The following is a 230,686-nucleotide window of genomic DNA, read 5'->3' as shown; positions in this document are numbered from 1 at the left end:
CGGTGCCGATGGTCATGAACTCGAACAGCGCCGGGCCCGGGTCGTCGGAGCCGGCGAGACGTTCCCCGGCCGTCACCAGTTCCTCCAGCCGGTCGCTGAAGATCTCCGCCAGGAGCTGTTCCTTGGTGTCGAAGTGGCGGAAGACGGTTCCCTTGCCCACCCCGGCGCGGGTGGCGATGCGGGTGATCGACACGTCCATGCCGTTCTCGGCGAACTCGGCGGTCGCGGCGTCCATCAGCAGGCGTCGGTTCCGTACGGCGTCGGCTCTTTGCATGGCCCCATCGTACATAAGCGGACCGTTCGGTCACATTGCTTGAGCCAAGCGGACCGCGCGGTCAGCTTTCGTGCTACGGTTCAGAACATGACCGGGCGGTCCGGTTGCGACGCCGGACCGTACGGGAACCCCTACGTACCGTCAGTGAGAGAGGAAACGTCATGGACGTCCGCGGTTACGAGACCGGCCCGATCGAGGCGGAGGCGGCCTTCACCTCCGACTTCCCCCTGGACGACCGCTACTCGACGCAGGACATCGTCGACATGCTGGAGCGGGAGCGCCCCAACATGGACATCCGGCCCGGCATGCGGCACAAGTACACCCCGCTGCGCTTCGACCCGGCCACCGGTGTGAAGTACATCGGAGGCCGCTACCTCTTCGACACCTGGGAGAACGTCCTCGACTACGACCACTTCACCAACGAGGAGCTGTTCCCGGAGCCGGGCGTGAAGTTCTGGTCCCGCTTCCCGGGCGTGGACAAGCACTACTGGAAGGTCACCGGCGCCCATGACTTCAAGCCGATGGCCACCTCCCACCACGTCAACCGGTTCGAGCGCTACTCGTACGCGCACGACGGCGTCGAGCGGCTGCTCGCCGAGGTGTGGCCGGTCATCCGGGACGAGGCCGAGAAGCAGGGCCTGTCCAGCGTCTGGCTGATGTTCCAGCCGGAGGAGAAGCAGATCGGCGTCCTCACCGTCGCCGGGAAGTCCGATGACGAGGACGCGGCCGTCGCCGTCTCCCGGGGGCTGGAGCGTCTGGAGCGCCTGGACGCCTTCGGCCGCTTCCTGCCCCAGCCGCTCGGAGCCGAGCAGCTCATGGACCGGACCAGCCTGATCGTCTCCTCCTGGCTGCCCGAGTCCCGCGCGCTCGGTGGCGCGCACTCGTCCTTCGACGTGTCGCCGCCGCACCCGAAGCCCCGGGTCTGAGGCGGAGGAAGGACGGGGCGTCCGGCCGGGACCTCGCACGGTTCCGGCCGGACACCCCCCTTCCGCCGCGGGGCGGGCCCGGTCCCGGGCCGCCGGGTCCTGGTCGCCGGGGCCTCGGGCGCGGTCGGCCGTTTCGCCGTCCAGCTCGCGGCCCGGGGCGGCGCGCACGTCGTCGCCGTCGCCCGCAAGCCGGAACTCGCCGATGAGCTGCGGGCCCTCGGTGCCGATGAGGCCGTCACCGACCCCGAGGCGGTCACCGGGCCCGTCGACGGCGTGCTCGACCAGGTCGGCGGGCCCGGCCTCGCCCGTGCTTTCGACGCCCTGGGCGAGGGCGGGACCCTCGTGCTGACCGGTGCGGCCTCCGGCGCGGCGACCGCGTTCCCGCCGGGCGCCCTGCTCGCGGATCCGCTCCGTCAGGACCGCTCGATCGTCACCTTCTTCGAGATGACCGGGAGCGGTCCGCCCGGACCCGTCCGGCTCCCTCCGCCATCCGGCCGGACGGGTCCGGCCCCTCACGATCCAGGGCCGGACCCGTCCGGCTCCGCCCACCGTCCACTGCCCGCCGCCCGCCGCCCGCTGAACCGCCCGGCCCTGGTCGCCCGCCCTTGGTCGCCCGCCCCACACCGGGGCGACCGGCTCGATTCCCTCGTCCGACCGGGCCCCACGAGCCCGTCGAAGAACCCGCGAAGCCGAAAGAAACGGACATGAACAGCTCCACCGGAACCCCGCTCTCCGTCCTCGACCTCTCCCCGATCCGCAACGACGGGACGGCCGCCGAAGCCCTGGCGAACACCGTCGCGCTGGCCCGCGCCGCCGAGGCGTACGGCTACCGCCGCTTCTGGATCTCCGAGCACCACAACACCCCCGCGATGGCCTCCTCCGCGACCTCCATCATCATCGGGCAGGTGGCCGCGGCCACCGAGCGGATCAAGGTCGGGTCGGGCGGCGTCATGCTCCCCAACCACGCCCCGTACGTGGTCGCCGAGCAGTTCGGCACCCTCGCCGCCTACCATCCCGGCCGGATCGACCTCGGGGTCGGCCGCGCGCCCGGCACCGATCCCTGGACCACCCGCGCCCTGCGGCGCGAGCACCAGAGCGGCGCCGACTTCCCCGAGCTGGTGGCGGAGCTGCGCGGCCACCTCGCTCCCGCCGACCCCGGGCGCAAGGTCCGCGCCGTCCCCGGCGAGGGCTCCGGCGTGCCCGTGTTCGTCCTGGGGTCCAGCACCTTCGGCGCCGCCCTCGCAGCCCGGGACGGACTGCCGTTCGTCTTCGCCTCGCACTTCGCGCCCGAACAGCTGCTGCCCGCGCTGGAGTCGTACCGGTCCGGATTCCGTCCCTCGGCGGCCCTGGCGAAGCCCTACGCGATCGTCGCGGCCAACGCCGTCGTCGCCGACACGGAGGCCGACGCCGTACGGATCTTCAGCTCGCTCCAGCAGAAGTTCCTCACCCACTTCCGCGGCGGCATGGAGTTCCGCCCGCCGGTGGACGACATCGACGCGCTCTGGTCGCCCCAAGAGGCGCGGATGGTGAACGCGATGCTCGCGGAGTCCTACGTCGGCACCCCGGACTCCGTCCGCCGGGGCCTCCGATCCCTGGTCGAGCGCACCGGTGCCGACGAACTGATGGTCCTCAGCGAGGCATGGGACTTCGACGCCCGGCTGCGCTCGTACGAACTGCTCGCCGAGACATGGAACCGCTGACCCACCAGCGACCCGCGAGGCGGGGACCCCCGCCTCCACGAGACACGGAAGGACGACACCCGTGCACGCGCCCACCGCCCTCTTCGAGCCCGTCCGGCTCGGCGGCCTCACCCTCCCCAACCGCATGGTCATGGCCCCGATGAGCCGGGCCCGCGCGGACGCCGACGGCACTCCCGGCCCGCTGATGGCCCACTACTACGCCCAGCGCGCCACGGCCGGGCTGATCGTCGCCGAAGGCACCCATCCGGCCGCCGCCGGGGCCGTCGGCCCCGACGCCCCCGGGCTGTTCACCGATGCCCATCAGCACGGCTGGGCCCGGGTCGCCACCGGGGTCCACGCCGCGGGCGGGCGCGTCTTCCTCCAGCTCATGCACGCCGGACGGCTGGCCCACCCCGGCTTCCTGCCCGAGGGCGTCCGGCCGGTCGCGCCCTCGGCCGTGGCCGCCGACACCCTCGTCCACACCCCCGGCGGCCGGGCGCCCGCCGTCACCCCGACCGCGCTCACCGACCGGGGGATACGGGAACTGGTCGACGACTTCGCGCGCGCCGCCCGCCGGGCGGTCGCCGCCGGACTCGACGGGGTGGAGATCCACGCCGCCAACGGCTATCTGCTGCACCAGTTCCTCGCGGACGACGCCAACCTGCGCACCGACCGCTGGGGCGGCTCCACCGAAGGCCGGGTCCGCCTCGTCGTCGAGACCACCCGTGCCGTCGCCGAGGCCGTCGGACCCCACCGGGTCGGGGTGCGGATCTCCCCGTCCCATCCCTTCGGCGGTCTGACGGAGCGCGACCCCTACGGGACCTACACGACGCTCGTCCGTGCCCTCGCACCGCTCGGGATCGCCTATCTCCACCACGGCGAGACCGGTACGGAACTCGACGCGGCGATCCGGGAGTCATGGCCCACGGTGCTCATGGTCACCCCGCTCCCGGCCGACCGGGACAAGCCGGAGGCCGTCGCGCGTTCCCTCGCCCGGGGCGCGGACCTGGTCTCCTTCGGGCGGGACTTCCTCGCCAACCCCGACCTGGTCAGCCGCTGCCGCGTCGGCGCCGACCTCAACGCGGTGCGACCGGACGGCTTCTACGGCGGTGGCGCGGCGGGCTACACCGACTACCCCTCCCTGGACCCGGTGCACCCGGCCCCGGTCACCCGCCGCCGATCCGGACGGCGGTGACTGTTTCAGGATCGTGTCGGCGTGAACGAGGACCTCGAAGCGGACGACCGGTGCGCGTACGCTGCCCCTGTCGTGCTCGCCGGGTCGATGGAGACCGCGAGCACCGGTCCCGACCGAGTGCCGAGCCCGACCCCACCGGGGACCACCGTCCCGTCGCTTGGAGGCGCATGGCCGCGACGCACCGCCCCCGGTGCCGCCGCACCGAACCCCCACGGTGAGGGGCGGCCCCGGTAGCCCGGATTCCCGCCGTTCCGGTGTGCCCGGTGGAACCGCCGGAAAGGCGAACGGTTCGCCGTGGTGCGAGGGGATCGGATTCCCCTGCCGTCCGTCGTGCGGCACAGCCCTTTTCCGCCGGGCGGAGCGCGGAATTCCCGTTCCCGGGTAGCCGCTGGTTTCCCTTGCCGGTAGGCAGGGGTATTCATGCCGCCTTGCGCGTCTGCCGGGAACGGCCGTCGCTGTTCCTGGACCTGCCCGGCCGGTGATGCCTGGGAATCCATCGGGGAATACCCGGCCGCAGCCGTACGCGTGCCGGGTCCCCGGCCTGCCCGCACACCATCGCGGCGTGGCGAATCCGCTGTTCAGTCGCTGTTCAGCCGTTGGTCGACCGGGCCCGCTCCGGGTCCGGTGCGACCGTGCCGGACCGGTCCGCGCCGCTTCCGGCAGGGAAAGGGGGCGGCCCCGGACTTCCGGACTTTCCTTGGTTGGCTGGAAAGAGAATGCGCCCGTCCGGAACGTGTCACTTTCAGCTTTCGCCGCCCGTGTGTTAATCCCCGGAGCGTCGGAAAATTTTGATGATCGCCAACGATTGCGCCCTTTCCAGAACTGTGGATAGCGTCTGATCGACATCGCAGCGGGTGTCGTCAGTCGTGTCTGTTCATTCGAGTACGAGCTCGGGCGGGAGGCCCTCTGTGTGCGCTCTGCGGGATGAGTCATCGGCCGGTACCACGCCGCTGGCAGAGGAGACGGCGGCCGACTTGTCCGGGAGTCCGGACGGCGGTCCCGACGGGAGTCCGGACGGAAGCCCCGGCGGCGGCGGTCCCTCCTCCGACCCGGTCACCTGGGTGCTCGCCGGGGCCGACCCCGGACGGCTGCGGGCCCGGGCGGCACAGCTGGAGACCTTCCTGACCGGGCGGACCGACTGGTCGCCACGGGACGTCGCCGCCGCGCTGGCGGACCGGGCCCGGAACGCCGGCGGGCACCGCGCCGCGGTGACCGCCGCCGGACGCGAGGAACTCCTCGCCGGGCTGACCGCGGTGCGGCTCGGCCGCACCGCGCCCCAGTCGCTGCGTGGCGCGGCGGGCGCGGGCCGGGCCGTCTTCGTGTTCCCCGGACAGGGACCGCAGTGGCCGGGGATGGCCCGGACCCTGGCGGAGGCCAGCCCGGTGTTCCGGGCCAGGCTGGACGACTGCGCCCAGGCCCTGGAGCCGTTCCTCGACTGGCCGTTGGACGCGGCGTTCCGGCCGGACTCGGCGGTCGGCCGCGAGCTGGACCGGGCGGACGTCGCCCAGCCCGCGCTGTTCGCGGTGATGGTGGCGCTGGCGGAACTGTGGAGCGCGAGCGGTGTGACCCCGGGGGCGGTGATCGGCCACAGCCTGGGCGAGGTCGCGGCCGCGGTGGTGGCCGGGGCGCTCTCCCTGGACGACGGGGCCCGGGTCGCGGCCCGCTGGAGCCAGGCACAGGCGACGCTGGCCGGGCAGGGCGACATGGTGTCCGTGATGGCGCCGGAAACCGACGTCGAACGGCTGCTCGGCCGCTGGGACGGCCGTCTGGTGGTGGCCGCGGTGAACAGTCCGGCCTCGGTCGTGGTGTCCGGCGACCGTGACGCCGCCGCCGAACTGCTCGGCCTGCTGCGGGAGGAGGGCGTCCGGGCCCGGAGGATCGCCGTCGGACTGGCCGCGCACTCACCGCACATCGACCGGATCCAGCCCCGGATGCGCGCGGACCTGGCCGGGCTGCGCGCCCAGCCGCCGACCGTGCCCTTCTACTCGTCCTTCCTGGGCGGGGCACTGGGGGACACCCCGCTGGACACCGACTACTGGTGCCGTGCGCTGCGCGGCACCGTGCGCTTCACCGACTCCGTCCGCGCCTGCCTCGCGGACCCGTGCGCGGTGCTGGTGGAGATCAGCCCGCACCCGGTGGTGACGGCCGCGCTGGACGAGATCTGCGCGTCCGTCGGCGCCGGGACCCGGGCGGTCGGCACCCTGCGCCGTGACGACGGCGGGCCCGACCGGTTCCACCGTTCCCTCGCCGAGGCCTATGTGGCCGGTGCCGACCCGGACTGGGCGACGGTGTTCCCGGGCGCCGACCGGCCGGTGCCGCTGCCCGATCCTCCGCCGGTCGCCCCGGAGTCCGCCCCGGCGGCGGGTCCCGAGGACGGTTCCGGCCCGCTTCCCGGGAACGAGGACGACGGACCACGGGCCGAACTGGGCCGGATGCCGTCCGCCGCGCGTCTGGACGCGCTGGTGGAGCTGATCCGCAGGGAGGTCGCCGGGGCGTCCGCGCGACGGTCGCCCATCGGCCCGGACCAGTCGCTGCACGAGTTCGGCTTCGACTCGGTCACCGCGGTCCAGGTCGGCAGACGCGTCGGCGAGGCCCTGGAGTTCGCGCTGCCGGCGACCGCGCTGTTCGACCACCCCACCCCGCGACGGCTGGCCGCCCATCTGGCCGCGCGGCTCTACGGGGACGGCCCGTCCCACCAGCACGCGGAACCGGTGGCGGACCCCGCGCCCGCCGACGCCGACGACCCGGTGGTCATCGTCGGCATGGGCTGCCGACTGCCCGGCGGCATCACCGACCCCGAGGGACTGTGGCGGCTGCTCGCCTCCGGCGGCGACGCCGTGACGGAGTTCCCCCGGGACCGGGGATGGGACACGGCCACCGCCTACGCCGACGGCCGGTACTACCAGCGCGAGGCCGGATTCCTGACCGGAGCCGACCGCTTCGACGCGGCCTTCTTCCGGATATCACCGCGCGAGGCCCAGGCCATGGACCCCCAGCAACGGCTCCTCCTGGAGACCGCCTGGGAGGCGTTGGAGCGGACGGGCATCGACCCCACCACGCTGAGCGGCACGCGCACCGGGGTGTTCGTCGGCGCGATGACCATGGAGTACGGGCCGGGCATGGACCAGGAGTCCCCGGCCGGGGGCTATCTGCTGACCGGACGCACCGGGAGCGTCCTGTCCGGTCGCCTCGCGTACACGCTCGGGCTGGAGGGCCCGGCCGTCACGGTGGACACCGCCTGCTCGTCCTCGCTGGTCGCCCTGCACCTGGCCGCCCGGTCGGTGCGGCTCGGCGAGAGCGAACTGGCGCTGGTCGGCGGGGTCACGGTGATGTCCACCCTGGGCATGCTGGTGGAGTTCAGCCAGTTGGGCGCGCTCGCCCCGGACGGCCGGTGCAAGGCGTTCTCCGCCTCCGCCGACGGCTTCGGCCTCGCCGAGGGCGTCACCACCCTGGTGGTGGAACGGCTGTCGCGGGCGCGCTGCCACGGCCACGAGGTCCTCGCGGTGCTGCGCGGCAGCGCGGTCAACCAGGACGGCGGCTCCAACGGCCTCACCGCGCCCAACGGCCTCGCGCAGCAGCGGGTCATCCGGCAGGCCCTGGCCGACGCGGGACTGTCCCCCGCCGAGGTGGACGCGGTCGAGGCGCACGGCACCGGGACCAGGCTCGGCGACCCGGTCGAGGCCGGGGCGCTGCTGGCCACCTACGGCCGGGGCCGCGCCGCCGACCGGCCCCTGCTGCTGGGCTCGGTCAAGTCCAACCTCGGGCACACCCAGGCGGCGGCGGGCGTCGTCGGCGTCATGAAGACCGTCCTGGCCCTGCGCGCGGGAACGCTGCCCGCCACCCTGCACGTGACCGAGCCCTCACCGGAGATCGACTGGGACCGGGGCCGGATGGCCCTGCTCACCGAGGCCGTGCCCTGGCCGGACACCGGCCGGTCACGGCGGGCCGGAGTGTCCTCCTTCGGCGTCAGCGGCACCAACGCCCATGTCGTGCTGGAACAGGCGCCGGTCAAGGACCTCGTGGCGGCGCCGCCCGCCGCGCCGGCCCCCGACGGGCCCGCCGTGGTGCCGTGGACGCTGACCGCCCGGACGGCCGCCGGACTGAGCGCGCAGGCCGACCGGCTGCTGGCCCGGGTCACCGGGGACGCCGGAGCCCGCCCGGTGGACATCGGGTACTCCCTGGCCACCGACCGGACGGTGTTCCCGCACCGCGCGGTGGTGGTGGGCCGCGACCGGACGGAACTGCTCTCCGGACTGCGGCGGCTGGCCCAGGGCGCGCCGGGACCCGCCGTGGTGACCGCCGACGCCCAGAGCCCCGCCGTGGTGACCGGGGTCGCCGCGCCCGACCCCCGGGTGGCCTTCGTCTTCCCCGGCCAGGGCACCCAGTGGACCGGCATGGGACGGGAACTGCTGGAGACCGTCCCGGTGTTCGCCGAGCGGATGGCCGAATGCGACGCGGCGCTGCGCGCGTACGTCGACTGGTCCCCCCTGGAGGTGCTGCGCGGCGTGGACGGCGCGCCCGGACTGGACCGGGTCGACGTGGTGCAGCCGGTGTCGTTCGCGGTCATGGTGTCGCTGGCCGCGGTGTGGCGCTCGCTCGGGGTGCGACCGGCCGCGGTCCTGGGCCACAGCCAGGGGGAGATCGCCGCGGCCTGCGTCGCGGGCGCGCTGACCCTGGACGACGCCGCCCGGGTGGTGGCGCTGCGCAGCTCCGCGCTGCGCGCCCTGGCGGGCCGGGGCGGCATGCTGTCGGTGCTGCTGCCGGTCGAGCGGGTGCGCGAACGCGTCGGCCGGTCCGACGGCCGGCTCTCCGTGGCCGCGGTCAACGGCCCCAGCTCGACCGTGATCTCCGGCGACACCGAGGCGGTGGACCGGGCGTTCGACGACTGGCGGCGGGAGGGCGTCCGGGTCCGGCGGATCGCCGTCGACTACGCCTCGCACTCCGCCCACGTGGAACGGATCGAAGCGGAGCTCGCCCGGCTGCTGGCGCCGGTCCGGCCGCGCGCCGCCGAGGTGCCGTTCCACTCCTCGGTGACCGGGGAGCCGCTGGCCGGTACCGCGCTGGACGCCGGGTACTGGTACCGCAACCTGCGGCGGACCGTGGAGTTCCAGGCCGCCACCGAGGCCCTGGCCCGGCACGGCGTGGGCGTCTTCCTCGAAGTGAGCACCCATCCGGTGCTCGCGGTCGGGATGCGGGAGACGCTCGACGCGCTGGGCGGCCGGACGGCCGTCCTCGACACCCTGCGGCGCGACGACGGCGGCCTCGACCGGCTCCTCACGGCCGCCGCCGAGGCGTTCGCGGCCGGTGCGCCGATCACCTGGGAACCCCTGCTCACCGGTGGCCGACGGATACCGCTGCCCACCTACCCCTTCGAACGGGAGCGCTACTGGCTGCCCGACGCGGCCGTCGACACCACCGGCCTCGACGCGGCCGGAGTCGCCCCGCTGGACCATCCGCTGCTGCGCGCGGTGGTGCCGCTGCCGCAGGACCAGGGCGCGGTGCTCACCGGCCGCCTCCGCCTCGACACCCACCCCTGGCTGGCCGACCACCGGGTCCGGGACGAGGCGCTGCTGCCGGGCGCGGCGTTCGTGGACCTCGCGCTGACCGCCGGTGCCGCACTCGACTGCCACCACGTACGCGAACTCACCCTGGAGGAACCCCTGGTCCTCACCGAGGGCGCCGGGGTACGGCTGCAGGTGCTGGTCGGCCCGGCGGACGGGACCGGCACCCGCCCCGTGACGGTGCACTCCACGCCCGACGCGCCCGGCTCCGCCGACGGGCCGGACCGCCCGGAGTGGACCCGGCACGCCGGCGGGCTGCTCACCGAGGGGGACGGGGAGCCCGTCCCGCCCGGCATGGCGGAACTGGCCGGGACCTGGCCGCCGGAACGCGCCGAACCGGTGGCGCTGGAGGACTTCTACCCGGAGCTGGAACGCTCACTGGGCCTCGGGTACGGACCCGCCTTCCAGGGGGTGACCGCCGTGTGGCGCCGGGACGACGAGGTCTTCGCCGAGGTCGCCCTGCCCGCCGACCGGGAGGCCGAGGCACCGCGCTTCCGGACGCATCCGGCGCTGCTCGACGCGGCGTTGCAGACCGGGTCGGTGAGCGGTCTGCTCGGCGGCACCGGGGCGGACGGCGCCACCCGGCTCCCGTTCGCCTGGACCGGGATCACCCTGTCCGCGCGGGGAGCGACGGCCCTGCGGGTCCGGATCGCCCTGGAGGGCGAGGGCACGGCGGCCGTCCAGCTGGCCGACCCGACCGGCGCCCCCGTCGCCTGGATCGACTCCCTGCTGATGCGCCCGGCCGCCCCCGGGCGGTCCGGTGGGGAACGCCCCGGCACGGGAACGCTGCTCGCGCTGGAGTGGACCGAACACCCGCTGCCCCAGGCCGGTCTCCCGGACGGCCTGGCACTGATCACCGGACCGGACGGCCCGACCGTGCCCGGCGTCGACGGGGCCCCGGCGCACCCCTCGGTCGAGGACCTGGTGACCGCCGTCCGCGCGGGCGCCCCGGTGCCCGACGTGGTGCTGCTGGACGTCCCCCCGCCGCAGGGCGGGGCGGACCCGGTGGCCGGGGCGCGCCGGTCGACCCACCGGGTGCTGCGTGACCTCGCGCGGTGGTCGGCCGAGGACGTGCTGGCCCCCGCCCGGCTGATCGTGCTCACCCGGTCCGCCGTCCACACCGGAACCAGGTCGGACCCGGCGCCGGACCTCGCGCACGCTCCGCTGTGGGGCCTGGTGCGGGCCGCCCAGGCGGAGAACCCGGGCCGGTTCGCCCTCCTCGACCTGGACCCGGCCACCGGCCCCGGGACACTGGCCGCCGCGATCGCGGCGGACGTCCCCCAACTCGCGGTCCGCGACGGTCGCGGATATCTGCCCCGGCTGCGGCCCGCCACCCCGGCCGTCCCGGTGGGGAACGGACCCGGCGGCCTCCCGGCGGACGCGCTGGCCACCGGAACGGTACTGATCACCGGCGGCACCGGCGGCCTCGGCCGGGAACTGGCCCGCCACCTCGTCCACCGGGGCGCCCGGCACCTGCTGCTGCTGTCCCGCTCCGGCGAACGGGCCGAAGGCGCCACGGACCTCCACGCGGAACTGACCGCGGCGGGCGCCCGGGTCGACGTCCGGGCCTGCGACGCCGGAGACCGGGAACAGCTCCGGGCCGCCTTGGCGGACATCCCGGCGGACCACCCGCTGACCGCCGTGATCCACGCGGCCGGGGTCCTCGACGACGGGCTGGTCCAGTCGCTCACCCCGGACCGGGTGGACACCGTGTGGCGGCCGAAGGTGGACGCGGGCTGGCACCTGCACCAACTGACCGAGGACGCCGACCTCACCGCGTTCGTGGTGTTCTCCTCCGTCTCCGGTGTGCTCGGCGGAGCCGGACAGGGCGGCTACGCGGCGGCGAACGTCTTCCTCGACGCCCTGACCCAGCGGCGCCGCGCCAGCGGACGACCGGGACTGTCGCTGGCCTGGGGCCTGTGGGAGGACCGCACCGGGATGACCGGCCGGGTCGCGGACCCGGACCTGGACTGGGTCCGCCGCGACGGACTGACGGCGCTGAGCACCGCCCAGGGCCTCGCCCTGTTCGACGCCGCGCTCCACCCCGGCCAGGCGCGTCCCGGACTCGGCCCGGTCGGCGCGGCCACCCTCGTCGCCGTCGGACTGGACCGGGCCGCGCTGCGCGCCGCCGACCCCCGACGGCTGCCCCCGCCACTGGCCGGTCTGCTGCCCCGGCCCCGCCGGATCGGCTCCGTCCCCGCCCCCGACCGGACCGCCCCCGGGGACCGGCCGCACGACCGCGCGACGGTGCTCGCCCTGCTGCGGGACCGGCTCGGCGCCGTCCTCGGCCACCCGGACGGTCTGCGCGACGACACCACCCCCCTGGTCGACCTGGGCCTGGACTCGGTCACCGCGATGCGCGCCCGCGCCCTGGTGGAGACGGACCTCGGGGTGAACCTCCCGGTCGCCCGGCTCCTCAACGGCGCCAACCTCGACGACCTCGCCGACCAGGTCCTCGCCGCCGCCCCGCGACCGGCCGGGGAGGAGACCGGGAAGCACCGCACCGAGCCCCCGACGACGGACCACGACGGCGCGCCCGTGGCGCGCCCGGCGACCCGGGACGTCCTGCGGCTGCTGCGCGCCGAACAGCAGGGCGTCCCGGGCGTCACCCACCACATCGGCTACGCGATCGGACTCGACGCCCCCACCACCCCCGGTGAACTGGCCGGAGTGCTGCGCGCGGTGGCCGCCCGGCACGCGGCGCTGCGCACCACGATCGTCCCCGACCCCGAACACGGCGCCCGGCTGCGGATCCAACCGGACCCGCCCGCCGGTCTGCTGCGCTGGTCCACCGTCGACACCGGGGTGGACGTCCAGGGGCGACTGCTGGACCTGCTGGCGAGCCCCTTCGACCTGGCCGAGGGCCCGCTCTGGCGCTTCGAGCTGCTGGCCGGCGCCGACGGCGGGCAGACCCTGGTCTACGGCGCCCACCACGCCGTGTCCGACGCCCCCTCGCTGGCGCTGGTCGCGGCCGAGGTCGGGGCCCTGCTCTCCGGGGCCGAACTCGACACCACCCGCACCGACCAGGACGTCGACGACCTGCTGAAGGCCCAGCCGCTGGAAGCGGCCGACCGCGACCCGGTGGCGGACGAGCGCCGGGAACAGTTCACCGGCTGCTCCCGGCTGGACCTCACCCTGACCGCCCCCCGGCCGGACACCCGCAGCTACCGCGCGGCCAGCCACTTCGTCACGGTGCCCGACGGGCTGTCCGAGCGGATCGCGCGGCGGGCCGGACGGCTCGGCATCACCCCGGCCGCGTTCTGGCTGGGCACCCTGACCGTCCTGCTCGCCCGGCTGCGCGGACGGCGGCGGTTCGCCCTCGCGGTGCCCGTGGACACCCGGGCGCAGATCGGCGCGGACCGGGCCGTCGGCTTCTTCGGCGTGCCCATCCCGTTCGCGGCCGAGGCCGCCCCGGACGAACCCGTCGAGGCGGTGCTGCGGCGGACCGACGCCCGGCTGCGCGGCGTGCTGGACCGGGGGGCGTCGTTCGTCGACGCCATGTCCACCCTGGTCGAACAGGGCCTGTACCGCGCGAACGCGCCCCTGATCGAGGTCTACTTCAACCACATCCGGGGCGGCTCCGCGCGGGGCCGGGGCCAGCGCTTCGTCCCGGTCGGCACCGGCCACTCCGATCTGGACCTGATGGTCACCGTCCTCGCCGACCTGGGGTACGTCCGCCTCGACCACAACACGGACATCATCGACGGGGAGGCGTGCGCCCGCCTCGGACGGGACTACCTCGACCTGCTCGCCGAGGTCGTCGAGGACCCCGGGGCGCCCGTCGTGCCCCCGCCGCCCGCCACCGGAACCCTCGCCGTCGCGGCCACCTTCACCCTCGGGAACCTGCCCGCGCTGCTGTCCTCGGCGACCGGTCTGTCCGTCGCCGAAGCCCCTTACCACCAGGCGCTGGCCAGCCTGCTCGACCCGGCCGGGGTGTTCGCCGCGCCGTCCGCCACGGCCGGGGCGCTGCTGCTGCGGGCCGTGGACTTCGCCCGGTTCGGCCCGCTGACCGACGAACTGCTGGACCAACTGGCCGAGGAGTACCCGGCCGCCGTCCAGGACCTGACCCGGCGCACCGGGACACCGCTGGTCGTCGGGTTCCCCCCGTCGGCCGGGGCGGACGACCGGACCCGCCGCTGGGAGCGGGAACTGGCGGTGCGGTTGCGCGCCCTCCCCGGCGTCGCGGTGCTCGACGGCGACGACTGGCACCGGATCGCCCGGGTGGAGGACCCCTTCGACGAACGCACCGACGCCGTCGCGCACCTGCCGTTCCCCGCGGAGTTCCAGGCGGTCCTCGCGCTCACCGTGGCCGACGCGCTCACCGCGGTCCGCCGGACCCCGCCCAAGGTGATCGCGGTCGACGGGGACGACACCCTGTGGGGCGGGGTCGCGGGCGAGAGCGGCCCGGAGAACGTGGAACTGGGCGGCGCCCGCGCCGAACTGGCCGAGCGGCTGGCGCTCTGGCGGGCCGCCGGGGTGCTGCTGGTGCTGGTGTCCAACAACGACGAGGACACCGTACGGGCCGTGCTGGACCGGCCGGAGAGCGTGCTGCGCGCCGAGCACTTCGCCGCCGTCTCCGCGCAGTGGGGACCCAAACCGGAGCGGCTGGCGGCGATCGCCGGGGAACTGCGGCTCGGCCTGGACAGCTTCCTGTTCCTCGACGACAACCCGGTGGAGATCGCCCGCATGCGGTCCGCGCTGCCCGAGGTGCTCTCCGTGACCTGCCCGCCCGGACCGGAGGTCGGCGCCTTCGTCCGGCGGCTCTGGCCCGCCGTGCCCCGCCCGGCGACCAAGGAGGACGCCGCCCGGGCCGAGTCCTACCGGCAGGAGCGGGTGCGCGACCGGGTGCGCGCGGAGCTGGGGTTCGCCGAGTTCCTGGAACGGCTGGAGCTGACGATGGACTTCCGGCCCCTCGCCCCCGGGACCACGGAACGGACCGTCCAGCTCAGCAGACGGACCAACCAGTTCAATCTGCGGCCCGCGCCGCTGGACGCCGGGGCGCTGGAGCGCGCGCGGCGGGACGGCGAGGTCTGGACGGTGTCGGCGCGCGACCGGTTCGGCGACTACGGACAGATCGCCGTCCTGGTGCTCCGCCCGGACGGCGCCGTCCTGGAGGTGGCCGCCTGGATGATGAGCTGCCGGGTGCTGGGCCGGGGCGCCGAGGAACGCGTCCTGCGCTGGCTGGCGGACCGCGCCGGGGAACGGGGCGCCGACGCGGTGCGCCTGGTCGCCGAGCGCACCCCGCGCAACGTCCCCGCCCGGCGGCTGGTGTCCGCGCTGGGCGGCGGGGACGTCGACGACGAGCGGTTGACGGTCCTGGCCACCCCGGCGGAACTCCGCGAGTTCACGTCCTGGGCCGTCGGCCGGGCGGAGGATGGGGAGGCTGACCATGGATGAGCCGGACGACAGGACCACGGCGCGGGAGCCGGGGATCGACCGCCGACGCGAGGGCGAACTGATCGAGACCGGGCTGACCGGGGCGGCGGCGGTGGCCGACCTCCTCGCCGGTCTGCGACAACGCCCCTCCCCGCCGGACGCGCCGGACGCGCCCGGCACCAGAGCCGGGCGGGACGCGCCGGACGGCCCCCACCCGACGGACGCGCCGGACGGCCCCCACGACCCGGACGGAACGAAGGCCGCCGCTTCCGGGTCCGGGCCCGGCGCCGGGGACGGCCGGTCCTGGGACCTGCCCGGGCTGGCCGAGGCCATCGGCGCCACGGCGTCCCGCCTCCTCGGCCACCGCACCCTCGGTACCGAGACGGACTTCTTCGACGCCGGGGCCTCCTCCCTGCACGCGGTCGAACTGGTCGCCGCGCTCGACCGCGAACTGGACGTCCGGATCAGCCTCGACGACGTGTTCGCCGACGGCAGGCCCCGACGGCTGGCCGAACGCTGGCTGCGCGCCACCGGCCGACCCGTCGCGACCGGTGGGGAACTGGTGGTGGCCGCGTCCCGCGCCCTGCTGCCGACCGCCCCGGTGGACGAGGAACTGGCCATGATCGCGGCCGATCTGTCCCGGGCGGACCTGCTGCCGTTCCGCCCGGAGCCGGTCCGCTCCGCGCCCCGGCGGGTGCTGCTGACCGGTGCCACCGGCTTCCTCGGCGGCCATCTGCTGCTGGACCTGCTGCGCCACGGCGACGCGCACGTGGTCTGTCTGGTCCGGGGCGAGGACGACAAGGCCGCCGAGGAACGCCTCGCCCGTTCGCTGGCCACCTTCGACCTGCCCTGGACTGGGGAGCTGCGCCGCCGGATCACCGTGCTCGCCGGGGACATCAGGGAACCCCGGCTGGGACTGACCGAGCGCCTCTGGGACGAACTCGCCCACGACCTGGACGCGATCGTCAACGTGGCCGCGGCCGTGGACTTCCTGCGGGGCTACCCCTCGCTGCGCTCCACCAACGTCCTCGGCCCGCTGACCCTGGCGGAACTGGCGATGACCGGCCCGCCGAAGCCGCTCCACCACGTCTCCTCGATCGCGGTGTTCAACGAGATCGGCATCGCCTCGATGGGCGAGGACGACCCGGTCGCGCACATCGACGGACTGGTCGCCGGGTACGACAAGTCGAAGTGGGCGGCCGAGGCGGTGCTGCGCCGGGCCAGGGAACGCGGGCTGACCGTGACGCTGCTGCGTCCGGGCGGCATCGCCGGGCACACCCAGACCGGCGCCTACAACCCGCAGGACCTCAGCTGCGGCTTCAACGCGGCGTTCTACCGCTACCGCACCGTCCCGGCCTTCCGGACCTTCAACTTCTCCTCGGTGGACTGGGTGAGCCGGATCTCCGCGGCGATCGTGTACGACCCGGACGCCTGGGGGCTGAACTACCACCTCGCCGGACGCCCCAACACCCTGCCCGAGCTGCTGCGGGACACACAGGTCGCCGGGATGAACATGCGGGTGATGGAGTGGGACGAGTGGCGGGCGGACTTCCTGGCCCGCTGGGAGGCCGACCCCGTTCCGCAACTGGAGTTCCTGGCGCGGGTGATGCGCAGCCCCACCGCGGTGAAGCTGTGCGAGGCGACCCTGCTCGGGCCCCCGGCCCGGGGCGAGCGCACCGAACGGTTCGCCGCCCGGCACGACCTTCCGGCCCCGTTCCGCTACGACGCGGCGGCGGGCCTGAAGAACTACGAACGCCTCGCCCGGGACGGGCTGATCGTGCTGCCCAGCCGCGAGGATCCGCCGCTGCTGTGGTTCCCCGAGACCATGCGCGGCAAGCTCGGCCCGGTCGGCGGGGTGCCCGACGCCCCGTGCCGGCTGCGGATGACGCTGTCGATCGCGAGCATGTACCAGCTCACCAAGAAGCGCGGCCACACCATCGACGTCCTGGGCGGTCAGCTGGACTGCCCCCAGGTGGGTGACCGGCCGCTGACCGTGGAGTCCGGTGAGATCGACATCCGCCCCGACGACGGGATGCCGCTCCCGTACGGCGAGTTCCATCCGCTGCTGCGCTACCGGCTGCGGTTGCGGGACGACGACGGGGGAGTGTGGTGGCTGGAGGGCTGGAAGACCGCCCGCCCCCACCACGACCTGTGGAAACAGGCCCGGACCCTGAGCGTCGAGATCGGCCGGGAGGGCGGACCCGCCGTGTTCGCCGGTCGGATCAAGGTGCGCTCCAAGAGCTATCTGCGGGAGCAGGTCGACGGGATCCGGGTCAACCCGAACCTGTCCCTCCAGGAGCAGCGGGTCGCCAAGGCGACCTGGCTGGCCTGGTTCGTCCCGGAGATGGTCAAGGGGCTGGCCGAGCCGTGGATGCGGGTCGCCGCGGACGTGCTGGACCTGCGCCGGGACGCGATCGACCGGCAGAACGACAAGGACCGTGCCCAGGACCGCAAGCGGATCAAGCGCAGGGAGAGGTGGCCCCGGTGACGCTCCGGAGACTGGACGCCCGACTGGACGACGCGGTGATCGAGGACGTCCCGTTCGCCGCCGAGGACGGCACCGCGCTGGGACTGTGCCGGATCACCCGGGACGACCTGCCCCGCCCGGCCGTGCTGCTGCTGCACGGGCACACCGCCTCGGCCGACATGTTCGTGCTGCCGGAGACCCGCAACCTCGTCGAGGCACTGCTGGACGCGGGGTACGAACCGTGGCTGCTGGACTGGCGCGGAAGCTGCCGTCTGCCGCACAACGAGGGCCGGGTCCGCTACAGCTACGACGACGTCGCGCTGTACGACATCCCCGGGGCGGTGCGTCACATCCGGGCGAGGATCGGCTCCCGGCGGCTGTTCGTGGTGGCGCACTGCATGGGCGCGCTGTCGCTGTCCATGAGCATGGCCGCCGGGCTGGTGCCGGGCCTGGCCGGGGTGGTCGCGCAGGGCGTGTTCCTGACGCCGAAGATGTCCTGGCCGGTGCGGACCCGGTTCCACTTCGCGGGGGAGCTGATGCGTTCCCGCTTCACCCATCTGCCCGTCGACATCAAGAAGGTCGGGCTGCGCTCCAAGTACACCCCGGTCTTCGCGCTGGCCTCGCTCGGCGCCGACTGCCCCGACCCCAACTGCCAGATGCTGCACAACTCCTCGTGGGGCTCCGGCGGATCGCTGTTCGAGCACGACAACCTGGACGTCCGCACCCATGACCGGCTCGCCGAGCTGTTCGGCTCGGTGCCGACCTGGATCCTGCCGCACATCCGGCGGATGGAGATGGCGCACGCGGTGCTCCGCTGGAACACCACCGACCACCGGTACCGCCAGCTGCCGGAGAACGCGGTGGAGCACGCCGACCGGATCGACTGCCCGGTCCTGCTGATGTCCGGCAGCAAGAACGGGATCTGGCAGGACTCCAACGAACTCTGCTACGACGTGCTGTCCCGCCGCCATCCCCACCTGGACGTGCGCTACCGGGAGATACCGTCCTACGGACACGTCGACACCTTCATCGGCCGGGGCGCCGCGCTCGACGTCTTCGGCCACATCGTCGACTTCCTCGACCAGCACCGCTGAGGCACCGGCGGTCCCGCCCCGTCCTCCGGCCTGGCCGGATGGGGCGGGGCGGGACGGAGGCGGCATTGACAGCCACCGGGATCGGGGCCACGGTGAGGAGTCTCCCGCGACCCGTGACCCGTGACCGTGTTGCCGTGACCCGAGACCGGAGGCCGTCCCTTGACCGGTTCGCCCGCACCCCGTACGGAGACCGATCTCCTCGAACGCGTACGGGCCCTCCATCCGCTGATCCGTTCGCACGCGGCCCGCGCCGAGCGGCGGCGCCGGGTGACGGGCGAGGTCGTCGAGGCCCTCACGGGCGCCGGGATCTACCGGATGAACGTCCCCCGGCGCCACGGGGGTTACCAGACCCCGCTGGGGACCCAGGTCGAGGCGCTGAGCGAGGTGTCCGCCGCCTGCGGGTCGGCCGGGTACATGGCGATGATCCAGGCCAGCGGCTCGTTCATCGCGGCGCTCTTCCCCGACGAGGCCCAGGACGAGTTCTTCGCCAGTCCCGACACCCGGATCGGCGGCACCCTCGTCCCGGGCTCCAAGGCCGTCGCGGTGGACGGCGGCTACACGGTGAGCGGCACGTCCCCCTTCTCGACCGGTTGCCAGGACGCCGACTGGCATCTGCTGACCGCGCTGGCCGACACGGGGGAGGGGCCGCCGGAGAAGCTCTGGGCGGCGGTCCCCCTGAGCGAGCTGGAGGTCCTGGACGACTGGGACGTCACCGGGCTCACCGGCAGCGGCAGCAACACCGTCGTCGCCCGTGACGTCCACGTGCCGGCCCATCGGGTCCTGCCGCTGGGGCCGCTGCTGGACGGGGTGTTCCCGCCCCGGCACTACGGCGCCGACCCCTTCTACCGGATGCCGGTGCTGCTGCTGTTCTGCGCTTGGACGGCCGCGAGCGGCCTCGGTCTGGCCCGGGCGGCCCTGACGGAGTTCGGCGGGTCCATCCGCCGCCGGGGCATCACGTACACCTACTACGAGCGTCAGCACGAGGCCCCGCTGACGCACCTCCAGTTCGCCGAGGCCACGATGAAGGTCTCCGCCGCCGAGCTGCTCGCCGCCGACCTGGTGGAGCTGATCGAGTCCCGGGCGGCGTCCGGGGAGCCGTACACCACCGAGGAGCGGGCCTGGGCCAGGGCGTGCTGCGGCTATCTGATCCGGTCGTGCAAGGAGGCCGCGGACCTGGTCGGGTCCGCGTCGGGCGCCTCGGCCCTGCGCCGGGAGGTGCCGATCCAGCGGATCGTGCGGGACCTGAACGCCCTGACCGTGCACTCGTACGTCAACCCCGCCGCCAATCTGGAGCTGTACGGCAGGGTGCTGTCGGGGCTGGACCCCGACACGCCGTTCCTGTAGGTCCGCCGCGCCGGGGCCGGTGGGGCCCGGCTCAGTCGTGGAGGGTGACGCCGGGCAGCGGGAGGCCGGTGGCGTCGAACAGCGCGGTTCCGCAATCGCAGCGTTCGTCCGCGAGGCTCCGGCCCGCCGGGAGTTCCCAGACCAGCATGTCCGCGCAGCCCGGACAGTCCAGGCTGACCAGGGTCCCCTCGCGTTCCGCGCCCCAGCGGCGCACCGGGACGCCCCGGTGCGTCCATCCGGTCGGCTCGTGCCCACCGGTCAGCGCGACCAGCACCTCGTAGGCGTCGGTGCCGCTGTCCAGCGTCAGGAGCGCGTAGCCGATCTCCTCCAGCGCGCCGGACAACCGGTCGAGCTGACGGACCGGGAGGTCGCCCCGGCGCGGGGCGGGACCCGCCCCGGCCGTGGGGTGGTGGACGGCGCCGGCGTCGATGACGCCCGCCGGATCCCCTCCGAGGGCCCGTACCCGGTCGGCCACGAACGCGGCGAGCCGGCCCGGTTCCTCCTCGCCGGTCCAGTCCATCACGAACGTCACGCCGTCGATCCCGGCCGTCCCGGCCCGCTCGGCGGGGGTCAGGACCAGCTCTTCCCACTCCGTCTCCGTCACGGCGGTGACGCTATCAACCGCCCGGCGCCGGGCCGACGGGGGCCGGTGCCGGGCCGACCGGGGCGGTTTCGCCGGTCCGTTCTCTCCGTCCCGCGCCGGATCCGTCGGTGATCTCCCGTGCGGGACGCGTGTCGTCGGGTGAGGCCGTGCTTCCTCTTCTTCCGTGAAGGCGGGGCGAATTGGTCCGGCGTGCGCAAAGAGAAGATGTTCGATGGAAATGCTTTCTCGGGGATTCCCTTTGCCGTCGGATGGTTCAGGATTTCCCCGTCCCGTTGTTCGAACTCCCGGGGTGGGGCGTCCGGCGGTGGGGTGGCGACGGTGCGCGTTCCTGTCGGGGGCCGGAGGGCGGGCTGACGGGCGGCGAGTTGTTGGGCTTCCGTGAAGTCCCTGGTCAGACCGGATGCTGAAGGCTCCGTAGGGGATGGGAAGCGTCAACCGGGCGTCCCCGTGTTCCCCTGATGCGCGGAAAGCACGCCATTGGCCGGACGTACGGAATTGCCTGTGGTTGGTGTTTTTCGCGCCCTCACGTTCCTTCCCGCGCCGGTGAGCGCCGACCGCCCGGGGAAAGACGCAATGCGCTCTCCTCTTCAACTATTGCCGGCGGGCGGCCTTTTGTTACGTTCATGTGAACGGGCACATTCCGCCAGCGGTCCTCGCCGTTGAGAGGCACACGTATGACGAGCCAAGCGACTGAAGCCGACCTCGAAGACATCCTCGGCCGGGCATTGCGGGAGACGGACACCGGAGCGCGCTGGACGGTCGACACCGACACGATGTGGTGCCGTCTGACCTCCCGGTCCGGAGCGCGGCGCGAGCAGGGCTGGAAGCTGCACGTGTCGGCGACCGCCGCCTCCGCGCCCACGGTCCTCGCCAAGGCCCTGGAAGTGCTGCTGAGGGAGGAGTCGGGGTTCAAGTTCGCCCGTTCGCTCGAACAGGTCAGCGCGCTCAACTCCCGGGCCACACCGAGGGGCAGCTCGGGCAAGTTCCTCACCGTCTACCCGTCGTCCGACGCCGACGCGGCCCGGATCGCCCGGGAACTGCACGGGGCCACCGAAGGACTGACCGGCCCCCGGATCCTGTCCGACCAGCCGTACGCCGCGCAGAGTCTGGTGCACTACCGCTACGGGGCCTTCGTCGGCAGACGGCGGCTGTCGGACGAGGGCCTGCTGGTGTGGTTCATCGAGGACCCCGACGGCAACCAGGTGGAGGACAAGCGCACCGGACGGTACGACCCGCCCCCCTGGGCGGTCAGCCCCTTCCCCGCCTCGGTGCCGGTCCCGCCGCGGGCCACGGAGGCGGCTCCCGGTCCGGTGGTGCTCGGCGGACGCTTCTCGGTGCGGGAGGCGATCCGGCACACCAACAAGGGCGGGGTCTACCGGGGGACCGACGTCACCACCGGCGCACCCGTGGTGATCAAGGAGGCCCGGCCGCACGTGGAGGCCGACGCGTCCGGCGGCGACGTCCGCGACTGGCTGCGCGCCGAGGCCCGCACCCTGGAGAAGCTCACCGGGACGGGGCTGGCGCCGGAGTCCCTCGGGACGTTCGAGCACGGCGGACACCTGTTCCTGGCCCAGGAGGAGGTGCCGGGCGTCCCCCTGCGCACCTGGGTCGCCGAGCGGTTCCGCGACGTCGGGCACGAGCGCTACCGCGCCGAGGCGCTGGACCAGGTCCGGCGGCTGGTCGACCTGGTCGCGGCGGCCCACGCCCGGGGCTGTGTGCTGCGGGACCTCACCCCCGCCAACGTCATGGTCCGCCCGGACGGCGAACTGCGCCTCATCGACCTGGAACTGGCCGTCCTGGCGGACGACGTCCCGCTGCCCACCCGGGTGGGCACCCCCGGCTTCAGCGCCCCCGAGCGGCTGGTGGACGCGCCCGTCTCCCCGACGGCCGACTACTACAGCCTCGGCGCCACCCTCTGCTTCGTCCTGCTCGGCAAGGTGCCCCAGCTGCTGCCCGAGGAGCCCGCCACCCGGCCCGTGGAGCGGCGCTTCGCCGCGTGGCTGACCGCCTGCGCCGGTCCGCTCCGGCTGCCGGACGGTCTGCCTGAGGTGATCCTCGGGCTGACGAGGGACGACCCGGCCGAGCGCTGGGACCCGGTCCGGGCCCGGGAGGCCCTGCGCGCCGCCGACCCGGCGCCGCCCCGGCACCCCGCCGCCGGGCGGACCGGGAGCCATGCCCCGGACACCGCCCCGTACGCTTCCGCCGGAGCCGGAGCCGGAGCCGGAGCCGGAGCCGGAGCCGGAGCCGGAGCCGGAGCCGGAGCCGGAGCCGGAGCCGGAGCCGGAGCCGGAGCCGGAGCCGGAGCCGTGGCCGACTTCCCGGCGGACGCCGGGACCGACGCCGTGGTGGCCGGGATCGTGGACCACCTCCTCGACTCGATCACCCCGGAGGACGACCGGCGGCTGTGGCCCGTCTCCACCACCGCCGGGGAGACCGACCCCTGCACCGTGCAGCAGGGCGCGGCCGGAGTCCTGGCCGTACTGACGCGGTACTACGAGCTGACCGGCGATCCACGGCTCCCGGAACCGATCTCCGTCGCGGGCCACTGGATCGCGACCCGCACCGGCACCCGGTCCGTCCGTCCCGGTCTGCACTTCGGCGGCCGGGGCACCGCCTGGGCCCTGTACGAGGCCGGACGCGCCGTCGACGACCGCGTGCTGACGGACCACGCGCTGGCCGTGGCCCTCGCCCCGCAGGAGCGGACGCTCAGCCACGACATCACCCACGGCGTCGCCGGGAGCGGACTCGCCGCCGCCCATCTGTGGCACCGCACCGGGGACCCGCGCCTCGCCGGGATCGTCGCCGACGCGGCCGACCGGCTGGCCGCCGCCGCCCGGCCCGAACCGTCCGGAGTGAGCTGGCCGGTCCCCGCGGAAGCCGTCGCCACGGAGGCGGGCAAACGCTATCTGGGCTTCGCGCACGGAACGTCCGGCATCGGCTGCTTCCTCCTCGCCGCCGCGGCCGTCTCCCGGCGCCCGGAGCACCTCGACCTGGCCGTGGCCGCGGGCGAGCACCTGGTGGCCCACGCCGTACGGGTGGGCGGGGCCGCGCACTGGCCCGCCCAGACCGGGGACGTGCCCACCGCCCCGTACTGGTGCCACGGCTCGGCGGGCATCGGGTCCTTCCTGGTCCGGCTCTGGCGGGCCACCGGCGACGAACGGTTCGGGGACCTCGCCCGCGCCGCCGCGCCCGCCGTCGTGGAGCGCGCCTCCCGCGCCGCCCTCACCCAGTGCCACGGACTCGCGGGCAACGGCGACTTCCTCCTGGACCTGGCCGAGGCCACGGGGGACCCCGCCCACCGCGCCCGGGCGGGAGACCTGGCCCGGCTGATCGTCGCCGAAGGGGCCCGCCGCCACGGCCACGTCGTCTTCCCCAACGAGTACGGGGACGTCTCGACGGGCTGGAGCGACGGCTCCGCCGGAATCCTGGCGTTCCTCCTGCGGGTACGCCACACAGACCCCCGGCACTGGCTGGTCCAGCGTCCGGGTTGAGCGGCAGGGAACCTGCCGCCGCCTCGTGGAGAAGGAGAAAGACCATGGAGAACAACCAGGCCCTGGAGCTGCTGGCCCAGCTGCACGCCCTCCCGGAGACCGAGCCGGTCGTCAACGAGGGAGCCTCGTTCGCGGCGACGTGTCAGTGCGTCGGGCTGCTGACCCTCCTCAACACCGTCTGCATCGGCATCAGCTGCGCCTAGCGGACCAGGCCCTCCGGCCGGTGGCTGTCCCGGGCAGCCACCGGCCGGAGCGGCCGACCACCCCGAGCGGTGCCGCCACCGCTCCCGGGCGGCCCCGCCGCCACCGCGCTCCGCACCGTCCGTCGCTCCCACCCCGCACGCCCGGCGAGGGCCCGCAGACGAGGACCCAGATGCAGCCACCCACCGGTGCCCACGCCCCGGACCGCGCCGCCCGTCCGGCGCCCGTCCCCGAAGACCCGGACGCCCCCCGCGCCGCCGACCCGGTGTACGCCGTCAGCACCCGGGGCCTGGCCAAGAGCTATCCGGGCCCACGGGGCGCCGTCCACGCCGTGCGCGGCCTGGACCTGGACGTGCGCCAGGGCGAGACCTTCGCCTTCCTCGGCCCCAACGGCGCCGGGAAGTCCACCACGATCGCCCTGCTGTGCGCCCTGGCCCGCCCCACCGCCGGACGGGCCGTGGTGGCGGGCGCCGATGTGCTCACCCAGCCCGAACAGGTCCGCCGCCGGGTCGGAATGATCTTCCAGCACACCGCCCTGGACCCGGATCTGACGGTCGAACAGAACCTGCGCGTCCACGCGCGCCTCCACGGCACGCGCCGCCGTCTGGTCCGGTCGCGCGTCGCCGAGGCGCTCGACCTGGTCGATCTGGCCGACCGGCGGCGCTCTCCGGTGCGGACCCTGTCCGGCGGCATGCGCCGCCGTCTGGAACTCGCCCGTGGGCTGCTGAACGCGCCCCGGGTGCTCTTCCTCGACGAGCCGACCACCGGACTCGACCCCCACGCCCGGGCCCAGATCTGGGAACACCTGCGCGCCCTGGGCGAGCGGCACGGCAGCACGCTCTTCGTCACCACCCACTACCTGGAGGAGGCGGAGAACTGCGACCGCCTCGCCATCATCGACGAGGGACGGCTGGTGGCCCGGGGCACGCCCGCCGCGCTGAAGGCCGCGATCGGGGACGACCGGGTGACCCTGCGCACCGGTGACGACGGCGCGGCGCGCGAGGTCGTCCGGCGGATCGCGCCCCCGGACGCCGTCGTCACCGTGGACGCCGACGGGGTGGGCCTGCGGATGCCCGACGGCAGCGCCCGGATCCCCCGGCTGTGCGCGGCGCTCGAAGCCCACGGGATCGCCGTGCACTCCGCCTCCGCCGCCCCGCCGACGCTCGACGACGTCTTCTTCCGTCACACGGGCCGCAGCATCCACACCGCGCGCCCCGGCCGGACCCCGGCCGCCCCCGTCCCGTCCCGCACGGTCACGGACCGGACCGCCCCGGCCGCCACGGACCGCACGGGGACGGGCGCGGCCACCACGGACCGGACGGCCGCGGAAGGACCCGTCGTGGACCGCGCGGCGGCGGAAGAGCCCGTCACGGCCACCGGGGAGGACCGATGACCACGCCGACCGTCCGGGCCCAGGACGCCTCCGACCCGGGCGGCCCGTGTGCCCCGGGCGACTCCCCGGCCCCGGCCCGTGAACCACTGGCCCGGCTCCGGCACGAGCTGCGCGCGGTCCACGCCCTGGTCCACCGGGATCTGCTGAGGCTGGTCGCCCAGCCCATGCACACCGCCCTGACGCTGATCCAGCCGGTGCTCTACCTCTTCGTCCTGGGCGGGGGCCTGGCCGCGCTGATCCCGGACTCCTCCCTGGGCGTCGGCTACCAGACGTACCTCTTCCCCGGCATGCTGATGATGACCGTCCAGGCGCCCGCCATCATGGTCGGCATCCGGCTGATCACCGACCGGCAGAGCGGCTATCTGCGGGAACTCCTGATGGCGCCGGTCCGCCGCTCCACCCTGCTCCTGGGCAGCTGTGCCGGGGGCACCGCGGTCGCCGCCGCCCAGGGCGCCGTGCTGCTCTGTCTGGCGGGGGTGGTCGGGCTGCCCTACGACCCGCTCCTGCTGGCACTGCTCCTGGTGGGCATGGTCCTGGCCTCCTTCGCCATCACGGCCCTGTCCCTGGCGCTGGCCGTGAGCCTCGACCGGCCCGAGGCGTTCCACACCCTGCTCGGCCTGGTGATGATGCCGCTGCTGTTCCTCTCCGGGGGCTTCTTCCCGCTCCAGAGCCTGCCGGGCTGGGCCCATGCGCTGGCCGCCGTCAACCCGCTCGCCCACGGGGTGGACCTGCTCCGCCGCTGCATCGCGCTCCGGGTGCCGGAGCAGGCCGGGGGCACGGGACCGGAATGGTTCGGACGGCAGCCCTCCCCGTTCCTGGAAGGCGGCCTCCTGCTGGCCGTCGGCGTGGCGGCCCTGCTCTGGGCGGCCCACCGCTTCAGCCGCCCGGAGTGACGGGCGAGGGACGCGAGAAGAGAGATCCCAGTTCGAAATGATACGCTGATGTCTCATTCTGAATGGGAACCTCTCAAGCTTGGTTTGGAGCCCTCCATGTCCCGCCCTGCCGTGTCCCTCGCCGCGCCCCCGGCCGCGGACGGTGTCCACGCGCGCCGCTGGCTCGTCCTCGCGATCCTCTCCGGCAGCCTGCTGCTGATCGCCATGGACACCACGATCCTCAACGTCGCCTTCCCCTCCCTCGTCGCCGATCTGCGACCGGGTGCGGTGGAGCAGCTGTGGATCATCGACGCCTACGCGCTCGCCCTGTCCGGACTGCTGGTGACCGCCGGTGCGCTGGGCGACCGGTGGGGCCGCAAGCGGCTGCTCCTCGGCGGGTTCGCGCTGTTCGCCCTGGCCTCGCTGGGCGCGGTGTTCGCGACCGAGGCGTGGCAGGTGATCGCCGCCCGCGCGCTGCTCGGCGTCGGCGGCGCGGCGATCATGCCCGCCACGCTGTCGATCCTGCGGCACGTCTTCACCGACGCCCGCGAGCGCGCCTTCGCGTACGCCGTCTGGTCGGCCGTCATGGGCGGTGGCATGGCCCTGGGGCCGGTGGTGGGCGGACTCCTGGTGGAGGACCACGGCTGGGAGTCGGCGTTCCTGCTCAACATCCCGATCGCGCTCGTCGTCATCGGCCTCGCCGCCTGGCTGCTGCCCGAGTCGTACGCGCCGCGCGCCGGACGCTGGGACTGGACCGGGGTCGCCCAGTCCATCGCCGGTATGGTCGCGCTGGCCGCGGGCGTCAAGCAGCTCGGCAAGAGCGGGTTCACCGAGACCGGACCGTGGCTGCTGCTGGCGTTCGCCGCCGTGGTGCTCACCCTGTTCGTCCGCCGGCAGCTGCGGCTGGCGAACCCCCTCCTCCAGGTCCGGCTGTTCGCCGACCGCGCCTTCGCCGTGTCGGCCACCGCCCTGCTGCTGGGCATGGTCGCGCTCGGCGCCGTGCTGTTCCTGCTCACCCAGTGGTTCCAGTACGCCCTCGGCTACTCGCCGCTCCAGGCGGGGGTGCGGGTGCTGCCCGCGCCGCTCGCCCTCGTCGTGGTCTCGCTGGTCGCCCCGTCGCTGATGCGGGCGCTGCCCGTGCGGCACCTCATCGGCTCGGGTCTGGTCCTGATGGCGGCGGGCCTCGCCCTGCCCTGGGCGGTCCAGGACGCCGACGGCCGCCTCGGGTACCCGGTGATGGCGCTGGCCCTCGCGCTGATCGGCCTCGGCGCGGGGCTGGCGATGACGGTCGCCTCGGTCACCCTGATGGCGGCCACCCCGGCCGAGCACGTCAGCGGGGCCGCCGCGATCGAGGAGACCTGCTACGAACTCGGCGCCGCGCTCGGCGTCGCCTCCCTGGGGTCCCTGGCCGCCGCCCTCTACCAGGGCAATCTGCCGGACTGGGTGCCGGGCGCCGCGCGCGGCTCGGTGGGCGAGGGCGCCTACGCGGCCCAGGAACTGGGCGGCGCGGAGGGCGCCTCCCTGCTCGACCAGGTCGGCCGTGCCTTCACCCAGGGCATGACCCCCGCGTTCGCCATCGGCGCGGTGCTGGCCCTGGCCGCCGCCGCCACCGTCTGGGCGTGGATCCCGCGCGGCATCCGTCCCACCGACAACGCCCACTGAGAACGCCCGCCGAGGCCGACGGCCCCCGTGTCCCACGACGCGGGGGCCGTCCCGTCGGGTGGGGCGGTCAGGCCGTCGGCGCCGCCCGGACCAACTGGGCGAGGTGGACGGCCGCGTCGCGCAGCGGGGTGTCGTCGGCGGTCACCCGGCTGAGGAGTTCCGCGCCCTCCAGCATGCTGATGACCGTCCTGGCGAGGGGGCGGGCCGCGTCCGGCGCGATGCCGCTCTCCGTCAGCCTGGCCGTGACGAGGTCCTGCCATCCGGTGAGCGCCCCGGTCGCGGCCTCCTGGAGGCCGGGGACGCGGCCGACGGTCTCCAGGGCGGTGACGGCGACCGGGCAGCCGTCGTTCCAGTCGGACCGTCTGAGGTCCTCCGCCAGCAGCAGGGCGCAGGCGGCCGTGGCCTCGGCCGGATCCGCCGCCGAGGCGAGCCCCCGGGCGAGCAGGTCGCCGAACTCGCGCGCGCCGTGCCGCATCGCCTCGATCGCCAGTTCCTCCTTGCCCCCGGGGAAGAAGTGGTAGACCGAGCTGGGCGACGCCTGGGCCGCGCCCGCGATGCGCTTGACCGAGGTGCTCTCGTACCCCTGGCGCTGGAGGAGCGCGGCGGTGGCCCGGATGATCCGGCGGCGGGTGTCGGTGTCGGACGGACGGTCGGGTGCGGTGGCTGCCATGACCGCGAGTCTACTGGTTGGAACGTTCGATCCAGAGCTGTCGTATGCTCTGGATCGAACGTTCCAACCAGAGTGATGGACGGATTGACGATGACAGCGACAGCACCGGCCCCCTCCTGGGCGGGCCACCCCGGACACGCCCGGATGTTCGCGCCGGGGGAACTGACCGTGGGGCTCTTCCTGCCCCTGTGGCCCTACGCGGGCTCCATGGCGGGGATGCGCGGCCAGACGGAGGTCGTCCGCCGGGCCGAGGACGGCGGGTTCGCCGGGGTCTGGGTACGGGACGTGCCCCTGGCCGACCCGGGCTTCGGCGACGTGGGGCAGGTGTACGACCCGTGGACCGCCCTGACCTGGCTCGCGGCCCACACCTCCCGGATCGCCCTGGCGTCCGGCAGTGTGATCCTCCCGCTGCGGCACCCCATCGACCTGGCCAAGCAGGCGGCCTCGGTCGACCACCTCAGCGGTGGCCGGCTGGTGCTCGGCGCGGCGTCCGGCGACCGCCCGGTCGAGTTCCCCGCGTACGGACTGGACCACGGCGAGCGCGGCGCCCGCTACCGGGAGGCGGTCGGCTCCTTCCGGGAGCTGCTGGCCGAGGACCGGCCCGGCACGGCCGGGCTGCTGCCGAAGCCGACGCACGGCCGGATACCCCTCCTGGTCACCGGCTCCTCCCAGCAGTCCCCGCACTGGATCGCGGAGCACGCCGACGGCTGGCTGGTCTACCCCGGGGCCACCGCCACCCCGGACGGCCCCCGGGCGCTCGGCGCCCGGATCGGCGCCTGGCGGGAACTGGTCCCCGGCGGCGGGTTCCGTCCGGTCGCGACCAACGAGTGGATCGACCTGCACGAGGATCCCGGCCACCCGCCGACCCCGTTGCGCGGCGGCTTCGTCCTGCGCACGGGTACCCGGGGGCTCCTGGAACTGCTCGGCCGCTGGAAGGAGGCGGGGGTCAACCACGCCGCGCTCGGTGTCCAGCACGGACGGCGCCCCGCGCCGGAGGTGGTGGCCCAGCTCGCCGAAGAGGTCGTCCCGCACTTCCCCGCCCTGGCCGCTCCCGCGCCGCTGGCCCCCGCGTGGTGACCGCCCGGTGCCCGTCCGGGCCGGACGCGCCCGGCGCCGGAGCGGGGTCCGACGAGTTCCGCGAGGCCATGCGGCGGTGGGCGACGGGCGTCGCGGTGGTCACCGTCCCCGGCCCCGGGGGCCCGCACGGCACGACCCTCAACTCCCTGGTCTCGGTGTCGCTCGATCCGCCCACCGTGCTGATCTCCCTCAAACGGGGCGGTCGCACCGAGGACCTCGTCCGGCGGACCGGCCGGTTCACCGTCAACGTCCTGGCCGAGGGGCAGCACGCCCTCGCGGACCGCTTCACCCGGCGCCGCGACCCCGGTGCCGAGGGGTTCGCGGGGGTGCGCCACCGGCCGTCCCCCGACGGCGGCGGGCCGGAACTGGAAGGGGCCGCCGCCGCCCTGGCGTGCCGCGCGGTCCGTCGCGTGGAGGTCGCCGACCACGTCCTGGTGGTCGCCGAAGTGACCGGTGTCCGCCGGTCACCGGCCGACGGCTTCCGGGGACCGCTCCTCTACGCGGACCGGGACTACCGGGCCCTCGCCAAAGGCGCGGCGGCCGGGAGCGCCGCCGCGCGCTCGCGGGGGTCCGCCGACCCGCGCTGACCGGCCGTCCGGCACGGGACGGCGGCGGAGCCGGGTCGCACGGGACGGGACGGCGGCCGACAGCCGGCGGTGTGCGACGTCGAGGGCCGGACCGCCCGGAACCGGGCGGTCCGGCCCCTCCGCCGGATCTCCGGGCACCGTCCCGGTGAACGGACGGCGCGGCCCCGCCGCGACCCGGGGGACGGCGGGACGGCGGGGCCACCGTTCCGCCGTCACCCGGTCGCTCAGTCCGCCCGGCGCCGGATCCGCCGGCCGCCGAACGCGATCAGCAGCCCGCTCGCCGCCAGATAGACCGAGGTCTCCAGCCACTGGAACGTCCAGTAGCGGTCACCGGGGTGGTAGCGGACGTCGACGTGGAGGTCGTGCCCGGCGAGGCACACCGCCGCGTCGCCGAAGGTGCCGTCCGCCCCCGTCTTCGGCGGGCTGTCGAGACAGCGGTCGAAGACGGCGGAGGAGACGGTCGAGCCGTCCGCGGTGCGCAGCGGGCTCGTCCCGGCGATCCACGCGTCCGGCTCGCCCGGGATCCGCACCCCGCCGATGACCGGATCCCCGGTGATCCCCCCGAGGTTCCGCGCCGCGTTGACGGCCTCGGCCGTCATCGGCAGCGAGGCTCGCTCCGGCGGCAGCAGCTCCGGCCGCACCACGTTGGGGAAGAAGAACTGGAACGCCACGAAGCCGACGAGGGTCACCGCCATCGCGGGCAGGGTCCTGCGCAGCAGCAGCCCGACGACCGTGCCGAGGGCGACGGCCAGCGCCGCGTACCCCACCGGGACGACCCCGCGCGCACCGAACACGAAGGTGTCGAACCGCTCCCCGACCACCGCGTCGAAGGGCCGGGCCGCCCAGCTCAGCAGGGCCACCACCGCACCCGTCAGCCCCACCGCCGCCGACCCCACCAGCAGCACCTTGCCCAGCAGCCACCGCCGCCGGGTGACGCTCTGGTTCCACACCAGCCGGTGGGTGCCGTTCTCCAGCTCCCTGGCGACCAGGGGCGCGCCCCAGAAGGTGCCGAGCAGGGCGGGGAGCAGCGCCAGCCCGGCCGCGACGAACAGCAGCGTGTTCTGGTACGCGCCCCGGAACCGTTCGCGGGCCCCGGCGCAGTCGGCCTCGTCCCGGCACCGCGCCCGGTAGACGTCGTGCGCGTCCCGGATGTCCGCGCCGAGGTACAGCAGGTACCCGGCGACGACGGCCAGCGCGAGGGCGCCGAACAGCGCCTGGCCGCGGAACTGGCGCCAGTTGAGCCAGATCACCGTCCGTACCCCCGCTCCCCGTCGCGACCCCTGACCGACGCGTCCCCGGGGTCCCTTCCGGCCCCGGCCCCGGCGCGGGACATGTAGGCGAGGACGAGCCGTTCGACGGTGAGCGGTTCGGTCCGGTGGGGGAGGGCCGCCCCGGCGCCGGTACGGACGACCACGTCGTCGTGGGTGGCGCCGTGTTCGACGGAGACCGTCTCCACCCCGGCGGGCAGCCGGACGGGGGCGCCGCGCGGGACGGCCAGCCGGGCGTGCCCGGCCAGCAGGTCCCCGGTGTCCCCGGTGATCTGGGCCCGCGCGTCGCACAGGACGACCAGGTGGTCGCAGACCCGCTCGATGTCGCCGAGCAGATGCGAGGAGAGGACCGCGCCCGCGCCCAGCTCGTGGACGAACTCCATCAGACTGTCCAGGAAGCCCCGGCGGGCCAGTGGGTCCAGGGCCGCCGCGGGCTCGTCGAAGACCAGCAGCTCGGGGCGCTTGGCGGCGGCGACGGTCAGCGCCAGCTGCGCCCGCTGACCGCCCGAGAGCCGTCCCGCCCGCTGCTCGGGGCTCAGCCCCACCCGTCGTACCCGCCGCTCGGCGAGGGCCGCGTCCCAGCCCGGGTTCAGCTTCGCGCCGAGCCGCAGGTGCTCGGCGACGGTGAGCGAGCCGTACACCGGGGTGTTCTGCGCGACGAACCCGACCCGGGCCAGATGGGCCGCGTCCGCCGCCGGGCGCGAGCCCAGCACGGTCAGGGAACCGCCGGTCGGCTGGATCAGCCCGCTGATCAGGTGCAGCAGCGTGGACTTGCCCGCCCCGTTCGGGCCCACCAGCCCGACGACGCGGCCCGGGGGGACGGAGAGGTCCACCCCGCTCAGCGAGGGGCGGCGGCCACGGCGGCCGTAGGTCTTCGTCAGGCCCTCCGCGTGGATCGCGGGAGGGGAGTGCGTGGATGACATGCCGTCATCCTGGAACCGGCGGAGGACGACCGGCACCGGCCGTTCGTCCGGTTCCGACGCCACGGCCGGTCCTTTCGGCCGGTCCGCCCCGGGGGAGCGGTGGCACGTGTCAGAGGTGCCCCGTGGCCGCCCCGCGTCCGGCCGTGGCGGGCCCTACCCCCGGACGTCGCCCATCAGGTGGTTCTCCCAGGCCCAGACGGCGATCTCGGTCCGGTTGCGCACCCCGAGCTTGCCCTGGATCCCCGACAGATGGCCCTTGACCGTGCTGAGCGAGATGAACAGCTCGGCCGCGACCTCCTGGTTGGTGCGTCCGCGCGCCACCGCCCGGACCACGTCCAGTTCGCGTGCCGACAGCGGTGACCGCCGGGCGGCGCGGGCGGGCGGTGGCGCCCCCGTCCCGTTGAGGTGCCTCAGCAGCCGGAGGGTGACCGAGGGGGAGACCAGCGCCTCGCCGTTGTGGGCGGCGCGGACCGCCTCGACCAGCAGGGCGGGCCCGGCGTCCTTGAGGACGAAGCCCGCCGCGCCGCCGCGCAGCGCCCCGTACACGTACTCGTCCAGGTCGAAGGTGGTGACCACCACGACCCGCGCCGGGTCGGCCACCCCCGGACCGGCCAGCGCCCGGGTGACCTCGATGCCGTCGAGCCGGGGCATCCGGATGTCCACCAGACACACGTCGGGCCGCAGCCGCCGCGCCAGCTCCACGGCCTCCACCCCGTCCCGGGCCTCCCCGACGACGGTGAGGTCGTCCTGGTCCTCCAGGATCAGCCGCAGCCCGCGGCGGATCATCGCCTGGTCGTCGGCGATCAGGACGGTGACGGTCATCGGGGCTCCGCGGTCGGCAGGGGCAGGCGGGCCCGCACCGACCAGCCGGTGCCGGGCCGGGGCCCGGCGTCCAGCGAGCCGCCGAGCGCCTCGACACGCTCGCGCATGCCGACCAGACCGTACCCCCGGTGCGGGACGCGCGCGGGATCCGGCGGGGCGTCGTCGGCGACCTCCACGGTGACGGCGGCGCCCTCGCGGCGGACGGTGACCTCCACGGACCGCGCGTGCCGGGCGTGCCGACGGACGTTCGTCAGGGCCTCCCGGACGACGCGGTACACGGTGCTGGTCACCTCCGGCGGCCACCCCGCGCCGTCGTCGGGGGCGCGCAACCGCACCCGGGGGCCCTGGCGGCCGAAGCGTCCGACGAGCGCGTCCAGCGTCTCCGGCCCAGGGGGAGAAGGGCGCCGCGTCGTCGTCCTCGCGCAGCAGCCCGACCACCCGGCGCATCGCGGCCATGGCGTCCTGCCCGGCCGTCTCGATCCCGGTGAGCGAGTCCGGTACGCCCTCCGGGTCGCGCCGGGCGACCACCTGGGCGGCCTGCGCCTGGATCAGCATCCCGGTGAGGTGGTGGGCCACCACGTCGTGCAGTTCCCGGGCCAGCTCCAGCCGCTCGGCCCGGCGGACCCGTTCAGTCGCCGCCCGCGCCCGGCGGTCGAGGCCCCGCAGCGACAGTCCGGTCCCGCAGGCGGCCAGCAGGACCACCGCGGCGTAGGGGCCGACCGCCGACGCCGGACGGACCGCGAACTGGACGGCGACCAGCGACAGCCCGGCGCCCGCGACGGCGGCGGCGCGCGCCGGGGGCAGGGACCTGACCGCCGAGCCGGTGAGCACCCCGAGCCCCAGCGCCGGGGCGGGGCCCAGCGCGGCGGGCAGCCCGCTCCCGGGCAGCGCGGTGACCAGCACCGCCAGCGCGGTGACGGTCAGGCCCGCCACCGCCGTCCGGGCCCGGTCCCGGTGGCGGACCAGCGCCAGCGAGCACACCAGGACGGCGGTGACGGAGCCGGGCAGCCAGGACCCGGCTCCCCAGGTCCGGGCGAGCGCGACGGCCTGGACGGCGGTCACCGCGAGGAACACCGCGCCCAGCCCGGCGGTGGCGGCGCCCCGGGACCACCGGCCGGGGACGGCGGCCCCGGCCGGCGGCCGGTCGAGCGCGCGGTCACCGCCGCGCCACAGCCGGGCGGACGTCTCCATGGGCGGCTTCGGGGGGTGGGGGACGGGCCGGGTCACGGACGGCACGTCCGCGCGGGCGCGGGCCATGCTACGACCGGGGCCGTCCGGACCGCCGGGCGTCCCGTCGCCCGCCCGGCCCGTGGACGTCCCGCCGGGGCCCCCGCGCACGGTCGGTGAGGCGCGGCGCCGCGCCGGTCACCAGGGCGGCGGCCGTCCCCGCCGTGGCGAGGACCGGCACCGCGCCCGTTCCCGGGAGCCGGACGGCCCCCGTCACCGCGAGCGCGCCCACCGCGATCCCTCCGGCGGCGGCCCCGGGGAGCGCCCTGACGGCGGAGCCGACGAGGACCGACAGCGCGAGCGCCGTGGCCGGGGCCGGTTCCCTGGCAGCCGGTCCCGACGGCGAGGGAGACCGCCGCCGCCCCGGCGGTCACGGCCGGGCCCGCCGCCGCGCGCTCGCCCGGGTGCCGTCGGCGCGGCACCGCCAGGGCGTCGGCGGTCACCGGGACGGCGGCTCCGGGCACCCGGGAGGCCCCGCCCCGGCTGACCGCGAGCAGATCCGCGGTGCGGACGGTCACCAGGGCGGGCGCGAGGCCGGGCAGGGCGCCCGCCGCCCCGGTCGCCGGTCGGTCGGATGTGGTCACGCGTCGAGGCTAGGGAGCCGGAGCACCCCCGCGCACCGGCCGAAAGTACGGAAGTCCGGACACGGGTGACGGTCCGTCAGCCGGGCTCGGGGGCGGGACGCCCCGGTCGGACCCGGCGCGGCCGCCCCCGGTCCGCCGGGCCCCGGTGGCCGCCCTTCCGGACGGGAGGAGAGCCACGACCACGGGGTGGCTGGGCGCCCCGTCCCGTACCCTCGTCCCCGAAGACGCCGACGGTCGCACGGGCGTCCGGGACGATGGGGGCGATGTGCTCGGAAGGGGTACCCGGCTGCTCGCGGGCGCCGTCAGTCTGGCCTGCGCGGCGCTCCTCGCCCCGGGCGAACCGAGCGGCGCCCTCTTCGGCCGCTCGCTGCCCGCCGAAGCCGTCCGGGAGGTCGTGCCCCACCGGGTCATGACCTGGAACATCTGCAACCCCTGCGACGAGAGCAACATGGACCGCGCGGCGGAGATCGCCTCCTACGCGCCCCAGGTCATCGGTCTGCAGGAAGCCTGCGTCCGGGACGTCGAGCGGATCCGGGACTACCTGGAGGGCCGCTACGGACTGGTCTACCACGTCGAGTACGGGATGGTCCTGCGCAAGCGCGGCCGCTGCGGCGGGGCGCCGTGGAACCCGGGCGCCTTCGGCCAGGCGCTGCTCTCGGCGGCGCCGATGACCGACCGGGTGAACGTGGAGTACCCCGAGGGCGGCTCCGAGGACCGGGGGTACCTGGCGGTCACCACCACGGTCGGCGGTCAGCGGGTCCGGGTCTTCAACACCCACCTCGCCCAGCGCGAGCAGGGCGAGGTCCGGGCGGACCAGACCGGAGTGCTCGCCCGGGAGGTCGCCCGGCACGAGCGCGCGATCGTCCTCGGCGACTTCAACGCCGTGCCGGACGCCCCCGAGCTGACCGGCATGTGGAAGCTCGCCGAGGACACCGACCCCCAGTGCCGCCCCGCGCTCACCGGCACCTGCGAGCCCACCACCGACTGGCAGAGCAAGTTCGACTACGTCTTCCTGAGAGGCGTCGTCCGGGCCCGCCACGGAGTGCATCCGTCCCCCTACTCCGACCACCATTTGGTCCGGGCTGACCTGCGGCTCGCTTAGGGAGGTACCCTGTGCGCACACACCGGGCGGGGCAGTCGCAGAAGCCTGTCCTCCGGTGCCGGTGTCGAACCGCCGAACGGTGACCGACATCTCCTTGCGGGAGCTCTCAGGTAAGGCTTACCGTACTCAACCGCACCACCACTCGGGGCTCGACCGCCACACCGGTCCGCCCGCGGCGAGCGCTTCACCGACGCAGCCTGGCCGTCCGCTGCCGGTATCTCGCTGACGGGACCCACGTGAATCACTCCCCCCTTGGTCTGCACAGCCCTGCCCGCGAACACAGCGACTGCGGCGTCGGCTTCATCACCCGCCTCGACGGGACGCCGAGCCATGACGTCATCGCCAAGGGCGACGAGGCGCTGCGGGCCATCCCCCACCGCGGCGGCAAGTCCGCCGAGGGCGTCGGGGACGGCGCGGGCGTGAGCGTCGACCTGTCGGTGGAGTTCTTCGGCGCGCTCACCGGCGAGGAACTGCGCCCCGGCCGCTTCGGCGTCGCCAACTGCTTCGTCCCCACCGACGCCGACCGCCGCGACGGCGCCGTCGACCTCGTCACCCGGAGCATCACCGACCAGGGCTTCGACCTGCTGCTGGTCCGTGACGTCCCCGTCGACCACACCGTCGCCCGCCCCACCGCCGAGCGCTACCAGCTGCCGATCGTCCAGTGGGTGTTCCGCGCCCCCGAGGACGGGGAGTGGGAGCGCGCCGAGGTCGACGCCGCCGCCAACCGCGCGCTGCTCGCCGTCGAGGCCGCCGCCTACGCCGACGAGGCCCACGCCGGGCTGTACCCGCTCTCCCTCAGCGCCCGCACCCAGGTCCTCAAGGGACGGCTGAACTCCGACGAGGTCATCGGGTACTTCCGCGACCTGACCGACCCCCGGCACTCCGTCCGCTCGCTGTACTTCCACACCCGGTTCTCCACCAACACCGAACCGCACCCCACCATGGCGCAGCCGTTCCGCCTCATGGCGCACAACGGCGAGCTCAACACCGACCGCAAGAACCGCCTCTCCGACGAGGCCCTCGCCCGCGCCCGCACCCGCAGCATCGTGCGCCCGCCCGGCCAGTCGGACTCCAGCCGCCTCGACCAGACCCTCCAGAGCCGGGTCTTCGACGACGGACTGGACATCGTCGAGGCCGTCGTCACCCTGATGCCGCCCGCCTGGGAGAACGACCGCACCCTGCCCCCGGCCGTCCGGGACATGCTGGAGTACTTCTCCCTGTACGAGGAGAAGAACGACGGCCCGGCCGCCGTGATCTTCAGCGACGGCGACGTCATCGGCGCCCGGCTCGACCGGCTCGGGCTCCGCCCGCTGCGCACCGTCGAGACCACCGAGTACCTGATGGTCGCCTCCGAGGCCGGACAGGTCGCCTTCCCCGACGACGAGGTCGTCCACCGGGGCCGCATCGAGGCGGGCGGCATGCTCGTCGTCGACCACCGCACCGGACGCCGGATGCGCACCCGCGAGGTGCTCGACGCCCTCGCCGCCCGCCGCCCCTACTCCGAGCTGCTCACCGGTGCCCGCGTCGAACTGGACGAGCTGCCCGCCCCCGACTACCAGCGCGGCACCACCACGCTCGGGTACGACGGCGACCTCAGCCTGGCCGGCCGGTACGTCGCGTACTCGCTCAACCAGGAGAGCTTCCGGTTCATGCTGGACCCGATGCTCGCCACCGGGTCCGAGCGGATCTCGGCGATGGGCTACGGCAACGCCATCAACGCGCTCAGCGACACCGAGGGCGGCATGGCCAAGTACTTCTCCCAGCGCTTCGCCCAGGTGACCAACCCGCCGCTGGACAGCATCCGCGAGGCCGACGGCATGAGCATGCGGGTCGCCCTCGGCCCCAAGCCCGACGGCACCGGCAACACCAACGGCCGTCAGCTGGTGCTCTCCTCGCCGGTCCTCGGCCACCTCGACATGGTCCGGCTGCGCGACCAGCGGATCGTCCCGCTCGAACGCTTCGCCATGCTGTACGACCCGGTGTACGGCGACGAGACCGCCAACGCCGACGCGCTGCGCTCCGCCCTGGAACGGCTCTGCGACGACGTCGAGCGGTTCGCCGCCGAGCGGGGCGGCATCGCCCTGCTCACCGACCGCGCCGTCTCCTCCACCCGCGCCCCGCTGCCCGTGATCCACGCCGTCGCCGCGGTCAACCAGCGCCTGATCGAGACCGGGCTGCGGCTGCGCGTCTCGCTCGTCGTGGAGAGCGGCCAGCTGGCCTCCTCGCACCACGTGGCGACCGCGCTCGGCTTCGGCGCCTCGGCGGTCTACAGCCTCAGCGCCCGGCTGCGCGCCGAGGAGAAGTACCCGAGCGCCCCCGCCCCCGCCGGTGAGCGCACCGAGACCGACCGGGCGCTGGCCCGGTTCCGCAAGGCCGCCGAGAAGTCGCTCGCCAAGACCATGGGCCGGGTCGGGCTGTGCACCGCCGAGAGCTACATCGGCGGCGAGTTCTTCGAGCCCAACTACCTCGACACCCGCGACGACGTCTTCGCGCGGATCTTCCCGCACATGGAGGCCCCGGTCGGCGGCGTCGGCTTCGCCCGCATCGCCCAGACCGCGACCGAGTGGCACGAGCGGGCCCGCACCGTGGAGACCGAACAGCAGATCCCGCTGCTCGGCCTCTTCAAGGAGCGCTCCGACGGCGCCGGGCACTCCTTCGGCATCAACGCCGTGCGCGGCTTCGGCGGCATGACCGAGGAGCGCCCGGAGTTCGGCCGCGAGGACGACCCGGACGCGCTGCGGCTGCTCACCCTCGGCCAGCTCGACGACGCCTTCGGCATCACCGACACCGCGTACCGCAACACCGGCTACGACGCGCTCAGCGACGCCGAGATCGACGCGTTCCGGATCACCCCCGGCTACCGGACCTTCCTCCAGACCACCCACCAGGAGCGCTCCCGCCGCCCCGCCGCGCTCCGCGACGTCCTCGCGCTGCCCGCGGACGTCACCGGGCTGCGCACCCCGGAGGACTTCGCCCGGGAACTCGGCCGGTTCTCCACCGACGGCAACGCCAGCGTCACCGTCCGGGGCGTGGTCGCGGCCCCCCGGGACTCCGCTCAGGACGGCGCGGTGACGGTCCGGCTGAGCCTCACCGCCCCCGGCCCCGAGGGCGCCGAGCGCCACACCGCGCTCGCCGAGGGCCTCGCGCTGGTCCACCCCGGCGAGGTCACCACGGTGGCGGCGGACGCCGACGGCGTCCTCGTCACCGCCACCGGCGCCGCCGCCCGGCTGCTCGCGCTGCTGGAGAACGCCCCGGAGAGCGTCCCGCTGGACGAGGTCCAGCCCGCTCACCAGATCACCCGCTCGCTCGCCTCCGGCGCGATGAGCCACGGCGCCCTGGTCGCCGAGGCCCACGAGGCCGTCGCCCACGGCACCAACATGGTCGGCGGCATGTCCAACAGCGGCGAGGGCGGCGAGCACCACACCCGCTACGGCACCATCCGCGGCTCCCGGATCAAGCAGTTCGCCTCCGGCCGGTTCGGCATCTGGGCGGGCTACCTCGCCGACCCGATGCTCGAAGAGCTGGAGATCAAGATCGGCCAGGGCGCCAAGCCCGGCGAGGGCGGCCAGCTGCCCGCCCCCAAGGTCACCGTGGACATCGCCGCCGCCCGTGGCGGCACCCCCGGCATCGAACTGATCTCCCCGCCGCCGCACCACGACACCTACTCCATCGAGGACCTCGCTCAGCTCATCCACGACTGCAAGGCCGCCCGGGTCCGCGTCATCGTCAAGCTGGTCTCCTCCGAGGGCATCGGCACCATCGCGGTCGGCGTCGCCAAGGCCGGCGCGGACGTCATCAACGTCGCGGGGAACACCGGCGGCACCGGTGCCGCCGCCGTCACCAGCCTCAAGTACGCCGGACGGTCGGCGGAGATCGGCGTCGCGGAGGTCCACCAGGCGCTGGTCGCCAACGGGCTGCGCCAGAAGGTCGTGCTGCGCTGTTCCGGCGCCCACCAGACCGGCGGCGACGTCGTCACCTCGGCGCTGCTCGGCGCCGACAGCTTCGAGTTCGGCACCACCGCGCTGATGATGCTCGGCTGCGTCATGGCGAAGAACTGCAACGTCAAGTGCCCCGCCGGACTCACCACCAACCCCGAGGCGTTCGAGGGCGACCCGCGCGCGCTGGCCCAGTACCTCCTCAACATCGCGCACGACGTCCGCCACATCCTCGCCCGCCTCGGACTGCGCTCCCTGCGCGACGCCCGGGGCCGCACCGACCTGCTCCAGCTCCTCGACCACCCGGCGAGCGTCGGCCGCCTCGACGTCCGGCGGCTGCTCGCCCGGGTCCCGGAGAAGACCGTCGAGGACCCGGAGTACCTGGAGAAGGACTTCACCACCGACGACGCCCTCATCGAGCGGGTGCGGGCCGCGCTCCTCGACCGCCGCGAGCCCACCGCGCTCATCGACGGCATCCGCCTCGGCAACAGCGACAAGTCGGTCGGCGGTCAGCTCGGCATCGACGTCGAGCGGCTCCTCAACCACCAGCTCGACGCCGCCGCGCTGGCCGGGGCGCCCGCCGTCACCACCGACGACCGGGGCCGCCGCCGTCTCGTCGACGGCGCCGTCCGCGTCCGCACCACCGGCTCCGCCGGACAGTCCTACGGCGTGTTCTGCAACGACGGCATCACCCTCGAACACACCGGCACCGCCAACGACGGCGTCGGCAAGAGCCAGAGCGGCGGCCGGATCATCGTCCGCGCCCCCGGCGGCGGCGCCGCCGAACGCGGCGGCAACGTCCTCGTCGGCAACTTCGCGCTGTTCGGCGCGACCGGCGGCCGGACCTTCGTCCAGGGCGAGGCGGGCGACCGCTTCGCGGTGCGCAACTCCGGCGCCACCGCCGTCGTGGAGGGCCTCGGCGACTTCGGCTGCGAGTACATGACCGGCGGCACCGTGCTCAACCTCGGCGGCTTCGGCAAGGGCCTCGGCAACGGCATGAGCGGCGGGTTCCTCTACCAGTACGACCCGTCGGGCGAACTGGCCGGCCGGGTCAGCGCGGACTCGCTGCTGGTGTTCCCGGTCACCGACACCGAGCACGGCGCCTTCCACGAGGAGGCCGTCCGGCTGCTCCTGGAGTGGCACGTGGAGGCCACCGGCTCCCCGCTCGCCGTCCGGCTGCTCGCCGACTGGGCGACCGAACGCCGCCACGTGTACTGCGGGATGCCCCGCTCCCTGCTGCTCTACCAGGACGCCACCGAGATCCTCGCCGCCGCCACCCGGGGCGAACTCCTCGACGAGCTGGCCACCTCGATCGCCACCGACAAGCTCCGCGCGTTCAAGGTCGACTACCGCGACCGCCGCACCGTGCTCGGCGGCCGGGCCCCGGCCCTCGGCGACCAGGGCGACGACGACATGTTCTCGCTGCTGTCCTCCTACACGGTGCTCAGCGTCGCCCAGGACGTCGCGCTCCAGCGGGTCCCCGCCGCCACCGGCGCGGACGACCCCCGGATCGCCGAGGCCGTCCGCAACCTGGTGCTCACCGAGGACTTCTTCGTCAAGCAGCGCGTCGTGAAGTACCTGCGCGGCACGCTGGAGCGGTTCGACAACGACGAACTGGCCACCCTCATCGCCGTCAAGCGCCTCGACGACTACAAGCGGGCGCTCCGCCAGCGCAACAACCTCAGCGTGGACGCCCCCGGCACCTACGGCTGGATCGTCCACCAGACCCTCAAGAACGCCGGGCGGGTCCGAGCCGCCCGGTTCGACGAAATGCTCGCCACCGCGGCCCTGGAGGACATCGCCCAGCGCCGCGCCCCGCAGGCCCCGACCGAAGCGGTGACCACGTGACTGTCCTGTCCCCGACCGGGTCCCTGATCCCGGCCGACGCGCCGTTCTCCGCCGAGCAGGAGGCGTGGCTCGCCGGGTTCATCGCCGGGGTGGCCGCCGCCGCCCGCCGGGAGACCCCCTCCTCCGACGCGCCCGTCGCCACCGTCGACGTGCTGTTCGGCACCCAGACCGGCACCGCCGAGTTCCTCGCCGGGGAACTCGTCTCCGGGGCCCGCGCGCGCGGCCTCGGCGGGTCCGCCGTCGCCCTCGACGACGTCACCCCCGAGCGCCTCGCCACTATGTCCCACCTGCTCGTCGTCACCTCGACGTACGGCGAGGGCGAGATGCCCGACAACGCCGGACTGTTCTGGGAGGCGCTCCAGGCCGAGGGCGCGCCCCGGCTGGAGGGCCTGCGCTACGCGGTCCTCGGGCTCGGGGACCGCGGCTACGACGACTTCTGTCAGGCCGCGAAGCTCATTGACACCCGGCTGGAGCAGCTCGGCGCCACCCGGCTGCACGACCGCGTCGACTGCGACGTCGACTACGAGGAGCCCGCCGGAACGTGGACGGCCGCCGTCCTCGAACGGCTCGCCGCCGAGACCGGCGCGGCGGCCGGAGCGACCGGGGGCGCGGCCCCCGCGCCCGCCCCGGCCCCGAAGGCCCGCTCCGCCTGGAACAAGCGCAACCCGTACCCGTCCCCGCTGGTGGTGAACCGGACGCTGTCCGCCGAGGGCAGCGCCAAGGAGATCCGCCACTACGAGTTCGACCTCGGGGACAGCGGCATCACCTACGCGGCGGGCGACGCGCTCGCCGTCGTCCCGGTCAACGACGACGCCCTGGTCGGCGAACTCCTGGCGCACCTCGGCGCGACCGGCGACGAGGACGTCGACGGGCAGCCGCTCGTGGAGGTGCTGCGCACCGGCCGCGAGATCCGCACCCCGTCCAAGGAACTCGTCGCCGACCTGGTGCAGCGGGCGCCCTCCAGCGAGCTGGCCGCGGTCGTCGCCCACGGCGACCGCTCCGACCTCGACTCCTGGCTCTGGGGCCGGGACGTGCTCGACCTGCTGAGGGACGCCGGGGCCACCGCCCCGGACCTCGACGCCCTGCTGCCGTTCCTGCGGCCGCTCCAGGCGCGGCAGTACTCGATCTCGTCGAGCCCGCTCGCCCACCCGGGCCGGGTGCACCTGACCATCGCGTCCGTCCGCTACGGCACCCCGCGCCGCCGGTACGAGGGCGTGGCCTCCACGTACCTCGCCGACCGCGTCGGACCGGGCGCGGACGTCGGCGTCTACCTCCAGCCGAACACCGCGTTCAGCGTCCCCGCCGACGCCGACGCGCCGATGATCATGATCGGCCCGGGCACCGGCATCGCGCCGTTCCGCGGCTTCCTCCACGAGCGCGCCGCCTCCGGCGCCTCCGGACGCAACTGGCTGTTCTTCGGCGACCAGCACCGGGCCACCGACTTCGTCTACGAGGACGAGCTGACCGAGCTGTCCGACAGCGGTGTCCTCACCCGGCTCGACCTGGCGTTCTCCCGCGACCAGGCGGAGAAGGTCTACGTCCAGACCCGGATGCGCGAGCAGTCCCGGGAGCTGTACGGCTGGCTGGAGGACGGCGCCCACGTGTACGTCTGCGGCGACGCCTCCCGGATGGCCAAGGACGTGGAGGCCACCCTGCTGCACGTCATCGGCGAACAGCGCGGACGCGGGGACGACGACGCGGCCCAGTACCTGGCGGAGCTGCGCCGCTCCAAGCGGTACGTCCGGGACGTGTACTGAGCATGACGGGCCCGTGGCGCGAGCCCCCGGGGGGCCCGTGCCTCTGCGCCCTCGGGACGGACTGCCGCAGACGCGGCGGTTCCGTCCGGCTGATCGACGCCCGGATGCCGGAACTCGGGCACTGCCTGACGCTCTTCCAGCACGTCCAGGCGCTCACCGGCGGCCCGGTCGCCCGGATCGACCAGGCCGGGAGCTACGCGCTCCCCAGCCTGCGCGGCGAGGCGTTCGCCGTCCGGCCGGGGACGATCGCGCTGCGCCTCGACGGCGCGCGGATCGCCTCGGCCGCGGTCGTCCGGGACGAGCCCGCCGGTACGGTCGCGCTGCACCTGTACGACACCGACGGCCGGACCGTCCACCGGGGACGGCTGCTCTCCGCCGCGGACCGGCTGCTGGCCGGGCTCGCCCGCCCGGCCGCCGTCGGACCGCCGTCCGGGGCACCCGCCCCGGTCCCGGGGCCACCGGCGGGGCCGGACGGCGACCAGCTCGCCCGGCTCGACGCGGTCCTCGGGGGCACCGGCCCCGCCGCGCCCGGGACGTCCGACCGCCACCGGACGCTCGACCCCGGTGTGGTGCCCGCCGTGCTGGAGGCCGTCCGGGCCGCCGGACTGCCGGTCGGCGTCGCGGTGTTCGCCCCGGCGGCGGCGCAGGCGTGCGCCGGACGGGTGCTGGTCACCGACCGGACCGTCGGCGGTCAGGTGTTCGCGGCCTTCGAGGACGCCTCGGTGGAGATCGAGCTGTCGGGCGTCCGCTCCTGCCGCCTCGTCCGCTCCAGGGGCGCGCACGGCCCGACCCCGGCGATCGAACTCGACGACGCGGACGGGCGCTGCGTCGCGATGATCACCCAGTTCGGGGCGGTCGGCGGGCGGGTCCACGCCGAGTGGGAACGGCTCACGGCCGTGCTGCCCGGCGGATAGCGCCCGGGGCGGCCCCGGCACAGGAGGGGGGACCCCGGCGCGCGGCCGAAGGCCCTCAGCGCGGGGACAGCACCGCCAGGTCCGGCCCGTAGCCGACCACCAGGAGTCCGTCCGGCGTCACCGCGACCGCCCTCACCACGGCGGGGAACACGATCTCCTCCCCGATCCGCCCGCCCGTCACCGCGTCCCACACGCACACCGTGCCGTCCCAGCCCCCGGTGACCGCGACCGGGCGCCCGGCCACGGTGCCCAGCGCCACCGCGCCCACCACGTCGGCGTGGCCGCGCGGTCGGTCCCCGACCGTCCGGCGGGTGGCCAGGTCCACGATCCGCACCGCCCCGGTGCCCCCGCCGAGGACCACCAGCGGACGGCCCCCCGGCTCCGCCACCGCCAACGACCGCACCGGCAGGTCGTCCGCCAGCGGCCCGCCGACCGGCCGCCCCGTGCGGGCGTCCCACATCCGTACCGTCCGGTCGTCGGCGCTGGTGACGGCGACCGCCAGTCCGTCCACGACGCCCACCGCCACCGCGACCACCCGGTCGGAGTGCCGACGGTGACGCCCGGTGGGGAACGCCCCGACCGGCCCGCGCGCCACCGGGTCCCACAGTCGCAGCGGCCGACCGGCGCCCGGCCCGCCTCCGGTGACGACCACGGGGCGGCCGTCCAGGGTGCCCGGTGCCCACGCGTGCGTCCCGCCGTCCGGATCGGTCAGCGGGCCGCCGAGGGGTCCGCCCGTGGCGAGGTCCCAGCACCGGAGCGCGTCGTGGCCGCCGGTGACGGCGACCGGGCGGCCCTCCACCGTCCCCGCCGCCACCGTGTGCACCCCGCCGTCGTGACCGGTGAACGGGGCGCCCGTCCGCTCCCCGGTGGCCGGGTCCCACCGCCGGGCCGTCCCGTCGGCGCTCCCGGAGACGATCACGGACCGTCCGTCCACCGTCGCGGAGGTCAGCGCGAGCACGGGTTCGCGGTGCCGGTCCGGCGCTCCGCCCGGGCGCCGCGCCTCCCCGAGGTCCCACACCCGTACGTCGTGGTCGGCGCGACCGGTGGTCCGCACGTCCCCGGCGCTGACGACGAAGGGGACGCCGTCCACGGCCGCCACCGCCACCGCCCCCACCCGGTCGGTGTGGCCGCTCAGCGGGGCGTGGAGTTCCTGATGGGTGGTCAGGTCCCAGATCCGGACGGTGGTGTCGGCGCCGCCGGTGACGGCGACGGGACGCCCGGCCACCTCGGCCGTCGCCACCGAGGTCACCCGGCCGCCGTGACCGGTCAGCGGATCGCCGACCGGTTCGCCGGTGGCGAGGTCCCACACCCGCACCGTCCGGTCGTCGCCCCCGGTGACGGCGACCGGGCGGCCGTCCACCACGGTCGTCGCCACCGCGGCGACCCGGTCGGCGCGGTCGGTCAGCGGGGCGTGGAGTTCCTGACCGGTGGCCAGGTCCCAGACCCGGACCCTGGTGTACGCGCCGCCGGTGACGGCCACGGCACGTCCGTCCACCACGGCGGTCGCCACCGACTCCACCCAGTGCCCGTGACCGGTGAAGGGCGCGCCGAGCTGCCGTCCGGTGCGCGGGTCCCACACCCGCGCCGTCGTGTCGCTGCCGCCCGTGACCAGGACCGTCCGTCCGTCCACCTCGGCCGTCGCCGCCGCGAGGACCCAGCCGTCGTGACCGGACAGGGGTCCGCCGAGGGGCGCCGGGGCGGCCAGGTCCCAGAGCCGTACGGTCCCGTCCTCGCTCCCGGTGAGCGCGACGGCGCGGCCGTCCAGCGCGCAGGTGGCCACCGCGCGCACGGCACCGGTGTGACCGGTCAGGGGCGCGCCGACCGGATCGCCGGTCAGCAGGTCCCACATCCGCAGTGCCCGACCGTGGTCGTCACCGGTCAGCGACGGGCCCACGGCGACGGCGCGGCCCGCCACCACGGCGGTCGCCACGCACGGGGCCTTCCACCCGGGCAGGACGTACCGCGCGCGGGAGTCGGTCCCCCCGGCGGTGGCCCAGTCGAACCCCCACCGCGCGCGTTCCGCCCCGGCCACCGGCACGGCGGTGATCCGGGCGGACAGCTCACGGTCCCCGTACCGTGCGGCGTCCAGCGCCAGCGACTGCCGTCGCACGGCGGGCGGGGCGTCCCGGTGCCGGTGCGCCGAGGCGCGGTACACCGCCGCCACCGAACGGGCCCGGGCGCCCGGCGCGGCGTCCAGCGCCGCCCGCACCCGCGCGGGCTCCCCGTGCACCAGGAACACCGGATCGTCCCACCGGCCGCCCCGCTCGTGCCGTCCGTTCCCCTCGCCGTCACGCACCCCGTCGGAAGACATGACCGGCAGCGTAGGCGCCCCCGCTGACACCCGCCGCCGGTCCTTCCCCCGGCGGTCCCCGCCGGGCCCGCCCGCCGCGCACCGCCGGGGCGTGGGCGGACCGCCGCGCGACCGGGGCGCCGCCGACCGGGGGACGTCGCCCCTTGATTCGATGTATGTGAACATGAGGGCATGTCGAAGGTGAAGGCGCCGACGCCGACCGGGACCGCCGTGGGGGACGGGGCCGCGCCCTGCTGTCCCTCGCTGACCGAGCGCCCCATGACCGCCGAGGAAGCCGGGGCGGCCGCGCGGATGTTCAAGGCGCTCGGCGACCCGGTGCGGTTGCGGCTGTTCTCCGCCGTCGCCTCCCACGAGGGCGGCGAGGCGTGCGTGTGCGACATCTCCGACGTGGGGGTCTCCCAGCCGACCGTCTCCCACCATCTGAAGAAGCTGAAGGAGGCCGGGCTCCTCACCTCCGAGCGGCGCGGCACCTGGGTCTACTACCGGATCGAGCCCGCCGTCCTCGCCGCGATGGGGCGGCTGCTGGCCAATCCCCCGGCCGCCGTCTGAGGAACGGCCGCCCGTCCGGGCAGCGGTCGGCGCTGCCCGCCCCCGGCTCCGGTCATCTGCGGAGGAAGGGGGAGCAGGTGTACGGCCCGATCGCGGGCCCCTCGCCGTCCAGGGTCACCTGGACGTCGTCCGGCTGGACGTCCTGGCGCAGCGCGGCCTGGGCACGGGCCAGGGTGCACACCCACTGGCCGTTGCGGAGCACGTCGTCGGCGGGGAAGGCGGTCCCCGGCGCGTGGAGGGTGACCCGGGCGCGCGAGGCGGTCACCCAGTAGCCGCCCGTGGTCTCCACGAGGTTGGTGAGCCCGCGCTCCTGCTCGGCGGGGGTCGGCCCGGAGAGGAGCAGCTTGGTGACGTCCTGGACGTCGGAGAGTTCGCGGTCCGGGCGGGAGACCCCTTCGAGCCGGGCGTCGCGCACGTAGTAGAGCCGGGCCGCCGTGGCGAGGCCCTTCGCCGGGGGCCCGGCGTCCAGCACCCCGGTGGGCGGCACTCCGCAGCCGGTGAGCGCCAGGGCGAGGACGGCGGCCGGGGCGGTGCGGCGGGCGGGGATCACGGCTGGTCCTCCCGGGGCGCGCGGGGCAGTCGCAGGGTGAACAGGGCCCCGCCGCCGGGGCGGTCGGCGGCGGTCAGGGTGCCGCCGTGCAGCCGGGCGTTCTCCAGGGCGATGGCGGTGCCCAGTCCGCTGCCCTCGGAGCGGGTGCGGGCGGAGTCCGCCTTGTAGAAGCGGTCGAAGACCCGCTCGGCGACCTCCGGGGGCAGTCCCGGGCCACGGTCCGCGACCTCCACCGTCACCCCCTCGTCCCCGGCGGTGAGGGTCACCGTCACGGGCGGGGCCCCGTGCCGCAGGGCGTTGCCGACGAGGTTGGCGACGACCACGTCGATCCGGCGCCGGTCGACCGTCGTCCACAGCGTCCCGGGGGCCCTCAGCTCCACCCGCTCCGACCAGCCCCGCAGGGCGAGGGAGGAGCGGACCGTCGCGGACAGGTCGGTCTCGGCGGCGACCAGCCGGGCCGCCCCCGCGTCGAAGCGCGACATCTCCATCAGGTCCTCCACCAGCCGCGCGAGCCGGGCCGTCTCCGCGCTGACCCCGCGCGCCGCCCGGGCGGTGTCCGGTGGCAGCCCGTCGGCGTCCTCGTCCAGCACGGTCGTCATCATCGTCATCGCGGCCAGCGGGGTGCGCAGTTCGTGGGAGACGTCCGCGACGAACCGGCGGGCCTTCTCCTCCTGGGCGCGCAACTCGCCGACGGACCGCTCCAGGGCGTCGGCGGTGGTGTTGAAGTCCCGCGCCAGATCGGCGAGTTCGTCCCGACCCCGGGCGGGCACCCGGGTGGTGAGCGCGCCGGTCGCCAGGGCGCGGGTGGCCCGGCCCAGCGCCCGTACCGGGCGCAGCACGGTCCGCGCGGCGAGCAGGGCCAGCAGCGCGGCGAGCAGCAGCACCGGGACGATCCCGTCCCGCACGGTGTCCAGCAGCCCGCCGATCTCCGCCCCCTCGGCCCGCAGCGAGACGACGGCGAAGACCTCCAGGCCGGAGTCGCGTCCGGTGTCGAAGGCGACCGGCGTCCCCACCACCAGGTACGGCTCGCCCCGGTGCCCGACCCGCTGGAGACGGGCCCGGTCGCCGGACCGCACCGCCGCCCCCAGACCGGTGCTCACCAGGGACGCGGGGGCGCGCGGGCCGGAGATCACGCCCAGCTCCTCGTAGCGGACCACGACGGTGGCGCCCGCGCCGAGCCCGTCGGCGACGTCGTCCGCGAAGGCGGTGAGCGAGCGGCGGTCGGGCGGGATGTCGAACTCGGGCGCCAGCAGGTCCACCCGTTCCCTCAGCTCGGTGGCGAAGGCGTCCTGGGCGGAGCGCAGCACGGCGTTCCGGTACTCCCGGTACGCGAGGGCGGTGGCGGTCGCCGCGCTGACCAGGGCGACGAGGACGAAGGCGACGAGGAGCCGGGTCCGCAGCCCGCCGAACAGCCGGGACCCGGCCCACCGGGCCCGTCCGGCCCGGCGGTCCCCGCGCGCGGACTTCCCGGGGGCGGACACCGGGTCGCTCACAGCGGCCCGAAGCGGTAGCCGAAGCCCCGGACGGTCTGGACGTACCGGGGCTTCGCCGGTATGTCCTCGATCTTGGCGCGCAGCCGTCCGACGGCCGCGTCCACCAGCCGGGAGTCACCGAGGAAGTCGTGCTCCCAGACGGAGACCAGCAGCTGTTCGCGGCTGAACACCCGGCCGGGCGAGGCCGACAGTTCCAGCAGCAGCCGCAGTTCGGTGGGCGGCAGGGCCAGCGGAGTCCCGTGCTTGGTGACCACGAGCCCGGACCGGTCGATCCCGAGCCCCGCGTGGTCCTCGCCGCGCTCCGGGCGGGCGGCGGAGGCCGTCACCCTCCGCAGGGCGGCCCTGATCCGGGCCTCCAGCACCGGCGCCGTCACCGGTTTGACCACGTAGTCGTCCGCGCCCGCCTCCAGCCCGGTGACGACGTCCGCGTCGTCCCCGCGCGCGGTGAGCATGATCACCGGGAGGGCGGCCGACCGGCTCCGGATACCCCGGCACACCGCGAAACCGTCCATGCCGGGCAGCATCAGATCGAGGACGGCCAGCTCCACCCGGCTGCCCACGGGCCCGTCGAGCGCCTCCAGCGCCTCCTCGCCGGTGGCGGCGACCGTCACCTCGTAACCGTGGCGGCGCAGCACCAGCTCGGTGGCGTCCCGGACGGACGCGTCGTCCTCGATCAGCAGAACATGCGGCATGCGCTCGATTATGGGGCAGCGCTGACCAGGCCAGACGCCCTCGCGGGGCCCGGGAACGCGGTCCGCGCCGATTGTTACGTCCCCATCATGCGGCCACCACGCCCCCACCATGTGACGGCCCGAGATTGGGCCGCATGCGAACCCACACACCACGCCTCGCGGCGCTCGTCGTCCTTCCCGTCCTCGCCCTGACCGCCGCCTGCGGCGGAGGCGACGGCGTCCGGGCGGAGCGGGAGGTGGCCTCCGTCCCGGACGCCCCCGCCACCGGCTCCGCCACCCCCGCGAAGAAGAAGAGCGGCGACGGCTCCGCCGCCCGGGCGGGCAAGAGCGCCTTCTACGACGCCCAGCTGACGTACGTGCGCTGCATGCGGACCAAGGCCGGGGTGAAGGACTACCCCGACCCCAAGCTGAGCGGCCACCTCGACTGGAAGGCCATCAACGAGATCCGCGACCCCGACGGCATGGGCGAGGACACCAAGGGCGGGAAGAACGGCGTCTGCGGTCCGGAGCTGCGGGCGGCGGCGAACCTCCAGCCCGAACGCGACCAGCAGAAGGACTTCGAGTCGATGCTGGCGCACGCCAAGTGCATGCGCGACAACGGGGTCTCCCGCTTCGCCAACCCGGTGATGTCCGGCGGCAACGCCATCCCCGGCGGCGAACCCGACCCCCTGGACCCGGCGATCAAGGAGGACTCGCCGGTCTACGAGGAGGCCTGGGATGCGTGCGAGGACAAGCTCCTCGACGGACTGGACGGCATGCAGTGAGACGTCGCACCACCGTCGCCGCCCTGGTGGCCCTGGCCGCAGCCGGGGGCGTGGCCGCCGTCGCGAGCGGCGCCCTGGACGGCCGGGGCACCGGCACCGGCGCGGGCGGGGACCGCCCGCCGCCCGCCACCACCACCGTCACCCGCGCCGACCTCGTCCGCTCCAAGACGGTCGACGGCACCCTGGGCTTCACCCAGCGGCGACCGGTCAAGGCCGCCGTCGCGGGCACGGTCACGGTGGCCGCCGTGGAGGGCCGCACCGTCACCCCGGGCCAGGCGCTGTACGAACTCGACGACAAGCCCGTCACCCTGCTCCGGGGCCCGGTGCCGATGTTCCGCGAGATGCGGGACGGGCACCGGGGCAGCGACGTGCTCCAACTGGAGCGCAATCTGCGCGACCTGGGGTACGGCGCCGGACTGTACGTCGACGTCCACTACGACGAGGCGACCGCCGCCGCCGTGAAGCGCTGGCAGAAGTCCCTCAACCGCGTCCCCACCGGCCGGGTGGGGCGGGGCGAGGTCGTCTTCCAGCCCGGTCCGGTCCGGATCGTCGCCGTGGACGCCGCGCTCGCCGACCAGGTCGCCCCCGGGGAACCGGTGCTCACGGTCTCCTCGACCCGGCGGGTCGTCCTCGCCGCCCTCGGCCAGGACGACGGCGCGCTCGCCGCTGAGGGCACCCGCGCCGAGGTGACCCTGCCGGACGGCGGGACCGCGCGCGGCAGGGTCACCGGCACCGTCCGCCCCCAGGACACCGGAGACGGGGAGGGCGGCGGGGGAGACGGCATCACGGTCGAGGTGACCCTCGCCCGGGACGCGGACGCGGGGGCCACCGGCGCCAAGGGCACCGTCAGCGTCGCGTTCGTCAGCGAACGGCGCGAGGACGTCCTGACCGTCCCGGTCGAGGCGGTCGTCGCACTGCGCGGCGAGGACGGCGGCTACGGCCTCCAGCTCGTCGGGGACGGGACCTCCACGATGACGCGCGTCGAGGTCGGCATGACCGCGGACGGCCGCGTCGAGGTCAGCGGACCCGGGCTGCGCGAGGGACAGCGGGTCGGGACGGCCGAGGGGTGAACGCCCACCGCGTCCCCGACGCCTCCCGCACACCCGGTGCCACCCGGTCCTCCCAGGGGCGCGACGCCTTCCGTACGCCCGGTGCCGCCGGGTCCTCCCGCGCGCCCGGCGCTCCCCGCGCGGCCGACGGCCCCCGGTCCTCCCGCGCCGCCGACGCCCCCCACGCGGCCCGCGCCGTCATCGAACTGCGCGACGCCGTCAAGTCGTACCCCGGCGGGGTGCACGCCCTGCGCGGGGTGGACCTCACCGTGGAACAGGGCGAACTCCTCGCGATCGTCGGCCCGTCCGGCTCGGGCAAGACCACCCTGCTCCAGCTGATCGGCACCCTGGACCGGCCCACCTCGGGCACCGTCCGGGTCGCCGGGCACGACGTGGGCGCGCTCCCCGATGCACGGCTCTCCGCGCTGCGCGCCCGCCACATCGGCTTCGTCTTCCAGCACTTCCACCTGATGGCCGGACGCGGCGCCGTCGACAACGTGGCGGACGGGCTGCTCTACGCCTCCGTACCGTCCGGCGCGCGACGGGCCCGGGCCCGTGAGGCCCTGCGCCGGGTGGGCCTGGGCCACCGGCTCTCCCACACCCCCGGTGAGCTGTCCGGCGGGGAACGGCAGCGGGTCGCCATCGCCCGCGCGCTGGTGGGGGAGCCCCGGATCGTCCTCGCCGACGAACCGACCGGCGCCCTCGACAGCGCCTCGGGCGCGGTGGTGATGGACCTGCTGCGGGAGGTGAACGCCGCCGGAACCACGGTCTGCGTCATCACCCACGACCAGGAGACGGCCGACGCGCTGCCGCGCCGCGTCCGGCTGCGCGACGGCCGGATCGTCTCCGACCGGCGCGCCGACGGCCCCGGGCGGCCGGAGGAGGAGCGATGAGCCCCCGCACCCGCGCCGACGGCCTCGTCCCCGGACGGCTCTCCCCGGTGGACGTCCTGCGACTGGGCGCGGTGGGTCTGCGGACCCGTCGCGCCCGGGCCGTGCTGTCCGCCCTGGGCATCGCGATCGGCATCGCCACCATGATCACCGTGGTGGGGCTCTCCGCCTCCAGCCGCACCGATCTGATGGACCGTCTGGACCGGCTCGGCACCAATCTGCTCACCGCCGAGGCGGGCGAGGGCGCAGAGGCCGCCGAGGCCGCCGGGGGAGAGGCCGCCCGGCTGCCCCGCTCCGCCGTGGCGATGGTGGAACGCGTCGGCCCGGTCCGGCACGCCACCGCGACCGGGCACGTCGACGCCCGGATCCGCCGCAGTGACGTGGTCCCCGAGGAACGGACCGCCGGGGTCACCACCCAGGCCGCCCGGCCGGACCTGCTCACCGCGCTCAAGGCCGAGGTCGACCGGGGCGTCTGGCTGAACACCGCCAACGAACACCTGCCGGTCACGGTCCTCGGCGCGCTCGCGGCCGAACGCCTCGGGGTCACCGCCCCCGGCGCGAAGATCATGCTCGACGACGAGCCGTTCGTGGTCGTGGGCGTGCTGCGCCCCGTCGACCTGGTCCCCACCCTGGACCGGGTCGCCCTGATCGGATTCCCCGCCGCCGAGGAGCACTTCGGCTTCGACGGACACCCGAGCACCGTCTTCGCCCGCACCTCGGACGCCTCGGTGGAGGACGTCCGGGCCGTCCTCGCCCGCAGCGTCGCCCCGGGCGACGAGGGCTCCGTCAAGGTCTCCCGCCCGTCCGACGCGCTGGAGGCGAAGACGGCGGCGGACGAGGGCCTCACCACCCTGATGCTCTCCCTGAGCGCGGTCGCCCTGCTGGTCGGCGGGGTGGGCGTCGCCAACACCATGGTGATCTCGGTCCTGGAACGCCGCCAGGAGATCGGTCTGCGCCGCGCGCTGGGCGCCACCCGGGGCGCCGTCCGGCTCCAGTTCCTCACCGAGTCCCTGCTGCTGTCCCTCCTCGGCGGCGCGGCCGGGGCGGTCCTCGGGGCGGCGGTCACCGCCGCCCTGGCCCACGCCCGGGGCTGGCGCGCGGTGGTCCCGCTCTGGTCGGTCCAGGCCGGACTCGGCGCCACCCTCCTCGTCGGGGTGGTCGCCGGTCTCTACCCGGCGGTGCGCGCCGCGCGCCTCCGTCCGACGGCCGCGCTGGGCGGCGGCTGACCTCCCCCGGGGCCGCCGCGACGGCCGTTCCGGCAAGGGTGCCCCGGGCGCGTACGACGCGTTCCGGGGCACCGTCGCGTCCAGTGGACGGAGGCCCTGGCAAGGAACGCCACCGGGGTGTCCGGATAGGGGCCTTGTCGCGGGCGGAACCCGCGGTTCATGCTTCCTCATGCGTGGTGTCGCCCTTCGCGGATCGCGTTCCCCCCACCCCGAAGGAAGCACCGTTGACGACCGCGTCCCGCGTCCCGGCAACCGCTCGCTCCCGCCATCGCGAGCCCTGTCCGGTCCGCACCCGGTGACGACGGTCCACCACCCCGGTCCGCCGCACCGCGCGGCCGTCTGAGACGCCGGACCGGCACGCCCGCCCGGCCCCCGCACCGCCCGCCCCGACGGGACCCCGCACGCCCCGCCCTCCCGGCGAGGGCGGGGCGTGCCGTGTCCCGCCCCACTCCGAAAGGACGGACATCGTGCCAGTGACAGCACCCGGCGAAGAGGGGTACGAGCCGCGCGCCCGTGTCACGATCGGCCACCCCGCCGTCGTCGTGCCCGAGCAGGTGGTGACCCAGGAGGAGGTCATCGCCGCCCTGGGGGACCTCTTCGCGGAGGTCCCGCACCGGGAACGCGGGCTGGACCTGATGCGCAGCACCACGGTGGAGACCCGCAACCTGGTGGGCGGGCTCACCGAGATGCTCGCCCCGCGCTCCTTCGGCGCCCGCAACGAGCGGTACACGGCGGAGGTCGTCCGGCTCGGCGCCCGCGCCGCCGAACGGGCCCTGGCCACCGCCGGGGTGGCGGCGGCCGACGTCGACCTGCTGGTCTTCGTCTCCTGCACCGGGTACGCGCTGCCCGGCCCGGACGCGTACATCGCCCAGGAGATCGGCTGCCGTGCGACGGTGCGGCGGACGCCGATCCAGCAACTGGGGTGCGCGGCGGGGGTCTCGGCCCTCGCGGAGGCGTTCCACTACCTCCAGGCGTACCCGGACGCGACCGCGCTGGTGGTCGCCGCCGAACTCAGCTCGCTCTCCTTCCAGCGGGAGCGCCACTCCCTCAGCGACTTCATCTCCAACGGGATCTTCGGCGACGGAGCGGCGGCCGCGGTGCTCCGCCGCTCCGCGCCGGGGGACCGGGGCTTCCGGATCCAGGCGGCCCGTCAGCACCTGCTCCCCGGCTCCCACTCGGTGATCGCGGGCACCACCACCGAGGACGGCTTCCACTTCCGGACCGACCCCCGGGTGCGGAGCACCGTCCCCTTGGTCATCCCGGAGATAGAGTCCTTCCTCGCCGAACTCGGCTGGGCCGACGGCGACCTGGAGTTCTGCGTCTCCCACACCGGTGGTCCACTGATCATGGACGGGGTGGAACGCGGTCTCGGGCTCGCCCCGGACACCCTGCGCCACAGCCGCGCGAGCATGGCCGGGATCGGCAACACCTCCAGCGTCTCCGTCCTCGACGTGCTGCGACGGCACCACGAGGACGGTCCGCCCGGCCACGGCGCCCGGGGCGTGATCGTCGCGTTCGGCCCCGGCTTCACCACGGAGGTCATCGCGGGCTCCTGGTACGACGCTGGCCGGGAACGGCGGCTGCCCGGCCGGTGGGAGGCCTGCGCGCCCCGCTGAGACCGGGGCACGGGGACGGGGGCGCGTCACCGGAGGGTGGCGCGCCCCTCGGTCGTTCCACGGGTCCCGCCCCTGACCGTCACCCCCCGGTCGGCGGGGCGGAGTTGATGCGGGGGAGCGGCCGGGTCTATTAATAGAGTGACCAGTCAGTCAATTAACTGGTCGGATCGCCTTTCCCGGAGGGAGAACGCACATGACGGCTCTACGAGGACCAGGTCACCCCGCCACCCGGCGCGGGTTCCTGCACGGGGTGGGCGCCCTGGGCGGCGCGGGGGCCGCCTTCACCGCGATGGGCGCGCTCGGCCTCGCGCCCACCCGGGCGAGCGCCGCCGAGGCGTCGTTCCGCGCCCCCCGCGCCTCCGACTTCCGCCTCTCGGGCCGGGCCGCCGGGAGCGTCGTGGTGGTCGGCGCGGGCGTGGCGGGGCTGACGGCCGCCCATGAACTGCGCAAGGCCGGATACGAGGTGACGGTCCTGGACGCCCGGCCGGGGATCGGCGGCCGCAGCCTCACGGTGCGCGGCGGCGACACCCTGACCGACACCCGGGGGCACACCCAGCGGGTGGACTTCGCGCCCGGCCAGTACGCCAACGCGGGCCCCGCGATGCTGCCGCAGTGGGCGCTCAGCACCGGCTACTGCCGTGAACTCGGCGTCCCGCTGGAGGTCTTCACGATCTCCAACGCCCGGACCTTCGTCCACGACCCCGGGGACCCCCGCCCCCTCCGGCTGCAGACCGCCAGGGCGGACGCCTACGGAGTGGTCGCCGAACTCCTCGCCAAGGTCACCGACCAGGGCCTCCTCGACGGACGGCTCTCCGCGACCGACAAGGAACGCCTGCTGGAGTTCCTGCGCACCATGGGCGGGATCGGGGACCGTACCGACGGCTGGGCCTACCGGGCGTCGCCCCGGCGGCGCGGCTACGCGACGCCCCCCGGAGCGGCGGGCGAGCCCGGGGTCCCGCTGCCCCCGCCGGAGTCGCTGGAGCGGGTGCTCTCCGAGCAACTGGCCCGGCACTGGTACCTGGACGCCGAGGTCGACATGGCCACCACCCTGCTCCAGCCCGTCGGCGGCATGGACCGCCTCGTCGACGCCCTCGCGGACCGCGTCGGACGGCGCCGGATCCGCTGCGGCACCGAGGTCACCTCCGTCACCGAGGGCCCGCGGGGCACCCGGATCGTCCACCGGGGGCCCTCCGGCACGGGCGCGCTCGACGCGGACTACTGCCTGGTCACGACCCCGCCCCTGGTGGCGGCGGGCATCAAGGGGCTGCCCGCCCCGGTCACCCGGCTGCTGGGCGCCTTCCTGCCGGAGTTCCCCGCCAAGATAGCGATGGAGTACCGGGGCCGCTGGTGGGAGGACGACTTCGGCGTCTACGGCGGCCTCACCTCCTACGGCCGGGACGGTTCGCTGTGGTACCCGTCCCACGGCCACCACGGGGAACGGGGCGTCGTGGTCGCCTACTTCGAGGGCGCGGAGCGCACCCTGCACCCGCTGTCCCCGGCCCAGCGGCTGGCCGAGGCGGTACACCGCAACGAACGGGCGCACGGCGCGAAGGCCCGTACCGCGCTGACCGGGGCGGTCTCCGTGCTGTGGGGGCTCGAACCCTTCCTGGAGAGCGGCTGGCAGGCGGCCGACGTCCACCACGAGGACCGGGTGAACAGCCCCGCCCTCCGCCCGCTCACCGAACCCGACGGCCGGGTCCTGTTCGCCGGGGACTGGCTCAGCAACGCGCTGGGCTGGCAGCACGGCGCCATGGCCTCGGCCCGCCGCGCCGTCGAACGACTGCACCGGCACGCCCTCGCGGGCTGACCCCGACCGGTGCCGACGGCACCCGCGACCGTCCGGTTCCGGGCTCCGGCTCCGCCCCCGGCTCAACGCGCTGACCGGCCGCGAACGCGAGGTGATGACCCTGGTGGCGGGAGGTCTGGCGAACGATCAGATCGCGGAACGTGCCCGGCCCGCGACCGCGAAGCCCCACGTCAGCCGGATCATGAGCAAGGCGAACGTCCGGGACCGCGCCCGACTGGGGTGCTCGCCCATGAGCCGGGCCTGGTGCGACCCGGCTGGCCGGGCGGATGAGACCGCGCCCCCGAGGCGGGTGACGCCTCGTCGCCGCGAGACGGTCCGTCGGTTCACCCGGGGAGCGCGGTTCCGCGCCCCGGAGCCCCCCCGCCCCGTGCGGTACCCGGATGCCACCTCCCGGTGCCGGGTGGCGTCACCCCCCCGGCCCCGGGAACGGTGCTCACCCTGAGCGTTCGCCGAGTCCCGTGCCCCGGCGTCCCCACCCGGCTCCACCGGGCCGGGCCGGTGGCCACTCCACCCGTCCGACGGGCGCCGACCACGCTCCGTGGGTCCTCCACCGTCACCGGCGTCCCGTCGCACGCGGAAGCGCCGTGCACCGTGCCGGAGGGGGTGTGACGCCCCGTCCGGCGGGGGACGCGGGGGCGTCCAAGTCCACGACGGGCGCCCCTTGGTGCGCGGGCGGGGCGGCGCGCCCGGGCCGGGCAGTATCCCAATCCGTCATGCGCATTTCAACCGTGGTGATCGGCTGACGCAGCCGGTATGTTGTCGCACGCACAGCGGACACGGGCGTTCGCATAGCGGCGATCCCGCTCTTGAGCGCCCGGGCCGGGAGTGCGCCCGCCACCCCGTCACGAGGGACGGGAGGGCGGGAGACGGTTCCTCGTGCCGTCCGTCCCCCACCCCCGTTGTGCGGTACCCCACTCACCGCCGCGCCCTTTCGCGGCGAGCTGTTCCACCTTCCGCTCCACCTTCCGCGCCCCCGCACCCGCAGTCCCCGCGGTCCTCCCCAACGACCGCACGGCCGGGGCGCGTTCCCCCACTCACCGGTCGCCGTCCCCCGCGCGACCGGACCACGAAAGGTGTCAGCCCTCCCATGCGCGCTACCCACATCGGCGGCCTCGCCGCCGGCACCCTCGGTCTCGCCCTCCCCCTCTCCCTCGTCCCCAGCAGCGGGTTCGCCGCCCCGGCCCCCACCCCGCTGGTCAAGGTCGCCCAGGCCCCCACCAGCACCGAGATCAAGGGCCAGTACATCGTCACCGTGAAGAAGGGCAACGACCCCTCGGCCGTGGCGAAGGCCCGGTCGGTCACCCCCGACCACGTCTACGAGGAGGTCCTCAACGGCTTCGCCGCCACCCTGACCTCCGGCGAACTCGCCGCGCTCCGCGCCGACTCGCGGATCAAGTCCATCGAGGAGGACCAGAAGGCCGTCTCCTCCGCCACGCAGAACAACGCCCCCTGGGGCCTGGACCGAATAGACCAGCGCACCGGACGCAACGGCACCTACGTCTACAACGGCACCGGCGCGGGCGTCACCGCCTACATCATCGACTCCGGCCTCGACACCAGCCACCCCGACTTCGGCGGCCGGGCCCGCAACGTCTTCGACTCCTTCGGCGGCAACGGCCAGGACTGCAACGGCCACGGCACCCATGTCGCGGGCACCGTCGGCGGCTCCACCTACGGCGTGGCCAAGGGCGTCCAGCTGCGCGGCGTGAAGGTCCTCAACTGTCAGGGCTCCGGGTCGTTCTCCGGCATCATCGCGGGCTTCGACTGGGTCCGCCAGAACGCCGCCAAGCCCGCCGTCGCCAACGCCTCGCTCGGCGGCGGTTACTCGGCCGCCCTGAACAACGCGGCCACCGCCCTCGCCAACTCCGGCGTCCACACCACGGTCGCCGCGGGCAACAGCAACCAGGACGCCTGCAACTTCTCCCCGGCGAGCGCGGCCAACGCCCTGTCGGTCGCCGCCTCGGACTCCGGTGACAACAAGGCGAGCTTCAGCAACTACGGCCAGTGCACCGACCTCTACGGCCCCGGGGTGAGCATCACCTCCACCCGGATGGGCGGCGGCACCACCAGCATGAGCGGCACCTCGATGGCCGCGCCGCACGTCGCGGGCGTCGCCGCGCTCTACAAGGGCTCCTACGGCGAGGCGTCCAGCACCACGGTCAACAACTGGATCATCAACAGCAGCACGCCGAACGTGATCCGCGGCAACGTCAGCGGCACCCCCAACCGTCTGCTGTTCAAGTCGACCCTGTGACCTGCGTGACCACGGTCACCCCGGCCTGCTGAGCCGGTGACCCGGGGCCGTCCGTCCCTCACGCCCCGCCGCGCTGGGCCCGCCGGAAGCCGCCCGGTGTGGTGCCGGTGTGGCGGGCGAAGTACTTCCCGAAGTTGGTGGGTTCGGTGAAGCCCAGCCGCCGGGCGACGACCGAGACGGGGTCCCCGGTGTGCGCGAGCAGCCGTTTCGCCTGGAGCACCACCCGGGCGTCGATGACCTGTTTGACCGGCTGTCCGGTAGCGGTCAGACAGGCCCTGGTCAGCGACTTGACCGAGTAGCCGAGCGCCGCCGCGTAGTCCTCCGCGCGGCGGGTGCGGTGGTAGGAGCGTTCCAGCTCCTCCCGGAAACGGGCGTACACCCCGTGCGCGGCGGTGGGCGGACCGGGCGCGCCCGGGTCCGGCAGCCGGTCCACGTGCAGCAGCAGGGCGCCCAGCAGGAACCGGAGGACCTCCGGGGAGACCCGTCCGGGCGGCCGCCGGTACTCGGCGGCGATCCGGGTGAGCAGGGCCGCCACCGGCGCCCGGTCCGCCGTGCCCGACAGATCCCAGCGGACGGGCCCGAAGGGCGGGGCGAGCGGACGGCCGGACGCCCCGGCCGCCGGGGGGAAGTCGGGGGTGAAGATCAGATGCGGCCCGGCGAGTTCCCCGGCCGCGGGGAAGCGCTGCACCTGCCCGGGGCGCACCCACAGCAGGGTGCCGGGGCGGCAGGGGTGGTCGACGAAGTCCACGGTGTGCGCGCCCTCGCCCCGGGTCACCAGGGTGAGGGCGTGGAAGTCGGTGCGGTGCACCCTCCGGAGCACCTCGTCGGGCACCCGGCGGCGGAGCACCGCCAGATCGGTCGGCTCGATGCCGGGCACCGGGGTCCCGGGGGAGTGGAAGCCGTAGCGCGGGATCGGCCCGGCCGCCGGACGGTCCGGGGCGGCGGCGCCCGGGCCGCCCGCACCGGGCGGATCGGCGGAGTGTCCGTTTCTGACCATCATCGGTCGTCAGCCTATCTCGCGGAACGGAACGCCGGCCGCGAGAGTGGAGGGACCGGGCCGACCGTCGGGCCCGCCTACCACCAGCGAACGGAGCGTTCACCATGAGGGGCACCCTCACCGTCGTCGACCGGGGCCCGGTCCGCGTTCACAGCTATATGGCCCCGGACGACAGTCTGAATGTGACCACCCAGCTGATCGAGACACCCGGCCGGATCATCGCCGTGGACGCGCAGTACGCGCTCGGCTGCGCCGACGAGGTCGCCGGATACGCCCGGAGCCTGGGCAAGCCGCTCGACCGGCTCGTCATCAGCCACGCGCATCCCGACCACTTCCACGGCGCCGCCCGCTTCGGGGCTCCTGTCCACGCCCTGGCGGCCGTGAGGGACGGGATCGTGGCCCAGGGTGACGGTCGCGACCCGGGTGGTGAGGCGATCCCCGTCGCGGACATGACCCCGACCCGGATCATCACCCCGGGCACCGAGGTCGTCGACGGGATCACCCTGGAGTTCGAGGCCCACTCCGGTGGGGAGGCCGCCGACGAACTGGTGGTCCGGCTGCCGGACCAGGGCGTGCTCATCGCCCAGGACCTCGTCTTCCACCGCACCCATCTGTTCCTCGGCAACGGTGATCTCGACGGCTGGCGGACGGCACTGGCCGCGCTCGCCGCCGACGACCGCTACGACACCGTCCTGCCGGGGCACGGACTGCCCGCCGGGCGCGAGGTGTTCGCGGAGATGACCCGCTATCTGGACGACGCCCGCGAACTGCTCGGCGGCGACGGCGAGGCGTACAAGAAGGCGATCCTGGAGCGCTACCCCGACTGGCGGGCCGCCCCGCTGGTGGACATCGGCAACCAGTACCTCTTCGGTCCCCGGCAGGACTGATCCGGGTCAGCGCCCCCACCGAGCCGCCCCCCGTCCCCTCCCGCGACACCGTTGACGGCCCGTAGGGTTGACGGCGTGACGACCGACTGGAGAGAGCGGAACGCCCGACGAGCGTCCCCCGGGACCGGACACCACCACGGCGGGACCACGGCCGCGCGGCACGGGAACCGCGAACCGGGGACGCCGCCGGACCCGGTGCGGGAGCGCGCGGTCGGCACTCCGTTCCCCGGGGCCCGGTGATGGGCACCCTGCTCGGGGCCCTGCTGCCCCCGGGGGTGGTGGTGGCCGAGGCGTTCGACGATCCGCCCGGGGTCCGGCTCTACCCCGAGGAAGAGGCGGTGATCGCCCGCGCGGTGGACAAACGGCGCCGGGAGTTCACCACCGGACGGCACTGCGCCCGCCGGGCGCTCGCCGGACTCGGCGTCCCCGCCGAGCCCCTGCTGCCGGGCGAACGCGGAGCCCCCGGATGGCCCCCGGGCGTGGCGGGCTCGCTGACGCACTGCGAGGGTTACCGCGCGGCGGCCGTGGCCCGCGCCCGGGACGTCGCCTCGCTCGGGGTCGACGCCGAGCCGCACGGTCCGCTGCCCGAGGGCGTCCTGGACAGCGTGGCCCTGCCCGCCGAGTCCACCGCCCTGGCCGGACTGGCCCGGCGGCGGCCGGACGTCCACTGGGACCGGCTGCTGTTCAGCGCCAAGGAGACCGTCTACAAGACCTGGTTCCCGCTGACGGGACTCTGGCTCGGGTTCGAGGAGGCCCGGATCGACCTGGTCCCGGACCCGGAGGAGGCCCGCCCCGGCCCCGGTGCGGAAGGCCCCGCCGCCACGGGGACCTTCCGGGCCCGTCTGCTGAGGGACGGCCGCGACCCGGAGGGCCGGGACCTCACCGTCTTCGACGGACGGTGGCGGATCACCCGGGGGCTGGTCCTCACCGCCGCCGTCCATCCGGCGGACGCCCGCTGACGGGCCTCCCGGTCCGGCCTGGCGCTCACCTCCGGGGGCCTGCCAGGGCAAGCGACCGGGAACCGAGCTCCACCCCGGACCGAAACGGACCGGGGTGGGCCGTATCCGACCGGACCGGCCCGGGCGCCGGACGGCGCCCGGCCGTGCGGGCGGGCCCCGGGAAAGGGCCGGCCGTGCCGGTTCAGACGTGCTGGGGAACCTCGTCCTTCAGCATCCCCCGGACCTCTTCCCTCAGCTCCGGGGTGTCGGTGTGACCGTGGACGGACGCCGCGTGCTCGGCGGCGGCGCGCACCACTTCCTCCTCCTCACCCGAGATGGTGAGGGTGCAGTTCGACTCGCTGGGGTAGTCCCGGCAGTCGGCGACCTTGCGCATGACGTGCCTCCGTTGACGGAGCGGCACTGCCTTCGTCACCGTCCCGGAGCGGTCGGCCCGTCGACCGGGCGGCCGTGGGGGGTGATGCCGGGGGCAGCGATGGGTCTACCCCTCCAGACTCCCTCCGTTTGCGTCCGGGCGAAAGTCGTGGACACGATCCGCTCCGGAAGGTGACGGCGGATGACGACGGGTGACGGTACGTGCGCGCGGGCGGTCCACCCGGCCCCGCCCGGTCGCCTCCCCCTCCGGTCGCCTCGCCCCCCGTCCGGGGGTGGAGCAACGAAGAAAACGACGCTCAGACGCCAATAGCTTCATCATCTTCCGTTCAGCGGCGCCCAGCTGCCAGCATCAGCGCACTGTCACCGGCTGAGGGAGAGAAATGGCCATGCTGACCCATCACAGACGGGTGCGCGTCCTCGCGGCCCTGGCCGCCGTGGCCGCTCTCGCCGTCACCTCCTGCGGACGGTCCGACCAGGGCGGTTCCGGTACGGCGGACGAGTCCGGCGCCGGGGGGAAGAAGAGCGCCCGGGAGATGCTTCCCGAGTCGTTCCGCGAGAAGGGCGAGCTGCGGGTCGCCACCGCCGTCGGCTACCCCCCGATGGAGATGTACAAGCCGGGCACCACCGAGCTGACCGGGGTGGACCCCGACCTGGCGCGGGCGGTCGCCGAGGAGCTGGGGCTCAAGCTCAAGCTCACCAACGCCGCGTTCGACGGTCTCATCCCGGGACTGAAGTCCGGACGCTTCGACCTCGTCATGTCCTCGATGACCGACAGCCCGCAGCGCCGCGAGGCCGTCGACTTCGTCGACTACTTCCGCACCGGCGGGGTGGTCATGGTCAAGAAGGGCAACCCGGAGGGGATCAAGACCCTGGAGGACCTCTGCGGCAAGGCGGTCGTCCTCGCCAAGGGCAGCTCCAACCTGGAGATCGGGCAGGGGCAGAACGCCAAGTGCGGCGAGAAGATGCGGATCTCGCAGAGCGAGGACGCCCCCACCGGCCTCCTCCAGCTGGAGAGCGGACGGGCGGTGGCCACCATCGTGGACTACCCGGTCGCCCAGATGTTCGCCGAGAAGAACGAGGCGTACGAGGTCGTGCCCACCCAGTACGGGGCGGCGCCCTGGGGCATCGCCGTCGGCAAGGACCAGAACGGGCTGCGCGACGCGGTGCGGAAGGCGCTCCAGACCCTGATCGACAACGGCGAGTACAAGAAGGTCCTCGACGAGTACGGGGTCGCGGGCAGCGCCGTGCCCGAGGCCACCATCAACGACGGTCAGTGAGCCGGATGGCGGAGAACGACGTGACCCGTCTCAGCAAAAACGATTCTGCGGATCCGGTGGGCCCTCCGGCCCCGATGGTTCCCCCCGACGACGACCTCGCGTTCCGGCTCAGCCGCCGCCCCCGGCCCGCCCGCTGGCTCGCGGTCCTCCTCGCCTTGGCCGTCACCGTGTGGCTCGTCCACACCGTCGTGGTCAACCCCAACCTCCACTGGGACGTCATCGCCGAGTACCAGTTCGACGGGGTCATCCTCGAAGGGCTCTGGGTGACGGTCCAGCTCACCCTGATCTCGATGACCGCGGGCATCGCCATCGGGGTCGTCGTCGCGGTGATGCAACTGTCCGAGAGCCCCGTCCTGAGGCTCACCGCGAGCGCCTACACCTGGTTCTTCCGGGGCACCCCGCTCCTGGTCCAGCTCATCTTCTGGTTCAACCTCGCCCTGCTGTTCCCCGTGATCGGCGTCGGCGTCCCCTTCGACGGCCCCAAGCTCGTCGAGTGGCAGACCAACGCCGTCATCACCGGTTTCGTCGCCGCCCTGCTCGGACTCTCCATCAACGAGGGCGCCTACCTCGCGGAGATCGTCCGCGCGGGCATCCAGAGCGTCGACCCCGGCCAGCGGGAGGCGGGCGCCTCGCTCGGCCTGTCCAACCGGCAGATCCTCACCCGGGTCGTCCTGCCCCAGGCCATGCGGGTCATCATCCCGCCGTTCGGCAACCAGTTCATCTCCATGCTCAAGACCACCTCCCTGGTCTCCGTCATCGCGGGCGCCGACCTCATGACCGTCTCCCAGCACCTGTACCTCACCAACTTCGAGGTCATCGCGCTGCTGATGGTCGCCTCGCTCTGGTACCTCGCGCTCACCACCGTCGCCAGCGTCGCCCAGCACTTCGTCGAGCGCCGCTACAGCCCCGGAGCCGCCCCCCTGCGCCGCCGGGTCCTCACCAACCTCGTCCCCGGGCGCACCGGCAAGGGAGCCGTCTCGTGACCGACCTCGTCCTCAAGGCCCGGCGGGTCCGCAAACGGTTCGGCGACACCGAGGTGCTGCGCGGCATCGACCTGGAGGTCCGCTCCGGCGAGGTGCTCTGTCTGATCGGCCCCTCCGGCTCCGGCAAGTCCACCCTGCTGCGCTGCTTCAACCACCTGGAGACCCTCGACGCGGGCCGCGTCTGGCTGCACGGCGAACTCGTCGGCTACGAACAGCACGGCACCTCCGGACGGGTCCTGCGGGAGCGGCGTGCCAAGGAGGTGCGGGCCCAGCGCGAACGCGTCGGCATGGTCTTCCAGCGCTTCCACCTCTTCCCGCACCGCACCGCCGTCCGCAACGTCATGGAGGGCCCCCTCGCCGTCAAGCGCCGCCCCCGCGCCGAAGCCGAACGCCAGGCCCGGGAACTGCTCGACCGGGTCGGCCTCGCGGACCGCGCCGACCACTACCCCGCCCAGCTCTCCGGCGGCCAGCAGCAGCGCGTCGCTATCGCCCGCGCCCTCGCCATGGAACCCGCCCTGATGCTCTTCGACGAACCCACCTCCGCGCTCGACCCCGAACTGGTCGGGGAGGTGCTCACGGTGATGAAGGACCTCGCCCGAAGCGGGATGACGATGGTCGTCGTCACCCATGAGATGGGCTTCGCCCGCGAGGTCGCCGACCGGGTGGTCTTCATGGACGACGGGCTCGTCGTGGAGTCCGGTCCGCCCGGTGAACTGTTCGGCGCCCCGCGGCACGACCGCACCCGGGCCTTCCTCTCCACGGTGCTGTGATGGGACGCCCCCTCGACCTGCTGCTGCGCGGCGGCACCGTCGTCGACGGCACCGGCGCCCCCGCCCGCACCGCCGACGTGGGCGTCGTGGACGGCCGGATCGTGCTGCCGCCGCCCGGCCGCGCGGTCACCGCCGCCACCGTCCTCGACGTCACCGGACGGGTCGTCACCCCCGGCTTCGTCGACGTCCACACCCACTCCGACGCGCTCGCCGTCCCCCAGGAGACCGAGGACCCCTCCGTCGAGGCGCTGCGGCTGGCGCCCCTGCTCCAGGGGGTCACCACCGAGATCGCCGGGAACTGCGGCTCCAGCCTCTTCCCCGCCCTGCCCGAACGGCTCCCCGGCCTCGCCGGACACCTGCGGGTGACCTTCGGCCTCGGCCCGGTGCCGCCCGCCCCCGACTTCGCCGCCTTCGCCGCCGGACAGCGTCCCGCGCTGCGCGCCACCCACCTCGCGTCCCTGGTGGGACACGGCACGCTCCGGGCCGGGGTGATGGGCTTCGACGCCCGCGAACCCACCGACGGCGAACTGCGCGCCATGTGCGACCTGCTGGACCGGGCCCTCGCCCAGGGCGCCGCCGGGCTCTCCACCGGGCTCATCTACCCCCCGGGCACCTACGCCGCCACGGAGGAGATCGTCGCCCTCGCGGAGGTCGCCGCCCGGCACGGCAAACCGTACGTGACCCATCTGCGCGACGAGATGGCGCGCGTCGACGAGGCCCTGGAAGAGGCCCTGGAGATCGCCGTCCGCTCCGGGGCGCCGCTCCAGGTCTCCCACCACAAGACCGCCGGACGGCACGCCTGGGGCGCCACCTCGCGTACCCTGCCCAGACTGGAACGGGCCCGGGCGGAGGGAGTGGACGTGCTCTGCGACGTCTACCCCTACACCGCGGGCAGCACCGTCCTGCACGCGATGCTCCCGCCCTGGGCCAACGAGGGCGGCATCGGCGCGCTGCTGGCCCGCCTCCACGAGGAACCCGTGCGCGAGCGGATCAGGAAGGACATCGCGCGGGGGGTCGAGGGCTGGGAGAACACCGTCGGCAACGGCGGCTGGGACCTCATCGCCGTCGCCGCCGCCCCCACCCATCCGCACGTCCAGGGCCGCCGGATCGCGGACCTCGCCGCCGAACGGGGCTGCGACCCCGTGGACTACGTCTGCGACCTGCTCCTCGCCGAACAGGGCGAGGTGACGATCATCAGCCACTCGATGCGCGAGGACGACGTCCGCCGGGTCGTCGCCAGCCCGCTGTCCATGATCGGCTCGGACGGCGTCCCCAAGCCCGGCCGCCCGCACCCCCGGTGGGCGGGCAGCTTCGCCAGGGTCCTCGGCCACTACGCGCGGGACGAGGGCCTGCTCACCCTGGAGGCCGCCGTCCACAAGATGACCGGGCTGCCCGCGGCCCGCTTCCGCCTCGCCGGACGCGGCACCGTCACCGGGGGCGCCCACGCCGACCTGGTGGTCCTCGACCCCGCCGCGGTACGCGACCGGGCCACCTTCGAACGCCCGCTGTCCCGCCCCGAGGGCGTCGACACCGTCCTGGTCGCCGGCCGGATCGCGGTGCGCGACGGGGTGCCGACCGGAGTCCGCGCCGGCCGGGTCCTGGAGGTGCGATGAGTCTCGCCGGGGTCGCCGCCGCGGCCGGACGCGCCACGGCGTTGCCGTTCGTCCTCGCCGTCAGCGCCGTCGACCTCGACGCTCCCGGCCCCACCAGCCCCACCGGCACCGTCCCCGGGGCGGACTCCCCGGGAACGGGCTCCCGGGCAACCGGCTTCCCGGGAACGGACTCCGTGGGGGTGCGCGACGAGACCGTCCTGCCCGTCGCCTCCACCTCGAAGCTGCTGCTCCTCGCGGAGGTCGCGCGCCGCCTCGACAGCGGGGAACTCGACGCCGACCGGCCCGTCGAGGTCCGGGCCGGGGACCGGGCGGGCGGCACCGGACTGCTGACCCGGCTCGGCCGCACCGGCTGGAGCGTGGCCGACCTGTGCTGGCTCACCGCTTCGGTCAGCGACAACACGGCCACCAACGCGCTGCTGCGCCTGGTCGGCCTGGACGCCACCGCCCGGCTCGCCGAGCGGCTGGGCCTCGCGCACCTCAGGCTGCACGACGTGGTGCGCGACGAGCGCGGCCCCGGAGTGCCGCCGGTCTTCGCGACCGGCACCGCCCGGGACCTCGCCCTGCTGGTGGCGCGTGCCGCGCACGGCACGATGGTCTCGCCCGGGGCGTCCGCGCGGCTGCTGCGCTGGATGCGGGCGAACACCGACCACGGGCTGGTGCCCGCGCTCGCCGCCCACGACCCGTACGCGCCGTGCTTCCCCGAGCCGCTGCCGGGAGCGCTGCTGGTCGCCAACAAGACCGGCACCGACGCCGGGACCAGGGCCGACGCCGGACTGCTCGTCGGCACCCGGCGGATCGCCTACGCGGTCGTCGCCCACTGGGACACCGCGCTGGGCCCGAGCACCGAACGGGCGGCCGTGCACGCCATCCGCGACGTCGGCCGCACCCTCGCCGAGCACGCCATGACGCCCGCCGGGCACTGAGGGACGCCCTCCGCCCCGGCCGCCCGCGCGGTCAGGGGCGGAGGGCCCCGAACTGGGCGCCGAGCAGGGCGCCCACCTCGCGGGCCGCCGTCCGCAACTCCGTCAGGAAGTGCCCGAGCAGCGGGTTCACCTGGGTGGCGCGGGTGGCGACGCCGATCCTGCGGTGCAGCTGCGGATGGTCCAGTCGGCACACATGGACGCCCGAGGTGTCCCCGACGCCCAGCGCGGGCACTAGCGCGATGCCCATGCCCGCCCGCGCCAGGTTCACCGTCACCTGGTAGTGGTCGCTGCGGCAGCGCACCCGGGGCAGGAACCCCTCGGCCGCGCAGGCCCGTTCCAGGACCGGTTCCCCGGTGCCGCCGCCCCGGGTGCCGATCCAGGTCTCGCCCTCCAGCGCCCCCAGCCGCACCGTGGTCTGACGGCCCAGCCGGTGCCGCAGCGGCACGACCACCAGCTGCGGCTCGTCGAAGAACATCTCCACGTCCACGGCGGCGTCCCGGCACCAGGGGTCCAGCGGATGCTCGAACACCACCGCCGCGTCCAGCCGCCCGGCCTCCAGATCGGGCACCAGCTCGTGCGGCTGGCCCAGGATCAGCTCCAGCTCGACGTGCGGACGCCGCGCCGAGAACCCGGCGAGCGCCCGGGGGAGCAGCTCCAGCCCCGACGAGGCGAAGAACCCGAGCCGCAGCACCCCCGCCTCGCCCACCGCGTGGCCCCGCAGATCGTCCTCGGCCACCGCCATCAGATCCGCGATGGCCTGCGCGTGCTCCGCGAGCCGCTGCCCGGCCGCCGTCATCCTCAGGCTCTGCGGCGCCCGCTCCACCAGCGCGACGCCCAGCTCCTGCTCCAGCCGCGCCAACTGGTGGGAGACCGCCGACGGACTCAGGTGCAGCGCCTGGGCCGCGGCCACGATGGTGCCCCGGCGGGCGATCTCCAGCAGGACGAGCAGACGCGCACTGTTCAGCATCGCGTCAGCCTAGGTCGCCCCGCCGCCTCCGCCTAGGCACGACCCGGGGAGGACGCGCCGACGGGTCCGGCCCCCTCGGCCGCCCCCGGTGCCGCCCCGGCGTCCGTGACACCGTGGTCCGTCCCGCGGTGGTCGGTGACGTCCAGCCGGAGCAGGTCCTCCTCGGTCTCCCGGCGCACCACCAGCCGCGCCCGGCCCCCACCGACGAAGACCACCGCGGGACGCGGCAGCTTGTTGTAGTTGGAGGCCATCGCGTAGCCGTACGCCCCGGTCACCGGGGTCGCCAGCACGTCCGCCACGGCCAGGTCGGCGGGGAGCGACGCGGAGTCGACGAGGACGTCCCCGCTCTCGCAGTGCTTGCCCACCAGCCGGGCCCGCAGCGGCCGGGGCGCCCACGGGGAGCGCGGCAGGAACGCCTCGTACCGGCTGGCGTACAGGGCGGGGCGCGGGTTGTCGCTCATCCCGCCGTCCACGCTCACGTACGTCCGCACGCCCTCGATGCGCTTCACCGTGCCGACCCGGTACAGCGTCAGCCCGGCGCGCGCCGTGATCGAACGGCCCGGCTCCACGGTCACTCCGCCGCGCCAGCCCGCGTCCCGCACCGCCGCGCGGACCGCGTCCGCCCATCCGGCGAACGTCGGCACCCGCTGCCCGCCCTCGTACGCCACGCCCAGCCCGCCGCCGACGGTGAGCCCGGCGGCGCCGGTCCGCGTCGCGAACCGGGCCACGGCCGCGGCGCCCGCCGCCAGCTCGGCCGCGTCCAGCACCTGGGAGCCGACGTGCGCGTGCACCCCGTCGAAGCGCACGGCCGGACTGCGGCGGGCCCGGCGGACGGCCTCGTCGGCGGTGCCGTCCGCGAGACCGAAGCCGAACTTGGAGTCGTGGCCGCCGGTCCGGATCGCCTCGTGCGCCCCGGCCGCGACCCCCGGGGCGACCCTCAGCAGCACCGACACCGGGGGCAGCCCCTCGTCCCGGTGCAGCTCCCCGATCCGGCGCAGCTCCTCGAAGCTGTCGACGACGACGTGCCGCACCCCGGCGGTGAGCGCGGTGCGCAGCTCGGCGGTGTCCTTGTTGTTGCCGTGCAGCACGATCCGGCCGGCCGGGACCCCGGCGGCGCGGGCGACCGCCAGCTCCCCGCCGGAGGCCACGTCCAGCAGCAGGCCCTCCTCGTGGGCGAGCCGTGCCATCGCCGTGCACAGGAAAGCCTTGCCCGCGTAGGCCACGCGGTCCGCGCCGAAGGCGGCGACCGCCTCCCGGCAGCGCTCCCGCAGATGCTCCTCGTCGTACACGAACAGCGGGGTACCGAAGCGCTCCGCGAGGTCCGTCAGCGCGACCCCGCCGACGGCCAGCCCCCGGGGACCGGTCGTCGAGGTGAGGGGCAGCAGATCCGGGTCGATGGCTGACGAGGTCATGGTTCCTCCCGCGGGCAGGCTGGCTCCCCGCCATCCTGCGGTCTCCGGGTGCCCCACAAAAGCGGATTCTTCCGGGGCTGAGCCCCATCTTTTCCGATGCTCGGGTTCCGGTGCTCCGGGTCGGCGGCGGCCGGACCCCCCGACCCGGCCGCCACCCGCTCCGGTCAGGCCCGGCCCGGCCGCAGCCCTCCGGACCGGAGCCCCGGCCGGGATCAGCCGCCGAACGCCGCCGCGTTCTCCCGCACCCACTGGGCGAACGTCCGCGCGGGCCGACCGGTGACCTCCTCCACCGTCGGCAGCACGGTGTACCCGGCGGCGGGCGGGTCGGTGCGCATGGCGAGGAAGAACGCGATGTCCTCCGCCCCGTACCCCTCCGCGCGCCACTGGGCGAGGACCTCCTCCCGGGACAGCTCCACGTACGCGATCTCCCGGCCGAGCGCCTCGGACAGGGTCGCCACCTTCTGCCGGGCGGTGAACGCCTCGGGGCCGGTGAGCCAGTACTCCCGGCCCGTGTGGCCGTCCTCGGTGAGCGCGACGGCGGCCACCGCGGCGATGTCCGCGTCGTGCACCATCGCGCTCAGCGCCTCGGGGAAGCCCTCCCGGACCACGCCCTCGTCACGGACCGGACCGGCCCACTCCAGCGCGTTCGACATGAACTCCACCGGCGCGAGGTACGTCCACTCCAGGCCCCCGGCCTCCACCGCCTCCTCCAACGGGCTCTTGGTGACGTCCCCCTTGAGGACCGTCACCCGCCGCACCCCGGCCCGCCGGGCCAGCGCCACGATCTCCGGGCCGTTGGCCAGCGGCGAGTGGTCCGCTCCGTTGAAGGTGATCAGATGGGCGGCCGTCACCCCGTCGAAGACCCCGGCGAGGCTCCCGGTGTCCGCGAGGTCGCCCGCCACCGCCTCCACGCCCTCGGGCAGGTCCGCCGCGCCAGGGTCACGGGTCAGCGCCCGGACCCGGTGCCCGGCGGCCAGCAGCGCCTCGGTGAGGGGACGGCCGACGTTGCCGGTGGCTCCGGTGACGAGGATGGTCATGGGGTTCCTTTCCTGACGGCCGCTCCGGGTGATCGGCTCGTCCCCGACGCTACGGACCATCGCGGTCAGCTTCTGTCCGCGATTCCCGTCCGCGATGCCGTCCCCGGTGTCCGTCCGCGCGCCCCGCCCCGGCGGCCGCTCACTCCAGCAGGGCGGCCGCGTGGTCCGGCACGTACGACTGGAGGTCCCTCGGCGGGCGCTCGTAGCCGGAGGCGGGCGGCCGGGGCGGGATCGTCACGTCCGGGGGCGGCACCTCACGGTAGGGGACCGTCGACAGCAGATGGGCGATCATGTTCAGCCGCGCCCGGCGCTTGTCGTCGCTCTCGACGACGTACCAGGGCGCCTCCGGGATGTCCGTGTGCACCAGCATCTCGTCCTTGGCCCGGGAGTACGCCTCCCACCGGGTGATGGACTCCAGGTCCATCGGGGACAGCTTCCAGCGGCGCAGCGGATCCTCCAGCCGCTTGCGGAACCGCCGTTCCTGCTCCGCGTCGCTCACCGAGAACCAGTACTTGCGCAGCAGGACGCCGTCCTCGACCAGCATCCGCTCGAAGATCGGGCACTGGTGCAGGAAGCGCTGGTGCTCCGCCTTGGTGCAGAACCCCATCACGTGCTCCACGCCCGCGCGGTTGTACCAGCTCCGGTCGAACAGCCGGATCTCCCCGGCCGCCGGGAGATGCGCGGCGTACCGCTGGAAGTACCACTGTCCGCGCTCCCGTTCGGTGGGCTGGGGCAGGGCCACGATCCGGGCGACGCGCGGATTGAGGTACTCGGTCACCCGCTTGATCGTGCCGCCCTTGCCCGCCGCGTCACGGCCCTCGAAGACCACCACGAGCCGCACCCCCTCGGCCCGCACCCACTCCTGGAGCTTCACCAACTCGCTCTGCAGCCGGTACAGCTCCCGCTCGTAGGGCTCCCGGGGCATCTTCCGCCCACCACCCGACCCCGGCCGTCCCGTCTTCTTCTCCGCAGCCATCCGCGCTCCTCTCCCACCACCGCCGTCGCCCGGCCCCGGACACGATCAGCACCGTAACCGACCCGTCCCGCCCCCGACCGGTACCGGCGCCCCCGAGCGGCGTCGCGGCCCGGGCGGCACCCGCCACGAGCGGGGCCCGCCGCCCCGGCCGGGAACCGGCGGCACGGTCTTGACGGGACGCGTTAAGGTCAGGCTCGCGGGGGCGGCGCGCCGCCCCCGTGCCCCGTCCCGCAGATCCCCGTTCCCCGCCCACGGAGACCTCACGGTGAGTCAACCCCCCGTCCCGCCGGGCGCGCCCAGCGCCCACCGGGAGCAGGTGACCCGGCGTCACCCGACGCACCCCGCACACCCGGCCGGAGCCGCCGCCACGGAGGGCCGGTGGTGAACGTCAGCCGGGGGATGCGACGGCTCGCCACGAGCCTCGCCGACGCCGTGGCGGAACGGGACCTCGGCACCCCGGTCACCGCCCCGGCGCTCTGCGCGGCGCTCTGCGAGGTGACCGCCGCCCGCCGGGGACGGCCCATCACGCTGCGCTTCGAGCGGTTCCCCGACGCGGCGGGCGTCACCGGGCTGATGCTCAGCTTCGACGACTACGACATGGTCCTCGTCGAACAGCGCCACGACCCCGTCCAGCAGGTGGTGGTCGTCGGCCACGAACTGTGGCACCTGACCCAGGGCCACGGCAGACCCGCCGGGCACCCCGTCACCGCGGCGGACGTCCTCCCCGCCGGGACCCCGTCCCGCGCCGGGCCCGGCGGCAGATGGACCGGCATGCTGCGCTCGTTCGCCGCCCGCAGCCACTGCCACGACGCCCACGAACGCGACGCCGAGTCCTTCGGACTGCTGCTGGGCAGCCGGCTGCGCGGACTGATCGAGGACCCCCACCACCGGCGGACGGCCCGGCGGGACGGCGTCAGCCACCGCATCCAGGCCTCCCTGGGCGTCCGGTGACCCCGTGCGGATCTCCGAATTCCACATCAGCTACCTGGTCCCGGCGGCCGTCCTCACCGCCGCCCTGCTCTACAAGACCCCGGCGATCCTCCGGTTCTGGCGCGACCGGCTGCTGCGCGCCGTCGGCGGACTGCTCGTCCTGGCCTGCGGGGTCTTCTTCTTCGCCAACCCCCGCACCATCGTCTGGCTCAACCGGGTCACCGGCGTCCCCAACGTCTCCGCCCCCTGGGTGTACACCCTGCTGACCGCGTTCTGCGCGTCCTGCCTGGTCCTGATCGTCGTCTGGAAGAACGACGACCGGGCGGTCACCCGGCGCGCGGTGCGCTGGGTCACCGCCGTCTACAGCACCGTCATCGTGGGCCTGTGGGTCCTCTTCGCCCTCGCCGACGTGCCCGACGAACGCGTCCAGGACCTCGACACCCACTACGCCACCACCCCCTTCATCCGGGAGGTGGTGGTCCTCTACCTGCTGGCCCACACCGCGGCCGTGCTCGTCACCTCCTACCTGATCTGGTCCTGGCAGGGGCGGCTGCGCGGCTGGCTGCGCGGCGGCGTGGTCTTCCTCGGCATCGGCTACGTCGCCAACCTCGGCTTCGACACCGTCAAGTGGACGGCCGTGGTGGCCCGCTGGACCGGCGGGAACCTCGACTACCTCAGCACCCGGGTCGCCCCGCCCATCGCCTGCGTCAGCGCCGTGTTCATCGGCGCCGGATTCATCCTCCCGCACGCCGGACAGGCCGCCCAGGACTGGTGGCACGCCCGGGCCGGGCACTGGCGGCTGCGCCCGCTGTACCGCCTCCTCAAGGCCCACGCCGAGGTGCGCCCCGCCCTGCGGGCGCGCCGTTCGCGCGGTGCCTCGCTCGCGCTGATCGCCCGGGAGACCTACATCGGCGACGAGGTGATCCACCTCGGCCCCTACCTCGACCACGCGCTGTGGCGACTGGCCCGGCAGGAGGCGCTGGACGGCGGCGCCGCCCCCGGGGAGGCCGCCGGGATCGCCGGGGCCGTCACCCTCCTCGACGCCATCGAACACCGCGCCGCCCGCCGTGGAGGCGTCCCGCCGGACGGGTCCGCCACCGGCGCCCCGCTGTGGAGCCAGGCCCAGGAGATCGCCCGGGCCCTGCGCTCACCCGCCCACGTCGAAGCGGTCCGCGCACGCGTGAACGCCCGAAGAGAAAGCGTGCCCCTATGAGAGAACGCCCCGCCCGCTCCGGCAGATCCGCCGTCGTCCTCGGCGGCGGACTCGCCGGAGTGCTGACCGCCCAGGCCCTGTCCCCGCTGGCCGACGTGACCGTCGTGGAACGCGACGCCCTCCCGGTGGACCCCGTGCCCCGCCGGGGCCTCCCCCAGGCCCGCCACGTCCATCTGCTGTGGTCCGGGGGCGCCGACGCCATCGAGGACCTGGTGCCCGGCACCACCGAACGGCTGCTGGCCCTCGGCGCCCACCGGCTCTCCCTCCCCGACGACATGGTCGGCTTCTCCCCGCAGGGCTGGTTCCGCCGCTGGTCCGGCGACCACCACATGCTGCTGTCCTCCCGGGACCTGCTGGACGCGACCGTCCGCGCCGGGGTCCTCGCCTCCGACCGGATCACCCTGCGCCAGGGCACCGAGGTGCTGGGCCTCGCCGGGGACGCCACCGCCGTCACCGGCGTCCGGGTCCGCGACCGCGACGGCACCGAGTCCACCCTCCGCGCCGACCTGGTGGTCGACGCCACCGGCCGCGCCTCCCGCACCCCGCTCTGGCTGCGCGCCCTCGGACTGCCCCCGGCCCGCGAACGGACGGTCTCCTCCGGCCTCGTCTACGCGAGCCGGCTGTACCGCGCGCCCCGGGCCGCGCACGCCGGATTCCCCGCCGTCACCGTCCAGGCCGACCCGCGCGGCCCCGGACCCGGCCGCGCCGGCACCCTGATACTCATCGAGGGCGGCCGCTGGCACGTGACCCTCTCCGGCACCACGGGCGGCGAACCGACCGCCGCCAACGAGGCGTTCGAACCCTTCGCCCGGGCCCTGCGCCACCCGGTGCTCGCCGACATCATCGCCGCCGCCGAGCCCCTCGACGACGTGGTGCTCACCCGCGCCACCACCAACCGCCGCCACTACTACGAACGCGCGCGGCACTGGCCCGAGGGCTTCGCCGTCGTCGGGGACGCCGTCGCCGCCTACAACCCCATCTACGGCCACGGCATGTCCGTCGCCGCCCAGAGCGCCCGCGCCCTGCGCACCGCCCTGCGGCGGCGCGGCTGGGCCTCACCGGGGCTCGCCCGCCACCTCCAGCGCGCCGTCGCCCGGCCCGTCGGGGTGGCCTGGGACCTGGCCACCGGCCAGGACGTCTTCTATCCGGGCGCCACCCCCGGCGGCCCCACCCTGCGGGAACGGGCCGCGGCGGCGTACGTGGACCGGCTGCTGCGGACCGCGACCGGCAACGGCCGGATCGCCCGGGAGATCACCCGGGTGACCTCCATGGAGAACGGCCCCCTCGTCCTGCTGAAGCCGTCCGTCCTGGTGGCCGCCGCCCGGGGCCCCCTCCGGCCGCCGCTGCCCGCCCCGCCACTGAGCCCCGCCGAACGCACCGCGGTCGGCGGTTAGGCGTTTCTCGCGGATCGTCAAGAGACGGCCCGAGCCGGGCGGTCCGCGCGCCGGACGGCGTTGTCACACCCCTCTGCCACAGTGGACGCATGAGCGCGACGCCGAACCCGACACTCCCTCAGGACGCCCGCCCCGAGCCGGTGGAGGAGGCCATCCCCGTGCTGCGGGTGCGGGACGCCGCCCGGGCCGTGCGCTGGTACGCCCGGCTGGGGTTCGTCCAGCAGTGGGAGCACCGCTTCGAGCCCGGGCTGCCCGCCTTCGTGGAGGTGGCCCGGGGCTCCGTCCGGCTGTTCCTCTCCGAACACACGGGGGACGCCCGTCCCGGCACCCTGGTGTATCTGAGGGTCGCCGACGTGGACGCCGTGGCGGGCGAGTTCGGGGTCACCGCCGAGGAGGTCCCGTGGGCCAGGGAGATCGAGCTGGCCGACCCCGACGGCAACCGGCTGCGGGTCGGCACCCCCCTGGAGTGAGGCCCCGGGCGCCGGGGAGCGGCCCGGGGCGTCCGGTCAGTGCCCGCCGGAGGAGGTGACGTCCAGCTTCCGGTCGAAGGTCCGCCCTCCGTCCCGGGACTCGTACACCCCGTCCTGGGAGGCGAGCACCAGCCGCCGTCCGTCCAGCGCGGTCAGCGCCTGGGGCGCCCCGCCGGGCAGTTCGCCCCGGTCGCTCCAGGTCTTCCCGCCGTCGGCGCTGATCCGCACCGCCCCTGAGGGGTCCACCCCGTACAGGGCGTCCCGCGCCGCCCAGGACAGGAACGCCGGGGCGGGTCCGCTGGCGGCGGCGCCGAACGACCGCCCGCCGTCGGTGCTGCGGACGACGCCCTCCTCGGTGGTGGCGAGGACGGTGTCCGGGTCCCCGGGGCTGACGGCGATGTCCAGCGCGCTCAGCGGGGCCCGGTCGTCCCACTTCACCCCGTCGGAGCTGACCCGCAGCAGACCGTTGGTGCTGTCGTACCCGTAGATCGTGTCGTGGGCGTACTCCAGGGAGTGGAAGTCCACCTCACCGGTGAGGGACTTGTCCTTCCAGGTGCGGCCGGTGTCGGTGCTCTCGATGAGGCCGAGGTTGGCGGGGGCGTCCCGGCCGGGCGCGGGGTGCCCGCTGGCGAGGAAGGCGCCGGACGCTCCGAGGGTGAAGCCCATGAAGTCGTCCCGGCGCTCCCCGACCAGCCGCGGCCGCCCCTCGTCGTCGGGGGTGTAGACGCCGTTGTGCGTGGCGACGTACAGCTTGCCGTCCTCGGGGTCGACCTCCAGGCCGTGGATGTGGCTGATGGCCGGTCCGTCCTTCCCGGCCCCGTTCCCGTCGCCGTTCCCGGACGAGCAGGCGGTGAGGGTCAGGCCGAGCGTGAGGACGGCGGCGGAGAGGGTGACGCGGTGCTGGGGCATGGGGTCCTGATCGGGTGCGGGGCGCGCGGGGGCGCCGGGGGAGGGTCCGTCGGCGGCGGCGGGCGGACCCGGGGGTATCGGGTCCGCCCGCGGGGATCGGGACGGGAACCGGGGAGGAGGGGTGGGCGGCGACGGGCCGGGAGGCCCGACCGCTTGCGGGGGACGCGCCGTGCCGGTCGTCCGGCGACCCCGGTGAGGGGCCGCCGGACGACCGGTACCGTCCGCCGGGCCGCGCGAGAGGAGGGCCCGGCGACGACACCTGGCGCTTCAGACAGACGCCAGACAGGCGTCAGAAGACGCCAGACAGACGTCGGGCGGGCGTCAGAGCCGGTCGAGGATCTTCCTCAACTGCTCGACCTCGCTCGTCTGCGCCTTGACCACGTCGTCGGCGAGCGCCTTGGCCGTGGCGTTCCGGCCGTTCTTCAGCTCGTCCTGGGCCATCTCGACGGCACCCTCGTGGTGCTCGATCATCAGCTCGGCGAACTTCTTGTCGAACGCCGTGCCCTTGGCGGCCTTGAGACCGGCCATCTGCTCGTCCGTCATCATCCCGGACATCTCCCCGGAACCGCCGCCCGAGTGGCCGCCGTGGCCCCCCGCGTCGTCCGCCGACGCGGGCTTGCCCCACGCCTTCAGCCAGGACCGCATCTTCTCGATCTCGGGGTCCTGGGCCTTGGAGATCGCCTCGGTGAGGGTCTTCACCTCGGAGTCCTCGACCCGCCCGGGAGCCAGCGCGGACATCGCCAGCGCCTGCTCGTGGTGGGGGATCATCATCTGCGCGAACGTCACGTCCGCGTCGTTGAAGGCGCCGGCGCTCCGCTTGCCGGAGTCGCCGTGGTCCATTCCGTCCATGTCGCCGTCCCCACCGCACGCGGCGAGCAGGAGGCCCGTGGCGGCGACGGCGCCGACCAGGGCGGAACGGCGGACGAGGGAACGGCGCGGGGCGCGCGTGAAGGCGTTCATGTCACAACCTCTTGATGCTGTCTGATACCGGAGTGCCGCGGGAGGGCAGACCGGAAAGGGCACGGACGCGGTGCGGGCGGACGCGCGCCCGGGAGGGCGGCGCGGGGCCCGCGGTGGCGTTCGGCCTAGATCCGCAGGATCGACAGCTGGAAGAGGTCGGGAGCGCGCGGCGGCGGCAGGGGCAGCAGAACGCGCAGGGCGCCCGCGCGCAGCCGGACCAGCCACTCGGCGCGCTGGAGGAAGGCGGCTCGCAGCAGCGCCGCGACGACCCAGGCCCCGAGGACGGCCACGCACAGGGAGGCGAGGTCCATTGCCGCGCCCGAACCGTGCGGGGACGAGGACCCCTCGCCGTGCTCCCCTCCGTCGGGGGCGGCCGACACGACCGGGTCGGCGGCGGTCCGGAGGGAGGCGGCACCGCCGTGGGCGGTGGCGACCGGCGCGGAGCCATGGGCGGCGGACCCCGAAGAGGCGTCCGGATGGCCCACGGTGTGCATCATGAAGACCCCGAGCGCGAGCGCGGCCACGAGCAGCAGATGCCCCCAGGCACCCACCGTCCGCAGGGTCCGGCTCGTCCGCACGTGACTGGTCCTCATCCGTTCGTCGGGCACCCCGTGTGAAGGGGTACGCCCCGACCATACCCAAGGGGGGCATGCGGCGCCGAACCCGCCCGGGGTACCGGTGGGCCGCCACGGGCGACGGCACGGGACCGGAGGCCACGGCATTACCTGTGGCGTAATCGACCCGCCTCCCGGGCCCCGGCAGAGTGGAGCCATCGGCCCCCGGGGCGGCGCACTCCGCCCCGGGGACCGGGCCCACCAGCAGGTTCCGCCTCGATGTCCCCTATGGAGAGTGATCCCCATGTCCGCCGCGCTTCCGCTCGCCGCCCTCGCCCGCACCACCGAGCCGGTCACCATGCTCCGCCGCTTCCTCGTCCTCGACGCGGTGGTCACCGCGGGCAACGGCGTCGCCTACCTCGCGGCGTCGGGCCCCCTGGGACGACTGCTCGGCGTGGACCAGGGCCTGCTGCTCGGCCTCGGCGCCTTCCTCGTCCTGTACGGGATCGGGGTCGGTCTCCTGGGGAACCAGCGCAGCCCCTGGACGCCCGGGGTCCGCGCGGTCATCGAGGGGAACGCCGCCTGGGTCGTGCTGAGCGTGCTGGCGGTCCTGTTCTGGCTGTCGCCGACGGTCGCCGGGGCCGTGTGGATCCCGGTGCAGGCCGTGACGGTCGGCGCCTTCGCCCTCCTCCAGCACCTGGCCCTGCGGGCGGTGAAGGACGCCGGGCCCCGTGGCTGAGGACACCGCCCCGGCAGATCACGGGCGGGCGGGGGTGAGGTACGGGGACACCCTCCGTACCCCGCCCCCGTCCGCCCGTGGCGCGGTCCGTCCCGCCGGACGGCCGGGTGCCCCCTGGACACCGGCCGCCCGACCGGCGACCCTGCGGACGGTCGGCGCGCGCGGAGCCGCGACCGGCCGGTCGGAGGGCCGAGGCGTCCACCAGGGCGCCCGAGACACGGAGGACGGGGTCGTGAGCGTGATACCGGAGGGTCCGGCGGCGGACGCGGTGCGTGATGACGGGGGAGACCGGGCGGCGGCCCGGGAGCCGGAGGACGGGGAAGCGTCCCGCTGGGTGCCGCTCACCGGCGTCGACAACACCCGCGACCTCGGCGGACTGCCCGTCGAGGGCGGCGGGGTGACCCGGCGCGGCGTCGCCTTCCGCAGCAGCACGCCGCAGAGCGTGACCGGCGAGGACGTCGGACTGCTGCTGGACGGTCTGGGCCTGCGGACCGTCGTCGACCTGCGCGGACCCGGGGAGGCCGTCCGCGAGGGCCACGGCCTGCTCGCCGACGGTCCCGTGCACCGCGCCAATCTGCCGGTACGGCTCCCGGAGCGGGACTTCACCGGGGTGGTCCCCGCCGCGCCCCCGGGCAGTACCGCCGACTTCTACCTCACCCTGCTGAGGGCCAGCGGGGACACCCTGACGGAGGTGGCGCGGATCGTCGCCGACCCCGACCGGCACGCCGTCCTCTTCCACTGCGCGGTCGGCAAGGACCGCACCGGCGTCTGCGCGGCCGTCCTCCTGGACGCGGTGGGCGTGACCGCCGAGGCCATCACGGCCGACTACGCGCTCACCGCCCAGCGCGTCCACCGGGTCCGGAAGCGGCTGACCGAGACCACCGGCTACCAGGGCATCCCGGCCGCCGACCATCCGTACATGGCCTCCGCCCCGGAGACCATGCGCGCCTTCCTGGCCCGGCTGCGCGACGGGTACGGCGGGGGAGCGGGCTGGCTGCTGCGCCACGGCCTCACCGAGGACGAGGTGGAGGCGCTGCGCGCCGCGCTCGTGACCCGGTGAGGTCCCGGTCCGGCGGGAGTATCCGCCGATCGAGTGACGAAAGGGGCGAAGCGGGGTAAGAGAGGTACACGCACCCCGCGCACGGTCGGCCTCCGGGCGGGGAGGTTCCGTGCGCGGGGCGCGACCCGCGTCCCGCGTCCGCTCGCGAGGAGGTCCGGCATGACGACCGCGCGAAGGCTGCTCACGGCGTTGCCCGCCGATCACCGTCAGCGACTGATGGACCTGGCCCTGGAGGTGTCCTTCCCCCAGGACGCCCGGATCTTCGAGGAGGGCGGCCCCGCCGACCGGCTCTGGGTGATCCGGTCCGGCTCGGTCGCCCTCGACCTGAGCGTCCCCGACCGGCGGCGGGTCACCGTGGAGACCCTCCAGCCGGGCGATCTGCTCGGCTGGTCCTGGCTGTTCCCGCCGCACCAGTGGGACTTCGGCGCCGAGGCGTTCAGCCCCGTGCGCGCCTACGAGTTCGACGCCCCCGAGGTGCGGGCGCTGTGCGAGGAGGAACCCGAACTGGGGCTCGCCCTGCTGAGCACCATCGCGGAGATCCTCGCCCACCGGCTGGAGGGCGCCCGCACCCGGCTGATCGAGAACTACGCCAAGCACGGGGGCGCGACCCTGTAGCCGCGGACGCCCCGGGAGCCCCACCCCGCCGGGACCCACCACCCCGGACCCGGCACTCCGGACCCGGCACTCCGGGCCTGACGGAACGGACCTGACGGGAACGGGCCGGGCGGGAACGTCCCCGCGAGCCGGGCCGGGCGGACCGGGCCCCGCCGGACGGATCCGGCGCGCCAGGATCACCGGCCCGCCGTCAGCTCCCGCACCAGCGAGCCGACCTGTTCCGTCTCGATGAGGAACCCGTCGTGGCCGTAGGGCGACTCCACGGTCCGCACCCGGTCCGCGTGCGGCAGTCCCGCCGCGAGTTCGCGCTGCCGGGCCAGCGGGTACAGCCGGTCCGAGTCCACCCCCGCGACCAGGGCGGGGGCGCTCACCCGGCGCAGCGCGGCGGCCGTCCCCCCGCGCCCCCGGCCGACGTCATGGCTGTTCATCGCCTCGGTGAGGGTGACGTAGCTGCCCGCGTCGAAACGGCGCACCAGCTTGTCGGCGTGGTGGTCGAGGTAGGACTCCACCGCGTACCGGCCGCCCCGCCACGGGTCCTCGGCGCCCTGCGCCGCCCGCCCGAACCGCGCCGCCAGTTCGGCTCCGGAGCGGTAGGTGACATGGGCCAGCCGACGGGCGGCGCCGAGACCCCGGTGCGGCCCCTCGCCGTCGGGGGCGTCGTGGTAGTGGCCGCCCCGCCACCGGCCGTCGCCGCGGATCGCCCGCACCTGGACGGCGGACCAGGCGATCTGTTCGGCGTCCGAGGCGGCGGGGCAGGCCAGCAGCAGCAGTGAGCCGACCCGGTCCGGATGGCCCACCGCCCACTCCAGCGCCCGCATCCCGCCCATCGAACCGCCCACCACCAGGGCCCAGCGCCCGATGCCGAGGGCATCGGCGAGCGCCACCTCCGCCGCCACTTGGTCCCGCTGGGTCAGGAAGGGGAAGGAGCCGCCCCAGCGGGTGCCGTCGGGACGGAGCGAGGAGGGCCCGGTGCTGCCCTGGCAGCCGCCCAGGACGTTCGGGGCGACCACGAACCAGCGGTCGGTGTCCAGCGCCCGGCCCGGTCCCACCAGCGGGTCCCACCAGCCGGGCGTGGGGTGGCCGGGCCCGGCCGGGCCGCGCACATGGCTGTCCCCGGTCAGCGCGTGCAGCACCAGTACGGCGTTGGACCCGTCGGGGGCGAGCCGCCCCCACGTCTCGTACGCCAGGCGGACGCCCGGCAGTTCGCCGCCCGCCTCCAGCCGCAGCGGGGCGGGCGGTGACGCCCAGCGGCGTCCGCCGGGCGGGTCCCCCTCCCGCCACGCCCCCGAGGCGGGCGGGAGGGGGCGGGCGGCCGGGGCCGCCGGAGGGTGGGGCACCAGCCCGGTCAGGACGCTTCCTTCGCCGCGCGGAACCCGGCCGACAGGTCCGCGATCAGGTCGTCGGGGTGCTCGATGCCCACCGACAGCCGCACCAGCCCCGGGGCGGTGCCCGTGGCGGCCAGCGCCTCCGGTCCGAGCTGGCTGTGGGTGGTGGACGCGGGGTGGATGATCAGCGAGCGGACGTCGCCCACGTTCGCCAGATGGCTGAACAGCGACACGGCGTCCACGAACCGCTTGCCCGCCTCCACCCCGTCCTTCAGCTCGAAGGCCAGCACCGCGCCCGCGCCGCGCGGCAGGTACCGCCGCGCCGCCCCGTGCCAGCGGTTGGACGCCAGCCCCGGGTAGTGCACCGCCGAGACGTCGTCGCGCGCCTCCAGCCACTGGGCGAGCGCCAGCGCGTTCGCGGAGTGCCGTTCGATGCGCAGGCTCAGCGTCTCCACGCCCTGGAGCAGCAGGAACGCGGAGTGCGGGGAGAGCGCGGGCCCGATGTCGCGCAGCAGCTGGACCCGCAGCTTGACCGCGAAGGCGCCCGCCCCGAGGTCGGGCCAGTAGCGCAGCCCGTGGTAGCTCGGGTCGGGCTCGTTGAAGTCGGGGAAGCGCTCGGGGTGGGCGCCGAAGTCGAAGGTGCCGCCGTCCACCACGACACCCGCGATGGTGGTGCCGTGCCCGCCGAGGAACTTCGTCGCCGAGTGCACCACGATGTCCGCGCCGTGCTCGATGGGCCGCAGCAGGTACGGCGTCGGCAGGGTGTTGTCGACGATCAGCGGCACCCCGCCCTCGTGCGCCACGTCCGCGACGCCGCGCACGTCCAGGACGTTGCCCCGGGGGTTGCCGAGGGTCTCCGCGAACAGGGCCTTGGTGTTGGGGCGGATCGCGGCCCGCCAGGCGTCCAGGTCGTCGGGGTCGTCCACGAAGCTGACCTCGACGCCGAACCGGGGCAGGGTGTGCCGCAGCAGGTTGTACGTGCCGCCGTACAGGGAGGTGCTGGAGACGATGTGGTCACCGGCGCCCGCCAGGGTGAGGATCGCGAGGGTCTCGGCGGCCTGCCCGGAGGCCAGCGCCACCGCGGCGACGCCGCCCTCCAGCGAGGCGATCCGCTGTTCGAAGACGTCCTGGGTCGGGTTGTGGATCCGGGTGTAGATGTTGCCGGGCTCGGCGAGCGAGAACAGGTCCGCCGCGTGCTGGGTGTCCCGGAAGACGAAGGAACTGGTCTGGTAGATCGGCACGGCCCGGGCACCCGTGGTCGGGTCGGGCTCCGCTCCCGCGTGGATCTGCCGGGTCTCGAACGACCATCCGGCGGCGGGGGCCGGGGCGTCGTCGGGGGTGTGACCGGCGGTCACCGAGTCGAGGGGCTGGCTCATGGGCGGTTCCTTCGCGCGAGGGACACGGGGGAGGGGGACGGAGGCGGTACGGGTCCGGCCCGTACCGCCTCCGTGCCGGGGGATTCGGTGAGAAGGGCCCAAAACACCCGGCGCACCGCAAACTACTCGGGAGGGAGACGCTCCGGTAGGGCATCCCGCCGGTGTCCACAAGGCTGAAACATCCCGGCAACACGGGTGCGGCGGGGGAGGTTTCGGGGCGGGTGACGGGGCCGCGCGAGGGTGCGGGGGCGGATGCCCGTCACGGGGCGCGGACCGCTGGTACGGGACGGACGGTTCCGCGCGGCCGCCCCGCCTCCCCACCGCCGGGCCCCACCGAGGGCTTTCGGCCAGGGGTCATTGCCAGCCATCCTCGGCGTTCCCCCGAACAAGTCCCGTTTCGAACAAGAAAATCGCTCGTGTGTCCCTACCCTCACCACACGTCCCCACGGGCGCCGGAGCAGGAAGTCCCATGACGCAACAGAGTCCCTCCCCACCGGGGAAACCGTCGGGTCCGTCCCGTTCGCCGGACCTGAGGCACAAGGTGGCCGTCGTCACCGGTGGGGGGTCCGGCATCGGCCGTGCCACCGCCACCGTCCTGGCCGAACGCGGGGCCGCCGTGGTCGTGGCCGACATCGACGGGGCCGCCGCCGGGGCCGTCGCCGCCGCGCTGACGGCGCGCGGTCTGGCCGCCGTCCCGGTCACCGCGGACGTGGGTGACGAGGAGCAGATCCGCCGGATGACGGACACCGCGGTCGACGCCTTCGGGGGGCTGGACATCCTCCACAACAACGCCGCCCTGCTCTCCCCGGACGTCCTCGGCCGGGACCGTCAGATCACCGACATCGACGGGGAACTGTTCGCCCGGGTGCTGCGGGTCAACGTGCTCGGCTACACGCTGGCCGCCAAGCACGCGATCCCGCACATGATCGCCCGGGGCGGCGGCGTGGTCGTCAACACCAGTTCGGCGGCGGGCATCCTGGCCGAACTCGTCCGCCCGATGTACGGCACCTCCAAGGCGGCGATCCTCGGACTGACCCGCAGCATCGCCACCCAGTACGGCAAACGGGGCGTCCGCGCGGTCGGCGTCGCCCCCGGGGTGGTGCTCACCCCGGCCCTGGCCCGCAACCTCACCCCCGAACAGCAGCGGGAACTCGCCCGGCACACCCTCACCCCCCGGGTCGGGGTGCCCGAGGACGTCGCCTGCCTCGTGGCCTTCCTGGTCTCCGACGAGGCCGGCTACATCACCGGCACCACCATCTCCGTGGACGGCGGGTTCACCGCGCACTTCGCCACCTACGGCGACGAGATGGCGGCGGCGGAACCCCCGCTGGACCCGGGCCCATCGGTCCCGGGCCCGCCGACCCCGGACCCATCGGCCCCGGACCTCCCCGGACCGGTGGCCGCCGACCCCGGACTCACCCAGCCCGCCGGGAGGTGACGGGCCGTCGGGCACACCACGACCCGTGGCCCCGGACCCGGTCCGGGCCCCGCGACCGGACCGGGCCGCGACCCCGTCGGGGGGTGTCCGGACGGTCGCCCGGCGCCGCGCCCACGGCAATCCCTCGAACAGGTGAGGAAACCCTCCCGGGTGAATCGAACGCCGCGTTACGGGTGCGCGGCCGGGCGTGGGCGGCCCCTGGAGCGCCCTTCGAACTTTCGGTCGAGGATTCGTCCGGAAGTGAGCGTGACGCGCCGCTGATCTGGTGCGTTCTCCTGACGTCAGACATCGTTCCCCGACCCAGGGAGATCCCGTGCATCCCGTTCCCCGTCACCCCGGCCTTCATCTGGTGTTCGACCGACCTAGGGCGTCCCCGCCCTCCCCGCCGCATCTTGTTGACGTAGTGTCAGGTACGTGCGCGTCCTCACCACGCCGCTTCTCCAGGCGGTGCGCATGCGGCTACTGAACCACCTGCCCGACTCCCTCGACGACTGGGCCCGGCGGACGGTCGGCGCCTTCGGAACCGTCCGCGACATCTCCGTCGACGCCTCCGGCTCCGGACGCGTCTGGGAACTCACCCGGCCCGACCGGACCGCCCGGTTCGTCCTCAAGACCGCCCGCGGCCCCGCCGCCTACCGTGCCGAGACCTTCGCCTACCGGCACGCGCTCCCCGCCCTGCCCACGGGCGGCGCCCCCCAACTGCTCGACTCCGAGGCCACGCACCTGGCGCTGCTGCTCACCGCCGTCCCCGGCCACCCCCTGCGGGAACTGCGGCTGCCCCCCGCCGAGGAACGCGAGGCGTACCGTCAGACGGGCGCGCTGCTCGCCCGCCTCCACACCGCCGGGGACCTCACCCCCCGCCACCGCGCCGAGGCGAGGGACGAACTCGACGCCGCCCCCCACGCCCTCGAACGGCTGCTGCACCGCTGCGGGGACCGGACCACCCGCCGGGAACGGGCCCTGGCCCGCGCCCTCGTGGGCGACCTCCCGCACCTCGGACCCCTGCCGCTCGCCCTCGTCCACGGCGACCTCCAGCCGAGGAACGTGATGTGGTCCGCCGCGGGTCAGGCATCCCTGATCGACTTCGAACGGACCCGCTTCGCCCCCGCCGTACTGGACTTCGTCCGCCTCGCCTCCGGCCCCTGGGCCGACCGTCCCGCCCTGCGCGCCGCGTTCCTGGCGGGCTACGGCCGCAGGCCCGGCCCCGAGGAACGGCACGCCCTGCGCTGCTTCGCCGCCCTCGACGCCGCCGGAGCCCTCGTCTGGGGATCCGAACAGGGCGACGACGAGATCACCGCGCGCGGACGGCGCACCCTCGACCGGCTGCTGGAGGGGGAGTTCGCATGAGCACGCTCACCCTCCCGGACGGTGGAACGGACGGCCCCCCGGAGACCGGCGCCGACCCCGCCCCACCACCGCCACCGCCCCCGGCGGAGATCCGCTACCAGGGCGAGCACGCGAAGAGCCCCTTCGGCGACGTCGGCTTCCGGGAACTGTGCGCCCGGCTGCCCTCGGTCCTCGCCCACACTGGACGGCTCGCCTGGGCGGCGGACCACCGGGCGGTGCTCCTGCTGCTGGCCTGCCAGGTGCTGACCGGGGCGGCCGCGGCGGTCCTGCTCACCGCGACCGCGCGCGCGATGCGGGCACTGGTGGCCGACGGCCCGGTCCCCGACCGGCTGCACGCCATGCTGCCCGCCCTGCTGGTCATCGCCGTCGCGGCGGCCGTCGGCCGGATCGCCACCGCCCTCGCCTGGTACGCCGACGACCGGGTCAGCCCCCGGCTCGGCACCGCCGCCGACACCGCGCTCGTCGAGGCGGTCTGCCGGGTCGAGGCGTCGGCCTACGGCACGGACGGCTTCGCCGAGCGACAGGAGGCCGCCGAGGTCGGCGCGGTCCGCACCACCACCCTGGTCCGCGACGGCCAGAACTTCCTCGCCGCGGCCGTCCGGATGGTCGCCGCCTGCGGGGTCCTCGCGGTGCTGCACCCCCTGATGCTGCCGTTGCTGCTGCTCGCCGTCCTCCCGGCCGGGGCCGGGGCGGTCCTCTCGGCCCGGGTTGACTACGCGACCCACTCCGCCAACCTCGGCGACCGCAACGTCCGGGGCATGATGCGCTGGTGGTCCACCGCCCCCCGGTACGGGGACGAGGTCCGCGCCAACGGCATGACCGGCTACCTGCTGTTCTGGTACCGCAGCCTGTCCGACCGGATCGACGGCCGTACCCTCGGCGCCGCCCCCCGGGTGCTGCGGATCTCCCTCGTCGCCGCCGCGCTCGGCGGGTTCTTCCTGCTGCTGACCTGGGCGGCACTCGCCTGGCTCACGGTCACCGGACGGGTGGAACTCGCCGTCGCGGCCACCGTGGTGGTCGCCGTCCAGACCTCGCTGGCCGCGCTCACCCAACTGGTGCGCGGCGGCGCCGAGATGTTCCACACCAGCCTCTACCTGGCGGACATGCGGGCCTTCCTGGACCTCGCCGAGGAGCACGCGCCCGCCCGGGGACCGGCCGTGATCACCGCCCCGGTGCACGAGATCCGCCTGGACGACGTGGTGCACCGCTACCCCGGCAAGGACCGCCCCGCCCTCGACGGACTCACCCTCACCCTGCGGCGCGGGGAGATCGTCGCCATCGTCGGGGAGAACGGCTCCGGCAAGTCCACGCTGACCCGGCTGGTCACCGGCGTCCTGCTGCCCGACCGGGGCACGGTGAGCTGGGACGGCACCGACCTCGCCACCGCCGACCCGGACGGGGTCTGGGCGCACACCGGTCTCGTCCCGCAGCTCTTCGCCCAGTGGCCGCTCGCCGTCCGGGAGAACGTCACCCTCGGTCAGCCCCGTGGCCATGACGACGGACAGGTGTGGCGGGCCGTGGACGCGGTGGGGATGCGCGGCGCCGTGGAGGAACTGCCCCACGGCCTCGACACCCTGCTCGCCCGCGAGGTTTTCGGCGGTCATGAGCTGTCCGGCGGTCAGTGGCAGCGGCTGGCCTGCTCCCGGGCGCTGTACCGGCGGCCCGCGCTGCTGATCCTGGACGAGCCCACCTCCCAGATGGACGCGCGCGGCGAACACCGGATCTTCGAGGAGATCAAGAAGATCGCCGCCGACCGGATCACCCTGGTGGTGACCCACCAACTGGAGAACACCCGGGTCGCGGACCGGGTGGTGGTGCTGCGGGACGGGCGGATCGCCGAGGAGGGGCACTACGACGAACTGGTCGGCGCGGGCGGACTCTTCGCGGAACTCCTGACCCTCTCCCAGGACAGATGACGGTGAGCGGCGCGGACGGCGGCGCCCCGGGGCGGCGGGCCCTGCCGTCCCGCTCGCCCGCGCGGCCTCCGGTCGGCGGGCGCGGGCCCGGTCGTCGCGCGCCGGACGGGCGGTGGGGTCGTGGTCCCACCGCCGTCGGCGGCGCCCGGGGCGGTGGTCAGGCCGCGCCCGTACGGTCCCGCCAGTAGGTGAACGCCTTCACCGGATCCTCCAGCGCGTCCCAGGGGAACATCGTCATATGGCGCCCCACCCGCTGGAAGACCTCGGCCGCCTCCGCCAGCCAGCGCGCCCGCACCAGGGCGAAGGCCAGCAGGTTCAGATCCGAGACGGCCTCGGCGTGCGGCGGCGCCGGGGCGTGGAACCAGTGCCCCAGCGCGAGTTCCAGCTCACCGGCCGCGGCCTTCTCGTGCCAGATCCGGTGCGCGCCGAGCGCCCGCGTCCCGCCCGCCTCCAGGGCGTGGGCGAAGTGCTCGGCGCGCGCCGCCAGCGGCAGCAGCGCCAGCGGGGAGCCCGGTGGCGCCTGGGACGCCGAGTGCCAGGCGAAGGTCGTCATGTCGCTGACCGAGCCGTGGCTGCGGGGCGAGAGGTACCGCAGCACCACGTGGTGGGCGGTGCGGTTGGCCGGGTCCCGGTCCACGATCTCCCGCCAGATGGGCGCCGCGTGCCGGGACGGGGTCCGGGACGCCCGCATCAGGTCCAGCAGGGCGATCAGCGGGGTGGGGTCCCGGGGGTGGGCGTGGGCGGCCCGGACGCAGTGCGTCTGGGCCTCGTCCACCGTCAGATCGGGATCGGAGGCCGCCCGCCGGGCCCGGACGCACGCCTGCGTCACCACCGCGTCGGGGTTGTCGGGGGTGTAGTCGACCCAGTGGTCCACGGCCGCCGGGGACAGGACCCGGGACAGCACCAGCACCCGGTGGGTGCGGCGGTCCCAGTCCTGTCCGGTGGCGTCGAGGAGGTCGGCCACCGGCTGCCACGCCGGTCGGGTCCGGTCGGCGCCGAGCCCCTGGAGCTGATGGATGGGCCGGATGTCCATGAGCACCTGGCGCAGCTCACGGTCGTCCAGCTCGGGACGGATACGCACCGTTCTGCTTCGTCGCAACATCGCTTGTCCTCTGTGGGGGAGGGCGGGCGCCGCGCGGTCCACGCGGCGCCCGGTTCTTGAGGGGGCGGTGAGGGTGGTGAGGGTACGGGTGCGGGAGACGCAGTCAGCAGCACCTCGATCGGGGAGCGGCCTCCTGTCGGGCGGCCAGCAGACGTTGGTACTCCCGTGGCGTGGGCACGGGAGCACCCGGATGGTCGGCGCGGTGGCGCGCGCAGTACCGCTCGTACGCGCTCTCGCCGGTCAGTTCGCGCAGGTACCAGTGGATCCAGCGCAGGGCGCGGCGCGCCGGCCCGGCGCCGGCCGGGCCGCGCCCGCCGGCGCCGGTGCCGTGCCCGCCGGCGTCCGGAACGCGGTGTCCGGGACCGTCCGTCCCGGATCCGCCGGAGCCCGGGACGCGCTGCCCGGGACCGTCCGCGGCGGCCCCGTCGGAGCCAGGGGTCCGGGGTCCGGCGGCGCCCGCCGGGGGCGCCGTCACGAGGCGTCCCCGGAACCGGCCGGGGACCCGGCGCCCGCCAGCGCCCGGGCCGGTTGCGGGGTGGCGATGGCGGACGGCACGTGCGGGGTCTCGGTGGTCAGGGCGTGCTCCGGGGCGCGCACCGCGCGGACGCAGACCACCAGCGCGTTCACCAGCACGGTGAGCACCAGCAGCACGAACAGCACGATCAGCACGCCGTCCACGGTGGAGTTGGTGACCACCGTGCGCATGTCGTCCATCGAGGTCGCGGGCGGCAGCACCTTCCCCGCGTCGATCGCCTCGGAGAACCGCTCGCGCTGGGCGAAGAAGCCGACCCGGGGGTCCTCGGAGAAGACCTTCTGCCAGCTCGCGGTGAAGGTCACCGTCACGATCCAGGCCAGCGGGACGCCGGTCACCCATGCCCAGTGCCGTCGCCCCGAGGTGATCAGCAGGGTGGTGGCCACGGTCAGCGCGATCGCCGCGAGCAGTTGGTTGGCGATGCCGAAGAGCGGGAAGAGCTGGTTGATGCCGCCCAGCGGGTCGGTGGCGCCGACGTACAGGAAGTAGCCCCATCCGGCCACCACCACCGCGCTGGCGAACCAGATGCCGGGCTTCCAGTCGACCCGGCCCATCGGCTTGAAGACGTTGCCCAGCATGTCCTGGAGCATGAACCGGCCGACCCGGGTGCCCGCGTCCACGGTGGTCAGGATGAACAGCGCCTCGAACATGATGGCGAAGTGGTACCAGAACGCCTTCAGTCCCTCGCCGCCGATGACGTCCGAGAAGATCTGCGCCATCCCGACCGCCAGGGTGGGGGCGCCGCCGGTCCGGGCCACCAGGCTGCTCTCGTCCACCGCCCGGGCCGCCGCCGCGAGTTCCTCCGGGGAGATGGTGAACCCGAGCCCCGCGACCGCCTGGGACGCCGACTCCACGGTGGAACCGAGCAGCCCGGCGGGCGCGTTCATCGCGTAGTAGAGCCCCGGGTCCAGCACCGCGGCGGCGATCAGCGCCATGACGGCGACGAACGCCTCCATCAGCATCGCCCCGTAGCCGATCATCCGGACCTGGGACTCCTTCTGGATCAGCTTCGGGGTGGTGCCCGAGGCCACCAGGGAGTGGAAGCCGGAGAGCGCGCCGCAGGCGATGGTGATGAACAGGAACGGAAACAGCGACCCCGCGAAGACCGGCCCCGCCCCCGAGGACGCGAACGACGTCACCGCCTCGGCGTTCAGCCGGGGGGCGGCGATCAGCACCCCGGCGGCCAGCAGCACGATGGTGCCGATCTTCATGAACGTGGACAGGTAGTCGCGCGGCGCCAGCAGCATCCACACCGGCAGCACCGACGCCACGAACCCGTACGCCACCAGACAGACCACCAGGGTGGTCGGGCTCAGGGTGAAGGTCTCCGCCAGCGAGGAGTGCTCGATCCAGCCGCCGCCCACGATCGCGAGCAGCAGCAGCGCCACCCCGATGACACTGGTCTCCAGCACCCGCCCGGGCCGCAGGACGTGCAGGTAGAACCCCATGAACAGGGCGATCGGGATGGTCATCGCCACCGAGAAGGTGCCCCACGGGGAGTGCGCCAGGGCGTTGACCACGACCAGCGCCAGCACCGCCAGCAGAATGATCATGATGGCGAACACCGCCAGCAGGGCCGCCGTCCCGCCCACCCGGCCGAGCTGGTCCCGGGCCATCTGCCCGAGGCTCTTGCCGTCCCGCCGCATCGACAGGAACAGCACCACCATGTCCTGCACGGCCCCCGCGAAGATGACGCCCGCGACGATCCACAGCGTCCCCGGCAGATATCCCATCTGCACCGCGAGCACCGGCCCCACCAGCGGCCCGGCGCCCGCGATGGCGGCGAAGTGATGGCCGAGCAGCACCCGGCGGTCCGTGGGCTGGAAGTCCACCCCGTCGTCGAACCGCTCCGCCGGGGTGGCCCGGGTGTCGTCGAGCCGCAGCACCCGCCGCGCGAGGAACCGCGCGTAGAAGCGGTACGCGATGGCGAACGAGCCGAGCGCGGCGGCCAGCAGCCAGATCGCCGACACCTCCTCGCCCCGCGACAGCGCGAGCACCCCCCAGGCGACCGCGCCCACCAGGGCGACGAGGGACCAGATCAGGACCGATTTCCAGCGGAGCCGGGAGGGGGACGTGGGGGTTCCGGACACGGAGGAATCCTTCTGTTCGCAGGGAGGACGTGACGAGGGGCAGACATACCGGGCTGACGTCCCACCGGTCACGGACTTCACGGAACTCACGGAAAGCGCACACGAATCACCCCGTTCCCCGCCGGTGGCCCCGCCGCCCGGCCGGGCCCGGGACGCGGTTCACGAACCGGGCGAACCCCTGCTGTCCCGGGTCAGCAGATGCGCGACCAGCAACGACACCGCGCACCCCGGCACCCAGGCCAGTTGGTACCAGTAGAAGAAGGGCACCCCGGCCAGCTCCGGCCGCGCACCGGCGTACCAGGGCACCCAGACCAACGCGACGACGGGAAGGAGCAGAAAGGAAGCCGCCACGACACGCCGTGCGGTGATACGGCCGGAATGCTGCGTCTGTCCGTCCCCCGCCACGGGCTCCTCCTCGTCCCCCCGCTCCCGTACCGCTCCGGTCTGTGCAAGAGTTGCCGACGCCCCCGGTTCGGTTGACAGCCTCGGTGGTGGATTTTCGGACGGTTCTCCCGAAGTTCCCCGCCACGCCGCCGTCTTCGGAACGCCACGCGCGGGTGACACGGGCGCGGTGGTACGCGGCGGGCCGACCGGACGGCCCGCTCCGCTCCTCCCGCCCGGACCGACGGGAAGCAGCACCACAGGCGCCGACCCGGCCCCGCGCCGCGCGCGGGACCCGGCGGCACCGGCACGGACGGGGTGGACGATGACCGATGACGGCACGCTCGTCGCGTACCTCGCGGTCGTCGGCGCGACCTCGCTGCTCGCCGTCGTCGCCCGCCGCTTCCACCCCACCGGGCGGCTGCCCTCCCTGGACGGCTGGGCGCTCGCCGACCGCCAGCTCGGCACCGGCTGGTCCTGGCTGCTGGTCGGCGGCACCTTCTTCACCGCCTACACCTTCACCGCCGTGCCCGGACTCGCCTACGGCAACGGCGCCGCGGCCTTCTTCGCCCTCCCCTACACCATCATCGCCTGCCCCCTGGCGTTCGTGCTGCTGCCCCGGCTCTGGGAGGTCTGCGCCCGCAACGGCTACGTCACGGTCGCGGACTTCGTGCGCGGCCGCTACGGTTCCCCGCCGCTCGCCCTGGTCGTGGCCCTCACCGGCATCCTCGCGACCATGCCGTACCTCGCGCTCCAACTCCTCGGCATCCGCGCGGTCCTGGCCGCCGGGGGAGTGGACACCGACGCGCTCACCGCCGACCTCGCGATGGTCGTCCTCTTCGCCGGTCTCGCCGTCGCCACCTTCCGCTACGGACTGCGGGCGCCCGCCGTCATCGCCGCCTTCAAGGGCGTCGCCGTCTTCGCCTCGGTGATCCTCGCGGTCTGGCTGGTCCTCGACGACCTCGGGGGACCGGGCGCCGTCTTCGAACGCGCCGCCCACCACATGGACCCCGGCGGCGCCGACGGCTCGGCGCTGCTGCTCGCCCCCCGCCAGCAGACCGCCTTCGCCTCCCTCGCCCTCGGCTCCGCCTTCGCCGCCGTGATGTACCCGCACCTGCTGACCGCCGCGTTCGCCGCCCGCGGCCCGGACACCCTGCGCCGGGTCACCATCGCGCTGCCCGCCTGGATCGCCGTCCTCGCCCTGTTCAGCCTGCTCGGCATCGCCGCGGTCGCCGAGGAGGTCCAGGTCACCGCCGGGGGAGCGGAGGCCGCGGTGCCGCTGCTGGTGGACCTGCTGATGTCACCCCCGGTGGCGGGGCTCGTCTTCGGCGCCATCACCGTCGGCGCCCTGGTCCCCGCCGCCGTGATGTCCGTCGCCGCCGCCACCTCCTTCGTCCGCAACGTCTACCTGGAGTACGTCCACCCCACCGCGACCCCCAAACGGCAGGTCCGGATCGCCCGGTGGGTCTCGCTCATCGCCAAGGTGGGCGCCGTCGCCTTCGTCTTCGGGCTGCGCGACCAGGCCGCCATCAACCTCCAACTCCTCGGCGGGGTCTGGATCATCCAGATCTTCCCCGCCGTCGCCGTCGGCCTCTACACCAGCTGGCTGCACCCCCGGGCCCTGCTCGCGGGCTGGGCGGCGGGGATGGCCCTCGGCACCTGGCTGGTGGTCCACCAGGGCTTCTCCCCGGTGGTGCCGCTCGGCCCCACCGGCCACACCGTGGAGGTCTACGCGGGCCTCGCGGCACTCCTGGCGAACCTCCTCGTCGCCGTGACGGCCACCCCCGTCCTGCGCCGCTCCGGCGTCGTCCGAGGCGCCGACACCACCGCCCTACCGCCCGGCCTGGCCTTCAGGCGCCGCCCCGGAACAGGAGCGAGCAGCACATGAGACGGATGAGACGAGCGGGCCGCGCCCTCACCCTCGCCGACCGGGCACCGGCGCCCGGACCGGCCGCGACGGCGTCCGTGCCCGGCCCGGAGGAGGGCACCGCGCTCCCCGACGGCGCCCCGCCGACGGGCCCGCCCGGACCCCCGGGGGCGCCGCCCGGCGAACTGCCCGACCGGGAACGGGACCTCGCCCTGGCCGGACTCTTCGGCGAGCACTACACGGCCATGCTGCGGCTGGCCACCCTCCTCGGCGCCGACGACCCGGAGAACATCGTCGCCGAGGCGTACTACCAGCTCTACCGCAAATGGCGGCGGATCCGGCAGACCGACCGCGCCGAGGCGTATCTGCGCTCCGTGGTCTGCAACCTCACCCGGATGCGCATCCGCCACCTCCAGACCGTCCGCAGGCACACCGAGGCGCCCGCCCCCCTCCGGGCCGCCGCCGCCTCGGCCGAGCACGACGCGCTCCTCCAGGACGACCAGCGGGTGCTCATCGCCGCGGTGCGGCGGCTGCCCGCCCGGCAGCGCGAGGCGCTCGTCCTGCGCCACTGGATGGGGCTCAAGGAAGCCGAGATAGCCGACGCCATGGGCATCTCGGCGGGTTCGGTGAAGACGCACACGGCACGGGGGATCGCCGCCCTCACCAAGGCGATGGAGGCCCGCAGATGAGTGGTCCCGACACCGAGCGGAGACTGCGCGAGGCACTGGAGGCCGTGGCGCACCAGGTGCGTCCGGCGCCCGACGCCTACCGCACGGCGCGCGGCGCGTGGCTGCGGCGCGAACGGCGCCGACGGCTGGTCCTCGCCGCGCTGGTCGCCGTGGTCTTCACCCTGGCCACCCTGGTCGGACTCTGGGTGCTCAACAACGCGCCCGCCGCCTCCGGCGTCATCTTCAACGACCAGCGCTCACCCGCCTCCTACGCCCCACCGGTCGCCCCGGGCAGCTGACCGCCCCCGGGCACGGCCCCGGACCCCCAAGCGGCCCCCGGGCCCACCCCGTCCACCAGTGCGGCCAGCGCCCCGGCCAGCGCGGTCAGCCCGTCGTGCGGCGCCCCGCCCGGCTCCGTCATGTAGACGTCACGGCGGATCTCCACCATCAGCGCGCTCACCCGGGCGTCCCGCCCGTGGAACGCCAGCGGCACGTACGTCCCCGCGAACGGACTGTCGAGCCCGGTGCCGCCGAACCGGTCGAACGCCGTCCGCGCCAGCGCGGTCAGCCCCGGCGGGGTGTGGAAGGCGTCGGTGCCCAGACACACCGGCGGCCGCTCCCCCTCCCCGTGCAGCTCGTAGGGGAGCGGCGCGGTCGGGTACGAGTGCACGTCCACGATCACCGCGCGGCCGGTCGCGGCGAGCCGGTCGGCCACCGCCGTGCGCATCGCCTCGGCGTAGGGGTGGAAGTGGCGCTCCAGCAGCGGCCCCGGGTCGAAGTCCGCAGCCCGCAGCGGCGCCCGGTGGCTGGTGCGGGTGTAGACGGCGCCCATCCCGGCCGCCAGCATCTCCTCGCGCTCGTCGGGGAACCGCTCGGGGTCCACCACCAGCCGGGACAGCCCGTTGACGAACCGCCAGGGGGTGAGCGCGGCGGACCCGGCGGCCAGCTCCGCGATCCGCTCGGTGTGGGCGTCCGTGAGGTGGTCCAGTTCCCGTTCCAGCTCCGGCCCGTCCAGCAGGAGGTCCGCGCGGACCCCGGGCGGCACCACCCGGGAGGAGTGCGGCACGTGCAGGATCACCGGGGAACCGGGATCGCCCGGGTGGAGCCGGAAGGACGGGACGGGGGCGTCGGGAGCAACGGCGGCGGAGGGCATGGTCCCAGCCTGTCACGGCCGCCCCCGGTCCCGGCGCACGGGACGCCCGCACCCGCGCCCACCGCCCCGTCCGCCGCTCCCGCCGGGCGCCCTCCACCCGGCGGACCAGCGACGGACGCCGTCCGGCCGGACGGCGGGACCGCCGTCCGCCGCCCCGCCCCGGTCCCGGCGAAGCACCGGTGAAGCGCCCGGCACCGTGCCATACTGGCCAAATCGCAAGCCCGTACGCCCATTTGCCCCCATGGACGGGACCGCGCGTCCCCGCCGACGCGGCGGCGCACGGGACCGGCGAACCGTCCGGCCCACGTCCTGGAGGAGGCATCCCCGTGTCCGACCGTGACCCGATGCGCGAGGCAGCGGAGATACGCGCCCGGATCGACACCACCAAGCCGCACTCGGCGCGGTTCTGGAACTACTTCGTCGGCGGGAAGGACAACTACGAGGCCGACCGGGAGATCGGGGACCAGATCAAGGAGATCTTCCCTGGACTCGTCGACGTGGCGCGCACCAGCCGCCACTTCCTCGGCCGGACCGTCCGCCACCTCGCGGGCGACCTGGGCGTCCGTCAGTTCCTGGACATCGGCACCGGTCTGCCGACCGCCGACAACACCCACGAGGTCGCCCAGCGGATCGCCCCCGACGCCCGGATCGTCTACGTCGACAACGACCCGCTGGTCCTCACCCACGCCCGCGCGCTGCTCACCAGCACCGAGGAGGGCCGCACCGACTACCTCGACGCGGACCTCTACCGGCCCGACGCCGTCCTGGCCGCCGCCGGGGAGACCCTCGACCTCACCCGGCCCGTCGCCCTGATGATCCTCAACACCCTCGGCCACGTGGCCGACCCCGCGCGGGCCCGCGCCCTGATCGCCGACCTCCTGGCGGGCCTGCCCTCCGGCAGCTACCTCGTCGTCTGCGACAGCACCGCCACCAGCGAGGGCATGATCGCTGCCTCCGAGGCGTACAACGCCAGCGGCGCGGTGCCCTACTACGTGCGCTCCCCCGAGGAGATCACGGCCTACTTCGACGGACTGGAACTGCTCGGACCCGGGATCGTGCCGGTCACCCGGTGGCACCCGGACCCCGACCGCGACGAGGACCCGGAGATCGACGCCTACGGGGGCGTCGGCCGCAAGCCCTGACCGCACCGCTCCGGGCCCGTCCGCGCCGCCGTGCGGGCCCGGGAGCCCGCGAGGGTCCCGCGCGCCCGTCCTCACCCGTCCGGTCGGTCCGGAGGTGCGGACGGCGGCGCCCGCTCCTTGACTGGGGGACGGGCGGGGACGGACCACCACCGGGAGGCGGCACGTGAAGGCGCACTTCGGACGGGGTGTCACGGGCGTCGCCCTGGCGGCGGCGCTGGCCGCCACCGCGACGGGCTGCTCGGACGGCACGACCTCCCCCTCGGGCGCGGTCTCCCAGGCCGCCTCGGCGGGCGCGGACCTGGCCTCCCGCGCGGCGGAGGCGGCTGCCTCGGCGTCCGCCGCCGTCCAACAGCAGATCGACGGCATCAAGGACGGCGTCGACGCCCGCGACGCGGTGAAGCTGTCCGGTCAGGACACCGACGCCGACGGACGGGTCACCGTCAAGGCCACCGCCCGCAACACCACCGACGACGCCAAGTCCTTCCTCGTCCAGGTGACGTTCCGGGACTCCGGCGGCAACCTCCTGGACACCGTCGCCGTGACCGTGTCCGACGTGCCCGGGGGCGGCTCCAAGGACGCCACCGCCCGCAGCACCCGCACCCTGTCCGGAACCGTCCGCACCGAGGTCGAACGGGCCGTCCGTTACTGACGGGCGCAGGTGCTGCCCGACTGGACACCCCGAGCCGTCGGGTAGCACTGCAGGGCGAAGTCCGCCGGATCGTCACTGACGTACCGCCCGACACAGGAGTCCCGGGTCACCAGCCCCTTGCCCCGGCAGTAGGCGACCGCCTCCCGCCCGTCGGCGAAGCCCGGGACGTAGAACACCCAGTAGCCGGGGCGCAGCGAGGCGAACCCGCCGCTGTCCAGGACCCGGACCCCGGACAGCCCCCTCTCCCGCAGCAGCGCCGCCTGCTCCCGCCGGGCCGCGTCCCCCCGGGACTTCCCCACCGACGCCAGCTGCGCCACCCAGGTCCCGCCGGGCCCCGAGTCCGCCGCCCCGCTCCGGGAGGGGGCCGCCGGGGCGGAGGGCGACGGGGACGCGGGCGCGGACGGCGACGGGGAGGCCGCCGACGGCGAGCCGCTCCGGGCCCGTTCCGTGACGGGCGGCCGGGACGCCTCGCCGTCCCGGCCGCCGTCGCGCAGCGTGAGGACCAGCGCGGCGGTCGTCGCCAGCGCCACCACCACCGCGACCGTCGCCACCACCACCGGCACCCTCGACCGGGCCGGGGCGTCGGGGCGGGGCGTGGGCACCGGCCCCGGCCCGACGCCCCGGACGCGGGGCGGGACGGCGGTGGCCACCGCCGTCGGCCGCCGCTCGGGCGTCCGGCCGCTCTCCACCTCGGCGAGCAGCGCGTCCAGCCGGGCCGCGTCGGGCCGTTCGCGGGGGTCGCGGACCAGCACCGCCTCCAGCACCGGGGCCAGCGCCCCGGCCCGCTCCGGCGGCGGCACCGGATCCTCCAGGACCGCCGTCAGCGTGGCGAAGGTCGTCGTCCGCCGCAGCGGGCTCACCCCGGTGACCGCCACGTACAGCACCAGCCCCAGCGACCACAGGTCGGAGGCGGGATCGTCGTCGGCGCCCCGGACCCGCTCGGGGGCCATGTACTCGGGCGAGCCGACCAGCTGCCCGGTGAGGGTGAGCGTGCCCGCGTCCCGCAGCGCGGCGATGCCGAAGTCGGTGAGCACCGCCGAACCGTCCTCGCGGAGCATGATGTTCGCGGGCTTGACGTCCCGGTGGTGCACCCCCGCGCGATGCGCGGCACGCAGCGCTGACAGCACCTGACGGCCCAGCCGCGCGGCCTCCACCGGGGTCATCGGCCGCTCGGCCGCCCGCTCCTGGAGCGTCCGCCCCGGCAACAGCTCCATCACCAGCCACGGCTGGGGCTCCTCGTCCACGCCGGGCACCGGCCGGGGCTGCGCGGTCTGGTGGATCGTCACCACATGGGGGTGACGGATCCGGGCCAGCGCCCGGGCCTCCCGCAGCACCCGCTCGCGCAGCACCGCGCGGTCCTCCCCGGAGAGCCCCGCCCCCGCCGCCCTGACCTCCTTCAGCGCGACCTCGCGCCCCAGCGTGGTGTCCCGGGCCCGCCACACGGTGCCCATGCCGCCGCTGCCGAGCCGCTCCAGCAGCTCGAACCGTCCGTCGATGATGTCGCCTGGCGCGCCCACCGTTCCCCCTCCGCGCCGTCCTTCTCCGGGGCCAGGGTAGGACGAGCGGCGGCCCTCCGGCGAAGCGGCACGGGCGGCGGGTGCCGGGGACGCCCCGCCGGGCGGGTCCGCGCGCCCGGCGTGCCCGTCCGTTTCCCGTTTGCCCGGGACCGTCTCCACGCCCGATGATCGCCCCATGCCCGATCTCACCGCCCCCGACGGGACGCGCCTCGCCTACCACCCTTCCGGCACCGGGGAGCCGCTGCTCTGTCTGCCCGGCGGCCCCATGCAGGACTCCGGCTACCTCGGGGACCTCGGCGGCCTCGGGGCACGGCACCGGCTGGTCCGGCTCGATCTGCGGGGCACCGGGGACTCGGCCGACCCCGCCGACCCCGCGACCCAGCGCTGCGACCGGCAGACCGGGGACGTGGAGGCGCTGCGGCTGCGGCTGGGCCCGGACCGGGTGGACCTCCTCGGCCACTCGGCGGGCGGCGACCTGGCGCTGTCGTACGCGGTCCGCCATCCGCACCGCGTCCGCCGCCTGGTCCTCGTCGCCGCCCCCGCCCGCGCGCTCGGGGTCCCGGACACCCGGGAGGACCGGCGCGCGGCGCTGGCCCTCCGCGTCGGCGAACCCTGGTACCCCGCCGCGTACGAGGCGTGGGAGCGGGTCTGGTCCGGCACCGCCACCTGGGCCGACCGCGAGGCCGTCGACCCTTCCCTGTACGGCCGCTGGGACGCCGAGGCCCAGGCCCACGCGGCGGCCGAACGCGCCCAGCGCCATCCGGAGGCGGCCTTCCGCTACGGCGGCCCCGGAGCCTTCGACCCGGCCGCCGCGCGGGCCGCGCTGGCCTGTCTGGAGGCGCCCGTGCTGGTCGTCGCCGGGGAGCTGGACGGCGGCCCGTCGCCCCGGGCGGCCCGTGAGTGCGCCGGACTCTTCCCCCGGGCCCGGCTGGTGGTCCTGCCGGGCGCCGGACACTACCCCTGGCTGGACGCCCCGGAACCCTTCGTCCGGGCGGTCACGGCCTTCCTGGCCGGGGAACCGGTGGGGGAGGAGCCCACCGGGCCGACCGGCCTCGTGCTGCGGCCCGCGCGGCGCGGGGAACTGCCGCGCCTCCAGGAGATCGAGACCGCCGCCGGACGGGCCTTCGCGGACGCCGGGATGCCGGAGATCGCCGCCGACGACCCCCCGACACTGGCCGAACTCGCCCGGTTCGCCGCCCGGGGGAGCTGCTGGGTCGCCGCCCCGGACGGCGGCGCGCCGGTGGCGTACCTCCTCGCCGAACCCGTGGACGGCGCGCTCCACGTCGAGCAGGTGTCGGTCCACCCGGACGCGGCCCGGCGCGGTGTCGGCCGGGCGCTGCTGGACCACGCGGAGGCCCACGCGGTCGCCGTCGGCGCCGGGGCGCTGACCCTGACCACCTTCACCGACGTCCCGTGGAACGCGCCCTACTACGCCCGGATCGGCTTCCGCCCGCTCACCGGGGACGAACTCACCCCCGGACTGCGGGAGATCCGGGAACGGGAGGCGGAGCACGGACTCGACCGCTGGCCCCGGACCGTGATGCGCCGCCCGGTCGGGTCCCGTTCCTGACCCGCGACGCGCCGGTCGGGGCGCGGCCGGGAGCGGCTAGCGCGCTTCCGGCCGGTCCGGCAGCCGTACGACGGCGGTACCGGCCTGGGACTCGCCGAACCCCCAGCCCGCGACGAGGGAGCAGCCGACCGCTTCCAGGGCGTGGGTGGACGGCCAGACGCCGGCGCCCAGGTAGTGGCCGCCCCCGCCGCGCGCGTCGTCCTCGCCGAGGCACAGCATGCGGAGGTGGTCACGGAGCCCGGGGGGCGCGACCGCGCCCAGCCGCTCCTCCCAGGGCTCCTCCGCGGAGCGCGGGTAGCCCAGGGCGTGGACCGGCACCAGGTGTCCGGGGCCGCGCCCGGTGAAGGTCGCGGCCCGCATCGCGTCGGTGAGGGTGCCGTCCGTGGCCACCCGCAGCAGTACACCCAGCCAGCCGTTCAGCTTCTCGGACCCCGGGCGGGTCAGATCGACCCCGTGCCGCTCCAGCAGCGGTCCCAGCTCCCGCCCGTGCGCCAGCGCCCGGCCGTCCTCGTCGACCGTGGAGACGGCCCGCAGGGCGGCGGCGAAGGCGTCGTCGAACGGCCGGGGCCCCTTGTGCCCGCCCTCGCCCCACAGGCCCGTTCCGGCCAGGAGGTGGGCGTCGAACCAGAACAGGGACCCGCCCAGGTCGAACCGCCACGCCCAGGGGGAGAACGGGTACTCCTCCTGGTCCGCGTCCGGCAGCCGGGCCGGCTCCCGGGCGGCCAGGGCACCGGGGGTGGCCCAGGGGTTGGGGAACAGGAACTCGTCGAACGGGTCCGAGGCGTGGTACACCCCGTACCGGGCGGTGGGGTCGGCGGCGGGCCTTCCGTCCAGCAGGATCGCGAAGGCGTGGTCCAGCGAGGCGTCCCACGCGCTGGGGCCGGTCGCCGGGTCCGTCTCGGGCGTCACGATGAGCGCTCTCCTCCTGCGTGTCGGGCGGGTCGACGCAGGGTACGCGAGGTGTCGGGCGCGCCGTGGAGGCTTTCCGTGCCCGTGCCCGTGGTCCGGTGCGGGTGGGCTCGTCACACGTGGACGCCCGCCGGTCGGCGGGGCGCGCGGTGGGACCCCGCGCCCCGTTACCGGTCCGGGAGCGGGGACTTCAGATGCCGAAGGGCGCCGCGTAGCGGACGACCCCGCCGGGCAGGGGGTGCTCCGGGTCCAGGGCGAGGGCCATCAGGGCGTCGTCCGGTACCTCGAGCGGGATGCTGATCCCGTGTCCGGAGGCCCGCTCGAAGCCGAACCTGGGGTAGTACTCCGGGTGCCCGAGGACGACGACGAACCGTTCCCCGAGCCGGTCGGCGGCGGCGAGCGCGGCCCGGGTGACGGCGGCGCCCGCCCCCGTCCGCTGATGGGAGGGGAGGACCGCCACCGGGGCCAGGCACAGGGCGGGGACGGCTCCGATGTGACAGCGGGTCAGCAGCGCGTGCCCGACCGGCTCGCCCCCGGTGCCGACGGCCACCAGGGACAGCCCGTCGATCCAGGCGGGGTCCTCGCGCAGCGCGTCCACGAGGTCCGCCTCGGCGGGAGTCCCGAAGGCCGCCAGGTTGATGGCGCGGACCGCGGCGGTGTCCGCGTCGGTCTCCACCCGGGTGGTCCAGTCGGTCTGTGCGTTCATGCAGGTCGGTCCGCTCTCTGGGGTGTGGGCACGGGCAGGGCCCAGGCGGAATGGTCTCACCCCCGGAGGGGCTCCGCCTCTCCGCCCCGGTCCGCCTTCCGCTCCGGGGCGGCGTCCCCCGCCCGGCGCCGGCCGGAGCCGGTGGCACCGATGGCGAGGACCGCCCCGACGCACAGCAGACCCCCGCTGACCAGTGCCGTCGTCCCGGAGGTCGCCTCGGCGACCAGCCCGCCGCGCAGATTGCCGAGGTCGGGTCCCGCCTGACCCACGATCTGCTCGGCGGCGGTGACCCGGCCGAGCAGCTCCTTGGGGGTGTGCGTCTGGATGATCGTGCTCCGGGCCACCACGGCCACGGTGTCGGCGGCCCCCGCCAGGGCCAGGCACGCCAGCGCCGCCCAGGGGTGGGACACCGCGCCGAACAGCGCGAGGGCGACCCCCCAGACGGCGGATCCGGCGAGCATCACCGGACCGGGCCGGGACGAGCGGGTGAAGGTGCCGGAGAGGGCCGAGGCCACCACCCCGCCGACCGCCATGGCCGTGAGGAACAGTCCCAGGGTGCGGGGATCGCCCCCGAAGCGCTCCTCGTTGACCAGGGGGAACAGACTGACCGGCATGGCGAACAGGGTGGCGGCCAGATCGGTCAGCAGGGCTCCACGGATCGCGGGGGCGCGACTGAGGAAGGCCAGGCCGTCGAGGACGCCACGTACCCCGGGCCGCGCGGGTTCGCCTCCGGTGGTGAGCCGGGGCAGCCGGTGGACGGCGTACAGCGCGGCCGTGAAGGTCAGCACGTCGATCGTGTGACAGGCGCCGACCCCGGGTCCGGCGACCACCAGCCCGCCCAGCGCCGGGCCCGCCAGCGTGGCGCCCTGGAAGGAGACGCGGTGCAGGGCGATGCCCGCGGCCAGCTGTCCGGGCGGCAGCAGCAGCGGCAGGAAGGAACGCGCGGCGGGCCCGTTCCCGGCGACGAAGCAGGACTGCGCGGCGACCAGCACCAGGAGCCCGGCGGGCGGCAGCGGCGCCAGGAGGCCCTGGAGGGCCAGCAGGGCGGCGCACCCGGTCTGTCCGGCGGTCATCAGCAGGGAGAACCGCCGTCGGTCCACCCGGTCCACCAGCGCCCCGGCGAACAGCCCGAGCAGGACGAGCGGAAGCGCCTGTGCCAGACCGACCGCGCCCGTCCAGACGGGGCTGCCGGTGCTCTCCCAGACCTGGAACACCACCGCGACGAGGGCCATCTGGCCGCCCAGCGCGGACAGCGCCTGTCCGGCCCACAGCCGCCGGAACGGCGCGGACGACCGCAGGGGGGTGACGTCGAGCAGCGCGCGCCTGAGCCTCACCGTCCCCCTCCGTCGTCCGTCCGTGGTGCGTGCGCCCCGGGGGCGGCCGGTCGCGGACCGGTGGCGCCGTCGGGGCGCCGACACCTGCCCGTCCGGTCGCGGGTGCGCGGTGTACCGGTCACGGGTGCGCGGCGTTCCGCTCACCGGAACCTAGCGTTTTCCGCTCTCCCGTGCCAAGGTCATATTCCCCGCCTGGACGGACGGTCCGTACCGCCGGGTGCCGGGTGGGTCGTGTGCGGCGGATGAGACTTCTCTCAGCTCCCGTTCCCGGCTGGCGCGACGGGGTTATCGTCCCGGAGTCGCACCGTCCGCTGTCGTGGTGGAAGGGCTCCGCACGGTGCGTCCGCCCGCCGTCGTCATCTCGTGCCGTCGGCAGGTGCGTTGAGCAAAACCACTGTAAAGGTCCAGACCTATTGACCCCCCTGGTCTAGTCCTCTTATGGTCTGGCCACTGCGTCACCCCAGCTTCCACCGACGCACTCCCTCCGTTCTTCTCCGGCTCCCTGACATCCAGTCACGGGGTCGACGCGTCCACCCCAGACGCGCTTTGCGCAAGACCGTGACCCCCGTGGCCACGGACCCCCACCAGGAGGATCTGAACGTGCTGTCTTCCAAGCGGGCCAAACCGGCGATGTTCGCCGCCGGTGCGGTCGCGATCGGCGCCATGCTGGCCGGAACCCTCACTTCCGGTGTCTCGCAGGCCGCCTCCCAGGAGAACTGTCGCCCCGAGGGCCTCTACTCGACGCCCGGTGTGGACGTCCCCTACTGCTCGGTGTACGACACCGAGGGCCGCGAGAAGATGGGCGCGGACCACCAGCGCCGCATCATCGGCTACTTCGCCAACTGGCGTACCGGCAAGGACGGCAGGCCCGCCTTCCTCGCCAACCAGATTCCGTGGGACAAGATCACCCACATCAACTACGCCTTCGCCAGCATCGACGCCAACGACAAGATCAGCGTCGGCGCCGACGGGCCGGACAACGCGTCCACCGGGATGACCTGGCCGGGCGTCGCGGGTGCCGAGATGGACCCGTCGCTGCCCTACAAGGGTCACTTCAACCTGCTGAACAAGTACAAGAAGCTGCACCCGAACGTGAAGACGCTGGTCTCGGTCGGCGGTTGGACCGACACGGGCGGCTTCTACAAGACGGCCACCAACGCCGACGGTTCGGTCAACGAGGCGGGCATCAACACCTTCGCCGACTCGGCCGTCGACTTCATCAAGAAGTACGGGTTCAACGGCGTCGACATCGACTACGAGTACCCGACCTCGATGAAGGACGCGGGCAACCCGAGCGACTGGCCGGTGGCCAACGCCCGGCGCGCCGGGCTCATGAAGGGCTACGGCGTCCTCATGAAGGTCCTGCGCGAGAAGCTGGACCGCGCGGGCGCGGCGGACGGCAAGCACTACCTGCTGACCGTGGCGGCCCCCTCCTCCGGCTACCTGCTGCGCGGCATGGAGACCTTCCAGGTCCAGAAGTACCTGGACTACCTCAACATCATGTCGTACGACCTGCACGGCACCTGGAACGAGCACGTCGGTCCCCAGGCCGCCCTGTACGACGACGGCAAGGACTCCGAGCTGGCGTCCGCCAACATCTACGGCACCGCCCAGTACGGCGGCATCGGCTACCTGAACACCGACTGGGCCTACCACTACTTCCGTGGTTCCATGCCCGCCGGCCGGATCAACATCGGCCTGCCGTACTACACCCGTGGCTGGAAGAACGTCCAGGGCGGCACCGACGGGCTCTGGGGCAAGGCCGCGGCCACGTCCTGCCCGCCCGGTTCGGGTCTGACCAAGTGTGGTGACGGCGCCGTCGGCGTCGACAACATCTGGCACGACAAGGACACGGACGGCAAGGAGTCGCCCGCCGGGTTCAACCCGATGTGGCACGCCAAGAACCTGGAGAAGGGCATCGTCCCGGACTACCTCCCCAAGTTCGGACTCGCCGCCAACACCAAGCTCACCGGTACCTACGCCCGCAAGTACGACCGCACGCTGGTCGCGCCGTGGCTGTGGAACGCCGAGAAGAAGGTCTTCATCTCCACCGAGGACGAGGAGTCCATCGGCGCGAAGGCCGACTACGTGGTCGACAAGGGCCTCGGCGGCACGATGATCTGGGAGCTCGCGGGCGACTACGACTGGAACGCGGCGAAGGGCCAGTACGAGCCCGGCTCCACGCTGACGAACCTGCTCTACAACAAGTTCAAGGCCGCCAGCGGCTACGGCGCCAAGAAGTCGAACATCGCGATGCCCAACGAGGCCGTCAAGGTGGACGTGGACTTCGGCGGGTTCAAGCTGGGCGACCAGAACTACCCCCTCACCCCCAAGGTGAAGATCACCAACAACACCGCGGCGACCCTCCCGGGCGGCACCGAGTTCCAGTTCGACTACTCGACCTCCGCTCCGGGCAACGCCAAGGACCAGTCCGGCTTCAACACCTCGATCGTCCGCAGTGACCACACCGGCACCAACGTCGGCGGTCTCAAGGGCGACTTCCACCGGGTCGCCATGAAGATCCCGGCCTGGCAGTCGCTGGCCCCGGGCGCCTCGATCGAGCTGGACTTCACGTACTACCTGCCGGTCTCCACCCCGTCCAACTGGACCGTGAAGATCGGTGACAAGACCTACGGCATCGCGAGCGACCTGGCCCGCGGCGTCAAGGTCGTCGAGCCGGGCACCGGCACCACCGGCGGCACCACGACGGGTACCACCGGCACCACCGGTACTACGGGCACCACCGGCACGACTGGCACCACCGGCACGACCGGCACGACGGGTACCACCGGCACGACCGGTACCACGGGTACTACCGGCACGACTGGCACCACCGGTACGACCGGCAGCAGCGGTACCACCGGCGGCACCTGCACCGCGCCTCCGTGGAACCGTGACGCCTCCTACCCGGGCGGCACCACCGTCAGCCACAAGGGCAAGCAGTGGAAGTCCAAGTGGTGGACGCAGGGCGACGAGCCCGGCGCCGGCGGCCAGTGGGGCCCGTGGCAGGACCTCGGTCCCTGCTGATCCCCTGAGAGACCGCTGATCGACCGGACCCGGCGGCACGGACCCGTTCCGTGCCACCGGGCTCCGGCCTTTCCGCCCCCGGACGGCGGGGAGGGAGGGCGCACCCGCGCCCCCTCCCCGCCGTTCCGTCGTCTCCCGGTCCCGGTCCCGACCCGGTGAGGGGCGCGGGGGCCGTCCGGGACAGCGGCCGACCTGGCGCGCACGGGCCCGGGAAACCGGAAGAGCGCCCACGGGCCGCTCGGCGGTCCCTGGGCGCTCCGTGCGGCCGTCGTCGGTGCTCAGTCCTCGGCGCGGGGCCGTGGCCGGGGGATCAGATGCGGGGCGCCGGTCTGCGGATGCGGGATGACGTCGCAGGTCAGCCCGAAGACGTCGGCCACCAGATCGGGGGTGAGGATCTCCTGGGGAGCGCCCTGCGCGGCCACTTCGCCGTCCTTCAGGACGATCAGACGGGTGGCGTAGTGCGCGGCCTGGTTCAGATCGTGCAGCACCGCCGTCACGGCCCGGCCCCGGCGGTGCAACCGGGCGCACAGCTCCAGCAGGTCGTACTGGTGGGCCACGTCCAGATAGGTGGTGGGCTCGTCCAGCAGCACGTGCCGGGTGTCCTGGGCGAGGATCATCGCGATCCACGCCCGCTGGCGCTGCCCGCCGGACAGCGCCGCCGCCGGGGTGTCGGCCAGTTCGGTCAGCCCGGTGTGCCGCAGCGCGTCCTCGATGTGCCGGTCGTCGTCCGGCGTCCACTGCCGCAGCAGCGAGTGGTGCGGATGACGGCCCCGCTGGACGAGCGCCCGCACCGTGATCCCGGGCGGGGTCTGCGGGTTCTGCGGCAGCAGCGCGACCTGCCGGGCGAACCGCTTGCCGCGCAGCGCGTGGATGTCCGCGCCGTCCAGGGTGAGCGTCCCGGCCTGCGGCTTCAGGACCCGGGCGAACGCCTTCAGCAGCGTCGACTTCCCGGAGCCGTTGGGGCCGATGATCGCCGTCAGCCCGTCCGTCGGCAGATCCACGCTGACGCCCCGGACGACGGGACGGCCGTCGTAGGAGACCGTGAGGTCGCGGGCCGACAGACCCGGTACGGCGGACCGGTCCGGTCCGGCGGCGGACGCGGCGGACTTGGTGGTCATAGCGTGCCCTTTTTCCATTCGCGGATGAGCAGATAGCCGAGGTAGACCCCGCCGAGGGCCATCGTGTAGATGCCCACCGGCAGGTCGTCGGTGAGCGGCATGTGCTGGGCGGCGAGATCCGCGAGGACCAGCAGCACCGCGCCCGTGACCGCGGAGACCGTGAGCCGGGGACCCGGCGCGGGCGCCAGCCGCCGCGCGATCTGCGGCGCCGTCAGCGCGATGAACGCGATGGGCCCCGCGACGGTCACCGCGCCCGCGGCCAGCACGGTCGACAGCACCGTCGCGACCGTGCGCAGCCGCCGGGGGTCAGCGCCGAGCGCGGTGGACAACTCGTCGCCCATCTCCCCGACGGTCAGCCCGCGCGAGATCAGCAGGGCCAGCGGGAGCACCACCAGCAGCAGCGTCCAGACGGTCCCGGCGTCGCTCCAGGTCCGGGTCGCGAGGGAGCCGTTGAGGTAGGCGGTCAGCATCGCCGCCTGGTCCCGCTCCACCGCGTACACGACGTACTGGGTGAGGGCCGCCGTCAGCGCGGCGACGCCGATGCCCGCCACCACCAGACGGCCCGGATCGCGGAAGCCCGTCCCCGTCGCCACGTACACCACGGCCATCGCGGCCATCGCGCCGACCAGCGCGCCCACCGACACCGGGAACCCGGGCGAGAGCAGCGCCACCATCGCGGCCCCGGCCCCCGCGCCGCCGCTCAGCCCGATCACGTCGGGGCTGCCCAGCGGATTGCGGGTCACCGACTGGAACAGCGCGCCCGCCACGGCGAACGCGGCCCCGGCGCCGATCGCGGTCACCAGCCGGGGCCCGCGCAGCCGGTTGACGATCAGCCGGTCCATGCCCTCGGCGCCCCCGGTGACCACCCGGGGCAGGTCCGCCGGGGCGATGCCCAGCCGTCCCAGCACGAGGGTGGCCGCGGCCGCCCCGGTGAGCAGCACCAGCAGGGCCACCGTCACCAGCACGGCCCGGCCGTCGACGGGCAGCGCCACGGCCCGTCCGATCCGCAGCAGCGCGGCCGGACGCGGTCCGGCCGCGCCCGGCGCGGGGGAGTCCGGCACGGTAAGGGTCTTCATCGTCCATCCCTCGTCGGCCGCGCGGCGGGCCGGTGGGCCCGCGCGGTGTGGTCGCCGGGCCCCTGCGGCACCCGGACCCCTGCGGTGGCGCCGTGCGGCGCGCGGCCGTTCACAGCGGATGCCTGGTCCGGCGCAGGGTGAGCAGCAGCGCGGGCGCCCCCACGAACGCGGTGACGACGCCGACCATCAGCTCCTGGGGCCGCAGCAGCACCCGGCCGACGACGTCGGCGGTCAGCAGCAGCACCGGGCCCACCAGCGCGGCGAGCGCGATCTGCCAGCGGTGGTCCGCGCCGACGAGGGCCCGCACCACGTGCGGCACGGCGAGCCCCACGAACGCGATCGGACCGGCGGCCGCGGTCGCCGCCGAGGCCAGCAGCACCGCCGCGCCCCAGCCGAGCGCCCGGGTCAGCGCCGGGTTGGCACCCAGCGAGGTGGCCGACTCGTCGCCGAGGGCCAGCGCGTTGAGCGCGGGCGCGACCAGCACCGCGAGCAGCAGTCCGGCCGCCGCGAACGGCAGCACCGACCACAGCACGTCGAAGTCCCGCCCCCCAAGCGCCCCGACGACCCAATACCGGTAGTTGTCGAAGATCCGGGGGCGGCTGAGCGTCACGGCCTGGATGTACGCCATCAGCACGGCCGTGAGCACCGCGCCCGCGAGCACCAGCCGCACCGTGCTGGACGAGGCCCCGCTGAACCCGATGAGGTGCACCAGCAGCCCGGCGACCAGCGCCCCGGGCAGCGCCCACCACATCGCGGCGGTGGAACCGGTGGCGCCGAGGAAGGCGGTCGCGGTGACCACCCCGGCGGCGGCCCCGGTGTTGACGCCGAGCAGCCCCGGATCCGCCAGCGGATTGCGGGTGATGCCCTGCATCAGCGTGCCGCACACCGCGAGGGCGGCCCCGGCGAGGACGCCCAGCAGGGTGCGCGGGTAGCGGCTCTCGACGACGGCCGTCAGATGGGCGTCGGCGTCACCGGACAGCACGTCGAGGACGTCGCCCGCGCTGGTGCTCATGCTGCCGAACATCACGCTGGCGAGGGCCGTCGCCACCAGCAGCAGCGCGGCCCCCGTCAGACAGAGCGCCAGCCGCGGGGCGCCCGCGCGCGGCGTGGCGCGGCGCGCGGGCGGGCTCACGGTGGTCGTCATCCGGGACGGTCCTACTTGCCGGACTTCTCGATGGCCTCGTCGATCAGCGGCAGGTACCGCTCGATGCTCCAGGGCACGGTCAGCGGGTTGATCATCGAGGAGGCGGTGACGAACGGGTTGTCCTTGCCCGAGACGACCGCGCCCTTCTTGACGGCGGGGATCGCCTTGTACAGCTTCTGCGCCTCGATCTCCTTGCGGTTCTTCTCGTCGGAGTAGAACGTGAAGATCAGGTCGCTCTTGCCGAGCTTGTGGCCGTTCTCCAGGCCGATCAGTGAGGAGTCGGTGCCCTCGATCTCCTTGAAGGTGTCCGCGACCGGGTCGGCCTTCAGTCCGAGCGAGGAGACCACGGCGACCCGCTGCTCCTGGGTGCGGAACACCCCGAGGGTGCCGGGACCGGTGTTGTAGATGTACGAGAAGGTGTGCTTCTTGTACTCGGGACGGCTCTCGGCGGCCTTGGCGAAGGTCTTCTCGATCTCGTCGATCAGGACCTCGCTCCGCTCGGGCTTGCCGAGCGCCTTGGCGACGATCTCTATCTGCTCGTCCCAGTTGGTGCTCCACGCCTTGCCCGGGTAGGCGACGGTCGGCGCGATGTCCTTGAGGACGTCGTACTGCTTCTGCGTCACCCCGGACCAGGGGGCGAGGATGACGTCGGGCTCCAGCTCCGCGATGGCCTCGATGTCGAGGTTCTCACCGCCGGTGAACTGCTTGGGGAGCTTCTCGCCCTTCTTGGTCACCGCCTCGTGGATCCACGGCATGTAGCCGGTCTTGTCGCTGCCCCACTCGTACCGCTCGATGCCGACCGGGGTGTGGCCCAGCGCGATGGCGGTCTCCGTCGAGCCGTGGCCGAGGGTGACGACCCGCTTCGGCTGCTCGGTGATCTTCGCGGTGCCCAGCGCGTTCTTGATGCTGACCGGGAAGGCACCCTTGCCCTCGGCGGCGCCCGAGGACTTCTTCTTCTCCTCCTCGGCACCGCAGCCCGTGAGGGCGAGGAGGAGGGCGGCGGCCGGGACGACGGCGAGCGCCCGCAGGCCCGGACGGGCGGAGGTGAACGGCATGGGGTGTCCTCTTGTCGGATGGCACGGCTCAGCCACGGGCACGCCACGGCAGACGTGTCCGACAGGAGGGCCGGTGAACTAAGGGGACCCTAAGTCCTTGGCGGGGGAACATCAAATCCGGCCAGCCTTTGCCCGGAATGCGGACACCTGCGGGCGTTCGCGTTCCCCGCCCGGGCCGGGGAGTCCGGTGCGGCGCGACCGCCGACGGAAGCGGCACGGACACCAGGGAGAAGACCGTGCCGCCCGGGCCCCGTGGCGGACCACCGGCCCGGGCGGCACGGCCCCCGGTCACACCACCGCGCCCGTCCGGTCGCGGTCCCGGGCCCGGGGCCTCGGCCGGGACTCCGCAGCCCCCCGCCCGGGCCACCGGGCCTGGAAGGACACGGCGAGCGGCAGCGCCGTGAACACCGTCGACCCGATCCCGATGAGCACCCCCGCCAGCAGCGCCACGGAGAAGTCCGCCAGCGAGTCCCCGCCGAGCACGGCCAGCGCGACCAGCACGAACAGCGCCCCCATCCCGGTGTTCACCGTCCGGGGCAGCGTCTGCGCCACCGCCCGGTCGGCCAGCTCCGGCCAGGCCCCGCGCGGCGACCCGCGCCGCAGCTCCCGCAGCCGGTCCAGGACCACCACGGTGTCGTTGACGGAGTACCCGACCACGGTCAGCAGCGCGGCCAGGAAGACGCTGTCCACCGGCTTGCCCAGCCAGGCGAACAACCCGATCACCAGCAGCACGTCCTGCGTCATCGCGACCACCGCCGCCACCGCGAACGTCCAGCGGAACCGCACCGCCAGATAGGCGAGTTGCGCGGCCACGGCGACCGCCAGCGCGATCAGCGCGTGGGTGCGCAGCTCACTGCCGAGACTCGGACCGATCAGATCGTCGCGCACCACGTCCGCGCCGCCGCCCACACCGGCCAGCGCCTCGCGCACCCGCACCTGCTCGTCGTCGGTCAACTCCGCGGTGCGCACCGTGATGTCGCCGTCCCCGGACTCCTGGACCACCGCGCGCGGGAACCCGGCGTCCGCGACCGCCGCCCGGGCCGTGTCCGCGTCGACGGCCCGCTCGGTGCTGTACTGCGTCAGCCGTCCACCGGTGAACTCGACGCCGAACTCCAGCCCCCGCGCGCCGATCCCGGCGAGCGCCACCAGCAGCAGCCCCCCGCAGATCCCCAGCCAGCGGCGGCGGTGGCGCATCAGCCGGGGCGGACGCTTCTCCAGCCGGGACCGCACCCGGCCCTTCAGCGTCATCCCCGTCCAGCCGGGGCGCCGCCGCACCGCGCCCCGGCGCAGCGCCCAGTCCGCGAACAGCCGGGTGATGAGCATCGCCGACACCAGCGAGGCCAGCACCCCGATGGCCAGGGTCACCCCGAAGCCCTTCACCGGCCCGGTCGCGAAGACGAACAGCAGCCCCGCCGCCAGCAGCGTGGTGACGTGCGAGTCGGCGACCGCGCTCCACGCCTTCTCGAAGCCGATCCGCAGCGGACGCCGCAGGTCCCCGGTCCGGGCCGTGGGCCGCAGATACTCCTCCCGGGCCCGTTCGAAGACCAGCACGTTCGCGTCCACCGCGATGCCGATGGCGAGGACGAACCCGGCCAGCCCCGGCAGGGTCAGCGTGGCGCCGAGGGTCACCACCGCCGCGTACGAGATGAGCCCGTACAGCCCCAGGGCGAGGGTCGCGAGCAGTCCCAGCAGCCGGTAGACGACCGTGATGAACACGCCCGTGCACACCAGTCCGATGACGGCGGCCAGCGCACTGGCCCGGATCGCGTCCGCGCCGAGCGTCGGACCGACCGTGCTCTGCTCCACCGTGGTCACCGGGACGGGCAGCGCCCCGCCCTTCACCAGCGCCGCCAGGTCCCGCGCCTCGTCGGCCCCGAACCCGCCGGTGATCTGCGCCGTGCCGCCGGTGATCCCCGCCCCGCAGGGCACCGAGCGGTCCATGTCCGGCGCCGACACGATCGCGTCGTCCAGCACGATGGCGACCCGTCGCGCGGGGTCACCGGCCGCCTGGCACGCCGCCTGACCGGTGATCCGGGCCCAGTCCTCGCCCGCGCGGTCGTGGAAGGACAGCCCGACCGTCCACCCCCGGGCGCCCTGGGTGTCCAGCGCGGGCTCGGCGTCCTTGACGCCCGCCCCGGTGAGCGCGGTCGGACCGAGCCGCAGGAAGGAGCCGGGGGCGTCCGGGTCGGGCAGGGTCCGGGACCCGTCCTTCCCCGCCGCGCCGGACGCCTTGTCGGCCGCCCCGGTGACGGGGTGGAAGGTGAGCTGCGCGGTCCGCCCGATGACCTCGGCGGCCTCCCGGGGGTCCTGGACCCCGGGCAGTTCGACGACGATCCGGCGCTCGCCGGAGCGCGCCAGCGAGGGCTCCGCGACGCCGAGCGCGTCCACCCGCTGGCGCAGCACCTCCAGGGCGCGGTCGGTGGCGGCGGAGTCCGCCTTCACCGTGGGGGAGTCCCGGGTCTCCAGCACGATCCGGGTGCCGCCCCGCAGGTCCAGCCCCAGCCGGGGCTCGGTGGTGAGGGCGGCGAGCAGGGACAGGGCGACCACGGCGAGCGCCGCCAGCGCCCGCCAGAGGGTGGCGCGCGAGCGCCGGGCAGGGGAACGAGATGTCATGAAGGCTCCACGGGCCGTCGCGCGGGCACCCGGGGGCGCCCGCGGACACGCAGGACACGTACGGCGCGCCGACGCGCCGTACGCGGGGACGGAGGACGCCTCCCCCCTGGTCCCGGGCAGCCCGGGGACCGGGGCGGCGGACGCCTCAGACGTCGACCGCTCCGGAGGCCGGGGGCGCGCGGGTGCTGCGCGGGCCGGACGGCGGGGGCGGCGGACCCCGCTCCCGCCGGACGTCCACGACCCCGCCCCGGGGCAGCGCCACCTCGTGGGCGGGGGCGGCGGCACCCGTGGGCGAGGGCGGCGGCGGGACCGGACGCCCGCTCTGCTCGCCCGCCGCCGCGAACGCCACGGCGGTGACGGGCTCCTGCGGCGACGGCGTGTGGACGAGGACCGGGCCCGGCCAGTCGGTGGTGCGCGCGGTGGCCCGGGGATCGACGGACGGAGCCGTCTCCCGGGGCGCGGCGGTGGAGAGGACGGCGGGCGGCTGACCGCTCCCGTCCCAGGTGGCGCCCGCGGCGGGCGCGGCGCCGACCAGGAGCAGCAGCATCCCCCACAGCCACCCGTGGAGGAGGCGGAAGGAGCCGTGTGCCGTCGGCCGTGACCGCTGCCGCACGCTGCCCTCCCTCCCCGTCCGTGGTGTCCCGGAGTTCCCGGTGGCCCGGCCACCGGCCGGGCGCCGCGCGAACGGCCGTTCGCCTCCGCGCGTCGCCCCAGCTTAGGCCCTGGTGACGCGCCCCGGACGACGGTGCGGCGAAAGATCCCGAGCCGGAGCGGAGGGGCGGCTCCGACGGACGCCCTCGTCCCGCCCGGCTGGCCCGTGTGGGTGACGGGCACCACACCCGGCCCCGGGGAACAGCTGTACGGCGGTCGGCGCTGACCGACCACGGTCGGTCAGCGCACCGGTCGGGGGCTCCGCTCCGGGTGCGCGGAAGGACCACCGCGCGGCTGCCGGGGCCGTGCGCGGCCCGTCGGCGCCGGTGTGGAAGGAAGCGGGGGTGAAGCCGCCGTTGCCGCATGAGATGGACGGCGAGGGCGGCGGGCGGGAGCGGGTATCAGGAGCCGATCGGATCATCCGTGACGGGCAGGCACTCGGCGAGCAGGGCGACGATGTCACGCCAGGCCCGCCGCGCGTGCCGTGGGTGGTGGCCGACGCCGGGGAGCACGGTGTGGTCGACCGGTGGGTGGTGGAAGGCGTGCAGGGCCCCTCCGTAGACCACAAGGCGCCAGTCGACGCCCGCGTCCCGCATCTCCGCGGTGAACGCCTCCCGCTGCGCGGGCGGCATGATCGGGTCTTCCGACCCGACCCCGGCCCATACCGGGCAGCGAATGCGCGCCGCCTCGCCCGGCCGTCCCGTGGTCAGCGCGTTGACCGTCCCGATCGCGCGCAGGTCGACGCCGTCGCGGCCGAGTTCCAGCGCGATCGCGCCCCCGGTGCCGTAGCCGATGGCGGCGGTCCGGTCGGGGTCGGCCCGTGGCTCGGCGCGCAACACGTCGAGCGCGGCGTGACCGATTCCCCGCAGGCGGTCGGGATCGGCGAGCAGCGGCAGACAACGGGCCAGCATCTCCTCCGGGTCCTCCAGATAGCGTCCGCCGTGGAGGTCGAAGGCCAGCGCCACGTACCCCAGCTCGGCCAGGGCCTCGGCCCGCCGCCGCTCGACGTCGCTGAGCCCCACCCCCTCCGGCCCGATCAGGACCGCAGGGCGGCGCCCGGCCCCGGCCGGGAGCGCGAGGTGTCCGGTCATCGTCAGTCCGTCGGCCGGGTATTCGACCGTACGCGTGGTCACCGTCGTCATACGACTGGACGGTAACGACCGGCGCGCCCGCTCGGGACGGTGTTCACCGACGGCAGACAGCGGCTCGTCCCGACGGCACCACCCGGACGCGTCCGGCGCGTCACCCCGTTCCCCGCCCGTTGCCAGCCGCCCGACGACGCCCAGGGCGTCCCCGCCGGGGGCACGGGCGCCCACGCGGCGACGGGCCACGGGAAGCCCGCCGGACGGCGGACGCGCCCGGGGCGGGGTGCGTCAGGCGTCCACCGTGAGGGGGCCGGTGGGCACCGCGCAGCACAGCAGGGCGTGTCCGTCCGGGACCGGCAGCCCCGGGGCGATCAGATGCGCCGCCCCGCCGTCCACCCGCTGGCGGCAGGTGCCGCAGGCGCCCGCCCGGCACGCCGCCGGGAGCCGGACCCCGGCGGTCTCCCCGAGGTCCAGCAGACTGCCGTCCCCGGCGGTCCAGACCGTCTCCACCCCGCTGGCGGCGAAGCGGACCGGGAACGGCCCCGGGGCGGGCGGCGGTACGTCCGTCAGCGGCACCTCCACCGGCGAGTAGAAGTGCTCGTCGGTGACGGCACCGGCGGGGACCCCCGCCGCCAGCAGCCCCGCCCGGGCCGCCGCCACGAACGGCCCCGGCCCGCACAGGTACGCCTCGCCGTCCGGACCGGGCGACAGCTCCGCGTAGTCCGCGTCCGTGGGGCGCCCCGCCCGGGCTCCCGGCGGCACCGGCCCCCCGGCGGTCACGTACAGCCGCCCGGTGCCGTGCTCCAACAGCTCCAGCAGCGCCAGCACCCGCCCCCACAGGGGCGCGTCGTCGACGGTCCGCACCACGTTCAGCACCGTCACCGGCCGCCCCGGCGCCGCCGAGGCCAGCCGGCGCAGCACCGCGAGGACGGGGGTCACCCCCACCCCGGCCACCGCCAGCAGCAGCGGCCGGGACGGGTCGGACGACACGACCGGGGTGCCGTAAGGACCGGAGATCCGCAGGCCCTCGCCCACCCGCAGCGCGTGCACCAGCGGCGAGACCCGCCCGTCCGGCACCCGCTTCACACTGATCGCGAGGTCCCCCGGATCGGTACCGGTGAGGGTGTAGCTGCGCCACACCGGTCCCCGCCCGTCCGCCAGATGGACCCGCAGGTGCTGGCCGGGCGCCGCGCCGAGGGCGGCGGGGTCGCGCAGCCGCACGGTGGTGACCGTGGGGCTCTCCCGGCGCAGTTCCGTCACGGTGGCGTAGCGCGGCCAGTCGGGTTCGGGCGTCGGCAGGGACGCGGGGTCGGCGGGGGCGTCCAGGACCCCGAGCGGGTCCCCCTCCGCCACCGGCCCGCCCCGCACCACCCGCGCGTACACCCCGCAGTAGAGGTGGCCGAAGCGGGAGGCGAGCAGCACCGGGACGTTGAGGTCCCGCTCCCCGGTGTCCGGGTTCACCGTGGTGGCCCGGCAGCGGTCGGTGGCCTGGACGACCTCCAGTTCGGCCCCGCCCACCGCGATCCGCCTGCCGACCAGCGCGTACTCCCGCCACGGGCCGAGTCCCTCGACGTACAGATTGGCCCGGAACCGGCGGTGGTCGACCGGGACCCCGGCCGCGTCGGAGAGCGCCCGGACGGTGTCCAGGTTGATCAGCGAGACCGTGGCGTGCGGCCAGTCCCACAGCGACACCCCCGGCGCGTCGGCGGTGACCGGCCCCTGAGGCCCGTCGGGGAACCAGGTCCGCAGGACCGCGTCGGCCCGCGCCAGGTCCCCGGGCGGCGGCACCCCGTCGCGCAGCCGCAGCGTCAGCTCCGCCCCGGACGGCGCGGTGACCGTCAGGACCACCGTGCCGTCCGGGCCGTCGGCGAGGGACAGCCCGAACCGCGCCAGGGCGGCGTTCCGCACCAGCCGCAGGAACGCGGTGCTGCTGGTCCAGCCGGACTCCTCCCGCACCTCCAGGGTGCCGTTGCGCAGCCCCACCACCCGGTCCAGGGGCAGCCCCCGCCCCGGGGCGAGGACCACCCGGGACAGGGACCGGCCCGCCATGCCCTTGACGGGATAGCGGACGATCCCGGCCACCCGCCCGGCCACCGGAGGGACCTCGTTCACCACCGCTCCCAGCCGTCCCGGGTCGCGGTGCACGGCCCGCCCGGGTGCACCCGCAACCGGCCGCCCCCCACATCGGCGCTCACCGTCAGCAGGGTCCGCCACCGCTGGTGGAAGGGCAGCCCCTCCTGCGGATGGCAGCACACCGGCGCCCCGTCGCTCTCGTGGGCCCGCAGCAGTTCCACCCAGCGCTCGGGGTCCGGCTCGGCCAGCAGCGCCCGGTGGGCCGACAGACGGGCCAGCCGGGGGTGCGTACTGGCACCGGCCGGGGTGTTCTCCCCGAGCGCCAGCACCGGGTCCAGGAAGTGGTTGGTGTGCGCGAGGAAGCCGTCGGGGTCCGGGCGGACCACGGCGACGCCCGCCGGACAGACCTCCACGCTCGCCGCGTCCCCCTGCCGCCCGTCGTGGGTGACGACCGTGAACACCGTGGACGCGGTCACCCGCGCCGAGCGGGCGATGTCCACGGCCTCGCCGACCGTCGTCGCCAGGTCCAGGATCCGCCGGGCCACCACATGGACGGGGACCCCGATCCCCTCGCCGTCCTCCCGGTGGCTGAGGATGTTGAAGTGCAGGGCCAGTCCGGCCCCGTTGACGCCGATCTTCGCCAGCACCCCCGCCTCGGTGAACGTCCGCACCAGGGGCCCCGACGGGCCGGGACGGTACCGGGTCAGGGTCCGCGCGCCCGCCATCTCGTCGTGCCAGTCCCAGGTCTGGATGGTGTGCGGAGCGCCCGGAACGCCCAGGTGCACGGCCGTGGAACACTCGCCCTCGGCGGTCGCGCCGACCGTGGCCAGCACCTCCGTCCGGGCGTTGACCAGCGCGAGTTCCCGAACCGGGAGACCCGCGCCCGCCGCCGTCCCGGCGAGTTCGGCGAACAGCTCCGGGGCCCAGCGGGCGATCTCCCCGGCGGCCTCGTCGCCGTGGGCGGCGAGCGCGTCCGGCGCCACCCCGACCGCGGTGAACAGCTCGCGGTAGGCGGCGACGGCGGCCCGCACGCGCGGACCGTGCTCCCGGCCGAAGGCGTGCCCCCGCCGGGTGGGGTCCGGCTCCTCGGAGGCGAACCGGGGGAGTCCGGCGGCCGGGAGCGGGGTCCCCGGGTCCACGGCGGGCGCGATGTCGGCGCGGGTCACCGGACGCTGCTCAGGATCGCGTCCCACATGACCTCGGAGGCGACCGCCCCGAGCGCGACGGACGTCATGGTGTCCTGCCCGGTCCGCATCGGGTTGCGCGGCAGGTCCACCTCGTCGGTGGTCAGCGTGAACAGGGTGTCGCCGTCCATGTTGGTGTGGAACGGCTGGATGCCCCGGTGCATGGAACCGTGCACCTGACGGCCGAAGTAGGCCAGCTCGCGGTCGTCGAGGCGGACGTTGGTGACGAGCACCGAGATGGTGGTGTTCCCCGGCTGGGTGACCGGCACCGCGCCGGGGTCCTTCGCGAACGCCTCCTCGTAGTCCAGCTGCGGCAGGCTCCGGGTCCCCGTCGCCGCGTCGTAGTTGCCGCGCAGCACCGTCCCGTCGCGGTCCACGATCACCCCGACCGCGTTGACGACCGTCGCGGCGAGGATCCTGATGTCCCCGATCCGCCGGAACGCCGCGCCCTGCCCGGCGAACTCGGTACGGGCGTACTCGACCTTGCCCACCGAGGCGCTCGCCCCCGCCCCGCAGCGCCCGACCGGGAACTCCCCGTGCCGGGCGGCCCGCAGCGCGGCCCGGCCGAGGGCCTCGTCCGGGGTGACCGCGTTGTCCCGGGCGCTGAAGTCGTAGATGATCGCCCCGGCCACGCACTTGAGCTGGTCCCAGTTGACGTCGTTGCCCACCCGGCCGAGGAGTTCGGCCGCGACCCCGGGAGCCGCGCCGAGCCCGTACAGGGAGCCCCCGGCCAGACAGACGGCGTGGGCGAAGGAGTCGGCGCCGTAGGTGAGGCCGATGGCGCCGCCCCGGGCGTCGATGGACATCCGGGCGCCCGCGGGCACGTGCACCACGGTGACCCCGGTGGGGCCCTCGCTGTACTCGGCGGTGCCGACCTCGACGCCGGGGAAGTCGTACGGCACCACCCGGTCCCCGGCGCTCGGCCGGGGCTCGGGGGAGAGCTCGGCGTTGCCCGGGCAGGGGCCGAAGGCGGGGACGCCGGTCAGGAAGTGCTCGGGGTCGGGGGTCGGGGCCGAGGCGTTCACAGGTTCTCCAGAAGGGTGCGGGAGTACGGATGGGCGGGTGTGTTCCAGAAACGGGCGGTGTCCGCGAGTTCGACGATCCGCCCGGCCCGCATCACGGCGACGCGGTGGGCGGCGTAACGGACGGCCGCGAGGTCGTGGGAGATGAACAGGGCGCCGAAGCCGTGTTCGTCCTGGAGGTCGCGGATCAGATTGAGGGTCTGGGCCTGGACGGACACGTCGAGCGCGCTGACGGCCTCGTCGAAGACGATGAACCGGGGCCGGGTGATCAGCGACCGGGCGATCGCCACCCGCTGCCGCTGCCCGCCGGACAGCTCGTGCGGCAGCCGCTCCGCGAACCGCGCGGGCAGCCCCACCCGGTCCAGGAGTTCGGCGACCGCGCCGTGGTGGGCGCGCGGCCGGGTGCGGGTGGCCGCGGCGAGGGGTTCGGCGACGCTGTCCCGGATCGTCAGCCGGGGGTTCAGCGACCACTGCGGGTTCTGCAGCACGGCCTGGACCGTCCCCGCCCGGCGCCGTCCGCCGGGCGGCTCCCCGAGGAACCTGACGGTCCCGGAGGTCGGCCGCAGCAGCCCGAGCGCCACCGACCCGGTGGTCGACTTCCCCGAACCGGACTCGCCGACCAGACCCAGGGTCTCGCCCGGGGCGATCCGGAAGCCGACCCCGTCCAGGGCGGTGACCGCGCCGCCCCGGCGGCGGCCGGGGAAGACCACCGACACGTCGTCCAGTTCGAGCACGGGCGCCCCCGCCGCCCCGCCGTCGCCGACCGGGGCGTCGAGGGACCCGGCCGCTGGCGTCGACGAGGTCTGTCCGTCGGTCATGACGCCGTCTCCTTCCGTCGGAGGGACGGAGCCGCCACGGGGGACGGTCCGCCGTCGTGGGCGTGGTGGCACAGCACGGTGCGGGCGCCACCGGTGACGGGCACCGGCCGCTCCGTCGCGCACCGGTCGGTCGCGGACGGACAGCGCGGCGCGAAGGCGCAGCCCGCCGCCGCGCCGGAGAGCACCGGCGGCGCGCCCCCGATGGCCCGCAGCCGGTCGCCGTCCGCCGCGCGCGCCGGGTCGGCGGCGGCGAGCGCCGCGGTGTAGGGGTGCCGGGGCGCGCCCAGCACCTCCCCGGCGGGACCGTCCTCGACGACCCGGCCGCCGTACATCACGGCGACCCGCCCGCACCAGCGGGCCACCCCGCCGAGGTCGTGGCTGAGCCAGACGACGGTGGTGCCGTGCTCGTCGGCGAGGGAGAACAGCAGCCGCAGCACGTCCTGGCGGACCTGGGCGTCGAGGGCGGCGGTGGGCTCGTCGGCGATCAGCACGGCCGGGGCGCGGGCCATGGCCATGGCGATGACGACGCGCTGCGCCATCCCGCCGGAGATCTCGTGCGGATAGAGCCCGAGGACGCGTTCGGGGTCCTTGATGCGGACCTGTTCCAACCGCCGGACGAGCGCCGCGCGCTCGTTGCGCCGGGTGCCCAGGGCCAGTGCCAGCTGCCGTCCGATCCGCAGGGTCGGGTTCAGCGCGCCGACGGGGTCCTGGGGGATGAAGCCGAGGCGTTCGCGGCGGAGCCGGGCCAGCCGGTCCCGGGGCAGGTCGAGGACGGAGACCCCGTCCACCAGGACCCGGCCGTGCGGGTAGCGGGTGGTGGCGGGGAGCAGTCCGCCGACCAGGAGTCCGAGGGTGGACTTCCCGGAGCCGGACTCGCCGACCACCCCGGTGTGCTGGCCGGGTTCGACGGCCAGCCGCGCGCCGTCCAGGGCCCGCACGGTGCGCCGGGGGGTGCGGTACTCGGCGGTGACGTCGTCGATGAGGACGATCGGCGTCATATCAGCGCCCTCGTTTCTCTGGGTTCGAAACGGTCGCGCAGACCGTCCCCGATGAGGTTGATCGAGACGATCGCCGCGACCAGGACGGTGCCGGGCGCGATGATCAGCCAGGGGGCGTTGACCAGGTAGAGGCTGCCCTCCTGGATGAGCAGCCCCAGGGAGGCGTCGGGCAGCTGGACCCCGTAGCCGAGGAAGCCGAGCCCGCCCTCGACGAGGATGCCGATGGACAGGGCGTAGGTGCCCTGCACGGCGATGGTGCCGGAGACGTTGGTGAGGAGGTGACGGCGCATCACGGTGAGGGCGGGCACCCCGCTGATCCGGGCCGCGACCACGAAGTCCCGGCGGGCGACGGCCCGCGCGGCGGTGGCGACCATCCGGGTCATCAGCGGCACGGTCACCAGGACGGTGCTGGCGAGGGCGGCGGAGCGGCCCGGGCCGAGCACCGCGGAGACCAGCACGGCGAGCACGATCGCCGGGAACGCGTACAGCACGTCGGCGAGCCGGGAGATCACCTCGGCGGTGCGTCCGCCCCGGTACCCGGCGAGGATGCCGAGCGCGGTGCTGATGACGGCGGCGGCCAGGACCGCCAGCGAGGACAGCAGCAGGGTCGTCCCGATGCCCTGGAGCAGCCGTGGCAGCAGGGAGCGGCCGAGGTTGTCGGTCCCGATCGGGGCGTCGGCGCCCGGCGGGGTCAGCCGCTGTCCGACGGTGGCCTCCGGGTCCCCGCCGAGCCCCAGCAGATGGCTGAGCAGGGTCGCGGTGATCAGCAGCAGCAGCGTCCACAGGGCGGCGCGGAACAGCCCGTCGAAGGACCGTGGCGCCAGCGCGGACCGCAGCAGCGCGGCGGCCCGCCGTACCGGCGGCACGGACTTCGGGGCCGGGGCGTCCGGGGCGTCCGGGACGGCGCCGGGCGAGTCCGGCGGCTCGTCGTGGGCGGGGCCCGGGCGGGGCTTGGGGGTGGTGGCGCTCATCCGGGGATGCCTCCTGCCGGGTCGCTGATCCGTGGGTCGACCAGTCCGCTGACGATGTCCACGAGGACGTTGACGACGATGAAGACGGTCGCCGCGAGCAGCACCCCCGCCTGGACGACGGCGTAGTCGCGGCGGTCGAGGCCGTCCACGAGGAACGAGCCGAGCCCCGGGGTGGTGAAGAGCCGCTCCACGATGACCGCGCCGCCCAGCAGATAGGCGGTGAGCGTGGCCAGCAGGGTGAGCACCGGGATGGACGCGTTGCGCAGCACGTGGTGGCGGACGATGTGGGCGGCCGACTCGCCCCGGGCGAGGGCGGCGGCGATGTGCGGTTCGACGAGGACGCCGAGGACGGCGTCCCGGGTGGTCCGGGCGACGGCCGCCGTCCCGAACACGGCGAGCACCGCGGCGGGCAGCACCAGGGAGAGCACCGAGCGCACCGGGTCCTGTGCCCATGGCACGTAGGCGCCGACGGTCAGCCCGAGCCCGTACCGGGTGAACACGAACACCACCAGGCTGCCGAGGACGAACTCGGGCAGGCTCAGTCCGAGGCTGCCCAGCAGCCGCCCGGCCCGGCCGCCGCCCGCGCCCCGGATCCCGGTGAGGACGCCGAGGGGGATCCCCACGAGGACGGTGATCGTCAGGGCGAGCACGGCGAGGGTGACGGTGGCGGGCAGCCGCTCGGCGAACTCCGAGGCCACCGGCGTCTGACTGGCCATGGAGGTCCCGAAGTCGCCCCGGACCGCGTTGAACAGCCAGTGTGCGTACTGCTCCGGCAACGAGCCGTCGAGGCCGTAGCGTTCGGCGGCGGCGTCCTTCTCGGCCCGGGAGGCCAGCGGGCCGAGGACCAGGTCGGAGTAGCGGCCGGGCATCGCGCGGACCGCCGCGAAGATCAGCACGGAGACCCCGGCGAGGGTGAGGGCGGCGACGCCGAGGCGTCCCAGGGCCCAGCGGAGGTAGGTCATGGCGGGCTACTTGGCGCCGGGGATCGTGAACTCGGTGACGTTCCGCAGCAGGTTGCCGTACCCCTCACGGGCGTGGAGGGTGGGGCTGACCCGGTCGGTGCGGTAGCCGAGCACACCGGGCCGGGAGACCAGCGGCAGCATCTCGGCGTTGGTGTCGACCCGTTCGCACACCGCGCGCAGCGCGGCGGCCCGGTCGGCGCCGGGGGCCTTCGCGGTCGCCGTGTCGATGAGGGCGTTGAGTTCGGTGTCGTTCTTCAGGAAGACGCCGGAGAACTTGGCGACGGACGGGTTCCACCAGCGGGACACCATGGAGGCGTCGGCGTAGCCCGCGAACCAGCCGATGGCGAGGTCGAAGTCGGGCTTCGCGCCGAAGACCCGCTCGCCGTAGGTCGCGTCGTCGAACTTCTCGATCTTCACGGTGACCCCGGCCGCCGCGTACTGCTGCTGGACGACCTGGGCGATCTGGGCGAGCGCGGGTTCCGAGGTGTAGACGGCGAGCCGGAGGGTGGCGCCCTCGGCCCCGGCCGCCTTCACCGCGGCCTTGGCGCCCGCCGTTCCGGCCTTGGCCCCCGGCAGCTCCTGGGGGGGCGCAGCCGTCGGGCAGCACCGAGGGGGCGACGCCGGTCGGCCGGGACTGCCCGCCGAGCGCGTTCTCGGCGATCCGCTTCCGGTCCAGCGCGGTGTTGAGCGCGAACCTGACCTTCTGGTCGGCCAGCGGCGACTTCGGGTTCCGCGAGTTCTGGATCAGGTAGTAGAAGTCGCTGTACCGCTGGTTGACGGCCTTCACCTTCGGGGTTCCGGCCAACTGGTCCAGCGAGTCGACGTTGTTGAAGAAGGCGAGTCCCGCGTTCCCGCCGCGCACCGCGGCGAGCCGGGCGGATTCCTGCGGAACGATCTCGACCCGGAGTTCGGAGACGCCGACCTTGTCCGCGGACCGGTACTCGGGGTTCGCCGCGAAGATCCAGTGGCGGTCCTGTTTGTGTTCCCGGACGGTGAAGGGCCCGGTGCCGAGCATCTTCTTCCCGATGTCCAGGGAGCCGTCCTCGATCTCCTTCATCGGGAGGATGGCGGCGGGCGTGTTCGAGAGCGCCGAGAGGAACGGCCCGTAGGGCTTCTTCAGGGTGACGGTGACCTCGGCGGGCCCGGTGGCCCGTACCGTGTCGATGGGGCCGAGCTGGGCGCCGTAGGGCGCCTTGGAGGCGGCGAGACGCTTGAGGCTGCCGACCACGTCGTCGGTGGTGACCGCGCGCCCGTTGGAGAAGGTGACGCCCTCGCGGAGGGTGAACACGTAGGTCCTGGGGTCCGGCTGGGTCCAGCTCTTGGCGAGCAGCGGCTTGATCTCGAAACGGGGGCCCACGGTGACCAGCGGTTCGTAGACCAGGGAGCCGAGGGACCAGGAGCGGGCGCTGCCCGCGAGCTGGGGGTCGAGGCCGCCCGCCTCGACGGAGTCGTAGTCGACCTGGACGGTCAGCGGACCGCGTCCCTTGACGCTCCGGTCGGCGACGGCGAGGTAGCCGGGGCGCTCGCTCCCGCCGTCCGCGGTGTCGTCGGCGGCCGGGGCGCTACAGGCCGTGAGGGTGACCGCCAGGGCGGCGGAACAGGCGACGACGGAGGAGGTTCTTCGCACGGGTCTTCTCCTTGCCCAGAGAAGCCGGATCGTTCCGGCGTGTCCGGAAAACTATGTCCGGTCCGGGGGGCTGTCAATGTTTCTCACAAGGGAATTCCCTCTTTTCCGGCTGCCTCGGGAAAGCCCCTGAAAAAGAACACGGGTCTTTTCCGTACGGCAGTGGAAGCCATACGGAAAAGACCCGTCCCGGACCGTCCCGGAATGATTTTTTAAAGGAGTGGGCGGCTTAGGAACTCTGAGTGGAATCCCGGATGTTCAGCGTTATCGGAACCGATCGCACGGTTCCCTCGGGGGCCTCCTTGGCGAGGATGTCGCAGAGCAGCCGGGCGCATTCGGCGCCCACCGAGCGGGGGTTCAGTTCGATGGAGGTGATGGGGGGATCGGCCAGTCGCATGCTGGAACTGTCGACGCAGGAGGCGAGGAGCAGGTCCTCGCCCACCACGCGCCCGGCGGCGCGCAACTCGGGCAGGATCGCCGCGGCGGCCCCGTCGGCGGCGCACACGATGGCGTCGATCCCCGGGTTCAGGGCGAGCATCCGCCGCGCCTCGGCCTGGAGGACCTCGGGCCGGGCCCCGAACGGCGCCTTGTGGGTGAGGTCCGGAGCGCCGCGCCGGGCGCACCACTGCCCGTAGGTGGCGCACAGGGTGGCCGCCCACTCGCCGGTGGTGTCGGAGGCGAGGAACGCGACCCGGCGCGCTCCCCGGGCGGCCAGATGGTCGAGCAGCCCGGTCAGATGGGCGCGGTGGTCGGAGAGGACCACTCCGGTGGACTCCTTGTCCCCGACGTACCGTTCGGCGGTGACGACCGGCAGCCGCGACCCCATCAGCTGGTCGACCACCGGGTCGCCGGCCATCGGGTCGCACAGCACCAGACCGTCGACCTGCGGGGCGGCCCGGCCCTGCGGAAGGTGTCCGGCGGAGATCAGGGTGACGTTGAGGCTCGCCCGGGTGGCCTCCTCGATCACCCCGAACACGAAGGACATGTAGTACTCGGCGCTGGTGAGGAACTCCGGGATGTGCAGTCCGATGGTCTCCGTCACCGAGGTCCGCAGCGAACGGGCGGTCCGGTTGGGCGCGTACCCCAGACTGCGGGCCGCCGCCACCACCACCTCCCGGGTCGCGTCCGAGACCCGGCCGCGCCCGCTGAGCGCGTCGGAGGCGGTCGTCCGGGAGACCTCCGCCACCCGGGCGACGTCCGCGATCGTGGGGGCGGGACCGTCCGCCCGGGGGATCCGTGCGCCCGGCACCGCCGGGCTGCCCTGCTGCATGTTCACCATCCGTGGGTCAGGGTGTCGTCCAGAGCGGCGACGAACCGGTCCGCGCTCTCCCGGGTCAGACAGAGCGGCGGCTTGATCTTGAGCACGCACTGCCGGTCCGAGGTCGGCTGGACGATCACGCCCAGTTCGCGGAGCCGTTCGCAGATCGCCGCCGTCTCCTCGGCCGCGGGTTCCAGGGTCGCACGGTCCCGGACGAACTCCACCCCCAGGTAGAGCCCGCTGCCGTGCACCGCGCCGATCAGCGGGTGCCGCGCGGCCAGCGCGGTGAGCCGCGCGCGCAGATGGTCCCCCACCTCCCGGGCGTTCTCCCGCAGTCCCTCGTCCCGCAGCGCGTCCAGCACCGTCAGTCCGACCACCGAACTGACCGGGCTGCCCCCGGCGGAGGAGAAGAAGTACCCCTGGTTCCGGTAGGCGGCGGCGATCTCCCGGGTGGTGACGACCGCGCCCAGCGGATGCCCGTTGCCCATCGCCTTGGCGACGGTGACCACGTCCGGGACGACGCCCTGCTGCTCGAAGCCCCAGAAGTGGTGGCCGAGCCTGCCGTAGCCGACCTGGACCTCGTCGGCGACGCAGACCCCGCCGACGGCCCGCACCGCCGCGTAGACCTGCTCCAGATAGCCGTCCGGCAGGGCCATCCCCCCGGCGTTGCCGTAGTAGGGCTCGCAGATGAACGCCGCCGGGGGTCGCCCCGAGGCGGCCAGCTCCCCGATCGCCGCCACCGCCTCGGGCCCGTAGCGCACGGCGTCGGCGCCCCGGTGGACGCCCCGGTAGGCGTTGGGCGCGGGCAGCGCGTGCACCCAGTCGGGACGGGAGTCCAGCGCCCCCGGGTTGTCGGCGACGGAGGTGGAGACGGCGTCGCTGGCGTACGTCCAGCCGTGGTACGCCTCCCCGATCGAGACGACGTCCTGACGTCCGGTCGCCGCCCAGGCCAGCCGGAGCCCCAGATCGACGGCCTCGGAGCCGCTGTTCACCAGGAACACCTGGTCGAGTCCGGCGGGCAGCAGCTCCGCGAGCCGCTCCGACAGCTCCACCACGGAGGCGTAGTGGAAGCGGGAGTTGGTGTTGAGCCGTCGCCACTGGCGGTGGACGGCCCCGCTCAGCCCGGGGTGCCCGTGGCCGAGGATCGTCACGTTGTTGAGCACGTCGAGGTAGCAGCGGCCCTCGGTGTCCAGGAGGTGCTGCCGCCAGCCGCGTTCCACCCGGGGCGGGGCCCCGTAGTAGTGCTCCTGCACCTCGGCGAAGGACCGGCCGCGCCGCCGCAGCAGCGCGGCGGGGGAGTCGGGGTCGTCCCCGGTGCCCTCGGGCGCGGCGGCCACGGCGGCCCGGAACGCGTCCGGGAACACCGCGAGGGGGTCGGGGCACACGGCGAGCCAGCCGGTGGCGAGGGCGGGCGGGACGAACGCGGGCGGGTCGCCGTCCGCGAGCCGGGTGAGCCGGACCAGCGCGCCGTGCCCCACGCTCCCGAGGGGGTCCCCGGCGCGGACCTCCTCCGCCGCTGCCGGGACGGCCTCCCCGGCGGACCGGTCGCCCCCGCCGGTCCCGCCGGTCCCGCTGGTCCCGCTGACTCCGTCGGTCCTGTCGGTCCTGTCGGTCCCGTCGGTCCCGTCGGTCCCGTCGGTCCCGTCGATCAGGAGGCGCCAGCCGTCCGTGGTGAGCGTCAGCGCGCGGGGTCCCCGGCGGACGAGCGTGCCGGACCAGGGCGCGGAGAGGGCGAGCGGCGCGGCGGTGCGCAGCTCCACCCCCAGGGCGAGCGTCGCCGCCGGGGGCTCATGGGGACGGGACCGGGTGAGGCGGTGTTCGCCGTGCCGGGCGAGGACGGCCGCCGCCCCGCCGTCCAGGGCCCGGGCGAAGAGCGCGCCTTCGGTGCCCGGGTCGAGCCAGGCGCCGTCGTGCAGGTCGTCGCTGAGGACGGACAGGTCCAGGACGGCGACGGAGCCGTCCGGGCCGGCGGTCAGCGGGTGCCGCGCGGCGGGCGGTCCGGGCACCGGGGTGTGGCCGGTCGCCGCGCGGACCTCGGCGGTCATCACCTCGGCGGGGACGGACAGGGCCGTCTCCAGCATCGTCCACTCACGGTCCAGCGCGGCGGTGGCGTAGGCGTTGCCGGGGTCCTGGAGCGCGTCGAACCGGCCGCTCACGACCAGGACCGCGCAGCGCAGCACGATCAGCGGCCACAGCGCGTCCGCCTCCTCGGCCCCCAGCGGGCGGACCGCGTGGAAGGCGCGGACGGCGGGCAGCACCGAAGCCGGGCCGCAGCCGTGGTGGTGGAGCACCGACGCGCAGGTGACGGCGAGTTCGGCGACGGTCCAGCCGGGGCCGAGATCACCGAAGTCGATCACCCCGACCGGCAGGGGCCGTCCGTCCGGGCCCCGGTCGCAGACCACGTTGTTGTCGGTGACGTCGCCGTGGACGGTCTGGACGGGCAGCCGCCCGGCGTACGGGGCGAGCAGGGCGTGCGCGCCCCGGGCGGCGGCCAGGGCGCGTCCGGCGACCGCGCGGTCCGTCAGCCGGGGGGCGAGCGCCTCCACCACGGCGAGCCCGTCGCGCAGGTCCCACAGCCGGGTGCCGTCCGGCTCCGGCGCGGTGAACGCGGCGAGTCCGGCGGCGACCCGGCCGGAGAGCGTCCCCAGCCGCGCCACCACCTCCGGGGCGAGGTAGCGGCTGTCCATGATGGGTTCGCCCGGTACGTGGTCGAGCAGCCGGACGCCGAGTTCGACGCCGTCCATGGTGACGCGCTGGACGAAGGCGCCGTCGGTGCCGGGCCGGGCCCGGGGCAGCCGGAGGTCGGGGGCGGTGGCGGCGAGCGCCTCGACCGCCCGCACCTGGCCGTCGAGGGCGGCGGGTCCGATGACCGGGTTGGCGATCTTGAGGACGTGGTCGCCGCCGTCGTCGGCGCGCACCCGGTAGTTGAGGTCCTGCTGGCTGCCGAGGTCCCGCAGCGTGCCGCGCACCCCGAACCGCTGGTCCAGCACCGCCGCCAGGGTGTCCTCGTCGACGGCGGCCATCGGCGGTATCAGCCAGTCTGTGGACGGGATGGCCATAGCACTCCGATCGGTGGCGTCAGTGGTCCGCCGGGCTCGACGCCGGGGCGCCGTCCGGGGTGCCGGAACGATCCGGCACTGATGGGGGGTGAACATATTGACGACGGAGGAACGTGTCAACGGTTCGCGCACGAATCGGTGTGAGTCGAGAGGATGCCGTGATCTCCGGGCGCTACGGGCATCCGGGACGCGGCGGTCGGAACGTGGCGGTCGGGACGCGGTGGACGCCGTGCGTCCCCAGGCGCGCCGGAGCCGTTCCGCCGGGGCCACCTGGCGGAACGGCGCGGTCACTTGGGGAGCGACCAGCGGTCCAGATAGGCCGTCACGGCGGCCGTGTCGCCCGCCCGGGCCCGCAGCCCGACGTACCCGTCGGGCCGCACCAGCAGCAACGAGCCCCCGGGCAGCTCCCGCCGCCGCGACTCCGGGCGGACCACCACCGGCTCCACCGGCAGGGCGTACCGCTCGGTGAGCGCGCGCAACGCCGCCTCCTCCCCGGCGAAGGCCCGTTCGTCCGCGCCGACGCCGAGCAGCGTCCAGTGCCGGTACGACAGCACCTCGTGCAGCCGCCGCGACCCCGTCGCCGTCCGCACCGGCAGATCGGGAAGGCGGTCCCCGGGACCCGGAACGCCCCGGGCGCCCCGACGGCCCGTGGACAGCGCGCTCGCCCGGTGGTCACGGGCGAAGTCGCTGAGCCGGAGGGCACCGCGCCGCACCACCCGGTCACTGCTCATCAGCGGGGGCATCAGCAGCCGGATCGCGGCCAGCGTGAGCCGGTTCGGCGGGAGCTCCACCACATTGCGGCGCATGGCGCGCATCACCGCGTGGGCGGTGCGCCGCTGCTCGCTGTCATAGGTGTCGAGCAGGGCGTCCGGAGCCCAGCCGTGGTGGACGGCGGCGAGCTTCCAGCCGAGGTTGTGGGCGCCCAGCAGACCGGTGTTGAGCCCCCGGCCGCCGATCGGCGCCCAGACGTGGGCGCTGTCCCCGACCAGCAGGGCCGGGCCCTCGCGCAGCCGCCGGGCGATCCGGTCGTGGAACCGCGCCCGGTTGGCCCAGCGGGGCTCCGACGGCTCCAGGGCGACCGAGGGCTCGCCGGTCGCCGACGCCACCAGGGCCTCCATCTCCGGCACGGTCGGCGGGTCCCAGTGCTCCGGGTCGGGATCGGGGAGGAAGGCGTAGAAGCGGGTGATGCCCCCGGGGACCGGGCCCGCGACCAGGGTGATGTGATGGTTGATGAAGATCTGGGTGACGTCCGGCCGGGCCGGTTGGCCCCACCGGGGCCGGGCGTTGAGCTGCACGCACTGGAGGTTGCTCCGGCGTTCCCCCTCGAACGGGATGCCGAGCGTCTTGCGGACCAGGCTCCGCGACCCCTCGCAGCTCACCACCCAGCGGCAGCGGACCGTCCCGACCCGGCCGTCGGGGCCCCGCAGATCGACCTCCGTCCCCTCGGCGCCGCTCTGCACCCCGATGGCCTCGGTGGACCAGACGACGTCCGCCCCCAGCTCCTGGAGCCGCTCGCGCATCAACGCCTCGATGGAGTCCTGCTCGATGGAGAGCGGGCCGGGGAACGCGGTGTCCTCCATCTCCATCTCCTGGACCCCGGCGACCCGTCCCCCCACCTGGAACTCGCCCTGGCGCAGCGGCAGTCCACGGTCCACGATCCGCTCCGCGCAGCCCAGGTCGCGCAGGGTCTCCTGGGCCCGCTGCCAGATCACGCTGGCCCGGGGCTCGTGCTTGGTGCCGCCGCCCTTGTCCACCACCAGGGTGTCCAGACCGTAGGAGCGCAGCGCGATGGAGAGGGCGAGCCCGGTGGGCCCGGCCCCGATGACCACCACGTCCCGGGTGCCGCTCACACCGCGCTGCCCGAACGGATGAACTCGACCAGCCGCGCGTAACTGTCCTCGCCGTGCCCGGCCTCGACGGCCCGCCGCGTCAGCCCCTCGAAGACCTCGGGCAGACCCGATCTGACGCCCCGCAACTCACTGGCGTGGGTGAGGACTTCCATGGTGCGCAGATGGAGGTCGAGGGTGAAGTCCTCACCGGGGTAGCTCCCCGCGTCGATGTGCGGGGCGTACGCGTTCATGAACGCCCGCACCGAGCCCATCCACCGGTCCGCGATCTGGGTGTACGCCTGGGCGCTCACCCCGCCGCCCGGCCCGTCCGCGCCGATCAGCGCCACCGCGTGCAGCCAGCCCGTCAGGGTGCCCCACATCTGGCTCAGCAGCGCCGTGTCGTACACCGACGGCAGCGCCGGGTCGGCGCCCACGTGCACCGGCTCGCCCAGCGCGGCGACCGTCTCGCGGTGGGCGGCGAAGACGTCCGCGGCACCGCCGTACAACAGCAGCGACTCCGCGCGGCCGATGCCGGGCGGAGTCGTCAGGATCACCCCGTCGAGATAGACGGCGCCCGAGCGTTCGACCAGGCCCGCCACCTCCCGCGCCTGCACCGGCGAACCCGAACTCACATTGACGACCGCGCGTCCCCGCAACCGGGGGACCAACGCGGTCAGCACCTCCTCGACGGCGTCGTACGACGCCAGGCACACCACCACGACCGGGCTGGCCATCACGGCCGCCGCCGCCGTGGGTTCCTCCCGCGCGCCGTCCTCGACCAGGGACACCGCCCTGCCGGGAGTGCGGTTCCACACCGTCGTCGGATGGCCCGCCGCCAGGAACGCGCCCGCCAAGGCCACGCCCATCGGGCCCAGTCCGAGGACCGTCACCTTCGTCCGCATCGCTTCCCCTCCTCATTCCCTCAGCGTCGAATCCTTGAGTTCGCTCTCCACGGCGCCGCTCCGGCGGGCCCGCCCCATGGGGTCGGAGGTGCCGGACGCGCACAGGGATCGCTACCGAACGTAACGGGCCGGGCGGGTCGCGTGAGCCCGGAGAACGGTCTTATAGCTCGAAAGAAGTACTTATGATGCTTCCGGCCGAAGCTCGGGCAGGCTCCCCCGGTGACCGACCATCCAGGGCCCACCGCAAGGGCGTTGACCGGCGGCGGAGCGTACGGCCCGCCCGTCCGGGGCGGTGCGCCGCCGGTCCCGGAGCGCCCCGTCGGCCGTCGCCTTCCCGTTCTCCCGGCTCCCCTCGCCTCCCTTGTGCTCCCCGCCTCCTCCGCCGCAGCCCTCTCCGCTCCCTCCGTTCTCCACGCGCCGCGCCCGCCCGGCGCCGCACCGCGCGCCGTCGCCCGTCCCGTCCGCCACGACCCGCCGGAGGCCCCCGGATGAGCGTCTTCGACCTGCCCCGACTGCACTTCGCGGGTACCGCCACCACCCGGCTGCCCACCGGCCCCCGCTGCGGACTCTTCGACCTCGCCACCCACCGCGTCCACGACGACGACGGCCCCTTCCCTCTGGACCGCCCGCCCGCCGACTACCGGACCTTCCTCCACGCGCGCGGCCCCCGCTTCGACGCCGACGGACGCCCCGACCCGGACGGCCCGCACAGTGTCGCCGAGGGCTGGGACTTCGCGGGGAACGGGCACTTCTGGCTGGACGCCCGGATCTCCGGCGTGGAGACCGCCCGGCCCGCCGACCCCGCCGCCGCCCCCCGGACGGCCCGGCACGACCCCGTGGTGGGGAGCCACGTCGACGTCTGGGGGCACTACAACCCGTACCTCCAGACCACCGTCAACCGCGCGCGGATCTTCGACCTCGACCCCGCCTCGCGCTGGACCGCCGCCCTCATGGTCGGCCGTCTCGGCGTCGGCCGCCGGGGCCGCTCCCACGACGACGGATACCTGCTGACCGGCGGGGTCGAGGGCCACCAGCCACCGCGCTGGCCCGACTTCCGGCGGATCCGGGACCTCGGGGACGGCGTCCTGCCCGCCCTCGCCCCGGACCTCGGCTACGGCGCCGTGCACCAGTTCACCGTCACCGACGGGGCGCTCGACTGGCTGCCCGGCGCCGAGGACTCCCCGGCCGTCGCCGCCCTCCGCGCCGCCGTCGGGGCCGCCGCCGGACTCGTCGTCCAGCTCGCCCTCGACTGCGTGGTCCTCCCGCGCGGCCCCGGCGCCTTCACCACCTGGCGGGCGCGCGGCACCATCGCCCCCTGGTACGCCCACGAACCGCGCACCCACCCCGCCGGACGACTGCTCGTCCCGGTGCCGGACGGCCCCCTGCGGACCCTGACCGCCGAGGTCCGCGCGGGACGGGCCGTCCTCAACATGGTCAACGCCGTACCGCTCGCCTCCCGCACCGGGGACCCGGACGGCCTCCGGCGCCCCGGCCCCCCGCTCACCGCCGGTGACCTGGAACTGCGCACCGCCGACACCGGACGGCTCGTCGCCCGGGTGCCCGCCGGCGCCTACCCCGCGGACGCCACCCAGGGCATCGTCACCGTGCCCGCACCCGGCTGGCGCGCGGCCGGGGAGGAGGCCCTGCGCCTGGTCCGGGTCACCGACCGGGGCCCCGAGACGCTGCTCACCGAACGGGAGACCGTCGTCCACGTCGACGACCCCCTGCTGGTGCTGCACCACCGGGACCCCGTCCGCGACGAGGACCACCCGACCGGGGTCCCGCTGCGCACCTACCACCGGGGACGCCCCGCCAGCGCCACCGTCCACGTCCGCCAGTACCACAACCCCCGCGCCCTGCCCGGCGATCCGGTCGCCGGGGCACCGGAGGCCCGCTGCCGGGACACGGTGCTCCTCGGCGCCCGGGGCACCGGGGCTTACGGACCCGGCTGCGCGCTCACCACCGGCCCCGACGGCCACGGACGGCTCACCCTGCGCGGGGAACGCGCCGGGAGCTGCCGGGTGCTGCTCGCCACCCGCCCGGACGACGCCCCGCCCGTGGACCCGGACGCCCCGGGCTCCGCCTGGACCGCCTACGACGACGGGGACGCCCTCGGCTACTGGGCGGCGACGGACCACCTCGCGGTGCGGGTGCTGCCCGAGGACTGGCACCTCGACCGGATCCCCCGCCACGAGGTCGATTTCGACCTGCTGTACCGCGAGGTCCTCGCCCCCTACGAACACCTGTCCTCGTTCATGCGGGCCGAGGTCTTCTCCCTCGGCGACCGCTGCAAGGTCGAGACGTACGCACAGCTCGTCTGGCAGATGTGCGACCCCGCCAACCGCGCCAAGACCTACTACATGCCCTCCACCCGGGACCTCTCCGACCCCAAGGCCCGGCTGTTCCTCGCCTTCCTGCGCAACCAGCAGGCCGGGGTCACGCCCCCGCGCACCGCCCCCGCCGCGCTGCCGACCGAACCCGCCATCACCACCCGGACCGAACTGCGGGCCGCGCTCGCCCAGGCCGCCGCGCTGGAGCTGTCCGTCACCCTCCAGTACCTGTACGCCGCCTACTCCGTGCCCACCCACGGCGCGGGCCTCGCCCTCGTCCGGCGCGGCGACTGGACCGAGCGGCAACTCGCCCTCGCCTGCGGCTCCGGGGGAGAGGGGCTCCAGGACGGCATCCGGGGCACCCTCCTCTCGGTCGCCCGTGAGGAGATGATCCACTTCCTGCTGGTCAACAACATCATCACCGCGATCGGGGAGCCCTTCCAGATCCCCGTCATCGACTTCGCCACCATCGGCGCCGAACTCCCGGTACGGCTCGACTTCGCCCTGGAGCCCCTGAACCTCGGCAGCGTCCAGCGGTTCATCGCCATCGAGCAGCCCTCGGCCCGCGTCCCCCGCGTCCCGCCCCCGCCCGGTGCCGCCCCCGGCGCACCGCCGTCCCGCTTCACCTGGGGCTCGATCAGCGAGCTGTACGCGGGCATCCGGGAGGGACTCACCCGGGTCCCCGACCTCTTCCTGGTCGACAAGGGGCGCGGCGGCGGCGAACACCACCTGTTCCTGCGGGAGACCGTCAACACCGTCCACCCCGACTACCAACTGGAGGTCGACGACCTCGCCAGCGCCCTGTTCGCCGTCGACGTCATCACCGAACAGGGCGAGGGCGCCGTCGACGACGGACGCCCCCACCCCGTCGGCGGCGGCACCGCCGACGAACCCTCCCACTTCGAGGCGTTCCTGCGGATCGAGGCCGCCCTCACCTCCGAACGCGTCCCCGGCCCCCACGGCCGCCCCGTCGCCTGGGACCCGGCCTACCCGGTGCTGCGCAACCCGAGCCTGCGCCCCGGCGACGGCGTCCGCACCGAGATCACCGACCCCACCGCCCGGACCGTCGCCACCCTGTTCAACCGCTCGTACCACCTGGCGCTCCAGCTGATGGCCCAGCACTTCACCCAGACCCCCGACGCCAGCCTGCGGCGCTCCCGGCTGATGAACGCCTCCATCGACGTCATGACCGGGATGATGCGCCCCCTCGGGGAACTCCTCACCACCCTCGACTCCGGCCGCCACGGACGGACCGCCGGTCCCACCTTCGAACTCGACGGACCGCCGGTCGGCCCGTCCCGCCCCGACGTCGCCCGCCGCGCCCTCGCCCTGCGCTTCGACCACCTCGCGACCACCGCCCGCGCCTGTGGACCCGTCCCGGACAAGGTCTCCGAGCTGATGGCGTTCTACGCCGACTTCTTCCGCGACTGAACGACCCGCCGCCCAAACCGACCCGCCGCCCAAACCGACCCGCCGCCCGGACCGGCCCGCCCCCGGACCGGCCCGTTCCGGGGACCCGCCGGTCCCCGGAACGACCCCGGGGGCGCGGAGCCGCGCCTCCGGCCCGGCGGTTCAGCCCGCCGGTGTCGCCGTCACCGTCGCCGACGGCTCGGGGGCCCCGCCCGGGCCCCGCGGACCCCCCGGGCTCCGGTCCGTGTCGAACGGCGGCGCCTCACCCGTCCAGCGCTGCGCGACGACGGTGGTGTACCGCAGGACCGCGCCCTCCGGCCGCCCGTCCACGGCGCGCACCGCGACCGTCAGGGTGCCCAGCGGCGCTCCCGTCTCCGCGTCGAGGACCAGCCGCAGCTCGGTACGGCCGTCCCCGTCGGGAACGGCGACCCCCCGGCCCGGACGGCCGGACCGGTCCTTCAGCGACCCCAGGGAGCGGACCCCCGGCGTCAGCGCGAGCGCCCGGTACGCGGCGGCCCGCAGCCCGGGCCGGGTCGGCAGATGGACCGCCAGGTCCACCAGGGTCGAGGTGACGATCCGCGACACCTCCGCCGAAGGCGCCTGGTACTTCCGTTCCACCGCCGTCCGCACCCGCTCGCGCAGCGCGGCGGCCCCGGTCGGCAGGTCCCGCAGATCGCCGGGGCCCAGCACCCCGATCGGCACCACGTCGACGCGCCCGCCGGGGGCGTCGCGCCCCACCCGGCCGTCCGCCCGGTACCGCAGCGTGCCCCCCCCGGGCAGCGCCCACCGGCGGGGCGACCCCGCCGTCCGCCACGCCCGGACGTCCGCCGGGGTTCCGGGGCGGGCCCCCAGGTCCCTCGTCTCCGACCACTGGTCCGGACGCTCCCCGGCGGTCCACCGGCGCAGGGCGGTCCGCTCGTCCACGACGTACCGCGCGCCGTCCGCGCCGGGCACCCGGTGGGTCTCGCCGCGCACCTCCTCCTGGTACCAGTAGGCGCCCTTCCGCGCGGCCCCGCCCTCCAGCCGGGCCGCCGCCGCCAGCAGGACGTCACCGCCCGTCCCGCCGTCCGCGCCGGAACCGACGCCCGGTCCGGCGCGCCGCACCGGGTCCGGTCCGTCGGCCGGGAGCAGCGCCACGGCGACGGCCGCCGCCACGGCCGTGGCCACCAGCCCCGCACCCCGGCCCGCCCGGGTCCACCACGCCCCGGGGGCCCGCCGCCCGGCTCCGACCGGCTCGTGGACCCGGCCGAACGCGCGGCCCAGCTCCCGCTCCCGGGTGCCGGGCGCCGCCGCCGCGTCCAGCCGGGGCGGCCGTGCCGCCGCCAGCCTCCTCATCACGTCCCGCTCGCGTCGTCCCATGCTCACACTTCCTCTCGTACGAACCGGCCCGTGAGGGCGACGGGGGTCATCGGGGCCGGTGCCGCCTCGACCGCCCGGGTCAGGCGCCGACGGGCCCGGTGCAGCCGCACCCGCATCGTCGCCGCCGTGCAGCCGACCACCCGGGCCGCCTGCGCGGGCGTCAGCCCCTGCCACGCGGCCAGCACCAGGACCTCGCGGTCCTCGTCCGCCAGCGTGGCCAGCGCCGCCAGCAGCGCGGCGCGGTCGGCCACCTCCTCGGCGACGTCGTCCCCGCCGCCCGCGGTGGACCGCTCGGTCCACTCCCGCAGCTCCGCCGCGAACGACGCCCGCCGGACCTCGGCGCGCACGGTGTCCCGCAGCACGTTGCGGGCCACCCCCAGCAGCCACGGCAGCGGCTCCGGCGGAACGTCCGCCCGGCGCCGCCACGCGACCGTGAAGGTCTCGCTCACCACCTCGTCCGCGATCTGCCGTCCGGCCCTGCTGACCACATAGGCCCACACCCGCCCCCGGCAGGCGTCGTACATCGCGGTGAAGCGGTCCGCGTCATCGGCCACCGCCCGCACCTCCGTCTCCTCACAGGTCTGTCTGACACCGGGTAGTGGTGCGGACGGGACGATCGTTACCGCCGGACCGGGACCTCCCTCCCTGTGACTCGCGTCACTCCGCCCCGCCCGGGCGGGATCGCCGCCCGCCCGAACGCGTCCTCCGTGCCCGGCCCGTGCCCCCCGGCGCGACGATCGTCGCGCCGGGCGGGGACGAAAGTGGACGGTGGACGCCCGGCCCGGCCGCCTAGGGTGCCCGGGTGAACGTTCTGCGAAGGGTCCGGCCGACGGCGCGGACCGTCTGGGAATGGCTGACGGCGCCCGAGCCCCCGACGGCGCTGACCGCCGCCTTCCCCCCGGCCCGCCGGGGACCCGCCAGGGAACTCCTGGTCGCGCTGGCGATGGCCCTGCTCGTCGCGGGCACCGAGGAACTCCTCGACAGCGGGCCGCTCCTCATCGCCGCGAGCGCGGCCGGGGCCTTCGCGCTCTGGCTGCTCCGACGGCGGCTGCCCGGTGCCGTCCTCGTCGTCGCCGGCGGCCTCGGCGCGCTCTTCGGCGGCTTCGCGATCGTGCTGTCGCTGGTGGCCTGGTCGGCGGGGCGGCGGATCGCGGACGCCGGCCACGCCCTGATCGCCTTCGGCCTCTCCTATCTGCTGTACCTCGGGCTGGGCCTCGGCGACCTGGGCATCCTGTCCTTCGGCTCGCCCATCGCGCTGGTGATGCTGGGCACCCTCGCCTATGTGGCGACCGTCGCCGTCCCCGGGCTCGCCGCCCGCTACTGGAGCCAGCGCCGCACCCTCCTGCACACCCTCCAGGAACGCAACGCGCAGCTCCTGTGGGAACACCAGATGATCGCGGGCCAGGCCCGGCTGCTGGAACGCCAGCGCATCGCCCAAGACATGCACGACAGCCTCGGCCACCAACTCGCGCTGATCTCCGTGCACACCGGCGCCCTGGAGGTGGACCCCGGGCTCACCGACCGTCAGCGGGAAGCCGTCGGCGTGCTGCGCAACGCGTCCGTCGCCGCCATGCACGAGCTGCGGGAGGTCGTCGGCATCCTGCGGGACGGCATCGCGGCGCCGCACTCCCCGGCCGACGGGACCGGACCCGTCACCCGGGGCATCGCCGGGCTCGACGCGCTGGTCGCGGACGCCCGGCGGGCCGGGAGCGAGGTCCGGCTGCGCCGCGCCGGGGAGGAACGGCCGGTGGCGGCCGCCGTGGGCCACGCCGCGTACCGCATCGTGCAGGAGGCGCTCACCAACGCGTTCAAGCATGCCCCCGGCGCCGCGATCGACGTCGAACTGCGCTACGAGCCGGACTCCCTGGTGGTGGAGGTCGTCAGCGACCGGGCCGCCCGGCTCCCCGCCGACGAGGTCGTCAGCGGCGGTCAGGGGCTGACCGGGCTGCGCGAGCGCGCCCGGCTCGTCGGCGGCATCGTGCACGCCGGGCCCGCGGACGGCGGCGGCTTCCGGGTCGCGGGCGTGCTGCCCTACGGCGCCGCGGAACCCGGCGCCCCCGCCCCCGAGGGCACCGCCCCGGGCGGCTTCCTCCGGGTCCCCGGCACCTCGCAGGTCCCCAACACCCCACAGACCCCTGGTGCCCCACAGGCTCCCGGCCAGCCCTGGCCCGGCGGACCGCACCCCGGCCCGGCCCCCGCCACCCCGCCCGCCCCGCGCGGACAGTTCAGCGGCTTCGGGATGGGCTGCGGCTTCTCCTTCGCGCTGGCGCTCGCCGTGCTGGCCGCGATCGTCGTCGGCGCCGTGCTGCTCGTCCGGTCGGCCGACCAGAAGCTCGTCAGCCGGGAGACCTACGAATCCCTGCGCGTCGGCATGTCCGAGGACGCGGTGCGCGACCGGCTGCCCACCGACGACGGGATCTTCCACTCCGGCCTCGACTCCAAGCCCGGCACCCCCGCCCGGCCCCCCGGCGCGACCTGTCTGACCCTCTCGTCCACCGAGTCCAGCAGCGACTGGGACACCGAGAGCGTTTTCCGGTTCTGCTTCCGGGACGGCAAACTGATCCAGAAGAAGTCCTTCGAGGTGAAGCTGTGACCGGACGGGGCGACGGCCGCGAGGCGGTCCCGGCCACCGGTACGGGGTGGGGTGTGACATGACGGGGCCACGGGTCCGGGTCGTCATCGCGGACGACGAACCGCTCATCAGGGCGGGCGTCCGCCTCATCCTCACCTCGGACCCGGACGTCGAGGTCGTCGCGGAGGCCGCCAACGGCCGGGAGGCGGTGGACCTCACCCTCTCCCACGCCCCCGACGTGGTCCTCCTCGACATCCAGATGCCGGTCATGGACGGTCTCGCCGCCCTCGCCGAACTCCGCCGGGCGGCCCCCTCGGTCCGGGTGATCGTCCTCACCACCTTCGGGGAACGCGACAACGTGCTGCGCGCCCTGGAGTCCGGCGGCGCCGGGTTCCTCCTCAAGGACACCGCCCCCGCCGAGCTGATCGGCGCGGTGCGGGCCGCCGCGGCCGGGGACGCCTACCTCTCCCCGGCGGCCACCCGGCACGTCGTCGACCAGCTGGCCACCGGCCGGGCCGCCGCCCGGGGCGAAGCGGCCCGCGCCCGGGTCGCCCAGCTCAGCGACCGGGAGCGGGAGGTGCTCGCCCTGCTCGGCGAGGGACTCTCCAACGCCGACACGGGCCGACGGCTCCACATGAGCGAGGCGACCGTGAAGACGTACGTGAGCCGCATCCTCGCCAAGCTGGAGTGCGAGAACCGGGTGCGGGCCGCGCTGCTGGCCCGGGACGCGGGACTCGGCGGCTGACCCGAGCGGTCCCGACCCCCGCCGTCCGGCGCGGGGCCCGGCGGCGTCCGTCGCGTGCGCGGTCCCGTGCCCCGGACCGTCGAGGCGGACGAACACGTGCGCCCCCCGGGGCCACCGACGCCGAAGGTCGTCACGGCGAACGACGTTCGCGGGACGCGCCGCCCGCCGCCGGACCGGCAGGGTCGTGCCATGACCACCGACAAGGGAACCAACGGCAAGGCGACGGGCGCTCCGACGGCCGTCGGAGCGCACTGGAGGGTCGCCGGAGCGCTGGGCGCGGCCTGGGGATCGCTGCCCGACCGCACCCCGGGGGACGGCGGGGAACCGGGCGGGAACGGCCCCGTGGACGTCATCGGCACCGAGAACCTGCTGGCCGCGCTGGCCGACGGGAAGGGCGACGCCAGCCGGGCGCTCGCCGCCACGGGCGTCACCACCACCGTGGTGATGGCCGTCCTGCGCGACCACCACGACGGCGCCGCCGTCTGGTCCGGCACCGACGACGCCGACGCGGCGGTCTCCGAGGTGGAGGTCCTCGGCCCCGACGGCCACCGGGGGCGACGGCTCTCCGGCGCCGCCGTCCGCGCCCTGACCCACGCCCGGGAGCTCGCCCGGGCCCGGGACGCCTCGGCGTTCACCCAGGAGGACCTGCTGCGCGGGCTGCTCGCCGACGGGGGCGGACGGGCCGTGGAACTGCTCGCCGTGTGCGGAACCACCGGCGCGGAGGTCCTGCGCCGACTGGACGGCGAGGAAACCGGGCCCGCCGACGGACTCGCCCCGGAGCTGTGGCCCACCCGCGACACCCTCCTCGGCCGCCGCGCCCCGGAGGGCGTCCCCCGGTGGCGGCGGCTGCTCCTGCGCGCCACCCGGGGCGTCAACCTGGCCCAGCTGCCGATGGGCTGGGTCACCATGGACGCCGCGCGGCAGGCCCGTGCCGACGGGGGACGGGTGGAGACCGAACACCTGCTGCTCGCTGCCCTCGCCACCTACGAGGTCGCCCGTGGCTACCCGCACCTCGCCTTCGCCGGACCGGCGCGGCCCGACCCCCGCCGGGGGCCCGCGCCCGCCGAGCGCTTCGCGGGCGGCGCGGCCCTGCACGCGCTGGGCGCCGACTACCTGACCGTCCGCCGGGGCCTGGAACACCACCGGGGGGAACTCGGCGCGGACGACCGGGAGGTGGACACCTACACCGAGGCGTTCGAGCCGGGCGACGGCACCGGCCCGCTGGTCGATCTGCTCCTGGGCGGGGAGACCCGGGCCCGCAGACTGATGCTGCTCCTGGGCTATCCCGTCTGACCCGGGCCCGGACGGGGGCGGCCCCGCGCTCCGGGTCGGGGACGGCCCCGCGTCTCCGACCGGACCTGTCCCCGCTTCCGGCGGGCGTGACGCGCCCGACGCTTCCACCGATCGGGGGTGGGCAAACCCCCGCGACCCGGATCCGGCAGGACTGACATCCCCTCCGCTCCATCCTTCGGGCACCCCCGAACTCCCTGCTGGTCCAGACCTCTTGTAGGGGTTCGTGAGGCGCGGCTACGTTGCTCCCCGATGTCGCGGGAACGCCAGGGGCGGGCGGGTCCCGCGCATATCTGACGGCACATCACTTCTGTTCCGAGACGAAGGAGTTGTGTTCATGCTGAAGCGTCTGGGTGTGCTCGCCGGATCCATGGCGGCCGCCGCCGGTCTCCTCTTCGCGAGTGCTCCGCCCGCCGCCGCGGACCCGTTCTTCTACCAGCGCAGCCATCACTCCTCGTACGCCGAGTGCGTGGCCGCCGGGGTCGCGGGCCGCCCTCTGTGGGGGGTGCTGTTCAAGTGTGAACCGTTCCCGACCCGCCCCGACGTCTACGTCCTCTGGGTCCGCTTCTGACCCTCCGTCCGGCCGGGCTCCCGCGCACACCGGATGCCGGGTGGGACGGGGGTCCGGCCCCCTCCGGCCGTGGGGCCGCCACCGTCCCGGGACGGTGGCGGCCCCACGCCGCGTTCCCGCCGTGACACCCCCGTCCGCGCCGCGCTCCCACTTTTTAGGTCGACTGACCTATAGTGGTTCCATGAACGAGGCACCCCAGGACCAACTGATCCATGACCCCGAGGGCCCGGTCCTCCTCGTCGGCGGCTACGGCACGGTCGGCGCGGAACTGGCCCGGATGGCGGCCCCCCGCTGGCCGCTGCTGCTCGCCGGACGGAACGTCGCCCACGGCGGGGAACTCGCCCGGGAGACCGGCGCGGACCTCCTCCACTGGGACCTCGCCGACCCCGCGCCCCGCACCGCCGAGGTCCGTGCCGTGGTCAGCGTGGTCAACGACCCCGACGACCGCGTCCTGCGCGCCGCGATCCACGGCGGCGTGCCCTACGCCGACCTCACCCGCTGGACCACCCGGGTCCAGCGCGCGGCCACGGTCGCCGCGCTGCTGCGGCCCACCGCCCCGGTGCTGCTCTCCTCGGCCTGGATGGGCGGGGTGACCAGCCTCGCCGCCGCCGCGCTGGCCCGGCGGCTCGGCGGCGCCGACACCGTGGACGTGGCGATCCGCTGGGACCAGAACGACCGGGCGGGCGCCGACTCCGTGGAGTTCATGGACCGCCTCGGACTGGACTTCGAGGTGGTCGAGAACGGCCGCCGCCGCACCGTGGCACCGCTCGCCGACACCCGCACCGTCCGGATCGGCCCCCACGGCCTCAAGGCCGCCCGGATCGACACCCCCGAGCAGTTCACCCTGCCGCTCACCCTCGGCACGACCACCGCCGTCACCCGGATCGGCTTCGGCTCGCCCGTCGCCACCTCCGCACTGCTCACCGCCAGACGCCTCGGGTTCTTCCGCTGGGGACGGGGCGAACGCTTCACCGCCGTCCGCCGCTCCCTGCTGTACGCGCCCGGCGACGGCGGCACCGCCGCGCTCCGCGTCCAGGTCACCCACGGGGACGCCACCCTGACCGCCACCGTCACCGACCCCCGGGGCCAGGCCCATCTCACGGCCCTCGGTGGACTCCTCGCCCTGGAACGGATCCTCGGCGCCGACGGAGCCCCCGCCCCCCGGGGCGTGGTCTTCCCCGAGCAGACCCCGCTGCCCGGCACCCTCGCCGAACGCCTCGCGGAACACGGCGTCACCCTGGAGACCACCGAAGCCGCCGCCCCCGCCACGACGGCCTCCCCCACGGAGCGGGCGGCATGACGGACACCCCGCCCTCCCGTCCCCCCGGCACCGGCAAGGGCGCCCGCAAACGCGGCGAACTCCTCGACGCCGCCGAACGGGTCCTGCTCTCCTCGGGCCACGCCGAACTGTCCATGCGGGCCGTGGCCGCCTCGGCCGGAGTCCGCCTCGGCCACCTCCAGTACTACTTCCCGTCCCGCTCCGACCTGGTCGCCGCCCTCCTCGGCCGCGTCCTGGACCGCTCCCAGGAACGGCTGCGCCCCCTGCTGGCCGCCGCGTCGGACCCGGCGACGCTGGTGACCGCCCTGCTCGCGGACCAGGACGACCCCGCCCTGGTCCGGCTGTTCACCGAACTGTGGGCCCTGGCGGCCCTGGACGAGACGGTCGCCACCGCCGTCCGCGCGTTCTACACGACCTACCGGGAGGAGGTCGCCGCCCACATCCAGCGCGGCGCGCCCGCCCTGCCCGCCGAGGAGTGCCGGGCCCGCGCCGAGGTCTTCGTCATGCTGGTGGAGGGCGCCTCCCTGTTCCGCTCGGGCATCGCCGGACACCGCGCCCCCCGGACCGACACCCGACTGACCGAGACGGCAGCCGCCCTGCTGAGGGGCGACGCCTGAACGGCCGTCGCCCGCGCGGAACACCGGACGACCGGTGGGCGGTCCCACGCCCCGCTCACCGGCACGCCCTCACCCCCGGGCGACGCGACGGCCGCCCCGACGCGGACGGGAACGGCGACGGACCCCGCAAGACGAGGGGCCACCGGGAACCCGGGCCCGCCCGTCCCCCGCAACCCCGGGGCCGCCCGAAAGGCCCGGAAGCGGTCGCACGATAATACGGACGTGAGCGACTTCCCCCTTCCCCTGCCGCAGGACCGCGTCCCCGAGGACGCCCGGGAATGGCGTACGGCCGACACCGCCCGCTGGACGGCCGCCGTCCCCGCCCGGTGGTCCCATCCGCTGTGGGCGGTGATCGCGCTCTGCGCCGGTCTGGCCTGGAGCATCGCCGCCGCCCCGTACGAGGCGTGCACCACCGCCCAGCCCTGCGACACCTCCTGGACGTACGTGGCGCTCTCCGCCCTCGGACTGCTCACGCTGTACTGGATCTGGCGCCAGCCCCGGCTCGCGGTGGCGGGCCTCCTGGTGACCGGGGGCGGCGCGGTCATGGAGACCGGACTCACCGACGTCGTCACCGGCCCGGCGGACCTGGCGCTGCTCACCGCCCTGGCCTTCGCGGCCGCCGGACTCGTCCACCGGCTCGCCGCCACCCACCGCCAGCGCGCCCTCGCGGAGGAGGCGGCGGGCCCCGGACGGCACCCGCTGCCCCCCGAGGCCCGTCCCTTCCGCCGGGGCCGCTTCTCCTTCGCGCTGGCCTCCCTGCTGCTCGCCGTCACCGTGTTCGCGGTGTGGCGCGCCGAAGGCATCGCCACCGCCTACGAGGAACGCGCCGCCGGGGCGACCCGGGTCGCCGCCGAGGTCACCCGGATCGAGATCGAGGACGAGGACCTCTCCGAGCTGACGGCGGCCCTCCCGGACGGCGGCACCCGCACCGTCGGGGTGGTGTTCCCGGAGGACTACCCGGTGGGCTCCACCGTCGACCTGGTCGTCGACGGCGACTGGGCACGTCTCGTCGCCGAACCGTACGAGGTCGTCGGCTGGGAACTGCTGGCCCTCGTCACCGCCGTCCCCGGGCTGGGCTTCCTCGCCAACGGGACGACCGGCAACCGGCGCCAGCGACGGCTGGACACCGGACGGCTCCCGGTGCTCAAGGTGCTGGTGCGCGAAGGCCACGAGGACGGCCGCACCTGGGTGTACGCCGCCGACGACCCCCTGGGCCGCCACCCCGTGCTCAGCTTCAACTCCCTGTACACCTCCGACTCCGACGAGGAGGCCCGGTACGAGGACGGCCCGTACCCCGAGGACACCGGGAGGGAACCGACCGAGGAGGAGGCACGCGCCGCCCGGGAGGAGTGGGAGCGCCAGAAGGAGGAGTTCGCCGCCGTGCTCAAGGGCACCGACGCCCCGCCCCCGCTGCGGGAGGCCCTGCTCTTCGGAGCGCCCTGCGCGGGCGGCGAGACCGCCTTCCTGGCCCCGGCCCAGGAGGGCGGCGACGGCCCGGTGGAAGCCGAACGCAGCGTCACCCCGATCAGACCGGTGACCCCCGGACTCTTCGCCGCCGGTCCCTTCGCGCGCCGGGGCGGCCCCGCGCCGCGCCGGGCCGACAGCCGTGGCCGCTCCAGCGCCGAGGTCGCCCTCACCCTGACCCCCGGCCCGGAGCCGCTGACCTGGTCCGCCGACCGGGGTTCGCGCGCCCTGGGAGGGTTCCTGCTGCTCGTCCAGGGCGGCGGGATGTGGGCGCTCCTCGACGACGGCTTCTCCTGGCAGTGGCTGATCCTGCTGGTCGGCGTGCCCTGGCTGGTCCACTCGGTGTCCACCGCCCTCAACTGGCGGATCACCGCCGACCGCGACGGCGTCTGGATCTGCGGCGCCTGGCGGGTCCGTCACGTCCGCTGGGAGGACGTCGCCGCCGTCCGCCACCGCGCCGACGGCGTCGTCATCACGCTCCAGGACGGCGACGACATCGAACTGGCCCCGGTGGGCATCGGGGTCGACCGGCTCCGGGAGAGGGGCGCCGGATCGTCCGCCACCCGGGCCGCCGAGACCCTGCGCGCCCTGCTCGACCACCCCGGTCTGCGCCCGGCCGAGGCCGCCGGACCCGGTGAGCAGGGCATGCCGCTGGGCCCCGTGGTGGTGGCCCTGGCGGCCCTGTGGGCGGCCGTCGTCCTGCTGCTCTGAGCCCGGACGACCCGGGCGGCACCCACCACCCGGGTCCGTCCGGGCCGCCGTGGGTCCCGGGACGCGGCGCGATCTGAGTACGTCTACTCACGTGGCCGCGCCACCCGTCCGGCGACGATGGACACCGCACACCCCAGGGGAGGGACCCGTCCATGCTCAGCAGCCTCGCCGCCGCGACCGTTCCGGCGGTCGGCCGTCTGACGGTCACCACGGACCCGGACGCCGAACTCCGGCCGGGCAGTGTCGTCGTCGCCAACCACACCTCCCTCAGCGACCCGGCGGTGGTGCTCGCCGCCCTGCACCGGCTCGGCGTCCGCCCCGCCGTCCTGGCCACCGCCGGACTCTGGCGGATACCGCTGCTCGGCGCCGCTCTCACCCGGGAGGGCTGCGTACCCGTGCACCGGGGCGGCCCCCGGGCTGCCCAGGCCCTCGACGGCGCCGCCGAGGCCCTCGCGGCGGGACGGATCGTCCTGATCTACGCGGAGGGCGGGCTGCCCGACCGGAGGGACGCGGCGGAGGCGGTGCCCGGCCCGTTCCGCAGCGGGCTGTGGCGTCTGGCGGCCCGCACCGGCGCCCCCGTGGTCCCGCTCGGTCAGGCCGGGGCCCGGCGGCTGGTGTCCGGCGGTCCGGTCAAGCAACTCGCCGGACTGCTCACCGCGCCCGTGCGGCGCCCGTCGCTGCACGTCCACGTCGGTGCGCCGATCCGGCTGACCGGCGACCGGGCCACCGCCACCGAGGAGGCCCACCGCGCGGTCACCGCGGCCTGGCGCACCGCCGCCGGGCACCTCGGGGAGGAGCCGGTCCCGGCCGTCTGACCGCCGCCCGGCCCCATGGGTCAGCCGCTCCCCGGGCCCGCGCGCCAGACGAGGGTGTACCGCCAGAACAGCCGACGCCGCAGCCGGACTCCGGGCAGTTCCCGGCGGGCCTCCCGGGCGATCTCGGCGAACGTCATCGACGCCGGACGCACCGGGGCGGTCATCGCGACCGGTCGCCGTGCCCGGCGCCCCCGGTTCTTCCACAGCGCCATCGCCACGTTCGCCGGGACGGCGGCCGCCCCGAGCATATGGTCGGCGGGGGAGCGCGGCCGGGCGACGCCCACCACGACCAGGGTCCCGCCGGGCGCCAGCAGATCCCGGAACCGGGTGACGGCCTCGGTGAACGGCAGATGGTGGAGCGTGGCCACGCAGGTGATCACGTCGAAGGGGCCCGAGGGCGGTTCGGCCAGCGCGTCGGCGGCGGTGAAGGTGACGGGAAGACCGGGCGGGGTCCGCCGCCGGGCCTCCGCCACGATCGCCGGGTCGGCGTCCACGCCCCGCACCGAACGGCCCCGCGCCGCCAGCAGTCTCGCCAGGTCCCCGCTGCCCGAACCGACGTCCAGGGCGGCCCCGAAGCGGGCGGGCAGCCGACGCAGGATCCAGCGGTGGTAGTGGGCGTTGTGGTCCCAGGGGCGGGCCGCGTGGAACCTGTCGAGGGCGCTTCCGGCGTCCTGGGGCGGGGGAGTGCTCATGCCCGCAGTCCATCACCCGGCCCCCGCCCGGCCGATCCTTTCCCGCCACCTCCGGCCGCGCACCGGACACCTGGTCTGCTGACCCGCCGGATCAGGGACCGCGTACGACGGCCCTGCGGCAGGAGGTGTCGGTGACGGTGACGGTGAGCCGGGGGTCTTCGGGGCCGGGCGCCCACCGATGGACGGGGACCGGCCCGGGGGCGGGCGGGTTCCCGCCGTCGGAGAAGCGCGTAACCCCGTCCCGGGCGCGGGCCCGGTCCCGGCCCTCCTCCGCCGTCGGACACCGTCGGCACACCGACGACCCCTGCGCGTGCTGTACGTCGTGCTGTACGGTCGGGGCATGTCGAAGCCAGTGACGATCCGGGTCCCCGACGATCTGCACGCCCTGCTCCAGGAGCGGGCCGCGGCCGAGGGCACCACGGTGACCGCGCTCATCACCCGCGCCGCACACGCGGCGGTCCGGGACCCGCGTCTCGAAGGCGCGGCGGAGGTGTTCCGCTCCTTCGTCACCGACCACGCGGACGCCTTCGACCAGGCGTTCCCCGACGACGCGCGCGAGGACGCGCCGGGCCGGGCCGCCTGACCGTGGAGCTCTCCATCGACATCAGGTGGCTCCTGGAACGGCAGACCGAGGTCATGCCCAAACAGCCCGCCGTCCACGACTTCTCCGCGCTGGTGGCCGCCGTCGGCCGCCACCGGGTGAACACCCCCAAGGTCGGCGCCACCGTCGACAACGCCTGGCGCGCCGCCGTGCTGATGCACACCATCGTCCGGCTGCGCCCGCTGCCCGCCCGCAACGCGCTCTTCGGCGCGGGCATCGCGGTGGCCTACATGCACGCGGCGGGCGAGGGCATCGACGCCCCGTACGGGGCGCTCATAGACCTCGCCCGCGACCTGGACCACGGCAGCGCGGACGCCTACGACGCCGCCGACCGCATCCGCTCCTGGCGCATCTGAGCCGCCGTCACGGGCGTCCGGGCACCCGTCCGCCGGGCACGGAACGAGGGCCGCGCTTGACTTGGAGCGCGCTCCAGCAGGGAGTGTCCTTCCCGGAGCCCGGCGATCACGCGGGGCCCGGACCAGGGGGAGACCCATGCGATACCGCCGGATCGGCACCGACCCCGCCACCCGCCGCGAGGTGAGCGTGCTCAGCCTGGGCGCGATGCTCTTCGGCACGCGCACCGACGAGGCCACGTCCTTCGCGATCCTCGACCGCTACGCCGAGGCCGGGGGCACCTTCGTCGACACGTCCAACAACTACGCCTACTGGCTCAACGACGGTCAGGGCGGTGAGAGCGAACGGGTCATCGGACGCTGGCGGGCCAGCCGTGGCGTCGGCGACGAGATCACCGTCGCCACCAAGATGGGCGCCCGCCCCCTCGCCCCCGGCACCGGATTCGTCGAGAACCGCGAGGGGCTGTCCCCCGAGGTGATCCGCGTCGCCGCCGAACAGAGCCGCGAACGCCTCGGCATGGACCGCCTCCCGCTCCTCTACGCCCACGTCGAGGACCCGAAGACCCCGCTCGCCCGCACGGTCGAGGGGTTCGCCGCCCTCGTCGAGGAGGGCACGGTCGGGCTGCTCGGCGTCAGCAACCACTGGGCGTGGAAGGTCGAACGGTCCCGGGCGATCGCCGCCGCCGGGGGGCTGCCCGGCTACGAGGTCCTCCAGTACAGCCACAGCTATCTGCGCCGCCGCACCGACCAGCCCGACGCCCTCTCCCCGGACGGCGCGTACGGTATCGCCGACGGCGACGTCCTGAGCTACGTCCGGGACCACCCGGCGCTGGCCCTGGTCGCGTACACCCCGCTGCTCGGCGGCTCCTACGCCCGTGCGGACCGGCCGTTCGGCAGGGACTTCGACCACGCGGGGACCCCGGTCCGGCTGGCGGCGCTCAACGAGGTCGTCCAGGAGACGGGCGCCACGCCCAACCAGGTGGTGCTCTCCTGGCTGATCGGCGGCGAGGTCCCCGTCATCCCCCTGGTCGGGGCGTCCTCGGTGGCCCAGCTGGACGAGAGCCTGGCCGCCCTGGACCTGGAGCTGACCACTGAACAGCGGGCCCGGCTCGACGCGGCGTACTGACGGCGCCCGGGGTGCCCGGTCCGTCCGCCGGACCGGGCACCCCGCACCGCTCAGTGGTGGACGTGGCCGTGGGGGGCCCGGTTCCGGAAGGCCGCGCGGCGGTTCCACTCGTCGGCCGCGACGATCAGACAGGCGACGACCAGGACCACGTTCTTGAGGATGTACTGGCCCTCCATCGTGGGCACCGGTATCGCCCCGCCCCGCCACATCTCCTCGTGCAGCACGAAGAGCGCGGAGAACACCCCGGCCATGTGCGCGAAGAAGGCGACCAGGGTCAGCCGGAGCAGCACCCCGGTGACCAGTCCGATGCCGATCGCCGTCTCCAGCAGGGCGAGCATGGGGAGGATGACGTCCTGCGGCAGCAGCCCGAAGGTCAGCTTGGTGGACGCCCGGACGGCGACCTCCTCCGCCGGGCTGACGTTGGGGAACAGTTTCAGTACGCCGAACCACAGGAAGACCGCGCCGACCGAGAGCCGCAGCAGGAACGGCCCGAGCACCGTGACCCGCACGGCCGCGCCGTCGACCGCTCCGGTGCGGGGGCGCCGCGCGGCCCGGGGACGCACATGGGCACCCGTGGTGCGCCGGGGCAGCACCCGCTGCCCCACCGTGGAGACCCGGCTCTCGCTGGTGTTTCCTACCGTCATGGGAACTCTCCTGCCCGTCGGTGTGTGGGGGGCGGCGCCGACCCGCGGCTGCGCGCGGGGGCCGGTACCGAGGTACCGCCGCGTGGGCACTGCTGAGGAACCCGTGGCCCTGGGGTGAGGGGGTTCCGTCGAAGTGGACGCGGGGGTGGTGGGGTTGTCGCGGACCCGCTCCGGTGGGAGGCCGTGCGAGGTCCGGGCGGTGGTCGACCGCCCTGGTGTCAGAGGGAGTTCGGGCCGCCGGTGCCGGCCAGGAGCCGGAGGGGGGCGGCGGCCGTTTCCGTGGCGGAGAACGGGGAGAGCCCGAGCGGGCGCGTCACGGGGGACGGCTCGTCGGTGAGGGCGGGGCGGGAGGGGGCCGCGTGGGCGGCGGGCAGCCTCTGGGTACCCGGCATGGCAACTCCTTTTGCGTGGGGGGTCGCACGCCCTCGTACGGGATCCGACGGACCCCGCGCGAAGGCGGTGTGCGGGAGGGCCGGACGGCACTCTGGTGGTGGGGTACCAGTGGCCGACGTGGTGGGGGGCTCACCCGCGCCTATGCTTGGTCTAGACCATACTCCTTGACGCTTTCCGGTCAAGAGGAAAGTGTCGGCCAGTGCCCGGATTCGATCCCTCATCTTCCCACGTGAGGGGCCGGATGGGGACCGTCGGGTGGGGGTGCGGCGCCGGATGGCGGCGGTTCGCCCCCCAGCCTACCTGGGGTGACCTTGATCACAAGAGGGTATCCAGGTGATCGATCGTCAATGTCCTTACGGGTAAGGCAACTTACCCCGAACGAACCCCCTGCCGTCGCCCGTGGCCCCATGTTCTCCGTGGTGAATCGACGGGGTTTGGCCCGGTGGCACTCCTCTTCGGCGCTGAACACGACCGGATCCACCGCTCCTGGCGAGAACTGGTCTAGGGATTCCGATGTTCTGACCCTCCGTCAGTGTCGTGACCGTCCGTCACACGGCGATGCCTCCGGGTCGCCCCGGGGTCGTGTGCCCGGAGGGGCCGCCGTGCACCGGACGCCGCGTGGAACGCCCCTCGGGGAGGGGTCGGGATGCCGTCGGACGCGTCCGGCGCGCGCCGCGAGGCGGACCGCGCCCTCCGTCAGGGGCGCCCCGGGTTCGCGTGGCCCCGCCCCCGGACCGCTGCCGGCCCGTCCGGCCCCCCGTCCGACCCCGTCCGTGCGGACGGACCCCCTGGGTCGCCGTATGGCCTGAGCAGGTAGAGCGAGTGACCCATACGGGGTACTTCATCGTCATTTGTAAGATGAAATGATCATGCAGGGGGGAGGGTGTCCACCGTGGACGGAGCACCGGTGATCACGGAGGACACCCCGCATGAGACGCACCCCCGGACGACGGCCCGTACCGGCCGGCCGGCCCACCGGCGCCCTGACCACGGTCGGCTGCGCGCTGGGAGCCGGACTGCTCGCCCTGGCCTCCCCCCTGGCCGCCCCCGCGGCGGGAGCGGCCGGAACCCCGGACGGAGCGACGGGCACCACCGGACCCACCCGTACGACCCCCGGCGCCACCAACCCCACCCGGACCGCCCCCGGCCCGCACCGGACCCCCACCGGCCCTGACGGCACCCCGTCCCGCACCGGCCCCGCCGACGGCTCGCCCCGCCCCTCCGGCACCACCGCCCACGGAGCGTCGCACACCCACCCGAGGGGACGCGCCGACCTCGCCGTCGGCTGGGGACCCGCACCGGGCCCGTCCACCCCGCCGGGCACCACCGGGACGACGACCCCCGACGGCCCGGCGGACACCACGAACGGCGCCGCCGCCCAGACCGGCACCCACCACGGCCCCGGCGGCGCCCCGCCCGCACGTCCCCCGGCCCGGGACACCTCCCCGCCCCCCGCGACCGCCGCCCCCGGTACGCCCCCGGCCCCCGGCTCCGCGCCCCCCGCCGACCCCACCGGCCGACCGCCCAGGGCCGAAGCCGCCACGACGGCGGCCCACGACCCCACCTACACCTACCGCGTCTTCGTCGTGAACCACGGCCCCTCCCAGGCCGTGGACGTCGTCGTCACCGACCGGCTGCCCGACTCCCTCGTCTTCGTCTCCGCCGACGGCTGCACCGCCGACGGACGGACCGTCACCTGCGGCCCCCTGGCCACCCTCGACGTCGGCGCGACCCACACCTGGCTGCTCACCGTCCGCCCCGCCGACGACTACACCGGCGACGGCTCCGACATCACCAACACCGCCGTCGTCACCTCCGGCACCGAGGACCCCGACAGCGCCAACAACACCGCCACCCACACCGGCGTCCCCGTCCCCGACGGCACCGGCAAGGCCGACCTCGCCCTGGCCAAGACCTCCGTGCTGCCCCCCGGCCGCACCGACGCCGTCCGCCCCGGCGACCGGTTCGCCTACCGCCTCACCGTCCGCAACCACGGACCCGCCACGGCGGTCGGCGTCCAGGTCACCGACCCCCTCCCGGCCGTCCTCGGCTTCGTCTCGTCCCCCGACGGCTGCCGCACCTCCCCGGAGCACGACCGCACCGTGGTGTGCCCGGTGCGCGACCGCCTCCCCGCCGGAGCGTCGGTGACCTACGAACTCCTCGTCCGGGTCCGGGAGGACGTCACCCGGGGCGGCGGGGGAGGGGGCGGCGGCGGCCACGCCCACCACCGCCGGTGCGAGATCGAGAACACCGCCCATGTCACCGCCCTCACCCGCGACCCCGTCCCCGCCAACAACAGCAACCGCCCCGGCACCACCGGCCCCGGCGGAGGCCCCCTCTACCTCGAACGCCCCGCCAACGGCCCCCACCAGCCCCCCGAGCCCCACCACCCCCCACGGCCCGACACCCCGGACCGGCCCCACGACCCGGGCCGCCCCCACACCCCGGACCAGCTCGCCGAAACCGGCCGCGACGTCCCCGACTGGCTGCCCTGGACCGCCGCGCTGACCCTCACCACCGGCGGCGCCCTCGTCCTCCTCTCCCGTCGGCACCGCCACCGCGCCCCCGGGAAGGACACCCGGCCATGAGACGCCCCGCCAAGCGGCTCCTCCCCGTCCTCGTCCTCGCCCTGACCGCCGTCCTGGCCCTGCTCCTCACCCCGCCGCCCACCCCGGCCGCCGCGCACGCGGCCGCCCCCCGCGCCCTCAACTTCCCCGTCCACGAACCCTTCGACGGTCCCACCGGCAACCTCGGCACCCTCACCGGCAACGCCAGCTACCAGAGCGGCGGCTGGCTCCGCCTCACCAGCGCCGCCACCACCCAGGCGGGCGGCTGGGAGATGAACGACTCCTTCCCCACCAGCCTCGGGATCGTCGCCGAGTTCACCTACGCCACCTACGGCGGCACCACCTTCGACGGCAAACGCGGCGACGGCCTCACCTTCTTCCTCGCCGACGGCACCGCCGTCAACGGCACCGGAGCCCCCGGCGGCGCCCTCGGCTACGCCTGCGGCGGCGGACCCCCCTGCAACCGCTCCGGCGTCCCCGGCGCGTTCCTCGGCATCGGCCTCGACGAGTTCGGCAACTTCTCCTCACCCGGCGTCGGCAACGGCGGCCCCGGCTCCCAGGCCAACCGGTTCGTGGTGCGCGGCGGCGGCAACGGCACCACCGGCTACCGCTTCGGCACCTCCGCCGCGGGCCCGGGCGGCACCGTCGAGACCCGCGGCCGAGGCGACTACCGGGCCGTCCGCGTCACCGTCACCCCCAGCGGAAGCAGGCTCCTGCTGTCCATCTGGTCCGACACCGGCCCCGGCACCGCCTTCAACCAGCTCGTCACCGACTACGACGTCACCACCATCACCGGTCAGCCCGCCCTCCCCGGCACCCTCAAGGTCGGCTTCTCCGGCGGCACCGGCGGCGCCACCAACATCCACGAGATCGGCGACCTCAAGATCAACGTCCCCGCCGACCTCTCCGTCACCAAGACCGGCACCCCCGCCACCGCCCGCGCCGGGGACCCCGTCACCTACACGGTCACCGTCGCCAACAGCGGCGCCAACGCCGTCACCGGCGCCGTACTGCGCGACGCCGTCCCCGGCCTCACCAACGTCACCTGGACCTGCGCCGCGAGCACCGGCGCCCGGTGCGTCCAGACCTCCGGCAGCGGAAACACCGTGAGCGCCTCCGCCGACCTGCCCCGCAACGCCTCGGTCACCTACACCATCCGCAGCACCGCCCCCGGCACCCCCGGCACGCTCACCAACATTGCCACCGTCTACGCCCCCGCCGACCGCATGGACACCAACTCCGCCAACGACAGCGCCTCCACGACCACCACCGTGACCGCGCTCGCCGACGCCTCGGTGACCAAACAGAGCCTCGGCACCGGCCCCGTCACCCCCGGCCAGAGCTTCGACTACCGGATCACGGCGAACAACGCGGGCCCCTCCGCCACCAGCGGGGTCCAGATCACCGACACCCTCCCCGCCGCCCTCGCGTTCGTGTCCTCGTCCGACGGCTGCGCCGCCACCGGCCAGACCGTCACCTGCCCCACCACCGCCCTCGCCGCGGGCGGCTCCCAGGCATGGACCTTCCGCGTCAAACTCGCCGACACCTACACCGGCGACGGAAACGACCTCGGCAACACCGCGACCGTCCGGCACGCCGTCGCCGACTCGAACACCGCCAACAACACCACGGGCGCCGTCCCCCCGCCCGGCGGGGTCACCGAACCCCGCGCCGACCTGCGGACCGTCAAACAGACCGCGACCGGCACCCCCGTCTCCCCCGGCCAGACCTTCGACTACCGGGTGACCGTCACCAACGCGGGCCCCTCACTCGCCCGCGCCGTCCGCCTCACGGACCCGCTGCCCGCCGCCCTGGCGTTCGTGTCCTCGCCCGACGGCTGCACCGCCACCGGCCGGACCGTCAGCTGCGGCCCCGCCGCCACCCTCGCCGTCGGCGCCTCCACGAGCTGGACGTTCCGCGTCCGCCTCGACCCCGGGTACCAGGCCGACGGCACCGCCCTGCGCAACACCGCCACCGCCACCGCCACCACCCAGGACCCCGACCCCGCCAACAACAGCGGCACCGCGGGCGTCCCCGGAGCCCGGGTCACCCCGCCCACCGCCGACGTGACCCTCACCAAACACACCACCTGAACACCGGACACCCCCACCCCGAGGAACGGACCGATACGCCATGAGACCGAGCAGCAGACGAGGACGGCGGCGCCCGCGATCCGTACGGAGAGCCGTGGTCGCCGCCGTCCTGGCGGTCGCCACCGCCCCCCTGTGGCCCGCCACCGCGACCGCCCTGCCCCCGGCCCCCGCCCGGGTCGTCACCCAGCTGGGCGCCCTCGCCCCGGCGCTCGCCGCCGACACCCCGCCCGGCGGACTGGTCACCTACACCCTCACCGCGCGGAACAACGGTCCCTCCGTCGCCCGTGACGTCCTCGCCTCGGACACCCTCCCCGAGGGACTGGAGTTCGTGTCGTCCGCCGACGGCTGCACCGCCGCCGGACTCAACGTCACCTGCGGCCCGGAACCCGAACTGACCGTCGGCGAGACCAAGACCTGGACGTTCGTGGTCCGTATCGACCCCTCCTACCAGGGCGACGGCTCCGACCTCGGGAACACCGCCACCGCCACCTCCGAAGCCGTCGACCCCGACCCGGACAACAACAAGACCGACCCCGTCTCCCCGACCGGGCCCTTCGACCCGGTCTCCGACCTCAACACCCTCAAGACGGCGATCGGCACCGGCCCGACCGTCCCCGGCGAGGACTTCCAGTACCGGATCTCCGTGGAGAACACCGGACCCTCCGACGCCCGGAACGTCACCGCCACCGACAACCTCCCCGCCTCCCTGACGTTCGTCTCCTCCGGTGACCCCTGCACCGCCACCGGACAACGCGTCACCTGCGGCCCGCGCGGAGTCCTCCCGCCCGGCGACACCGTCTCCTGGACCTTCCGCGTCAAACTCGCAGACACCTACACCGGCAACGGCACCGACCTGCGCAACACCGCCACCGCCACCTCCGACTCCGAGGACCCCAACCCCGAGGACAACACCTCACCACCCGTCCTCCCGCCCGGCGGGGTCACCCGCCCGCAGGCCGACATCTGGGTCACCAAACGCCCCACGACCACCACCGTCATCGCCCCCGGTGAAACCTTCGACTACGCGGTCACCGTCACCAACGACGGCCCCTCCCGCGCCGTGAACGTCACCGCCACCGACACCCTCCCCGGCCCCCTGGCGTTCGTGTCCTCGCCCGACGGCTGCACCGCTACCGGCCAGAACGTCAGCTGCGGACCACAGGCCGCGCTCGCCCCCGGCACCTCCAGGACCTGGCGCTTCACCGTCCGCCTCGACCAGGCGTACCGGGGCGACGGCTCCGACATCCAGAACGTCGCCGTCGTCGACTCCGACACCGACGACCCCGCCACCGGCAACAACACCAGCCCGCCCGCCGGACTCCCCGGCAGCGCCGTCAACCAGCCCTACGCCGACCTGTCGCTCACCAAGGAACCCGTCGGCACCGTCTCCCCGGTCCCCGGCCAGCAGTTCTCCTACCGCGTCACGGTCACCAACAACGGCCCCTCGGCGGACGCCTTCAACATCCGGCTCACCGACGACCTGCCCGCCGGACTCACCTACGTCTCCTCCTCACCCACCGGCTGCACCGTCTCCGGCCAGGCGGTCTCCTGCCGCCGCACCACCCCCCTGCGGGTCGGCGAGAGCGTCGAGTACGTCCTGACGGTCCGGGTCGACCCCGCCTACAAGGGCGACGGCAGCGACCTGCTGAACACCGCCCACGTCACCGCCGACAACATCGACCCGGCCAGCGAGAACGACACCGACACCGCCACCGTCCCCGGCGGCACCGTCGCCCCGCCCTCGGCGGACCTCGCGATCGTCAAACGACCCGTCACCTCGACGCCCGTCGCCCCCGGCCAGACCTTCGAGTACCAGGTCACCGTCACCAACAACGGCCCCTCCCAGGCGGAGGACGTCACCGTCACCGACGTCCTGCCCACCGCCCTGACCTACGTCTCCTCCGACGACGACTGCCTCTCCGGGGAGACCGTCGTCTGCGGCCAACTGCCCACCCTCGCCCCCGGTGCCTCCGTGACCTGGGTCTTCCGGGTCAAGCTCGCACCGGACTACACCGGCGACGGCACCGACATCCGCAACACCGCCACCGTCCACTCCGTCACCCGCGACCCCGCCCACAACAACAACAGCAGCACCACCGGAACACCGGGCGGCACGGTCACCAAGCCGACCGCGGACCTGGAGATCACGAAGGAGACCCCGTGACCCCCACCCCCTGAACCGGCACCCGCACGGCCCGGGGCCCGTCCCGCCCACCCGGCGCGACGGGCCCCGGGCCGCGCCCGCCGCACCACACGGCCGCCGGGGGACCCCCCGGGGAACGACCCGGACCCCACCCCGCACGACGGCCGCCGAGTAACCCGGGGAACGGCCAGCACTCGCCCCCGGGGAACGGCCAGCATCCGCCCCCGGACCCGACCAGCCGCCCCCGGACGGCACGAAGACGGAGACGGCGGACGTCCGCGAACCGCCCGGGGACACGACCCGCCGACGCCGAAGCGGAACGGCCACGGAACCCCCGTCCGCCCGTCACCGCCTCCGCACGTGCAGGACATGAGCGCCGAGCGGCAGCGGACGACACCCCACCAGCCCCAGACCCACCGCCTCGAACAACCCCGCGTACTCGTCCAGCCGCCGCTCACGCCCCCCGGTGTTGCACAACATGTGCAGATCCCACGCCGTCGCCAGCGACGGCGCCCCGTCCCCGGGCAGCACCCGCTCGACCACCAGCAACTCCGCGTGCGACGGCATCGCCTCCGCCACCCCCGCCAGGATCCGGCGACACCGCTCGTCGTCCCAGTCGTGCAGCACCCGCGACAACAGGTAGACGTCCCCCGCCCCCGGCACGTCCCCGAACTCCCCGGCCACGAAGGCGCACCGCCCGCCCACCCCCGTCGCCGCCAACCGCTCCCGGGCGGCCTCCACCACACGAGGCCGCTCCAACAGCACCCCCCGCAACGACGGATGGGCCGCCAGCACCCGCCCGAGCAGCTCCCCGGTACCCCCCGCCACGTCGACCACCGTCCCCGCCCCGCGCGCGGCGGCCGTCAGCACCGGATGCGACGGCAACGGGCCGAACATCCGGGAACCCGCCGCCATCGACCGGTCGAACACCGCCGCCAGTTCCGGATCCCGGGCGAACCGCTCGAAGTGGTTCTCGCCGTGCAACCGCTCGAACCCCGGCTCACCCGTCCGCACCGCATGCCCCAGTTGCGCGAACGACTCGTAGAACGGCCCCCCGTACATCACCGCCAGCGACCGCATCGACCCGGCCGCCTCCTCCCGCAGCAGCATCCCGGTCCCGGTCAGCCGGAACCCGTCCCCGTCCCGGGCCACCACCCCCAGCATGGCGAGGTACCGCAACAACGTCCCCAGCGCCCCCGGCCGCGCCCCGACCAAGCGCGCCAGCCGCTCCGCACCCAGCGGCACCTCCGGACTCATGGCCTCCGGCAGCCGCAACTCGACGCACACGGCGAGCGCCCGCGTGGTCCAGGCCCCGGTCAGCAGCCGCAGCAACTCCTCCGCCCGGACGTCGTCCGGGGCCGGGGCGGCGCCGGGGGAGCCGTCGGACCCCGGCCCCGGACCGGAGGACGGCCGGCACTCCGCCAGATGCTCGGCGAGCGCCTCACGATGGTCCCCACCCGCGTACAGCTCCAGCCGCCGCAACCCGCTCCCCGCCCCCGGGGACGCCGCGAAGTAGAACACCGTCCCGCCCTCGTGCGGGTTGTACCCGCCGCCGTCCGCGACCGCCCCGTACCGGGCGAAGACCGCCCGCAGCCCCCGCAGCACCAGCGGATCGGGCCCGTCCACCTCGAACGCCAGATGCGCCTCGTGGCCGTGGTCCCGCTCGTGCGCGGCGACCGCCGACAGCTCCGACCCCGGTGGCACGGTCAGGGCGAACACCTCGACCGCCCGCCGCTCCCCGCGTGGGCCGTTCACCATGGGCCGCAGGATCCTCACGTCCAGGCCGTCGGGGTCCAGCCCGTGACGCGTGGCCAGCCGGTCGCGTACCACGACGCTCGGCCGGGACCCCGCGCCGTCGGCGAGCCCGCACCCGGCCAGCCCGGCCCGCAGCGCGGACTCGTGGACGGGGAAGACCACCAGCGCGCTGTGCGCGAACCGGCAACGCTCCGCCACTGCCCGCAACTCCGCTCCCACCAGCCCGGGCAGTACCCGGGACAACAGGACGGAGGTCTCCTGCTCGCGGACGAAACCGGCCGCCGCGCGCAGCCGTTGGACGTCGTCGGGCGCGAGACCGGCCGCCACGACAGGGGTACTCATCGTCATCGGGAAGAAATCCTCAGTGAGGGACGAAGGAAAGGAAGGAGAGAACGGGAGAAGGAGAGGAACGGCGAAAGGAAAGCGGCGAAAGGAAAGCGGCGAAAGACGGTGGCAGAACAATGCGGGAGAAGAGACAGGGAGAGACCGCACGCCGACACGCCTAAGACATCGTTTCTGTTGGCTTGATCGTTCGTTGAACTGTGTGTGACGGATCTGGTTGAGCGTTTGGTGCCGGATGAGTTGTGGGTGCTGTTCCGGCGAGTGGTGCCGCCGACGGAGAACAGGCGCCCGCAGGGCGGGGGCAAGCGGCGGGCCGGTGACCGCGAGGCCTTGGCGGCGATCGTCTTCGTGGCCACATCCGGCTGCACGTGGCGGCAGTTGCCCCCGGTGTTCGGCCCGTGCTGGCAGACGGTGTACCGCCGCTTCGCCCAGTGGAGCCGGGACCGTGTCTGGGCCCGGCTCCACCGCGTGATCCTGGACGAACTCGGCGCCCGCGGAGAGCTGGACTGGTCGCGGTGCGCGATCGACTCCGTGAGTGTCCGGGCCGCAAAAGGGGGCCACTGACCGGACCGAATCCGACCGACCGTGGCAAGCTCGGATCGAAGATCCACCTGATCACCGACCGGAACGGACTGCCCCTGTCGCTGGGCATCTCGGCCGCGAACATGCACGACAGCCTCGGCCTGATGCCCCTCGTGCGCGGCATCCCGCCCATCCGCTCCCGCCGCGGACCACGACGGCGCCGCCCGGCCAAGCTCCACGGCGACAAGGGTTACGACTACGCCCACCTGCGCCGATGGCTCCGCGGCAGAGGCATCCGCCACCGCATCGCCCGCAAGGGCATTGAGTCCTCCCAGCGCCTGGGCCGCCACCGCTGGGTAGTCGAACGCACGGTGTCGTGGCTGGCCGGCTGCCGACGACTCCACCGCCGCTACGAACGCAAGCCCGAGCACTTCCTCGCCTTCGTCGGCATAGCCGCAGCCCTCATCTGCCACCGCAGACTTACCAACTGAAACAACGTCTAAGCCTAGGCGGGAAACAGCGGCTATGCCCACGCGGTGGGCGCCGCCGTCCGTGGTGCATCCGCCCGCCGTAGCCTGGTGTGGACTGCCCGGTGGGACGGAGAAGAGAGGCCACACCCGGGGGTGTGGCCTGGGTGAACCGCTGTGGTCAGTGGGAGTTGTCGGCTGTTCCCGGTCGTAGCAATTCCGACATGCGGTTGAGTGCTTCGGCGGTCCGGGCCTCCTGTTCCTCTTTCGGCAGTCTGACGAAGGCCAGCTCGGATGTGCACCGTTCACGCAGGTCGTCCCGGTCGAACCAGCGAAGAGGGTGACGGGGATCGCCGGGGTCGTAGACGCTTTGTCCGTACGCCTCCATGAGCGTCAGGTCATACCGCCGGTGGCCGTGACTTGCGTCCGGCGGGAGGAGGCCGCCCGCCATGCGGTTCATCCAGTCCTCCCGGATCGCGTGCTCGTCATCGGGCTCGTCGGCATCGGGGTCGTAGCCGAACACGTCATCTGCGTTCCGAAGTCCGGGGAACATGTCAAGGACGTCGCCGATCTGAGGCGGGTCGGTGTTCTGGATGACGATCCACAGGGCGTACTCGTCGGCCAGGCACTGAGGGCGCGGGACACGCCCTTTCCCCAGTTCGCTGCCGATCCGCATGATGCGCTCACCCATGCGCACCAGCCAGTGGTTGCTGACCTGGGTGAGAGCCAGTTCAGGCAGCTCGCGCAGGAGGCCGACATCCCGGATTGTCGCCTCGCCTTTCAGGTAGGCGGCGAATTCGTAGTTGAACGAGGTGTCCAGGTGCAGCTTGCCGTCCCGGGTGGGGGCGAAATCGGAGAAGTCGACGGTGTTGGCCAGGGCCATGGCGTCTGCCGGGGTGAGCGGCTCACCGGTGAAAGACCTGTTGAACAACTGCACGACATCACTGACCGACTGGTCGATCTCGACGCGGTCTTCGGCCTCCGGAGTGGCCTCGGCATCAGTCAGCTGCCTCAGCGCTGTGACGCTGAGCTTCAGCGCCCGGGCGAATCCTTGCAGGTTGCCCGCCCGGAACCCGTCCAGTGCGCTGGCACTGTCTGCGCTGTTCTCGAAGCGCCGCCAGGTCGCCAGAGATACGTCAGCGCGCCGGGCCGTCTCCTGCTGTGTGAGGTTCAGCTGGGCACGGCGCCGCTTCACCGCGTTGTTCGCCGATTCCTTGGCCATGCTCGCCCCTTCGCGTGTCCGACAGCTAATCTCCATTGAGATTAGCACTCATTGAGTGCTCATTTGATGTTGGGTGGGAGTTGGTCGTGGTACAGGACAGGGACGGCTGGCTGCCGACCGGAACACCGAGCCGGCACGGAATCCCGGGCAGGGGCTGGACTTGAATCTCAGCGCGCGCAGGACGGGAGAGGTGGATGTCGCTGTCTGGCGCTCTCCCGAGGGCGCCGCGGACACGACGCGGTGCGCAGGGGGAAAGGGAATCTCGGCACGTGCCAATCTGAACCAGGCAGGCCACGTGCCAGCTGTCTGACGAGAAGAACTGCCGACGTTCGGTGGTCGGCAACCTGGTGGGGAAACCTGCGTGTGCTCTTCAGCCCCCGTGCGCTGCGGACAGGGCTGTTACTTCGGCCTCCGCACGAAGCCCTGGCGGCCCGGCAGGCTGCGGGCCCGGATGTCCGAGCCCTGGTGCAGGATGAAGGCACTGCGCTCCGCATCCCTTGCGGGGAGCCAGGCCGGGTCTGCTGCGTCAATTGGGGGCGTTCGTGTTCCAGCGTCATCTTCACCGTCACGACGATGTCAACCTGGTGATGTCCGCGCTGGGAGAAGACCCTCAGCGCCTACCGGTCCTGATCGCCTTGGGCACGACATTGCGCGGGGACGTGGCTTCGGCACTGCGGGAGGTCATCGCGACCGGAGCGTGGCAGGACGACGTACGTGTCCGCAGCGCTGTGGCCCACTGGCGAGAGGAACCCCGCTTCCAGGTCTTTCTTGAGCACGGGCTGGAAAAGCGCCGCGACCGGGGCCCCAAACACGAGCACCTGGACGCCGCTCTGCTGACGTTCCCCGAGACCCGCGCAGCCCTGTACCGGGTGAGCGCTGCGGGATGCCCGCAGCACTGCCGCACCGAGCGTGACCTCCTCGCCGAGGACCGGCATGTGGATGACTACCGGCAGGCACTGTTCGGCTGGTACGCCGCTGTCCAGCACGCGCACGCCTGCGTGGTGAGGGCAGCACGCTGGTTCGCGGACCCGCAACGGTCCGACTCCCGCCGACCGGAGACCTTCACCGACTGGATGAGCGGAACCCAGCGCCGTGACCGGGGCGGGACCGTCCAGGAAGCGGAGCCGACTGCCGCGCGCGCCGTGCAGGAGATCATTCTGATGATGCAGGCATGGAGTCCGCACACCTTCGAAGCCATTGAGGTGGCTTTCCAGAAGGCTGAGGGAGAAGACGCGTCCCATGGCTGGGGCGGCAGCTTCGAGCCCGCCGGCCGGTATGAAGCCCAGGCGGCCGCAGAGGCCCTCGCGAGTGTCTTGTCCTCGGAGGAACGCCAGCATGTCCGGGCGGTCATCGACGGGATCGAGAGCGACGACGAGTACCGTGACATGCACCTTGCGAAGGACGCCACGCTGGCCTGCACCAGCAACCAGCACCGCGTCTTCGGCGCCGATCCCGGCGAGCGCGAGGACTGCGCCACGGCTCGAGGCCGCGTGTACGAGAAGGCATCCCAGTCCTGGACCGAGGGTGTCGACCGCGCGGCCGACACCGCCCGGCTGGCCCGGTTCCTTCTTGGACCCCATACCGACCGAATTCAGAACGCCCTTGCCGCAGCCCGGACCGCCGTCACCAGAGACACCGCAGAGCGGACACCGCAGATCTGGCACGACAACGCCGAACCTCTCCGGGAAGCCCGCGAAGCCGCAGGACTCGATCTCCACGACACCGCCAGCCACCTCGGCATCAAGCCCGCCACACTCCAGCGCTTCGAACAGGCAACCGGAAAGCTCCCCGGGCGCCCGGTCTCCCTCGGCTACCTCCAACTTCTCACCCTGACCTGCACCCAGGCGGGCCGCCCCGCTCCCGCCTGCATCCCGCAGACCATCTCCCAGCCGGTGATCTCACTGCCGACCACCCTGTAGCACGCCACCACGGCATACCCCCTGCCGTCACACCACCGTGATGTGAGGAACCCCCGTGTTCGAAGAGGTACATCACCGGCCCTGCGGACGCCCCACCAAGTCCGGCAGCCCCTGCCGTGCGCAGTTCTCCGGTCCGGGCTTCGCCTGCAAACTGCACACCACCGACCACGAAAGAGCCCTCGTGGAAGCCTATGAGCAGGGCCTTCAGGCCGGCCGGGCGCAGGAAAGGGAGTGGAGACAGCGGGCCGATACCGCGCAGGTCGAACACCTTGAGCACCAGATACGGACCCTGCGGGAAGAACTCGACGCCAAGAACCGCCGCTTCGAAGTCGACGGCCACCAGGCCGTCACCGTCGACGGCTACGGATACCGCTGGAGCGGCCCCGGCACGCTCGAGGTCGGCGACCATGTGCTCCTGCCCGAGAACAACGTCAGCACCCTGCGGCACGGCCCGGGCCCCTTCCCCGGGACTGTGACCGAACTGGGCACCACCTACACCGGGACCCTCAGCACGGTCATCTCCCGGACCCCTGCCACCCCGCGGCAGACCAGCTGACACCACACGCCCACGCCAACCGGCACCCGAACCGACCAGCAGAGGTCTTCCGTGAAACGCGAGCGCGCCACCACCCTCCTGAACGACATGCTCGACCGCCTGGAGAAGGGAGGCTGGCCCCTGGACCTCGTCGACGAGATCCTCGTCTTCGGCTCCTACGCACGCGGCGCGCTGAACCCCTCGGACGTCGACACGGTCGTGGAACACCGCAGGGACGACCGCCTCGTCTCCGAGTTTGTCCACGCCCTGTCCTACGGCCGCGACCCCTCCGCCTCGATGAAACGCGCACTGAAAGGCAACAGCCGCGGTCTGCAGATCCACTTCGGCGAACGCAAGACCCTCGAAGAGGAAGGATTCGAACTGACCCTGCTATGGACACGGGGCGAACCCATCGACACCGCCCGCGCCCGGCTTGCCGCCATCACTCCCGACCCTGCCGCAGGCCGGGCCCCGCGCGACCACATGATCGAAGCCTTCGACGGCATCGACCGCTGGGTTCCGCGCCCGGTCCGCATCGATCTCACCGACCTAGCCGACCGCAAGGCCGTCACCATCCGCCAGCTCCAACTCCCCGACACCGAACCCGCCCACCCCGCAGCCCGAGAGGCCCTCACCCGCTGGGTCGACACCAGCCCACTGCGCCGTGCCGCGGCAGCCACCCTCGCCCACCTCGAAGCCACCTCCCGCCCCCTCGACTCCGTCTACCTGCACGGCGAACCGGTCATCGGCAGCCGTTACAGCAACACCACATGGCAGACCGGCGTCGGATTCGGCTGGAACCACTACCGCAGCATCTCCCACCACCTGCAGGAGGGCACCGACTGGTTCGAGGTCGTCCGCCCCACACGGACCCAGCCTCTGCACACCCTCCACATCGCTGTCCAGGACCGCTCCGCCCTCCCCCGCCGATGACCGGCCTCTGGCAGCGGGAGCGGTCCTTATTCGAAGGGCCGTTGCCCCGCTGGGGGCGCACCCTGAACGCTGCGGTGGACGGCTGTTTGAGCCTCAGTCCGCGGACGCCGGAGACGTCAGCTCGTCCGGCGCGGCAAGACGCGGGGCGATTGCTGCGGCGACCATGCCGCAGGACAGGTACATACCGATGGTGTGGCAGCCGACCGGTGCCATGTGCCCGATATCGTCAGTGTCCACGCCGTCGAACCGGACGGACAGCGACAGGGGAACTCGAGGTCGACCCAGCGCAGCGGGTCGGCGATTGCCGGTCGCGCAGCAACGCGTTGGCCTGTTCACAGGACCGGCCGCATGTCGCAGTCTGCGTGGGAAGTCCGTAAAGGGCCATGGCCATTGATGCCGCCGGACCCGGGACGCACGGTGGTGCCGGTTCCGGCGGCTTTCGAAAGGTCGCACCTGCGCCGTGGGCTCAGGCGACCGCGTGGCATGGTGGCCGTCAAATCGCCACACCGCAGCCCACCGATCCTGGTGAACTTCGGTACCCCAATATTGCGTCACCGTGTAGCCGTTCACGCAGATCAGAGCACCAGAGGAGGGTTTCGCGCCACGGAGGCGGCGGCCTGAACAGGGCCACCATCATCGCAGATAGCTCTGTCGTGGTCACTTAATGATGTGAGATGGAGAGCCGGATGACGCTGTCGTCTGACGATTTGCAGTATTACCGCCGCGTGCTGATCAGCGCGGCTGTTCGTGCCGGGTGTTCGCACACCTGCCGCTACGAGGAGCCGGCCGCCCGACGGGAGATCGCCCGGATGACCGGGGTCGTCATGTCGGTATGCGGCCCAGGCCGGGGCCCGAACACACCGGCGGCGCTCATCGAGGCCCTGCATCATCCCCTCGCACGGATCGCTCCCGGCCTGTTTGCCGACAGCCAGACGGGCTCGCTGACGGTACTCGACGGCGGTGATCTCAGCGACGACGTGTACGCCGAGGGATGTGAGGACATCGTCGAGCTGCTCAGCGGTGGCGTCGACCCCGCGCGCCGCTGGCTGCCCACCTGGGCGTGGATGCACGGCGAGATGGTGGAACGTGAGGCGTTCCAGCTGATCAACGAGGGTGCCACCGAGCACGAGTACACCGCGCACAGGTACTTCGTGGTCAAGCAGCCCGCAGGCGGGGAGCGGCAGCTGGCAGAGCTGTTCAGTTCGGCGGTCGGCATGCGCAAGTCCGTGCGCTACGTGCCGATCCCGGCGGACCAGGTGTTCCGGGGGAAGTGGTGGTGGCCGTGCCCGATGTGCAAGTGGCCGATGCACATCGACGGCGACGAGGTGCGCCGCCGCTTCCCGCTGCACAACGCGGTGTACTTCGTGCGTGCCGATTCCGCGAAGGGGCGTCCGCTGCTGCAGCGGCGGGACGGCGGCGTGCCGCGGCAGCCGGCGGCGCGGCCCTGTTACCGGGAGGGGCCGAACCGCAGCATGTGCGTGGAGACCGCAGTGTGGCGGCACATCGTCATCTCCGGAGTCTCCGAGATCTACCTCTTGCAAGTCTGTAGGGGAGTGTCAGTTGAGAATCGTCATTTGAGCGTCAGTGGTATGGGCCCGGTGACCTGGCGGTTGGCGCTGACGGATGGTGCTCATCTGGTGCTGACATGAGTGACGAACGGCCATGTCATTCTTGTGCAGACTGCTATAGCGGGTGGCGAGTTTGCGCTGGTCAGAGGCGTCCGATCGGGAGAGGCCATCTGTCCCCGCGGGCCTGTCACTTGTGCGCGCGGATGGTGTGGTGGTCGGCGGCCCAGGGGTATGCCGAGGAGGTCGCACGGCCAGGCCGGTTCGCGACGGACTTCGATGTCTTCGTCGGCTGGGCAGGCCGCCTGTGCGGTCACTCCGGGAAGGTCACTGCGTGTTCCAGCCAGCCAACCGCCTTCAGGTCCCGGGCTAGCCAGCCGTAGGCGAGGTTGGTGGCCTGACGTTCCAGCCCCGTCGACAACTCCTCGTGATGCACTGCTGGGCGATGGAACACCGAGGCGTGGTCCTCTTGCAGACTGCTCCACAGGGAGCTGGGGATGTTCGGCTCCTCGGCGAGGTCGAACTCCACTGCTGGCGCATCCTGCATACGAGATCCGGCATTGGTGCGCAGGGTGTAGGCAACGTTGGCGCTGTAGGCCTTGGTGTTACCTGGCTCCGGCATGATCACTAGGTGTATTGACCCGGAGTGTTGTTGACGCGGCTGATGGGCGGGTGTCCGTCGAGTGCGGTGTGGCAGCGGTGGTGGTTGTAGGTGTGGAGGAAGTCTGCCAGGGCTGCTGTCCGCTCGGTGTTCGAGGTGTAGGGCCGCTGGTAGGCCCACTCCTCGAGGAGGGTGCGGTTGAAGCGTTCGACCTTGCCGTTGGTCTGCGGCCGGTAGGGCCGGATCTTCTTGTGGGCGATACCGGCCGCGGTGAGGGTCTGGGTGAACAGCTTGGCTTTGTAGCAGGAGCCGTTGTCGGTCAGGACGCGTTCGACGGTGATGCCGTGGGCGGCGAAGAACGCGTTCGCCCGCTGCCAGAAGCCGATCGCGGTGTGCCTGCGTTCGTCGGTGAGGACTTCGCTGTAGGCCAGGCGGGAGTGGTCGTCGACGGCGGAGTGGATGTAGCTGTAGCCGATCACTGGCGTGCTGCTTCTGCGCTGGCCGGTGGTGGCCTGGCGGTTGCGGTCTCCGGCCGTGCGGCCCACGATGCGCCAGCCGCCGCCGTCGGGAATGTTGCCGAGTTTTTTGATGTCGACGTGGACCAGTTCGCCGGGCCGGTCGCGTTCGTAGCGGCGGATCGGTTCGCCGGTGGGCCGGTCGAGCCAGGCCAGCCGGTTCAGGCCGTGGCGGGCCAGGATCCGGTGGATCGTGGAGGCGGGCAGGCCCAGGATCGGGCCGATCCGGGCCGGGCCGAGTTTGCGGCTGGTCCGCAACTGGCAGACACGTGCCTCGACCGTGGCGGACGTGCGGTGCGGGGTGGTGCGGGGTCGGCTGGAACGGTCGTGCAGGCCCGCCTCTCCTTCGAACCGCCAGCGGCGGAGCCATTTGTGGGCGGTGGGACGCGATATGCCCATCTCCGCGGCCACATGCGCGACAGGGCGGCCGGCGAGGACACGTTCGACCAGGATCCGTCTGCCGTGAACGGTCAGCCGGGCATTACGGTGGGACACGAAGACCTCCGTGTGGTGAAGCCTAGACACCTCCACCACACCGGAGGGAGGTCTTCGCCATGATCAAGACCAACCAGCGTTAACAACGCTCGTGATCAATACAACTAGGCCGTCGGCGCGGACCGGGAAGATGCTGTACAGGCCGAGCGCGGCCCCGAACCGGGGAAAGTTGTGCTGCACCAGGTCGCGGTAGCCGGCGAGGGCGTCGCGTACGATGTCCTGGGTGATGGATCGGGTCAGTTCGGGGGAGTAGGTCTGCCAGAGGTAGCGGCCTTCCCCTGGGCGGTCGGCGGGCGGGCGCGGATCGGTGAGCTTGTCCTCAGGCAGGTGCTGCAACTGGGCGTGGAGCCAGCGGACGTCGGCGGAGTCCACGGTGTATCTGCCCCACTGCCACCGCGACCATCGCGTTGTCTCGACATGCGCCATCAGCGCATCCACCTCCGGCCGGAGGTCCTCCAAGGAGATCTCCCGGCCGAGTCTGCCGGGCCGCCCCTTCCCCATGATCTGCTGAGCGAGGAACCATGCCCGTTCGGCCGCCAGGGGAGAGGCGGCGTCGACCGGGAGGGTGCGGTTCTTCACCCGGCGTGCCAACGGCTCACGCAGCCGGTTGCGGGACCATACCCAGCGAGTCAGGGGTGCGTCGGAGACGGGGAAGCTTTGGCGGTCATGGAATTGCGCCATGGGGAAGGACTGCCAGGGGTGGATGTCTGGCCGGACGACGAGATCGGCGTCCAGGACTCCCTCACGGGCCTGCGCGACGGTCATCCACCTGTCCTCCTGATCCATGAGTACACCCCACGGCGCGAGCGCGCCCTGATCATGCGGCGCCAACAACTTCCCCAGCTCGCCCAGCCCTTCAAGCCACGAGAGCGTCGCCTCACGCAGCCGGCCCCCTATCGCGAGAGCCGGCTCGGGGTCTTCGTCGCAGGCTCCGGCCGATCCGCCCGCCGGTCCGTTCGTGGAAGCCGGCGGCAGCGGGCCGGTGTCGTGATCAGATGTGGTCTCGTCAAGGACCCAGGATGCGGCTGCTGGGTTGGTGCAGGCCAGGCGGCGCAGGAACTCCTCCGCGCAGCCACTGGTCGCGGTCTCCACGGCGAACGCGATCGCGTATCGCCAGCGCGGGAAGTGTTCGGCTCCCGCAGCGGTTTCGAGCTGTGCCTCCTCGTCTTGCAGGGCCTGCGCGGCGAAGTGCTGCTCGAACAGGGGGAGAGCAAAGCGCAGCAGTCCGTCGTCGTGGACGACGAGCCCGGTCGCTTCCAGTTCCCAGATCACGTGCTGGCGGGCGAAAGCGCTCGCTGACACAGGGCTTTGCTGGTCCAGGATGCTGGCGGCGAGTCGGGGCAGGCTTGCCCATACCTCCGGTGAGGCTTCGGGGTGTTCGCGCTGGAGGATGGCGCGGGCCAGTCCTGACAGCAGTTCACGCGTGGAGACCTGCGTGTCGCCGCCGGCTCGCAGACGGCTGGCGAGGGCGTGGACTTGCAGGGGACTGGTCAGCAGCTGCTGCATCTCGTGCGTGTCCAAGCCGGGCACGTAGTCCTCGTTCAGCACGGTGTGCAGCAGGTCCCAGCCCCGCTGTACCGGCCATGCCGGCACGTCGAGGCGTTCTGCCGCATCCACGTTGCCCGCGCCCGGGCGGGTGGTCGCCAGGATGTGTACCTGGGGCCAGGTTGCCACGAGTCGGCGCGCGTCGGTGAGGAGTTGGTCGGCCCTTTTCGGGCTCACCGCGTCGAGGTTGTCCAGGACGATCCGGCAGTCGCGCACCGGATCGGCTCCCAGTGCCTCCTGCACGGTCCCGGCCAGCGTGGCTGCGACCTCCCGTGCCTCCAGCCACACAGGAATTTCGACCTGCGGATCCGTCCAGGCCTGGGTCAGTCCCTCGCTCCACCAGCGTTCCGCCTCCTCGCTCTTGCCGGCCCCCATGGGGGCTACCAGGACACGCAGCGCGCCCGCAGGCACCTCTACCACCGGATCGGCTTGCTCTGTCCTCCACTCCAGCGCTGCCTCTACTCGGTCGGCGGGGGTAGCGCGCAGGCGGACGACGGTGCGGGCACGGCTGCTGTTCGATGCCAGGGCCAGCGCCTCGGCGCGTGAGCGTGAGCGTGCCGAGAACGGCAGCAGAGCCGTCAGCCGCTCCAGGAGGTCGTCCGTGCCGAAGGACGCGGCGGCGACCTCGGCTGCTTCGGTGTCGCTTAGAGTCCGAGCCACAGCCTGGGAGTGCGTCTGGATCTGCTTCCTTTTCCAGGTGCGCAGGCGATCCGCCGGATAGTGCTCCGGCGTGGCGTCGATCTCGAAGGCATGCCGTCCGCACAGCGGGATGAGGTTGTTGAAGCTGCGGTTGTCTTCCTCGCTCATCTCGGGATCCCACCGAGGTCCGCCTTCGCTGCGGGCATGGATGTGCGCGACCTGGCTGTTGAGGACGCGCTGGCCGGTGGCCGGGTTCTCCCGGTACAGCGGCTCCCCGCAGTCGGGGCAACCACAGGTCAGTGCGGTGGCATACAGCTCCTTGAAGGTGCTCTCCGTGGGAGTGGCATGCCGGCGGGGAACACGGCCGGCAGACGGGATGTCGGAACCCATGTGCACAGTGTGACGGGCCCGCCGCCACCCGCGCAGACAGAACGCGCCGCGCTGCATCCGGCTTTACCTCAGGCTGATCCGGTCAGGATCTGGGCCGTGGCCCTCCCGGCTGGCTTCGTGGGCAGCGACGGCGGGCTCATGATCGAGTCACTGCTGGCACACAGTCCAGTGGATACGAGGACTGCCCGCGTCGCGGAGGAAGACATCGGCGACGAGCTCCCGCGAGCAGGACCTCGTGCCATGGGCACTGCATACACGGTCAGCGCGCTGGGGCTGCGGCCTGCTCCACCGAACGATCTGCACGATCCGTGACTTCATGCCTCGCACCGTAGCCGGGAGCGGCCACAGGAACAGGGCCGGATACACAACCCGCCCGTGCCAGGGCCGTCACGGACCGGTCGGGGGGTCCTTGTAGGCCGCTTCGATCGCGCCGGCATTGATCAGTGCGATCCGCAGCTGTTCATGTTCGGATGTGCCGTCCGCCGTGCTCTGGGCGAAGAGCCGGGCCGCATGCCCCTCAATCTCCCGCTGGTGGAACAGGTCCACTTGGGTGCCGAGCAGCGCTGCGGCAATACGCAGGGCATCAGCGGAGTCGGGGTGCCGGCCTGCGCGTTCAGCGACCTGGTAGGGCGCCTCCAGCGCCGGCTGCAGGGCCACGGTAAGGGCGGTCAACTCCAGCCAGGTGCGGTCGTCGAGACGGTCGGCATAGGCAAACCGCCCCGCCCCGGTGAGAGCAGCGGGCTCCAGCTGCGCATCGAGGGCACTGCGCCACAGCGCCGCGGCGCGTTCGGGCCACGGGCTTGTTTCTTCGCATTGGATCAGGGCTCCGGCGATGTGGCACAGCACCTCGGACACGGCCTGGGGGCCGCCGTCCTGCGCGGCGAGTTCTGTCAGCAGTACGGTGGCCGGGCCCAGGGCCTCGGAGCCGTTGAGGAACACCAGGATGATCTTGTCGATGGCGGGGATGCCGTCCGGGCCGGCCGCCGTTTGCAACAGGGCCGTGCGGTCCAGGCGTGCCAGGACGCCGGTGTGCGGGCGCCCGTGCCGCAGCCAGGTCGCGGCCGGTCGCCACGGGGCGTCAAGGGAGTAGAGCCGGTCGGCGTGCTCCTCGGCCCATGCCGCGTCGACATGTGTCAGTTGGCCGAGGCAGAAGCCGATCACCGCCAGGGCCTGGTCGTCGGGCTCGTCCTCCAGCAGCCGGGTCAGTAGCGTGCGGACCGGCTCGGCCAGGGTCTGGCCGGTGCAGTGAGCTTGCTTGACCGCCCGGGCGATCAGCGACAGCAGCCCTGCCCCGCCCGGCTGGTCGATGGCCGTCAGCAGCGGCTGCCGGGTGTCGGCGCGAGGCTGCGTCCAGCCGGTGACCAGGCCCTCCAGCCACGCGACGGCGCTGGCTTCCTCCCCTGATGCGGTGTCCAGCAGCAGATCGCTCTCCCACGCCCGGTGCAGCAGGTTGCAGATCACCCGCTGCAACTGCTCCGTGCCCGGGCCGTCTTGCCCGGCTGCCGGGCGGGCGGCGAAGGCGGCCAGGGCGATCGGAGCGAGCTCGCCGCCTGCGAGTTTTCCTTCACGGGCGGCCCGGTGCAGGGAGTTGAAGTAGGCGGCCAGCACGGTCGGGGCGCTGGCCGCAGCCGCCGCCACACCGTCCGGGTCGCGGGCCCACAGTGGCGGATCCTGGGCCACGAGGTCACTGATCAGACCGGCGCGAGCACCCTCGGCGTCGACGTCGGTGCGCTTGACGGGCGCGGCGACCAGCTGGCCGACCGCGGCGGCGGGCCCATCCTCTGCCGCCCGGGCAGCGAACACGTCCGCAGACAGCCCGCCGTGGCTCTCGACCCACGACGTGACCTGAAAGCGCGGAACGGGACGCGCCGGTGCGGCCCGCCCCGTCAAAGCGGTGAGCATCTCCAGCAGCGGCCGCCACGGCTCAAGTACCTGCGGGGCCAGGACCGAAGACAGCGCCCAGACGGTGTCCCAGGCATTCGGCAGCGGCTCGGACGCCGTCTCGTAAGCCTCCCTCCAGGCGGAGACCTCCTGAGCGGACGGTGCCTCCCCCAGACTCTGGACCAGCACCTCGTGCAAACCGCCACGGTGCTCGTCCGGGCAGGCGTCCTCGAGCAGGGCAAGGAAGTCCGCGACATCCGCGCGCGGGGATCCAGCAGCCGCCAGCCGACCCGCCAGCGGCAGGGCCTGTTCCCACCAGGTGGCGGACGACTCCGCATCGGCCCGGTCGTCGTCGTAGCTCTCCAGAAGGACGACCGCGCGCAGCCGGTCGGCCGCGGCGCCACCCGGCAATTTGTTGTCCAGTACCCGCCACCGCTCGGACAGCGGGACGCCCAGCCGTGCGTCCTGCCGGGCCAGGTCGAGCACGGCACGCATCAGTGTGAACAGCACGTCGCGCGGCGGATCAGCGAGGGAAATCTCCCGCAGGTCGTTGACCAGGCTGATCTGCCACGCATCGACCTCCGCCAGAGGCGCGGCGAGCACAGACGCCAGCACAGACCGGGTGATCACCCCCAACCGGTCCCCAGCCGGGCGCAGTTGTCCCTCCGGGTGGGCCGTCTGCACCAGGGCATGCGCCAGCTGCGCCGCCTCCCAGGACTCGTCGGTGCCGAAGGACGATGTGCGCAGTACCTCTTCGACGACGCGGACCCACTGCCCGCTGCGGTCGGACATCGGGACGTCCCGGGCCCAGTAACTGATGCGCAGCAGCACATGGCGGTCCTCGTGCGTCCTTGCGATCTGCTGCAGCAGCGCACACGCCGTCATGCCCGCCTGGGCTACCAGGCTCACCGCCATACCGGTCGCGCCGCCACCACGCGCCTCGATCGCGGCGAGATGCTGCTGCACCCACGCGCACACCTGTGGTGCCTCGGCATCCAGCAGCCGCCGCAGATAGGGCAGGGCCGGCCAGCGAGAAGCCTCCGGCAGCAGCCGGCCCAGCGGCAGCAGGCCAAGCCAGCGCCGGCTCACCGCCGCGCGGAAGAAGTAGCCGCCGGCGCGCGGATCCGACATCGACGCGATCTCAGCGGCATCCTCCGGCGAGGGCTGCTCACTGAGCGCCAGCTGCCGCAACCGTTCGGCACGCTCGGGCAGCCCCAGGAAGAGCTGCTCGAAGGAGGCCACCACCCCCTCGAACCGCTCGCGGGACTCCTCCGGTGTGGCACCCGAACCGTGCAGGACACCAGAAGTGTCCCGATAGAAACGGGTCCAGGAGTTGCGCACGGCCTCCACCTCGGCCAGGCCCATCTCCTGGCGCGTCAGTTCCTGCACCAGGTGCCCGATCTGGCGGATGCGCCGCCCACCCGGATTGGCCTCCTCTGCCCGCAGCGCATCTACCGCGGCAGCGAGCTCGTCCAACAGCCCTTCCGAGACCTGGTCGTGGGCGCGCCATGCCTCGACGGTGGACTTGGCGGTATCCGTGACCGCGCCCCTCGCTGCCTCGATGCCCTCGATGTCCCTCGGCGCCAGGTTGAGGATGCTGTCGATCGCTCCCCGGCAGCAGGACTGCGAGACCTCGTACGGTGCGTGCCACCGGCCGGGATCGGACAGGACCGCCGCCGCATCCCGCAGGAGGTTCAACGCCCGCTCACCGTGGGGCCCTTGAGCAGTCAACGCCGTGGACAGTTCAGCAGAGACAGCGAAGCCGGTCTGGCCGGCGTCGCCGCCCGGGGAGTCGTTCGCGACAGTCACCCTGTCACCGTAGCGGCCCTGCGACCACGGCAACGGCCTCGCATCCGGGCGGGCGGAATGGAGCAGCCCTCGGACCCCGCCGAGTGATGTCGTCGCCGGTCACGCCACGCTGAGCGCGGTGGGGTGGGTGTTGATCCACGATAGGCCGCCGAGGTCGAGTTGGTGGCGGGCACGGGTGACGGCGACGTAGGCGAGGCGGGCGTCGGTGTCGTTGACGGGTTCCGGAACGGGGCGGCCTTGGGCGTCGTGTTGGTCGGTGTCCTTGGGCGGGGGGAAGTCGTCGCCGATTTTGACGGTGGGCCATTCGCGGCCTTTGGCGGTGTGGGCCGTGGAGACGGTCACGTCGGCCTGCTGTTCGTCGGTGAGCTGGTCGACGGCGGCGAGGATGGCGTCGGGGCCGTGGGTGTCGATGAGGTCGGCGAAGGGTTGGACGTCGCGGCCGGCGGGGTCGTGTGCGGCGTAGTCCTGTAGTTCGCCCCAGGAGTTGAAGAGGACGAGTTCGGGGTGTGAGGTGCGGCGGCCGCCTTTGAGGTCGCGGGCGGCGAGAGCCAGTGCGGCCAACTGCTGCTTTCCCCGGGTGAGGGCGACACGGTGGCCGGCCGACAGCAGTCGCATGACTTCGGCCATGGCGCCGATGTTGGTGCGGCACAGCACCGCATCGGGGCAGTCGAGATCGCCGACTTCGGTGGGGATGGTCTCCGTGCCGGTCAGGCGGATGGGGGCGTCGGCCAGAGCGAGCCACCGGTTGGCCTCTTCCGCGATCAAGGGGCCGAAGCGGAAGGAGCGGGTCAGGGTGAGAGCAGTGGCGTCGAAGCCGGTCATCACGTCCCGCGCACCGCGCCAGCCGTAGATGGCCTGGGCGGAGTCGCCGACCATGACGAGCTGGGCATGGCCACGCTGGGCGGCGAAGACCTCCTCAAGGACCGGGTTGGTGTCCTGGGCCTCGTCGAGGAAGAGGAAGTCGGCTTCGAGTCTCGGCTCGGTCAGGGCCCACATTTTCAGGTAGTGGTCGTGTTCGAAGCGGACCACACCTGTCTCGGGGTGGTGCAGGTCGGCTCAGGCCTTGAGGGCGAACGGCAGGACTTCATGCGCAAGTTGGGCGTGCTCGCCGGAGGTGGACAGGCCGCGCAGGTGCGGTACGTGGTGGCGGGTCAGGGTGCGGTCGGCGGAGTAGCAGTAGCGGGTCACGGTGCGCAGCACGGTGTGGGAGAGCGTCCGGGGGGCTGATCTCGTGATCGCCGATGCGGACCGGGCGGGTGATGCCGAGTGCCCGGCCGGTCTTCCAGGCCGGCTGGCGGGGGCTGTTGAGCCGGCTCGCATAGCGGTGCCCTACGGCGGCGTAGGCCGTGGCGTGGGCGGTCTTGCACACCACCGTGCGGGGGAAGCGGGTGGTGGCATCGCGCGCGATGTCCTTGTTGAAGGCGAGGTAGCGGCCGCGGCTGAGGGTGCTGGCGGCAAGCAGGCTGAGGGTGCTGGTCTTTCCCGTCCCGGCGACGGCCTGCAGGACGAGATGGTGACCGGCCCGGAAGGCGTCGACGGCGTGGGCCTGTTCGTCGGTGGGCGTGTGCAACAAGGGCTCCGCGAAAGATTGAAGAGGATCAGGGGGCCTGCAGCCGCCGTGTCGGGAGCGGCGTAGGAGAAGGAGTTATGGCGCTGTACGAGTGGGATGGTGCTGGTGGCTGTGCAGGAGGCCGGCCACACAGGCCAGGACGTCTTCGGGTGTGTGGTGGGCGAGCAGACTCTCGAGCCGAACCTCCAGGCGCCGGGCGCGTTCCTGATCCTCCCGGGCAAGGGCCGCGGTCACCCGCCGTCGGAGCAGGTCCTGGGGGCGTTGCCCCAGGACTGTCGCGGCCTGGCGCAGTGCCCTGTCGGCGGTGTGGTCCAGGGCGACGTTGAGCAGGACCTGGCCGTGCCGGTCGGGGTAGTGCGTGGTCAGGACGTCGATCGGCAGGCGCGTGCCCAGCCGGCGCCGCAGCGCATGCAGGGCACTGGCGGGACTGCGTGCGCTGTAGACCGTCATCAGCCGGGTGCGGTCCGCGCTCGCGGCCAGGGACACGCCGGAGTGTGCATGCCGGAGTTCGCCGGGAGTGGCAGGCCTGGTCAGGGCGATCTCGATGGCGTGGTGCGGCATCACGGCCGGGCCGCCTGCCGTGCACGGCCTGCAGTCCTGGGGCGTCGGACGGGTGTGGGCAGGCGGGTGTGGATGTGTTCGTGGTGGTGCAGCGGGTCGAAGGGCTCCCAGCCGGCCACCGCCAGGTCGGCGGCCGTGGGCGTGGCGGCATGCTGCGGGCAGCGCTGGGCGCGCCAGCGCAGCTGCTCGGCGTAGGGGACGCCGGTGAGGTCGTAGAGGGCCATGACCTCGGCGGGCAGGGCCAGTTGGCCGCCCGTCGCGGTGGCGGAGACCAGTCTCCAGGTGCCGGCCGGGGCGTCGGAGGCAAGCAGCGGGCTGGTGCAGCGGTGGCGGCGCCGGGTCTGGGCGACACACTGGATTTCATCCACCGGCCGGGAGGCGAGGTAGCGGACATACAACAGCTGCACGATGGGCCGGGCCGGGCGGCAGACGGGCGGCTGGGGCGCCGAGCTGTCCGGCGAGGCCGGGGGAGGAGTGAAGACCCCGGCGTCGATCATGCGGCGGGTGTGCACGGCCAGCGACCGGCGCAGCCCGGCCAGTTCAGGGGGAGCCGGTGCCGTGTCGCGGGCGGGACAGAGGACGGCGTGCGGCAGACGGCACCAGCTGCTGCCGTCCCCGGCAGGGTGGGCGATTCCGGAGCTGACGTGCCAGCGGCAGGCGGCGGGCACCCGGGTGGCCGGCAGTTCCTGCGGATGGAGACGGGCCGGCCGGCGGTCGCCGCGGTGGTACCACTCGATCCGGTTGCCGCAGTCGCGGCACCGGTCGCTCTGTCCGCAGCGCAGCCGGCTGGCGCCGTCGGGGGTGATCTGCAGGGAACGGCGCGCGCGGTGGGCGAGGACGGGGCTGCGGTCCCAGTGGCGGGAGGCGGGAGGTGTGGAGCGCATGCGCGTGAACCTGCCAGCCAACACGCCGCATCCGCGGCAGCGGTGGGGCCGGATCGCCCGCTCAGCCGCACATGGTGCAACTGGAGTGCGAACGCGCGGGCACGCGTTCGAGGCGGTCTCGCCGGTTCGGGTGATCCGGGATGGCCGCCAGGACGGGGGTCAGTCCCCGCTCGGCCCCGGCAGGTCGTGCCCGCGGCACAGCGTCGCGAAGAGCTCGTCGAACGGGGTGCCCAGAGCGTGGGCGAGAGCGTGCCAGGTCTTCAGCGTGCCGATGGTGCGCCCCTGCTCGATTTCGATGAGAGTGCGCCTGGCCAGGCCGCTGTGGGCGGCAAGCTCGTCATAGGTCCATCCGCGCACGGCCCGCAGGCGCGCTAGGGCTGTTTGGAGTTCGGATCTTTTCAAGGCTTGGTGGTGTGCCGGGTGGGGCTGGTAGAACTCGCGTGTGGCGCGTTTTGATGTGACGGATGCCGAGTGGGCGTTGATCGAGGGGCATCTGCCGGTAGCGGCGACCGGTCCGTTGCCCCGGCGGGTGCGGGATCAGTTCAACGGGGTGCTGTGGCGGTTCCGCGCCGGTACTGGCTGGCGTGATGTGCCGGAGCGGTACGGGCCCTGGTCGACTGTGTATTCGCGGTTCAGTGCCTGGGCGAAAGCCGGGGTGTTCCAGGCGCTGATGGAGGCTCTGATCGCCGAGGCGGCGGCACGTGGACGGGTCGGGCTGGAACTGGTCAGTGTGGACTCCACCATCGTGCGGGCCCATCACGAATCGGCCGGGCTGGCGGTCGCCGGGGAGACCCTGGACGCTCTCGAACAGGCCCTGACCGAGGAAAAGGGGGTCCCGCTGCCGGAGCAGGGACCGGTCCTGCGGGTCATCCATCGCAGGCCGCACCGGGTGCGGGCAGGGAGGACGGGACGCAGCAGGACCGTGCTGTGGCACGGCACCGCTCCAGGGTCCGGGCGAAGGCAGCCCGGGTCGGCCGGTCCAGAGGCGGGCTGAGCAGCAAGATCCATATCGCGGTCGACGCTTGTGGGCTGCCGCTTGCCTTCGTCCTGACCCCGGGCCAGGCCGCGGACAGCCCGCAGTTCTCGGCGGTGCTCGGCGCGATCCGGGTCGCCAGCCCGGTCGGCCGCCCGCGGACCCGGCCCGGCGCGGTGGCCGCCGACAAGGCGTACTCCTCCAAGGCCAACCGCGCCTACCTGCGAGGACGCAGTATCACAGCGGTCATTCCGGAGAGGAACGACCAAGCCGCCAACCGGAAGAGGAAGGGCTCCGCTGGTGGTCGGCCCGTCGCTTTCGACCCGGACCGGTATCGCCAGCGCAACACCGTTGAACGCTGCTTCCAGAAGATCAAAACCTGGCGCGGACTCGCCACCCGCTACGACAAATCCCCGGAAAGCTACGAAGCGGGACTCCACCTCAGAGGATCGATCATGTGGCTCAAACACCTCACCCCAACCACATGATCCGAACCTCAAACAGCTCCTAGTTCCAAGCGCAGCGTGTTGAGGTCCGGATCGGGCGGCAAGATCGTCACCCGTCCATCCGACGGGGCAGACCCCTGCCCTGTCAGTGCAGACCTCTGCCCTAATTCTGCAGGTCGCGGCGCCAGCGATAGGGCAGAGATCTGCCCTATGGTGAGTGGCCGCCCACAGCCCCTGATGGGCCCGGCGCGCAAGCACAGGGAGGAACACGCGCCCATGAGGCAGCGCACAACATGCCCGGCGACGCCACGCGCCTGGACCGTGGAACTGCGCTCGCACCCCGGCGGGCTCGTCCTGGTCTGCCCGCAATGCCCGCACGCCAGCGGACAGGTCGCCGCGGCCTCCGCCCGCTCGGCCGCCCTCACTCACCTCGCACGCCACGCACGCAGCGACATCCTCCCGCCCCACCTGAGGATCTGCCAGTGCCATGAACGCGGCTGCCGCTGGCACCCCCGTCACCGCGGTTGCGACGGCCCCATCCGCCTTCTCCTCGCCTGTGAACGCGGCGGACGAGTATGGCGACTCGCCGACGCCTGCAGTACCTGCGCCGCCGCGACCGCCCAGGCCGCTGTCGTGCCCGACACCACCCCCGCCCGCACGTCGCCGCAACCGTCCACCGCTCGGCGGCGAAAGCGGCGCGCCAGAGGCCCGGGTGAGCAGGCCCGCGTACGCGAAATGCTCAACTACCTGGCGGTCGCACTTCCGCCAGGTGTCTCGCCCGCCGCACGCCTGCTCGCTCTGCAGTGCGCCCTGCGCATGAACGCCACCATGCACGTCCGGCTGCCCCAGGGCATCCCGCGCAGCCTCCGTCTCAACGGACCCGGCCCGTGGCACGAGTTGGAGCGCGCGCGATGGCTGCGTATCGCCCCCGCATGCTCCGCCGGCGAGGTCGTCGCAGAACTGCTCGACATCACAGTGCTCGGCCAGGCCCCAGCCCGCCCCGACCGTGTGCAGGCCGCGGACTGGGCGCTGCGCGCTGGCTCCCCGGCCGGGGGGCAGAGGCCACTGGGTCACTGCTGCAACTAGCCGTTGTCTACCTCGCGGCACATACCGATCCCGAAACTGGCTCCGGCCTGACCGAACTCGACCAGATGACGCGCGCCTGCGGAACGCACCCCACGGAGCTGCCCGACATGCTCGACCGGCTGGCCCGGACCGGACTGGTCAGGTCATGGCAGGCCTGCCCGGACTCCGGGGATCTGCACTGGACCTGCCGGTGGGCCGATCCTCAGGCCGCGCGCCTGGCCGTCGCGAGGTAGGCGAACAGTTGCTCCTTGGTCACCGGGATAGCGGGCTACGCGGGACGGGGGCAAGCGACCATTCGCTGCGCGGACTCGCGTCGACCGCGTCGAAGCCGAGCTCTTCGTAGAGACCGGCGACGAACTCGGCAGCTTCGAGAGGGGCGCTGGCGCAGGTGAGCGCGCGGCGGTTCGGCGAGCCGGCGGGCGCTCCGTCCGCGCTTCCGACCAGGTAGAGCTCGACGGAGGTGCCGCCGCGGCGTGCGCGCCCGGCCAACTGCATGAGCCCGACGAGGATGGCCGCCAGGACCTCAGCCTTGAGGACCCGCAGGTCGGTGCGCAGCGGCAACTCCCGCTGGCGGACCGAGGCGGTTGCACTGAGGGGCCGAGCATGCCGGCGGGATCGGCGCTGACGGTGCCAGCGGCGATGCCGCAGGCGTTGATACTCGCGTACATGGCGGCCGGCTCGACGCGAGGCCCCGCTCCAGCGAGACGGACGATAGAGACCTCGGCGAGCCCGATGCGCCTGACACACGCTCACTGCTGCGGCTGCGGCTGCGGCTGCGGCTGCGGCTGGGGATGGGGATGGGGATGGATAAAGACAAGTTTTGTGGTTTCCGGGCCCTTTGAGCCCGGTAGCGGTCATGCTGGTCCAGGGACGCGCGTGATGCGGGGGTGGAGGGGGACTTGCCGGATCAGCCTGACTTGTTCTCCGTGCAGCAGGAGGACGACGCGGAGGGTCTAGAACACATACCGCCATTCGTGGCACCGGTCGCTGCTGCACCGAGCGCAGTGACACGCGATCCGGTGGCACTGCGCATCGCCGAGGCCGTCCGGGACGTGTTCGGCGACTTCGGCTCCGAACACGGCCTGAGCCGCGGGGAGATAGCCCAGGCCTGCGCCGCGGTGGCCTCCGCCGACGAGTTCGATTCAAGATTCCGGATCTTCATCAAACTTCGTCTGCTGGAGTCGCTGCACGGCAAGTCATACGACCAGCGGTATGTGTTCAACCCGACCAGCGGTGCCGCACTGCTGGTGTACGAGCGCCTGGGGGAGGCCGGCGGTGTCCAGGAGATCACCATGCTGCTGGACCGGGCCCGCGAAGGCCTTCTGAACGGCTCCCTGACCGAGGAACAACTGGCCGCCAAGATCGCCCAGGCCCGGCGGAGCCTTGCGAACTACACCAACCACCTGCTGCGGCTGGTGCGCACCAGGCCCATCGAAGAACTGCTCGGCCAACGTCACCACCACGCCCACACCACATCGCTCGAGGAAGCGAAACACCTCGTCCATGCCGTCGCCGAGCAGTACCCCGCACTGCGTTCCGGCGGCACCCGCCTGATCCGGGAAGCCCTGCGCTACACAGGAGCCGTCCACGAGTTCCACGACCGGCTCATGCAACAAGCCACCACCCGGCGCGACTTCAGCATGCTCCTACCCGAGCAGTACCTGACTGCGGCCCTTCGCTCCTCCACGGAAACGCTCGCGCAGGTGTTCTCCACGACCGTCTTCGATCCGCCCCACGTCCAGATCACCACGGGCCAGATCCTCACCGCTGCAGCCGACCACCAGCCCCCGCCGCCGCGGCAGCGCCTGCCGCGCCCCCCGACGCAGCCGCCCGGCCCGGATCCGGTCGAGACTGCACGCGCCAAAGCCGCGCTCGCACGGCAGCGGCGAGAGGCCACCGTGACCCTACTCATGGCCGGAAAGGACGAAGCCGACGTCACCGCCCGCCTGCGTGCCCTGCCCTGGCAGGCAGCGGTCAAGCACCTGGTCGACATGCTGCGCGCCGCAGCCGACCCCGCTATCCCGCTCATGCTCGACATCTCCCGCGAGGTCATCGTGGACGCCGCAGGGCCGGTCACCTACGCCTCGCCGGTGACCGTGTACCGCATTCCCGACAGCCCACAAGACATAAACGACGACACCGAAGCCGCACCGCAGAGCCCCCATGAGTGACCCCTACCTGCTGGCACGGGCCCGAGCCCTGCGCACGGTCCCTGTCCCGGCGGACCGCGCAGAACTCACCCAGCTGCGCTGCGCCGCCGACGATGTGGAGCGCCGGCTGGTCGATGTCGTCACCCCCGACGGGACCCAGGAGCTGATGACCGGCTGGGCTCCCGATGTGGAACCGGCAAGTGGCGCGCTGGGCGACAACGACGTCCACCGAACCGCCTCGACCGTCCGCCTGCTCACGCTGGCCTGCTGCATCCGCCACTGCTGGCCTGACCCCAGCCAGCCGCTATACCCGGGACAACCCGCCGCACAGCAGGACATTCTCGCCGCCCTGACTCCTCTCCAGGACACTCTCGCGCCACGCGACGGGGCGGCCATGCTGGGGCAGACCGGGCACTTCCTGACGGCCCTGCGGTTCCTGCGCGCATGCGGACACCTCGCGGCAGACGGCGGCGACGGCATGATCCGCCTCGGACCCATGGTCGCGCTGTGGTCCGAGCGCGATGTGGCCGAACTGCGCAACGGCTACGACATCCTGCCCGCTCCGAGGAAGAAGTGAGCCCGTGGACGTACCGGCACTGCAAGCCCTGTCCCACAACCGGCGGGCCGACGTCCGAGCGGCGGTCTGCGCCGTGGAGACCGCCGTGATCCCCGTACCGTCCCTCCACTTCCGTGCCCTCGCCGAGATCCCGCTGCGCATCGTGGTGGAACAGGTTCTGGCCGCATCCGGACGCACCCTGCTCGCGGTCGGCGGCGGCTACCTCTCCGGTTACACCGACGAGATCAGACAACGTCTGGCGCACGAAGGAATCGGAGTCCTGCCGCGAGACGACCGCGCCGTCCTCACCTTGATCCTTCTGTTCAGCGTCGCCATTCCCCGAGCGTCCGGCACCGCCCTGCCCGAGCAGCTGTGGACCCAGGGCACCCCCGTGCCCAGGGACCAGCTCAAGGGCTGCCAGGTGTCCGACGTCGTTCTCACCAGCGCGCTGCAGCGCCTCACCGACGCCGACCTGGTCCGGCGGACCAGAACGGGCTACGTCCTGGGCCACCAGTTTCTGCGGCTGACGGCGGCTGTGGGCGCCGAACTGTTCGAACAGCTGATCCTGCTCGCCGATCCCGACAGCGCTCTCTCCGAATCGATCCGCCGGCGCCGCGCCCACCCCACCGCGCCGACGGCCACTGCTCTTGATCACGAGGAGCACGACAGATCATGACCACCCCGCCCACCTCCGACCCGTCCCGGGGCATCGTCGGCGACCGCCAGCTCATCGCTGTCCAGGCCTTCGACATCGCCCGGCTCACGGCACACGCCGTCCCGATCATCCCGGAGACCTTCATCGCCGTCTCCGGTCTCGGCCCCAAAGACGACTCGAACGGCTCCGGCAAGACCAGCTTCCTCATCGCGGTCTCCCTGCTGCTGGCCGATCCGCAGTGGCGCCTGGAGACCAACGGGGGTCGGCACGCCAGCGGCATCCTGTTCCGCCCCGACGCAGCAGGCGTCGACCAGGCTCACCAGGCTTCCCCTGTCACCCACGGCTACATCGTCGGCGTCTTCGCCCACCCCGACGAACCGGCCGCGAACCCCCTGACCGTATGGGTCCGCATCGCGACCACCACCCCCTACCTGCAGGCCAACTGGACCGAAGGCCTGCACGTCGCCGACGCCCCCACCGATCACGAGCGCAGCATCCAGGCCGACGCCCTGTGGCGCGAACTGGGCACCCGCCAGCTCCTGTCCGCCCGCGCCATGGCCGAGAAGCTCTACGGCACCGCCCCGCGCTGCCTCACCTACCTCGACACCGCCCTGCGCCCGCCCGTGCCCTCACTGCTCAGCCAGCAGCTGACCGAGATGGAACCCCAAGACATCGGCCGGTCCCTGATCGCCCTGTCAGGCATGACCCCCCTGCTGGAGGAGGAAGACGACCTGCGCGGCCAGGCCCTGCAGCATCGGATCAGCCTCGAGAAGGCTCAGGCCGAGCACACCCAGGCACTGCTCGCCGAAGAACAGGTGATGAGCGGTGTGCGCGCCCGCGAGACCGCCCGCCTCGCCCTCCAGCGCGGCCACGAGGCATGGCACCGCTACCTCGCGGCCTCCTACCGCGACGCCCACCACAGTGACCAGCGCGTTGCCGCGCTCATGGAGGAAGAGCAGCAGGCCGCCGAGAAAGCCGCGGTCCTCGTGCAGGACGCCGAGGACCGTCTGAACTTGCTCGGGTCCGCCGAAGAACTCGCCACCCAAAAAGGCGCAGCCCACCAGGCATGGTCCGACGCACGACAACTTGTCGGCGAACTGTCCAGGAAAATGACGGAGTTGACTACGCAACAGGCGATGCTGCGGAACCGGCGGGCCACCCTGCTGCCCGCGGCGCAGGGCTGGGACGGCAGCGACTGCACCGCCACTGCCGCCCGCCTGGACCAACGCCAACGCGAGCACGCCAAGGCAGAGCTGCAATGCGACGAGGCCGAGAGCGCCCTCACCCATGCCCGCACCCACCTGCACGACGTCGAGCAGGGCCGCAGCGGTCAAGCCGGCCGCGCCATCGATCTGCTGGGCGAACACCGCATCCGTGCGCACGGCCTGCTCGACCAGCTCAACGTAGACGAGGGTGTACGCCCGGAGTGGGAACCGCGCCTTGCCCCCTGGCAGGACGCGATCGTCGTCGAACCCGAGCACGAAGACACAGCCCGGCGCCTGCTGCATGCCGCTCTGCCCGGCGCCCAGATCATCTCCTCCGACACCGGGCAGAAAGCCCTGCCCGAGGGCATTCACAGCACCCTGAACGTGACCCGCTTCCTCGCCACCCTCCAACAGAGCCTGATTCCCTCGTCCGACGGCTTGGCCGTCCGCGACCAGGCACTGGCGCTGACCGTGACGGGCGGCTTCCCCACCGCCCTGGCCGGACGCAAAGCCCAACTCCGACAGGCCCGCGCCAACCTCGCAGCCGCAGAACAAGCCTGCACCGAGGCCACCGAAGCCATGACCGCGGCCACCGCTGCCCTCACCCTGGCCCAGACCCTGCACGCAGCCGCCCAGGCGGCTGAAGAACTCGCACACCTTGGCACCCAGGAGAACGACCTCCAGGCCAAGATCGACGACCTTGCCAGCCGCTCCGCCAACGCCGCTCGCGACGAGCAGGAGTTCCAGCAGGTCTGGCAGGAGGCCGTGGCCCGGCACGCCTCCCACAAGCAGCTCCTCACCAGCGCAAAGCTCACCCTGGAAGCGGCCAGCAAGGCGCTCAAGGAACGCCAGCGCAACCTGGCCGCCTTCGAACGCCAGCGCGAGCAGGTCGCCGCCGCCCAGTGGCAGCAACAGTGGGGCGCAACCCTCGAAGACGCCACCCGCCTCCTGGACCAGACATCGGACCAGACCCGTTCCTCCCGGCCGGCAGCCCTGCGCCGACAATCGGAAGACCAACTGCGCCGGGCCTACGAGCACTACGGCGTTGACGGCACCTCAGGCGCGGACGTCAGCCAAGACCTCCGCACGGGCCAGGAAATGATGCAGTCCTTCGCCGACACCGATCCCGCCGGCCTCCCCTCCCTCACCTTCGCCGACGTAGCAGCCCCGCTGGACAACCGCCTCGCCGGCCATCGGGACCAAGACGAGGTCGCCGCAGCGCGCATCACCCACGACCAGCACGCCCGGCAGCAGGCCATCGCAGAACTCACCGATGGCGTCACCACCAGCGCCCGCAACCTGGAAACCCTCCAGGACATGATCGAAAAGCACCTCGACGGCCTCTTCGCTCAGATCAGCGCCGCATTCCACGACCTCGACCTGCGCAGCGACGGCCACGGAGCCAAACTCGAGCACATCAGCATCCGTCCCCAGGGCGCCGGGGACTGGCAGTGGCAGGTCATCCCACGATGGAAACGCTCCCGCAGCGGCGGATACGTCTCCTACCGAGAAAACGCCAACAGCGCCCAGGTCAAGGTGCACGCCATCCTGCTCGTCCTCGCGGCGCTCCTGGCCGACTCTCACACCCAGGGCAGAGTCCTGATCCTGGACGAACTCGGCAACAGCCTCGGAGAAGTCAACCGCAAGGACATGCTCGCTGCCCTACGCGACGTCGCACGCGACCAGCACCTGACCATCCTCGGCACCTGCCAGGACAGCGTCCTCGCCGACGCCGCCGACGTCTGTGGGGAACTGCTGTGGTTCGTCCACGCATCAGCAGCCGACATCATCAACCAGCCCACCAGCGCATGGGCCTTCGACAGCAACGGCGCCCGCACCCAACTCACCGAAGACTGGATCACCGCGGGACGCGCCCATGCCTGACCTCACTCCCCGACCTCCTCTCCTCATCGGCGAGGCACACGGCCGCGAGACCGTTCCCCTGCGCAACCTGCCGCCGGGCATCACAGCCGTCACACTGCCGCGGATCACCAAGGATAGCGACGACACCATCCACGTGCGCGTCCCCCGAGACCGCCGACGACGCGTCAGCCCCCGGCAGGTCGACCTTGTCGCCGACCACCCCGTCAGCCCCTACGACCCGCCACCCACCCTGACTACCCGACAACTGATCAAAGTCCTGCAGACCAAGACCGCCAAACGCTGGCCCACCATCCAGGCCGACCTCGGCGACAACGCCTGGCAGATCGTGGCCGACCTCATCCGCTGTGGCGCCGTCATCCTGCGCTGCGACGTCGTCAACGCCACCGGCTACAGTCCGCGCTCATGGACCCTGACCCGGTCATGGGCCGAACTCGCCGAGGACAAACTCGCCGAACTCCAGGGCCGCCAGCATCCTGAGGACCTGCACCGCGAGCTCCTCGACATCATGTCCGGCATCCCTGAGCTCGCCCATGAGCACGCTCTGCTGGCCACGACGCCGCCCGGCCGGGTCCTGAAGATCCCCGAAGGCACCGCCACCAGGGCCGAGGACTGGCGCGTATACGAGATCGCCATCCGGGCCGCCGGCCTCTGGTGGCCCGCTCAAGGCGCACCACGCAAGATCACCGCGAAGGAGCTCGCCGGACGCAGCCTGCGCGACACCAAGAGCGCCTGGACCCCCGCCCGGCAGCAGGCCTTCTCCAACCTGATCGGCATCCCCTTCGATCAGGCCGTCGACAAGGCCGACACCGAACTACGCATCCGCGGCCCCCTGCAGTGGCGCGTCGGTACCGTTATCGCCGACGCGGCAGCCTGCCGCCCCTGGCTCGCGCTTCCCGCCCGCGGTGTCCGCGCCCTCGGCATGATCTCCTGCGACGCCCGAGGCGTCTTCCTGGTCGAGAACGAGGACACCTTCGAACAGGTCTGCAAGATCCCGGAGATCGCCGACACCTGGCTGTGCATCTGGGGCAAGGGCTATGCGACCGACGGCCTGGCCGAATTCCTCCGCGGCCTCGACGGCCTGCCCCTCGCGGCATGGGGCGACCTCGACGCCCACGGCATCCGCATCATCGGCAACCTCGCCGACCGCATCGGGCGGCCCGTCACACCCGTCGCGATGACCGTCGACCTCTACCGGGGCGGCACCAAGTACCGCCAGGAGCCCACGAAACTGAAGGAGAACCGCAAGCTCGCCGCCCAGCTGGCGTGCGACGGCATCGAGGCCCTGCGCGACCTGGCCGAAGAGATCGCCCGGACCGACGGGCACGGCTGCGAACAGGAGACGCTCTACGACGAAGTCCTCCCCGCACTCCCCGGTCTGCTAAAAGCCGTGCACGTGTCCGGCAGCTCCTGACCTCCCAGAAGCGGGCAGCGGCCAGCAGGTCGGTTCGGGCCGGGCGTGCCCGGCTCCAGCCTTCCTGCTCCAGCCGGTGGCCTGCTGCGAACACGGCATCAACACCCTGCCGCGTCTTTGGCGCAGGGCGAGTGCCTCGCTGCGCACGGCTCAAGGGACGAGGATGCCAGCGAGCAGGGACAAGTCGAGTTGAGGCAGACGTCCGGCGTGCGCGCGCAGATGCCGGGCTTCGGCCAGCATGACAGGGGAGAACACGCTCTCCCTGGGCGAGCAGGCCATCAGACGGTGGTGGGCGCGGGCCCCGGCCAGCAGCGGGCGTGCCCAGGCAGGCACGGCATGCAAAGGGCAGTGCCGATGGCCGACCCCGTGGAGCTTGATGACGCAGACGTCACCGGAGATGTCGAGGTCGCGGGTGAAGCGCAGGCTGCCCAGACCGGCCCGTGTGAAGGCCAGTACGCTTAGAGGTCCTAACAAAGGCGTTGGACGTGTCGGTGGGTGATGAGGCAGGTGGCGAGGCCGAGGAAGGCTTCGTGGATGTCGTCACGTCGTTCCCAGCGGACGCGTAAGCGTCGGAAGCCGTGCAGCCAGGCGATGGTGCGTTCAACGACCCAGCGGTAAACGCCGAGGCCGGAGCCGTGTGGGACGCCGCGACGGGCGATGACCGGTTTGATGCCCTGGGACCGGACAAGACGGCGGTATTTGTCGTGGTCGTAGCCGCGGTCGGCCAGCAGCGTATCCGGCCGTCGCCTGGGCCGGCCGACCAGGCCCGCGACGGACGGGATCTTCGCCAGCAAGGGCATCAGCTGGGTGACGTCGTTACGGTTCCCGCCGGTCAGCGACACGGCGAGCGGGATGCCCTGCCCGTCGACGAGGACGTGGTGCTTGCTGCCCGGCCGTGCGCGGTCGACCGGGCTGGGCCCGCTTTTGGGCCGCGTCGAGCGGCCCGGACATGGCTGGAGTCGATCACCGCCCGCGACCAGTCGAGCTGCCTGGCCGAGCGCAGCTTCTTGAGCAGGACCAGGTGCAGCCGGTCCCAGACACCGGCCTCGTTCCAGGCGGCAAGCCGCCGCCAGCACGTCATGCCGGAGCCGAAGCCGAGCTCCTGGGGCAGGTACTCCCACTGGATCCCGGTATGGAGCACGAACAGGATCCCGCACAGAGCCTGCCGGTCAGGCACCCGAGGCCGCCCTACCACCAGCTTCGGCGCCGGGACTGGCAACAACGGCACGATCAGCAACCACAGTTCGTCCGACACGATCCACGGCCGGGAGTTCCTCTTCGCCACGAACGGACCAACGAGCAGCCAAGCCGACAGTCACATGATCAACAGCTTCTGTTAGGACCTCTTAGACGTTGTTTCAGTTGGTAAGTCTGCGGTGGCAGATGAGGGCTGCGGCTATGCCGACGAAGGCGAGGAAGTGCTCGGGCTTGCGTTCGTAGCGGCGGTGGAGTCGTCGGCAGCCGGCCAGCCACGACACCGTGCGTTCGACTACCCAGCGGTGGCGGCCCAGGCGCTGGGAGGACTCAATGCCCTTGCGGGCGATGCGGTGGCGGATGCCTCTGCCGCGGAGCCATCGGCGCAGGTGGGCGTAGTCGTAACCCTTGTCGCCGTGGAGCTTGGCCGGGCGGCGCCGTCGTGGTCCGCGGCGGGAGCGGATGGGCGGGATGCCGCGCACGAGGGGCATCAGGCCGAGGCTGTCGTGCATGTTCGCGGCCGAGATGCCCAGCGACAGGGGCAGTCCGTTCCGGTCGGTGATCAGGTGGATCTTCGATCCGAGCTTGCCACGGTCGGTCGGATTCGGTCCGGTCAGTGGCCCCCTTTTGCGGCCCGGACACTCACGGAGTCGATCGCGCACCGCGACCAGTCCAGCTCTCCGCGGGCGCCGAGTTCGTCCAGGATCACGCGGTGGAGCCGGGCCCAGACACGGTCCCGGCTCCACTGGGCGAAGCGGCGGTACACCGTCTGCCAGCACGGGCCGAACACCGGGGGCAACTGCCGCCACGTGCAGCCGGATGTGGCCACGAAGACGATCGCCGCCAAGGCCTCGCGGTCACCGGCCCGCCGCTTGCCCCCGCCCTGCGGGCGCCTGTTCTCCGTCGGCGGCACCACTCGCCGGAACAGCACCCACAACTCATCCGGCACCAAACGCTCAACCAGATCCGTCACACACAGTTCAACGAACGATCAAGCCAACAGAAACGATGTCTTAGAGCTCCGGCGATGAGCGGGTGCGCGAGAGCGGCCAGAGCGGCGGCCTCCTCGGACGCGATCTCGATGGCAGGGGCGGCCTGGTCCAGCTGCGCCGTGGCCAACGCACCGGCGCAAGGGTGAGCCCGCCGCCCGGGCCTCGTCGACGCGGCCCTGGTCCCGCGCGGCTGCGGGGTGGGTGACTGCCCCGTAGCCGTCGCCGCCGCTCCCGTGATCGCCGGGGGAGCGGGAGGGAAGGAGGGGCGCGCGGGTATCGGTCCCGGCTCGGCGAGGAGCGCCTTGAACTGGGTCCGGCCGCTGATGCGGCGCTCCACGCGGGCCAGCGCCGGCGGCAGTCCGCGCGGGGCCTTCTGCCACAGCAGCGTCAGCTGAGCCCCCGTCGACTCGCGCCAGGCGAGCAGTTGGTCGATGCGCCGAATGGTCAGCAGATGGGCCCGGGGGACCACAACGTGCCGCACCCCCATTGCGACGCCCCAGGCAGCCGCGGCGAGCCAGGCAGCGTTCACCGAGTCCAGCCACACATCGGGGGAGTCGGGCCCGGGGGCCAGCCGCTTGCCCAGCGCATACAGCATGTCGTGCGCCAGCGCGGCCGGACTTGCGCTGGCCGGCGTCGGCTGCACGGTGATGCGGCCTTCCCCGGGACGGTGGGCCTGCAGCGCCGCCCGCGTGTAGAACAGGTCATCCCGCTCGTCCACCACGATCGTCACGTCGCTGTACGCCACTGCCACAACCCTCTCCCGGCCGCGCGCCGCCACACCGCCCCGGACCGCCAGGCGCCAGGCCGGTCCGTACGGCGCACGGTTGCCGGCGGCGGCCCGGGCTTGCCGGGCCGCCGCGCCTGCGTGGGCGTTGCTACATGCCGCCGAGCTTGCTGTACACCCAGTTGACGAGGCCCTGCTTGACCTCGGTCAGCCCCTTCTTTTTCATGCCGTTGAGCATGTGCTTGGTGATGGTGGCCCAGTTGCGGAAGTTGCCGTGGGCCGCGGCCCGGTCGATGTTGCGGATCATCTGCGGGTCCACCCCGGTCCACAGGGGGTGGAACGCCGGCAGCGTGCCGACGACTTCGGCCTCGGGCATGCGCGTGAACTTCTGCCAGATGAAGATCCGTGACGCCAGCATCGGTTCACGCTTGAGGACCTTGTAGCAGCCATCGCCGCCGGCGAAGATCACCGCGATGTCGGTGTTGCGGTCGTCCCACAGGTGGCGCCAGTACTCGAACGAACTGCGGCCCATCCACTGGGCCTCGTCGCACACCAGCACCCGGAACGTCTGCGACAGCGTCTCCTTCAGGAGCGTGTCGAATTCGATCGGCCGGGTCGGCGGTTCCCCGGGCAGCCCCAGGGCGTGAAACAGTCCGTGGCGGATGTCGCGGGGGGTCGGCCCCGAGCGCAGCTCCAGGCGGTAGGTGTTGTCGGGGGCGATCTTGCGCAGCGCCGAGTTCACCGACATCGTCTTGCCGTATCCGGCCGCTCCGTAGACGACCATCATGGCCTTGGCATCGATCGTCGCCTGGACGTCGTCCAGGGTCGTCATGAGCGCGTCGGTGGCCACCAGGTGCGCATCGAGGCGGTGGAAGTGGTCCTCGTCCTCTGCGGGCAGCCTGCCGTAGTCCATGTCACCGCTCACGCGTTCTCCTCAGGGGTGTCGTCCTCCGGCTCGTCCGCGGCCGGTGGGATCGGGCGGGCCCAGCCGTCCGGGACGGGCTGGTGCGGGATGTAGCCGGGATCGGCCCGCCGCAGGTCCGTGGCAGCCGAGTCGGCAAGTTCTGCCTCGGCCTCCGCCTCGGTCAGCGCACCCAGACGCTCGGGCGGGGTGGCGGTGGTGACGGCCTCGAAGCGCTCGCGGCGCAGCCGTGCCGCGGCCTTCATGTCCGCGCGAAGCCGCCGCGCCTTCGCGGTTCGGGCGCAGCGGACCTTACGGACCTGCTCCTCGCTGGCCGCCTTGGCCAGAATGGCGCTGCCCAGGTGTACGCCGTCCAGGCCGAAGACCTCGATGGTCAGGTCGTGGTGGGGCAGGTGGCGCACCACGACACGGACACCGGCCTGGCCGACCATCCAGGGGGCGATGTAGTGGCGGTTGCGCCACCGCACGCCCTGCGTGGTGATGGTGCGGGTGCGGCCGTCGTCCTCGAGCCCGAAATGGGCCAGCTGTTCGGCGGGAACGTCATGCAGGGGAGTGGGATCGCACGACCACGCCTGCATCGGGGTACGGCCGCCCAGCGCCCTGGGCTGGTGCTCGGTGTTCCACCAGTGCACCCACTTCAGCAGCAGTTCCACGAACGCCTCGAAGGAGAGCGCGGGCTCGACCGGATCCGCGGTACGCCCGCCGGTGAGCGTCTGCCGGTGCACGTAGCGCGGCATGGAGACGAACAGCATGTCCTCGACCGCGCCGTTGAGCGCTTCGATGGTGCCCTTCAGATGCGGGCTGTAGGCGGGAAGATCGACGACGGGCACGGCGAAGGCGCCCAGGGCCGAGGCCACGGTGGCACACAGGAACTCCTTGCCGCGGTCCACCCGGATCAGGCCCGGCAGGCCGCCGGCCGGCCCGAAGGGCTCGGTACGGTCCAGGGCCATCCGCAGGGCCGCCAGCACCGCATCCGCGCTGGGTGCATGGGGCGTCACAGCCACCCCCGTGATGACTTTGGTGTGGCAGTCGATGAACCAGGTCACCCAGGGCTGCACGAGCTGGTCCTCGAGCAGCACCCGCACGGGCACACACTTGTGGTCGCCCTCCCAGGCGGCGTTGCGGTGCGCGGGAGGACGCTGTGCGAACACGTCGAAGGCCCGCCGGGCGGCCTCCCCCTTGGCGAGCCCGGCCCGCTCCCCGGGCGTCAGGTCCCGGCGCAGCGCCCGGTGGATCGTCGACAGTGACGGGGCCGCAGGCATGCGGGGATCGTCCAGGGCCCGCTGCTTGAGCTCCCGGTGGACGGCGGAGGCGTTGCCTCCCCACAGCACCAGCAGCCGCCGGATTTCGGGGGTGACGCTGAACCGTGTCCGGGATGCCGCGTCGACGTGGCCGGTGGCGCGCGCGGTGGCGACCCACCGCCACACCGCCCGCTCCGAGCGGCCCACGGCCGTGGCGACCAGCTTCACGTGTGCGCTGGTCAGCCCGCCGCTCTGGTCCAGCGACAGCAACCGCGGCAGCGCGGCCAGCCGCCCCGAGCGGGCGGTGAACACCGCTTTGCCGGCACCCTGCGTGCCGGCAGAAGAGTCATTCATGCGGTCTGCTCCTTAAATGGATACGAAGCGCGAAAGGCCACAAGTGCCGCGCTTCCGCGCGGCGTTGGCGGTGTCCGGGCAGGACGGTGCGGGCGGCCCCTGGGCCGTCGCCAGGGCTGTGAGGCGGCGTCATGCCAGGGGAGGCGGGCACGGCCCAGCCGTCAGCCAGCGCCGGGTGCGAGCATCAGCACCTTCGCCAGGAAGGGGGGGGCGTGTTCCTCACAGCCCGGCTGCCCGAGGAGCACTCGTGCGCCGGGATACCGGGGAGGACCCGGCCCGGCCGCCCTGCTGCGGCGCCGTCGGGTGGACGGCTGCGGTCGGCGCTGAGCCAGTTCTTGTCAGCGCCGGCCGCAGGCATGCAGGGGCGCCCTGTGATGCGCCGGGAAGGAAGTACCGGGCCTGCCGGTCACCGCAACGCGGAGCCACCGGCGCCCGAAGAGGCTGTTCGGGGACTGGGAGATGGGCTCCTCGGCGACTGTGGTGGCCGGTTTGGTACTGCTCAGGTGTTTTCCAGCAGGCGCTGGATCCCGTCGTGGATGGCTGCGGTGCGTTGTTGCGGTGTGAGCCAGGCGGCCGTGGAGCCCTGGCCGGTTTTGTTGATGAGTAGGACGTTGTCGACGACCTCGGCCACCGGGAACAGGTGGCTGATGAGGATGACCCTCTTGTCCTGGGCCACGCTGTCGCTCAGGACGGCGAGGGTGTCGCCCAGGCGGATGTTGTCCAGAGAGCCGAAACCTTCGTCCAGGAACAGGCTTTCCAGCTTGTTGTGGCTGGTGTTGTGGAGTTCGACGAGCGCCAGCGCCAGCGCGAGGGAGCTCTGGAAGGTCTCTCCGCCGGAGAGGGTCTCCGGGTCGCGCGCGTGATTGGTGGCGCGTTCAAGGATCTGGAAGTCATCGGTGAATGCGTAGTCACCCATGGAGATCTGCCGGAGGATCCTGCTGCCGTGCCTGACCAGCGCATGGGTGCGCTGATCGGTGAGATAGGTGAGGAACTTCCCGTCGGTGAGCTGGTCGCTCACGCTCTTCCACACCGCGGCCTGCCGGCTGGCGGCTTCGAGGGCGGTGCCCAGCGCGTCGGCGTAGGGGATTTGGGACTGTGCGGTGCGCAGATCGGCCTTGGCCGTCTCGTGCGCGCCTTCGGCTTGGATGGTCTTGCGGCTGAGCGGGTCGAGGACGGCGGGGGCGAGCAGGTCGCTCTTCTCGGGCACCGGGAAGCCGGGGTCCGAGTCCGTCTCGTCGGCGGTGGCGCCGGCTTGGCGGATCAGCTCCTTCTCGAATGCGCGGACCTCGTCGTCGGCGTGCTGAGCGGCCTGCCCGAGAGTGCCGGTCAGACGCTGATGCAGCGAGGCGAGGGCCATGCAGTAGGTGTCGACGGCGGCCAGGTCGCCTGCGTCCGGAACGGGAGGCAGGTCGGGGGACGCCTCGGCCTCGAGAAGACCTGTGGCATCGTTGGCCATGTCCGCCCAGCGCTCCAGCTGTTTGATGAGCTTGCGTGTGGGGGTCTCGACGGTGCGCCGGCGGCGTGCGTCCAGGGCCTGCAGGTTTTCGCTGTGCAGCGTGAGGGCCTTCTGGGCGTCGTCACGCTCCAGTGTCCTTTGCTCGAGCCGTTCGAGGCGCTGGCCGGCCGCCTCCTTAGCGGAGGCGATGTCCTGCAGGGAGGGCAGTTGTGATGGGGAGGGCTGGGCGGGGTGGATGGAGGGCGGCAGTTCGCTGACCTCCGTCAGCACACTCGCCAGCTCGGTCTCGTACTGCAGCCGGGTCTTGTCCAGCCGTTTGCGTTCACGCTGCAGGCGGCCGCGCTGACGCTTGAGCTCGGCCCGGGCCGCCTCGTTCTCGGCCTGCGCCGCCCCCAACTGCGCCTGGGCGCTTGTGTGGGCCGCGAGGGCCTCACCCTCTGCGTCGCGCAGCGGCTGGGTAAGTGCTTTGACCGCACGGGTGATCTGCGCCCGGCCTACTGGTTCGCCCTCGGCGAGGGCATGCGCCTGAGCCGTCGTCTGCCGGCCCAGCGCGTCCAGGGCGGTGGCCGTGGCGGGAGCACCGGCCGGGTGTACCGCATCCACCAGCTCCTGCACCTGGAGCAGCGCCGCGTCCATGCGCTCGCGGGCGGCCAGGTGTCCGCGGCGGTGCTTTTCGACCTTCCGCTCGGTTCCCTTCAGCTGGGCGGCCGCTTCAGCCTTGGCCTCCACCGCCGCTTCGACGGCGTTCGAGCGTGTGGTGACCTTGCGTTTGGCCTGAGTAAGTGCCTTGCCGTCCAACAGCGGCGGGGGAGCGAAGCCGCTGGGGACGGGCTGGGTGCACACCGTGCAGGCGTCCCCGGGCGCCAGACCGGCACCCGCCGCGTGGGCCGCCTCCCTGCGCTGCAGCGCTGCGAGGTCGTCCTGGGCCGCTTCCAGAGCGCCGCGCAGCTTCTTCAGCTCGCTCTCCAGGCCGGCGCTGTGGCCGCGCTGTTCCTCCACCGTCTCGAGCGTCGTGCGCTGTGTCTGCAGATGCCCGGCCGCGGCGTTGGCCTCCTGCAGCGCTGCCCGGACGGCCTCCTGGACCTGGTCGGTGTGCGTGCGCGCCTCGCTCACCATGCGCTCGGCCCGGCCGGCGGCCTCGACGAGGGCCGCGTTGCGCTGCTCGTGCTCTTCCAGTTCCTGTCGTGCCTGCGTGTGCTCCTGTTCGTGCTCGTCGTGCTGAAGCTGCTCCTGCTTCAGCCGCTGTTCGACGGCGTCGAGGCCGGCTGCACGCTCCGGCAGGCGGGACAGGACAGCGAACGCGCTGGACAGGGAGCGGAGCGTGTCACCGGCCTGTGCGGCCGTATCCAGCGCGCCCTGCGCCGCCTCCAGCTTCGCGGCCAAGTCGCGTCCGGTGGTCTCCTGCTCTGCTGCCTCGGCATCGAGTTCCCTCTTCTTCCGCGCCAGCGCGGCCATCGTGATGCTCGAATCCGCAACAGCGCGCTCACGCAGCAGCCGCGCCGCTTTGTCCAAGCCCGTCTTGCGGTGCTTGTGCTCGACGGCCCGGCTCTGGGCCGCGCGCAGCGCATCCAGTCGCTCGCGCCGGCGGGCCGCGATACCCCGGGTGCGTTCCAGATCCAGCAGCGCCTGGGAAGCGGCAGCATGAGGATCCGGCAGGAGAAGCGCGCGGGCCCTGGTTCCCTCGGTGATCTGCGTATTCAGGCGCTCCAGTCGCCCGCCGGCCCGTTTGCGTACACGCTCGAGCTCGTTGATGCCGAAGATGTGCCGCAGGATGTCGGCACGCATGGCCCTGGGGGCCTTGAGGAGGGCGTCGAACTTCCCCTGGCGCAGCAGGACCGTGCTGACAAAGCCGTCCCAGTCCAGCCCGATGATCCGGGTCACCGCCTGCGTCACCGCGGACTTGCCGTCGACCCGCAAGTCGGCGCTGTCGTCGGCCAGGGGCTCAAGCACGGCCTGAGGCCCCTTCTTGCCTTCCGCATGCAGGGTGCGGCGCACACTCCACTCGCGGCCGTTCGCCGAGAACTCGAACGCCACGTCCATGCTGGGGCATCCCTTGCCGATCAGCTCGTAGGCGGCCTTGGGGTCCTTGGACCACGAACACGTCCCGTACAGGGCGAAGATGATCGCCTCGAGGATGGTGGACTTGCCCACGCCGGTGTTGCCCAGGATGGCGAGCAGGCGCTTGCCGGTGAAGTCGATGCTGCAGGTGCCGGCGTAGCTGCGCACGCCCGTGAGGGTGAGCCGCAAGGGCTTCACGACGCCTCCTTCCAGGGATTTGCCAGCGCGGCGCGCAGCTGTTCCTCGGCCGGGACCGGGGTCAGCGTCTCGTCGTCGAGTTCGTTGAGCAGGTGGAGGAAGGCGGTGACGGTCGACTCCGCGGCATCTGCGTCCACTCCCTCACGGGCCAGGTAGGCCCGGAACGCGTCGGGGAGTTCCGGCTCATCGCCCAGGTCACCGTCCAGGACGGCGCCGGCGGCATCTTCCCGGGCCGGGGCCGGGTTGATGAGGATCGCGTTCGGGACGATCTCGGCGATCTTCTGGCTGAGGAGCCCGTCGGGCTCCTCGCCGGTGATCACCGGTTTGAGGAAGGTCCCGTCGTACTGGTCGGCCGCGGCCTTCAGTTCCTCGAGGGTTCCGGTGAAGTGGGTCAGCCGCCGGCCGGTGGAGAGTCGGCGCGGCAGCACCCGCACCGGCCGCCCCGGGTCGGCGTCGACGATCACGACGCTCTTGGTCTCGTCGGCTTCACCGAAGTCCATGGCCAGCGGGCTGCCCGCGTAGCGGGCGGCGAACTTCAGGCCCTCGATGGCCTGCGGGCGGTGGATGTGTCCGAGAGCGGCGTACGACACCACCGGAAGATCTTCGGGAGGGGTCTCGAAGGCCTCGTCCACAGCCCGTTCGCTCGGGGAGGTCCTGGCGCCTTTGACGAACACGTGGGCCGTGAACAGCAGAATGTCCCGGTCGGGGTCGTACCCCTCGTGCAAGGCCTCCGTCAGTTCCCCCTGCAGGCCGCGCATCGCCTCGGCGTAGTCGGCATACGACGTGCCGGAGGTGGAATCGCGCCGCCAGAACCGGTTCGGGTGCACGAAGGGCAGGACAGCCAGCCGGATGCGCTGCTCACCGCCGCAGGCCTCGAAGGTCATCACGCCCCCGTCGTGTGCCGGGCGGAGCCGGTCGACGAAGAACAGGCCCCGGCCGCAGGAGGGACCGGTCATGAAGTGGAGGAACTCCAGGTAGTGGGGGGAGTCGTGGTTGCCGGCCACGACCACGGTGGGGGCGATGGCGGCGAGTTCGCGCAGGGCGCGCAGGGCGCGGAACATGTCCCGGACGGTGGGACGGGAGGAGTGGAACAGATCGCCGCTGTGGACGATCAGGTCCGGCTGGCTCTCCCGGGCGATGGCCACGATCTCGGCAAGGACGGCGTCGAAGTCCTCGTCGCGTGGATGCCCGTGCAGGATGTGGCCCAGATGCCAGTCGGAGGTGTGGAGCAGTCTGCTCATGCCTTCATGCGCCCTTCTGGAAGCGAGGCGTAGGAGGGCACCGGTGGTGCCTTATGAGCCCGGGACTGTACACCAAAATAACTGGAGCAAAACTGGGCGTCCCGAGTGACTGCTAGCATCCCGGCATGGACGAGCATCTGATCGCTCTCGAGGGGCGCATGCAGCAACTGCAGGAGGCGGTCCGGCAGGCGCTCACGCAACACGATACTTGCCAAGTACGCCTTCTGGGTGCGGAATTGACACGCGCTCAACGTGCCTGGGATGTTCTGTGCGGGCTCAGTGGCGCCCCGGACGAGGTCCGGCCGGAGTCCGCGCCGACGGTCACCGAACCCCACCGGGACGCACCCCTGCGCGACCGGGCCCCTCACATGCCGCTCTTCGCAAATACCTGGAGTAAAACTGGAAGCCCCGAGTGACTGCTAGCATGCGGGCATGGACGAGCATCTGGTCGCACTCGAGAAGCGCATGCAACAGCTGCAAGAGGCGCTCCGGCAGGCGCTCACACAACAGGACAACGCCCAAGTGAACGTCCTGGGTGAGGAGCTGACACGCACCCGGCAGGCCTGGAATGTGCTGTGCGGGCTCAGCGATGTCCCGGAGGTGGCCCAGCCGGAGGTCCAGCCAGAGACCCGGCCCGAGCCCGCGCTGGCAGTCGTTGAGCCGAACCAGGGCGTGCCCGTACGCGACCAGGTCCACCAGGCGCTGGCCCTCCTCACCGTCCCCGCCTCGCCCAAACTGCTCAGCCAGGTCCACCAGGCGTTCTTCTCCAGCCCGCTGAACACGGCACGCATGACCACCCTGCGCCGCGACGAGGAACGCTCCTTCCGCTCCGCCCCCTACGGCCGCGCCTACTACATCTGCCCCGCGCTGACCTCCGACCTGCTCTCACCGGCCCGCGCGCTGCTCGCCCTGAGCACCTGGCCACTGGAGCAGCGCCTGGTGGGACCGCTCACCCAGCGCGTCCACTTCCTCACATCGGCCCTGCGGCTCGCGGACGCCGCCGAACACCTCGCCGGCGAGGCCGGGATGCCGCAGCCCGTCCAACAGCTCCTGCTGCACTACAGCCGCAACATCCACGGCGACACCCCCCGGGGCCCGCTCGACCTGGACGCGCTGCGCCGGGCCGCCGCAGCGGAACTGGCGATCCACGCCGACGACGACGCCGACACCCGCGCCGAAGCGGCCCAGCGGGCACGCCAGCAACTCGGCGACGCGGAGCAGATCTTCGGCAATATCCTGCGCAACACCGCCCGCCTGCGCCGTACTTCGTAAACCCATCCCTGCAACCAGCACGGCTGTGCCCTGTCCCGCCAAGGAAAACAGTGAGCTCGCTCGACGCACGACTGGGCGCATTGCGCGGAACCGCCCCGCCCATCCCGCACAACGCACGCACCCTGGCGGCGCTGACCGCCAACCCGAGCTGCGACCGCCGCTCCCTGCTGGACGCGGCCGGCATCGACAAAGACGCTCTCGCCGCCCATCTGGACCTCCCGCGGCCGCTGAGAAAATCCCAGCTCGCCCTCGACTACGGCATCGCCTTCGAACGCAAGGTCACCGCCCAGGCCGGAGCCCCCCTGGTGCCGCTGCTCCGCAAAGCCCTGGGCCTGACCCTGCCCGAGGTGTCCTACGAGGACGTCAACAGCGTCGGCAGCGATGACGACAAGTCTTCCCCGCAACTACGCCACGCCCGCACCCGCTCCCTCATCCTCAGCGCAGCGCACCGCAGGTCGAAGCCCCGCACCCTGCTCGACCACCCCGTACTGCGTCTGACCGTCGCCGGCCACCAGGTCTACCTCGAGCCCGACGTCATCGCCTTCCAGCTCGACGGGGTCTTCCACGTCGTCGAGATCAAATCCTTCCCCGTCATCCACGGACAGCCCCACCCCGTCAAGGCCACCGCAGCACTGACCCAGGCCGCCGCCTACGTCCTGGCTCTGCGGGAACTCCTCGCCGGCGACGGCCTCCCGCCAGACCGTGTCTCCGACACCGTGATCCTGGTCAACCCGCGCAACTTCACCCGCCACCCCACCGCCACGCCCTTCAGCGCGCACAAGCAGATCAAGAACCTGAGCCGCCACCTCGGCAGGCTGAGGCGCCTGCCCGAACTGCTGGACAACCTTCCCCCGGGCACCACCTTCGACCTGGCACCCGGCCCCGACCAGAGACCGACCCGGCCCCGCGGTGAACTCGTTGCCGCACTCGTCACCGTGCGGCCGCACTACACCCCTGGCTGCCGCCACCACTGCGACCTGGCCTTTCACTGCCGCACCGAGGCCCTCAACCAGGGCAGGACCGCTGCCCTGGGCACCGCAGTCCGCGACGACCTCGCGGGAATCGACACCATCGCCAAAGCCCTGGACCTCACCGACGGACGCATGCACCCCTCACGGGACCAGCAAGACACCACCCAGGCCCTGCGCCACGCACAGCGCATCCACGCAGACCTCCACACGGACACCGCATGATCCAGCTCACCTCCCTCCTTCGGATGCGCGCCGCCCACACCGGCAACGCCCAACGCGCCAGCCAACTGCGCCACCTCCACCTCAGCGACCAGCCGCTGATGCTGCTGGCGCTGAAGCAAACCGGCCCCGCCGCACGACCGCTGGCCGTCATGCTGGGCACCGACCCGCACCGCCCCCAGCTCCTGGTCGCGCCGCCCTCGGGCAGCACCGCCCCCATGCTCGCCGCCCTGGCAGACACGGTCACCGCCTACATCAACGCCTGCCAGCGGCACCGCGAACACCTGCCCGCCACCAACAACAAGCCGGCACGCTGGCGCTACACCGACGCCCCCCAGATCCTCGTCCCCAACCCCCAGACCGTGCAGCACCTGAAAGACCTCGGAGACGACCTGAGGTTCCGCAGCGTCGACGACCAGGCTCCCGGCTCCCGGGCCGTCCAGTGCCTGGGACACTGGCTCACCTATCTCACCGACCGCGCCGACCTCCCCGGCTCAGCCGCCCTCATCCCCATGACCAGTTTCCTCGGCATGCACTGGATCAGCGGCCAAAGCCCCCTCGAGGACGAGGACCTGGCCACCCTGCTGGCCTGGATCGACCCGCCCCGCCACGCAGCCTCGGGACGCGACGCCGCACTGGAGGCAGAAGACCCGGCCACCCACCGCCCGGCGGGACCAGCCACCGACGCCCCCTTCGACAACGACCACCTGGCGCCCCTGTTCGACGCCTATGCCCGCGCCCGGCGCCGGGCCCTGGACCACGAGCAGACCCGTACCCTGCAAGAACTCGACCGTCTGCTGGCCACCTACCTGCAGCCCACCTGGGATTTGATGTGGCAGGCCTACACGCTCCTGCAGGCCCTCCCCGAAGCCAAGAGCACTGCACGCCGCTGGGACCACGAACGCACCGTATTCACCGACGAATGCACCTACCTGACCCAGGACGGACGCCCCCGTCCGGCCCGCGAGAATGCCATTGCCGCCGCCGTCCGCCTGGCCCGCATGGAACACGCAGCCGTCGCCTTCGCCGCCGAACGCACCGCCGACGACCCCTTCGTACGGGCAGAACTGCGCACCACCGGCAAAGCCTTCGGCGGCACCGTCACCACCATCGACGCGGAACACACCCTGCGCGGCCCCAGTGGACGTACCCAATGGCGGCCCCGGCTCACCGTGTCCACCCCGGACCCCGTGCTGATGGAACTCGGTCAGCTCCTGGCCTGCCACACCTACCGCAGCGCCCGCTACAAGATCTGCGACGTCACCCCGGCCGACGGCGACACTCTCGTCGAACTTGAGATCACCGCCGGCATGGGCACCATGGACCGCCCCAACCACGCCGTCCTTCCCGACGCCGGCGCCTTCCTCGTCTTCACCATCGCACCCGCCCCCTACCGGATGCCCGAATTCCCCGCACGAGAGCAGACACCCTGGACCCACGGCGGGCCACCCGCCGACCAGCCGGACCACAGCAACGAGGACGAGGGCGAGGAAGAACAGTGACACCGCCTCACCGGCCGTCGCCGCAGCAGCAGATGGACCAGGCCGCCCGCGCCGTCCTGGAGCAACTGCCCACGCTCACCCACCGCGGACTCGTCGTGGACTCCCCGCCCGGCGCCGGCAAATCCACCCTGGTCGCCCGAGCCGCCGACACCCTCGCGCAATCCAGCACCCCCTGCCCCGTCATCGCCCAGACCAACAGCCAGGTCGACCACCTCGTGCGGCGATTCGCCCGGCACCACCCGCACTTGAGAACCGCCCGGCTCACCGCAACGGATTACACAGTCCCGCACGACGTGCAGGCACATCCCGGCACCCGCATCGGCACCCGCATCGAAGCCCTCGAAAAGACGGCCGACGTCATCGTGGGAACCGCCATGAAATGGGCCACGGTCACCGACCGCCGATGGCCATGGGCGATCATCGACGAGGCCTACCAGATGCGCTCCGACACGCTTTTGTGGACCGCCGGCATCTTCGAACGGGCCCTCTTCGTCGGAGACCCCGGCCAACTCGACCCCTTTTCCGAGGTCGCAACCGACCGCTTCCACGGCCTGTCCCACGACCCCATGAACAGCGCGGTCGCCGTCCTGCTCGCCAACAACCGCGACCTGCCCGTCCACTCCCTGCCCGTGTCCTGGCGCCTGCCGCCCTCAGCCGTCCCCCCGATCAGCAACGCCTTCTACCCCTCCACGACCTTCCACGCCGGAAGCAGTGAAGCCGACCGCACCCTCACGTTCTCCCCTCTCGACATCCGCACCCCCACCGACGAGGTCATCGAACACGCCGCCCGGACCGGATGGGCACTGTTCGAACTACCGGCCCGCATCACCGGCCAGCACGACGCCGAAGCCTTCCACACCACTCTCGGCATCGCCGACCGGCTGCTGACCCGACGCGCCATCACCACCTGCGAGGCAAACCCCGAAGGCCACGCCCTGCAGCCCGGTGACATCGCCATCGGCACCGCCCACCGCAGCCAGGCCCACGACATCCGCGCGCTCCTGGCCCGCCACTACTCCCAACTGCACGGCGTCACCGTCGACACCGCCAACCGGCTCCAAGGCTGCGAATTCCGCGTCACCATCGTCCTGCACCCCCTCTCCGGCCGCGGCGACGCCTCCGCCTTCCACCTGGAAGCCGGCCGCCTGTGCGTCCTCACCTCACGACACCGCCACGCCTGCATCGTCGTGGCCCGCGCCGGCATCGCCGAACTCCTCGACGCCCACCCCTCCAACGACCCCGCACACCCCGGAGCCGCCTCCAAGGTCGCCGACGGCTGGGAGGCTAATCACGCAGTCCTCGCCCACCTGACCCAGCACACCATCTACGCTCAGGCACAGCCCCGTCGCCGGCGCGGATGAGTAGGTCGCCGCGCACGCCTGCCACATGAAGGCGGGTTGATGGGAGCGTCGTCGCTGGGACGCCCTCAGTCCTCGTCGTCGAGGGTGTCGTCGGCTGACTCGTGGTGGACGTTGACGCCGGCTCGGCAGCGCGCGGCGCCGATCGTGTCGTGCAGCCGGGCGAACAGGTCGGGCCGGATGAGTAGATCAGCTCCCGCGACCGCGGGCAGGAGTGGTTCGTAGTTTCCGTCGTGGACGAGGTGGCCGTGCCACTGGCGGCAGATCAGTGCCTCACCGGTGGCGTCGCTGAGGCTGAACCCGCAGATTCCCTCTGTGGGTTCAAGTCCGAGTGCGGCCACGACGCTGGCTGCGGGTGCGAGTACGTAGACGGGCAGGCCGAGGCCGCTCAGGGTGCGAGGGCGAGGCCTATCGATCAGGCCAGCGGTTCCAGCGTCAGTGAGGGCCGTCAAGGCCTGGTCTGCGGCACTGACGTGCTCGGCTGCTGACTCGGTTGTAAGGCCGAGTCCCAGGCGCCGCCACGGGCTGGTCCACAGCTGCCAGGGGGCCTGGCAGGCGGGTAGTGTGCCGGGCGGTGGGTCGTCGTCGAGGGCCTCCAGGCCGACGGCGATCTGCAGTTGGCGGGCGGGCTGATCCGGGTATCGGCGTGCAGGAGTGCGCTGCCGCTCGAACAAGCCGATCTGCACCCAGCCCTCGTGCGGACCTTCATCCACGCGAGCAAAGGCCATGGCGTTTCCCGGCAGGGACCGCAGGCCCGCGACCGAAGCGAAGCCGGAAGGCGGCCAGAGCTTGTCCGCTTGATGGCTCTCACTGAACCACGGTGCTGGATCAAGCGACCACGCCAGGGCCTCGGGACGAGTCAGAGGGCGGGGAATGCGGGCGAATTCGGCACGCAGGGCCGCGCGGGGGTCATCGCGCAGTCGCGCGGCCGCGCCGCGTTCGAAATTCTGGGCGTTGCCGAGATGTCCCGCTTGGGCAAGCGCGGCACGCAGGCCGGCGGCAGCGCGTTGCAGGGCGTCTTCGGCGGCGGCCTGGTCGGCGAGATAGGCGTCGGGAAGCTGGCTGCGGCGTCCATTGGTCAGAAGATCCAGCTGCATGCGCATGAGCGTCTCGACGTCCGGAAGAGCATCGATCACGAGATCGATGACGGTCTCGCGGAGCCCGGCCGGACTGCCGGTGGCGTTTAGGCGGTCGCCCAGGTAGTGGTCGACGAGGTGGGTTGCGAACTCCCGAGGGTTGTTCATGCGCTGTCCTCGCTGGGGGAGAGGGCGGCGGCGATGGCGCATGCGAGTGTCGGATGAGCTGCCGTTGCCGCAGGGGCGGGCGCCTGGTGGCCAGCGCGGGCCAGGATGGCGGACGCATCCGCACGGACGGACAGCACGTCACTGCCGCACAGCGTGACGAGCTGTGCGAGAAGGGCGGCATCCAGAGGTCCGTCGGGCAGGTGTCCTTGTAGGACGGTCAGGAGCCAGGTCAGGGGGCCAGCTCCGAGGTCGAAGGAGAGGACGCGTGCCAGGGCTGCCTGCGCCTGGCCGGAACGGCTGGCCAGCAGAACCGTCGCTGCGATCAGGGCGCGGCGCTTATCGCCGCGTTCGGGCAGGGCAATCGTGGCCAACGCAAGTTCGCACAGTGCGGTGTCGATGTCGTGCTGGGTCGCCTGCTCCGGCACCGGGTGGTAGGCACCCTGGCCGAGACGGGCACGGCCCGGCAGACGGTGGGCGATGACGCCATACGCCGCATCCCAGCAGGCGAAAGCGCTGACAGCCGGGGGTGAAGCGAGCGGGGGCTGAACAGCGAACGCCGAGACCAGGGCCAGGCTGACACCGATAGTGCGGCTGTAGGACGCCTCGGCGACGGCCTGGGCCACCTGGTCTGCGAGGTTGCGGGCTGCGGTGGCCGGGTCCGCGGAGTGCGCCTGCTGCCACAGATCCAGCCGGTCATTGCCGCCGAAGGAACGCCATCCGCCGCCGCCTCGCATCTTGGTGCAGGCGAGCATGCCCGCCGTGGCGGCGAGAGGGCCGAAGACACCAGGATCGCTGTCCTGGCGCAAGCGGAGCCCCGAGGCGAGGTCGGCCAGCAGCTCAAGAGGGTTGGAGGCGTTCATCTCGTCGGCGATCCGGTGCAGGAACTGGGCGGCTGCGTCTGCTCCCTGACCGTCGATGACCTCCAAGAGCCGCCACCCGACCGCATTGGCCAGGGCATCCCTCGACCACCGTGGGCCCGAGGGGGCATCGTATGCCTTGCTGGTGCGGTCACGGACCGCAGCAAGCGCGCCAGCAGCACCTACTGGCAGCGTCGGGCGCTGCTGGGCGTGCAGATACGCGTCTGTGGTGGGGTGCTTCTCGGGGCCGAACCAGTCACGTGAGGTGTTGTTGGGCACGGGGCGGGGTGCCCAGGGCAAGCCGCCCTCACCGCCACAACGCTGTGCTGCTGTGCGCAGCGCAGAAGTGGGCTCGTCCCCGGCAGCCTGCGATGCGGCGATCAGTGTCTGGTCGTCGTAGGTGGAGGTGATCGCATTGGCCAGCACCGGCAGGAGACGCGATGTGCGGGCCGCGTCGTCGCCGGGCAGGTCAGCGAGCCTGGTGAGCAGAGCAACGTCCTGCCGGATACTGCGGCCATCGGGTCCAGCGGCGATGCGGAGCGCGGCCAGGACGACGGGGTCGGCCGTGTCAGCCTGCGTGGCCAGCAGCTGCCGGTGGGCCGCGCTCACCCGGCCGTCGGGCAGCCCGGACTCGGCCAGCAGCACCTGGGCGCCCAACTGCGCGGCACCCCGCGGATCCAGGCGCGCAAGGGAACGCCACCACTCCTGCGGCGTTCCCGCCGTGCCCCGCCCGTCGGTGCAGTCCGCGACGAGATAGACAAGAGGCTGCGTACGCGCCAGACGCACCTGCGCCTGGACGGGATCGGCCTGCAGGAGCTGAGGCAGCGGATCCACCAGCTCCTCGATGGTGATGTCCTTGTGACCGCCATAGGCCCCCATGTAGCGGGCGGCACGCTCCCAGCACCGCTTCGCCTCGTGCGGGTCGTCGCAGGCGAGACTCACGCGGGCCATCTCAAGCTCGAAGTCGGCGTCCTCCGCATACAGCGCACGGCGCTCGGCTTGCACTCCGCGCAACGTGCGCATGAGCTCGTGCACGACGTCGGACCCTGCCTGGCCGACGCTCCCGGCGAGCAGGGACACCAGCTCCGTGGTGATCAGCGGGCCGGTTCCGGCCATGCCCATGAGAGAGGTGGTGGTGCCCTCGCTGACGGCTTGCAGGAAGGCGATGCCCACAGCGACATCATCGCCGCGCATCAGGGCGACGGCGTCGTGCAACACCTGCCGCACCTGCCGGTGGATATCCGCAAGATCGCAAGCCCGGGGGCTGCCCGTGAACGCGTGGGCATGCTGGGCCAGTTGTTCGAGCGCCACACGCACGGTCGCGGACGCGGTTTCGGCTGTGAGGATGCCCGCCTCGACGTCGGGGTGCAGGCCGACGGTGGCAAGGGTGAAGCGCAGCCAGGCACGGTAGAAGCCATCGCCGTCCAGGAGGGGAAGCAGTCGGGCGGGCGCCTGCGGATCGGCAGCATGGGCCACGGCCAGCAGTGTCAGCCACCTGTTCACCGGGCCGGACAGGCCGCTGGCACGGTCGGTCAATACATCCTGTGTTGCTTCCGCGAGAACCGCGGCGATGTCCCCGGAAAAGATCTCCTCGGCAAGGTCCGACACTGCCACGCCATGGCGGAGCAGGCGCCGCGGGTCGCACGGCCCGCTGGCCCAGGCCGCGGTGGCCAGCACGCGGGCAGACGGCAGCGCGCCGCCCGCCGTGCCATGGGCGTCCGCAAGGTGCAGCAAAAGGGCCGCGCGCCGGTCGGGCTGCTCGATGAGCTCCGCGCTCTCGAGCAACGGGTCTGGACCCAGACAGTCCAACAGCACACCCAGCGCATCGTCAGGCGATGTCAGAGCCTCCTGGCCGAGGAACCGGGCCACCCGCTGCGCGAGCGTACGCGGGACCTGCCCGAGCTCGACATCGTCAGCAGCCCGGGCCGGCAACCGGATCCGTCCGCGCAACTCCGCCAGGAACACCGACTCATCGCTCTCGGAACCGTAGTGGACACGCTCCTTGCGTGCCTCGTCCCAGGCCGTCAGGTACGCCTCCCACGGGGCGGCACAGCCGGCCCGGTCGACCGCCGCACACAGCTGCAGGCCCCACCGCGCCGCCATCGTGGTCACACCCTCGTACATCAGGCTTGCCGCCACGCGGTCGGCTCCCACCAGCGCCACCAGCACATCCGCATACGGCACCAGGGAACCCGGCAGGCCTTCTTCCTCATACGTCGCCCGCGCCCGGCTCAGTTCGACGCAGCGCACCAGTGTGGGCCAGTCGTTGCGGACCGCCGCACGCCGCGCGGCAACGGTCAGAGTGTGGACGATGGCCTGAGGAGGCTGCAGCCCGGCAATCGCGCGGGAGAGGAAATCGGGTTCGATCAGCAGAGCGAGTTCGTCATCGCGCCCCAGAGCGGCCAGCAGTTCGGGCAGGTGCCGGAACGCGCGGGGATCGGTAAAGAAGCCCCGCTGGGACAACCAGTCGGCGGCCTGGGACCGGACCTGATCGACCCACCTGTCGTCGCCGTCGGCCCGGCGGATGAAGCGGCTGAAGCTCTCATGATGGATCTTCAGTCCGCCGATACCCGGCTGCTGCGCGACGATCGGTGCCACGCTGTTCAGCGCGGCACCGAGTTGCATTCCGGGCAGCGGGAAAATTTCCTCGAGCTCCGACGCACTCACAGCGAAGTCGCAGACCGCGAGCATGCTGACAGCAGAACGCTGCCCGGGGGTCAGACCGGCCAGCAGATAGGCGTAGTAGTCGTCGAGGTCGTGCGCCGACGACGGCACCGTCCGCAACCTCTCCAGAGGATCGCCAGCACCATCCGGCGCCGGCGCCGCTCCCAGGCCCGGGGCAGGACCCACGGCCTGTCGGCACAAATACGTGGCGTACAGGGCGTTGCCTCGAGAGCGCTCCTCGATCAGTGCGACCGCGGCCTCCGCCCGCGCAGCGGGATCGAGCCCCTCACCGGCAGAGGAGGACGTCAGGGCCGTCAACACGCCCAGGCGGTCCGCCAGAGCATGCAGTTCGGCGCGGTTGAGCGGGGCAACGGTGAGACGGGAGGCACCAGCGTCGACGGCCTCGAGGTGAGGGCCGGGCTGACTGGCCAGGACGAGCACGACACCGGGCGGCAGTTCCAGGGCGGAGAGGTCCGCGACCAGAGAGGCCGCCGGGTCCACCCGCGGACGAAAGGCGCTGCCGGTGGTGGATCCAAGAACCCGGCTGACATGGTCGATACCGTCCACGATCAGCGCGATCGGCCGGTCCGGTGCCAGGCCGCGCGCGGCCGTGACCGCGGCCGTGAGCGTCTCCGGCGTGGCCGCGTAGCGCGGCCTGACCTGCGCCAGCGCCTCCGGAACGGCCGTCCCCAGCTGCTTCAGCAGGCTGCCGATCACGACCTCAGTCAGCACACGCTGCTCACGGTCGATGTCCGAGGCGCCGAGCCAGCAGTGATGCCTCACCGCCAGCCAGGATTCCCGCAGCGCATCCCCGAGCTGCTCGCACAACCACGACTTGCCGATGCCGGGAGCACCGGTGACCACCACGACACCCCCCTGCCGAGCAGCGTCCTTCACGGCCGCGACCACGCCCGTGAGCACCGTAGGACGTCTCACCTCGGTGGCACGGTCCACGGGGTGCCCCTCACGGACCGCTCCGAAGTCGACTTCCAGACTCAGACGAGGAAGCAGGTCCTCGACCATCACGGTCCCCGCCCGGCTGCGCGCCGCTTTGGCCGCCTCGATCAGGGCCAGCGCCACCTCCTCGGGCGTGCGGTGCCGGTTCGGCGGCCGTCCGGCACCGAGTTCTTCGGTGATGCGGTGCAGCAAGGCCGCCTCGGCTGGCCCGGGCTCACGAATGTTGAGCGAACACGCCGGAAGATCCGTGTCGACGACCAGGGATGCGCAAGCGCGGTTGAGCAGGTCATCACTGACCTGGGCGAGCATCTCCTTCCACGGAGCGTGTGCACGCAACGCAGCGGCGTCGAAACGGAACCGTTTGCTGTTCAAGCCGTGCAGTGCAGGCCCGGGATCGGTGCTCGCGTGGACCGGGCGCAGCACCTGGGTCAGCTCGGGATCCTCCGGCTCCATGTCGCGCACCACGAGGCGATGCGAGGCACCCGGATCCGAGGTGAAGTCGTTGTCCATGGAGGAGAAGAGCAGATCCAGGCGTAGGCCTCGCTTGTCCTTCGTGAAACTCTCCAGCGACAACGCGCGGTCATGATCCGTGTGCTTGATCTGCAGCCGCTCGCGGCTGCCGGTGCCCCACTCGCACGTGATGTCATCAAATCGGTCCCCGGTGAACATCTTCGTGTCGACCAGCAGGGAATTCGCACGTCCCACCGCCAGGTCCACCAGCCGCAGCGCGGTGAGCAGGTCCTGGTAAGCGTAGCCAAGGTGTGTCGGGCGTAGCCCCATGCTCACCTCCAGCGTGCCCTGCTCACTTGGCACCCCCCATGGTGCGCTTCACGGTCACCCTAACCTCCCCGACGTACCGGGACGGAACGGAAACCCAAGGAGAGATCATGTGTGCAAGATCCAGCTGGCGCAGGAACACCTGGAAGGTTGGGCACCAGCAGCGGCTCTCGCACGCGAGATCGACGGCGACGGCGGCCGCACTCACCTGGTCGTCGACGGTTTCGCGTACCAGACAGGGGATGTCAGGCGTCGACGTTGATGCCGTAGTCGGTGGCCAGGCCCGCGAGGCCGGTGTTGTAGCCCTGCCCGACAGCGCGGGCCTTCCATCCGGTTGTGTGGCGGTAGAGCTCCACCGCGACGGTGACGGTCTCGCCTGATGAGAACGGCCCTGGAGCGAAGGCCAGTTGGGCGCTGGAAGACTGGGTGATGTCTGCGTGCCACTGGGTGTGCTGGTCGAAGACTGCGGCGGGCTGGGCCTCGATGTCGATGCTGACGATGACGGCGATGGAGGTGATGTCGTCGGGGATAAGGTTCAGATCGGCGGTGACGGTGTCTCCTCCGACGCTGACCCCGTCGTGACTGGGGTGGTTGTAGAAGACGAGGTCGTGGTCGTCGCGTACCTTGCCGTTGCGGGTGAGGAGTACAGCGGAGACATCGACGGGCGCGCCGGTGCAGGTGATGCGGACCGTCGTCGGTTCCGTGGCCACGGCCGTGTTAGCCCCCTTGGCCAGCAACTGCCCAGCAGCGTTTTCCCCGTTGCTGGCCGGGACGGCGGGGGAGGGGGGTGCGATCGGCGGCAGGCTGGTACCAGTAAGAGCCGCGATGACATGCTGGAGGATGGGCCAGCCTTCGGTTTCCTTGCCAGGCCACGGCCAGGTCAGCCGCTGGGCACCGAACTCCTTGGCGGTCGGCGGCCGCCCGAGTGCTTCCTGTAGTTGGAGGTGGCGCAGGCTTTCGGTGGCCAGGCGGCTGAGCTGCCACTGCCGTTGGGTTTCTTCCGGGTTGTTCACCCAGGTGTCGTGGTCGACGGGCTTGCCGCCCAGGTCCTGGTACACCCGGCGGGCGAAGTCGTAGCCGTCCTCAGTCAGTAGGCGGGTAGGCCGCTCCTGTTGGGATGGCGTCGGCTCGCCGATGGCCGTGTGCAGCGCCCCCAGGTCGCCGCCCGTCCAGTGGTTGGCTGCTGTGATCGCGAACCGGGCGAACTGGGGCAGCGTGGGGGGACGCCCCTTGGCGGCGACGAAGCGGTGATGCTGGTGGGCGACCTCCTCCAACTCGGAGCGCCAGCGGCCCTCCACGAAGGCACCGAGATACTGCTCGGCCCAGGCCCGCCGGTGTCGTGTGATGACGTCCCGTACCCGCTCGAAGCCGTCCCGACGGGCGCCGTGACTCATGCTGGAGGTGAACGTCATCTGCCCGTACGGGGTCTCGACCGTACTGTCCTCGCTGTCCGTGATCTCCTCCTCCGGCCCGAGGAGTTGTTCGGCGGCTTGCAGTTCGCGGAAGAGGGCGGTGTCGACCGGGCATCCGGCCGCGCGCAGGGCGGCCAGCGGCCTGCTGTAATAGCGGTCGACGCGGTCCAAGGTGGTGCGGGAGTAGGGGCCTTCGCACACGAACCAGGCGGTCAGGCCCACGCCGTGCCAGAACTCGGCCGCGGGACCGAGGGCTTCGGCCATGGTCTGGTGCGGGCGCGGGTTGCTGACGATGCTGCCGGGATACCGCGCAAGCGTCACCGTTTCCCACAGCCGCCCCACCCGTTCCAGGACATCGGCGGGCAGACGCTGCAGGTACAACTGAGGGGTGTACCCCTGCTCGGTCCGGTTCAGACTCATCAGATCCTTATCGACCAGCCCCCACAACGACGGCATTCCCCGTGACTGGCCGGCATGCGCCTGGTCGAAGTCCGCCCACCAGCCGCGCAGGGCCGCAGCCCGCTCCTCCACCGGAGACAGAGAACTGCCGCCGCCGAGGAAGGCCGCGAGCATCGCATGGACCTCGTCCTCCGCGATGCCCGCCTCGGCCGCCATGCCGGCCGTCTGCGTGGCCATGCCGACGTACAGACGTGGCTCGGGCAGAGCGGTGATGATCTCCTCATCCGGGTGCGGGGGAGCCTGAAGGTAATCCAGCACAGCCAGCCAGTCACCCCCGAAGTACGCGGAGACGACCGGCTGCAGCTCTTTGGTGAGCACCCGGCGCGCCAGGGCTGTTCCCGTCCTGGCCTTCTTGGCGAAACCAGCCATCAGCCCTTGCAACCGCTGGATCCGGTGACGTGCGGCAAGCTGCACGAGGTCGGCGGCGGCAAGGGTGTCCAGCAAACGAAGGCGGGCCTGCTGCTGTCCCGCACGGTCCAGCTGGTGCCAGCCGCCGCCGAAGCGGAAGGCTTCCAGCGCGCTCGCGTCGATGCCCAGCAGCCGGTAACGCTCCTCGATGAGTGTCCAGAACCGCTGCTGTTCTGTGCGAGGGAAGATCTCTCCTGCCGCCCGCAGCCGGATGGGCTGAAGCAGTGTCTCGAACAGCGGCACCAGCAGCGCCCACAGCAGCACCGTGTCCCAGTCCTCCACAGCGGTGAGGCGGGCGGTGTCATCGGCGGCCAGCGTCAGAGCGTGGCCAGGGCGTTCCCGCAGCAGATACGGCAGATTGACTGCCCCTGCCTTCACCGAGAGTTTCTGCGGCAGGTACCACGCGCCGAGCCGCTGCTGCTCCTGGACCCCGAAGGCGTTGGCGCAGAAGACTTCCTCTTCCCGGGTGAGGGCCGTCACCTTGGCGGTGTCCGGCGTGTGGCGTCCGCGGCCGGGGACGACGGTGGCCACCGGCCGTCCGGCGAGCCCTGTGGCCAGCAGTCTGGCCGCCAGGGCGTCGATGTCGGCGAACCGTTGCTGCTGCCCGGCCGCCCGCTCCAGGGCAAGCGCCTGCTCGGGACTGCATTCCACGGCCGGCTGCCACCAGCGTGTCGGGTCACTGGCCACCGGTCAGCCTCCGCATGTACTCGACGAACTGCTCAAACGGCACCGGCGCAGCGGTGTTCTGCGCATAGACGGCGTAGCGCTGGGCCATCAGCTGCATCTCCCGCTCCGTCCTTCGGGCCTCCACCCGGTCCAGCTCGTGCACCACGCGCTGCTCGACGCGTCCCCGCTCGTACAGCACGAACGCGTCCACCCCGCCCAGACCCCCACCGGCCCCCTCCGCGGCGCCGCCGGGACCGGGGAGATCCCCTTCCATGGAGGTGGCGTCGATCAGCGGGACATCCAGGAGCACAGCGGGATCCATGTCGTTGTCCGCGCACATGGCCTCCAGATGCTCCTCCAGGACGAGTTCGGCATGGCAGACCACGTCCAGGTACTGCTGGTCGGCAGCCACCGCGGTCTGGCGCAGGACGCGGACACCGCGGCCGACGAACTGGTAGAACTCGCCGAAGCTGCCATAGGGGCGCAGCGGCACGACCACGGTGATGGGCGGGAAGTCGTAGCCCTGGCCGAGCATCCGCAACTGCACGATGCCCTGCAGATCCCCGGCGTCGGACTCGAAGCGCCGCCGGGTGGAGGCGATCGCGGAGGCGGGCATGCTGTGGTGCAGCGTGGCACTGGGAATCCCGTACTCCTCGGCGATCCGCGCGACCTGTTCAGCATGCGCCTGGCCCATCGCCGCGAACAGCACCCTCGGCTTGACGGGCGCCAGCAGCTTGGCCTGCGCATCCAGACACGCCCGCGTCACGGCCATCACCTGGCGGATCGGCGCCTCGGACTGTGCCGTGATGCGTGCCATCTTCCGCTCGTCGCCCAGCGTGGCCAGCAAAGCATCACGGCCCACGATCTGCTCGCGCCGCCCGTCCGGCCACACCACCTCATACACCGTCGACGTTACCTCGGGAGCGAACCGGTGCACCCGCAGGTTCTTCGCCGACCCGTCCGCGACGGAGTCCACCAGCCGGTAGCGGTAGACGACATCGGCGTCGATCGGCTTGCCGTCCAAACGCTGGAAGCACGCCGACATCAGCAGGGTGCGCGCACCCTGGAAGTGGGCGAACAGCCGCTGGTAGGAGGCGCTGGCCGCGATGTGCGCCTCGTCGACGACGATGAAGTCGATGTCCTCCGCCTCCAGCTTGGCCAGCAGGTCCCCGTCACTGTCGCCCGCGCCCAGCGCATGGAAGTTGGTGACCAGGATGTCCGCGTCCAGAAGCCGCTCACGGCTGACCTGGCTGATCTGCCCGTCGTCCGCGTCCAGGACGAGCGTGGCCGGCGGACGGGCACCGGGCAGCAGCGGCCCGCCCGCCAGCCCATACAGGACGTTGCCCGGTATCCCCGGATCGAGGGCCTTGGCGAAGGTGCCGCGGATGACCGAGCCCGGGGTCACCACCAGCGCCCGCCGTCGGCTGAACGACAACGCGGCCGCCACCCCCAGGGCCGTCTTGCCCGACCCCACCGCCATCACCGCAGCCGCATGCCGGCCGCCGGAGGCGTAGTAGTTCGCCAACGCGGCCAACGCCTCGTCCTGGCATTCCCGCAGCGGCGCCCGGTCCACCCTGGCCCGCACACCGGCGAAGTACGCCCCGCATGAGGGCATTTCGGCACCGCCAGGCGGATCGGCCGCCCGCATCGGATCGCCGGCCATGTCCGGGATCCCGATGCGCGGCACGGCAGTCACCAGCGGCGCCAGGAGCGGATCCTGCCTCAGCATCGCCTGCAACTGGGCCACACAGCGCGCCGTGTCCGTACGCACCGCGTCGTAGGAGAACCGCAGAACGGTCAGGCCGGTCGCGGCCAGATCGTTCTGTCGCAGCCGGTCGTAGGTGAACGCGGCCCGGTCACTGTGGAAGGCGAACCCGTCGAGCTCGACGGCCAACTGCAGCGTCTCACCCGCGATCAGGTAGTCCAGCCGGTAAGTGCGCTCGTTGACGGTGACCGGGTGCTGACTGCGGACCCGCGCAACGATCGACGCGTCCACGGCCGGCGTGAGCACCCACCGCAAGAACGCCTCCTCCAAGTAGGAGGCAGCCGGGATCAGTCGCTCCAGACCCGCACTCATGACGATCCGCCCTGTGCCGCAGCCTCGGCAACCAGCGCCTGGGCTTTCTCCGACAGCCGGGCCGCCACATCCTCGCCCTGCCCGAAACGGGCCAACCGCCGTGCCAGCTCAAGTGCTTCCGCGAAGGCGCCCTCGCGCTCCAGCAGGCCGATCAACCGTGGCACCGAGGACACCCGCACAAACGCCGCCGGTGCATCAGTGGTGTCGAAGGACACCGCGTGCGGGGTTGCTTCCATCAACTCCAGGTCCAGCAGGGCGAACACCTCAAGCGCGGCGAGGGCCCCAGGCTCCGCACGACGTGTACTCCACAGCCGGTCGACCGCGCTCTGCAGAACAAAGTGGTAGTCCCTGGCCGAGCCCGGAAGCTCCAGCGCCTCCCAGACACGGGCGATCAGCTCAGCGCCGCGCGCGTCGAACGGCACATGCCGGCTGGCCGGTGTCGCAGACGTACTCCCCTCTGCGGTCGGCCACATCGGCGAGCCGTACGACTCGTCCGGACGAACCCCTGCGCCCGGCAGCGCCTCCCGCATGACACCCGGGCTCCCGGCAAAGGCAAGGCCAGGGACAGCCGCCATGCGCTCAAACCACGCCCCCATGTTCCCCCTTCACACAAAGAGGCCCGCACCCTCACCTACAGCGAAGTCGCCCCACCCGCCCCCTGCGGTACTTCATTGTCGCAGCCACACTCTCTCTGCACCCCGAAAGCGGATATGTGCTCCGCTCTCCGTCACCCACCCGGGCCCCCGACTGCCGCCGGCCGAAGAACGGGAACCAGACGCCCTTGTCGCCCACTCGACCTTGTGTCCGGAGTCGGGAATTTCGCTTCAAACACCTCTCGGCCAGCTGTACCAGGGACGGTGCCAGCCCTGGACGATTTCGGGTCAACCCGATTTTCCAGGTGGCCTGACCAGGGACGAACGACGTACCTGCGTTTCACGACGGTGAACACGTCAGCCTGAACGGGCGCCGATCAGGCTGGCCTTGAGAGCGTCGGCGAGGGAACCTTGAGGCATCGACGGCGGGATACGCCTCGCACCAATCCCTTCCCGAATCACCCGGGTTGGGGACCTCACCCCTACCTTCCTGGAGCTGCTCATGTCCGCCCTTCCCCTGCCCGCCGCCAGCCCCGAGCCGCCGGCGTTCTGCGCCAGCCACCTCCCTGCCCGCACCCAGCCGAGTCGGCTGGGCATCCCCGAGGTCGTGGTCATCGTCGTGGTCGTCCTGGCATCGGCCGGACTGGCCGCGCTGGTCGTGGTGGCCGCCGCAGTGGCCGACCTGATCACCGGCCGCCGCTCCAGCGATGTCGCCAAGCCCTCCCGCCGCCGCAGCCGGTGACATGGGCCGCCCCGCCAAACCTGTCGCCGCCGGCACCAGCCCCCGGCTGCGGGCCCTGGCCGTCTACCTGCGCCAGCTCAAGGACGACACCCGTACCACCTACGCCACCCTGTCCGAGCGCACCGGCCCACCGGCCCACCGGGCGCGCCCGGGTACCGCGGAGCCTCCACCCTCAGCCAGGCCGCCCGCGGCACCCACCTGCCCCCGCTCGAGACCGTCCTCGCCTACGCCCGCGCTGCCGGCGCCCCCGGCAGCCACCCCACGCAGAGGCGAGAAGCGACAGCCCTGAGCCTGTGGAAGGCAGCCGCGATCGAGAAGGCCCGCCCGCACCTGGCCGGCCGCAGCCGACGGACCCGGCAAGTCCGCACCCCCGCCTCCCTGGGCCAGGAACTGACGCGACTGCGCCTGAGGGCCGGCCGGCCCTCTTACAGTGCCATCGAAAAGGCGACCAAAGCCGACGGGCACCGTGTACCGCGTTCGACAGCCCACCTGATCCTCAACGGGACGGTCCTGCCCAGCCGAGAGCAGCTGTCCGCACTCCTGAAAGCCTTCGACGTGAGCGTCGTGGACGCCGCCCAGTGGCACGCGGTCCTCGATCGCATCGAGGACCGCCGGCGACCGCCCGAGCCGATCCGGCGAGGCAGAGGGTACGCGTGCGCGGACGCCGACCCGGCCGTGCAGGAGTACCTCGAACGCCGCGAGCGCGACGAGGAGATCAAACGACGCACCGGACAGATCCATCCGGACGAGACGTACGAGGACTACGAGGAGCGGATGCGCGAGAGGGCGTTCCAGCAGCAGACCTCGGACGACTGGCTGTACGAGGACTGCGACGAGCCGGAGGACGAGGCACAGAGACAAGCGCGGGCCGCTGAGCAGGCCGCCTCCGAACCCAGCTGAAGGCTTTGGTAGAGCGCGCCACCCCACAGGACAGGTCGCCGATCACGCCTGACAGCCGGCCTACCGTTTCCGCCCATCGCCACCTCCGATCCTCCTGAGCAGGACCAGTTCCGTGATCACCCACGACTCCCACCCCGGCGGTACATAATTCCAGTGAATATTATGTACCGTCAGCTAGACTGGGCAGCAGCGTTACATTTTTTGGCGTCCGGTCGTTCCGCATCCGCTGGCGGCCGCTCCCGAGCCGACTGCTCGACCTGCCCCTCGCAACCCTTGCCGCGTCTGTTCTTGGAGTCCCGGAATGTCTTCCTCGCATTCATCCCGCACTGCCGGTGAGGCGTCTTCCGGCGCTGCCATGCCGGACAACTCCGCCCCCGCTGCTCCGCCCGCAGCCTCGACGGAACCGTCCGACCCCGCTCCGCGCTGGGCGGGCCACTGGCCCCTGAGCTACCCCGAAGACGCCGGCCGTCGACACGGTGAGAACACTCCCGAGCCAGTTGAAGGCATGGTGGAAGACCCGGGAACAACCTCCGCCGCCCCTGACGCGGAAACACCACACGCCATGGCGCGCACCCGCCCGGCGACGCTGCACGGGGCCCGCAACGCACTCAAGCAGTTGATCGACGCAGCCATCCAAGGGCAACCCACGCCCCTGACGCGCGGCCCGCACCACGCACTGCTCACCACCCCCGCCCACGCAGCCAAGCTGGGCTGGAACCTCACCCAAGCCCCGACCCACAGCTTCGCGGACGCCCGCAAAAAGCTCGGAGACCTGATCCAGTACAGCGCCGAGGGCCACCCCCAGGTACTGCGCCGCCACAAGACCCCCGTCGCCGTCCTGCTCGCGGCAGCCGCAGACGGCACTCCCATGCCGCCCGCACTTCAAGCCGAGCCCGCACCCGACACCGTGGCTTCGACTGCAACGGCAGCCCCAGACTCCGCCGCAACACCCCCTGAGGGCCAGCAAGCAGTCCAAAACCCCCTCCCGACCACAGCAGCCGAAGTCGAGGCCGCCAAAGACCTCGCACCCGCGCCGACAACTACCCCTGCCAAAGCGGCCATTGCCCCCACCACGTCTTCGGCACCGCATCCGGAACCGGCGCCGACAGCCCACGACACGCCTGCACCTGCCCATACGCCCCCCGCCTCACCCGGCACCACCCCAGCCCCATCGACCGCCCTCACCGGCTCGCCGGCCGCTACCGCTCCAACCCCCGCCGATCCCGTACTCCAGCACCCGGTCACACCGCCGACCGCCCTCCCCAAACCCCCCTCGACCCCGCCCGAGCCGAGCCCGCCAGCCCCCGCTCCCGCGATGCCCGGCACCGGTCACGAGCCCGCCCTCCCGGCCGGCGGCCCACCAGCCATCGCTGCGCCGCGCACCCCGCGACGCCTGGCCGCACTCGCCCAAGCCCTCGACACCGTCATTCCGACCACCGCCCCCACCGGTGAAACCACCACGCCCACACCCCTGATGGGCCTGTCGACCGGCATCCGCACCCTGGACGACGTCCTCGGCGGACTCCAGCCCGGCCGCTTCTACCTCGTCGCCGCCGCCCCGGGCGCCGGATCCAGCCTGATCGCCACCGCCGCCGCCCGCACCAGCGCCCTCGACCAGCACCAACCCGTCCTGTATGCCGCCTCCGGACTCACCCGCGCCGACATCGCCGCACGCATCGTCGCCGCGCACCTGCCCGTCGACTACCGCCGCCTGCGAGCCGGCCGCCTCACCCCCACCGAACAGGACGACACCGCAGCCCTCCACCACCACCTGGCTCAAGCCCCGCTCTACATCGACGACGGCACCGACCTGACCACCGACGCGATCGCCGAAAGCGTCCCGGACCTGCCGGGCCTGGCCCTTGTCGTGGTCGACCGCCTGCAGACCACCGAGGACCCCCGGCTGCCGCTGTCCGGCCCGGCCCAGATCACCGACGCCGCCCAGGCCCTCGTCCACCTGGCCCGCACGCACGAACTCCCGGTCCTCGCTGCCGTCGACACCGACGACCCCCAGGTGATCGCCGCGCTCAGCCTCGACATCACCGTCACTCTGACCCGCGACGCCGACCAGATCCACGCCACCGTCACCGAGCGCGATCTCGGCCCGCAGGCCACCCTCACCCTCCACGCCGACCTCGCCCACGCCCGCATCACCGACCCCTACGCCAGTCCCGTCACCCTCACTTCAACACCCCAAACGCCCCCGACTACGCCCCCGCAAGACCCCGCACCGACCCCGCAGACGCCTCTCCAAGCCCCCACCAGCCCATCCCCGGCCCCCATGGCCACCCAGCCCGCCCCGACGGCCCACACCGCCGCCCCACGCAGGCCATCACCCCGCCGCACCACCACCCCACCCCCGCCTGAGGGTGGCTACGCCAACCGCGACTACAGCTACTTCACCGGCATGATCACCCGCGCCGTCGACGAAGCCTTCCACGACCACGACGGCGACCTCACCGCCGCAACCGAAGCCCTGGTGAAAAAGGCCGTACCGAACGCCATGGCCCTGTTCGAAGCGACCCGCGTCGGCGGAAACTACGAACACACCGTCTACCCGGAAACCCTCGAATTCCTCCGAAAGAAAACCAAGGACGGCGCCGACGAAATCTGGGAAGGCCGCCACAACTGGACCAACACCCACCTCACGGAAGAACTCAAAAACGGCACCCACCCCCCGATCACCGTCAACGCACTCGACACCAACGCCAGCTTCCTGTCCGCCTTCAAGACTCATTTGCCCATCGGCGCCCTGATCCACGACCCCCACGGCGGCTTCGACCCCAAACGCTCCGGCATCTACCGCCTCCCCACCCGCCCCACCTGGCACCACCCCGACCTGCCCGACCCGATCGGCAACCGCCGCGAAGACGGCCCTGTCCTCCTCGATGACGCCACCATCCGCCTCCTCATCCGCTGCGCCCGCCTTGGCCTGTGCGCGGCCCCGCACATCACCGAATGCTGGACGTCCGGCGCCAGTGAAGGCCTCCTGGAGAAAATCCGCCGCGTCCTGACCGAGGCCCGCACCAGCGCCATCGAAACCGACGACATGGTGACCGTCGAATACATCAAAGCCATGTACTCGAAATTCACCTCCACTATCGGAGAGTCAAGCGTCAACCGTGACATCCGCCGACCCGACTGGATGCACATCATCCGCTCCCAGGCATTCGCCAACCTCTGGTATAAATCCCACCGGGCCCACAGCAACGGCCTGACCGTCGTCCGCGTCCGCGGCACCGATGAACTCCACGTCGCCGGCGACTGGCGCACCGTCTTCACCGAAGGCCGCCTCACCACCCAGATGAAACAAAAAGACCAGTACCCACTGCCGAGGAAGAGTGCCCGATAGATGTCGACCGACGGATGGAAAAACTTCGGCAACTACGGCGCAGACCGCGACCCCGGAAACGTCCACGGCAAAATCGCCCTCGCCAGTGCCCTCGAAGACGCCCTCGAACGCATGATCATCGACGGCGGAATCAAATCCCCCGTCGACACCCGCCGCGGCCTGAAAGCCCGCATGCGCTACCTCACCACCACCAAAGGCGGCCCCCAAGCCCTGGCCGACGCCGGCATCCACGCCACCCCCACAACGATCCGCGCCTGGACCCGCGGCACCCAACGCCCCCGCCCCGCCAACCTTGAAGCGATCGACACCGCCTACTGGAACCTCCGCGCCCACAACGTGCTCGCCAACCCCGGTGCCCTCAAGCAGCACCTCAACCGAGGCGGCCGAGGCACCCGCATCGAGATCCACCCCGTCAACCAGGCAGCCGTCGACGAGCCGCGCCGCCGCGACAACCTGAGGATCCAGCACCGGCAGGTCCGCTACATCTGGGACGACGCCGTCGATGCCCTCGTCGCCAGAGACCTGGACACCATGGAAGACCTCTGGGACGACGTCATCGCCGAACTCGACTCCGACTGGGGCGCCTACACCTACGTCTCCTACATCGGCATCGGCGCCTGACACGACCGCTCACAGCCGTCCTGATCGGCTCGAAGCGGTGCTCGGGTCCCGTGGTGGCCTATGGGGAGTGCCGGTTGAACGTCGCCGTCTGGACGTGGAGTGGACGAGGGACGTCAGTCGGTGATGGTCTGCGGGAGAGTGCTGGCCAGCGTGCGCCGGCGACTGACCGAGTACTCCGGTCTCGGTGCCGACGACCTTGCCCGGGCCTATGCAGCGGTCGGCTCCCGAGGACGTGAACTGCAGAGTCTGGAGGCCATCTACCGCAGTAGCGTCGTGGAGTTCCCACCGGTGGCCTACGAGCAGGTCGAAGCGGCACGCGCGGCGGCGTAGAAGGCCGAGACCGCCTTCGCCGAACTGAGCGTCAGCCAGCCGCTGACCCGGCGCGCCGTCAACGTGCTGAACAGGGCAGCAGCCCTGGACCTTCCGGCCGATACGCCCGCCGCTCGCGCCGCCCAGATCGCCGCACAGTCCTGACAGCGTTCCCGGCGGACGCAGTCGGCAGTACCAGCAACTGCCGTCCCCGATGCGCAGGACCGCCATCACGACGAACAGCATCGCCGGAACGGCATGCGTCCGATGTGCCCCCCTGCCGCACGGCGCGTGCCGGAGCGTACGGGAAAAGAGCCTTGGCGGGTGGCCCGATACTGGCTTGGTGACCGGCTACGTGGAGACCAACGTCCGCCTCTTGCCGTGCGCGTTCGCCGCCCTGGACCGGGTGGCCGCCCGTTGGGGGACATCGCGGGACGCGACCGTGCGCAGGCTGCTGAGCGAGCACGTTCAGGCACAGGAGGACCGGGCCCCGGACGACCGGCTGACCCATATCTCGACCGTGCTGCGCTACCCGCCGCTGGGCAAGCGTGCCCCTGCTCCGCGGACGGCCCGGCCGCTGCGGCTGCGCGCGCAGCCCGGTCTGCTGGAACGGGCCCGCGCCGTCTCGCTGCGGCTGCCGGGACAGTACGCGCGCAGCCACCGCGACTACCAAGCCCGCACGCTTACCGATGCCGTGATGACGGCCATTGCGGCGGCCGAACCCATCGTGGACGACTTCCTGGAGGGCCTGTTGCCGCTGTTACGGCAGCGGGCCGCGCTCGGTCTGTGGCGGCTGGCGACGGCCGCGACGGCAACCGGCCCGGAGAGGGAGGTCCTGGACGCGGCGCGGGAGGCTGTGGAGGACGGGTGGCCGCTGGAGGTATCGGCCGAGGACCTGGACGGCCCGGGCGACGAGGTGCCGGCGCGGATGCGACGCGTCCAGCTGGTCGCTCGGATCCTGGAGGACGAGGTGGCCTGGCACGCGCCCGGGCGCTTCCAGGTGGCGGCGAACCTCGCCCGCTCGTGGCTGAGCGGGCCCGGCGCCCAAGACGGGGAAACCCTCCTCTACCAGCAGGCACAGGACTGGCAGGAGCTGTACCAGGACACCCTGCACGCCGCCGTCGAACGCCGGATGCAACTGCTCGCGGGCACCATCGACTACGACTTCACCGGGCGCGGCGGGACCGCCGTGTGGCGCGCCGAGCGACGCGTCGAGCAGCAGGACTTCGAGGCCTGGCTGACGAGCCAGCCGACCGGCACCGCTGTCGCGCGGCTCATCACCCCGCCCGGATGGATGCTGAGCCGGCCCGAGTCCTGGCACGCCCACACCCCAGGCCACCCTGCTGGGGAGGGCGACCTGCCGCAGCCGTACGCGCAGTGGGTGGCCGAGGGGAAGGTGCTGTGTTTCCCGTCCGAGGGTCGGCAGGTGTTCTGGCCGCTCGCACCGCACCCGAAGGCCCCGGCCTGGGCGCCGGTGCCCGGCATCGAGCCGGTGGTCGCGGCGGCCGGGCGCCTGCGTCCCGAGCAGGTCGGCGCGTTCGTCGAAGCGGTCCTCATCGACTGGGCCCACGAGTTCGAGGACGACGTCTCGGGGCGGATCACGCTGTGGCTGCCGGTCGACAGAGCGGTCGAGTTCGGTCTTCTCACCGTCAAGGATCAGCACGCCCGCATGGCCGCGGCGCGGGCACAGACCTTGGAGCTCATGGACGCGGTCATCGAGGAGTTCCGGCAGGACGATCCGCTGGACGTACAGCGGATCGAGCGGCTGCGCGAGGCCCGCGGCAGGAGCCGGGATTTCGGCCGCCTCGCGCGGCAGTACAACGCGCAGATCGGCTCGAAGTTCCGCACGGTGCGGCCCGTGTGGCCTTGGCCCGGGGGATCGGTGGCGCACACGCTGCTGTCCGGGAGTCCGCCCTATCTGGTGCAGTGTCTGGCCCTGTGGGCCCACCGCAACAGCATCCGGATCTTGGAGGATTCCATGCAGGATGCATGGAATCTGGCGTTCGACCGGTACGGCCGCCGCGTGTGACACCCGCCGATACATAACCACGTCCCCTCGCTCCGACACTGGCTTTCTGACGGGCGAAAAGTACGCCCGTCCTCGGAAATCACACGCCCGTATTCGGAGGGGAATACCGCATGCACACCGGCCGACCACTGATCACGTCCATCGCCGCTGGCCTCGGGGGAGCGGCCGAAGCGTTCGGTGGCGCCCCGTGGTGGCAGACCGCCACATTCTTCGTCCTGGCCCTGGCGATCCTGGTCGTCGCCGTCGTGCAGCTGGTCTTCCCCCAGAAGTCCGAGCACCGGCTCGCCTGGTGGCGCGACCGCCGGCGTCATCAGCAGCTCCGCGGCACGAGCCCGGCGCCGCGGGGCCACCGCGCGGCGGCTCGCCGCCCCGAGGAGCCCGGAGGCCGCGCCGAGGCGGATTCCTAGAGGCGGGAGCCGGCACTGCTCGGCCCGGGCTGGAACCCCGGAGAGCGGGCGGGCTCCGGTACGCCGTGCCGGGGGGCGCGTACGCCGTGCCGGGACCGCTGGACGGAGGCCTGGATGATCGCGTCGGCCCGTTGCCTGATCTCGGCGCTGCGTTCCTCGAAGGGCGACGCCGCCGACGGGCGGAGCCGGCTGGCCTCGTCGTAGCGGGCGCGGTACGACGAGGCGTCCCCCGGGGAGTTTAGGGGCTATCGCGGCCTGGACCGGGACGTCGAACGCGGTGTGATGCAAGGTCTCGAGGGCACTGCCGCGCCGCCAGGACAGGCCGGTGAGCGCGAGGGGAATGTCCCCGGGGGCGGTGTAGTCGACGTAGGTGAACCCGGCCCTGCGCTGGGGGAGATCGTCCTCGCTTCCGGCCGGCGGCTCGGTCTGGTAGACGAGGTGGGTCGCGGGGGACGGGGGCGGGGCGTCCTTGAAGAGCTGGGCCAGGGTCGTGTCCTCGAAGGCACTGTGGGCGGCGGTGTTCCAGTAGCCGGTGGGGCCACCGCTGCGGGGGAGGCTGCCGTGGCCGGTGTGTTCGAGCAGGGCACGGGCCCGATCCGCGGCGGGGCGGGCCGGGTCGTGCACGAAGCGGTGCAGTCCCGGGGGACAAAAAGAACCACCTGCCCGGCATACAGGCGCTGCCGTAAGGGGTCCGCGCGCGGCCGGCCGAGATCGGGGACGCAGGAGCGGGCGTGGCGCTGGTACTCCCCCTCCAGACGCTGTCCGTAGCGGTGTTCGGCCCCTTGGTGGCCGTCGAGGGCGAACAGTTGGTTCCACACGCGGTTGGCGGCCCGGCCCCGGTCCACCCCGGGGGCCAGGAAGTACGCGGTCCATTCGGCGGTCGGCCGGTTGTGGACATTGCGCTCGGGCGCGGGATCGCGGTAGCGATGCCACCAGCGCGCGCCCTCGTCCGTGCGCAGGCCGTGATTGATCCAGGCGTCCGGATGCGCCTCGTAGAGCCGGTCCCTGAGCAAGAACGCCAGGCCCCGCTTGCGGAACCCGAGATGCACCTGCACTCCGACAACCTGCAGAGCGAGGTTGTCGGGGTGCAGGTAGAACTCCACGTGCCCGACCGCCTGGCCGTCCAGCACGGCGATGATCTGGCGGCCGGCCAGCGGTGCGCCGGATTGCCTTTCCAGCCTGCGAGGTGAACGCCTACCGACGGCCCGATGGAAACCATGGCCGTCAGGCCTGCGGTGCCCGCGCGGCCCGGACCGAGACCACCCGGACCCCCACATCACTGCTGCCGGGAACGGCGCTGCCGGATCTCCTGGGAGAGAGGTCAGCCCACACCCTCTGGTTGACCTCGAAGACCGCCTGCACCGTGACCGTCGCCGCGTCGGGCGCTACCGGCGCGGCCTCCTCCTGGCCGGGAACTGAGACCAGCGCCACTGTGCAGGTGACCTCGCCGCGGGCGTCCGGTTCGGACCGGGAGTCGAATCGGATCTCAGCGCACCCGCTCAGGGCACCCATCAGCTCGGGTCGGGATGCGCGCCGCGCCCCTCCACCCGTCCCCCGGGCCGTGCCGCCGGTGCTTGGCGCATGGGCGGAACCGGCGGAGCGAAGACGTTGTTGCAGCTGTCGAATGACGGTCGGTCACCGCGCGGTACCCTCCGGCATGGGATCAGCAGACACAGTCATCGCGGCCGTTGCCGCAGGCCTCAGCGGCGTCGCGGCAGTCGCCTCGTGGCGCTCGTCAGCGCAGGCCAACGCCACCGCCGAGGCCGTGGCCCGGATCGAACGCGACCGGTGGCACCTGGATCTGACTCCGCAACTGCGTCTGAAGCTGGAGCCGCAGGGCGGCATGCTGTATGTCCGGTTCGACGGCCCGGCCTCGCTCGGGAGGATCACCGTGCAGCTCACCGTCCGCGACGACCGTGACCGAGTACGGGATCCGGTGTTGGCGGGCGGTCCGACGGCCGAGGAGCGAGCGGAGGTCGTCTGGGGCCCGTATCGCTTCCGTCCCGGCGTCGACGGGGCCGACCAACTCGGCCGCTCGGTGACACCGTTCACCTTGGAAGCCGACGACAGAACCCGCCTGGCCGTCGACGAAAGCCTGCGCCCCCGCTGGTACGAGGGCACCGGCGGCGAGGAACAGTGGCGCCAGCAGAACCGGACCAAGCGCATGCGCCTGTGGGCCGACTGCACGGCCGCCAGTCACAAGCCCTGGAAGCTCAGCTTCGAGGTGCCGCAGGACGGAACCTGGGCGCGGACAGGGCAGCCGGTGGGCACCTGACCTCCCGGCCGGAGACCCGCAAAAAAGATCGCTGAAGATTTTTTGTCGGTCCGGGGTCCGCCCGTCCCCAAAGGATGAGGGAGGGGTAACAGGACCGCTCCCGCCCGGGGTAAGGATCTGGCTGGTGAACGTGTACGTCATGGTGGCGCTGGTGGTGGGAATGATGGCGGGATGGTACCTACGGGCCGCAGGGGCTACTCCGGCCGAAGCGTTCGGCGGAGCCGTCGCCGCGACGCTGCTCGCCGACCACCTGCTGGAGCGCCGCCAGTGAGCACCCCCACACCCCCTGGCCGGGAAGCGGCCACGGTCGGCGAGTGCGGGTGGACGCCCGCGCCGGTGATCGGCCTGGGCCTCAGCTGCCCCTCCTGCCGGCCACACCGCCACCCGGACCCGGCCCCGCAGCGCTGGCTCGACGGCACGGCCCGGCCCAACACCGCCCAGCTGGCCAGAGCATGCACGCTGACCGGCTACGAACAGCACACCGCGACGCTGGTCCGCGCGGCCGAGGTCACCCGGCGCGCCCGCCACCGCGCCCAGCAGCTCTTCCCCTACGGACTGGGCCCGGTCCTGGGCGACCTGAAGATCCCCGCCGACGGGGGAGGAGACATGCTGCGCGCTCTCGCCGATCTCGCACTGGACATGTTCGCCCGCCGCCGGCCTCCTCGCGTCTACCCGGTGTGTCCGTGGGGCAGCAGCGACAGCACGGGATGCGGCCGCGACTCCTTCGGCCGCCTGACGCACGATCGCTGCCGCACGCCCACCGGCCCGGTGCCCGACTGGCGCTCGAGAGCCTGGGCCATCTGGTGCTGGAGCACCGCCCAGGTCGTGGACAGTCTCCCCGCGCACCTGCTGCAGTCCCGCCCGCAGCAGGCCGTGGACGCGGGGGTGCCCCGGCACGTTGGCAAGGGGATGATCGGTCCCATCACACTGCTGATCGGACGTGACGGGCCCGCCCAGCGGGCCCGGGTCTCCAGCCAGGCGCTGAACGCCATCGTCCAGAGGCTCGCCCCCTCCGGCCTGGACTTTCTCACCGTAATCCGGCTGCTCCACCGTCAGCTGGAGATGCCGCGCGGGGGCCCCTACCTCCACGGCTGGCGCGGCTATGCACCCCGCTCGCTGTTCACCGCGGCCCTGCAGGCCCGTCACGCCAGCCTCCACCAAGGGCCCGACGACGTCCTCGTCGAACACTTGGCCCGCTTCCTAGGCGGGCGCACCAGCCGAAGCCCCAAGCGCATCGCCCAGGGACTGCTGCACGAGGGCTGGGACGACCAGGTGCACGGCACGGACGAACTCGAGGCCCGCCTGCGTGCCGCCGTTCACGCTGCGACGTCGGCGGACACCGAACTGTGGGAGCACGAACACCGAGGGCAGCGCGTGCAGTCCATGGACAAGCTCGACCTTCGCGCGGGCGTCCAGACCGTTGACGGTGATCTGCCAGGCCATGAAGAGGAAGTCGAACGCGTCCTGGCCAAGCTCTCTCCTGCGGAGCGGAAGGTCGCCGACTGCTACGCGGCTGACCGCCTCACCTGGAAGCAGGCAGCGCTGGAGGCAGGACAGCAGCCGGACATGGGAGAGCGGGTGCGACGTAAGATCAAGCGTCTCGGTAGCGAGGACCGCCGTCGCCGGAACCCCGCACCCGGGAGCCCGTGACGGCAGGAGCACCAGGCGACCACATCTGCCGGCGTGCAGCGGAACGGTCGCGCATCGTCGAGGCGGACCTCAGCCGCGAGCACGTCCATCACGACATTCACGTACTGGTGGCTCTCGCTCTCCCTGCCGCAGCCGCGCCTGCCGTCCGGCCTGATGGTCTGCGGGGGAGTGTCAGTTGAGCGTCGTCGTCTGAGTGTCAGTGGCGCAGGCGTGGCGACCTGGTCGTTGGCACTAACGGGTGGTGCTCACCCGTTGCTGGCATGAGTGACGAAGGTCCATTTCATTCTCACGCTGTCAGGTACCAGCCAGGGGGAAGGTTCGGATCACGGTGACAGGTTCGGCGAGCACTGTGTCGACCCGAGCGCAAAGAAGACGAGCCCTGAATTTAGATCCTGATATCCAGCTTCGCGATACAACGAATTTATCCCCCTTCGGGGAAATCTCATTGGGGAGAAACTTATCCCCAAAATGCAAACGCGAGTAAATTTCGGCGAGTACAGAATTTCTCCGCGCGATTTCCATTTATCTCGGGCGTCAATCTCTCCGAGAGGTATAGACCACTTCTTTCAGACGCGGAGAGTATCCGTTACATAATATATGTAACGACCCAAAGGGCGTTACATAAAGAGTAGGATGGACGCCCGGAGGGCGCTCCAATACATGCCAGCCCAGCCTCGTCGCTATCTATCGAGTGCCCTTATGAGATAAATCCGCAGTTCAGGGGGGTTAAGA

At 73.4% G+C, this 230,686-nt stretch carries 174 protein-coding genes and 5 pseudogenes (1 of these 179 cut by a window edge); 96 read left to right on the top strand and 83 right to left on the bottom strand.

Annotated features, from left to right (window positions below; all coding sequences use genetic code 11):
• Positions 1-274, bottom strand: the 5' end (the start) of a protein-coding gene (locus ACVWNX_RS00895) for a TetR/AcrR family transcriptional regulator (RefSeq protein ID WP_454411900.1). 329 nt of this gene lie to the left of the window's left edge; 274 of the gene's 603 nt are visible here — the first part of the coding sequence; the start codon lies at positions 272-274; its stop codon lies beyond the left edge, outside the window.
• Positions 275-435: 161 nt separating this feature from the next.
• Here ACVWNX_RS00895 and ACVWNX_RS00890 point away from each other — a divergent pair, with 161 nt between their 5' ends.
• The 8 genes from ACVWNX_RS00890 to ACVWNX_RS00855 all read left to right on the top strand — a co-directional run bounded on the left by ACVWNX_RS00890 (position 436) and on the right by ACVWNX_RS00855 (position 19,916).
• Complete coding sequence (locus ACVWNX_RS00890) at positions 436-1,200, top strand: hypothetical protein (protein ID WP_454411899.1); 765 nt, start codon at positions 436-438, stop codon at positions 1,198-1,200.
• Positions 1,201-1,299: 99 nt separating this feature from the next.
• Positions 1,300-1,908, top strand: coding sequence for a zinc-binding dehydrogenase (locus ACVWNX_RS00885; RefSeq protein ID WP_454415032.1), 609 nt, complete (start codon positions 1,300-1,302; stop codon positions 1,906-1,908).
• A complete protein-coding gene (locus tag ACVWNX_RS00880; protein ID WP_454411898.1) occupies positions 1,905-2,900 on the top strand; it encodes an LLM class flavin-dependent oxidoreductase in 996 nt (331 codons plus the stop codon). The genes ACVWNX_RS00885 and ACVWNX_RS00880 overlap by 4 nt, the downstream gene beginning before the upstream one ends.
• A gap of 61 nt (positions 2,901-2,961) precedes the next feature.
• Positions 2,962-4,074 carry an alkene reductase gene (locus tag ACVWNX_RS00875; RefSeq protein WP_454411897.1) on the top strand — a complete coding sequence of 371 codons (1,113 nt, stop codon included), beginning with the start codon at positions 2,962-2,964 and terminating at the stop codon, positions 4,072-4,074.
• A gap of 974 nt (positions 4,075-5,048) precedes the next feature.
• Positions 5,049-15,032, top strand: coding sequence for an HAD-IIIC family phosphatase (locus tag ACVWNX_RS00870; protein WP_454411896.1), 9,984 nt, complete (start codon positions 5,049-5,051; stop codon positions 15,030-15,032).
• Positions 15,025-17,499: a thioester reductase domain-containing protein gene (locus ACVWNX_RS00865; RefSeq protein ID WP_454411895.1), complete on the top strand. Its 2,475-nt coding sequence runs from the start codon at positions 15,025-15,027 to the stop codon at positions 17,497-17,499. Before ACVWNX_RS00870 ends, ACVWNX_RS00865 begins: the two co-directional genes overlap by 8 nt.
• Positions 17,496-18,572 carry an alpha/beta hydrolase gene (locus ACVWNX_RS00860; protein ID WP_454411894.1) on the top strand — a complete coding sequence of 359 codons (1,077 nt, stop codon included), beginning with the start codon at positions 17,496-17,498 and terminating at the stop codon, positions 18,570-18,572. The genes ACVWNX_RS00865 and ACVWNX_RS00860 overlap by 4 nt, the downstream gene beginning before the upstream one ends.
• Before the next feature lie 159 nt (positions 18,573-18,731).
• Positions 18,732-19,916, top strand: a complete 1,185-nt coding sequence (locus ACVWNX_RS00855) for an acyl-CoA dehydrogenase family protein (protein WP_454411893.1) — start codon at positions 18,732-18,734, stop codon at positions 19,914-19,916.
• A 31-nt stretch (positions 19,917-19,947) separates the two neighbouring features.
• Here ACVWNX_RS00855 and ACVWNX_RS00850 read toward each other — a convergent pair whose 3' ends face one another.
• Positions 19,948-20,520 (bottom strand): hypothetical protein, encoded by a 573-nt coding sequence (locus ACVWNX_RS00850; RefSeq protein ID WP_454411892.1) that lies wholly within the window; start codon positions 20,518-20,520, stop codon positions 19,948-19,950.
• A gap of 674 nt (positions 20,521-21,194) precedes the next feature.
• On the opposite strand from ACVWNX_RS00850, the gene lanL reads away from it, so the two are divergent.
• The 5 genes from lanL (at position 21,195) to ACVWNX_RS00825 (ending at position 28,139) form a co-directional block, all read left to right on the top strand.
• Positions 21,195-24,011: a class IV lanthionine synthetase LanL gene (gene lanL, locus ACVWNX_RS00845; protein WP_454411891.1), complete on the top strand. Its 2,817-nt coding sequence runs from the start codon at positions 21,195-21,197 to the stop codon at positions 24,009-24,011.
• 44 nt (positions 24,012-24,055) lie between these two features.
• Positions 24,056-24,214: a VenA family class IV lanthipeptide gene (locus ACVWNX_RS00840; protein ID WP_454411890.1), complete on the top strand. Its 159-nt coding sequence runs from the start codon at positions 24,056-24,058 to the stop codon at positions 24,212-24,214.
• A 170-nt stretch (positions 24,215-24,384) separates the two neighbouring features.
• Positions 24,385-25,605 carry an ABC transporter ATP-binding protein gene (locus ACVWNX_RS00835; protein WP_454411889.1) on the top strand — a complete coding sequence of 407 codons (1,221 nt, stop codon included), beginning with the start codon at positions 24,385-24,387 and terminating at the stop codon, positions 25,603-25,605.
• Entirely contained in the window at positions 25,602-26,498 is an 897-nt protein-coding gene (locus tag ACVWNX_RS00830; protein ID WP_454411888.1) for an ABC transporter permease, read from the top strand. Before ACVWNX_RS00835 ends, ACVWNX_RS00830 begins: the two co-directional genes overlap by 4 nt.
• A 96-nt stretch (positions 26,499-26,594) precedes the next feature.
• On the top strand, positions 26,595-28,139 hold the full coding sequence (locus ACVWNX_RS00825; RefSeq protein WP_454411887.1) for an MFS transporter: 1,545 nt from the start codon (positions 26,595-26,597) through the stop codon (positions 28,137-28,139).
• 67 nt (positions 28,140-28,206) lie between these two features.
• Here the strand turns inward: ACVWNX_RS00825 and ACVWNX_RS00820 are convergent, their stop codons facing one another.
• The gene (locus ACVWNX_RS00820; protein WP_454411886.1) at positions 28,207-28,809 is read right to left on the bottom strand and encodes a TetR/AcrR family transcriptional regulator; all 603 of its coding nucleotides are present in this window, start codon (positions 28,807-28,809) and stop codon (positions 28,207-28,209) included.
• Positions 28,810-28,899: 90 nt separating this feature from the next.
• On the opposite strand from ACVWNX_RS00820, the gene ACVWNX_RS00815 reads away from it, so the two are divergent.
• Together ACVWNX_RS00815 and ACVWNX_RS00810 are read left to right on the top strand one after the other, a co-directional pair.
• Complete coding sequence (locus ACVWNX_RS00815; protein ID WP_454411885.1) at positions 28,900-29,886, top strand: LLM class oxidoreductase; 987 nt, start codon at positions 28,900-28,902, stop codon at positions 29,884-29,886.
• On the top strand, positions 29,880-30,473 hold the full coding sequence (locus ACVWNX_RS00810; RefSeq protein ID WP_454411884.1) for a flavin reductase family protein: 594 nt from the start codon (positions 29,880-29,882) through the stop codon (positions 30,471-30,473). The genes ACVWNX_RS00815 and ACVWNX_RS00810 overlap by 7 nt, the downstream gene beginning before the upstream one ends.
• Before the next feature lie 224 nt (positions 30,474-30,697).
• Here ACVWNX_RS00810 and ACVWNX_RS00805 read toward each other — a convergent pair whose 3' ends face one another.
• The 5 genes and pseudogenes from ACVWNX_RS00805 to ACVWNX_RS00785 form a co-directional block, all read right to left on the bottom strand.
• Entirely contained in the window at positions 30,698-31,723 is a 1,026-nt protein-coding gene (locus ACVWNX_RS00805; RefSeq protein ID WP_454411883.1) for an ABC transporter permease subunit, read from the bottom strand.
• A complete protein-coding gene (locus ACVWNX_RS00800) occupies positions 31,720-32,664 on the bottom strand; it encodes an ABC transporter ATP-binding protein (protein ID WP_454411882.1) in 945 nt (314 codons plus the stop codon). The genes ACVWNX_RS00805 and ACVWNX_RS00800 overlap by 4 nt, the downstream gene beginning before the upstream one ends.
• Before the next feature lie 153 nt (positions 32,665-32,817).
• Complete coding sequence (locus tag ACVWNX_RS00795) at positions 32,818-33,486, bottom strand: response regulator (protein ID WP_454415031.1); 669 nt, start codon at positions 33,484-33,486, stop codon at positions 32,818-32,820.
• A complete protein-coding gene (locus tag ACVWNX_RS00790) occupies positions 33,483-33,764 on the bottom strand; it encodes a sensor histidine kinase (RefSeq protein WP_454415030.1) in 282 nt (93 codons plus the stop codon). The genes ACVWNX_RS00795 and ACVWNX_RS00790 overlap by 4 nt, the downstream gene beginning before the upstream one ends.
• 193 nt (positions 33,765-33,957) lie before the next feature.
• Positions 33,958-34,041: pseudogene (locus tag ACVWNX_RS00785) on the bottom strand (hypothetical protein); the annotation flags it as partial.
• Positions 34,042-35,562: 1,521 nt separating this feature from the next.
• Between ACVWNX_RS00785 and ACVWNX_RS00780 the strand changes: the two are divergent.
• The 4 genes from ACVWNX_RS00780 (at position 35,563) to ACVWNX_RS00765 (ending at position 44,853) form a co-directional block, all read left to right on the top strand.
• Positions 35,563-36,399, top strand: coding sequence for an endonuclease/exonuclease/phosphatase family protein (locus ACVWNX_RS00780; RefSeq protein ID WP_454411881.1), 837 nt, complete (start codon positions 35,563-35,565; stop codon positions 36,397-36,399).
• Positions 36,400-36,635: 236 nt separating this feature from the next.
• On the top strand, positions 36,636-42,182 hold the full coding sequence (locus tag ACVWNX_RS00775; protein ID WP_454411880.1) for a glutamate synthase-related protein: 5,547 nt from the start codon (positions 36,636-36,638) through the stop codon (positions 42,180-42,182).
• Positions 42,179-43,939, top strand: coding sequence for a sulfite reductase subunit alpha (locus tag ACVWNX_RS00770; RefSeq protein WP_454411879.1), 1,761 nt, complete (start codon positions 42,179-42,181; stop codon positions 43,937-43,939). Before ACVWNX_RS00775 ends, ACVWNX_RS00770 begins: the two co-directional genes overlap by 4 nt.
• Before the next feature lie 2 nt (positions 43,940-43,941).
• Entirely contained in the window at positions 43,942-44,853 is a 912-nt protein-coding gene (locus ACVWNX_RS00765) for a hypothetical protein (protein WP_454411878.1), read from the top strand.
• Positions 44,854-44,908: 55 nt separating this feature from the next.
• On the opposite strand, the gene ACVWNX_RS00760 is transcribed toward ACVWNX_RS00765, so the two are convergent.
• Complete coding sequence (locus ACVWNX_RS00760) at positions 44,909-47,164, bottom strand: WD40 repeat domain-containing protein (RefSeq protein ID WP_454411877.1); 2,256 nt, start codon at positions 47,162-47,164, stop codon at positions 44,909-44,911.
• A 171-nt stretch (positions 47,165-47,335) separates the two neighbouring features.
• On the opposite strand from ACVWNX_RS00760, the gene ACVWNX_RS00755 reads away from it, so the two are divergent.
• Positions 47,336-47,713 carry an ArsR/SmtB family transcription factor gene (locus ACVWNX_RS00755; protein ID WP_454411876.1) on the top strand — a complete coding sequence of 126 codons (378 nt, stop codon included), beginning with the start codon at positions 47,336-47,338 and terminating at the stop codon, positions 47,711-47,713.
• A gap of 52 nt (positions 47,714-47,765) precedes the next feature.
• On the opposite strand, the gene ACVWNX_RS00750 is transcribed toward ACVWNX_RS00755, so the two are convergent.
• From ACVWNX_RS00750 to ACVWNX_RS00740, 3 genes are read right to left on the bottom strand one after another with little or no spacing between them, the layout of a single operon-like run.
• A complete protein-coding gene (locus ACVWNX_RS00750) occupies positions 47,766-48,263 on the bottom strand; it encodes a GerMN domain-containing protein (RefSeq protein WP_454411875.1) in 498 nt (165 codons plus the stop codon).
• Entirely contained in the window at positions 48,260-49,744 is a 1,485-nt protein-coding gene (locus tag ACVWNX_RS00745) for an ATP-binding protein (protein WP_454411874.1), read from the bottom strand. Before ACVWNX_RS00745 ends, ACVWNX_RS00750 begins: the two co-directional genes overlap by 4 nt.
• A gap of 8 nt (positions 49,745-49,752) precedes the next feature.
• Positions 49,753-50,448, bottom strand: a complete 696-nt coding sequence (locus ACVWNX_RS00740) for a response regulator (RefSeq protein ID WP_454411873.1) — start codon at positions 50,446-50,448, stop codon at positions 49,753-49,755.
• A gap of 134 nt (positions 50,449-50,582) precedes the next feature.
• Between ACVWNX_RS00740 and ACVWNX_RS00735 the strand changes: the two genes are divergently transcribed.
• The 8 genes and pseudogenes from ACVWNX_RS00735 to ACVWNX_RS00700 all read left to right on the top strand — a co-directional run bounded on the left by ACVWNX_RS00735 (position 50,583) and on the right by ACVWNX_RS00700 (position 60,054).
• The gene (locus tag ACVWNX_RS00735; protein ID WP_454411872.1) at positions 50,583-51,212 is read left to right on the top strand and encodes a hypothetical protein; all 630 of its coding nucleotides are present in this window, start codon (positions 50,583-50,585) and stop codon (positions 51,210-51,212) included.
• Positions 51,209-52,282: a peptidoglycan-binding protein gene (locus ACVWNX_RS00730; RefSeq protein ID WP_454411871.1), complete on the top strand. Its 1,074-nt coding sequence runs from the start codon at positions 51,209-51,211 to the stop codon at positions 52,280-52,282. The genes ACVWNX_RS00735 and ACVWNX_RS00730 overlap by 4 nt, the downstream gene beginning before the upstream one ends.
• A 179-nt stretch (positions 52,283-52,461) precedes the next feature.
• On the top strand, positions 52,462-53,154 hold the full coding sequence (locus ACVWNX_RS00725) for an ABC transporter ATP-binding protein (RefSeq protein ID WP_454415029.1): 693 nt from the start codon (positions 52,462-52,464) through the stop codon (positions 53,152-53,154).
• Positions 53,151-54,377, top strand: coding sequence for an ABC transporter permease (locus ACVWNX_RS00720; protein ID WP_454411870.1), 1,227 nt, complete (start codon positions 53,151-53,153; stop codon positions 54,375-54,377). The genes ACVWNX_RS00725 and ACVWNX_RS00720 overlap by 4 nt, the downstream gene beginning before the upstream one ends.
• Positions 54,378-54,844: 467 nt before the next feature.
• The gene (locus ACVWNX_RS00715; protein WP_454411869.1) at positions 54,845-55,993 is read left to right on the top strand and encodes a type III polyketide synthase; all 1,149 of its coding nucleotides are present in this window, start codon (positions 54,845-54,847) and stop codon (positions 55,991-55,993) included.
• A 193-nt stretch (positions 55,994-56,186) separates the two neighbouring features.
• Positions 56,187-57,800, top strand: a complete 1,614-nt coding sequence (locus tag ACVWNX_RS00710; protein WP_454411868.1) for a flavin monoamine oxidase family protein — start codon at positions 56,187-56,189, stop codon at positions 57,798-57,800.
• A gap of 55 nt (positions 57,801-57,855) precedes the next feature.
• Positions 57,856-58,070, top strand: a pseudogene (locus ACVWNX_RS00705) (response regulator transcription factor); the annotation flags it as partial.
• A gap of 817 nt (positions 58,071-58,887) precedes the next feature.
• Positions 58,888-60,054, top strand: coding sequence for a S8 family peptidase (locus ACVWNX_RS00700; protein ID WP_454411867.1), 1,167 nt, complete (start codon positions 58,888-58,890; stop codon positions 60,052-60,054).
• 58 nt (positions 60,055-60,112) lie between these two features.
• On the opposite strand, the gene ACVWNX_RS00695 is transcribed toward ACVWNX_RS00700, so the two are convergent.
• Complete coding sequence (locus ACVWNX_RS00695) at positions 60,113-61,054, bottom strand: AraC family transcriptional regulator (protein ID WP_454411866.1); 942 nt, start codon at positions 61,052-61,054, stop codon at positions 60,113-60,115.
• A 101-nt stretch (positions 61,055-61,155) separates the two neighbouring features.
• On the opposite strand from ACVWNX_RS00695, the gene ACVWNX_RS00690 reads away from it, so the two are divergent.
• Both ACVWNX_RS00690 and ACVWNX_RS00685 read left to right on the top strand, forming a co-directional pair.
• Complete coding sequence (locus ACVWNX_RS00690; RefSeq protein WP_454411864.1) at positions 61,156-61,938, top strand: MBL fold metallo-hydrolase; 783 nt, start codon at positions 61,156-61,158, stop codon at positions 61,936-61,938.
• Positions 61,939-62,186: 248 nt separating this feature from the next.
• Positions 62,187-62,897: a 4'-phosphopantetheinyl transferase family protein gene (locus tag ACVWNX_RS00685; protein ID WP_454415028.1), complete on the top strand. Its 711-nt coding sequence runs from the start codon at positions 62,187-62,189 to the stop codon at positions 62,895-62,897.
• A 181-nt stretch (positions 62,898-63,078) separates the two neighbouring features.
• Here the strand turns inward: ACVWNX_RS00685 and ACVWNX_RS00680 are convergent, their stop codons facing one another.
• Positions 63,079-63,270 carry a DUF1059 domain-containing protein gene (locus ACVWNX_RS00680; RefSeq protein WP_454411863.1) on the bottom strand — a complete coding sequence of 64 codons (192 nt, stop codon included), beginning with the start codon at positions 63,268-63,270 and terminating at the stop codon, positions 63,079-63,081.
• 385 nt (positions 63,271-63,655) lie between these two features.
• Here ACVWNX_RS00680 and ACVWNX_RS00675 point away from each other — a divergent pair, with 385 nt between their 5' ends.
• The 5 genes from ACVWNX_RS00675 (at position 63,656) to ACVWNX_RS00655 (ending at position 68,835) form a co-directional block, all read left to right on the top strand.
• Positions 63,656-64,546 carry an ABC transporter substrate-binding protein gene (locus ACVWNX_RS00675; RefSeq protein WP_454411862.1) on the top strand — a complete coding sequence of 297 codons (891 nt, stop codon included), beginning with the start codon at positions 63,656-63,658 and terminating at the stop codon, positions 64,544-64,546.
• Between the two features lie 74 nt (positions 64,547-64,620).
• The gene (locus ACVWNX_RS00670; protein WP_454411861.1) at positions 64,621-65,529 is read left to right on the top strand and encodes an amino acid ABC transporter permease; all 909 of its coding nucleotides are present in this window, start codon (positions 64,621-64,623) and stop codon (positions 65,527-65,529) included.
• Entirely contained in the window at positions 65,526-66,299 is a 774-nt protein-coding gene (locus tag ACVWNX_RS00665) for an amino acid ABC transporter ATP-binding protein (protein ID WP_454411860.1), read from the top strand. The genes ACVWNX_RS00670 and ACVWNX_RS00665 overlap by 4 nt, the downstream gene beginning before the upstream one ends.
• Positions 66,299-67,912 (top strand): N-acyl-D-amino-acid deacylase family protein, encoded by a 1,614-nt coding sequence (locus ACVWNX_RS00660; RefSeq protein WP_454411859.1) that lies wholly within the window; start codon positions 66,299-66,301, stop codon positions 67,910-67,912. The genes ACVWNX_RS00665 and ACVWNX_RS00660 overlap by 1 nt, the downstream gene beginning before the upstream one ends.
• Positions 67,909-68,835 carry a serine hydrolase gene (locus ACVWNX_RS00655; protein WP_454411858.1) on the top strand — a complete coding sequence of 309 codons (927 nt, stop codon included), beginning with the start codon at positions 67,909-67,911 and terminating at the stop codon, positions 68,833-68,835. Before ACVWNX_RS00660 ends, ACVWNX_RS00655 begins: the two co-directional genes overlap by 4 nt.
• A 31-nt stretch (positions 68,836-68,866) precedes the next feature.
• Here the strand turns inward: ACVWNX_RS00655 and ACVWNX_RS00650 are convergent, their stop codons facing one another.
• From ACVWNX_RS00650 to ppk2, 4 genes are all read right to left on the bottom strand, one after another.
• Entirely contained in the window at positions 68,867-69,802 is a 936-nt protein-coding gene (locus tag ACVWNX_RS00650; protein ID WP_454411857.1) for a LysR family transcriptional regulator, read from the bottom strand.
• A gap of 32 nt (positions 69,803-69,834) precedes the next feature.
• Positions 69,835-71,214: a diaminopimelate decarboxylase gene (lysA, locus tag ACVWNX_RS00645; protein ID WP_454411856.1), complete on the bottom strand. Its 1,380-nt coding sequence runs from the start codon at positions 71,212-71,214 to the stop codon at positions 69,835-69,837.
• Between the two features lie 212 nt (positions 71,215-71,426).
• Entirely contained in the window at positions 71,427-72,251 is an 825-nt protein-coding gene (locus tag ACVWNX_RS00640) for an NmrA family NAD(P)-binding protein (RefSeq protein WP_454411855.1), read from the bottom strand.
• 139 nt (positions 72,252-72,390) lie between these two features.
• Positions 72,391-73,227, bottom strand: a complete 837-nt coding sequence (gene ppk2 / locus ACVWNX_RS00635) for a polyphosphate kinase 2 (protein WP_454411854.1) — start codon at positions 73,225-73,227, stop codon at positions 72,391-72,393.
• Positions 73,228-73,605: 378 nt separating this feature from the next.
• On the opposite strand from ppk2, the gene ACVWNX_RS00630 reads away from it, so the two are divergent.
• The 4 genes from ACVWNX_RS00630 to ACVWNX_RS00615 all read left to right on the top strand — a co-directional run bounded on the left by ACVWNX_RS00630 (position 73,606) and on the right by ACVWNX_RS00615 (position 77,234).
• The gene (locus ACVWNX_RS00630; RefSeq protein ID WP_454411853.1) at positions 73,606-74,178 is read left to right on the top strand and encodes a toxin-antitoxin system, toxin component; all 573 of its coding nucleotides are present in this window, start codon (positions 73,606-73,608) and stop codon (positions 74,176-74,178) included.
• A gap of 4 nt (positions 74,179-74,182) precedes the next feature.
• Complete coding sequence (locus tag ACVWNX_RS00625) at positions 74,183-75,370, top strand: hypothetical protein (protein ID WP_454411852.1); 1,188 nt, start codon at positions 74,183-74,185, stop codon at positions 75,368-75,370.
• The gene (locus ACVWNX_RS00620) at positions 75,367-76,764 is read left to right on the top strand and encodes an FAD-dependent monooxygenase (protein WP_454411851.1); all 1,398 of its coding nucleotides are present in this window, start codon (positions 75,367-75,369) and stop codon (positions 76,762-76,764) included. Before ACVWNX_RS00625 ends, ACVWNX_RS00620 begins: the two co-directional genes overlap by 4 nt.
• Positions 76,765-76,853: 89 nt before the next feature.
• A complete protein-coding gene (locus ACVWNX_RS00615; RefSeq protein ID WP_454411850.1) occupies positions 76,854-77,234 on the top strand; it encodes a glyoxalase superfamily protein in 381 nt (126 codons plus the stop codon).
• A gap of 36 nt (positions 77,235-77,270) precedes the next feature.
• Here ACVWNX_RS00615 and ACVWNX_RS00610 read toward each other — a convergent pair whose 3' ends face one another.
• From ACVWNX_RS00610 to ACVWNX_RS00600, 3 genes are all read right to left on the bottom strand, one after another.
• The gene (locus ACVWNX_RS00610) at positions 77,271-78,143 is read right to left on the bottom strand and encodes a F510_1955 family glycosylhydrolase (protein WP_454411849.1); all 873 of its coding nucleotides are present in this window, start codon (positions 78,141-78,143) and stop codon (positions 77,271-77,273) included.
• A gap of 321 nt (positions 78,144-78,464) precedes the next feature.
• Positions 78,465-79,103, bottom strand: a complete 639-nt coding sequence (locus ACVWNX_RS00605; protein ID WP_454411848.1) for a DUF305 domain-containing protein — start codon at positions 79,101-79,103, stop codon at positions 78,465-78,467.
• 125 nt (positions 79,104-79,228) lie between these two features.
• Positions 79,229-79,681 (bottom strand): DUF6153 family protein, encoded by a 453-nt coding sequence (locus ACVWNX_RS00600; RefSeq protein ID WP_454411847.1) that lies wholly within the window; start codon positions 79,679-79,681, stop codon positions 79,229-79,231.
• A 280-nt stretch (positions 79,682-79,961) separates the two neighbouring features.
• Here ACVWNX_RS00600 and ACVWNX_RS00595 point away from each other — a divergent pair, with 280 nt between their 5' ends.
• From ACVWNX_RS00595 to ACVWNX_RS00585, 3 genes are all read left to right on the top strand, one after another.
• Positions 79,962-80,396: a hypothetical protein gene (locus tag ACVWNX_RS00595; protein ID WP_454411846.1), complete on the top strand. Its 435-nt coding sequence runs from the start codon at positions 79,962-79,964 to the stop codon at positions 80,394-80,396.
• A 232-nt stretch (positions 80,397-80,628) separates the two neighbouring features.
• Complete coding sequence (locus ACVWNX_RS00590; RefSeq protein WP_454411845.1) at positions 80,629-81,456, top strand: tyrosine-protein phosphatase; 828 nt, start codon at positions 80,629-80,631, stop codon at positions 81,454-81,456.
• 159 nt (positions 81,457-81,615) lie between these two features.
• Positions 81,616-82,071, top strand: coding sequence for a cyclic nucleotide-binding domain-containing protein (locus ACVWNX_RS00585; RefSeq protein ID WP_454411844.1), 456 nt, complete (start codon positions 81,616-81,618; stop codon positions 82,069-82,071).
• A gap of 176 nt (positions 82,072-82,247) precedes the next feature.
• Here ACVWNX_RS00585 and metX read toward each other — a convergent pair whose 3' ends face one another.
• Positions 82,248-83,408 (bottom strand): homoserine O-acetyltransferase MetX, encoded by a 1,161-nt coding sequence (metX, locus tag ACVWNX_RS00580; protein ID WP_454411843.1) that lies wholly within the window; start codon positions 83,406-83,408, stop codon positions 82,248-82,250.
• Between the two features lie 8 nt (positions 83,409-83,416).
• The gene (locus tag ACVWNX_RS00575) at positions 83,417-84,772 is read right to left on the bottom strand and encodes a bifunctional o-acetylhomoserine/o-acetylserine sulfhydrylase (RefSeq protein WP_454411842.1); all 1,356 of its coding nucleotides are present in this window, start codon (positions 84,770-84,772) and stop codon (positions 83,417-83,419) included.
• Positions 84,773-85,241: 469 nt separating this feature from the next.
• Between ACVWNX_RS00575 and ACVWNX_RS00570 the strand changes: the two genes are divergently transcribed.
• The 3 genes from ACVWNX_RS00570 (at position 85,242) to ACVWNX_RS00560 (ending at position 89,473) form a co-directional block, all read left to right on the top strand.
• On the top strand, positions 85,242-86,210 hold the full coding sequence (locus tag ACVWNX_RS00570) for an SDR family NAD(P)-dependent oxidoreductase (protein WP_454411841.1): 969 nt from the start codon (positions 85,242-85,244) through the stop codon (positions 86,208-86,210).
• Between the two features lie 414 nt (positions 86,211-86,624).
• Positions 86,625-87,557 carry a phosphotransferase enzyme family protein gene (locus ACVWNX_RS00565; protein WP_454411840.1) on the top strand — a complete coding sequence of 311 codons (933 nt, stop codon included), beginning with the start codon at positions 86,625-86,627 and terminating at the stop codon, positions 87,555-87,557.
• Positions 87,554-89,473 (top strand): ATP-binding cassette domain-containing protein, encoded by a 1,920-nt coding sequence (locus ACVWNX_RS00560; RefSeq protein WP_454411839.1) that lies wholly within the window; start codon positions 87,554-87,556, stop codon positions 89,471-89,473. The genes ACVWNX_RS00565 and ACVWNX_RS00560 overlap by 4 nt, the downstream gene beginning before the upstream one ends.
• A 157-nt stretch (positions 89,474-89,630) precedes the next feature.
• Here ACVWNX_RS00560 and ACVWNX_RS00555 read toward each other — a convergent pair whose 3' ends face one another.
• From ACVWNX_RS00555 to ACVWNX_RS00540, 4 genes are all read right to left on the bottom strand, one after another.
• Complete coding sequence (locus tag ACVWNX_RS00555; protein WP_454411838.1) at positions 89,631-90,554, bottom strand: hypothetical protein; 924 nt, start codon at positions 90,552-90,554, stop codon at positions 89,631-89,633.
• 124 nt (positions 90,555-90,678) lie between these two features.
• Positions 90,679-91,050, bottom strand: coding sequence for a YbdD/YjiX family protein (locus tag ACVWNX_RS00550; protein WP_454411837.1), 372 nt, complete (start codon positions 91,048-91,050; stop codon positions 90,679-90,681).
• Entirely contained in the window at positions 91,047-93,197 is a 2,151-nt protein-coding gene (locus ACVWNX_RS00545; RefSeq protein ID WP_454411836.1) for a carbon starvation CstA family protein, read from the bottom strand. Before ACVWNX_RS00545 ends, ACVWNX_RS00550 begins: the two co-directional genes overlap by 4 nt.
• Before the next feature lie 159 nt (positions 93,198-93,356).
• Positions 93,357-93,548, bottom strand: a complete 192-nt coding sequence (locus ACVWNX_RS00540) for a DUF3311 domain-containing protein (RefSeq protein WP_454411835.1) — start codon at positions 93,546-93,548, stop codon at positions 93,357-93,359.
• 355 nt (positions 93,549-93,903) lie between these two features.
• Here ACVWNX_RS00540 and ACVWNX_RS00535 point away from each other — a divergent pair, with 355 nt between their 5' ends.
• From ACVWNX_RS00535 to ACVWNX_RS00525, 3 genes are read left to right on the top strand one after another with little or no spacing between them, the layout of a single operon-like run.
• A complete protein-coding gene (locus tag ACVWNX_RS00535) occupies positions 93,904-95,466 on the top strand; it encodes a sodium:solute symporter family protein (RefSeq protein ID WP_454411834.1) in 1,563 nt (520 codons plus the stop codon).
• The gene (locus ACVWNX_RS00530) at positions 95,463-96,134 is read left to right on the top strand and encodes a sigma-70 family RNA polymerase sigma factor (RefSeq protein WP_454411833.1); all 672 of its coding nucleotides are present in this window, start codon (positions 95,463-95,465) and stop codon (positions 96,132-96,134) included. The genes ACVWNX_RS00535 and ACVWNX_RS00530 overlap by 4 nt, the downstream gene beginning before the upstream one ends.
• Entirely contained in the window at positions 96,131-96,412 is a 282-nt protein-coding gene (locus ACVWNX_RS00525) for a hypothetical protein (RefSeq protein WP_454411832.1), read from the top strand. The genes ACVWNX_RS00530 and ACVWNX_RS00525 overlap by 4 nt, the downstream gene beginning before the upstream one ends.
• Here the strand turns inward: ACVWNX_RS00525 and ACVWNX_RS00520 are convergent.
• Complete coding sequence (locus ACVWNX_RS00520) at positions 96,382-97,266, bottom strand: N-formylglutamate amidohydrolase (RefSeq protein ID WP_454411831.1); 885 nt, start codon at positions 97,264-97,266, stop codon at positions 96,382-96,384. The two genes, ACVWNX_RS00525 and ACVWNX_RS00520, sit on opposite strands and share 31 nt — an antisense overlap.
• A gap of 326 nt (positions 97,267-97,592) precedes the next feature.
• Here ACVWNX_RS00520 and ACVWNX_RS00515 point away from each other — a divergent pair, with 326 nt between their 5' ends.
• Positions 97,593-98,408 carry an SAM-dependent methyltransferase gene (locus ACVWNX_RS00515; RefSeq protein WP_454411830.1) on the top strand — a complete coding sequence of 272 codons (816 nt, stop codon included), beginning with the start codon at positions 97,593-97,595 and terminating at the stop codon, positions 98,406-98,408.
• 163 nt (positions 98,409-98,571) lie between these two features.
• On the top strand, positions 98,572-99,057 hold the full coding sequence (locus ACVWNX_RS00510) for an FxLYD domain-containing protein (RefSeq protein WP_454411829.1): 486 nt from the start codon (positions 98,572-98,574) through the stop codon (positions 99,055-99,057).
• Here the strand turns inward: ACVWNX_RS00510 and ACVWNX_RS00505 are convergent.
• A complete protein-coding gene (locus ACVWNX_RS00505; protein ID WP_454411828.1) occupies positions 99,051-100,574 on the bottom strand; it encodes a serine/threonine-protein kinase in 1,524 nt (507 codons plus the stop codon). The genes ACVWNX_RS00510 and ACVWNX_RS00505 overlap by 7 nt on opposite strands.
• Before the next feature lie 175 nt (positions 100,575-100,749).
• Here ACVWNX_RS00505 and ACVWNX_RS00500 point away from each other — a divergent pair, with 175 nt between their 5' ends.
• Positions 100,750-102,144: an alpha/beta fold hydrolase gene (locus ACVWNX_RS00500; RefSeq protein WP_454411827.1), complete on the top strand. Its 1,395-nt coding sequence runs from the start codon at positions 100,750-100,752 to the stop codon at positions 102,142-102,144.
• 36 nt (positions 102,145-102,180) lie between these two features.
• Here ACVWNX_RS00500 and ACVWNX_RS00495 read toward each other — a convergent pair whose 3' ends face one another.
• The 3 genes from ACVWNX_RS00495 to ACVWNX_RS00485 form a co-directional block, all read right to left on the bottom strand.
• Complete coding sequence (locus ACVWNX_RS00495) at positions 102,181-103,053, bottom strand: hypothetical protein (RefSeq protein ID WP_454411826.1); 873 nt, start codon at positions 103,051-103,053, stop codon at positions 102,181-102,183.
• Positions 103,054-103,243: 190 nt separating this feature from the next.
• Positions 103,244-103,759, bottom strand: coding sequence for a GNAT family N-acetyltransferase (locus ACVWNX_RS00490; protein WP_454411825.1), 516 nt, complete (start codon positions 103,757-103,759; stop codon positions 103,244-103,246).
• A gap of 56 nt (positions 103,760-103,815) precedes the next feature.
• Positions 103,816-105,093 carry an MFS transporter gene (locus tag ACVWNX_RS00485; RefSeq protein ID WP_454411824.1) on the bottom strand — a complete coding sequence of 426 codons (1,278 nt, stop codon included), beginning with the start codon at positions 105,091-105,093 and terminating at the stop codon, positions 103,816-103,818.
• 630 nt (positions 105,094-105,723) lie between these two features.
• Here ACVWNX_RS00485 and ACVWNX_RS00480 point away from each other — a divergent pair.
• Positions 105,724-108,120: a chitinase C-terminal domain-containing protein gene (locus tag ACVWNX_RS00480; protein WP_454415027.1), complete on the top strand. Its 2,397-nt coding sequence runs from the start codon at positions 105,724-105,726 to the stop codon at positions 108,118-108,120.
• Between the two features lie 278 nt (positions 108,121-108,398).
• On the opposite strand, the gene ACVWNX_RS00475 is transcribed toward ACVWNX_RS00480, so the two are convergent.
• The 20 genes and pseudogenes from ACVWNX_RS00475 to ACVWNX_RS00380 form a co-directional block, all read right to left on the bottom strand.
• Positions 108,399-109,238 (bottom strand): ABC transporter ATP-binding protein, encoded by an 840-nt coding sequence (locus tag ACVWNX_RS00475; protein ID WP_454411823.1) that lies wholly within the window; start codon positions 109,236-109,238, stop codon positions 108,399-108,401.
• Positions 109,235-110,314: a FecCD family ABC transporter permease gene (locus ACVWNX_RS00470; RefSeq protein ID WP_454411822.1), complete on the bottom strand. Its 1,080-nt coding sequence runs from the start codon at positions 110,312-110,314 to the stop codon at positions 109,235-109,237. The genes ACVWNX_RS00475 and ACVWNX_RS00470 overlap by 4 nt, the downstream gene beginning before the upstream one ends.
• A gap of 109 nt (positions 110,315-110,423) precedes the next feature.
• A complete protein-coding gene (locus tag ACVWNX_RS00465) occupies positions 110,424-111,458 on the bottom strand; it encodes a FecCD family ABC transporter permease (protein WP_454411821.1) in 1,035 nt (344 codons plus the stop codon).
• Positions 111,459-111,469: 11 nt separating this feature from the next.
• On the bottom strand, positions 111,470-112,513 hold the full coding sequence (locus tag ACVWNX_RS00460; protein ID WP_454411820.1) for an iron-siderophore ABC transporter substrate-binding protein: 1,044 nt from the start codon (positions 112,511-112,513) through the stop codon (positions 111,470-111,472).
• A gap of 288 nt (positions 112,514-112,801) precedes the next feature.
• The gene (gene secD, locus ACVWNX_RS00455; RefSeq protein WP_454411819.1) at positions 112,802-115,126 is read right to left on the bottom strand and encodes a protein translocase subunit SecD; all 2,325 of its coding nucleotides are present in this window, start codon (positions 115,124-115,126) and stop codon (positions 112,802-112,804) included.
• A gap of 145 nt (positions 115,127-115,271) precedes the next feature.
• Positions 115,272-115,739 carry a hypothetical protein gene (locus ACVWNX_RS00450; protein WP_454411818.1) on the bottom strand — a complete coding sequence of 156 codons (468 nt, stop codon included), beginning with the start codon at positions 115,737-115,739 and terminating at the stop codon, positions 115,272-115,274.
• Positions 115,740-116,178: 439 nt separating this feature from the next.
• Entirely contained in the window at positions 116,179-116,919 is a 741-nt protein-coding gene (locus ACVWNX_RS00445) for a dienelactone hydrolase family protein (protein WP_454411817.1), read from the bottom strand.
• 231 nt (positions 116,920-117,150) lie between these two features.
• Positions 117,151-118,974, bottom strand: coding sequence for an MOSC domain-containing protein (locus ACVWNX_RS00440; protein WP_454411816.1), 1,824 nt, complete (start codon positions 118,972-118,974; stop codon positions 117,151-117,153).
• On the bottom strand, positions 118,971-120,101 hold the full coding sequence (locus tag ACVWNX_RS00435; RefSeq protein WP_454411815.1) for a C45 family autoproteolytic acyltransferase/hydolase: 1,131 nt from the start codon (positions 120,099-120,101) through the stop codon (positions 118,971-118,973). The genes ACVWNX_RS00440 and ACVWNX_RS00435 overlap by 4 nt, the downstream gene beginning before the upstream one ends.
• Positions 120,098-121,144, bottom strand: coding sequence for a P1 family peptidase (locus ACVWNX_RS00430; RefSeq protein ID WP_454411814.1), 1,047 nt, complete (start codon positions 121,142-121,144; stop codon positions 120,098-120,100). The genes ACVWNX_RS00435 and ACVWNX_RS00430 overlap by 4 nt, the downstream gene beginning before the upstream one ends.
• The gene (locus ACVWNX_RS00425) at positions 121,141-121,959 is read right to left on the bottom strand and encodes an ATP-binding cassette domain-containing protein (RefSeq protein ID WP_454411813.1); all 819 of its coding nucleotides are present in this window, start codon (positions 121,957-121,959) and stop codon (positions 121,141-121,143) included. The genes ACVWNX_RS00430 and ACVWNX_RS00425 overlap by 4 nt, the downstream gene beginning before the upstream one ends.
• Complete coding sequence (locus tag ACVWNX_RS00420; RefSeq protein WP_454411812.1) at positions 121,956-122,957, bottom strand: ABC transporter ATP-binding protein; 1,002 nt, start codon at positions 122,955-122,957, stop codon at positions 121,956-121,958. The genes ACVWNX_RS00425 and ACVWNX_RS00420 overlap by 4 nt, the downstream gene beginning before the upstream one ends.
• Positions 122,954-123,928: an ABC transporter permease gene (locus ACVWNX_RS00415; RefSeq protein ID WP_454411811.1), complete on the bottom strand. Its 975-nt coding sequence runs from the start codon at positions 123,926-123,928 to the stop codon at positions 122,954-122,956. Before ACVWNX_RS00415 ends, ACVWNX_RS00420 begins: the two co-directional genes overlap by 4 nt.
• Positions 123,925-124,890, bottom strand: a complete 966-nt coding sequence (locus tag ACVWNX_RS00410) for an ABC transporter permease (RefSeq protein ID WP_454411810.1) — start codon at positions 124,888-124,890, stop codon at positions 123,925-123,927. The genes ACVWNX_RS00415 and ACVWNX_RS00410 overlap by 4 nt, the downstream gene beginning before the upstream one ends.
• Positions 124,891-124,896: 6 nt before the next feature.
• On the bottom strand, positions 124,897-125,466 hold the full coding sequence (locus ACVWNX_RS00405; RefSeq protein ID WP_454415026.1) for an ABC transporter substrate-binding protein: 570 nt from the start codon (positions 125,464-125,466) through the stop codon (positions 124,897-124,899).
• A gap of 91 nt (positions 125,467-125,557) precedes the next feature.
• Positions 125,558-126,178, bottom strand: a pseudogene (locus ACVWNX_RS00400) (ABC transporter substrate-binding protein); the annotation flags it as partial.
• A gap of 565 nt (positions 126,179-126,743) precedes the next feature.
• Entirely contained in the window at positions 126,744-127,784 is a 1,041-nt protein-coding gene (locus tag ACVWNX_RS00395) for a LacI family DNA-binding transcriptional regulator (protein WP_454411809.1), read from the bottom strand.
• Positions 127,785-127,786: 2 nt separating this feature from the next.
• Entirely contained in the window at positions 127,787-130,831 is a 3,045-nt protein-coding gene (locus ACVWNX_RS00390; RefSeq protein ID WP_454411808.1) for an aminotransferase class III-fold pyridoxal phosphate-dependent enzyme, read from the bottom strand.
• A gap of 287 nt (positions 130,832-131,118) precedes the next feature.
• Entirely contained in the window at positions 131,119-132,681 is a 1,563-nt protein-coding gene (locus ACVWNX_RS00385) for an FAD-dependent monooxygenase (RefSeq protein WP_454411807.1), read from the bottom strand.
• Positions 132,678-133,562, bottom strand: a complete 885-nt coding sequence (locus ACVWNX_RS00380) for an NAD(P)-dependent oxidoreductase (protein WP_454411806.1) — start codon at positions 133,560-133,562, stop codon at positions 132,678-132,680. Before ACVWNX_RS00380 ends, ACVWNX_RS00385 begins: the two co-directional genes overlap by 4 nt.
• Positions 133,563-134,050: 488 nt before the next feature.
• On the opposite strand from ACVWNX_RS00380, the gene ACVWNX_RS00375 reads away from it, so the two are divergent.
• Positions 134,051-137,323 carry a ferritin-like domain-containing protein gene (locus tag ACVWNX_RS00375; protein WP_454411805.1) on the top strand — a complete coding sequence of 1,091 codons (3,273 nt, stop codon included), beginning with the start codon at positions 134,051-134,053 and terminating at the stop codon, positions 137,321-137,323.
• A 141-nt stretch (positions 137,324-137,464) separates the two neighbouring features.
• Here ACVWNX_RS00375 and ACVWNX_RS00370 read toward each other — a convergent pair whose 3' ends face one another.
• The gene (locus ACVWNX_RS00370) at positions 137,465-138,661 is read right to left on the bottom strand and encodes a CU044_5270 family protein (protein ID WP_454411804.1); all 1,197 of its coding nucleotides are present in this window, start codon (positions 138,659-138,661) and stop codon (positions 137,465-137,467) included.
• A gap of 2 nt (positions 138,662-138,663) precedes the next feature.
• Positions 138,664-139,215 carry an RNA polymerase sigma factor gene (locus ACVWNX_RS00365; protein WP_454411803.1) on the bottom strand — a complete coding sequence of 184 codons (552 nt, stop codon included), beginning with the start codon at positions 139,213-139,215 and terminating at the stop codon, positions 138,664-138,666.
• 248 nt (positions 139,216-139,463) lie between these two features.
• Here ACVWNX_RS00365 and ACVWNX_RS00360 point away from each other — a divergent pair, with 248 nt between their 5' ends.
• The 8 genes from ACVWNX_RS00360 (at position 139,464) to ACVWNX_RS00325 (ending at position 148,725) form a co-directional block, all read left to right on the top strand.
• Positions 139,464-141,254 carry a sensor histidine kinase gene (locus ACVWNX_RS00360; RefSeq protein ID WP_454411802.1) on the top strand — a complete coding sequence of 597 codons (1,791 nt, stop codon included), beginning with the start codon at positions 139,464-139,466 and terminating at the stop codon, positions 141,252-141,254.
• Positions 141,255-141,312: 58 nt separating this feature from the next.
• Positions 141,313-141,978, top strand: a complete 666-nt coding sequence (locus tag ACVWNX_RS00355; RefSeq protein WP_454411801.1) for a response regulator transcription factor — start codon at positions 141,313-141,315, stop codon at positions 141,976-141,978.
• 189 nt (positions 141,979-142,167) lie between these two features.
• Positions 142,168-143,271: a Clp protease N-terminal domain-containing protein gene (locus tag ACVWNX_RS00350; protein ID WP_454411800.1), complete on the top strand. Its 1,104-nt coding sequence runs from the start codon at positions 142,168-142,170 to the stop codon at positions 143,269-143,271.
• A 334-nt stretch (positions 143,272-143,605) separates the two neighbouring features.
• A complete protein-coding gene (locus tag ACVWNX_RS00345; protein WP_454411799.1) occupies positions 143,606-143,839 on the top strand; it encodes a hypothetical protein in 234 nt (77 codons plus the stop codon).
• A gap of 181 nt (positions 143,840-144,020) precedes the next feature.
• On the top strand, positions 144,021-145,139 hold the full coding sequence (locus ACVWNX_RS00340; RefSeq protein WP_454411798.1) for a saccharopine dehydrogenase family protein: 1,119 nt from the start codon (positions 144,021-144,023) through the stop codon (positions 145,137-145,139).
• Complete coding sequence (locus ACVWNX_RS00335; RefSeq protein WP_454411797.1) at positions 145,136-145,735, top strand: TetR/AcrR family transcriptional regulator; 600 nt, start codon at positions 145,136-145,138, stop codon at positions 145,733-145,735. The genes ACVWNX_RS00340 and ACVWNX_RS00335 overlap by 4 nt, the downstream gene beginning before the upstream one ends.
• 222 nt (positions 145,736-145,957) lie before the next feature.
• Positions 145,958-147,910, top strand: coding sequence for a hypothetical protein (locus ACVWNX_RS00330; protein ID WP_454411796.1), 1,953 nt, complete (start codon positions 145,958-145,960; stop codon positions 147,908-147,910).
• A gap of 152 nt (positions 147,911-148,062) precedes the next feature.
• Positions 148,063-148,725 (top strand): lysophospholipid acyltransferase family protein, encoded by a 663-nt coding sequence (locus ACVWNX_RS00325; protein WP_454411795.1) that lies wholly within the window; start codon positions 148,063-148,065, stop codon positions 148,723-148,725.
• A 20-nt stretch (positions 148,726-148,745) separates the two neighbouring features.
• On the opposite strand, the gene ACVWNX_RS00320 is transcribed toward ACVWNX_RS00325, so the two are convergent.
• Positions 148,746-149,417: a class I SAM-dependent methyltransferase gene (locus ACVWNX_RS00320; RefSeq protein ID WP_454411794.1), complete on the bottom strand. Its 672-nt coding sequence runs from the start codon at positions 149,415-149,417 to the stop codon at positions 148,746-148,748.
• A 340-nt stretch (positions 149,418-149,757) separates the two neighbouring features.
• On the opposite strand from ACVWNX_RS00320, the gene ACVWNX_RS00315 reads away from it, so the two are divergent.
• The 3 genes from ACVWNX_RS00315 (at position 149,758) to ACVWNX_RS00305 (ending at position 151,497) form a co-directional block, all read left to right on the top strand.
• Positions 149,758-150,000 (top strand): ribbon-helix-helix protein, CopG family, encoded by a 243-nt coding sequence (locus ACVWNX_RS00315; RefSeq protein ID WP_454411793.1) that lies wholly within the window; start codon positions 149,758-149,760, stop codon positions 149,998-150,000.
• 53 nt (positions 150,001-150,053) lie between these two features.
• Positions 150,054-150,374 (top strand): toxin Doc, encoded by a 321-nt coding sequence (locus ACVWNX_RS00310; RefSeq protein ID WP_454415025.1) that lies wholly within the window; start codon positions 150,054-150,056, stop codon positions 150,372-150,374.
• Between the two features lie 136 nt (positions 150,375-150,510).
• Entirely contained in the window at positions 150,511-151,497 is a 987-nt protein-coding gene (locus ACVWNX_RS00305) for an aldo/keto reductase (protein ID WP_454411792.1), read from the top strand.
• A 50-nt stretch (positions 151,498-151,547) separates the two neighbouring features.
• Here the strand turns inward: ACVWNX_RS00305 and ACVWNX_RS00300 are convergent, their stop codons facing one another.
• Together ACVWNX_RS00300 and ACVWNX_RS00295 are read right to left on the bottom strand one after the other, a co-directional pair.
• Positions 151,548-152,141: a DoxX family protein gene (locus ACVWNX_RS00300; protein ID WP_454411791.1), complete on the bottom strand. Its 594-nt coding sequence runs from the start codon at positions 152,139-152,141 to the stop codon at positions 151,548-151,550.
• 218 nt (positions 152,142-152,359) lie between these two features.
• Complete coding sequence (locus ACVWNX_RS00295; RefSeq protein ID WP_454411790.1) at positions 152,360-152,533, bottom strand: hypothetical protein; 174 nt, start codon at positions 152,531-152,533, stop codon at positions 152,360-152,362.
• A gap of 930 nt (positions 152,534-153,463) precedes the next feature.
• Here ACVWNX_RS00295 and ACVWNX_RS00290 point away from each other — a divergent pair.
• The 3 genes from ACVWNX_RS00290 to ACVWNX_RS00280 all read left to right on the top strand — a co-directional run bounded on the left by ACVWNX_RS00290 (position 153,464) and on the right by ACVWNX_RS00280 (position 159,358).
• Positions 153,464-155,122, top strand: a complete 1,659-nt coding sequence (locus ACVWNX_RS00290; RefSeq protein WP_454411789.1) for a DUF11 domain-containing protein — start codon at positions 153,464-153,466, stop codon at positions 155,120-155,122.
• Positions 155,119-157,194: a hypothetical protein gene (locus ACVWNX_RS00285; RefSeq protein WP_454411788.1), complete on the top strand. Its 2,076-nt coding sequence runs from the start codon at positions 155,119-155,121 to the stop codon at positions 157,192-157,194. The genes ACVWNX_RS00290 and ACVWNX_RS00285 overlap by 4 nt, the downstream gene beginning before the upstream one ends.
• Before the next feature lie 94 nt (positions 157,195-157,288).
• Positions 157,289-159,358, top strand: a complete 2,070-nt coding sequence (locus ACVWNX_RS00280; RefSeq protein WP_454411787.1) for a DUF7507 domain-containing protein — start codon at positions 157,289-157,291, stop codon at positions 159,356-159,358.
• Between the two features lie 324 nt (positions 159,359-159,682).
• Here ACVWNX_RS00280 and ACVWNX_RS00275 read toward each other — a convergent pair whose 3' ends face one another.
• On the bottom strand, positions 159,683-161,440 hold the full coding sequence (locus ACVWNX_RS00275) for a methyltransferase (RefSeq protein WP_454411786.1): 1,758 nt from the start codon (positions 161,438-161,440) through the stop codon (positions 159,683-159,685).
• Positions 161,441-161,647: 207 nt separating this feature from the next.
• On the opposite strand from ACVWNX_RS00275, the gene ACVWNX_RS00270 reads away from it, so the two are divergent.
• Positions 161,648-162,447 (top strand): IS5 family transposase gene (locus ACVWNX_RS00270; protein WP_454415024.1). Its coding sequence is split into 2 segments (ribosomal slippage): positions 161,648-161,986 and positions 161,989-162,447, totalling 798 coding nucleotides; the frame shifts between segments, so codons are not numbered across the junction.
• 157 nt (positions 162,448-162,604) lie between these two features.
• Here the strand turns inward: ACVWNX_RS00270 and ACVWNX_RS00265 are convergent.
• Complete coding sequence (locus ACVWNX_RS00265) at positions 162,605-163,645, bottom strand: helix-turn-helix domain-containing protein (RefSeq protein WP_454411739.1); 1,041 nt, start codon at positions 163,643-163,645, stop codon at positions 162,605-162,607.
• Between the two features lie 542 nt (positions 163,646-164,187).
• On the opposite strand from ACVWNX_RS00265, the gene ACVWNX_RS00260 reads away from it, so the two are divergent.
• From ACVWNX_RS00260 to ACVWNX_RS00250, 3 genes are read left to right on the top strand one after another with little or no spacing between them, the layout of a single operon-like run.
• Positions 164,188-165,564: a helix-turn-helix domain-containing protein gene (locus tag ACVWNX_RS00260; protein WP_454411740.1), complete on the top strand. Its 1,377-nt coding sequence runs from the start codon at positions 164,188-164,190 to the stop codon at positions 165,562-165,564.
• 55 nt (positions 165,565-165,619) lie between these two features.
• A complete protein-coding gene (locus ACVWNX_RS00255; protein WP_454411741.1) occupies positions 165,620-166,120 on the top strand; it encodes a FliH/SctL family protein in 501 nt (166 codons plus the stop codon).
• Between the two features lie 51 nt (positions 166,121-166,171).
• The gene (locus ACVWNX_RS00250) at positions 166,172-167,032 is read left to right on the top strand and encodes a nucleotidyltransferase domain-containing protein (protein WP_454411742.1); all 861 of its coding nucleotides are present in this window, start codon (positions 166,172-166,174) and stop codon (positions 167,030-167,032) included.
• A gap of 93 nt (positions 167,033-167,125) precedes the next feature.
• Here the strand turns inward: ACVWNX_RS00250 and ACVWNX_RS00245 are convergent, their stop codons facing one another.
• Positions 167,126-167,269 carry a hypothetical protein gene (locus ACVWNX_RS00245; protein WP_454411743.1) on the bottom strand — a complete coding sequence of 48 codons (144 nt, stop codon included), beginning with the start codon at positions 167,267-167,269 and terminating at the stop codon, positions 167,126-167,128.
• 449 nt (positions 167,270-167,718) lie between these two features.
• On the opposite strand from ACVWNX_RS00245, the gene ACVWNX_RS00240 reads away from it, so the two are divergent.
• Positions 167,719-168,681, top strand: a complete 963-nt coding sequence (locus ACVWNX_RS00240) for a pPIWI_RE_Y domain-containing protein (protein ID WP_454411744.1) — start codon at positions 167,719-167,721, stop codon at positions 168,679-168,681.
• A gap of 229 nt (positions 168,682-168,910) precedes the next feature.
• Here the strand turns inward: ACVWNX_RS00240 and ACVWNX_RS00235 are convergent, their stop codons facing one another.
• The 8 genes and pseudogenes from ACVWNX_RS00235 to ACVWNX_RS00200 all read right to left on the bottom strand — a co-directional run bounded on the left by ACVWNX_RS00235 (position 168,911) and on the right by ACVWNX_RS00200 (position 179,889).
• The gene (locus tag ACVWNX_RS00235) at positions 168,911-169,225 is read right to left on the bottom strand and encodes a hypothetical protein (protein WP_454411745.1); all 315 of its coding nucleotides are present in this window, start codon (positions 169,223-169,225) and stop codon (positions 168,911-168,913) included.
• Positions 169,225-170,208 carry an IS481 family transposase gene (locus ACVWNX_RS00230; protein ID WP_454411746.1) on the bottom strand — a complete coding sequence of 328 codons (984 nt, stop codon included), beginning with the start codon at positions 170,206-170,208 and terminating at the stop codon, positions 169,225-169,227. Before ACVWNX_RS00230 ends, ACVWNX_RS00235 begins: the two co-directional genes overlap by 1 nt.
• Positions 170,209-170,271: 63 nt before the next feature.
• The gene (locus tag ACVWNX_RS00225) at positions 170,272-172,782 is read right to left on the bottom strand and encodes an NACHT domain-containing protein (RefSeq protein ID WP_454411784.1); all 2,511 of its coding nucleotides are present in this window, start codon (positions 172,780-172,782) and stop codon (positions 170,272-170,274) included.
• Between the two features lie 387 nt (positions 172,783-173,169).
• Positions 173,170-176,472: a hypothetical protein gene (locus ACVWNX_RS00220; protein WP_454411783.1), complete on the bottom strand. Its 3,303-nt coding sequence runs from the start codon at positions 176,470-176,472 to the stop codon at positions 173,170-173,172.
• 99 nt (positions 176,473-176,571) lie between these two features.
• Positions 176,572-178,042, bottom strand: a pseudogene (locus tag ACVWNX_RS00215) (UvrD-helicase domain-containing protein).
• A 75-nt stretch (positions 178,043-178,117) separates the two neighbouring features.
• Positions 178,118-178,603, bottom strand: a complete 486-nt coding sequence (locus ACVWNX_RS00210; RefSeq protein WP_454411782.1) for a hypothetical protein — start codon at positions 178,601-178,603, stop codon at positions 178,118-178,120.
• Positions 178,603-179,487 (bottom strand): DUF6083 domain-containing protein, encoded by an 885-nt coding sequence (locus tag ACVWNX_RS00205; protein WP_454411781.1) that lies wholly within the window; start codon positions 179,485-179,487, stop codon positions 178,603-178,605. Before ACVWNX_RS00205 ends, ACVWNX_RS00210 begins: the two co-directional genes overlap by 1 nt.
• Before the next feature lie 159 nt (positions 179,488-179,646).
• Complete coding sequence (locus ACVWNX_RS00200; protein WP_454411780.1) at positions 179,647-179,889, bottom strand: helix-turn-helix transcriptional regulator; 243 nt, start codon at positions 179,887-179,889, stop codon at positions 179,647-179,649.
• Between the two features lie 40 nt (positions 179,890-179,929).
• Here ACVWNX_RS00200 and ACVWNX_RS00195 point away from each other — a divergent pair.
• Both ACVWNX_RS00195 and ACVWNX_RS00190 read left to right on the top strand, forming a co-directional pair.
• A pseudogene (locus tag ACVWNX_RS00195) lies at positions 179,930-180,948 on the top strand (IS5 family transposase).
• A gap of 1,109 nt (positions 180,949-182,057) precedes the next feature.
• Positions 182,058-182,225, top strand: coding sequence for a hypothetical protein (locus tag ACVWNX_RS00190; protein WP_454411779.1), 168 nt, complete (start codon positions 182,058-182,060; stop codon positions 182,223-182,225).
• Between the two features lie 19 nt (positions 182,226-182,244).
• On the opposite strand, the gene ACVWNX_RS00185 is transcribed toward ACVWNX_RS00190, so the two are convergent.
• Entirely contained in the window at positions 182,245-182,553 is a 309-nt protein-coding gene (locus ACVWNX_RS00185; protein WP_454411778.1) for a hypothetical protein, read from the bottom strand.
• 458 nt (positions 182,554-183,011) lie between these two features.
• On the opposite strand from ACVWNX_RS00185, the gene ACVWNX_RS00180 reads away from it, so the two are divergent.
• Genes ACVWNX_RS00180 through ACVWNX_RS00160 form a run of 5 tightly spaced genes read left to right on the top strand, consistent with a single transcriptional unit; the run spans position 183,012 to position 189,853 of the window.
• Positions 183,012-184,163: a hypothetical protein gene (locus ACVWNX_RS00180; RefSeq protein ID WP_454411777.1), complete on the top strand. Its 1,152-nt coding sequence runs from the start codon at positions 183,012-183,014 to the stop codon at positions 184,161-184,163.
• Complete coding sequence (locus ACVWNX_RS00175; protein ID WP_454411776.1) at positions 184,156-184,719, top strand: hypothetical protein; 564 nt, start codon at positions 184,156-184,158, stop codon at positions 184,717-184,719. Before ACVWNX_RS00180 ends, ACVWNX_RS00175 begins: the two co-directional genes overlap by 8 nt.
• A gap of 4 nt (positions 184,720-184,723) precedes the next feature.
• Positions 184,724-185,374 carry a hypothetical protein gene (locus ACVWNX_RS00170; RefSeq protein WP_346011188.1) on the top strand — a complete coding sequence of 217 codons (651 nt, stop codon included), beginning with the start codon at positions 184,724-184,726 and terminating at the stop codon, positions 185,372-185,374.
• Positions 185,371-188,442 (top strand): coiled-coil domain-containing protein, encoded by a 3,072-nt coding sequence (locus ACVWNX_RS00165; RefSeq protein WP_454411775.1) that lies wholly within the window; start codon positions 185,371-185,373, stop codon positions 188,440-188,442. The genes ACVWNX_RS00170 and ACVWNX_RS00165 overlap by 4 nt, the downstream gene beginning before the upstream one ends.
• Positions 188,435-189,853, top strand: coding sequence for a Wadjet anti-phage system protein JetD domain-containing protein (locus ACVWNX_RS00160; RefSeq protein ID WP_454411774.1), 1,419 nt, complete (start codon positions 188,435-188,437; stop codon positions 189,851-189,853). The genes ACVWNX_RS00165 and ACVWNX_RS00160 overlap by 8 nt, the downstream gene beginning before the upstream one ends.
• A 150-nt stretch (positions 189,854-190,003) precedes the next feature.
• Here ACVWNX_RS00160 and ACVWNX_RS00155 read toward each other — a convergent pair whose 3' ends face one another.
• The 8 genes from ACVWNX_RS00155 to ACVWNX_RS00120 form a co-directional block, all read right to left on the bottom strand.
• Entirely contained in the window at positions 190,004-190,327 is a 324-nt protein-coding gene (locus tag ACVWNX_RS00155) for a hypothetical protein (protein ID WP_454411773.1), read from the bottom strand.
• A protein-coding gene (locus tag ACVWNX_RS00150; protein ID WP_454411772.1) for an IS5 family transposase occupies positions 190,321-191,138 on the bottom strand; the annotation gives its coding sequence in 2 pieces (ribosomal slippage) (positions 190,321-190,781 and positions 190,781-191,138; 819 coding nt in all). The genes ACVWNX_RS00155 and ACVWNX_RS00150 overlap by 7 nt, the downstream gene beginning before the upstream one ends.
• Before the next feature lie 73 nt (positions 191,139-191,211).
• Positions 191,212-192,011, bottom strand: a protein-coding gene (locus ACVWNX_RS00145; protein WP_454415023.1) for an IS5 family transposase whose coding sequence is annotated in 2 segments (ribosomal slippage) — positions 191,212-191,663 and positions 191,663-192,011 — 801 coding nt in all. Because the reading frame shifts where the segments join, the coding sequence is not laid out codon by codon here.
• 5 nt (positions 192,012-192,016) lie between these two features.
• Positions 192,017-192,784, bottom strand: a complete 768-nt coding sequence (locus tag ACVWNX_RS00140; protein WP_454411771.1) for a hypothetical protein — start codon at positions 192,782-192,784, stop codon at positions 192,017-192,019.
• Positions 192,785-192,914: 130 nt separating this feature from the next.
• Positions 192,915-193,688, bottom strand: a complete 774-nt coding sequence (locus tag ACVWNX_RS00135) for an AAA family ATPase (RefSeq protein ID WP_454411770.1) — start codon at positions 193,686-193,688, stop codon at positions 192,915-192,917.
• On the bottom strand, positions 193,685-195,280 hold the full coding sequence (locus tag ACVWNX_RS00130; RefSeq protein WP_454411769.1) for a Mu transposase C-terminal domain-containing protein: 1,596 nt from the start codon (positions 195,278-195,280) through the stop codon (positions 193,685-193,687). Before ACVWNX_RS00130 ends, ACVWNX_RS00135 begins: the two co-directional genes overlap by 4 nt.
• 499 nt (positions 195,281-195,779) lie before the next feature.
• Complete coding sequence (locus tag ACVWNX_RS00125; protein ID WP_454411768.1) at positions 195,780-198,992, bottom strand: AAA family ATPase; 3,213 nt, start codon at positions 198,990-198,992, stop codon at positions 195,780-195,782.
• The gene (locus tag ACVWNX_RS00120) at positions 198,989-200,233 is read right to left on the bottom strand and encodes a metallophosphoesterase family protein (RefSeq protein WP_454411767.1); all 1,245 of its coding nucleotides are present in this window, start codon (positions 200,231-200,233) and stop codon (positions 198,989-198,991) included. Before ACVWNX_RS00120 ends, ACVWNX_RS00125 begins: the two co-directional genes overlap by 4 nt.
• 125 nt (positions 200,234-200,358) lie before the next feature.
• Between ACVWNX_RS00120 and ACVWNX_RS00115 the strand changes: the two genes are divergently transcribed.
• Genes ACVWNX_RS00115 through ACVWNX_RS00095 form a run of 5 tightly spaced genes read left to right on the top strand, consistent with a single transcriptional unit; the run spans position 200,359 to position 205,558 of the window.
• A complete protein-coding gene (locus ACVWNX_RS00115) occupies positions 200,359-200,649 on the top strand; it encodes a hypothetical protein (RefSeq protein WP_454411766.1) in 291 nt (96 codons plus the stop codon).
• A 49-nt stretch (positions 200,650-200,698) separates the two neighbouring features.
• A complete protein-coding gene (locus tag ACVWNX_RS00110) occupies positions 200,699-201,505 on the top strand; it encodes a hypothetical protein (RefSeq protein WP_454411765.1) in 807 nt (268 codons plus the stop codon).
• Between the two features lie 50 nt (positions 201,506-201,555).
• Positions 201,556-202,698: a hypothetical protein gene (locus tag ACVWNX_RS00105; protein ID WP_454411764.1), complete on the top strand. Its 1,143-nt coding sequence runs from the start codon at positions 201,556-201,558 to the stop codon at positions 202,696-202,698.
• Positions 202,695-204,197 (top strand): hypothetical protein, encoded by a 1,503-nt coding sequence (locus ACVWNX_RS00100; protein ID WP_454411763.1) that lies wholly within the window; start codon positions 202,695-202,697, stop codon positions 204,195-204,197. The genes ACVWNX_RS00105 and ACVWNX_RS00100 overlap by 4 nt, the downstream gene beginning before the upstream one ends.
• Complete coding sequence (locus tag ACVWNX_RS00095; protein ID WP_454411762.1) at positions 204,194-205,558, top strand: AAA domain-containing protein; 1,365 nt, start codon at positions 204,194-204,196, stop codon at positions 205,556-205,558. Before ACVWNX_RS00100 ends, ACVWNX_RS00095 begins: the two co-directional genes overlap by 4 nt.
• A gap of 65 nt (positions 205,559-205,623) precedes the next feature.
• On the opposite strand, the gene ACVWNX_RS00090 is transcribed toward ACVWNX_RS00095, so the two are convergent.
• Both ACVWNX_RS00090 and ACVWNX_RS00085 read right to left on the bottom strand, forming a co-directional pair.
• Positions 205,624-206,799, bottom strand: coding sequence for a hypothetical protein (locus ACVWNX_RS00090; RefSeq protein ID WP_454411761.1), 1,176 nt, complete (start codon positions 206,797-206,799; stop codon positions 205,624-205,626).
• Positions 206,796-212,090: an AAA family ATPase gene (locus tag ACVWNX_RS00085; RefSeq protein WP_454411760.1), complete on the bottom strand. Its 5,295-nt coding sequence runs from the start codon at positions 212,088-212,090 to the stop codon at positions 206,796-206,798. Before ACVWNX_RS00085 ends, ACVWNX_RS00090 begins: the two co-directional genes overlap by 4 nt.
• A 76-nt stretch (positions 212,091-212,166) precedes the next feature.
• Here ACVWNX_RS00085 and ACVWNX_RS00080 point away from each other — a divergent pair, with 76 nt between their 5' ends.
• Positions 212,167-212,316, top strand: a complete 150-nt coding sequence (locus ACVWNX_RS00080) for a hypothetical protein (RefSeq protein ID WP_454411759.1) — start codon at positions 212,167-212,169, stop codon at positions 212,314-212,316.
• On the opposite strand, the gene ACVWNX_RS00075 is transcribed toward ACVWNX_RS00080, so the two are convergent.
• The 3 genes from ACVWNX_RS00075 to ACVWNX_RS00065 are packed head-to-tail and all read right to left on the bottom strand — an operon-like array spanning position 212,300 to position 217,606.
• Positions 212,300-215,020 (bottom strand): TerD family protein, encoded by a 2,721-nt coding sequence (locus ACVWNX_RS00075; protein WP_454411758.1) that lies wholly within the window; start codon positions 215,018-215,020, stop codon positions 212,300-212,302. The two genes, ACVWNX_RS00080 and ACVWNX_RS00075, sit on opposite strands and share 17 nt — an antisense overlap.
• Positions 215,010-217,076: a DEAD/DEAH box helicase family protein gene (locus tag ACVWNX_RS00070; RefSeq protein ID WP_454411757.1), complete on the bottom strand. Its 2,067-nt coding sequence runs from the start codon at positions 217,074-217,076 to the stop codon at positions 215,010-215,012. The genes ACVWNX_RS00075 and ACVWNX_RS00070 overlap by 11 nt, the downstream gene beginning before the upstream one ends.
• Positions 217,073-217,606 (bottom strand): hypothetical protein, encoded by a 534-nt coding sequence (locus tag ACVWNX_RS00065; protein WP_007387412.1) that lies wholly within the window; start codon positions 217,604-217,606, stop codon positions 217,073-217,075. The genes ACVWNX_RS00070 and ACVWNX_RS00065 overlap by 4 nt, the downstream gene beginning before the upstream one ends.
• Positions 217,607-218,171: 565 nt before the next feature.
• Here ACVWNX_RS00065 and ACVWNX_RS00060 point away from each other — a divergent pair.
• The 8 genes from ACVWNX_RS00060 to ACVWNX_RS00025 all read left to right on the top strand — a co-directional run bounded on the left by ACVWNX_RS00060 (position 218,172) and on the right by ACVWNX_RS00025 (position 227,219).
• Complete coding sequence (locus tag ACVWNX_RS00060) at positions 218,172-218,411, top strand: hypothetical protein (protein ID WP_454411756.1); 240 nt, start codon at positions 218,172-218,174, stop codon at positions 218,409-218,411.
• A gap of 555 nt (positions 218,412-218,966) precedes the next feature.
• Positions 218,967-219,311, top strand: a complete 345-nt coding sequence (locus tag ACVWNX_RS00055) for a hypothetical protein (protein WP_454411755.1) — start codon at positions 218,967-218,969, stop codon at positions 219,309-219,311.
• Positions 219,312-219,873: 562 nt separating this feature from the next.
• Positions 219,874-222,663, top strand: coding sequence for a DnaB-like helicase C-terminal domain-containing protein (locus ACVWNX_RS00050; RefSeq protein WP_454411754.1), 2,790 nt, complete (start codon positions 219,874-219,876; stop codon positions 222,661-222,663).
• Positions 222,664-223,284: a hypothetical protein gene (locus ACVWNX_RS00045; protein WP_181801063.1), complete on the top strand. Its 621-nt coding sequence runs from the start codon at positions 222,664-222,666 to the stop codon at positions 223,282-223,284.
• Between the two features lie 138 nt (positions 223,285-223,422).
• Positions 223,423-223,614: a hypothetical protein gene (locus ACVWNX_RS00040; protein ID WP_042821564.1), complete on the top strand. Its 192-nt coding sequence runs from the start codon at positions 223,423-223,425 to the stop codon at positions 223,612-223,614.
• 355 nt (positions 223,615-223,969) lie between these two features.
• A complete protein-coding gene (locus tag ACVWNX_RS00035) occupies positions 223,970-225,622 on the top strand; it encodes a hypothetical protein (RefSeq protein WP_454411753.1) in 1,653 nt (550 codons plus the stop codon).
• Between the two features lie 110 nt (positions 225,623-225,732).
• Positions 225,733-226,029 carry a hypothetical protein gene (locus tag ACVWNX_RS00030; protein ID WP_007387419.1) on the top strand — a complete coding sequence of 99 codons (297 nt, stop codon included), beginning with the start codon at positions 225,733-225,735 and terminating at the stop codon, positions 226,027-226,029.
• Between the two features lie 731 nt (positions 226,030-226,760).
• Positions 226,761-227,219 (top strand): hypothetical protein, encoded by a 459-nt coding sequence (locus tag ACVWNX_RS00025; protein ID WP_181801061.1) that lies wholly within the window; start codon positions 226,761-226,763, stop codon positions 227,217-227,219.
• Positions 227,220-227,253: 34 nt separating this feature from the next.
• Here the strand turns inward: ACVWNX_RS00025 and ACVWNX_RS00020 are convergent, their stop codons facing one another.
• Positions 227,254-227,460, bottom strand: coding sequence for a hypothetical protein (locus ACVWNX_RS00020; protein WP_454411752.1), 207 nt, complete (start codon positions 227,458-227,460; stop codon positions 227,254-227,256).
• A 226-nt stretch (positions 227,461-227,686) separates the two neighbouring features.
• Here ACVWNX_RS00020 and ACVWNX_RS00015 point away from each other — a divergent pair, with 226 nt between their 5' ends.
• From ACVWNX_RS00015 to ACVWNX_RS00005, 3 genes are all read left to right on the top strand, one after another.
• Positions 227,687-228,304, top strand: coding sequence for a hypothetical protein (locus tag ACVWNX_RS00015; RefSeq protein ID WP_454411751.1), 618 nt, complete (start codon positions 227,687-227,689; stop codon positions 228,302-228,304).
• Between the two features lie 124 nt (positions 228,305-228,428).
• Positions 228,429-228,575, top strand: a complete 147-nt coding sequence (locus ACVWNX_RS00010) for a hypothetical protein (RefSeq protein WP_157996713.1) — start codon at positions 228,429-228,431, stop codon at positions 228,573-228,575.
• Entirely contained in the window at positions 228,572-229,954 is a 1,383-nt protein-coding gene (locus ACVWNX_RS00005; protein ID WP_454411750.1) for a hypothetical protein, read from the top strand. Before ACVWNX_RS00010 ends, ACVWNX_RS00005 begins: the two co-directional genes overlap by 4 nt.
• Positions 229,955-230,686 lie beyond the last annotated feature (732 nt).

Source organism: Streptomyces sp. JNUCC 64 (assembly GCF_054484115.1).
Note: the sequence above shows the minus strand (reverse complement) of the source record. Positions and strands in the feature narration are given on the sequence as shown.

Coding starts and splice junctions, on each gene's coding strand:
- ACVWNX_RS00890 (WP_454411899.1), top strand. CDS start 436: ATGGACGTCCGCGGTTACGAGACCGGCCCGATCGAGGCGGAGGCGGCC.
- ACVWNX_RS00880 (WP_454411898.1), top strand. CDS start 1,905: ATGAACAGCTCCACCGGAACCCCGCTCTCCGTCCTCGACCTCTCCCCG.
- ACVWNX_RS00865 (WP_454411895.1), top strand. CDS start 15,025: ATGGATGAGCCGGACGACAGGACCACGGCGCGGGAGCCGGGGATCGAC.
- lanL (WP_454411891.1), top strand. CDS start 21,195: ATGACGAGCCAAGCGACTGAAGCCGACCTCGAAGACATCCTCGGCCGG.
- ACVWNX_RS00840 (WP_454411890.1), top strand. CDS start 24,056: ATGGAGAACAACCAGGCCCTGGAGCTGCTGGCCCAGCTGCACGCCCTC.
- ACVWNX_RS00835 (WP_454411889.1), top strand. CDS start 24,385: ATGCAGCCACCCACCGGTGCCCACGCCCCGGACCGCGCCGCCCGTCCG.
- ACVWNX_RS00830 (WP_454411888.1), top strand. CDS start 25,602: ATGACCACGCCGACCGTCCGGGCCCAGGACGCCTCCGACCCGGGCGGC.
- ACVWNX_RS00825 (WP_454411887.1), top strand. CDS start 26,595: ATGTCCCGCCCTGCCGTGTCCCTCGCCGCGCCCCCGGCCGCGGACGGT.
- ACVWNX_RS00820 (WP_454411886.1), bottom strand. CDS start 28,809: ATGGCAGCCACCGCACCCGACCGTCCGTCCGACACCGACACCCGCCGC.
- ACVWNX_RS00815 (WP_454411885.1), top strand. CDS start 28,900: ATGACAGCGACAGCACCGGCCCCCTCCTGGGCGGGCCACCCCGGACAC.
- ACVWNX_RS00800 (WP_454411882.1), bottom strand. CDS start 32,664: ATGTCATCCACGCACTCCCCTCCCGCGATCCACGCGGAGGGCCTGACG.
- ACVWNX_RS00795 (WP_454415031.1), bottom strand. CDS start 33,486: ATGACCGTCACCGTCCTGATCGCCGACGACCAGGCGATGATCCGCCGC.
- ACVWNX_RS00765 (WP_454411878.1), top strand. CDS start 43,942: ATGACGGGCCCGTGGCGCGAGCCCCCGGGGGGCCCGTGCCTCTGCGCC.
- ACVWNX_RS00760 (WP_454411877.1), bottom strand. CDS start 47,164: ATGTCTTCCGACGGGGTGCGTGACGGCGAGGGGAACGGACGGCACGAG.
- ACVWNX_RS00755 (WP_454411876.1), top strand. CDS start 47,336: ATGTCGAAGGTGAAGGCGCCGACGCCGACCGGGACCGCCGTGGGGGAC.
- ACVWNX_RS00740 (WP_454411873.1), bottom strand. CDS start 50,448: ATGCCGCATGTTCTGCTGATCGAGGACGACGCGTCCGTCCGGGACGCC.
- ACVWNX_RS00735 (WP_454411872.1), top strand. CDS start 50,583: ATGCGAACCCACACACCACGCCTCGCGGCGCTCGTCGTCCTTCCCGTC.
- ACVWNX_RS00720 (WP_454411870.1), top strand. CDS start 53,151: ATGAGCCCCCGCACCCGCGCCGACGGCCTCGTCCCCGGACGGCTCTCC.
- ACVWNX_RS00710 (WP_454411868.1), top strand. CDS start 56,187: ATGACGGCTCTACGAGGACCAGGTCACCCCGCCACCCGGCGCGGGTTC.
- ACVWNX_RS00700 (WP_454411867.1), top strand. CDS start 58,888: ATGCGCGCTACCCACATCGGCGGCCTCGCCGCCGGCACCCTCGGTCTC.
- ACVWNX_RS00695 (WP_454411866.1), bottom strand. CDS start 61,054: ATGATGGTCAGAAACGGACACTCCGCCGATCCGCCCGGTGCGGGCGGC.
- ACVWNX_RS00690 (WP_454411864.1), top strand. CDS start 61,156: ATGAGGGGCACCCTCACCGTCGTCGACCGGGGCCCGGTCCGCGTTCAC.
- ACVWNX_RS00680 (WP_454411863.1), bottom strand. CDS start 63,270: ATGCGCAAGGTCGCCGACTGCCGGGACTACCCCAGCGAGTCGAACTGC.
- ACVWNX_RS00675 (WP_454411862.1), top strand. CDS start 63,656: ATGCTGACCCATCACAGACGGGTGCGCGTCCTCGCGGCCCTGGCCGCC.
- ACVWNX_RS00670 (WP_454411861.1), top strand. CDS start 64,621: ATGGTTCCCCCCGACGACGACCTCGCGTTCCGGCTCAGCCGCCGCCCC.
- ACVWNX_RS00660 (WP_454411859.1), top strand. CDS start 66,299: ATGGGACGCCCCCTCGACCTGCTGCTGCGCGGCGGCACCGTCGTCGAC.
- ACVWNX_RS00655 (WP_454411858.1), top strand. CDS start 67,909: ATGAGTCTCGCCGGGGTCGCCGCCGCGGCCGGACGCGCCACGGCGTTG.
- ACVWNX_RS00650 (WP_454411857.1), bottom strand. CDS start 69,802: ATGCTGAACAGTGCGCGTCTGCTCGTCCTGCTGGAGATCGCCCGCCGG.
- lysA (WP_454411856.1), bottom strand. CDS start 71,214: ATGACCTCGTCAGCCATCGACCCGGATCTGCTGCCCCTCACCTCGACG.
- ACVWNX_RS00640 (WP_454411855.1), bottom strand. CDS start 72,251: ATGACCATCCTCGTCACCGGAGCCACCGGCAACGTCGGCCGTCCCCTC.
- ppk2 (WP_454411854.1), bottom strand. CDS start 73,227: ATGGCTGCGGAGAAGAAGACGGGACGGCCGGGGTCGGGTGGTGGGCGG.
- ACVWNX_RS00620 (WP_454411851.1), top strand. CDS start 75,367: ATGAGAGAACGCCCCGCCCGCTCCGGCAGATCCGCCGTCGTCCTCGGC.
- ACVWNX_RS00615 (WP_454411850.1), top strand. CDS start 76,854: ATGAGCGCGACGCCGAACCCGACACTCCCTCAGGACGCCCGCCCCGAG.
- ACVWNX_RS00610 (WP_454411849.1), bottom strand. CDS start 78,143: ATGCCCCAGCACCGCGTCACCCTCTCCGCCGCCGTCCTCACGCTCGGC.
- ACVWNX_RS00605 (WP_454411848.1), bottom strand. CDS start 79,103: ATGAACGCCTTCACGCGCGCCCCGCGCCGTTCCCTCGTCCGCCGTTCC.
- ACVWNX_RS00595 (WP_454411846.1), top strand. CDS start 79,962: ATGTCCGCCGCGCTTCCGCTCGCCGCCCTCGCCCGCACCACCGAGCCG.
- ACVWNX_RS00585 (WP_454411844.1), top strand. CDS start 81,616: ATGACGACCGCGCGAAGGCTGCTCACGGCGTTGCCCGCCGATCACCGT.
- ACVWNX_RS00575 (WP_454411842.1), bottom strand. CDS start 84,772: ATGAGCCAGCCCCTCGACTCGGTGACCGCCGGTCACACCCCCGACGAC.
- ACVWNX_RS00570 (WP_454411841.1), top strand. CDS start 85,242: ATGACGCAACAGAGTCCCTCCCCACCGGGGAAACCGTCGGGTCCGTCC.
- ACVWNX_RS00560 (WP_454411839.1), top strand. CDS start 87,554: ATGAGCACGCTCACCCTCCCGGACGGTGGAACGGACGGCCCCCCGGAG.
- ACVWNX_RS00535 (WP_454411834.1), top strand. CDS start 93,904: ATGACCGATGACGGCACGCTCGTCGCGTACCTCGCGGTCGTCGGCGCG.
- ACVWNX_RS00530 (WP_454411833.1), top strand. CDS start 95,463: ATGAGACGGATGAGACGAGCGGGCCGCGCCCTCACCCTCGCCGACCGG.
- ACVWNX_RS00525 (WP_454411832.1), top strand. CDS start 96,131: ATGAGTGGTCCCGACACCGAGCGGAGACTGCGCGAGGCACTGGAGGCC.
- ACVWNX_RS00520 (WP_454411831.1), bottom strand. CDS start 97,266: ATGCCCTCCGCCGCCGTTGCTCCCGACGCCCCCGTCCCGTCCTTCCGG.
- ACVWNX_RS00500 (WP_454411827.1), top strand. CDS start 100,750: ATGCCCGATCTCACCGCCCCCGACGGGACGCGCCTCGCCTACCACCCT.
- ACVWNX_RS00490 (WP_454411825.1), bottom strand. CDS start 103,759: ATGAACGCACAGACCGACTGGACCACCCGGGTGGAGACCGACGCGGAC.
- ACVWNX_RS00480 (WP_454415027.1), top strand. CDS start 105,724: ATGTTCGCCGCCGGTGCGGTCGCGATCGGCGCCATGCTGGCCGGAACC.
- ACVWNX_RS00475 (WP_454411823.1), bottom strand. CDS start 109,238: ATGACCACCAAGTCCGCCGCGTCCGCCGCCGGACCGGACCGGTCCGCC.
- ACVWNX_RS00470 (WP_454411822.1), bottom strand. CDS start 110,314: ATGAAGACCCTTACCGTGCCGGACTCCCCCGCGCCGGGCGCGGCCGGA.
- ACVWNX_RS00465 (WP_454411821.1), bottom strand. CDS start 111,458: ATGACGACCACCGTGAGCCCGCCCGCGCGCCGCGCCACGCCGCGCGCG.
- ACVWNX_RS00460 (WP_454411820.1), bottom strand. CDS start 112,513: ATGCCGTTCACCTCCGCCCGTCCGGGCCTGCGGGCGCTCGCCGTCGTC.
- secD (WP_454411819.1), bottom strand. CDS start 115,126: ATGACATCTCGTTCCCCTGCCCGGCGCTCGCGCGCCACCCTCTGGCGG.
- ACVWNX_RS00445 (WP_454411817.1), bottom strand. CDS start 116,919: ATGACGACGGTGACCACGCGTACGGTCGAATACCCGGCCGACGGACTG.
- ACVWNX_RS00425 (WP_454411813.1), bottom strand. CDS start 121,959: ATGACCGACGGACAGACCTCGTCGACGCCAGCGGCCGGGTCCCTCGAC.
- ACVWNX_RS00420 (WP_454411812.1), bottom strand. CDS start 122,957: ATGACGCCGATCGTCCTCATCGACGACGTCACCGCCGAGTACCGCACC.
- ACVWNX_RS00415 (WP_454411811.1), bottom strand. CDS start 123,928: ATGAGCGCCACCACCCCCAAGCCCCGCCCGGGCCCCGCCCACGACGAG.
- ACVWNX_RS00410 (WP_454411810.1), bottom strand. CDS start 124,890: ATGACCTACCTCCGCTGGGCCCTGGGACGCCTCGGCGTCGCCGCCCTC.
- ACVWNX_RS00395 (WP_454411809.1), bottom strand. CDS start 127,784: ATGCAGCAGGGCAGCCCGGCGGTGCCGGGCGCACGGATCCCCCGGGCG.
- ACVWNX_RS00390 (WP_454411808.1), bottom strand. CDS start 130,831: ATGGCCATCCCGTCCACAGACTGGCTGATACCGCCGATGGCCGCCGTC.
- ACVWNX_RS00380 (WP_454411806.1), bottom strand. CDS start 133,562: ATGCGGACGAAGGTGACGGTCCTCGGACTGGGCCCGATGGGCGTGGCC.
- ACVWNX_RS00375 (WP_454411805.1), top strand. CDS start 134,051: ATGAGCGTCTTCGACCTGCCCCGACTGCACTTCGCGGGTACCGCCACC.
- ACVWNX_RS00370 (WP_454411804.1), bottom strand. CDS start 138,661: ATGGGACGACGCGAGCGGGACGTGATGAGGAGGCTGGCGGCGGCACGG.
- ACVWNX_RS00355 (WP_454411801.1), top strand. CDS start 141,313: ATGACGGGGCCACGGGTCCGGGTCGTCATCGCGGACGACGAACCGCTC.
- ACVWNX_RS00350 (WP_454411800.1), top strand. CDS start 142,168: ATGACCACCGACAAGGGAACCAACGGCAAGGCGACGGGCGCTCCGACG.
- ACVWNX_RS00345 (WP_454411799.1), top strand. CDS start 143,606: ATGCTGAAGCGTCTGGGTGTGCTCGCCGGATCCATGGCGGCCGCCGCC.
- ACVWNX_RS00340 (WP_454411798.1), top strand. CDS start 144,021: ATGAACGAGGCACCCCAGGACCAACTGATCCATGACCCCGAGGGCCCG.
- ACVWNX_RS00335 (WP_454411797.1), top strand. CDS start 145,136: ATGACGGACACCCCGCCCTCCCGTCCCCCCGGCACCGGCAAGGGCGCC.
- ACVWNX_RS00325 (WP_454411795.1), top strand. CDS start 148,063: ATGCTCAGCAGCCTCGCCGCCGCGACCGTTCCGGCGGTCGGCCGTCTG.
- ACVWNX_RS00320 (WP_454411794.1), bottom strand. CDS start 149,417: ATGAGCACTCCCCCGCCCCAGGACGCCGGAAGCGCCCTCGACAGGTTC.
- ACVWNX_RS00315 (WP_454411793.1), top strand. CDS start 149,758: ATGTCGAAGCCAGTGACGATCCGGGTCCCCGACGATCTGCACGCCCTG.
- ACVWNX_RS00310 (WP_454415025.1), top strand. CDS start 150,054: ATGCCCAAACAGCCCGCCGTCCACGACTTCTCCGCGCTGGTGGCCGCC.
- ACVWNX_RS00305 (WP_454411792.1), top strand. CDS start 150,511: ATGCGATACCGCCGGATCGGCACCGACCCCGCCACCCGCCGCGAGGTG.
- ACVWNX_RS00300 (WP_454411791.1), bottom strand. CDS start 152,141: ATGACGGTAGGAAACACCAGCGAGAGCCGGGTCTCCACGGTGGGGCAG.
- ACVWNX_RS00295 (WP_454411790.1), bottom strand. CDS start 152,533: ATGCCGGGTACCCAGAGGCTGCCCGCCGCCCACGCGGCCCCCTCCCGC.
- ACVWNX_RS00290 (WP_454411789.1), top strand. CDS start 153,464: ATGAGACGCACCCCCGGACGACGGCCCGTACCGGCCGGCCGGCCCACC.
- ACVWNX_RS00285 (WP_454411788.1), top strand. CDS start 155,119: ATGAGACGCCCCGCCAAGCGGCTCCTCCCCGTCCTCGTCCTCGCCCTG.
- ACVWNX_RS00275 (WP_454411786.1), bottom strand. CDS start 161,440: ATGACGATGAGTACCCCTGTCGTGGCGGCCGGTCTCGCGCCCGACGAC.
- ACVWNX_RS00265 (WP_454411739.1), bottom strand. CDS start 163,645: ATGGCCAAGGAATCGGCGAACAACGCGGTGAAGCGGCGCCGTGCCCAG.
- ACVWNX_RS00240 (WP_454411744.1), top strand. CDS start 167,719: ATGACGCTGTCGTCTGACGATTTGCAGTATTACCGCCGCGTGCTGATC.
- ACVWNX_RS00225 (WP_454411784.1), bottom strand. CDS start 172,782: ATGGGTTCCGACATCCCGTCTGCCGGCCGTGTTCCCCGCCGGCATGCC.
- ACVWNX_RS00210 (WP_454411782.1), bottom strand. CDS start 178,603: ATGCCGCACCACGCCATCGAGATCGCCCTGACCAGGCCTGCCACTCCC.
- ACVWNX_RS00205 (WP_454411781.1), bottom strand. CDS start 179,487: ATGCGCTCCACACCTCCCGCCTCCCGCCACTGGGACCGCAGCCCCGTC.
- ACVWNX_RS00190 (WP_454411779.1), top strand. CDS start 182,058: ATGACGCGCGCCTGCGGAACGCACCCCACGGAGCTGCCCGACATGCTC.
- ACVWNX_RS00175 (WP_454411776.1), top strand. CDS start 184,156: ATGAGTGACCCCTACCTGCTGGCACGGGCCCGAGCCCTGCGCACGGTC.
- ACVWNX_RS00165 (WP_454411775.1), top strand. CDS start 185,371: ATGACCACCCCGCCCACCTCCGACCCGTCCCGGGGCATCGTCGGCGAC.
- ACVWNX_RS00160 (WP_454411774.1), top strand. CDS start 188,435: ATGCCTGACCTCACTCCCCGACCTCCTCTCCTCATCGGCGAGGCACAC.
- ACVWNX_RS00130 (WP_454411769.1), bottom strand. CDS start 195,280: ATGAATGACTCTTCTGCCGGCACGCAGGGTGCCGGCAAAGCGGTGTTC.
- ACVWNX_RS00120 (WP_454411767.1), bottom strand. CDS start 200,233: ATGAGCAGACTGCTCCACACCTCCGACTGGCATCTGGGCCACATCCTG.
- ACVWNX_RS00115 (WP_454411766.1), top strand. CDS start 200,359: ATGGACGAGCATCTGATCGCTCTCGAGGGGCGCATGCAGCAACTGCAG.
- ACVWNX_RS00110 (WP_454411765.1), top strand. CDS start 200,699: ATGCAACAGCTGCAAGAGGCGCTCCGGCAGGCGCTCACACAACAGGAC.
- ACVWNX_RS00100 (WP_454411763.1), top strand. CDS start 202,695: ATGATCCAGCTCACCTCCCTCCTTCGGATGCGCGCCGCCCACACCGGC.
- ACVWNX_RS00090 (WP_454411761.1), bottom strand. CDS start 206,799: ATGAACAACCCTCGGGAGTTCGCAACCCACCTCGTCGACCACTACCTG.
- ACVWNX_RS00070 (WP_454411757.1), bottom strand. CDS start 217,076: ATGAGTGCGGGTCTGGAGCGACTGATCCCGGCTGCCTCCTACTTGGAG.
- ACVWNX_RS00065 (WP_007387412.1), bottom strand. CDS start 217,606: ATGCGGGAGGCGCTGCCGGGCGCAGGGGTTCGTCCGGACGAGTCGTAC.
- ACVWNX_RS00060 (WP_454411756.1), top strand. CDS start 218,172: ATGTCCGCCCTTCCCCTGCCCGCCGCCAGCCCCGAGCCGCCGGCGTTC.
- ACVWNX_RS00050 (WP_454411754.1), top strand. CDS start 219,874: ATGGCGCGCACCCGCCCGGCGACGCTGCACGGGGCCCGCAACGCACTC.
- ACVWNX_RS00045 (WP_181801063.1), top strand. CDS start 222,664: ATGTCGACCGACGGATGGAAAAACTTCGGCAACTACGGCGCAGACCGC.
- ACVWNX_RS00030 (WP_007387419.1), top strand. CDS start 225,733: ATGCACACCGGCCGACCACTGATCACGTCCATCGCCGCTGGCCTCGGG.
- ACVWNX_RS00015 (WP_454411751.1), top strand. CDS start 227,687: ATGGGATCAGCAGACACAGTCATCGCGGCCGTTGCCGCAGGCCTCAGC.